Origin of the sequence: Massilia sp. BKSP1R2A-1, assembly GCF_050586525.1 — a bacterium.
Classification (GTDB): Bacteria; Pseudomonadota; Gammaproteobacteria; order Burkholderiales; family Burkholderiaceae_D; genus Telluria.
This window is the reverse complement of sequence record NZ_JBOBRE010000001.1, coordinates 562,017-729,866: the sequence shown is the minus strand read 5'-3', so window position 1 is coordinate 729,866 and position 167,850 is coordinate 562,017. Positions and strand designations below refer to the sequence as shown.

At 65.6% G+C, this 167,850-nt stretch carries 169 protein-coding genes, 6 tRNA genes and 2 pseudogenes (1 of these 177 cut by a window edge); 61 read left to right on the top strand and 116 right to left on the bottom strand.

The annotated features are described in order from the left end of the window. Positions 1 to 213 precede the first annotated feature (213 nt). The 3 genes from ACQ7JA_RS03420 to ACQ7JA_RS03410 form a co-directional block, all read right to left on the bottom strand. Positions 214 to 2,871: an ATP-binding protein gene (locus ACQ7JA_RS03420; protein WP_430894492.1), complete on the bottom strand. Its 2,658-nt coding sequence runs from the start codon at positions 2,869 to 2,871 to the stop codon at positions 214 to 216. A gap of 208 nt (positions 2,872 to 3,079) precedes the next feature. After that, complete coding sequence (locus ACQ7JA_RS03415; RefSeq protein WP_430894491.1) at positions 3,080 to 5,524, bottom strand: heavy metal translocating P-type ATPase; 2,445 nt, start codon at positions 5,522 to 5,524, stop codon at positions 3,080 to 3,082. Between the two features lie 259 nt (positions 5,525 to 5,783). Further along, the gene (locus ACQ7JA_RS03410) at positions 5,784 to 7,655 is read right to left on the bottom strand and encodes a PAS domain S-box protein (protein ID WP_430894490.1); all 1,872 of its coding nucleotides are present in this window, start codon (positions 7,653 to 7,655) and stop codon (positions 5,784 to 5,786) included. 195 nt (positions 7,656 to 7,850) lie between these two features. Between ACQ7JA_RS03410 and ACQ7JA_RS03405 the strand changes: the two genes are divergently transcribed. After that, positions 7,851 to 8,378: a nuclear transport factor 2 family protein gene (locus tag ACQ7JA_RS03405; RefSeq protein ID WP_430894489.1), complete on the top strand. Its 528-nt coding sequence runs from the start codon at positions 7,851 to 7,853 to the stop codon at positions 8,376 to 8,378. A 10-nt stretch (positions 8,379 to 8,388) separates the two neighbouring features. Here ACQ7JA_RS03405 and ACQ7JA_RS03400 read toward each other — a convergent pair whose 3' ends face one another. Together ACQ7JA_RS03400 and ACQ7JA_RS03395 are read right to left on the bottom strand one after the other, a co-directional pair. Then, positions 8,389 to 8,967: a flavin reductase family protein gene (locus ACQ7JA_RS03400; protein WP_430894488.1), complete on the bottom strand. Its 579-nt coding sequence runs from the start codon at positions 8,965 to 8,967 to the stop codon at positions 8,389 to 8,391. Between the two features lie 83 nt (positions 8,968 to 9,050). Beyond that, positions 9,051 to 10,829 (bottom strand): amidohydrolase, encoded by a 1,779-nt coding sequence (locus ACQ7JA_RS03395; protein WP_430894487.1) that lies wholly within the window; start codon positions 10,827 to 10,829, stop codon positions 9,051 to 9,053. 548 nt (positions 10,830 to 11,377) lie between these two features. Between ACQ7JA_RS03395 and ACQ7JA_RS03390 the strand changes: the two genes are divergently transcribed. Genes ACQ7JA_RS03390 through ACQ7JA_RS03380 form a run of 3 tightly spaced genes read left to right on the top strand, consistent with a single transcriptional unit; the run spans position 11,378 to position 14,908 of the window. Beyond that, positions 11,378 to 13,153 (top strand): sensor histidine kinase, encoded by a 1,776-nt coding sequence (locus ACQ7JA_RS03390; protein ID WP_430894486.1) that lies wholly within the window; start codon positions 11,378 to 11,380, stop codon positions 13,151 to 13,153. Beyond that, a complete protein-coding gene (locus tag ACQ7JA_RS03385; RefSeq protein WP_430894485.1) occupies positions 13,150 to 13,782 on the top strand; it encodes a response regulator transcription factor in 633 nt (210 codons plus the stop codon). Before ACQ7JA_RS03390 ends, ACQ7JA_RS03385 begins: the two co-directional genes overlap by 4 nt. A gap of 58 nt (positions 13,783 to 13,840) precedes the next feature. Next, positions 13,841 to 14,908, top strand: coding sequence for a porin (locus ACQ7JA_RS03380; protein ID WP_430894484.1), 1,068 nt, complete (start codon positions 13,841 to 13,843; stop codon positions 14,906 to 14,908). A gap of 15 nt (positions 14,909 to 14,923) precedes the next feature. On the opposite strand, the gene ACQ7JA_RS03375 is transcribed toward ACQ7JA_RS03380, so the two are convergent. From ACQ7JA_RS03375 to ACQ7JA_RS03355, 5 genes are all read right to left on the bottom strand, one after another. Further along, a complete protein-coding gene (locus tag ACQ7JA_RS03375; RefSeq protein WP_430894483.1) occupies positions 14,924 to 15,547 on the bottom strand; it encodes a response regulator transcription factor in 624 nt (207 codons plus the stop codon). Continuing rightward, positions 15,544 to 15,819 (bottom strand): histidine kinase dimerization/phospho-acceptor domain-containing protein, encoded by a 276-nt coding sequence (locus ACQ7JA_RS03370; protein ID WP_430894482.1) that lies wholly within the window; start codon positions 15,817 to 15,819, stop codon positions 15,544 to 15,546. The genes ACQ7JA_RS03375 and ACQ7JA_RS03370 overlap by 4 nt, the downstream gene beginning before the upstream one ends. A gap of 54 nt (positions 15,820 to 15,873) precedes the next feature. Further along, a complete protein-coding gene (locus ACQ7JA_RS03365) occupies positions 15,874 to 16,149 on the bottom strand; it encodes a XapX domain-containing protein (RefSeq protein WP_430894481.1) in 276 nt (91 codons plus the stop codon). A gap of 28 nt (positions 16,150 to 16,177) precedes the next feature. Next, positions 16,178 to 16,864 carry a hydrolase gene (locus tag ACQ7JA_RS03360; protein WP_430894480.1) on the bottom strand — a complete coding sequence of 229 codons (687 nt, stop codon included), beginning with the start codon at positions 16,862 to 16,864 and terminating at the stop codon, positions 16,178 to 16,180. A 78-nt stretch (positions 16,865 to 16,942) separates the two neighbouring features. Then, a complete protein-coding gene (locus tag ACQ7JA_RS03355; RefSeq protein WP_430894479.1) occupies positions 16,943 to 17,647 on the bottom strand; it encodes a YoaK family protein in 705 nt (234 codons plus the stop codon). 168 nt (positions 17,648 to 17,815) lie between these two features. Here ACQ7JA_RS03355 and ACQ7JA_RS03350 point away from each other — a divergent pair, with 168 nt between their 5' ends. The 4 genes from ACQ7JA_RS03350 to ACQ7JA_RS03335 all read left to right on the top strand — a co-directional run bounded on the left by ACQ7JA_RS03350 (position 17,816) and on the right by ACQ7JA_RS03335 (position 24,391). Beyond that, positions 17,816 to 18,442, top strand: coding sequence for a response regulator (locus tag ACQ7JA_RS03350; RefSeq protein ID WP_430894478.1), 627 nt, complete (start codon positions 17,816 to 17,818; stop codon positions 18,440 to 18,442). Positions 18,443 to 18,462: 20 nt separating this feature from the next. Beyond that, entirely contained in the window at positions 18,463 to 20,334 is a 1,872-nt protein-coding gene (locus ACQ7JA_RS03345) for an amidohydrolase (RefSeq protein ID WP_430894477.1), read from the top strand. An 81-nt stretch (positions 20,335 to 20,415) separates the two neighbouring features. Further along, on the top strand, positions 20,416 to 21,249 hold the full coding sequence (locus ACQ7JA_RS03340; protein WP_430894476.1) for an alpha/beta fold hydrolase: 834 nt from the start codon (positions 20,416 to 20,418) through the stop codon (positions 21,247 to 21,249). A 130-nt stretch (positions 21,250 to 21,379) separates the two neighbouring features. Next, positions 21,380 to 24,391: a sensor histidine kinase gene (locus ACQ7JA_RS03335; protein WP_430894475.1), complete on the top strand. Its 3,012-nt coding sequence runs from the start codon at positions 21,380 to 21,382 to the stop codon at positions 24,389 to 24,391. On the opposite strand, the gene ACQ7JA_RS03330 is transcribed toward ACQ7JA_RS03335, so the two are convergent. Then, entirely contained in the window at positions 24,367 to 24,816 is a 450-nt protein-coding gene (locus ACQ7JA_RS03330) for a DoxX family protein (protein ID WP_430894474.1), read from the bottom strand. The two genes, ACQ7JA_RS03335 and ACQ7JA_RS03330, sit on opposite strands and share 25 nt — an antisense overlap. Before the next feature lie 259 nt (positions 24,817 to 25,075). On the opposite strand from ACQ7JA_RS03330, the gene ACQ7JA_RS03325 reads away from it, so the two are divergent. Then, the gene (locus tag ACQ7JA_RS03325) at positions 25,076 to 26,038 is read left to right on the top strand and encodes an alpha/beta fold hydrolase (RefSeq protein ID WP_430894473.1); all 963 of its coding nucleotides are present in this window, start codon (positions 25,076 to 25,078) and stop codon (positions 26,036 to 26,038) included. Here the strand turns inward: ACQ7JA_RS03325 and ACQ7JA_RS03320 are convergent. After that, positions 26,028 to 26,561 carry a TMEM175 family protein gene (locus tag ACQ7JA_RS03320; protein WP_430894472.1) on the bottom strand — a complete coding sequence of 178 codons (534 nt, stop codon included), beginning with the start codon at positions 26,559 to 26,561 and terminating at the stop codon, positions 26,028 to 26,030. The two genes, ACQ7JA_RS03325 and ACQ7JA_RS03320, sit on opposite strands and share 11 nt — an antisense overlap. Positions 26,562 to 26,678: 117 nt before the next feature. Here ACQ7JA_RS03320 and ACQ7JA_RS03315 point away from each other — a divergent pair, with 117 nt between their 5' ends. The 6 genes from ACQ7JA_RS03315 to ACQ7JA_RS03290 all read left to right on the top strand — a co-directional run bounded on the left by ACQ7JA_RS03315 (position 26,679) and on the right by ACQ7JA_RS03290 (position 32,612). Further along, complete coding sequence (locus tag ACQ7JA_RS03315; RefSeq protein ID WP_430894471.1) at positions 26,679 to 28,115, top strand: catalase; 1,437 nt, start codon at positions 26,679 to 26,681, stop codon at positions 28,113 to 28,115. Between the two features lie 435 nt (positions 28,116 to 28,550). Further along, a complete protein-coding gene (locus ACQ7JA_RS03310) occupies positions 28,551 to 28,934 on the top strand; it encodes a hypothetical protein (RefSeq protein WP_430894470.1) in 384 nt (127 codons plus the stop codon). Positions 28,935 to 29,039: 105 nt separating this feature from the next. After that, positions 29,040 to 29,375, top strand: coding sequence for a hypothetical protein (locus ACQ7JA_RS03305; protein WP_430894469.1), 336 nt, complete (start codon positions 29,040 to 29,042; stop codon positions 29,373 to 29,375). 14 nt (positions 29,376 to 29,389) lie between these two features. Next, complete coding sequence (locus ACQ7JA_RS03300; protein WP_430894468.1) at positions 29,390 to 30,817, top strand: TolC family protein; 1,428 nt, start codon at positions 29,390 to 29,392, stop codon at positions 30,815 to 30,817. A 13-nt stretch (positions 30,818 to 30,830) separates the two neighbouring features. Continuing rightward, the gene (locus ACQ7JA_RS03295; protein ID WP_430894467.1) at positions 30,831 to 32,222 is read left to right on the top strand and encodes a multicopper oxidase family protein; all 1,392 of its coding nucleotides are present in this window, start codon (positions 30,831 to 30,833) and stop codon (positions 32,220 to 32,222) included. 42 nt (positions 32,223 to 32,264) lie between these two features. Continuing rightward, on the top strand, positions 32,265 to 32,612 hold the full coding sequence (locus tag ACQ7JA_RS03290; protein ID WP_430894466.1) for a copper-binding protein: 348 nt from the start codon (positions 32,265 to 32,267) through the stop codon (positions 32,610 to 32,612). Positions 32,613 to 32,654: 42 nt separating this feature from the next. On the opposite strand, the pseudogene ACQ7JA_RS03285 reads toward ACQ7JA_RS03290, so the two are convergent. The 5 genes and pseudogenes from ACQ7JA_RS03285 to ACQ7JA_RS03265 all read right to left on the bottom strand — a co-directional run. Continuing rightward, positions 32,655 to 32,873: pseudogene (locus ACQ7JA_RS03285) on the bottom strand (5-methylcytosine restriction system specificity protein McrC); the annotation flags it as partial. A gap of 184 nt (positions 32,874 to 33,057) precedes the next feature. Next, entirely contained in the window at positions 33,058 to 33,654 is a 597-nt protein-coding gene (locus ACQ7JA_RS03280; RefSeq protein ID WP_430894465.1) for a hypothetical protein, read from the bottom strand. 176 nt (positions 33,655 to 33,830) lie between these two features. Beyond that, positions 33,831 to 34,436, bottom strand: a complete 606-nt coding sequence (locus tag ACQ7JA_RS03275; RefSeq protein WP_430894464.1) for a TadE/TadG family type IV pilus assembly protein — start codon at positions 34,434 to 34,436, stop codon at positions 33,831 to 33,833. Beyond that, positions 34,423 to 34,881 (bottom strand): TadE family protein, encoded by a 459-nt coding sequence (locus ACQ7JA_RS03270; RefSeq protein ID WP_430894463.1) that lies wholly within the window; start codon positions 34,879 to 34,881, stop codon positions 34,423 to 34,425. Before ACQ7JA_RS03270 ends, ACQ7JA_RS03275 begins: the two co-directional genes overlap by 14 nt. Beyond that, positions 34,878 to 36,425 (bottom strand): pilus assembly protein TadG-related protein, encoded by a 1,548-nt coding sequence (locus tag ACQ7JA_RS03265; protein ID WP_430894462.1) that lies wholly within the window; start codon positions 36,423 to 36,425, stop codon positions 34,878 to 34,880. Before ACQ7JA_RS03265 ends, ACQ7JA_RS03270 begins: the two co-directional genes overlap by 4 nt. A gap of 690 nt (positions 36,426 to 37,115) precedes the next feature. Here ACQ7JA_RS03265 and ACQ7JA_RS03260 point away from each other — a divergent pair. From ACQ7JA_RS03260 to ACQ7JA_RS03250, 3 genes are read left to right on the top strand one after another with little or no spacing between them, the layout of a single operon-like run. After that, the gene (locus tag ACQ7JA_RS03260) at positions 37,116 to 38,354 is read left to right on the top strand and encodes a tyrosine-type recombinase/integrase (RefSeq protein ID WP_430894461.1); all 1,239 of its coding nucleotides are present in this window, start codon (positions 37,116 to 37,118) and stop codon (positions 38,352 to 38,354) included. A 27-nt stretch (positions 38,355 to 38,381) separates the two neighbouring features. Next, positions 38,382 to 38,963 (top strand): hypothetical protein, encoded by a 582-nt coding sequence (locus ACQ7JA_RS03255; RefSeq protein WP_430894460.1) that lies wholly within the window; start codon positions 38,382 to 38,384, stop codon positions 38,961 to 38,963. A gap of 33 nt (positions 38,964 to 38,996) precedes the next feature. Next, positions 38,997 to 39,347, top strand: a complete 351-nt coding sequence (locus ACQ7JA_RS03250; RefSeq protein ID WP_430894459.1) for a hypothetical protein — start codon at positions 38,997 to 38,999, stop codon at positions 39,345 to 39,347. A 498-nt stretch (positions 39,348 to 39,845) separates the two neighbouring features. Here ACQ7JA_RS03250 and ACQ7JA_RS03245 read toward each other — a convergent pair whose 3' ends face one another. The 32 genes from ACQ7JA_RS03245 to ACQ7JA_RS03090 form a co-directional block, all read right to left on the bottom strand. Further along, positions 39,846 to 40,352 carry a hypothetical protein gene (locus ACQ7JA_RS03245; protein ID WP_430894458.1) on the bottom strand — a complete coding sequence of 169 codons (507 nt, stop codon included), beginning with the start codon at positions 40,350 to 40,352 and terminating at the stop codon, positions 39,846 to 39,848. Then, complete coding sequence (locus tag ACQ7JA_RS03240; RefSeq protein ID WP_430894457.1) at positions 40,349 to 40,804, bottom strand: lysozyme; 456 nt, start codon at positions 40,802 to 40,804, stop codon at positions 40,349 to 40,351. Before ACQ7JA_RS03240 ends, ACQ7JA_RS03245 begins: the two co-directional genes overlap by 4 nt. Then, positions 40,804 to 41,232, bottom strand: a complete 429-nt coding sequence (locus ACQ7JA_RS03235; RefSeq protein WP_430894456.1) for a hypothetical protein — start codon at positions 41,230 to 41,232, stop codon at positions 40,804 to 40,806. Before ACQ7JA_RS03235 ends, ACQ7JA_RS03240 begins: the two co-directional genes overlap by 1 nt. 67 nt (positions 41,233 to 41,299) lie before the next feature. Next, positions 41,300 to 43,000 (bottom strand): hypothetical protein, encoded by a 1,701-nt coding sequence (locus ACQ7JA_RS03230; RefSeq protein WP_430894455.1) that lies wholly within the window; start codon positions 42,998 to 43,000, stop codon positions 41,300 to 41,302. Further along, a complete protein-coding gene (locus tag ACQ7JA_RS03225) occupies positions 42,981 to 43,460 on the bottom strand; it encodes a hypothetical protein (RefSeq protein ID WP_430894454.1) in 480 nt (159 codons plus the stop codon). Before ACQ7JA_RS03225 ends, ACQ7JA_RS03230 begins: the two co-directional genes overlap by 20 nt. A 4-nt stretch (positions 43,461 to 43,464) precedes the next feature. Continuing rightward, positions 43,465 to 43,902, bottom strand: a complete 438-nt coding sequence (locus ACQ7JA_RS03220; protein WP_430894453.1) for a DUF4376 domain-containing protein — start codon at positions 43,900 to 43,902, stop codon at positions 43,465 to 43,467. A 12-nt stretch (positions 43,903 to 43,914) separates the two neighbouring features. Then, positions 43,915 to 44,820: a hypothetical protein gene (locus tag ACQ7JA_RS03215; protein ID WP_430894452.1), complete on the bottom strand. Its 906-nt coding sequence runs from the start codon at positions 44,818 to 44,820 to the stop codon at positions 43,915 to 43,917. Then, entirely contained in the window at positions 44,820 to 45,731 is a 912-nt protein-coding gene (locus ACQ7JA_RS03210) for a hypothetical protein (protein WP_430894451.1), read from the bottom strand. Before ACQ7JA_RS03210 ends, ACQ7JA_RS03215 begins: the two co-directional genes overlap by 1 nt. Next, positions 45,731 to 51,439 (bottom strand): phage tail length tape measure family protein, encoded by a 5,709-nt coding sequence (locus ACQ7JA_RS03205; RefSeq protein WP_430894450.1) that lies wholly within the window; start codon positions 51,437 to 51,439, stop codon positions 45,731 to 45,733. The genes ACQ7JA_RS03210 and ACQ7JA_RS03205 overlap by 1 nt, the downstream gene beginning before the upstream one ends. Positions 51,440 to 51,511: 72 nt before the next feature. Then, a complete protein-coding gene (locus ACQ7JA_RS03200) occupies positions 51,512 to 51,862 on the bottom strand; it encodes a hypothetical protein (protein ID WP_430894449.1) in 351 nt (116 codons plus the stop codon). Positions 51,863 to 51,918: 56 nt separating this feature from the next. Beyond that, positions 51,919 to 52,188: a DUF1799 domain-containing protein gene (locus tag ACQ7JA_RS03195; RefSeq protein ID WP_430894448.1), complete on the bottom strand. Its 270-nt coding sequence runs from the start codon at positions 52,186 to 52,188 to the stop codon at positions 51,919 to 51,921. A 56-nt stretch (positions 52,189 to 52,244) separates the two neighbouring features. Next, positions 52,245 to 52,697 (bottom strand): phage tail assembly chaperone, encoded by a 453-nt coding sequence (locus tag ACQ7JA_RS03190; protein ID WP_430894447.1) that lies wholly within the window; start codon positions 52,695 to 52,697, stop codon positions 52,245 to 52,247. A gap of 103 nt (positions 52,698 to 52,800) precedes the next feature. Beyond that, complete coding sequence (locus ACQ7JA_RS03185) at positions 52,801 to 53,433, bottom strand: phage tail protein (protein ID WP_430894446.1); 633 nt, start codon at positions 53,431 to 53,433, stop codon at positions 52,801 to 52,803. 87 nt (positions 53,434 to 53,520) lie between these two features. Further along, complete coding sequence (locus tag ACQ7JA_RS03180) at positions 53,521 to 53,871, bottom strand: DUF3168 domain-containing protein (RefSeq protein WP_430894445.1); 351 nt, start codon at positions 53,869 to 53,871, stop codon at positions 53,521 to 53,523. Further along, the gene (locus ACQ7JA_RS03175) at positions 53,871 to 54,386 is read right to left on the bottom strand and encodes an HK97-gp10 family putative phage morphogenesis protein (protein ID WP_430894444.1); all 516 of its coding nucleotides are present in this window, start codon (positions 54,384 to 54,386) and stop codon (positions 53,871 to 53,873) included. The genes ACQ7JA_RS03180 and ACQ7JA_RS03175 overlap by 1 nt, the downstream gene beginning before the upstream one ends. Further along, the gene (locus ACQ7JA_RS03170; protein WP_430894527.1) at positions 54,383 to 54,685 is read right to left on the bottom strand and encodes a phage head closure protein; all 303 of its coding nucleotides are present in this window, start codon (positions 54,683 to 54,685) and stop codon (positions 54,383 to 54,385) included. Before ACQ7JA_RS03170 ends, ACQ7JA_RS03175 begins: the two co-directional genes overlap by 4 nt. 2 nt (positions 54,686 to 54,687) lie before the next feature. After that, positions 54,688 to 55,248 carry a head-tail connector protein gene (locus ACQ7JA_RS03165; RefSeq protein WP_430894443.1) on the bottom strand — a complete coding sequence of 187 codons (561 nt, stop codon included), beginning with the start codon at positions 55,246 to 55,248 and terminating at the stop codon, positions 54,688 to 54,690. Beyond that, positions 55,245 to 56,807: a LamG-like jellyroll fold domain-containing protein gene (locus ACQ7JA_RS03160; RefSeq protein WP_430894442.1), complete on the bottom strand. Its 1,563-nt coding sequence runs from the start codon at positions 56,805 to 56,807 to the stop codon at positions 55,245 to 55,247. The genes ACQ7JA_RS03165 and ACQ7JA_RS03160 overlap by 4 nt, the downstream gene beginning before the upstream one ends. Beyond that, on the bottom strand, positions 56,807 to 57,172 hold the full coding sequence (locus tag ACQ7JA_RS03155; RefSeq protein WP_430894441.1) for a hypothetical protein: 366 nt from the start codon (positions 57,170 to 57,172) through the stop codon (positions 56,807 to 56,809). The genes ACQ7JA_RS03160 and ACQ7JA_RS03155 overlap by 1 nt, the downstream gene beginning before the upstream one ends. Further along, positions 57,172 to 57,591 carry a hypothetical protein gene (locus ACQ7JA_RS03150; protein WP_430894440.1) on the bottom strand — a complete coding sequence of 140 codons (420 nt, stop codon included), beginning with the start codon at positions 57,589 to 57,591 and terminating at the stop codon, positions 57,172 to 57,174. Before ACQ7JA_RS03150 ends, ACQ7JA_RS03155 begins: the two co-directional genes overlap by 1 nt. Before the next feature lie 2 nt (positions 57,592 to 57,593). Beyond that, positions 57,594 to 58,010: a hypothetical protein gene (locus ACQ7JA_RS03145; protein ID WP_430894439.1), complete on the bottom strand. Its 417-nt coding sequence runs from the start codon at positions 58,008 to 58,010 to the stop codon at positions 57,594 to 57,596. Positions 58,011 to 58,023: 13 nt separating this feature from the next. Further along, a complete protein-coding gene (locus ACQ7JA_RS03140) occupies positions 58,024 to 58,185 on the bottom strand; it encodes a hypothetical protein (protein WP_430894438.1) in 162 nt (53 codons plus the stop codon). 3 nt (positions 58,186 to 58,188) lie between these two features. Continuing rightward, the gene (locus ACQ7JA_RS03135; RefSeq protein ID WP_430894437.1) at positions 58,189 to 58,473 is read right to left on the bottom strand and encodes a HeH/LEM domain-containing protein; all 285 of its coding nucleotides are present in this window, start codon (positions 58,471 to 58,473) and stop codon (positions 58,189 to 58,191) included. Between the two features lie 58 nt (positions 58,474 to 58,531). Further along, positions 58,532 to 59,920 (bottom strand): phage major capsid protein, encoded by a 1,389-nt coding sequence (locus ACQ7JA_RS03130; protein WP_430894436.1) that lies wholly within the window; start codon positions 59,918 to 59,920, stop codon positions 58,532 to 58,534. An 11-nt stretch (positions 59,921 to 59,931) separates the two neighbouring features. Then, on the bottom strand, positions 59,932 to 60,708 hold the full coding sequence (locus tag ACQ7JA_RS03125) for an HK97 family phage prohead protease (protein WP_430894435.1): 777 nt from the start codon (positions 60,706 to 60,708) through the stop codon (positions 59,932 to 59,934). Continuing rightward, positions 60,683 to 61,903, bottom strand: a complete 1,221-nt coding sequence (locus ACQ7JA_RS03120; protein ID WP_430894434.1) for a phage portal protein — start codon at positions 61,901 to 61,903, stop codon at positions 60,683 to 60,685. Before ACQ7JA_RS03120 ends, ACQ7JA_RS03125 begins: the two co-directional genes overlap by 26 nt. After that, positions 61,900 to 63,582: a terminase large subunit gene (locus ACQ7JA_RS03115; RefSeq protein WP_430894433.1), complete on the bottom strand. Its 1,683-nt coding sequence runs from the start codon at positions 63,580 to 63,582 to the stop codon at positions 61,900 to 61,902. The genes ACQ7JA_RS03120 and ACQ7JA_RS03115 overlap by 4 nt, the downstream gene beginning before the upstream one ends. Then, on the bottom strand, positions 63,582 to 63,983 hold the full coding sequence (locus tag ACQ7JA_RS03110; protein WP_430894432.1) for a hypothetical protein: 402 nt from the start codon (positions 63,981 to 63,983) through the stop codon (positions 63,582 to 63,584). The genes ACQ7JA_RS03115 and ACQ7JA_RS03110 overlap by 1 nt, the downstream gene beginning before the upstream one ends. Positions 63,984 to 64,070: 87 nt before the next feature. Continuing rightward, positions 64,071 to 64,451, bottom strand: coding sequence for an HNH endonuclease (locus ACQ7JA_RS03105; RefSeq protein WP_430894431.1), 381 nt, complete (start codon positions 64,449 to 64,451; stop codon positions 64,071 to 64,073). Between the two features lies 1 nt (position 64,452). After that, positions 64,453 to 64,749: a hypothetical protein gene (locus ACQ7JA_RS03100; protein WP_430894430.1), complete on the bottom strand. Its 297-nt coding sequence runs from the start codon at positions 64,747 to 64,749 to the stop codon at positions 64,453 to 64,455. Further along, positions 64,746 to 65,006: a hypothetical protein gene (locus ACQ7JA_RS03095; RefSeq protein ID WP_430894429.1), complete on the bottom strand. Its 261-nt coding sequence runs from the start codon at positions 65,004 to 65,006 to the stop codon at positions 64,746 to 64,748. The genes ACQ7JA_RS03100 and ACQ7JA_RS03095 overlap by 4 nt, the downstream gene beginning before the upstream one ends. After that, positions 65,003 to 65,194 (bottom strand): hypothetical protein, encoded by a 192-nt coding sequence (locus tag ACQ7JA_RS03090; protein WP_430894428.1) that lies wholly within the window; start codon positions 65,192 to 65,194, stop codon positions 65,003 to 65,005. Before ACQ7JA_RS03090 ends, ACQ7JA_RS03095 begins: the two co-directional genes overlap by 4 nt. Before the next feature lie 168 nt (positions 65,195 to 65,362). On the opposite strand from ACQ7JA_RS03090, the gene ACQ7JA_RS03085 reads away from it, so the two are divergent. The 3 genes from ACQ7JA_RS03085 (at position 65,363) to ACQ7JA_RS03075 (ending at position 66,701) form a co-directional block, all read left to right on the top strand. Beyond that, positions 65,363 to 65,539: a type II toxin-antitoxin system HicA family toxin gene (locus ACQ7JA_RS03085; protein ID WP_430894427.1), complete on the top strand. Its 177-nt coding sequence runs from the start codon at positions 65,363 to 65,365 to the stop codon at positions 65,537 to 65,539. A 66-nt stretch (positions 65,540 to 65,605) separates the two neighbouring features. Then, complete coding sequence (locus ACQ7JA_RS03080; RefSeq protein ID WP_430894426.1) at positions 65,606 to 66,022, top strand: type II toxin-antitoxin system HicB family antitoxin; 417 nt, start codon at positions 65,606 to 65,608, stop codon at positions 66,020 to 66,022. Positions 66,023 to 66,452: 430 nt separating this feature from the next. Then, positions 66,453 to 66,701 carry a hypothetical protein gene (locus tag ACQ7JA_RS03075; protein ID WP_430894425.1) on the top strand — a complete coding sequence of 83 codons (249 nt, stop codon included), beginning with the start codon at positions 66,453 to 66,455 and terminating at the stop codon, positions 66,699 to 66,701. Between the two features lie 129 nt (positions 66,702 to 66,830). Here ACQ7JA_RS03075 and ACQ7JA_RS03070 read toward each other — a convergent pair whose 3' ends face one another. Further along, positions 66,831 to 67,487: a hypothetical protein gene (locus ACQ7JA_RS03070; protein ID WP_430894424.1), complete on the bottom strand. Its 657-nt coding sequence runs from the start codon at positions 67,485 to 67,487 to the stop codon at positions 66,831 to 66,833. A 161-nt stretch (positions 67,488 to 67,648) separates the two neighbouring features. On the opposite strand from ACQ7JA_RS03070, the gene ACQ7JA_RS03065 reads away from it, so the two are divergent. Further along, positions 67,649 to 67,891, top strand: a complete 243-nt coding sequence (locus tag ACQ7JA_RS03065) for a hypothetical protein (protein WP_430894423.1) — start codon at positions 67,649 to 67,651, stop codon at positions 67,889 to 67,891. 4 nt (positions 67,892 to 67,895) lie between these two features. Here ACQ7JA_RS03065 and ACQ7JA_RS03060 read toward each other — a convergent pair whose 3' ends face one another. The 6 genes from ACQ7JA_RS03060 to ACQ7JA_RS03035 all read right to left on the bottom strand — a co-directional run bounded on the left by ACQ7JA_RS03060 (position 67,896) and on the right by ACQ7JA_RS03035 (position 72,718). Then, a complete protein-coding gene (locus tag ACQ7JA_RS03060) occupies positions 67,896 to 68,264 on the bottom strand; it encodes a hypothetical protein (protein WP_430894422.1) in 369 nt (122 codons plus the stop codon). Continuing rightward, complete coding sequence (locus ACQ7JA_RS03055) at positions 68,261 to 68,467, bottom strand: hypothetical protein (protein WP_430894421.1); 207 nt, start codon at positions 68,465 to 68,467, stop codon at positions 68,261 to 68,263. The genes ACQ7JA_RS03060 and ACQ7JA_RS03055 overlap by 4 nt, the downstream gene beginning before the upstream one ends. 409 nt (positions 68,468 to 68,876) lie before the next feature. Then, complete coding sequence (locus tag ACQ7JA_RS03050) at positions 68,877 to 69,833, bottom strand: toprim domain-containing protein (protein WP_430894420.1); 957 nt, start codon at positions 69,831 to 69,833, stop codon at positions 68,877 to 68,879. Then, the gene (locus tag ACQ7JA_RS03045) at positions 69,830 to 71,299 is read right to left on the bottom strand and encodes a DEAD/DEAH box helicase family protein (RefSeq protein ID WP_430894419.1); all 1,470 of its coding nucleotides are present in this window, start codon (positions 71,297 to 71,299) and stop codon (positions 69,830 to 69,832) included. Before ACQ7JA_RS03045 ends, ACQ7JA_RS03050 begins: the two co-directional genes overlap by 4 nt. Then, a complete protein-coding gene (locus ACQ7JA_RS03040; RefSeq protein ID WP_430894525.1) occupies positions 71,296 to 72,297 on the bottom strand; it encodes a ParB/RepB/Spo0J family partition protein in 1,002 nt (333 codons plus the stop codon). Before ACQ7JA_RS03040 ends, ACQ7JA_RS03045 begins: the two co-directional genes overlap by 4 nt. 199 nt (positions 72,298 to 72,496) lie before the next feature. Then, positions 72,497 to 72,718 carry a transcriptional regulator gene (locus ACQ7JA_RS03035; RefSeq protein ID WP_430894418.1) on the bottom strand — a complete coding sequence of 74 codons (222 nt, stop codon included), beginning with the start codon at positions 72,716 to 72,718 and terminating at the stop codon, positions 72,497 to 72,499. Here ACQ7JA_RS03035 and ACQ7JA_RS03030 point away from each other — a divergent pair. From ACQ7JA_RS03030 to ACQ7JA_RS02980, 11 genes are all read left to right on the top strand, one after another. After that, positions 72,614 to 73,531 carry a LexA family protein gene (locus ACQ7JA_RS03030; protein WP_430894417.1) on the top strand — a complete coding sequence of 306 codons (918 nt, stop codon included), beginning with the start codon at positions 72,614 to 72,616 and terminating at the stop codon, positions 73,529 to 73,531. The two genes, ACQ7JA_RS03035 and ACQ7JA_RS03030, sit on opposite strands and share 105 nt — an antisense overlap. Before the next feature lie 7 nt (positions 73,532 to 73,538). Next, a complete protein-coding gene (locus tag ACQ7JA_RS03025; protein WP_430894416.1) occupies positions 73,539 to 73,925 on the top strand; it encodes an HIRAN domain-containing protein in 387 nt (128 codons plus the stop codon). A gap of 36 nt (positions 73,926 to 73,961) precedes the next feature. Beyond that, complete coding sequence (locus ACQ7JA_RS03020; protein ID WP_430894415.1) at positions 73,962 to 74,963, top strand: hypothetical protein; 1,002 nt, start codon at positions 73,962 to 73,964, stop codon at positions 74,961 to 74,963. Between the two features lie 3 nt (positions 74,964 to 74,966). Beyond that, entirely contained in the window at positions 74,967 to 75,539 is a 573-nt protein-coding gene (locus ACQ7JA_RS03015; RefSeq protein WP_430894414.1) for a hypothetical protein, read from the top strand. A 424-nt stretch (positions 75,540 to 75,963) separates the two neighbouring features. Then, entirely contained in the window at positions 75,964 to 76,689 is a 726-nt protein-coding gene (locus ACQ7JA_RS03010; protein ID WP_430894413.1) for a hypothetical protein, read from the top strand. Then, positions 76,686 to 76,862 carry a hypothetical protein gene (locus ACQ7JA_RS03005; protein WP_430894412.1) on the top strand — a complete coding sequence of 59 codons (177 nt, stop codon included), beginning with the start codon at positions 76,686 to 76,688 and terminating at the stop codon, positions 76,860 to 76,862. Before ACQ7JA_RS03010 ends, ACQ7JA_RS03005 begins: the two co-directional genes overlap by 4 nt. Then, entirely contained in the window at positions 76,859 to 77,182 is a 324-nt protein-coding gene (locus tag ACQ7JA_RS03000) for a hypothetical protein (protein WP_430894411.1), read from the top strand. The genes ACQ7JA_RS03005 and ACQ7JA_RS03000 overlap by 4 nt, the downstream gene beginning before the upstream one ends. Then, complete coding sequence (locus ACQ7JA_RS02995) at positions 77,182 to 77,349, top strand: hypothetical protein (protein WP_430894410.1); 168 nt, start codon at positions 77,182 to 77,184, stop codon at positions 77,347 to 77,349. The genes ACQ7JA_RS03000 and ACQ7JA_RS02995 overlap by 1 nt, the downstream gene beginning before the upstream one ends. Beyond that, complete coding sequence (locus tag ACQ7JA_RS02990) at positions 77,346 to 78,092, top strand: hypothetical protein (RefSeq protein WP_430894409.1); 747 nt, start codon at positions 77,346 to 77,348, stop codon at positions 78,090 to 78,092. Before ACQ7JA_RS02995 ends, ACQ7JA_RS02990 begins: the two co-directional genes overlap by 4 nt. Beyond that, positions 78,089 to 78,487 carry a hypothetical protein gene (locus ACQ7JA_RS02985; protein WP_430894408.1) on the top strand — a complete coding sequence of 133 codons (399 nt, stop codon included), beginning with the start codon at positions 78,089 to 78,091 and terminating at the stop codon, positions 78,485 to 78,487. The genes ACQ7JA_RS02990 and ACQ7JA_RS02985 overlap by 4 nt, the downstream gene beginning before the upstream one ends. After that, positions 78,487 to 78,690: a helix-turn-helix transcriptional regulator gene (locus ACQ7JA_RS02980; RefSeq protein WP_430894407.1), complete on the top strand. Its 204-nt coding sequence runs from the start codon at positions 78,487 to 78,489 to the stop codon at positions 78,688 to 78,690. Before ACQ7JA_RS02985 ends, ACQ7JA_RS02980 begins: the two co-directional genes overlap by 1 nt. A 66-nt stretch (positions 78,691 to 78,756) precedes the next feature. Here the strand turns inward: ACQ7JA_RS02980 and ACQ7JA_RS02975 are convergent. The 6 genes from ACQ7JA_RS02975 to cysS all read right to left on the bottom strand — a co-directional run bounded on the left by ACQ7JA_RS02975 (position 78,757) and on the right by cysS (position 84,878). Then, a tRNA-Ser gene (locus tag ACQ7JA_RS02975) sits at positions 78,757 to 78,849 on the bottom strand. A 100-nt stretch (positions 78,850 to 78,949) separates the two neighbouring features. Continuing rightward, positions 78,950 to 80,197, bottom strand: coding sequence for an aspartate kinase (locus ACQ7JA_RS02970; RefSeq protein WP_430894406.1), 1,248 nt, complete (start codon positions 80,195 to 80,197; stop codon positions 78,950 to 78,952). 147 nt (positions 80,198 to 80,344) lie between these two features. Further along, complete coding sequence (gene tilS / locus ACQ7JA_RS02965) at positions 80,345 to 81,706, bottom strand: tRNA lysidine(34) synthetase TilS (protein ID WP_430894523.1); 1,362 nt, start codon at positions 81,704 to 81,706, stop codon at positions 80,345 to 80,347. A gap of 37 nt (positions 81,707 to 81,743) precedes the next feature. Next, positions 81,744 to 82,721, bottom strand: coding sequence for an acetyl-CoA carboxylase carboxyltransferase subunit alpha (locus tag ACQ7JA_RS02960; RefSeq protein ID WP_430894405.1), 978 nt, complete (start codon positions 82,719 to 82,721; stop codon positions 81,744 to 81,746). 121 nt (positions 82,722 to 82,842) lie between these two features. Next, positions 82,843 to 83,493, bottom strand: a complete 651-nt coding sequence (locus ACQ7JA_RS02955) for a DNA-3-methyladenine glycosylase family protein (protein ID WP_430894404.1) — start codon at positions 83,491 to 83,493, stop codon at positions 82,843 to 82,845. After that, positions 83,493 to 84,878: a cysteine--tRNA ligase gene (gene cysS / locus ACQ7JA_RS02950; RefSeq protein ID WP_430894403.1), complete on the bottom strand. Its 1,386-nt coding sequence runs from the start codon at positions 84,876 to 84,878 to the stop codon at positions 83,493 to 83,495. Before cysS ends, ACQ7JA_RS02955 begins: the two co-directional genes overlap by 1 nt. Positions 84,879 to 85,087: 209 nt before the next feature. Between cysS and ACQ7JA_RS02945 the strand changes: the two genes are divergently transcribed. Genes ACQ7JA_RS02945 through ACQ7JA_RS02935 form a run of 3 tightly spaced genes read left to right on the top strand, consistent with a single transcriptional unit; the run spans position 85,088 to position 87,076 of the window. Next, the gene (locus tag ACQ7JA_RS02945) at positions 85,088 to 85,747 is read left to right on the top strand and encodes a peptidylprolyl isomerase (RefSeq protein WP_430894402.1); all 660 of its coding nucleotides are present in this window, start codon (positions 85,088 to 85,090) and stop codon (positions 85,745 to 85,747) included. A 50-nt stretch (positions 85,748 to 85,797) separates the two neighbouring features. Next, positions 85,798 to 86,289, top strand: coding sequence for a peptidylprolyl isomerase (locus ACQ7JA_RS02940; protein WP_430894401.1), 492 nt, complete (start codon positions 85,798 to 85,800; stop codon positions 86,287 to 86,289). A 40-nt stretch (positions 86,290 to 86,329) separates the two neighbouring features. Beyond that, positions 86,330 to 87,076: a UDP-2,3-diacylglucosamine diphosphatase gene (locus ACQ7JA_RS02935; protein WP_430894400.1), complete on the top strand. Its 747-nt coding sequence runs from the start codon at positions 86,330 to 86,332 to the stop codon at positions 87,074 to 87,076. Positions 87,077 to 87,193: 117 nt separating this feature from the next. Here ACQ7JA_RS02935 and ACQ7JA_RS02930 read toward each other — a convergent pair whose 3' ends face one another. Further along, positions 87,194 to 87,586 (bottom strand): type II TA system antitoxin MqsA family protein, encoded by a 393-nt coding sequence (locus tag ACQ7JA_RS02930; RefSeq protein ID WP_430894399.1) that lies wholly within the window; start codon positions 87,584 to 87,586, stop codon positions 87,194 to 87,196. Positions 87,587 to 87,776: 190 nt separating this feature from the next. Here ACQ7JA_RS02930 and ACQ7JA_RS02925 point away from each other — a divergent pair, with 190 nt between their 5' ends. The 4 genes from ACQ7JA_RS02925 to ACQ7JA_RS02910 are packed head-to-tail and all read left to right on the top strand — an operon-like array spanning position 87,777 to position 90,814. Further along, positions 87,777 to 88,154: a GntR family transcriptional regulator gene (locus tag ACQ7JA_RS02925; RefSeq protein ID WP_430894398.1), complete on the top strand. Its 378-nt coding sequence runs from the start codon at positions 87,777 to 87,779 to the stop codon at positions 88,152 to 88,154. Further along, entirely contained in the window at positions 88,151 to 89,008 is an 858-nt protein-coding gene (locus ACQ7JA_RS02920; protein WP_430894397.1) for an ABC transporter ATP-binding protein, read from the top strand. Before ACQ7JA_RS02925 ends, ACQ7JA_RS02920 begins: the two co-directional genes overlap by 4 nt. Continuing rightward, positions 89,005 to 89,973, top strand: coding sequence for a hypothetical protein (locus ACQ7JA_RS02915; protein ID WP_430894396.1), 969 nt, complete (start codon positions 89,005 to 89,007; stop codon positions 89,971 to 89,973). Before ACQ7JA_RS02920 ends, ACQ7JA_RS02915 begins: the two co-directional genes overlap by 4 nt. A 13-nt stretch (positions 89,974 to 89,986) precedes the next feature. Further along, positions 89,987 to 90,814 (top strand): hypothetical protein, encoded by an 828-nt coding sequence (locus ACQ7JA_RS02910; RefSeq protein WP_430894395.1) that lies wholly within the window; start codon positions 89,987 to 89,989, stop codon positions 90,812 to 90,814. Here the strand turns inward: ACQ7JA_RS02910 and ACQ7JA_RS02905 are convergent. The 4 genes from ACQ7JA_RS02905 to rnr all read right to left on the bottom strand — a co-directional run bounded on the left by ACQ7JA_RS02905 (position 90,774) and on the right by rnr (position 95,630). After that, positions 90,774 to 91,472, bottom strand: a complete 699-nt coding sequence (locus ACQ7JA_RS02905; RefSeq protein WP_430894394.1) for a YceH family protein — start codon at positions 91,470 to 91,472, stop codon at positions 90,774 to 90,776. The genes ACQ7JA_RS02910 and ACQ7JA_RS02905 overlap by 41 nt on opposite strands. A gap of 8 nt (positions 91,473 to 91,480) precedes the next feature. Further along, positions 91,481 to 92,218, bottom strand: coding sequence for a serine O-acetyltransferase (gene cysE, locus ACQ7JA_RS02900; RefSeq protein ID WP_430894393.1), 738 nt, complete (start codon positions 92,216 to 92,218; stop codon positions 91,481 to 91,483). Between the two features lie 130 nt (positions 92,219 to 92,348). Beyond that, on the bottom strand, positions 92,349 to 93,092 hold the full coding sequence (gene rlmB, locus ACQ7JA_RS02895; RefSeq protein ID WP_430894392.1) for a 23S rRNA (guanosine(2251)-2'-O)-methyltransferase RlmB: 744 nt from the start codon (positions 93,090 to 93,092) through the stop codon (positions 92,349 to 92,351). 3 nt (positions 93,093 to 93,095) lie between these two features. Beyond that, positions 93,096 to 95,630 (bottom strand): ribonuclease R, encoded by a 2,535-nt coding sequence (gene rnr / locus ACQ7JA_RS02890; protein WP_430894391.1) that lies wholly within the window; start codon positions 95,628 to 95,630, stop codon positions 93,096 to 93,098. Between the two features lie 349 nt (positions 95,631 to 95,979). Here rnr and ACQ7JA_RS02885 point away from each other — a divergent pair. The 4 genes from ACQ7JA_RS02885 (at position 95,980) to ACQ7JA_RS02870 (ending at position 97,739) form a co-directional block, all read left to right on the top strand. Beyond that, positions 95,980 to 96,064, top strand: a tRNA-Leu gene (locus ACQ7JA_RS02885). A 104-nt stretch (positions 96,065 to 96,168) separates the two neighbouring features. Beyond that, a tRNA-Leu gene (locus ACQ7JA_RS02880) sits at positions 96,169 to 96,253 on the top strand. 60 nt (positions 96,254 to 96,313) lie between these two features. Beyond that, positions 96,314 to 96,398, top strand: a tRNA-Leu gene (locus tag ACQ7JA_RS02875). 123 nt (positions 96,399 to 96,521) lie between these two features. Then, the gene (locus ACQ7JA_RS02870; RefSeq protein ID WP_430894390.1) at positions 96,522 to 97,739 is read left to right on the top strand and encodes a hypothetical protein; all 1,218 of its coding nucleotides are present in this window, start codon (positions 96,522 to 96,524) and stop codon (positions 97,737 to 97,739) included. On the opposite strand, the gene cueR is transcribed toward ACQ7JA_RS02870, so the two are convergent. After that, positions 97,736 to 98,140, bottom strand: coding sequence for a Cu(I)-responsive transcriptional regulator (cueR, locus tag ACQ7JA_RS02865; RefSeq protein ID WP_430894389.1), 405 nt, complete (start codon positions 98,138 to 98,140; stop codon positions 97,736 to 97,738). The two genes, ACQ7JA_RS02870 and cueR, sit on opposite strands and share 4 nt — an antisense overlap. Positions 98,141 to 98,243: 103 nt before the next feature. Between cueR and ACQ7JA_RS02860 the strand changes: the two genes are divergently transcribed. Further along, a complete protein-coding gene (locus ACQ7JA_RS02860) occupies positions 98,244 to 98,441 on the top strand; it encodes a hypothetical protein (protein WP_430894388.1) in 198 nt (65 codons plus the stop codon). 44 nt (positions 98,442 to 98,485) lie between these two features. Beyond that, the gene (locus ACQ7JA_RS02855) at positions 98,486 to 99,025 is read left to right on the top strand and encodes a phasin family protein (protein ID WP_430894387.1); all 540 of its coding nucleotides are present in this window, start codon (positions 98,486 to 98,488) and stop codon (positions 99,023 to 99,025) included. A gap of 75 nt (positions 99,026 to 99,100) precedes the next feature. Here the strand turns inward: ACQ7JA_RS02855 and tssA are convergent, their stop codons facing one another. Then, complete coding sequence (gene tssA, locus ACQ7JA_RS02850; protein ID WP_430894386.1) at positions 99,101 to 100,084, bottom strand: type VI secretion system protein TssA; 984 nt, start codon at positions 100,082 to 100,084, stop codon at positions 99,101 to 99,103. Between the two features lie 9 nt (positions 100,085 to 100,093). After that, positions 100,094 to 100,645 (bottom strand): annotated as a pseudogene (locus tag ACQ7JA_RS02845) (AAA family ATPase); the annotation flags it as partial. 83 nt (positions 100,646 to 100,728) lie between these two features. On the opposite strand from ACQ7JA_RS02845, the gene ACQ7JA_RS02840 reads away from it, so the two are divergent. From ACQ7JA_RS02840 to ACQ7JA_RS02830, 3 genes are all read left to right on the top strand, one after another. Then, positions 100,729 to 101,454, top strand: a complete 726-nt coding sequence (locus ACQ7JA_RS02840; protein ID WP_430894385.1) for a hypothetical protein — start codon at positions 100,729 to 100,731, stop codon at positions 101,452 to 101,454. Between the two features lie 102 nt (positions 101,455 to 101,556). Beyond that, complete coding sequence (locus tag ACQ7JA_RS02835; protein WP_430894384.1) at positions 101,557 to 103,203, top strand: VRR-NUC domain-containing protein; 1,647 nt, start codon at positions 101,557 to 101,559, stop codon at positions 103,201 to 103,203. Beyond that, entirely contained in the window at positions 103,200 to 105,452 is a 2,253-nt protein-coding gene (locus ACQ7JA_RS02830) for an ATP-dependent DNA helicase (protein ID WP_430894383.1), read from the top strand. The genes ACQ7JA_RS02835 and ACQ7JA_RS02830 overlap by 4 nt, the downstream gene beginning before the upstream one ends. Here the strand turns inward: ACQ7JA_RS02830 and ACQ7JA_RS02825 are convergent. The 7 genes from ACQ7JA_RS02825 to ACQ7JA_RS02795 form a co-directional block, all read right to left on the bottom strand. Further along, a complete protein-coding gene (locus ACQ7JA_RS02825) occupies positions 105,449 to 106,186 on the bottom strand; it encodes a LytR/AlgR family response regulator transcription factor (protein ID WP_430894382.1) in 738 nt (245 codons plus the stop codon). The two genes, ACQ7JA_RS02830 and ACQ7JA_RS02825, sit on opposite strands and share 4 nt — an antisense overlap. Before the next feature lie 2 nt (positions 106,187 to 106,188). Further along, positions 106,189 to 107,256, bottom strand: coding sequence for a sensor histidine kinase (locus ACQ7JA_RS02820; protein ID WP_430894381.1), 1,068 nt, complete (start codon positions 107,254 to 107,256; stop codon positions 106,189 to 106,191). A 16-nt stretch (positions 107,257 to 107,272) separates the two neighbouring features. Beyond that, positions 107,273 to 107,986, bottom strand: a complete 714-nt coding sequence (locus tag ACQ7JA_RS02815) for a LiaI-LiaF-like domain-containing protein (protein WP_430894380.1) — start codon at positions 107,984 to 107,986, stop codon at positions 107,273 to 107,275. Beyond that, on the bottom strand, positions 107,976 to 108,380 hold the full coding sequence (locus ACQ7JA_RS02810; RefSeq protein WP_430894379.1) for a LiaF transmembrane domain-containing protein: 405 nt from the start codon (positions 108,378 to 108,380) through the stop codon (positions 107,976 to 107,978). The genes ACQ7JA_RS02815 and ACQ7JA_RS02810 overlap by 11 nt, the downstream gene beginning before the upstream one ends. A 219-nt stretch (positions 108,381 to 108,599) precedes the next feature. Further along, positions 108,600 to 108,770, bottom strand: coding sequence for a hypothetical protein (locus ACQ7JA_RS02805; protein ID WP_430894378.1), 171 nt, complete (start codon positions 108,768 to 108,770; stop codon positions 108,600 to 108,602). Positions 108,771 to 108,815: 45 nt separating this feature from the next. Next, entirely contained in the window at positions 108,816 to 108,977 is a 162-nt protein-coding gene (locus tag ACQ7JA_RS02800) for a hypothetical protein (protein WP_430894377.1), read from the bottom strand. A gap of 310 nt (positions 108,978 to 109,287) precedes the next feature. Beyond that, positions 109,288 to 112,302 carry a TonB-dependent receptor gene (locus tag ACQ7JA_RS02795; RefSeq protein ID WP_430894376.1) on the bottom strand — a complete coding sequence of 1,005 codons (3,015 nt, stop codon included), beginning with the start codon at positions 112,300 to 112,302 and terminating at the stop codon, positions 109,288 to 109,290. 237 nt (positions 112,303 to 112,539) lie between these two features. On the opposite strand from ACQ7JA_RS02795, the gene ACQ7JA_RS02790 reads away from it, so the two are divergent. Together ACQ7JA_RS02790 and ACQ7JA_RS02785 are read left to right on the top strand one after the other, a co-directional pair. Further along, positions 112,540 to 113,505 (top strand): N-acetylmuramoyl-L-alanine amidase-like domain-containing protein, encoded by a 966-nt coding sequence (locus ACQ7JA_RS02790; protein WP_430894375.1) that lies wholly within the window; start codon positions 112,540 to 112,542, stop codon positions 113,503 to 113,505. Between the two features lie 504 nt (positions 113,506 to 114,009). Next, positions 114,010 to 115,974 (top strand): polysaccharide biosynthesis protein, encoded by a 1,965-nt coding sequence (locus tag ACQ7JA_RS02785; protein ID WP_430894374.1) that lies wholly within the window; start codon positions 114,010 to 114,012, stop codon positions 115,972 to 115,974. Between the two features lie 138 nt (positions 115,975 to 116,112). Here ACQ7JA_RS02785 and ACQ7JA_RS02780 read toward each other — a convergent pair whose 3' ends face one another. The 10 genes from ACQ7JA_RS02780 to ACQ7JA_RS02735 all read right to left on the bottom strand — a co-directional run bounded on the left by ACQ7JA_RS02780 (position 116,113) and on the right by ACQ7JA_RS02735 (position 125,730). Then, positions 116,113 to 117,024 (bottom strand): polysaccharide biosynthesis/export family protein, encoded by a 912-nt coding sequence (locus ACQ7JA_RS02780; RefSeq protein WP_430894373.1) that lies wholly within the window; start codon positions 117,022 to 117,024, stop codon positions 116,113 to 116,115. A gap of 131 nt (positions 117,025 to 117,155) precedes the next feature. Then, complete coding sequence (locus ACQ7JA_RS02775) at positions 117,156 to 118,826, bottom strand: energy transducer TonB (protein ID WP_430894372.1); 1,671 nt, start codon at positions 118,824 to 118,826, stop codon at positions 117,156 to 117,158. Positions 118,827 to 118,945: 119 nt separating this feature from the next. Beyond that, positions 118,946 to 119,899 (bottom strand): MBL fold metallo-hydrolase, encoded by a 954-nt coding sequence (locus ACQ7JA_RS02770; RefSeq protein ID WP_430894371.1) that lies wholly within the window; start codon positions 119,897 to 119,899, stop codon positions 118,946 to 118,948. A gap of 117 nt (positions 119,900 to 120,016) precedes the next feature. Beyond that, positions 120,017 to 120,352 carry a DUF5710 domain-containing protein gene (locus tag ACQ7JA_RS02765; RefSeq protein WP_430894370.1) on the bottom strand — a complete coding sequence of 112 codons (336 nt, stop codon included), beginning with the start codon at positions 120,350 to 120,352 and terminating at the stop codon, positions 120,017 to 120,019. Between the two features lie 25 nt (positions 120,353 to 120,377). Then, a tRNA-Arg gene (locus ACQ7JA_RS02760) sits at positions 120,378 to 120,454 on the bottom strand. A 67-nt stretch (positions 120,455 to 120,521) separates the two neighbouring features. Next, positions 120,522 to 120,598, bottom strand: a tRNA-Pro gene (locus ACQ7JA_RS02755). A gap of 41 nt (positions 120,599 to 120,639) precedes the next feature. Further along, positions 120,640 to 121,980, bottom strand: coding sequence for a phosphoglucosamine mutase (gene glmM, locus ACQ7JA_RS02750; protein WP_430894369.1), 1,341 nt, complete (start codon positions 121,978 to 121,980; stop codon positions 120,640 to 120,642). Between the two features lie 73 nt (positions 121,981 to 122,053). Next, on the bottom strand, positions 122,054 to 122,899 hold the full coding sequence (folP, locus tag ACQ7JA_RS02745; protein ID WP_430894368.1) for a dihydropteroate synthase: 846 nt from the start codon (positions 122,897 to 122,899) through the stop codon (positions 122,054 to 122,056). Between the two features lie 71 nt (positions 122,900 to 122,970). Continuing rightward, positions 122,971 to 124,854 carry an ATP-dependent zinc metalloprotease FtsH gene (ftsH, locus tag ACQ7JA_RS02740; RefSeq protein WP_430894367.1) on the bottom strand — a complete coding sequence of 628 codons (1,884 nt, stop codon included), beginning with the start codon at positions 124,852 to 124,854 and terminating at the stop codon, positions 122,971 to 122,973. Positions 124,855 to 125,082: 228 nt separating this feature from the next. Then, positions 125,083 to 125,730, bottom strand: a complete 648-nt coding sequence (locus ACQ7JA_RS02735; RefSeq protein WP_430894366.1) for an RlmE family RNA methyltransferase — start codon at positions 125,728 to 125,730, stop codon at positions 125,083 to 125,085. Positions 125,731 to 125,773: 43 nt separating this feature from the next. Between ACQ7JA_RS02735 and yhbY the strand changes: the two genes are divergently transcribed. Then, positions 125,774 to 126,244, top strand: coding sequence for a ribosome assembly RNA-binding protein YhbY (yhbY, locus tag ACQ7JA_RS02730; RefSeq protein WP_258827947.1), 471 nt, complete (start codon positions 125,774 to 125,776; stop codon positions 126,242 to 126,244). Between the two features lie 187 nt (positions 126,245 to 126,431). On the opposite strand, the gene ACQ7JA_RS02725 is transcribed toward yhbY, so the two are convergent. From ACQ7JA_RS02725 to alr, 16 genes are all read right to left on the bottom strand, one after another. Then, positions 126,432 to 126,902 (bottom strand): DUF4149 domain-containing protein, encoded by a 471-nt coding sequence (locus tag ACQ7JA_RS02725; protein ID WP_430894365.1) that lies wholly within the window; start codon positions 126,900 to 126,902, stop codon positions 126,432 to 126,434. Further along, the gene (gene greA / locus ACQ7JA_RS02720) at positions 126,902 to 127,381 is read right to left on the bottom strand and encodes a transcription elongation factor GreA (RefSeq protein ID WP_430894364.1); all 480 of its coding nucleotides are present in this window, start codon (positions 127,379 to 127,381) and stop codon (positions 126,902 to 126,904) included. Before greA ends, ACQ7JA_RS02725 begins: the two co-directional genes overlap by 1 nt. Positions 127,382 to 127,481: 100 nt before the next feature. Then, a complete protein-coding gene (gene carB, locus ACQ7JA_RS02715; protein ID WP_430894363.1) occupies positions 127,482 to 130,712 on the bottom strand; it encodes a carbamoyl-phosphate synthase large subunit in 3,231 nt (1,076 codons plus the stop codon). A gap of 1 nt (position 130,713) precedes the next feature. After that, positions 130,714 to 131,877, bottom strand: a complete 1,164-nt coding sequence (gene carA / locus ACQ7JA_RS02710) for a glutamine-hydrolyzing carbamoyl-phosphate synthase small subunit (protein ID WP_430894362.1) — start codon at positions 131,875 to 131,877, stop codon at positions 130,714 to 130,716. 330 nt (positions 131,878 to 132,207) lie between these two features. After that, the gene (locus ACQ7JA_RS02705; RefSeq protein ID WP_430894361.1) at positions 132,208 to 132,618 is read right to left on the bottom strand and encodes a GlcG/HbpS family heme-binding protein; all 411 of its coding nucleotides are present in this window, start codon (positions 132,616 to 132,618) and stop codon (positions 132,208 to 132,210) included. A gap of 11 nt (positions 132,619 to 132,629) precedes the next feature. Beyond that, positions 132,630 to 133,547, bottom strand: a complete 918-nt coding sequence (locus tag ACQ7JA_RS02700) for a patatin-like phospholipase family protein (RefSeq protein ID WP_430894360.1) — start codon at positions 133,545 to 133,547, stop codon at positions 132,630 to 132,632. Positions 133,548 to 133,903: 356 nt separating this feature from the next. After that, the gene (gene phoR, locus ACQ7JA_RS02695) at positions 133,904 to 135,196 is read right to left on the bottom strand and encodes a phosphate regulon sensor histidine kinase PhoR (RefSeq protein ID WP_430894359.1); all 1,293 of its coding nucleotides are present in this window, start codon (positions 135,194 to 135,196) and stop codon (positions 133,904 to 133,906) included. Between the two features lie 19 nt (positions 135,197 to 135,215). Further along, entirely contained in the window at positions 135,216 to 135,902 is a 687-nt protein-coding gene (locus ACQ7JA_RS02690) for a response regulator (protein WP_430894358.1), read from the bottom strand. 2 nt (positions 135,903 to 135,904) lie between these two features. Next, positions 135,905 to 136,603 (bottom strand): phosphate signaling complex protein PhoU, encoded by a 699-nt coding sequence (gene phoU / locus ACQ7JA_RS02685; RefSeq protein ID WP_430894357.1) that lies wholly within the window; start codon positions 136,601 to 136,603, stop codon positions 135,905 to 135,907. 34 nt (positions 136,604 to 136,637) lie between these two features. Continuing rightward, positions 136,638 to 137,420, bottom strand: coding sequence for a phosphate ABC transporter ATP-binding protein PstB (gene pstB / locus ACQ7JA_RS02680; protein WP_430894356.1), 783 nt, complete (start codon positions 137,418 to 137,420; stop codon positions 136,638 to 136,640). A 45-nt stretch (positions 137,421 to 137,465) separates the two neighbouring features. Continuing rightward, positions 137,466 to 138,323, bottom strand: coding sequence for a phosphate ABC transporter permease PstA (pstA, locus tag ACQ7JA_RS02675; RefSeq protein WP_430894355.1), 858 nt, complete (start codon positions 138,321 to 138,323; stop codon positions 137,466 to 137,468). Then, positions 138,323 to 139,348, bottom strand: coding sequence for a phosphate ABC transporter permease subunit PstC (gene pstC / locus ACQ7JA_RS02670; RefSeq protein WP_430894354.1), 1,026 nt, complete (start codon positions 139,346 to 139,348; stop codon positions 138,323 to 138,325). The genes pstA and pstC overlap by 1 nt, the downstream gene beginning before the upstream one ends. A 72-nt stretch (positions 139,349 to 139,420) precedes the next feature. After that, positions 139,421 to 140,452: a phosphate ABC transporter substrate-binding protein PstS gene (pstS, locus tag ACQ7JA_RS02665; RefSeq protein WP_430894353.1), complete on the bottom strand. Its 1,032-nt coding sequence runs from the start codon at positions 140,450 to 140,452 to the stop codon at positions 139,421 to 139,423. Between the two features lie 532 nt (positions 140,453 to 140,984). After that, positions 140,985 to 141,305, bottom strand: coding sequence for a PilZ domain-containing protein (locus tag ACQ7JA_RS02660; protein WP_430894352.1), 321 nt, complete (start codon positions 141,303 to 141,305; stop codon positions 140,985 to 140,987). Between the two features lie 46 nt (positions 141,306 to 141,351). Further along, positions 141,352 to 142,728 carry a DNA repair protein RadA gene (gene radA / locus ACQ7JA_RS02655; protein ID WP_430894351.1) on the bottom strand — a complete coding sequence of 459 codons (1,377 nt, stop codon included), beginning with the start codon at positions 142,726 to 142,728 and terminating at the stop codon, positions 141,352 to 141,354. After that, positions 142,721 to 143,827: an alanine racemase gene (gene alr / locus ACQ7JA_RS02650; protein ID WP_430894350.1), complete on the bottom strand. Its 1,107-nt coding sequence runs from the start codon at positions 143,825 to 143,827 to the stop codon at positions 142,721 to 142,723. Before alr ends, radA begins: the two co-directional genes overlap by 8 nt. A 160-nt stretch (positions 143,828 to 143,987) precedes the next feature. On the opposite strand from alr, the gene lplT reads away from it, so the two are divergent. Then, positions 143,988 to 145,238, top strand: coding sequence for a lysophospholipid transporter LplT (lplT, locus tag ACQ7JA_RS02645; RefSeq protein WP_430894349.1), 1,251 nt, complete (start codon positions 143,988 to 143,990; stop codon positions 145,236 to 145,238). Between the two features lie 137 nt (positions 145,239 to 145,375). On the opposite strand, the gene ACQ7JA_RS02640 is transcribed toward lplT, so the two are convergent. Genes ACQ7JA_RS02640 through tsaB form a run of 4 tightly spaced genes read right to left on the bottom strand, consistent with a single transcriptional unit; the run spans position 145,376 to position 148,383 of the window. Beyond that, positions 145,376 to 146,344, bottom strand: coding sequence for a DUF1853 family protein (locus ACQ7JA_RS02640; protein ID WP_430894521.1), 969 nt, complete (start codon positions 146,342 to 146,344; stop codon positions 145,376 to 145,378). Continuing rightward, on the bottom strand, positions 146,328 to 147,203 hold the full coding sequence (locus ACQ7JA_RS02635) for a uracil-DNA glycosylase (RefSeq protein WP_430894348.1): 876 nt from the start codon (positions 147,201 to 147,203) through the stop codon (positions 146,328 to 146,330). The genes ACQ7JA_RS02640 and ACQ7JA_RS02635 overlap by 17 nt, the downstream gene beginning before the upstream one ends. Then, positions 147,200 to 147,670 carry a ribosomal protein S18-alanine N-acetyltransferase gene (gene rimI, locus ACQ7JA_RS02630; protein ID WP_430894347.1) on the bottom strand — a complete coding sequence of 157 codons (471 nt, stop codon included), beginning with the start codon at positions 147,668 to 147,670 and terminating at the stop codon, positions 147,200 to 147,202. Before rimI ends, ACQ7JA_RS02635 begins: the two co-directional genes overlap by 4 nt. Beyond that, positions 147,667 to 148,383 (bottom strand): tRNA (adenosine(37)-N6)-threonylcarbamoyltransferase complex dimerization subunit type 1 TsaB, encoded by a 717-nt coding sequence (gene tsaB, locus ACQ7JA_RS02625; protein WP_430894346.1) that lies wholly within the window; start codon positions 148,381 to 148,383, stop codon positions 147,667 to 147,669. The genes rimI and tsaB overlap by 4 nt, the downstream gene beginning before the upstream one ends. Positions 148,384 to 148,467: 84 nt before the next feature. Here tsaB and ACQ7JA_RS02620 point away from each other — a divergent pair, with 84 nt between their 5' ends. Continuing rightward, positions 148,468 to 148,887 (top strand): thioredoxin family protein, encoded by a 420-nt coding sequence (locus tag ACQ7JA_RS02620; RefSeq protein WP_258827926.1) that lies wholly within the window; start codon positions 148,468 to 148,470, stop codon positions 148,885 to 148,887. Positions 148,888 to 148,931: 44 nt separating this feature from the next. Here the strand turns inward: ACQ7JA_RS02620 and ACQ7JA_RS02615 are convergent, their stop codons facing one another. Then, the gene (locus ACQ7JA_RS02615) at positions 148,932 to 151,253 is read right to left on the bottom strand and encodes a molybdopterin cofactor-binding domain-containing protein (RefSeq protein ID WP_430894345.1); all 2,322 of its coding nucleotides are present in this window, start codon (positions 151,251 to 151,253) and stop codon (positions 148,932 to 148,934) included. Then, complete coding sequence (locus ACQ7JA_RS02610) at positions 151,210 to 154,386, bottom strand: bifunctional diguanylate cyclase/phosphodiesterase (protein ID WP_430894344.1); 3,177 nt, start codon at positions 154,384 to 154,386, stop codon at positions 151,210 to 151,212. Before ACQ7JA_RS02610 ends, ACQ7JA_RS02615 begins: the two co-directional genes overlap by 44 nt. 184 nt (positions 154,387 to 154,570) lie before the next feature. Here ACQ7JA_RS02610 and ACQ7JA_RS02605 point away from each other — a divergent pair, with 184 nt between their 5' ends. Further along, entirely contained in the window at positions 154,571 to 155,080 is a 510-nt protein-coding gene (locus tag ACQ7JA_RS02605) for a DUF1993 domain-containing protein (protein WP_430894343.1), read from the top strand. Between the two features lie 141 nt (positions 155,081 to 155,221). Here ACQ7JA_RS02605 and ACQ7JA_RS02600 read toward each other — a convergent pair whose 3' ends face one another. Next, positions 155,222 to 155,434, bottom strand: coding sequence for a DUF1289 domain-containing protein (locus ACQ7JA_RS02600; RefSeq protein ID WP_430894342.1), 213 nt, complete (start codon positions 155,432 to 155,434; stop codon positions 155,222 to 155,224). Next, on the bottom strand, positions 155,415 to 155,984 hold the full coding sequence (locus ACQ7JA_RS02595; RefSeq protein WP_430894519.1) for a DUF1415 domain-containing protein: 570 nt from the start codon (positions 155,982 to 155,984) through the stop codon (positions 155,415 to 155,417). Before ACQ7JA_RS02595 ends, ACQ7JA_RS02600 begins: the two co-directional genes overlap by 20 nt. A gap of 328 nt (positions 155,985 to 156,312) precedes the next feature. On the opposite strand from ACQ7JA_RS02595, the gene ACQ7JA_RS02590 reads away from it, so the two are divergent. From ACQ7JA_RS02590 to selD, 4 genes are all read left to right on the top strand, one after another. Continuing rightward, positions 156,313 to 157,629 carry a transglycosylase SLT domain-containing protein gene (locus ACQ7JA_RS02590; RefSeq protein WP_430894341.1) on the top strand — a complete coding sequence of 439 codons (1,317 nt, stop codon included), beginning with the start codon at positions 156,313 to 156,315 and terminating at the stop codon, positions 157,627 to 157,629. A gap of 402 nt (positions 157,630 to 158,031) precedes the next feature. Further along, positions 158,032 to 159,678, top strand: coding sequence for a DEAD/DEAH box helicase (locus tag ACQ7JA_RS02585; RefSeq protein ID WP_430894340.1), 1,647 nt, complete (start codon positions 158,032 to 158,034; stop codon positions 159,676 to 159,678). A gap of 180 nt (positions 159,679 to 159,858) precedes the next feature. Continuing rightward, positions 159,859 to 160,854 carry a selenoneine biosynthesis selenosugar synthase SenB gene (gene senB, locus ACQ7JA_RS02580; RefSeq protein ID WP_430894339.1) on the top strand — a complete coding sequence of 332 codons (996 nt, stop codon included), beginning with the start codon at positions 159,859 to 159,861 and terminating at the stop codon, positions 160,852 to 160,854. Next, on the top strand, positions 160,851 to 161,903 hold the full coding sequence (gene selD / locus ACQ7JA_RS02575) for a selenide, water dikinase SelD (RefSeq protein ID WP_430894338.1): 1,053 nt from the start codon (positions 160,851 to 160,853) through the stop codon (positions 161,901 to 161,903). Before senB ends, selD begins: the two co-directional genes overlap by 4 nt. Here selD and ACQ7JA_RS02570 read toward each other — a convergent pair. From ACQ7JA_RS02570 to egtD, 5 genes are all read right to left on the bottom strand, one after another. Further along, positions 161,890 to 163,089, bottom strand: coding sequence for a glycosyltransferase (locus ACQ7JA_RS02570; RefSeq protein ID WP_430894337.1), 1,200 nt, complete (start codon positions 163,087 to 163,089; stop codon positions 161,890 to 161,892). The two genes, selD and ACQ7JA_RS02570, sit on opposite strands and share 14 nt — an antisense overlap. 247 nt (positions 163,090 to 163,336) lie before the next feature. Continuing rightward, positions 163,337 to 163,507, bottom strand: a complete 171-nt coding sequence (locus ACQ7JA_RS02565; protein WP_430894336.1) for a hypothetical protein — start codon at positions 163,505 to 163,507, stop codon at positions 163,337 to 163,339. 98 nt (positions 163,508 to 163,605) lie between these two features. After that, a complete protein-coding gene (locus tag ACQ7JA_RS02560) occupies positions 163,606 to 164,541 on the bottom strand; it encodes a YihY/virulence factor BrkB family protein (protein ID WP_430894335.1) in 936 nt (311 codons plus the stop codon). After that, a complete protein-coding gene (egtB, locus tag ACQ7JA_RS02555) occupies positions 164,538 to 165,764 on the bottom strand; it encodes an ergothioneine biosynthesis protein EgtB (RefSeq protein WP_430894334.1) in 1,227 nt (408 codons plus the stop codon). Before egtB ends, ACQ7JA_RS02560 begins: the two co-directional genes overlap by 4 nt. Before the next feature lies 1 nt (position 165,765). After that, positions 165,766 to 166,737, bottom strand: a complete 972-nt coding sequence (gene egtD / locus ACQ7JA_RS02550) for an L-histidine N(alpha)-methyltransferase (RefSeq protein ID WP_430894333.1) — start codon at positions 166,735 to 166,737, stop codon at positions 165,766 to 165,768. A 178-nt stretch (positions 166,738 to 166,915) separates the two neighbouring features. On the opposite strand from egtD, the gene ACQ7JA_RS02545 reads away from it, so the two are divergent. After that, positions 166,916 to 167,803, top strand: coding sequence for a putative selenate ABC transporter substrate-binding protein (locus ACQ7JA_RS02545; protein ID WP_430894332.1), 888 nt, complete (start codon positions 166,916 to 166,918; stop codon positions 167,801 to 167,803). 16 nt (positions 167,804 to 167,819) lie between these two features. Beyond that, positions 167,820 to 167,850: the beginning of a phosphonate ABC transporter ATP-binding protein gene (locus tag ACQ7JA_RS02540; RefSeq protein WP_430894331.1), read on the top strand. 788 nt of this gene lie beyond the right edge of the window; 31 of the gene's 819 nt are visible here — the first part of the coding sequence; it begins with the start codon at positions 167,820 to 167,822; its stop codon lies beyond the right edge, outside the window.

The following is a 167,850-nucleotide window of genomic DNA, read 5'->3' as shown; positions in this document are numbered from 1 at the left end:
CAGTCCGATTGCCGGGCCCAGTAGCGCAAGCAATTGCGCGCGCTGGCGCCGGTCGAGATGCCTGACGCGCGCCAGCCACCTCCTGAAGCCCGCCGCCTGCATTGCCGCCTCCGCTATCGACCGAGATGGCAATCAGACAGCGAAGCAGCTCGACAGTTCAACCTGGCCCAACAGCCAACGGTGACAGCGCCTTGTAAATCCCATGCCCCGCGCCTAGAACTTCTTCAGCAGCTCGATCAGCTCCTGCGGCGCCACCGGCTTGGTGAAGTGCGCATCGAAACCGGCCGCCAGCGAAGCGGCGCGGTCTTCCTGCCGTCCCCTTCCCGTTACCGCCACCAGGCAGGGCTTCGGCGTGCGCCGCGCCAGGATGGTCGCCACCTCGAGTCCATCCATCTCGGGCATGCCCAGGTCCAGCACCACGATCTCGCTCGGGCGCTCGTTGAACAGCCTGAGCGCCGCCGCCCCGTCGTGCGCCACCTCCACCGTCGCGCCTTCGGTGCGCAGCAGCCAGGCCAGCGATTCGGCCGCGTCGACATTGTCGTCGGCCACCAGGATGCGCTTGCGCAGGCTCGCCGCCGCGCCGGGTCCTTCGGCCGTCCCCGGCGCCGGCTGCGGCGGGCGAATCGCCGGCAGCCACACCGTGAACGCCGACCCCTGCCCCGCCCCATCGCTGTGCGCCCCGATCCGGCCGCCGTGCAGCTCGACCAGGCCCCTGGCCAGCGACAGGCCGATCCCCAGCCCGCCCTGGGCCAGGTGGCTGGCGCTGCTCACCTGCACGAAGGCGTCGAATACGCGGTCCACCATCGCCGGCTCGATGCCGATGCCGTTGTCGCTGACGCGCACCATCGCTTCGCCGCCCTCCTTCTTCAGGAGGATCGCGATGCGCCCGCCGGGCGGCGTGTACTTCGCCGCGTTGTTGATCAGGTTGGCCAGCACCTGGGTCAGCCGCAGGGCGTCGGCCTCGACCCAGACCGGCTCGTCGCAGAGATCGAGTTCGGTCGCGTGCCGTCCGGCTTCGATCTGGGGCATGCTGGTCTGCAGGGTATCGCGCAGCAGGCGCCCGAGTTCCAGCGGCGCGCGGCGCAGCTCGATCTTGCCGCGGCTGATGCGGGTGACGTCGAGCAGGTCGTCCAGCAGGCGCGACATCTGCGCCGTCTGGCGCCCCACCATGGCCGCGATCCACTCGATGCGCTCCTGGGGCAGGCCGCGCCCGCGCAGCAGGGAGGCCGCATTCGCGATCGGCGCCAGCGGATTGCGCAGCTCGTGCGCGAGCGTCGCGATGTAGATGTCCTTGCGCCGGTCGGCATCCTTGAGCTGCTCCATCGCCGCCTCGCGCTCGCTGACGTCGAGCACCAGCGAGAACACCCGGTCGATGGCGCCGTGTTCGTCGTGCAGCACCGAGTTGTACCACTCGCAGCACAGGATGCGCCCGTCCCGGGTGCGGTTGCGGTTGGTCGACTTGACGTAGCGGGTGGCCGAATCCAGCAGGCGGCCGATGGCCCCTGCCACCTTGCCGGCATCTTCCTCGTGCACCACCGGCAGCGCGTCGATGCGGCGGCCCACGGCTTCCCCGGCGCTCCAGCCGAACAGCTCCTCTGCGCGCCGGTTCCACAGGCGGATGATGAAGTCGCGGTCCCACTCGATCACGGCCAGCGGCGTGTTCTCGATCAGGTAGCGGGCCTGGTCCAGGGCGCGCGCCAGCGCCGCGCTGGCCTCCGTGCTTTCCGTGATGTCGTCGAGGACGATCACGGCCGCGGCCAGCTCGGCCGCGCCGTCGCGCAGCGGCGCCCCGCTCACCGCGTAGACGCGGCGGCCGTCGTTCGCCACGCTCTCGAGCATCGCGTCGCGAAAGGGCTTGCCCTCGATCGCGCGCGCCACCGGCTCCCTGAGCAGCGCCAGCATCGCCGCCGGGCCCGGCGTGCCGTCGCGCGCGGCATGCTCGAAGCGCGCCGCCATGTGCTCGGCCTGGTCGTTGGCCATCACGCAGCGGCCCTCGCGGTCGACGATCAGGACGCCGTCGGGCAGCTGGCGCAGCACCGAACCGAGCAGGCTTTGCCACCGGGCGCGGGCGCGCATCTCGATCATCTCTTCGAAGGTCTCGCGCAGGCGCGCATGCAGGGCGATGTTGTCGATCGCGACCGCGCCCAGCACCAGCAGCGAGGCCGCCAGGCCGTACAGGCGGCCGGCATAGAAGCCGAGGTCGTAGCGCCCGCTGTTGAGGAGGCAGGACAGCATCAGCTCGGCGACCCAGGCCGTCATCGCCACCATCAACCAGACATCGAGCAAGGCGCGCGGTCGCTTGCAGGTGATCCGCCAGAGCGCGAACAGCGACAGGGCCAGCACGGCCAGCCCCAGGGCCCGATAGGAAGGCAGGAAACGGTGCTGATCGGTCAGCGCCGGCAGATAGGGCGCGCCGGAAGTGCAGAGCAGCACCAGGAGCGCCACGAACAGCGTGGTGAGCAGGACGCCGACCCGGAGGAAGTGGTCGGGCAAGGGCCGCCGGTACCTGCGCGCATAGCCCAGCACGAAGAGCGGGAACAAGGCGTGCCAGACCATGAACAGCCAGGGCGTGGTCTGGCCGTTCCCGATCGGCACGCCATGGCTGGCGAACAGGCCCGGGAAAGTCAGCAGATGGGCCAGTGCGATCAGGGCGGTAAACAGATAGCCCAGCGTGAGAATGCCGAGCGACCAGGAACGGTTGGTCCGCACATGGCCAAGCAGCAGGATTCCGGTCAACAGGTTGCTGCCGATGAGAGCCGACTGGTGCATCGGAACAAACGCCGGCACCGCCGGCATCGCCATGCCGGCCAGCGGCGCCAGCAGGATGAACTTGAGGCCAAGAACGGCGAGCACGATGAGCACATTGCGCATCTGCCTGCTCGAGGGCGGATGGGTCGCGAGGTCCGCCGGTTCCGCTAACACGCCATGTCGCATCGTGGATTCCATTGGATTGCCGACCACCTCGTCGAGCTGCGCCCCCGTACCGCCGCTACCGAGCCTGTGTTGTATTTATTTATTGTCCACTAAAATATATCTCAAAAGTAGATGTTGAGGAGTGCCGTTCGGTGTTAACGAGTCGTTAACGCGACGCCCCGCCGGATTCCAGCACCGGGTAGCCGGCCGCATCGATGGCTGCCGCGATGCTCGCCAGCGCGGCCTTGCTGTCCACGCTTACCTTGCGCGTGGGCAGGTCGATCGTGACCCTGGCCGCCTCGTCCACACCCTGCACCGCCTTGGTCACGCGGCCCACGCAGTGTCCGCAGCTCATTCCGTCCACCAGTAGTTCGTACATTGTCGTTTCTCCAGGTTGATGGGGCGCCACGGCCCCGTTGATGTCGCTTGCCATACTCGGTTCCGGCTGCCAGCGTCGCAGCAGCAGTGCATTCGCCACCACGCTTACCGAGCTGAGCGCCATCGCTGCGCCGGCCAGCACCGGGCTGAGCAGGCCGAAGGCGGCCAGCGGGATGCCGACCACGTTGTAGACGAAGGCCCAGCCAAGGTTCTGGCGGATCTTTGCATAGGTGCGCTGCGATACGGACACCGCATCGGCGACCAGGCCCGGGTCGCCGCGCATCAGGGTGATGCCGGCGGCTTGCATCGCGACGTCGGTGCCGCTGGCCATGGCGATGCCGACGTCGGCGGCGGCCAGCGCCGGCGCGTCGTTGATGCCGTCGCCGACCATGGCGACCTGGCGTGCGCCATCCTTGAGTTCGGACACCACGCCGGCCTTCTCGCCCGGCAGCACGCCGGCGTGCCAGCGCTCGATCCCGAGCTGCCCGGCCACCAGGCGCGCCGCGCCTTCGTTGTCGCCGGTGAGCATCACGGTCTCGATGCCCAGCCGGCGCAGGCGCGCCACCGCCTGCGCGGCGCCCGGCTTGAGGACGTCGCCGAAGGCCAGCAGGCCGATCACCTCCAGCCTGTCCCCGCCGCGCCGCGCCAGCCAGGACACGGTGCGCCCGACCGCCTCATGCGCGGCCGCCGCGGCGGCAAAACGCTCCGTGTCGGCCTGCAGTTCCGCCATCAGGCGCGCATTGCCGAGCCAGACGGCGGCGCCGCCGACCTCGGCCGTCACGCCGCGCCCCGGCAGCGCTTCGGCCTGCGTGGCCTGCGCCAGGACCAGGCCGCGGCTGCGCGCGGCGTCCAGGACCGCGCCCGCCAGCGGATGGGCGCTGGTCTGCTGGACGGCGCCGGCCAGCAACAGCACCTGGTCCGCATCGCCCTCCACGGCCGCCAGCACCGGCTTGCCCTCGGTGAGGGTGCCGGTCTTGTCGAAAGCCACGACGTCCAGCGCATGCGCCGTTTCCAGTGCCTGGGCATCCTTGATCAAAATGCCGTGGCGGGCCGCGGCGCCGGTGCCGACCATGATCGCCGTCGGCGTCGCCAGGCCCAGTGCGCAGGGACAGGCGATCACCTGCACCGCCACCGCGTTCAGCAAGGCCGCTTCCCAGTCGCCGGTCGCCAGGCCCCAGCCCACCAGGGTGGCAAGGGAAATCAGGAGCACCACCGGCACGAACACGCTGCTCACCCGGTCGACCAGGCGCTGGATCGGCGCCTTGGCCGCCTGCGCATCCTCGACCAGGCGAATGATCTGGGACAGCATGGTCTCGCTGCCGATCTTGGTCGCCCGCACCAGCAGGAGCCCCTCGGCATTGACCGCACCGCCGGCCGCCCGGCTGCCGGGCCCCTTGGCCACCAGCAGGCTTTCGCCGGTAAGCAGGGATTCGTCCAGGTGGCTGCGGCCCTCGACCACGACCCCGTCGGCCGGCAACCGCTCGCCGGGGCGCACCACCATCAGGTCGCCCACCTCCAGATCGTCGAGCGCGATGCGCACATCCCCGCCCTCGCGGCGGACCAGGGCGTCGACGCTCTTCAAGGCTTCCAGCGCCCGGATCGCCGCCACGGTGCGGCCCTTGGCGCGCGCTTCCAGCCATTTGCCGAGCAGGACCAGGGTGATGACGACGGCGGACGATTCGAAATACAGGTGCGGCACGCCGTGTCCATGCTCCTGCAGCAGCAGGTAGACCGACAGGCCCCAGGCGGCGCTGGTGCCGATGGCCACCAGCAGGTCCATATTGCCGCTGCCGGCGCGCAGGGCCTTCCAGCCGGCCCGGTAGAAGCGCGCCCCGAGCCAGAACTGCACCGGGGTCGCGAGCAGCAGCTGCAGCCAGCCGGGCAGCATCCAGTCCGCACCGAAAGGCTGGGCAAGCATCGGCGCCAGCAGGGGCAGGCTGAGCAGCGCGCCGGCGGCCACCGGCCACCAGCCCGGCAACGCCCCGGGAGGCGTGGCGGCGTCCGGCGCGGGCGCCGCCTGGCCGGCGGGCGCGGCTTCGTAGCCGGCATCGCGTACCGCGGCCGCCAGGCGGGCCGGGTCGCCGCCGTGCACGGTCGCCTTTTCCGTCGCCAGGTTGACGCTGGCATCGAGCACGCCGGGCACCGCCCGCAGCGCCTTTTCGACCCGCCCCACGCACGAGGCGCAGGTCATGCCTTCGATGCGCAGCACCGTGGGTGTCGTTGTCATGTCCATCGGTCCTCCCGTTTCCATTACCGAAGGATATTCCTTCCCACAATGGGAAGGTCAAGCGTCTGTTTTTCGTCCGAATGCACCGTCGCTTGAGCCCATCGGTGGCGCGTGCCGGGAGGCCGAACTAGAGGAACAGTCCGGCCGTCGAAACCGGAACACTCAACCATTCGCCCCCAGGGGAACGCCCATGCACCTGCCCTCGCCGATGCCCATGCACCTCTGCCTGCGCCGCGCCGCCTGCCTGGCAGCGCCCCGGCGCGCGTCAGCAGGGATGCCTGGCCGAGCACACCCGGCCGCGGCCGGCCTTCTTGGCCTGGTACATGAAGTGGTCGGCTTCCTTGAGCAGTTCTTCGGCCTGGCGCGTGCCGCCGGCGGCGTCGAGGGCGATGCCGATGCTGGCGCGCACCCGCACCGCGCGGCCCGGCAGCTCGACCGGCTCGGCGATGCTCTTGATGAGCTTTTCGGCCACCCGGTGGGCGTCGTCGAAGGTATCGGCCATGTCCTCCAGCAGCACGGTGAACTCGTCGCCGGCCAGGCGGTAGACGCTGTCGGTGCGGCGCACCCCGGCGCGCAGGCGCTCGGCGACGACGCCCAGCAGGATGTCGCCGGCCTCGTGGCCCTGGGAATCGTTGACGGCCTTGAAGCCATCCAGGTCGATGAAGAGCATGCCCACCGTCTTGCCGCTGCGGCCGGCCCGCGCCTGCGCCAGCGGCAGCGCCTCCATCAGGGCGCGCCGGTTCAGCAGGCCCGTGAGCGCGTCGTGGCGGCTCTCGTACTCGCGCCGCACCTCTTCCTGCTTGCGTTCGGTGATATCGTGCAGGAAGGCGCTGAACACCTTCCCGCCGTCGAGTTGCAGCGCGCGGATGCGCACCTCGACCGTCAGGGTGGAGCCATCGCGGCGCACCGCCGGCAACTCGAGGCGCTGATCGGCCACGGTGGCCTGGCCGGTGGCCAGGTAGCGCCGCATGCCGTCGCGGTGGCGCTCGGCCAGCTCCTTTGGAATGATCAGTTCCTCCAGCTTGCGCCCCAGCGCTTCCTCGCGCGGCCAGCCGAAGGTTTCCTCGGCCTGGCGGTTCCAGGCCGTCACGACGCCGGCCTCGTCCAGGCCGATGTAGGCGTCGTTGGCATTCTCGATCACACTGGCCAGGCGCGCTTCGCTGGCGCCCAGGGCGGCGGTGCGCTCGGCAACGCGGCGTTCGAGGTCGGCATTCAGCGCGGCCACTTCCTGCTGCGCGCGCTTTTCCGCATCGATGTCCTTGATCACCGACACGTAATACTCGATCTCGCCCGCGCGGTTGAACTTGGGCGCGACGTTCAGGTTGATCCAGACCTCGCGTCCGTCCTTGCGGATGTAGCGCTTCTCCAGCTGGTACTGGGTGCGCGCGCCGCGGCGCAGCTCCTCCAGCAGCCCCACGTCGAGGGCGATGTCGTCCGGATGGGTGATCTGCTGGAAGGTCAGGCCCCACAGCTCTTCCTCGCTGTAGCCGACGATCGCGCAGAGCGCCGCGTTGACGCTGATCCAGCCGCCGTCCGGCGCCACCAGGGCGATCCCGACGCTGGCGACGTCGAAGATGCTGCGGAAGCGCGCCTCGCTGGCGCCCAGCACGGCGCTGGACTGCTCCAGCTGCTCGCGCGCCACCGCCAGGCGTTCGCGGTAGTGCACTTCCTTGGTCAGGATGGTCGCCAGGTCGTTCAGCACCTCCGCTTCCTCCCGGCTCATTTCGCGCGGCTTCGTGTCGAGGGCGCACAGGGTGCCGATCGCCAGCCCGGCGGCAGTGCGGATCGGCACCCCGGCGTAGAAGCGGATGTTCGGCGGACCGTAGACCAGCGGGTTGTCGCTGAAGCGCTGATCCTGCGTCGCGTCGTTCACCACCAGCGGCCGCGTCATCCCGATCGCATGCGCGCAGAACGCGTGCTCGCGCGGGGTCTGCTCCGCCTCCAGCCCGACGCGCGACTTGAACCACTGGCGGTCGGCATCCACCAGCGAGAACAGGGCCATCGGCACATTCAGCAGGCGGCTGGCCAGCCGGGTGATGCGGTCGAACACCGGCTCGGGCGGGGTGTCCAGCAGGGCCAGGGCGTCGAGCAGCGACAGGCGGTCCAGTTCGTCGGGAGGCAGAGGGGCGGCGGGCATAGTGTCGTTCGGTCGAATGTGCGGCGATATGAGCATGTTACGCGTTCTGGACGAGACTGTAACAGATTTGCAATTGCCTACGCATAATTACAGTATCTGCAACACCAACAATGTGTCGCAATAGAGAGAATTCGTGACATTCTTCGCCTTCGTACAATCCTATAATCTCGCTCAGCCCGTCATATGGAGCACGCCATGCGCGCCACAATCCTCTTTGCGCTCTGCCTTGCCTTCCTCATTCCAGGCGCCCGGGCCTCGCAAGCCGCGCTCGAACCGGCCGCGCGCGCCCAGGGCGGGGCAGGCCAGGCCCAGGCCGAAGCCGGCGTGCGGGAAGCGGAACGCCTGCGCGCCCAGGCCCTGAGCCAGGGTGACATCGATGCGCTGCGCCGCCTCATCGGCGGCGACTACTACCACGTCGAAAGCAATGGCCGGGTGCGCACCAAGGCCGAATTCCTGCAGGCGCTGGCGCGCGACGAATACCGGATTCGCAACTACGGTGTCGAGGAGATGGAAATCCGCCTCGTCGGCGACGGCGCCACCGCTATCGTCACCGGCACCTACCGCACCGTGCCCATGGACCAGCCGGCCGTCACGCTGCGGGGACGCTACGTGCGCATCTGGACCCGCCATGCGGAGGGCTGGCGCGTCGCCCTGCACCAGGGCACCCAAATCCGCCCGGTGGGCGCGAACACACCCGAACCCCGCCCCCAGGCCATGCAATGAATTCAGCGGTTCAGGCCTCTCCCGCGCGCATCGGCTCGCCGATGGCATAGAAGTGCCCGCCCGCGATATGGTGGATGCTGCGCCAGCGCGGGTCGGCTTCCTCGAAATGCCAGTGCCCGTCGCGAAACACCCGCTCGTCGGCCCAGGCCGCCGTCACTTCCCCGATGAACAGGTCATAGGCCTGCTGGTTGTGCGGTTCCGGCACCAGCCGGCAGGCCAGCCATGCCGAGCAGCCCGCGACCAGCGGCAGGCGATCGTCCTGTGCGTGCCAGAAGGCGACGCCGCTCCTCTCGAGCTTGTCCGGATCGCTGCGCAGCGAGCGGTTGCCGACGGCATGCGTCAGCGCCAGCTGCCCGGCCGTGGGCAGCTGGATCGCGAAGCGGCCGCTGCCCTCGACCAGGGCGCGGGTGGCGGTCGACTTGTCCAGCACCACCGTCAATTTCGGCGGCGCGAAATCGAGTGCGCAGGCCCAGGCCGCCGCCATCACGTTGTCGACACCTTCGTGGTGGCTCGAGACCAGCACGGTGGGACCGTGGTTCAGCAGGCGGTAAGCCTTGTCGAGGGGCACGGGAAGAATGTGGCGGTCCATCGGTGTTCCAGTCCTTGCGGTGTAGAGAGACCCAAGTGTGGCACGAATGGCAGGCAGGGGCCGTCTTCCTGGCGCGGCCCGCTTCAGCGGTTCTGGTAGCCGCCGAAGGTCGCCACCGGGCTCCAGCCCGGCGACACCGGCGGCAATTGGGGGGCGAGCGGCGCATACGGGCCGGCGCCGTAGACCACCCTGCCGTTCACGACCGTCAGCACGCTCTCCAGGCGCTTGATGCCCTCGACGTCCATCGTGAAGTAATCCTGGGGCAGGACCACGAAGTCGGCGTACTGTCCGCGTTCGATCGTGCCCTTCACCTGTTCTTCCCCGCTCATCCAGGCCGAACCCGCCGTCATCAGCTTCAGCGCGGCATGGCGGCCCAGCACATCCTCCTTGCGCCAGGTCTGCATGCCGCCCGCGGTCTTGCCGCTGACCGCCCAGTAGAGCGAAGGCCAGGGGTTGTAGCTCGACACGCGGGTGCCGTCGGTACCCAGGCCCACCGGCACGCCCAGTTCCAGCATGCGCCGGATCGGCGGCATCTGGCGGGTCTGCTCGCCGTAGCGCTTCCAGTAGGCTTCGCCCTGGAAGTGCATGCGGTCCTGGACCGCGATGCCGCCGCCCAGCCGCTTGATGCGGGCGATCTGCGCGTCGCTGATGGTCTCGGCGTGGTCGACGATGAAGCGCAGGCCGTTCAAGGGCGTCTTCGCGTTCACCTTCTCGATCACGGCGAGGTCGCGATCGATGCTCTCGCCGTAGGTGGCGTGCAGGCGGAAGGGCCAGCGCTTCTGCACCAGGTGGCTCACCACGCCTTCCAGCTCGCCCTCCATGTGCTCCGGCAGGTCGGGACGCGGCTCGAGGAAGTTCTCGAAGTCGGCGGCGCTGGCCACCAGGTTCTCGCCGCCGCCCTCGGCCGAGAAGCCGTTCGGGTAGAACATGTGATCGTTCTTGTCCGGATGCGTCATCGCGGTCCAGCGCTGGAAGTCTTCCAGTTCCTTGCCGGCGCGCTGGGCGAACAGGTAGTAGGAAGTGCGCACGGTGAGCTTGCCGGCGCGCGCCAGCGCGAGTGTCACGCCGTAGTCGTCCGGGTAGTTCTGGAAGCCCCCGCCGGCGTCGATGGCGCTGGTTACGCCCAGGCGATTGAGCTCGCGGTAGAAATGCAGGGTCGAGTTCAGCTGGTCGTCGCGGCCGAGTTTATTGGTCTTGGCCAGGGTCGAGTACAGGATCAGGGCGTTCGGCTTGGCGACCAGCTTGCCGGTCGGCTTGCCGGCCGCGTCGAGTTCGACTTCCCCATCCTTGAAGCGGGTGTTGTTATCGTAGCCGAGGGTGGCGATGCCCTTCTGGTTCAGGAAACCCAGGCCATAGAGGTAGAGGATGAAGACGGGCCGGTCGGGCACCGCCGCATTGATCTCCGCCAGCGTCGGCAGGCGCTTTTCCTCGAACTGGTACTCGTTCCAGCCCCCCACCACCTTCACCCACTCGCCTTCCGGCGTGCGCGCGGCCTGTTCCTTCAGCATCTCGAGCGCGCGCTTGAGCGAGGTGACGCCGTCCCAGCGCAGCTCCATATTGTAGTTCAGGCCCTGGCGGATCACGTGCACGTGCGAGTCGTTCAGGCCCGGGATCACGGTGCGTCCGCCGGCGTCGATGAGCCGGGTGCGCGGAGTCTTCAGTTCGAGCATGGCGGCATTGCTGCCGGTGGCCAGCACCTTGCCGTCCTTGACCGCCACCGCCTGCACGAATTCCCCTTCGCGCGCCATGGTGGCGATCTTGCCGTTGGTGAGAATCAGGTCGGCCTGGGCCCGGGCCGCGTCCGCGGACAGCAGGCCGGCGAGGCCCAGGATGGGGAGCAAGGTGGAGCGAAGCGTCGGCATGGTAATAATCCTTCCAGTCAGGTAGATCGATCGGGCTGACGATAGCAGCGGGAGGCGGCTCCAGCCCCTGCCGAATGGCGGGGCAGCTCGTCCGATATGCGAATCGTTCGACGATGGACGACACGTGCACCGGCCGTGAACAGCATGATGAAGCGAGGCTTGCGAAACGCAAAACGAGTAATTTCCCCTCGCTTGATCGAAAAAATCGAAGGTCGCGATGCGGACCGCATGAACTGTGAAATATCGCCTGGCCTTTGCAACTATCGTATGAGTGCCCTTGCCGGGCAGGCGCAGATAATGCTCTGCAAGCACCGGCCCCGCCTGCGCTGGAAACCTTTCGCACAGATGGAAGCATGACCATGAGCCTCGCCCAATTCGATGTCCCGACACGCCCGCCTGCCCGGCGGTCCGCGGTACCGGCCTCTCCGCCCCTGGACGGCGAATCGGCCTGCCTGTGCGCCTGGGAACGCATCCGCACGCTCCCGCCCGCCTTTTGGGCGCGGCAGCCTGCCCGAAGCCGCCCGGCGGCGGCGCCTGGCGACGGCGATTTGCACATTGCCGAGGAGATCCGCTGCGCCCTCGAGCATGGGGTAGCGCCCGCCACGCCGCCGGCGCTCCTGCTGCTGGCCGGCCTGGCGCTGCGCCACGAAGGACCGCACGAGGATGCCCTTCGCCTGGCGTGCACCGCGCTGGCGCTGGCGGCCCGCCTCGGCATCGGGGAAGACGGCCGGCTGGCCGCCCTGCATGCCGCCCTCGTCACGCCCCTTGCCGCCGGATTCGGGCAGGCGGCGTGCGAGCTGGTGGCGCTGGCGGAAAGCGCTGCGGCGCCCCGGACCGCCGCCGTCTGCCTGGCAGGGACGGGCCTGGTCGGCGGCCTGCCCTTGCCGGAACTGGCGCGCCGCCTCGAGACGGCCGCGCGGACGCCCGCCGCCTTCGACGACATGGCGGCGGCATCCGAGCTGGCGGCGCGCGCCCGACTGGCAGGCGTGCTCCTGCATGGCGGCGCCTGCCTGCCAACCGGCGCGGCGCCGCGCCGCTTCGGCCACTGGCTGGCGCTGCTGCAGTCGGCCTGGTATGCCGGTGCCCTCCCCCAGGCACTGCAGAGCGCCGGCCGGATGGTCAAGCAGCTTGGCCCGGCAGTCCCGCTGGCCGACCGGCTCTGTTACCACCTGTTCGCCGCCCTGGCGCTGTCGCGTGCGGACTGCGCCGCGACAGCGCGCCAGCTCGACGGCCACTGCGCCGCCCTGCGCCGCCTCGCCCCCTTCTCTTCCGATGCCGCGAACCTCGCGACGCTGGCGCAGGCCGCCCGTTCGCAGCGCGAGGGCGACGCGCTCGCCGCCCTGCGCGGCTTCGAACTGGTCGCCGGAACGGCCGGCCGCGAGGAGCGCCATTGGCTGGCCGCCCTGGCCTGGGAAGAGGCCGCCGTCCATGCCTCTTCCGCAGGCCTGGACTCGGCCGTGCGCCACTACCGGCGCGCCGCCCTGGCGAGTTACGGCTACTGGGGCGCGCTCGGCCGCATCGACACCCTGCGGCGCAGGTGGCAGGACCCGGAACTGGCGTCCGGCGACGGCCGCGCGAACGCGATGCTGCGCAGCTGCGGCGTCGGCGAGCTGGGACTGTCGATCGCGCACGAGGTCAACCAGCCGCTGGCGGCGATCGCCCTGCACGCGGCGGCGGCCCGCAAGTGGCTGCGCCGGCCCGAACCCGACATCGAGCGCGCCCTGTCCTCGATTGCCCTGATCGGCGACGCCGGCCGCCATGCGGGCGACATCGTGCGCAGCATGCAGCGCCTGGTGAGCCGGGCCGGCAGCGAGCTCGGAACGGTCGCCGTCGACTGCATGATCGGCGAGGTCCTGCTGCTCCTGCAGCACCGCCTGTGCAAGGATGGCATCCGGATCGAACTGGACCTCGGGCTGGGCGCGGAGCGCATCCATGCCAACCGCACCCAGGTCCAGCAGGTCCTGACCAACCTGCTGGTGAACGCCATCGACGCCCTGGCCGACGCGCCTGCGGAACCGAAGCGGATTCGCGTCGCCTCGCTGCGCACCGCGGGCCATGTGGACATCACGGTCACGGACAACGGCCCCGGCATCGCGCCCCACCATCGCGAGCGCGTGTTCGGCAGCCTGTTCAGCACCAAGCCGCACGGCACCGGCATGGGCCTGGCGATCAGCCTGGCGATCGTGCGCGCCCACGGCGGGGCGCTGGAATTCGAACCCGCCGAGCCGCGGGGCGCCTGCTTCCGCCTGCGCCTGCCGCTTGACGCCGCCGCGGCCCTGCCCCAGACTGCGTGCGTTTTCCCCAAGCCGCGCCACAGCCCATGACCGACACGCCCGCCATGATCCGCGTGATGATCGCCGACGACCACCCCATGATGCGGGAGGGAATCGCGGCCACCCTGCAGGCCCAGGGCGGCATGGAGGTCGTCGGCCTGGCCAGCAATGGCCTCGACGCCATCGCCCAGTTCGCGCGCCACCGGCCCGACGTCACCCTGATGGACCTGCAGATGCCGGTGAAGGACGGGCTGGAAGCCATCATCGCGATCCGCGCGATGCATCCGGATGCGCGCATCGTCGTGCTCACCACCTTCAGCGGCGATGCGCGCGTGACGGCCGCGCTCAAGGCCGGCGCCGCCGGCTACCTGCTCAAGGACGTCGCCGGCGCGGAACTGGCCCGCACGGTGCGCCACGTCTACCAGGGCGCCAGCGTGATCGCCAGGGTCGCGCAGGAGGAAGTGAACGGCCACTACCCCGCCGACAAGCTGTCGCCGCGCGAGCTGGAGGTGCTGCGCCTGGCGGCGGACGGCAACTCGAACCGCATGATCGGCGAGATCCTCAGCATCAGCGAACCCACCGTCAAGAGCCACATGAGCACCGTGCTGGTCAAGCTGGGCGCCAGCGACCGCACCCACGCGGTGACGCTCGCCATCAAGCGCGGCTACATCAGTCTCTAGCGTCCAACCCGGCCTTCCTGCAGGGTCGCGCGCCGCCGCGCCCCCGTAGGATGGGGACATGAAACAGACACTGCTCGCATGCGCCCTCCTCGGGGCCTTCGCGCCCGCCGCCCGCGCCCAGTCCAATGACATCCAGCTCTACGGACGGCTCAACCTCGCCCTGGAATCCGTCCAGGGCAGCGGCCACACCATGCGGGTATCGAACCACCGCTCGGTGTTCGGCCTGCGCGGCAGCGACGCCATCACGGGCGGCCTGCGCCTGCTCTACCAGGTCGAGAGCGCACTGGCGCCCGATACAGGGAGCGGCGCGCTGGCGGCCCGCGATACCCGCGTGGGGCTCGCGGGCCGCTGGGGCACGCTCTTCGCCGGCAACTGGTCCACGCCCTACAATACCGCCACGGCCAGCCTCGATCCCTTCTATCCGACCACGGCCGGCTACATGAGCATCATGGGCAACGGCGCGGCGCCCAGCGCCGGCAATCTCGACGACACCGCCTCCTTCGACCGGCGCCAGAAGAACAGCCTGCACTACTGGACGCCCGCCTGGCGCGGCCTGAGCCTGCGCCTGGCGCACGGCTTCAACGAAGAACGGCCCGCCGGCGGCGCCCGCCCCGCGCTCAGCTCGGGGGCGCTGCAGTTCGAGCGCGGTCCGCTGTTCGTGGCGCTCGCGCACGAGCGGCACCGCGATTACCAGGGCCCGGGCTTGTCCGACCGCGGCGGCAAGCTCGCCCTGGCCTGGCAATTCGGAAGGGTGCGCCTGGCCCTGGCCGGCGAGCGCCTGGAGTACCGGACCCCGACCGGCGCCTTGCGGCGTGACGCCTGGTTCGCCGCCGTGAGCAGGCAGGCCGGCGCCCACGCGCTGCGCCTGGCCGTGGCCAGGGCAAAGGACGGAAAAGGCAGCGCGACCGAGCGAATCGGCTTCATCGCCGCGGGACCGGATACGGGCGCACTGCACGCGACCGTCGGCTACGACTACGCCCTGTCGCGCCGTACTTCCCTGTTCGCCTTCCATACGCGCATCCACAACCGCGCGCACGGCACCGTGGACTTCGCGATCAATGGCCTGGCGCCGGTGGAAGGTGCACGGCTGCGCGGCACCGCAATGGGCATCCGCCACGCTTTCTGAGGAGCGCCGCTGTCGTCAGCGGCTGCGGGCCTGGCTGATCTGGAGGCGCTCCGCGTAGCGCACCAGGTCGGCCAAGGAGCGCGCGCCCATCTTTTCCATGACCTTGCGCTTGTGCGTCTTGGCCATGATTTCGCTCACCCCCAGGGCGTCGGCAACCTGCTTGTTCAGCAGGCCGCCGATCACGAGCGTCATGGTCTCGCGCTCGCGTGGCGTGAGGCTCTCGTGGCGCTGGCGCAGCGCGGCCAGTTCGCGCCGCAGCGCCAGCCTGGCCTCGTCGAGCGCCAGGGCGTCGCGCACCGCGCGCAGCAATTCGTCCGGGACCACCGGCTTGGTGAGGAATTCGACGGCGCCGGCTTTCATGGCCTGCACCGTCATCGGGATGGTGCCGTGGCCCGTCATGAAGATAATGGGCAGCTCGCAGCCCTGGCGCGCCAGGATGCTGGCGACATCGAGGCCGTCCAGCTCCGGCATCTTCATGTCGCAGACCAGGCAGGCCGGCGTGTCGGGACGCGCCTGCCTGACGAAGTCGGCGCCGGCGGCGAAACCGCGGGCATCGATGCCGTCGGCGGCGAGCAGGTTCAGGACGGAGGCGCGCACCGCCGCATCGTCGTCGAGGACGAAGACGAGCGGCGCGCTCATGGGGACGCTCCCGCGTCCGTGGCGGCGTGGACAGCGGCCTGCAGCGCGTCGGCGGACGCATCGGGACACTGCCGGGCGCAGGCCTGCCACGCCGACACCGTGCGGCCGGCGCGCTGGCTCTGCGCGACGATATCGTGCAGCAGCGCTTCGAGCAGGTCGAGCCTGGGCGGATCGCAACGCAGCCGCCGGAGCGCGGCCCCCGCATTCGCGGAGATCGCCATCAGCGGCTGGTTCACGTCGTGCGCGATCGCCGCGGTCAGCTGTGAGGCCATCGCGGCGCCCTCCCGTCCATTCGCATCCTGCTCCATCGTCCGGCCTGCCGGCCCTCAGCCCTTGCCTTCAGCCGGCGGCGCGTTCGCCCCGGCCTTGTCCTGCGCCGCCACGCCGGTGATCTGCGCCACGCAGTGCGTGCGCAGCCAGCTCACCGTGAGCGGCTCCCTGGCGATCAGGCGCTTCACCACCGGCACCGACTGCTCGCCGATCAGCATGCCGAGCAAGCCGACCAGGGCGACGACGGGCGGCGCCGGCGAGCGGACCTGCAGCAAGGCATAGATCAGGCCGACGAGCAGGCCGGTGGCAAGGGCCACGAGATAGATTTTCATGCGAACTCCTTGCCCCTGGGGCGCCGGTTTACTTCGCCGGCTGCGGCGCCAGCACCTCGTGGCCGCCGCTGGTGCGCTGCGGCGCCTTGTGCACCATGGTGTAGGCGTAGTCCACGCCCATGCCGTAGGCGCCCGAATGTTCGCGCACGATCGCCATCACGTCATTATACGTGTCGCGGTGCGCCCAGTCGCGCTGCCACTCGAGCAGCACCTGCTGCCAGGTGACCGGCACGGCGCCGGCCTGCACCATGCGCTGCATGGCGAAGTCGTGGGCGTCCTTCGTGGTGCCGCCCGAAGCGTCGGCCACCATGTAGATCTCGTAGTCGCCTTCCAGCATCGCGCACAGGGCGAAGGTGGTGTTGCAGACCTCGGTCCACAGGCCCGACACGATCACCTTCTTGCGGCCGTTGGCTTTCAGGGCGTCGCGCACCTTCTGGTCGTCCCAGGAATTCATCGAGCTGCGTTCCAGGATGTCCTTGCCGGGGAAGACGTCGAGCAGCTCGGGATAGGTGTGGCCCGAGAAGGCTTCGGTTTCCACGGTGGTGATCGTGGTCGGGATGTTGAACACCTTGGCCGCCTTGGCCAGGCCGACCACATTGTTCTTGAGGGTCTGCCGGTCGATCGACTGCACGCCGAAGGCCATCTGCGGCTGCTGGTCGATGAAGATGATCTGGCAGTTATCGGGAGTCAGGACTTCGAGTTTTGGATTGGACATGGGATTCTCCATTTCAGTGCATTGATATCGTAGGACGCCCTCTTCCACGGACATAGTATCCATAGGTATAGGTGCGCCCTACCGTGGAACGGCCCGATCCGCGCTTGCCGGCGCCGGCGCCTCGAGCGCCAGCATCGCGAGCAGGATCAGGACGGGGACCACCAGTGCGGCGAAGCCGAACCGGTGGAAAGCGAAGGCCGCGGCGATGCAGCCGATGGCAAACGACGCCAGCGGCCAGAAGAACTTGCCGCAGCGGGCCGCCAGGCCCGGATCGTGCGCGCCGCGCAGGGCGTCGACGAGGTCGATCACGATCTGGGTGACGTTCCCGGTCATCATCGAGGTCGGCGCCAGGTGGGGCAGCAGGAGGCGGCTGGTGGCGCTGTGGGCGCCCATGCCGGCCGTGCCGAGCAGGCCGGCGGCCATGGCCAGCGGCCCGGCATGCGCACCGACGGGCGAGGCCGCAATGCCGCAGGCCATGAAGCCGAGCAGCAGGACCAGCTGCAGCAGCAGCGCAGGGCGCAGGGGCGGCGCGCCGCGCTTCTCCAGCGCCAGCACCAGGATGCGCGCCATGGCCACGCCGACGATGAAGGCCGGGAAGGCCAGGAACTTCAGCAGCACCATCTCGCGGCTGGCGTCGGCCAGCGCCGCGCCGATCAGGATGAAGTTGCCGGTGACGTGGGCAGTAAAGAGGCCGAACAGGGCAAGGAAGCCCAGGGTGTCGACGTAGCCCGCCATGAATCCCAGGGCCAGGCCCTGGGTGCGCTGATGTGCCTGGTCGTTCATGTGTGCTCCGCTCTGCGAATTGCGATGTCCGCCATCCTAGGCGGCCACGGGCGGCCGCACCCATCCCATTCGGCCAGTTCCTTGCCGGCGCCGCGGTATCCATTGGTATAGCTAGACCGGGCCAGGCCCGGCCTCGACAATCCAATCTGGATCAGCCGGAACACCACCATGGACAAGCCCACCATCTCCCTCGTCATCGCCGACGACCACCCCCTCATCCTCGCGGGACTGGCCAGCCTGTTCGCGTCCGAGCCCGATCTCGTCCTGCTCGGCCAGGGCGTGAATGCGGTCCAGGCGGTCGAGCTGTATGACCGCTACCTTCCCGACCTGATGCTGGTCGACCTGAACATGCCGGGCGGCGGCCTGGAAGCGGTGGCCGCCACGCGCAGGAAGCATCCGGACGCCAGGATCGTCATCCTCAGTTCCTACGAGGGCGACGAGAACGTGCACCGCGCCATGCAGGCCGGCGCCGCGGCCTACCTGCTCAAGCAGGCCGGCTACGAAGAGATCCTGTATTGCGTGCGCCAGGTCGCGCACAACCGCCGCTATCTGCCGCCGGCGCTGGCGGAAAAGCTGGCGCAGCGCATCCATACCAGCCCCCTGTCGCGGCGCGAGCTCGACATCCTGGCCCACCTCAGCGCGGGCAAGAGCAACAAGCTGATCGCGCGCGATGCCGGCATCGGCGTGGGCACGGTGAAGTACCACATCAACAACATCCTGTCGAAGCTGAACGTGTCCTGCCGCACCGAGGCCGCCTGCGTGGCCCAGCAGCGCGGCCTCCTCCATTCCTTCTGACGTCACGAAAGAGAGCCCCCATGCAAGCCAGCACCCCGCCATCCGGCAAGAAGCCGCCGCTGATCCTGTTCAACGGCTGCTTCCACACCGCCGACCGCCAGAATCCCCAGGCCAGCGCCGTGGCCATCCAGGACGGCAGATTCCTGGCGGTCGGCGACACCGACGAGGTGATGCGCCACCGCCGCGAAGGCAGCGAAGTGATCGACCTGGGTGGACGCACGGTCATCCCCGGCCTGAACGACTCCCACATCCACCTGATCCGCGGAGGCCTGAACTACAACCTCGAGCTGCGCTGGGAAGGCGTGCCCTCGCTCGCCGACGCGCTGCGCATGCTCAAAGCACAGGCCGAGCGCACCCCGCACCCGCAGTGGGTGCGCGTGGTCGGCGGGTGGAACGAGTTCCAGTTCGCCGAGAAGCGCATGCCGACCATCGAGGAGATCAACAGCGCCGCGCCCGACACCCCGGTGTTCGTGCTGCACCTGTACGACCGCGCCCTGCTCAACCGCGCCGCCCTGCGCGCGGTCGGCTACGACAAGGACACGCCGAACCCGCCGGGTGGCGAGATCGTGCGCGACGCCGCCGGCAACCCGACCGGCATGCTGATCGCCCGTCCCAACGCCATGATCCTGTACGCCACCCTGGCCAAGGGCCCCACCCTGCCGCTGGACCAGCAGGTGAATTCCACGCGCCAGTTCATGCGCGAGCTGAACCGCCTGGGCCTGACCAGCGTCATCGATGCCGGCGGCGGCTTCCAGAACTACCCGGACGACTATGCGGTGATCGAATCGCTGGCGAAGCAGGCGCAGCTGACCGTGCGCATCGCCTACAACCTCTTCACCCAGAACAAGGGCAAGGAGCTGGGCGACTTCGAGCGCTGGACCGGCATGGTCAAGCCGGGCGACGGCAGTGACTTCTACCGCCACAACGGCGCCGGCGAGATGCTGGTGTTCTCGGCCGCCGACTTCGAGGACTTCCTGCAGCCGCGCCCCGACATCCCCGAAGGAATGGAGGAGGAACTCGAGCAGGTGGTGCGCCACCTGGTGCTGCAGCGCTGGCCTTTCCGCCTGCATGCGACCTACGACGAATCGATCTCGCGCATGCTCGACGTGTTCGAGAAGGTGGACCGCGAGATTCCCTTCGACGGCCTGCCCTGGTTCTTCGACCACGCCGAGACCATCAGTCCGCGCAACATCGAGCGCGTGCGCGCCCTGGGCGGCGGCATCGCGATCCAGCACCGCATGGCCTTCCAGGGCGAGTTCTTCGTCGAACGCTATGGCGCGGAGGCTGCCAAGGCGACGCCCCCGGTCGCGCGCATGCTGGAGATGGGCGTGCCGGTCGGCGCCGGCACCGACGCCACCCGCGTGGCCAGCTACAACCCCTGGACGGCGCTCTACTGGCTGGTCTCCGGCCGCACCGTCGGCGGCCTGCGCCTGTACGACGCCGGCCAGCGCCTGTCGCGCGAGACGGCCCTCGAACTGTGGACCAGCGGCAGCGCCTGGTTCTCGAACGAACAGGGCAAGAAGGGCCGCATCCGCGAGGGCATGCTGGCCGACCTCGCCGTTCTCTCCGCCGACTTCTTCCGCGTCGACGAGGAGGCGATCAAGGACATCGAATCGGTCATGACGATCGTGGACGGCAAGGTCGTCTTCGGCCAGGCCGAATTCACGTCGCTCGGCCCGCCGGCGATTCCGGTGCTGCCCGACTGGTCGCCGGTGAACACCGTCCCCGGCCATCACAGGAAGCAGGCGCCGGTTGCGGCGCTGGCCCACCAGTGCCGCGGCGCCTGCGGCGTGCATGGCCATGGCCACGACCGCGCGCGCCGCTCCGACGTGCCCGTGTCCGATTTCTCGGGCTTCTGGGGCGCCTTCGGCTGCAGCTGCTTCGCCTTCTGAACGCGCCTTCCGAACGCGCCTTCTGAATGTATCCTCGCTCCAAAACGGCGCCCCGGCGCCACTCTCCTGAAAGGAAGCACCATGACCCGCACCATCAATACCGTCACCGCGCGCGACGGCACCATCATCCACTTCACCGACTGGGGCCACGGCACGCCGGTGGTCTTCAGTCACGGCTGGCCCCTGAACGGCGACGCCTGGGAAAACCAGATGATGTTCCTGGCCGAACACGGCTACCGCGTGATCGCCCACGACCGCCGCGGCCACGGCCGCTCCAGCAAGGCCTGGCACGGCAACGACATGAACACCTATGCCGACGACCTGGGCGCCGTGCTCGATGCGCTGGACATCAGCGGCGCCACCCTGGTCGGCCATTCTACCGGCGGCGGCGAAGTCGCGCGCTACATCGGCCGCCACGGCACCGATCGCGTCGCGAAAGCGGTGCTGGTCGGCGCGGTGACGCCGCAGATGATGGTCTCGCCGGCCAATCCGGACGGCGTGCCGATGTCGGTCTTCGACGGCATCCGCGAAGGCGTCAAGAACGACCGCGCCCAGTTCTTCCTCGACCTGGCCACGCCCTTCTTCGGCTTCAACCGCCCGGGCCAGAAGGATTCCGAAGGCCTGCGCCAGACCTTCCTGATCCAGGGCCTGCAGTGCAGCCTGAAAAGCGCCTACGCCTGCATCAAGCAGTTCTCGGAGACCGACTTCACCGAAGACCTGAAGAAGATGACGGTCCCGACTCTGGTCGTGCACGGCGACGACGACCAGATCGTGCCGCTCGCGACCACGGCGCGCCGCGCGGTGGAACTGCTGCCGCAGGGCCGCCTGTCGGTGTACGAAGGCGCCGGCCACGGCCTGCCGGTGACCCACAAGGACCAGCTGAACGCCGAGCTGCTGGCCTTCCTGCGCAGCTGATTCTGCCTCGCCGATCGCGGCGGCGGGAACGACCGCCGCCGCATGAAGCGGGGCCACGCGTCTGGCGTTCCGGCTGCGTATCCGATACGATAGCCGGCGATAACGTATACGCCAACCGACGCGAGGCCAGGTGCCCATCCCCGCTTTCATCGCTTGCTGCGCCCGGCGCGCGCTGCCCTGCCTGCTGGCGCTTGCGCCGATCCTGCCCGCCCGCGCGGACGCCCCCGCGCCTGCCCCGCTGGCAAACTACCACCACAGCCGCTGGACCGCCGACGAAGGCGCGCCGCCGACGATCCGCGCCATGGCCCAGACCACCGACGGCTGGCTGTGGCTCGGCACCCTCGATGGCCTGTACCGCTTCGACGGCGTGCAGTTCTCGCGCCATGCCCTGCCGCCCGGCCTGGGACTGAACCGCAACCTGATCCGCTACCTGCATGCCGGCCCACGCGGAGAGCTCTACATCGGCCGCTCGGCCGAGGGGATCGCCGTGCTCCATCCCGACGGCCGCCTGAAGGAGCTTCCCCCGGGCCCGGCGGTGGGTAGCATTGCGTCCGCGGTCGGCGTCGATGCCGACGGCAGCCTGTGGATGGCCGGCAGAGGCATTCACCGCCTGCAGGCGGGGCGCTGGCGCGCCGTGGAAGACGGGCCGGAATGGCGGGCGCTCGACGTCCGTAACTTCTCGCTGGACAGCGAGGGCCGGCTCTGGCTCAGCCGGCAGTCCAGCACCTGGCGGCTCGACCGCGAAACCGGACGTTTCGTGCGCGTCCTCGACCAGGGCGGCGACCTCCTGCCCGCCCCCGACGGCGCGTTGTGGCTGATGTCCGACGACGGCAGCCTGCGCCGGCTCGCCGCCCCAGGCGCCAATCGCCCCGTCCCCGTCTCGCGGGAGGCGGCGGACACCGGCCAGTTCGCCCCCGACGGCACGCTCTGGACGCTGGCTTGCGCGGGCATGCCATGCCCGCTGCCGGGCGCCGCGGCCCATGCCGAATCCGCGTGGCGGATCGCGCCCGCGCGCCTGGCGTCTTCCTCCGGGTCCGTCCAATTGTCGGGGAAGGCGCCGTACGCCATGCTGGTGGACCGCGAGGGCAACGCATGGGTCGCAACCGAAAACGGCATCGACCGCTTCCGCCGCAAGCGGATCCTGCCCACCGAGCTGGCCGGCGAAGGCACTGCCTATAGCCTCGCGAGCGACGCGTCCGGGCGGGTCTGGGCCGCGCACCACCTGACGGGCGAGATGTGGCAGCTGCTGCCCGAAGGCGCCTTGCCCGCGCGGCCAGGCCGTCCCGTCACCGTCCTGGCGCGCGATCCGGCCGGAGCGCTGCTGTTGGGCGGCCGGCGCAGCATCCGGCGCGAGCGCGGCGGCGTGGTGGAGGAGATTCCCCTGCCGCCCGGGCCTGGCGGCAAGGCGATGGACCTGCGCATGCTCGGGATCCTCGACGACGGCAAGATTCTCTGGACCGCCACGGTCGAAACGGGCCTGCTGGCCTGGCGCGATGGACGCTGGCATACGCCTGAGGGTTTCAACATGCCGAAGAAGATCTACCAGTCGGCGCTCGCCGGCCCCGGGCGCCTGTGGCTGGCCACCGGCGACGGCGAGCTGTTCCACTATGATGTGGAGCAGCGGCGCAGCGCGGCGCCGGTCGACATCCGCGCGCTCGGCATGACCGCCGCGATCTTCCCGGGACCGGAGCTCGTGCTCAGCGGCGACAACGGCAGCGGTGTGGTGCGCGACGGTCGCCTGGCGATGCTGCGCGCCGCCGATCCGAACGCCCTGCGCAACGTCTCCGGCCTGGTGGCCAGCGCCGATGGCGACCGCTGGCTGAACGGCGCCGCCGGCCTGGTGCACGTGCACGCAGCCGACTGGCGCCGCAGCATCGCCGATCCCGCCATCCCGCTGCGCTACGAGGTCTTCGACCGGCTGGACGGCTATCCCGGCCGGGCGGTCTTCGAGAATCGCTGGCGCAGCGCCTGGAGCGCCGACGGCCGACACCTGTGGCTGGCGGCAAGCGGTGGGGTGGTGCGGATCGACACCGCGAACATCGAACGCAACCGCATCGCACCGACACCGGTGATCCTGTCGCTGTCGACCGACCGGAAAACCGTACACGCCGGCCGGCCAGGCCAGGCTTCGCTGCGACTGCCGCCCGGCACCGCACGCCTGCGCTTCGACTTCACCGCGCCTTCGCTGCGCATGCCGGAACGCGTGCGCTTCGAATACATGCTGGAGGGTGTGGACAGCGGCTGGCAGAATGCCGGCACCCGCCGCAGCACTTCCTATACCAGCGTGGGACCGGGCGACTATGTGTTCCGCGTGCGCGCCGTCAACGAGGACGGCGTGCCCAGCAAGGCCGATGCCGTCATGCCGCTCGCCATCGCCCCCGCCCTCTGGCAGACACTCTCCTTCAGGCTCGTCGCGGCGCTGCTCGCCGGCGCGCTGCTGGCTGCCGCCTACCGCTACCGGGTGCGCTACCTCACCCGCCGCGCCGCCGAGCGCGCCCATGTGCAGCTGGCCGAACGCGAGCGCATCGCGCGCACCCTGCACGACACCTTCCTCCAGACGGTGCACAGCCTCATGCTGAGGCTGGACGCCCTCGCCGCCGGACTCCCGACGGGCGACCGCGCGCGCCGCGAGCTGGAGAAGGTGCTCGACCATGCCGGCAGCGCGCTGAGCGAGGGACGGGAGCAGCTGCGCGAGCTGCGCTCCGGCGAGGGCGTGCGCCTCGAAGACCTCCTCGCACGGGTCGTCGGACGGCTGCAGGGAACGCACAGCGGGATCGGCATCGGCCTGCGCGTCGAGGGACCACGGCGCCCGCTTGCGCCGGACGTCGTCGGCGAGGCCGCGGCCATCGCCACCGAAGCCCTGCACAATGCCTGCCTGCATGCCGGCGCCAGCCAGGTGCGCGTGCGCGTCGATCATGGCGGCGCGCAGCTCGTCGTCTGCGTCATGGACGACGGACGCGGGATCGAGGCCGAGGGCGCACGCAAGGGTGCGGCCGAAGGCCACTGGGGCCTGGTCGGCATGCGTGAGCGGGCACAGCGCATCGGCGCCGTCCTCGACGTCGCCCCGGGGCCCGATGGCGGCACGGTGGTCAGGCTCACCGTGCCGGCTTCCCGTGCCTACCCCGCCGCCACTGCCGGCTGAGCCCCCGGCCTGCGCCGCCCCTGCCAGTCGAGCCACGCCACCAGGAAGAATGCGCCCGCCAGGCCGAGGTGCTCGAAAAACCCGTTCTCGGCCATCGTCCGCGCCATCCCCGTGAGGTCCCAGAAGCGGTTCGCCACCAGGTTGGCCGCCAGCGTAAAGACTGCCAGCCAGGCTGCGCCGGCCCACCGCATCACGCCGCTGAGAACGAGCAGCGATGCGCCCAGTTCGCCCGCGATCGTCAGGCCGGCCAGCGGCGCCGCGGGCGCCAGGCCGAAGTGACGCATCTCGGCCACGGCGGCTGGGAAGTCGAAGGCCTTTTCCAGCCCTCCCTGCAGGTATGCGGAGCACAGGAGCAGCAGGCAGCACCAATGGAGAACGTGGCCGGCGGGCGCGGGTCGGGGATGTGTCGGTATCTGTCGGTGCATGGTCGTGGTTGTCGTGTTCGGATCGTTCCGAAAGCGCAGCGCGCGCCTGGACCACCGGCGCCGCGGCATGGGGCGGGACGACCCATCCCCCGATCGTAGCGCGCCACGGCGCGCCCCGGGACTGCCGGAAGATAGGGACGGCAGGAGGATCGGCATGCCTGGTCTTATAGCCGGGTTCAAGGCGGGCGCCGCTGTCTAGACTGGAGCAGGCCCTGGGCATTCGTGCGCAGGAATCCCTCCATCCCTGAAAGGACCCATCATGTCGAAACCACACACCCTCTCGCGCCGTTCGCTGCTGGCGGGCGCCGCCACCACCGCTGCCGGCGTGGGCCTGGCCGCTGCCGGCAGCGCCGGCGCCGCATCGAAGCCGCAGGCGTCGCCCGTCAAGGGCGGCCGTGCCGGCAACTTCCTGACCGTCGACGACGGCACCGTGATCCACTACAAGGACTGGGGCAAGGGCCAGCCGGTCATGTTCAGCCATGGCTGGCCGCTGCAGGGCGACGCCTGGGAAGACCAGATGTTCTACCTGGCCGCGCGCGGCTACCGCGTGATCGCCCACGACCGCCGCGGCCACGGCCTGTCGAGCCAACCCTGGGATGGCAATGACATGGACCACTACGCGGACGACCTGGCGGCGCTGATGGAGCACCTCGATCTCAAAAATGCCATTCTGGTCGGCCACTCGACCGGCGGCGGCGAAGTCACCCGCTACCTGGGCCGCCACGGAAGCAAGCGCGTGGCCAAGGCAGTGCTGGTGGGCGCGGTGCCGCCGCAGATGGTGAAGTCGGCCGCCAATCCGGGCGGCCTGCCGATGGACGTCTTCGACGGCATCCGCAAGAACGTGGTCGACGACCGCTCGCAGTTCTTCATGGACCTGACCATGCCCTTCTACGGCTACAACCGTCCCGGCGCCAAGGTTTCGCAGGGCGTGCGCGACACCTTCCGGGCCCAGGGCATGCAGTGCGGCCTGAAGAACGCCTACGACTGCATCAAGCAGTTCTCGGAAACCGACTTCACGGCCGACCTCAAGAAGATCGACGTGCCGACCCTGATCGTGCACGGCTCGGACGACCAGATCGTCCCGATCGACGCCTCGGCCAGGGCGGCGGCGAGGCTGGTGAAGAACGCGACCCTGCTGGTCTATGAAGGCGCTCCGCACGGCCTGCCGACCACGCACAAGCACCGCCTCAACGAAGACCTGCTGGCCTTCATCAAGGCCTGATCCAGAACAGCGCCAGTCCCGCGTGCACCGCCGCGCCGAGCGGCGGATAGACGAAGGACAGGCCGACCGCCACGGCGTAGAGGAGCACCGACACGCCGTTCTTGCGGCGCTCCTCGCCGCTGGGGATTCTGGCATCGGCCACGTCCAGGCGCCATGACAGCAGCATGAAGGACAGGGCGCACATCATCAGGATCACGCCGTACAGCGCCACGGGAACCGGCGCCATCGGGTATTCGCCCGCCCAGGCGGTCACGTAGGGAATCAGGGACATCCAGAACAGCAGGTGCAGGTTGGCCCACAGCGCTGCGCCGTCGATGCCCCTCACCCGCGCCATCAGGGCGTGGTGATTGACCCAGTAGATGCCCACGTAGACGAAGCTGAGCAGGTAGCGCGCCAGCAAGGGCGCGAGTTCGCCGAGTTCCTCGAGCCGGGGCGTGGCGGGCGGCGTCAGTTCCAGCACCATGATGGTGATGATGATGGCGATGACGCCATCGCTGAAGGCTTCGGTGCGGTTCTTGTTCATGGCGGCAAGGTAACGCCCGCCGCACCTCGCCGCCCCTGCCGATCGATAGTGTCGCAGGAATCGGCACACGCCTAAGATGCGCCCGCACCCTCCCCCCACCTACCTGGCAGGACAACCATGAACCAGCTAAGCACCGCCTCCGGCATCCCCGTCGACGACAACCAGAATTCCATCACCGCAGGTCCGCGCGGCCCCGTATTGCTGCAGGACTTTCACCTGATCGAGAAGCTCCAGCACTTCAACCGCGAACGCATTCCCGAGCGCGTGGTGCACGCGAAGGGCTCGGGCGCCTTCGGCACCTTCACCGTCACCCACGACATCACCGGCTACACCAAGGCGGCCCTGTTCGGCGAAGTCGGCAAGCGCACCGAGACCTTCCTGCGCTTCTCGACCGTCGGCGGCGAGAAAGGCTCGGCCGACACCGCGCGCGACCCGCGCGGCTTCGCCCTGCGCTTCTACACCGAGGAAGGTAACTGGGACCTGGTCGGCAACAACACCCCGACCTTCTTCCTCAAGGACGGCATCAAGTTCCCGGACTTCATCCATACCCAGAAGCGCGACCCGCAGACCAACCTGAAATCCGCGCAAATGGTCTGGGACTTCTGGAGCCGCGCGCCGGAGAGCCTGCACCAGGTGACCATCCTGTTCTCAGGCCGCGGCACCCCGGACGGCTACCGCCACATGGACGGTTTCGGGAGCCACACCTACAGCCTTGTGAACGCCGCGGGCGAACGCACCTGGGTCAAGTGGCACTTCAAGACCCTGCAGGGGATCCGCAACCTGACGGCGGCCAAGGCCGAGGAGCTCGCCGGCACGGACCCGGATTACGCCCAGCGCGACCTGTTCGAGGCCATCGCTGCCAAGGACTATCCGCGCTGGAGCGTCGAGGTCCAGTTGATGAGCGAGCTTGAACGTCCCGCCTGGGAAGCGCGCACCGGATGGGACGCTTTCGATCTGACCAAAGTCTGGCCGCAGGGCGACTTCCCGCGCCACAAGGTCGGCATCCTGGAACTGAACCGCAACCCCGACAACTACCACCAGGACGTCGAGCAGGCCGCCCTGTCGCCGGCCAACGTCGTGCCCGGCATGGGCCACAGCCCCGACAAGATGCTGCAGGCGCGCCTGTTCGCCTACCACGACGCCCAGCTCTACCGGGTCGGCACCAATCACCAGCAGCTGCCCGTCAACCGTCCGCGCTGCCCGGTCCACCACCAGCAGCGCGACGGCGCGATGGCGCTCGAGAACGGCGGCGCGGCGGCCAACTACGATCCGGTGCGCACGCAGGAGACGTCCGGCGGCTTCGGGCATGGGGATGCGGGATGGCCGCTGGAAGGCGCCGCCGGACGCCACGACACGCGTGCGGCCGACGACCACTTCACCCAGGCCGGCAACCTGTTCCGCCTGCTGGATGGCGAAGCGCGGCGTGAACTGGTCGAGAACATCGCGGCCAGCCTGCGCCAGGCGGATGCGGCGGTGCAGGACCGGCAGATCGGCCACTTCCTGAAAGCCGACCCCGCGTATGGGGAAGCGGTGGCCAGGGCCATCTCCATGTAGAAGGTGTGCACCATCCCCACCCCGTAGGTGGACGCCGAATGCGTGGGATAGGCCTTGCGGGCGACATCGGCATACAGGCTGGTGCGCCCGAAGCCCGCCCGCCAATGGTTCCTTCGTCGGCACCGGCGCCCTCAAGGACCTTGGCACGAGCACTTCAGCTCAGGCATGGGCCGCCGGCCGGGCCACTCGCCGGAGGAAGCCAGCGGGCCTTGCCGGAGGGGCTGCCTGGGCGCTTGGGTGAACACATGATAGAACGCCAGGAAAGGTAGCGGGTTCCAGCCTAAGCCTTCCTATCGTGGAAAGGTCAAGCAGTTTGCCTGGCGCGTCCACAGCGTGACTTCGGTGCACCCTTCCCCCCTAGTCAGCCGAAAATGCCGTGCTATACTCCCCTCGCCTATGAACCGCTCCGTCAAGACATTCCTCGTTTGGATGCTGATGCTGATACTGCCGCTCCATGCGGTCGCTGCCAGCGTCGGGATGTCTTGCGCGCCGGTTCGCCAGCACGAGGTGGCCGGCGCCGCCATGGCGCATCACCAACCGGCTGCGGATGCGCATGCGCACCACGGCGGCGAGCACGCGGCGCACCACGCAACCGCGGCAGCCGAGGACGATGCGCCGGTGCCGGACCTGGCGAAAAAAGCGCACTCCTCGTGCAGCGCCTGTTCGGCGCTGTGCGCCGGCGCCGTGGCGCCGCCTTCGGCTTTCCTTCCCCTGCCCACCTTCGACGGCTCCGACGCAGTCAATGCCCCGCCGTCCGCCTTTGACGCCGGTTTCATCCCGGACGGTCCGCAGCGACCTCCCCGGCATTCCTTCGCCTGATCGATTCCGAAGCTGAGCTCGACTGGTGCCGCCGCACCAGCGCGCCTGCTTCGCAAGCGGCCGTGCGCCCGGCGCACGTTCCCTGACCGATTTTGAGGATTCACGATGAAACCAATGGAATTGGCGAGCGCCCTCGGCATCCTGCTGGCCGTGCCGTTCGCGCATGCCCAGCAATCGGCGCGCCAGCCCGACCCGCTCGACCCCGGCGTGGCAGTGCCACAGCCCGTGTACGAGTCCGCGATCGCGGGCTATTCCCGCCTGCCGCAGAAAAGCGCCGCAACGCCGGATAAAACCTGGCGCCAGGCCAATGATGCCGTCGCTGGAGGAGCAGGCCACGCGGCCCATGGCGCCCCACAGGCACCCGCCTCCGCGCACCAGCACGCCCCGGCGCCCGCACCGTCGAAACCGGCGCCGGCGGCGGACGGGCACAAACACCACTGAACCGAGGCAAGACGATGACAAACCAGACTTCGCCACCCCTGCTGCGCGCCATCACGGCCGGCGTGCTTGCACTCGTACTGGGCGGCTGCGCCACCTTCTCCCGGGACGGTGGCCTCGATGCGGTATCGACCATGACCTCGGAGCGCAGCGGCCAGGATATCCGCCTGCCGAAGGCAAGCGACCACAGCGACGCTTCCCGGGCGGAACTCGAGCGGCTCCTGCAGGCGCCCCTCACAGCGGACAGCGCCGTGCGCGTGGCCCTGCTCAACAATCGCGGCCTGCGCGCGTCCCTCGCCGGCCTCGGCGTGGCGGAAGCCGATCTCGTCCAGGCTGGACGCATGGGCAATCCGTCTTTCAGCTTCGGCCGCATGTCGGGCGGCGGCGAGACGGAGATCGAGCGCAGCGTCATGTTCGACCTGGTCGGCCTGCTCACCATGCCGATCCGCCGCGATATCGAAACGCGCCGTTTCAGGAGCGCGCAACTGGTCGCCGCGACCGACGCGGTGCGCCTCGCCGCCGACACCCGCAAGGCCTGGTTCGACGCCGTTGCGGCGTCCCAGTCGGCGCGCTATGCGGAGCAGGTGCGTGACGCCGCCCAGGCCAGCGCCGAACTGGCGCGGCGCATGGCCAGGGCCGGCAACCTGAGCGCCCTCGACCAGGCCAGGGAACAACTGTTCTCGGCCGAAACCACCGCCCAGCTCGCGCGTGCGCGGCACCGGGCGACGGCCGCGCGCGAGCAGCTTGCCCGCCTGCTGGGCGTATGGGGCACGCAGACCGCCTTCCAGCTTCCCGACAGGCTGCCCGATCTTCCGGCAGCGCTACGCGAGGCGACCAATGTGGAAGCGCAGGCGATGCAGCAGCGGCTCGACGTCCAGCTCGCGAAGCTGGATGCCGAAGCCACTGCCCGCGCACTCGGTCTCACCAGGACGACCGGCGTGATCAACGTGCTCGACGCCGGTTACGTCAACTCGAGCAAGTCAGGTAGACCGCGCGAGAACGGCTACGAAATCGAACTGGCCCTCCCGATCTTCGACTGGGGCGGTGCCCGCGTGGCGAAAGCCCAGGCCCTGTACATGCAGTCCGTGCACCGCACCGCGCACACGGCCATCACCGCGCGTTCGCAGGTGCGCGAAGCCTGGTCCGCCTACCGGACGAGCTATGACGTCGCCAGGCATTACCGCGACGAAGTCCTGCCCCTGCAGAAGAAAATTTCTGAAGAAACCCTGCTTCGCTACAACGGGATGCTCATGAGCGTCTTCGAGCTGCTTGCCGATGCGCGCGCCCAGATCACCGGGGTGAACACGGCGATCGAGGCACAGCGCGACTTCTGGATCGCGGAAACCGAGCTGCAGGCTGCCATCAGCGGCAGCGGCAGCGGCGGCAACGGGACCGCGGTATCGCCGGCGGCCACCACTTCCGCCGAAGCGGCACCCGAACACTGACAAGGAATAGAACATGTCTTCTCGTCGAGATTTCTTTACCGGCGCCGCAGCGCTGGTCGGCGCCGGGCTGGTCAGCCGCGCCGGCGCGGCCACCCTGCCCGAAGCGCCCATCATGAACAGCGCGGCGACCCAGCCGCCGCCGCCGCCGCCGAATGGCCGCCCCTACCATCCGGTCGTCACCCTGAACGGCTGGTCCCTCCCCTGGCGCATGAACAATGGCGTCAAGGAATTCCACCTGATCGCCGAACCGGTCGTGCGCGAGATCGCGCCGGGCATGAAGGCCAATCTGTGGGGCTACAACGGCCAGAGCCCGGGCCCGACCATCGAGGTGGTCGAGGGCGACCGCGTGCGCATATTCGTCACGAACAAGCTGCCCGAGCACACCAGCATCCACTGGCACGGCCAGCGCCTGCCCAACGGAATGGACGGCGTGACGGGCCTGACCCAGCCGGGCATCCAGCCGGGCAAGACCTTCGTCTACGAGTTCGTCGCCCGGCGCCCGGGCACCTTCATGTACCACCCGCACGCGGACGAGATGGTCCAGATGGCGATGGGGATGATGGGTTTCTGGGTCACCCACCCGAAGAACCCGGCCCATCACCGTGTCGACCGCGATTTCGTCTTCCTGCTGAATGCCTACGACATCGAGCCGGGCAGCTATACGCCCCGCGTCAACGAGATGCTGGACTTCAATATCTGGACCTTCAACAGCCGTGTCTTTCCGGGTATCGACACGATGAACGTGCGCCAGAACGACCGTGTACGCATCCGCGTCGGCAACCTGACGATGACCAACCACCCGATCCACCTGCACGGACACGAGTTCGAGGTCACCGGCACGGACGGCGGCTGGACCCGCCCGGAGTCGCGCTGGCCGGAAGTGACGACCGACGTCGCCGTGGGCCAGATGCGCGCCATCGAATTCATCGCCGATGAACCGGGAGACTGGGCCTTCCACTGCCACAAGTCGCACCACACCATGAACGCCATGGGCCACGACGTCCCGACCCTGATCGGCGTGGACCACCGCGGGGTCGCGGAGAAGATCACGAAACTGGTGCCGGACTACATGGTCATGGGCGAGAAAGGCGGCTCGATGGGCGACATGGAAATGCCGCTGCCGGACAACACGCTGCCGATGATGACGGGCCAGGGCCCCTTCGGCGGCGTGGAAATGGGCGGCATGTTCACCATGCTCAAGGTGCGCAAGGACCAGAAGCCGGGCGACTACAGGGACCCCGGCTGGTACAAGCACCCGGCCGGCACCGTGGCGTATGAATGGAAGGGCGAGGCGCCGGCGGCGGTGCGCAAGCAGGATGCGGGCGGCCAGTCCATGCCTGCGGCGAAGACGCCCGAAGTCGAAGTCACGGTGCGCAAACCCAGGGGCCACCAGGGCCATCATTGATTTCCGAACATGACAACTGAACCGATACGACAAGGAGACACCATGAACGCATTCTCGAAACTGACCCTGGCCGTGGTGATGGCCGCTGCAAGCTCGCTTGCATTCGCCCAGGACTCGCACGCAGGGCAAGGTTCGGCCCATGCCGGGCACGAAGCGCCCGCAGCGGCGGAGCTGACCGAGGGCGAAGTGAAGAAGATCGACAAGGACGCCGGCAAGATCACCCTGCGCCACGGCGAAATCAGAAACCTGAACATGGCCGCGATGACCATGGTCCTGCGCGTGAAGGATGCGGCGATGCTGGACCAGGTCCAGGTCGGCGACAGGATCCGCTTCGCGGCCGAGCGCGTGAACGGCGCGGTGACCGTCGTGCAGTGGGAGAAGGCGCAGTAAGCGGCGATCGCACGAGCCCGCCGCGCCGGCAGCTCCATGGCCGCGGCGGTTCTCGGCGCGGTTTTCCGAAAACACATCGTACTCGATCTGGAACCGGTGCTGGCGCCCCGGCGGCATCTGCGTTTGACATGTCACGCGCAAGCGGCCGCGCAGGAAGCGCTCCTCCGCTTCGACCAAGGGCGCCTTGCGCAGCTTCAGTTGTGCCTCGGTGGTCCACCGCCTGGAGCATCTCCCACAGCAGGCCGCGAGTGCGTTCGACATCCGGCTGCTCGTCCGTTATCTTCGGCAGGATCTCGACCTGGGTACCGTCAGGCTGGTCTTCCGGATAGCGAATAGGTCATGGCACCCAGCATATCGGCAGGCGACGAACTGGACACGCTGGCGATGGTCATGATCCTGTAGGCATGGCAGGCCGACCTGCCATGACCCGGTCCGGTCTTCCGACTCAAACCTCGCCGGACTTGCCCTGCTCGGCCTTGGCGCCCATCACGGCTTGGTAAGCCTGGGCAAGCGGCATGCATTCCATCATCAGGTTCACCATCTCCTCGCGATCGTCGTGGTCGAACGATCTGTAGCGACTGCGATCGGTCTTGTAATCCTCGAAGATTGCATTACGTACTTCGGGCTCTCTGGCCCTGCACTTCACCGTCGGCGTCGCTTTTACCGTTGCTTCAGCGACGTAGATCGCGAGATTCGCCGGCGCCTGCGACCAGTCAAATGCGGCCACGGCCAGCATGTCCAGCTCCCAATTGCCAGGATAGGAATCGCCCGGCCGGCCGCTTGCATTGACCGCCAGGCACGCCAGGTTCGGATAGCCGTGCTTGTCGCAGAAGGCCTGCACGAACAGCAGCTTCATGCCAATCCCGATCGGCACCGCGCGCTGGACGATGGCATCCGCAGGATTGGCCTCGCGGCAAACGGCGAGAAGATCTCCGTAGCGGATCGCCTGACATAACGTAGAAATCAATACCGACCACCGGAAGGACGACATCGTCGAACAGCGTTCCAATGGGGGTGGTTGAGCCGATACGGCGACGTGCATGAGCAGCCCTGCAGTAAATGCTTCTTCTGCCCGGGATGGATTTATGCATGAGGGTCATTTCTCGATGGAACTCGACGATTTCTATGCGAGGGTTGTCCCGCCGGAATGGAAGCCGAGCCAAGGGTACAGCACGCGCCGGGGACTGGAGCGGGGTCAAGAAACGTCGATGTCCCCGGTTACGGGCACACCGACATATTTGGCATATAGCCGAGCGATTCCACCGGTAATACGAAAGCGGCGTGCGGTATACCGACTGTAAAGTTCAAGCCGGGGATCATCAGTGTGACGCGTGCCTTGTCACAGCTTTCCGTGTTGCCTGGTTCGCAAATTCGTGCACGAACGTACCGGACGCAATTGGAGGCATTCGGGTCCGCCATGCAAATATGTCTGTTCCGTATCGGGCAACTCGGTAACTGACTTTGGGGAATTACTGTCAGTTCGGCATTGCCTCCGCCATTATCGATAGCAGAGAGGTACTCGATACGAACGTGCTCGTCCGATATTGGAGCGCCCAAGGGAAGGATGCCAGGACCCGACCTGAGTACAGCTGCCTCACGAATACGCTGTAGCCGGTCGGTGTCGCGGAAGTTTTCATGTATGGCGGCAGACGCGGCTATACGGGTCACTTCCTGCACCGTATTAAATATGTACAACATGCGCGCGAACTCGACGATCCCGAATACCATCAGAAAAAAGATGATCGCTACAAGCGAAAACTCGACCGCATAGACACCGCGCTGCCGGTCACGACGAACGTGTGTGCATCGACTAATTTCCCACATAGCGCATTCTCACGGCAGCTTGAATCAACAGGCCACGATCGCCTGTATAAAAGTTTCCGAAGTAGCTGTCGAAAATGCGCAGTCTGACCCGAACCAGCACCTCCTGCGGGGGGCCATCGCCGCACGTCATGCCGTCGCAATCGATATCCACCAATGGACGTGCAGCAGGATGCAGGTCGGCGAGCCCATCATCAATGATCCGCTGGATCCGAGCTTCCATTGCTTCGGACAACTCGGGGGAATTCATCTCCCGTACCGAAACGGTCGATAGAAATCTGGCCCCTGAATACGCGGTCTTGTACACCGCGCTGTAGTGCCAAAAGTAGACCGCGAGGAAGAACGGTGCGATCAACATCGACAGAAGGACCGGCATGATGATCGCCATCTCCACTGCCGCAGCGCCGCGTTCACGCGGGCGAGACGATAACTTGACGGAGTAACTCATTTGAATAGCTCCACCGTGCCGACAATTCTCTCCTGAGGAACGATGCCCCCGAATTCCGCGTGCAGGGTCGTGGCAGTCGCCGGAACGGTCATCAGGAAACGGCCGATGGCAAGCACCTCGCCCTGACCACTCCCGGCCGGAGACGTGGTACACGAAAGCAACGGAATGTTCAGGATTCGCCGACCGCGTTGTGCATACGCGCGACGCTCGATGCTTGGTCTCTCGACCGTGTCTCCGCTGGTCGCCATGTAGGGACTCGGTCCCGGATACGTACCTGCGACCGGACTGGGCTTGTAGAGTGACGACCAGTTCGACGTCCCGAACGTCGAATATCCGCTCGCGGGTTCGCTCCTTCCTGCCGTGTATGCGGAAAAGGGCACGGCCTTGGCAAAAATCCATAATGGCCCGTATGCCTCAGCCGTTTTCCCTGCGGGAAACTCCGGAAGGTCTGCCATCGTTCGCAGCACATTTGTCTCGCCAGAGTCGGGCGGAGACTGGACTGCCGGGACTGTCTTCATCCATTTGATTCCGGGACCAAAGGCAAACGGCTTGATATTGACATCTGGCGGTGCCCCTCGAGGATTACAGCGGTCAGCAGCAGCGCCGTTGTATTGGTCGAAGCGGGAGTTGATCTGCTCGTACAGCTCTGAGAGAGGGAAAGGTTTGGCGACCTTGATGGTCCCGCCCAAGAGACCAGGCACCCACATCCTTCCAGTGCAAACAAATGGTCTGACCAGGCTTGCAGCGGTATGCGAGCTTGCGCTGACAACGCCGGGCCCCAGGTAAGGGTCGATCACATAGTTCTCCGGACTTGAGCCGCCCGGGTTGAGTCGCATGAGGTCGTAGCTGATCCCGCGCCGAAAGCCGTATTCCACTAGTTCGACCGAGGTTCCACTCGATCCATTATTCGTCCGCGATGCACCTGGGGTAGTCGTCATCGCGCAAATTGCCATCGGCATTACCTCGATCGACGTTCGTCCCGCGACAGCGATATGCGCAAGGTCGACTGAGCTGAATGTCGAATTGATGACTGGCAGGAGGACCGGGGTGTAAGCGTTGGCCTGGCTGCCGAGCCCTGCTGTGCTGACCCGGACGAAATATTTGTTCCTTGGGGAGCTCTTGGCAGCAGACGCTGATACCCAGGTCTGACTATTCGGGGAGTCCGCAAAAGTGACGGCAGAATCATCCCATGCGAACCGCTCATTGCCGTATTTGTAGCGCAATGCGGCCACGGCCTTTTCGGCCTCTTCAAGCGCGTTATCGATCCCTTTCTCTGTTCCGTCCAGGGAGCGTGCGGCCGCGATCGCAGTAACCTTCGCAACCCCATACAGTTCTACTCTGCGGTTGTAGATCTGGGAAAATTCCAGCGCCATCCCACAGCAGCCGATCATCACAATCAATGCGCCGGCCGACATGACGCTGATCGCTCCACGCTGCCGCCAATGCACCATAAAGTAAATGCCGTCAAGCGTCTGCGGGAACGGCCTGATCAGTGACTTGCCGTGCCTTGCACGTGTGTCGTGAGGAGTAAGCGAACGTTCCATTGCTTTAGCCCTTTAATCGGGATCAACGCATTAGGAATATGGTAGTCAGGCGCACGCGCCGCGGTTTGCGGTGCAACAATTGAGCCGGGACAAGAAATTGGAATCTTGTTTTACATTGATCTATTGGGTGCAGACCGATCAGGCAGCTTGCAATTAGCGATTACCCGGCCCGCTGCGCCTGGGTCGGTTGTAAACAGCGAAAAGCTGGCGCTGGAGGACTGCTTCCAGCCACATGGTCACGTGCACGTTTTGTTTTTTTCGACGATATTCAGTTCGAAGCGGTGAAGGATGTCGTGGGGATGAGCTGGCAGGGCTTCTCGCGTGGTTTTGCGTTTCTGATCTGCAGCTGGGTCAGCGGCGGTATGCGCTCAGGCATTGGGGGGCCTCCTGTCCAAAAGAGCCCCGATGAGGGCCCCAAGGATGCTGGCCCCTGGGGACGCTACTGGACAGTATCAGGCAACAAAAAAACCGCTGTCTCTATGAGATCAGCGGGTTCTTTGATGTCCCTGAACATCTGAGGACTTTAATCTGGCGGAGACGGTGTCCGCCTCCGTCGAATCTTTTAAGGTCTCTCTTCGTCTACGCTAAGGCACTTCTCATAGGAGAAATAGTGTTTAGTTAGTCTACCGAAGTCTACAGTAATCTACTACAATCTACGTCACTAACGGAGGTAGGAACGGGGGTAGGAGAGTGGCGAGAACGATTGAGAGACTGACTGCGGCGGCCGTCAGCCGGGCCAAGGAACCGGGGTATTACCCGGACGGTGGCGGCCTGTATCTGCAGGTGTCGAGCAGTGGAACGAAGAGCTGGATCTTCCGCTACTCGCGCGGCGGCAAGGAGCGCCACATGGGCCTCGGGCCATTTCACACGATCGGCCTGGCCCAGGCTCGCGAGTATGCGCGCGGGCATCGGGCGACACTCCTCGCCGGCGGCGACCCGCTCGAGCTCAAGAAAGGTGAACAGCTGGCCGGCCAGCTGGAGCGCGCAAAGAGCATGACCTTCGACGACTGCGCCGCATCATACATCGCCACACACCGGGGCAGCTGGAAGAACCAAAAGCACGCGGCGCAATGGGAAAGCACGCTCGCCACCTACGCCAGCCCGATCATCGGGAGCTTGCCTGTCGCATCCGTCGATACGCCTTTGGTCGTGAAGGTGCTCCAGCCGATCTGGCAGGAGAAGACGGAGACGGCGACCAGGTTACGCGCTCGTATCGAGAACATTCTCGACTGGGCAACCGTCAGCCATTTCCGGACCGGCGATAATCCGGCGCGGTGGCGCGGCCACCTGGACAACCTGCTCGCCGACCCTAGCCGGGTCGCTCGCGTGGTTCACCACGCCGCCCTGCCCTGGCAGGAAGTCGGCGCCTTCATGGTCGACCTGCGCCAGCGCGAAGGCGTCGCCGCGCGCGCGGTTGAGTTCGGCATCCTCACTGCCGCCAGGTCGGGGGAGATCCGCGGCGCCAAGTGGTCAGAGGTCGACCTCGACGCGGCAGTATGGACGGTGCCGGCCGAGCGAATGAAGGCCGGGCGCGAGCACCGCGTGCCGCTCTCGACCGCCGCGCTTGCCTTGCTACGCGCGATGCCTGAGCTCGGCGAGCACATCTTCCCTGGCCAACGTGGCGATGCGCCATTGTCGGACATGAGTCTGACGGCCGTTCTGCGCCGCATGGACCGGAAGGAGATCACCGTGCACGGCTTCCGCTCGACGTTCCGCGACTGGTGCGCGGAGTCAGTCGGCAACTCGTTCCCGCGCGAGGTTTGCGAACACGCCCTCGCCCATAGCCTCCCGGACAAGGTCGAGGCGGCATACCGCCGTGGCGACCTGATCGAAAAGCGGAAGGTTCTGATGCAGGTGTGGGCGGACTATTGCGGCCAGCGCCCTACTTTCGCTACCGTGACGACTTTGAATCGTGAATCAATCGCATAATCACTCCAGCATAAAGGCAAACAAATAGTGAATGTTCCTGATGCAGCAATTGGAGCTATCATCGCGTCTATAATCGGCGCAGCAATGATACTAATTTCTACAATTTTGAGTAAGGAGCAGAAAACCTCGGAATTTCGTCAATCCTGGGTCGATTCTTTGCGCGATGATTTATCGGAGCTCATCGGAGGAGTGAGCGAATTAGTTGTTTTTGCTCACGAAAAATCAAAAGCCGGAGCTATACATGCGCATGAGTTTCTAGAGGAAAATTTCGAAACGTTGGAGCGCTTAGAGAGGCTTCATGTCAGGGTGCTGCTTCGACTAAATCCGAAAGAGCACACAAAGCTAGCTAAGCTAATTGACGACCTCGTCGGAAACACTGTTGAGGAAATAAAGTCTACCGCCGCCAACGAAGAGGTGCTAGCAAAATCCAAGAAATTAATTATCGAAGAATCACAGCGCGTTCTCAAACTAGAATGGAAGCGAGTAAAGAGTGGCGAACTCGCGTTCCGCACAATCAAATACCTCTCAGCTGTTGGAGTTAGCGTAGGAGTCATTGTTTTAGCTATTTACGGCCTAAACGTGGCTGACAGTTCGGGATGGTTTAAATAACCAGCAGCTAATACGAACAAGTCCGGTCATACCATGTTCATCGAACGCCAGCAGCATCCAGCCATCGAATTTGACGAGGCAGCCGGCCAGCTCGAGCCAACCCTGGTGCACTATTTCAGCGACCGCGGAGACCCGTTCAAGTCGGTTCTGCCTCTGCTGATCGAGGGCGCCGGCCAGGACGACGAGCGCGTGTTCGTGGTGGAGTCGCCGTTGGCCCAGGTCGTAAACTGGACGATCGAGCTGCACAAGCATCCGGACCTGCCTCTAGTGGACGAGCGGCACCGGGCATTCTTCCAGGCCATCCGTTCGTCGCTCGAGCAGGCGATCGCCGCGGTCGACCGGATCGAGTACGCAAAGTTGGACGACGACGAGCCCGAGGATTGACCGCGATCAACACAACCGACGCCTGACCTGCTACTTTGCTGCGATGCATGCCCGAACTGACCGCCTAACGGCCACGTACGTAGACCTAGCCATTAACTTGGCTAGTTCGCACGGCGTGGCCGCCGGCGCCCGCGCGCTGTTTGAATTTGGGCTGTCGCTCGAGCTGGCGCGACGGGTCCTGCTGCATCCCGAACATCGCCGCGCGGCGCACGGCCGTGCTACGAAGAACGCTCCCGCCTGATTCGCCTGCAAGCCACCTCTAGCTCGGCGCCACCGGTGCTTGCGGCGAAACCGCACCCGGTTCGGCTGTGCACGTGCTTTCGTTTCCCTTCCCTTGAGCTGGTGCGGCCGCAATAAGGTCCCTCTCGCTGTCTTCTGGATGTCGCGGATTTACTCGATGACATTGCTTCTCGCCTGTGACATACATAGGCGCTATCGTATTCATCGATCGCTCGACAATAGTGCCAGCGCGCGGAGCCTCTGCCTGTCGGACTGGCCTTACTTACCGTTCACTGCGCGACAGGCTTCGAACCGCTGGACGACCCGCTCATAGCGCCGCACGAGTCCTGCAACATCTGCTCCGTCGCCGAGAATCTCAGCAGCCACCTCCGGCACAATTGCCGGTCCTTCTCCGTCAGCACCAGGTCCGGCGGCAGCGGGTCGATCGCCGGCCCGGGCGCCGGCTGGTACTGGCCCTGCGGCTGGGCAGCGCAGCCGGTCATCGCCAGCGCGCACGCGGCGCTGAGCAGCTTCCAACGATTCAGCATGTTCCTGTTCCTTTCGTAGGTTGTCGGTGTCCTGCTTGAGCAGGCGGGCCCGCAGGCCTGATTCGATGGCAAGGTTGGCCAGCGCCGCGGCGTCGCGCGCTTCCTCGCCGGCGGCGATGGCCGCGTCCCAGCCGGCCTGGTGTTGCTGGGCGCCGTAGTGCCGCACGCCGAACCAGGCGCCCACCACCAGGAGCACGGCGAGAAGGACCGTCGCGGCCAGCCGCTCGAGCCCGCTCACGTTGCGCTCCTCAGGCCGTCGAGGAACAGCGCCTTCTCGGCGGCGCGCCGGCGCACCAGGCCGGCCAGCTTCTTGCCACCCGAATGCACCCAGCGGTCGAACTGCTCGGCCGCCGCCTTGAAGCTGCGCTTGTTCAGCAGGATGAGCAGCGTCGACTCGGCCAGCGCACCCTGGCCCAGGTTGAACGTGAACGACACCAGGGCGTCGAACTGCTGCTGGGCGAGCGGCACCTTGACCAGGGTGTTCACGGCCGCTTCAGCGTCCTGCAGGTCTTCAGTCAGCCAGACGTCAGCCTGCTGTACGCTGCAGCGGTCGCCCATCTTGACGCCGCGGATGTGACCCACACCGATGGTCGGGATCCCAGCCGGGCAGCGGTAGGCCGACAGGTAGCAGCCTTCGAACTCGCGGATCAGCGCGCGGCAGGCGCCGGAAGCTTTCATCGCGCCGGCCATCACATCGCCTCCTTGATCTTCTTGACCACATCCACGGCGTCGCCGGCCACCTCGGCCAGATCTTTGTCGCGGCGTGCGTCGATCCAGCGGTAGAACCAGCCGAACAACCACCAGGCCGGGAGGGCCGCGAAGACCAGGAACGGGGCCGCGGCGATCAGGACGCCCGCCTGCGGATCGCCGTAGAGCGTGCCCAGTTCGTGCGCGGACGCGAACATGCCGGGCCACTGAGCGCGCGCCGCGAAGGCCAGCGCCGGGCCGAAGGTGAAGCTGCAGAAGATGGCGCAGGCGAAGCGCACGAACGCCTCGCGCACGGTCTTCGGCCAGAGGAAAAGGAAACCGAACGCCGTCGCCGCCGCACTGGCAAGGACGGCGGCGCCGAAGAACTTCAGGGCGGCCGCGCCAGCGCCGGTGGTAAGTGGTTCGCTCATGGGTGTAGCTTTCATGGTGGTCAGGTGGGAAAAGGAATGCCCGCACACGGCGGGCTGGAAGAGTCGCTCAAGCATCGCTGCGCTGAAGCGGGACGGAGCGCCAGGCCACGGCGCGAGAGAGCAGCGGGGAGCCGGCCAGCGGCATGAACCGGTCCAGGTCGAGCAGCGGGTCGGCGGTGATGTCGCCGGCGACGCCGCTCGAGAGCAGTACCGGCTTCGCCGACCCGTTCGCATGAAGCGCCAGGGAACCGATGTTGATCGGGACGCCAGGCTTATACACGTTCGCCCTAACGCCGCTGGTGCTGGCTGCGGCGATCGCATACTCGAGCTGGTCGATGAACACGTTGCCGTACTTCTGGACGTTGCTGCAGTCCGACCCCTCGCGCAAGCCAGCGTAGCCGCCGACGAACAGGTTGTAGGCCACCGTGGTGAGCGCGCCCTTGGTGCCCGAGAGCGACACGTTGCATGCGCCAGGCGTGCGCGTGGTGCCGCCGCTGCGCCGGTTCGTGATCGCGGCCAGGCCGCACTCTATGAAGTAGTTGCACAGGATCTGGTGCCCACCGGTGTCCGCCGGTGGAGTAGTGCCGGCGTAGGTCTGGACCGCCTGGCCCTCGCACCGGTAACAGAGGTTCCCGTACACCAGGCAGCGGCTCGTGCCGTCGTCCAGCCCAATGCCCACGCCCTCGGTGCCGTTATCCATCGGGCCGCCCCAGTTCGCCGTGTAGGAGCAGTCGTTGAACCGGATGACCCAGCGCGTGCACGCATTCAGACTGCCGCCGCCGGACAACTCGATCGCGCGGCCGTACCAGGGCGAGACGTTCTTGCCGTTGCGCCGGCAGATGTTCCACTCCGCGATGCAGCCGACAGAAGGATTCACGAGGCTGCCGGTCGCGTGCACGCCGAACGAGTTGTTCCTGTTGAGCCGGTTGTGGTGGATCCACGCGTTCGAAACGCTCGAGGTGAAGATGCCGTCGACCATGCCTTCTACGTCGTTCCCGGCCAGGATGATCGTCGCTGCCGCAGTGCCGAGCTTCCGGATATCGGCGCCGGCGGCCAGGGCCAGGAAGATGCCGGCTTTGTTGAGGTGGGTAGTCGACTCGCCGCTTGTGGTCCGGATCTTGTTGTTCGTGATCTGAATATCTGCGATCGGCTGGTTGCACGACACCTTCACCACGTGGGCCAGGGAGGCGCCGCCGTCGCCGACGGCGACCTCGTTCCCGTCGATGATGACGCCGGTGGGCGCGGCGCCGCCGATGACAATCGCGTTAATAGCGTGCGTCGCAGTTGCCGCCGTCGCGGCGGTGATCTTGTTCCGCAGGAGCTTGACCCGGTTGCAGCCTTCCCCGTACAGCGCAGTCAAGTTGCTGGTCAGGTTGCAGTCCGAGATCTCGACGTCGCTACCCAGCCACATGATCGGCACGTCCGACGCCAGCGTAGCGCGCGAGCAGCGGATGTCGACCTCGGACCACTTCATGAAGGTGCGTGGACTGTTGACGGTCCCAGGCATGATGCGGTCACCGATATCGATCACCGGGCGCGGTAGCAGGAAACTGTCGGTGCCGTCCGTATTCGCGTAGGCCCCGATGGTGGTCAGGTTGCCGCTCGTCCCGCTGACCAGGCTCGGAAACGCACCGGAATACGTGGTGCCGCGCTTCTGCTTGTAAACGTTGCCGGCGCCGGCCGGCACGCTCGCCCAGGACTTGAAGGGACTTGCGGCTGTGCCGGTGCCGTTCGTCGCGGCGCCAGGGTCAATGAAGTAAGTCGGCATGGTGGCCTATGTCAGGGCGTAAGAAACCTGCCGGAGCAGGTTTGTTCAGGAGGGTCAGCGCGCTGGCCAGCGTGCCCGGGTCGTAGCGCCATGGATCCGGAATGCCAAGCGCGGCGGCGACGGCTTCGGAACAGAACCAGCGCTTCTTGCTGTCCGGGACGGCGGCGACGATGAACTGCAGGTTGCCCAGCCAGTCGTATTTCTCGCCGCGGTGCGCGGTGAACCAGGCCACAGCCGCTTGCTCGAGGTGGCTCGGCAAATCGACTAGGTCCCACTTCTTCGGGTCGAAGTGGATCAGCTTGCTGCGCACGCCGCCATCTTCGGCCGACGACGACCAGGCACGGCCAGTCGCTGCTACAAGCTCGACGTGTGAATAGGCCGAGCTGGTCCACCAGCGCACCAGGCGGTTGTAGATGCCCGGAAGACCGGGCCGCGTGCCTTTGTAAAAAGCAATCTTCATGTCGTCACCATTGAATGGCCGCGATCTCCGCCGGCGTGCTGGCGGCGGCCAACTGCACCTTCAGGTTTTGCGAGTGGTTGAAGTTCTCGGTGCCCTGGGCGGTCATCGAGGCGTACATGGCGCGGAAGGCGTCGACGTCAGCGAGCGGCAATACCGTGTTGTCCGTCGCCTTCCAGCCGCCCGGGAAGCCTGCCGGGAACTCGCCGAACAGGGCGATATGGTTGGCCACGCCGTCGATATCTGAGCGAGAAAGCTCGTCGCATGCGATGAACTTGCCGGCATGCGGGAAGGTAGAGAGGTTGGCAGCCGCGCGCCATGCGTTGATCTGCTCGTTCTTAGCGGCTTTCTGCTGCGCTAAGCCGGAAGTCTGTCGGGCCTCGATTTCCGCGACCTCTTCAGGCGTAGCAGGACGCTCGACGCCACTGTCGAGTACAAGAATCATGTGCTCTCCTGATTAGGCGCGGACGCCGTAGATCTTGATCGTGCCGGCAGTAAAATTGCTACCGCTCGACATATAGAGACGGAAGCCACTTGCGACGACAGTGCTATCCCAATACATGCCGCTTGCTTGGATGCTGTACCCCTGCGCGCTAATGGACATGAAAGAGGCACTCTTTGTTGCTGTAGCCGTGCGCACACCTCTAAGATCAACTGTGGAGGTCAGGTCAGACGCTCCGCCCAAGCTACCAAGTTGAACTCGATCGTAGAAGGTTCCACTAGGCTTATTGTAGTAATACATCACAGTTGAATCCACAGTACCTGCCTTCGCGAATCGCAGGCAGACATCTCCACCGCCAGTTGATACCAACCCCACAAACTCAATGACATATCTCGGATACACATCCGAGAAGAGGTTGAGAAAATCAATGTTCGCCACAGCTGATCCAATAGTCACCTCAGCCAGCTTGATGTACGAGCTCGAGTCAGCTGACAACAGCACGTAGTTCGCCAAGTCGAGCGACGGGTCTGTGGTGCCCGCTCCCGTTGCTGCTTTGCGCCGGTACGTCCTTCGGTCGAGTGGGCTGATCACCGCCGCGTCGCGCGAGACGGATTGCCCGCTGACCCAGAGCGTAGCGCCCGCGACGACACTGGCAGCTGTGGCCGAATCAGCGGCGTTGTTCGCCGACGCCGCCGCTGATTCGGCCAGCGCTGACGCGGCGCTGGCTGAGTTGCCGGCAGCGGTTGCATAGCCGAATGCCTCCAGGGCGTTCGCATAAACATTGGCGCCCATCGCTACGATCTGCGTCGCGGCGAGCGTGAACCACGTATTGAAGGCGTCGACCAGAGTGCCGAATGTGGCCTTGACACCGCGTTTAGGCACTTCAGGCGCCTGATCGATTGTTGGTGGAATTGTTGGCATCAGATGGTTCCCTGTACGTCGATGGATGCAGTGATCCGATTGGATGTGTAGGTCAGCTTGACGGCGCCTAGGCCGAACGATCGCAGTTCTTCGCGCAATCGTTGGTCGGTGATCAGCCATGGACACGGGACGTTCTGCACCGCCCTGACTGACCTGACGACGCCACGGGCCATGTCGCTCGGGACGATCGCCTGCGCAGTGAGGTCGCATGCGAGCTTGCCGGCGACGACGCTGGCCATTCCACGGTCATCCGCTGTCACGCGGGCGGAGCCAGACACGTCAACGCTGACACCGCTTAGCGCAGGACCCCCGACAGCGGTAAGGTCGCCGATCGATGCGATCGCGCAACGCGCCACGCTTCCAGGGTTTGAGATCGTGACCGTCACCTCGCATGACGCATACGGAGTAAGGTCAGTGATCAGGAAGTCGGTCTGCGGACTGTAGGGCGAGAAGTAGTAGTCGTAGTAGTCGTCTGGCTGTGTGTCCTCCAAGGTTCCCGAGTAGCGTTGATATTCCGGCCCGCCTGGATATTCCTTCCAGACGATGTCGAGCGCGATCCCGTCGAGCCCAGCCAGAAACATCGCGTTGTGCGCGCCTGGCCGCAGCACAACCGTAAGTGCATTCGGGGCGATCGACTGCCGTCCGTCTTTTCCGTCGAACATGGTGTTTTGGTCCGTGAGCCCAAGGTCGTACCAGCGGTCACGATCGTCCTCCGGCTTGTTTGCGTTCGTCCCGGCGATCTTGTTCTCGAAGCGCCGCCCGCCAAGATCAGCGCGGGTCACGACCTGGCCGATTACATAAGCCGTGGTCGCGACCCACTCCGCCTCGCCCGCCAGCTTCTTCACCGCAGTGCTGCTGGTGATCATTGACGGCTTGATCACCAGCGGCTTGATGTAGCTGACGGGGAACATCAGCCACCTCCGATCCGCATCGCGGCGCCCCTATCGGTCACCTTGCCGATGTACTTCGCCGTGTCGGCAGTGCTCTGCGCGATTTCTTGCATCGTGTCTCCTATGGAGGCCAGGGCGTCAACCTTCGCCTCAAGCCTGGTGATGTCAGCCTGCTGCGCCGACGATTTCGAAGTAGTTGCGGTTTGCTGTACCACCGGCGGCGTCGCCACCTGGGTGACGACCGGCGCCGGCGCGGGATTCGTGATGGCCAACGCCGGATTTACCGCCTGCATGTAGCCGAGGTAGAACCCGGGCAGCATGGCTGCACGTTCATCGAGCGCTTTAGCGCCGGCCTCGATTGCTTCACGGACCTTGGCAAAGTCCCGCTCGTAATAGAACGAGTCGCCGCCGCGGTCCTTGGACGCCTGCAGGAACGCCTGGGCCTTCTGGGTATCAGTCGGATTGGCTTCGAATTGACGCTTCGCTTCGCGGTAGCGCTCTTCCGGATCCAGCGTCGAGAGATTGCCCAGCAATAGCGCATCGTTGAAGTCGCGCAGGGCCTTGGCGCCGTCCTGCGCGCGGGTGATCGCACTCATGACCGCGTCGCCGAACGAACGCACCGACGCTGCTGCAGCGTCCGATGCAGCCTTGATGGCCTGAGCGGCCTTCTCGGTAGCATCCTTCTGCGCGCGGGCAGCCTGCACCTGGTCGAACAGCGCCCGGTTGCTCTCGTCGAGCGCGTTACGCTGTTTTTCCAGCAGCTGAGCCGACGTCATCGTCAGCTGGTCGAGCTGCTCTTGCAGACCCTTTCGCTCCTCCATTGCAGCCTTGGCCTTGGTAGCCAGCTGCACCTGGTCGAACAGCGATCGATTGCTGGCGTCCAGGGCATCACGCTGACGAAGCAGTCGCTGCTCGGCCGTCAGGGTCAGGTTGTCCAGTTCCTCCTGCAGGCCGGCGCGTTCCTCCAGCACGCGCACTTGGTCGAACAGTGCGCGGTTGCTTTCGTCCAGCGCATTACGCTGCTTGCCGAGCAGCTGGGCGGCCGTCATCGTCAGCTGGTCGTACTTGTCCTGCAGCTCCAGGCGCTCTTCGAACTTGGCCTTGTCGAAATCGGCGAGCTGCTTGAAGGCCGGCATGATCTGCATGAGCTCGCCGAACGCCTGCGCACCATCAGCCGTCTCCAGCTTCAGACTCTTGACCACGTCGCGGAACTGCGCGAGCGAGTCGTCGGCGCCGGACTGGATGCCGTAGCGGTCCAGCGTCGGCTGCAAGCGCGCGCGCAGGGCGTCGGCCTGCTCCTTGTCGGTGTAGAAGTCCGTCAGGAACTGCTCGGCACTGGACGCGAATTCCTCCAGCCCACCGGCCAGGTCGATCAGGCGCTCGCGCGCTGCGATCGAGGCAAGACCAACGGAGCCGAACGTCATGCCGAGCGCGTCGGTCACAACGGTCACCGTCTGATAGCCGGCTGCGACCCGGGTTAGCGTTTCGAGATAGCCCTCGCCGATCTTCTGGAAGGACTCCAGCCCACCTACGCCATACTGCGCGAGCTGGTCGCCCACCTTCGAAAACACGGCTTCGAGCTCTTTCTGCACCTCTTCACCGGTCAGGCCCTTGAGGCTGATCTCCCCGATATCGACGACGAAGCCGTTTAGCTTCGACGAGAACTCGTCGGCGCCGATCCCGAGCAGCTTGCCAGCCTCGAAGACGCTGTCGTACAGCGACGTCAGGATGCCGGTGATCTGGCGTTCAGCATCGGCGCCCAGGTTCTCGGTCTTCGTGCTGGTCTTGTCCTTCCTGAACCATCCGCCGTCGGTTTTGACATCAGCGTATTGCATAGCCTGCAAATTGCCGGCGATGATGTTGGCGTAGTCGGTCGGCTTGATCGTAAAACCGTTGTCTTCTACGGTCTGTTTGCCACCGAAGACGCTACCCAAGGCCTTGCCGATGAACGTTTTGCCGATAATGGCGCCGAGCGCAGCACCCAATGCCATGCCAAGCGGGCCACCCACGATCATGCCGATGGTACTGGCGCCCATGCCCAGGTAGGCCCCGCCAGCTGCACCAGCTAGACCTCCCGCCACACCACCCGCGAGAGCGACGCCCCTTGAGTCAAAGACCTCGCGATTAAATTCGCTGCCAAACTTCCCGCTTACTCCAGTACTTCCAACCAGCTGGGATGCAAACGCTCCGATACCGGATTCGATGTTGCGCAGCGACCCGAGCATACGGTTGCTGATGCCCAGACCCTGGAACGCGGCCTTCTCGATCATATCGAGCGAGCGCGCGATCGACTGCGATTTGTCATCCGATCCCAGCATGGTCCCGGTGCCCTGCGCCTTCTGACGCGACTCCGACAGGCTTGGCGCGCTGCCGCCACCGACGCCACCGATCGCCACGCCAAGGCCGGCCACGATCGCCGCCATCGCTGCCATGCGACCGAACGCGGAGTATGGATCGCCTTGTGCCTGACCCAGCACGGCGCTGATACCTTTCGGCACGAGCTCGGCCAGCGTCATTGCCAGTTCCGCAGCGTAAAAGAACTTGGACACCGTCATCAGCGCCTCGTAGCCCTTGCTCTGCTCGCCGAAGAAGCCGGCGGCCGCGCTGGCCATGCTACCGTAGCTGGCCAGCTGGTCCTGGGTACGGCGCTTGTTCAGCTCAAGGATCGTCTGCTGGTACTTGAGTTCGTCGAAGTCGCCCTTGCCGCGGTTCCTCTCCGCTACCTCTCGTTGCTTGGCGATCTCAGCCTGTCGCTTCCCGAACCCGTCGAGCGTGCCAGTCAGTCGCGAGAGCGACTCGCCGGCGGTGCCGAATGCTTCACGCAGCGCCTCGCCGAAGGTCTGGGCCCGGGATGGGTCCAGGAACTTGTTCAGCTCGTCGAGCTCCTTCTTGCTGGTCTCGGCCATCTCAGCCTTAACCACGCCGGTGGTCTTGGCCGACGCAAGGTTGCGCAGTTCGGCCGCCTGCTGGCGGTAAATCTCCGCCAGGCGCTCACCACCGGGCAGCGCGGCCTGTGCCGCTGCAGCCTGCTCCTTCAGGGCCGCAGCCGCCAGCAGCTGCTTCTCCGCCAGTTCGGCCACTTCCAACTTGGTGCGGCCGGTCTCGGCGTTTGACAACACCTGAGCGTCGACCAGGTCCATGAGGGACTTGAGCTCAGCTTCCGCCGCAATGATGCCGGCGTTGTAGCTGTCGTCGCTGGCCTGGGCGCGGTTGCGCTTCAGTGAGTCAAGCTCACGCGCCAGCTGCAGTTCGCGGCTCGTACGTTCTTCGCCAAGCTTTAGAATCCTTCCTTCCAGATCGATCTGTTCGCGCTGACTCCCGATCTTGGTTCGAACCAGAGATAGTTCCTGTTCAAGCCCTTTCCTGCGACTGTCAATTTGCGCGAGTTGCTGGGCGGCGACCTGACGAAGAGCGTCCTCTTGGGTAATGCTCCCCGCCTCGCGCTCAGCTTCGATGCGAGCCATGGCGCGCTGCCTGAGCTCGTCCTCCACCTCACCCCGGCGGCGTAGCGCCGTCAAGCTTCGGTCGATTCCCTCAACATACACGTCGTTGTACCTACGCCGAATGACCATCAGACGGTCACGGATGACCGCCTCATCCAGGTTGTTCTGCTTACCTTCGACCCGAGCCGCCTCCAAATCTCGCTCCATCAACTGACGGCGAGACAGAAGAATGTTCTCTTCAGCCTTCCATTTGATGCCGAGCTCATTGGCTCGCACCTCAGCGGCTTTCGCTTCCGCCGCGTCCTTCGAAGCTTTCGTCTTGTCCCGGATCGCATTGATCTCGCGGACGGTTGCATCGAGCGAAGCCTGTGCAACGAGAAGCTCACGGTCGCGGGACGGGTCGTACTTGTCGCCATCACGGTTCTTGCCGGCGTTCTTGATCCGTGCGACGCGGGACTCAAGGGCTTCGCTCTGCTCGAGCAAGGCCTTGATCTGCTCTTGCGGACCAGCCTCGCGGCCGCCGACGAAGTCGATGACGCCGTCAACCGATTCGGAGACGGCCTTCTTGATGCGCAGCCAGCCGCGCTCCCAGTCCGTAAGACTGTCCAGCACGTTCTGTCGCTGCTTGTTGATGCCGTCGGCATAAGCCAGCTGGGCGACGTTCGCGGCTTCGGCCGTGCGGCCCTGCTCCTGCAGCGCCTTCACCTGGGCATACGTGGCCGCGGTGACGAAGTGGTACTTCTCGGCCATCGACTGCAGCGCGGTGAGTGGGGACTTCCCGAGCTCGGCGAACTCCTTGACGGTGTCCTCGACGCTCTTGCCGAACACGTGCTGGGCGTCGACAGCAACCGTACCGAACCATTCGAGGTTCTGCCGGGTAACCGCGCCAGTTCCGGCCAGCGCGGTCAGCGCCTTTGCGCCTTCACGCTGGGAGCCGACCACCTCGCCAATATTGCGCGCCATGTCGGCCATCTGGCCAGACGTCGTGCCAGCGAAGTTGTTGGTCAGAGCCAGCGCACGCGAGAATCGGATCGATTCGTCGTGGCCAGCCTTGAACGCGGCAACTCCTACCGCGACTGCGGCAGCTGCCACGGTCCAGGGGGTGACGAGGCCCATGACAGCGCCGCCGAGCGCGCGCGCGGCGCCGCCGGCGCTGCCGAACATGTCGCGCAGCTGACCGCCCTGCTGCAGGAAGACGGTCATCGGGTTCATGCCGCCCTGAAGACTGACTACGATGTCAGTCAGCTGAGCCGGCACGCCGCGAAGCGCGGCATTCATCTGGGCCGCGGACATGCCCCCGGCGCGCATGCTCTGCTCGGCGGCGCGCAGCTGGTCGATGAACGGCTTCGCTTGCGTGGTCACGCCCATCTGAGCAGCCTGCAGCTCCAGCAGCTCGGTCCGGGTTTTGCCAATCGCGGCCGCCTGCTGCTCAAGGCCTTTCAGGAACGAGTCGCGGCCGGCGCGCGCCTGCGCCGCTTCGCGCTGCGCCTGCGCCTCCATCCGGGCGCCATAGGCGGCCTGCTCCTGGGCCAGGCGAAGATCGCGAAGCTGCGCAATCAGAGGATCAGCGGCCTGGGCGGCGCCCAGCTGAGCGGCCTTGTAGCGAATCGCCTCTTCGGACGACAGGCCAAACAAGGCGATTTGCTCGCGCAGGCTCTGGATGAACGCATCACGCGATGCGCTCACCTGGGCAGCCTCACGCTGGGCTTGGGCGGCGGCGCGTGCGGCGGCATCGACTTGCTCCTGCGCGGCGCGCATGTTCTGCAGCTGCACGATCAGCTGCGCCGCCTCCTGGGATGCGCCGGCTTGCGCCGCGCGGTAGCGAAGCACTTCTTCAGTCGACTTGCCGAACAGAGCAATCTGCTCACGCAGGCCGGCCAGGAACGATTCTTTGTTTGCCTGTGCTTGGGCCAGCTCGCGCGCGGCCGCAGCCTGGGTGCGCGTCGACTCCGTAGCCTGGGCCTGGGCAGCTTCGACCGCCCGGAGCTGGTTCAGGTACGGAGTGAGTGCGTTGGGATCGACGCCTCGGAAGCGCGCGGCCTGTTCATAATAGGCCGCAGTCGTGCGGCCGCCGGCCTCCATGGCCATGGTCGTGCGCTGGATCGAGGCGATGATGTTGCGCTGTGCCGCCTCGATGTTGCGCGCGGCGCCGCTTGCGTTCGAACCGGTTTGGCGGATGGCCTGGCCGGCACGATTGGCCGCGTCAACAGCAGGACGGAGCCCGGCCTCGACTTGCGAGGCATCGGCCACGACCCGGATTTCTGCTGTGTTGACGGTATCGGACATGGCTTACCCCAAAATAAAAAGCCACCCGAAGGTGGCTTTGTTGTGATTGCTGATGAATCCCAGCGATTTATGTCATTCGCATGCTGGTCGATGCCGCTGCTTGAATCTTCGCTCGAGAGCGCCCATGTAATCCGCCGAGGCCTTAGAGCACGACATCCCGGCGTCGAGTGATTCCTTTTTCTCCGCGAGCGCGCTTGTGACGTCGACGCCTTGAGCTATCTGCCGGCTGATAGATGCGGCGAGATCGGCCTGCGCCTTCAGGACTTGATCGAATTTCTTCTTTGATCGGCAATATTCCTCAGTCAGCTCGGCCCTGTCGGCAGTTTTCAGCTGAAGGTATTCTGGCTTGTCGCAGGTAATGTCGGCCGCCAGCGAGGGGCCAGCCGCGAGACTGAGCGCGGCCGCCAGGATGAATCGTTGCATATCGCCTCCAGTGATGAGAATTGCCATCCTACACCACTTGGAAACCCACCCCGGGTTTACTCCTCCCGGTCGTTCATCGTGGCGATCGCCTCGATTTCCATCACCTGAATGTCCGCCTCGATCGCGTCGTATTCGTCCTGAGACAGGCCCATGCGGTCCATTCGGTGATGCAGCGGGCCGTAGTCCAGGCCGATGACGCCCATCCCGGCGCCGCGCCATTGCGTGCGGATGTAGACGAATAGCTCGTACGAGACCAGGTTCTCTGGCCAGATCTCGACCGGGGGCTCCTGAGGATAGTCGGCCAGCGTGAAACCGCCCGCCTCCATTTCCGCCAGGTCCTTCTTGGAAAGACCCGGCGTGTACAGCGCGGCGGCGAGCTGCTTTAGTTTCCCAGGCGGCCTTCGTTGATCGCGGCGCGGTAGTCGTCCTTGATCGCGTCGGCCATGGCCGGCAGCGTGTCGACCAGCTCTGCGACGGCGTCCTTGTCGAAGTCGGCGTCGAGGTTCCAGCCTTTGACGATCTTGAGGATGAATTCGACCGTGACGGCCGACTGGCGTTTGACGATCTCGGTCTGGGTATCCAGCAGCTCGGGGATCGGCTCACCCGACGCCTTGGCCTTCTCGACCGCCTGCTTGAAGCGCTCGATCTCGACGTTCGCTTCGTCGCGCAGCTTCGCCTGCATGGTGTCGATGAGTTCGGCGAGCTCGGTGCGGCTGCGGTAGACGTACTCGACTTCCATGCAGCCGGTGGTCCCGTCCAGCATGGTGGCGTTGACCTCCTTTTTGAAGCTTTGCGGGCGCTTGCCGAGGACGATTTTGGTTGCGTTCTTTGCCATGGTTCTTCTCTCTATTCAGGTGGGGGGCGACGAAAAAAACCGCGTGGGGGCGACCCGCGCGGCTGGGGAAAGCCAGCCCGAATGGGCCGGCTGGCAAAACGGCTTAGTAGCGGACCGGCTTGTTCTGCAGCGAGAACGTGGCCTTCACCGCCATCACGTTGCCCTTCTGCAGGGATGGCGATTCCTGGAAGCTGCAGTAGCCCGCATACAGGAGGGTGTCACCGCCCGGCATGACCGCGCGCAGGCAGGTCAGCTTGACGCCGTCGGAGATCGCCTTGAGCGCGGCGTGGTGTGGCAGGGTCTTGTCGTCGCCGATGGTCAGCACGACGCTGGTCGCGCTGAAGCCGTCGGGCAGCATCACGGGAGTGTCGCTATCCAGTAATTGGACTTCGACAGTCTTGCCTTCGCCGCCCGAGACATCCGCAGCAGTGACGCCCACGATTGGCACCCAGGTTGTCACCTTGCGCACCGAACCGATGCCGGCGCCGGCCGGGAACAGGTTGGTGTCGGTGGTGTCCAGGCCTTCCAGTGTGAAAGTGGTACCGGATGCTGCTTTCAGACGGAACACGCGGCCACTGGCCCTGCTCCAGCCGCCGGTGTACTCCACGAAGTCGCCGACGGCGAAGGTATTGGTACCGCTGCAGACGGCTTCGGCTGCATTGGTCGCAGCGGTGACGGTTACGGCGGTTGCGAAAACGGACGCGATCGCGAACGCCAGGTTGTTTGGCAGTTTCATAGGGCCTTTCAGGTAAAGAGCCCGGAAGCCGGGCAATGAAAAAAGCTGCTCGGATTTCTCGGAGCGGCTCGGGTAAAAATTGGTGGGTCAGCAGAAGATGCGGAACTCCTGGCGAGACCCTTTGTACTTCGTGGTCGGGTCGTAGTCATCGACCGCGCGCCCGAGCACTTCGGGCTGCAGGTCGACCGCGCCGCGGATCGCCGCTTCGACCTGGCCGCCGACCGCTTCAGCCTCGAGCACCGACGCGGCCCAAACCGTGACCTGCACGCGGTTCATCTGCTTCTCGGGCGCCTCGCCGGTGAGGAAGTTGGTCGCCGGGCCGCCCACGCGCTGGACGACAATGTATGGCGTGTCGACGCCCTCGTCGGCCACGAGCGGGAACACCCGGCCGCCGGCCAAGCCGGCCAGGGCCTGCATCACGTGCACATAAATGCTCATCAGCTTGCATTCCTTTCCAGCTGCAGCTTGAGGGTTTCGGTCATCACGTCGACCGCATCCTGCTTGCAGGTCTCGTAGGCCGGCCGCATGAACGGGTACGCCGGCACCCGCGCGCTGCCGTACTCGAGCTCAGCGGCGCGGCGGTGCGCGGCCCAGCCGATGGTGCGGCCGGTGCGCGCGCTGACGTTCGTATTCTTCGGGACGAACTTGTGCCCTTCCTCGACGAATCGCCAGTAGAAGGCGTCGGCGCCGTCGTACCGCCCCTTGCGGACGGTGACCAGGTACACCTGCTTCACGCCTCCGTCCGACTCCTCCTCGAGGCGCTTGACGATGATGTTACGGTGGATGGTGTAGGTCTTCGCGTGCGCGAGCGCATTCTGCTTGGCCTGCTCCCTGAAAAGGTCGGCGCCAGCGAACGCCACTGCGCGCAGGACCGGCTCGTCGACCGAGTCGATAACGTCCTGGGCAGTCTGCTGCACGACCTCCACAAGGTCGGATGGGTCGAAGTCGATCATGCTGTGCTTTCGCAGACGAGGTATATGTAATCGCGGTCGGCCGAATCGGGGAGCGGCGCCTTGACGTCGTACTCGACGCCCAGGTAGCGCACGCGCCAGGCGGCAGTGACGTCGCGCCGCGCGCGGATCCTGATCGAGCACTTCACGATCGAGACGTCGGCGCCGGCGCGCAAGACTTCGGCGCCAGACTGGAATTTGACGTTGGCCCAGACGTCCGGCAGTGCGACGAAGCCGCCGACGCGCTCGTTTGCTGCGTTGCGGGCCGTGTTCGGCTTCAGCAGTGTCACCTTGTGATCCATCTTCATCCGTACACCACGAATCGGGAAAGCTGGCCAGTCACATGCTGATTTTCCGCATGCTTGCCAGTCTGATACTGCTCGGCGACGCGCGCATACACGAAACCACGGATGCCGGCCGGCACCGCCGTATGGTCGGCGCCGTAGCCACAGCGAATCTGCACCTGGAGGGCGTTGATGCGGTCGGCCGTCTCCGGCCATGCGCAGCCCGGCGCTGGAACGATGTATCCGGGCTCGCTCTCCGCGTCGGCTTGGTAGTCCTGCGGCGCGAGCGTGCGCAGGACGCCATCCACGTCGAGGTATTTCACATGTTCGACCGCCAGCAGCGGCGCGTAGGCCAGTTTGATCGCGCCGTCGAACCGGTCCAGCGTCAGGCGCCAGGTCTGCTCCATGATGGCGCGCTTGGTGATCGTCTCGGCTTCCGAGGTGTACGTCTCGATTGCCGCGCGGATCTCGTCGTCGAGGGGCGATTTCCCGCCCTCGTCTACGTCGACCCGGGCAGCGCGCTGACCATCGGCCAGTGCGATCGCCAGCGCCGTCGGCGGGATGATCAGTTTCCAACTCATCGGCGATTCCTCTGTCGTTCTTGCGGCCTGGCGCCGCGGGGTTGTAGTGGCCGGGCCTGCACCTCGACGCGCTGCGGCGAAAATCCGGCGCCGGCCGGCGCGCGGGTGTATTCCACCTGGGAGCCGTAGCGGAGCGTCACCTCGCCGCCGGCCACCACCAGGTGCGCGGCGTCGACCGGCAGGCAGCGGGCGGCACGCAGCAGTATCTGGCTGGCAGTCGCCTGCAGCACTGCGGCGCCGACGCCCAGCCGACGCGCCGCCAGCATCCGAACGTCGCCGGTCGTCAGGGTAAGCGCCGCCGGCGCCGCCGCAATCCGCCGGGTGACGCGCATCGTGACGTTGCCGCCTGTGAGGGCCAGCGCCGCCGGCGAGACCGGGATGCTGTAGCTGTTGCCTTCCTCGGACGGCGTGTAGACGAACTCGATCGAGCCGCCCACCAGCGTGGCGACGGCCGGCGCGACCACCAGGCGCCGCACGGCGCGCAGCTGAACTGGCCCGGGTTGAAGCACGATCTCGGTCGCCGTCACCGGCAGACACCGCGTCGCGCGCAACTGGGCCGCGCCAGTCTGCAGGACCAGGTCGGCAGCCGACACAGCCACCCGGCGCGCCGCGCGCAGGTCGACCTGGCCGCCGGTGGTAGCAAGCGCCGCAGGCTGCACGCCAACGCATCGCGCCGCGCGGAGGCCGATGTTCGCGCCGGCGAGCTGCAACTGCGCCGCCTGCACGGCGACGCGGCGCGACACGCGCATTGTGACGTCGCCGCCGCCCAGCAGCAGCACAGTTGGTGTGATCGCAACCGAACTGGCCGCCGCCGGCGCCACTGAATCGCTGTCGTCGGCTTCGATGAACAGCTGCCAGGGATTCGCCGACAAGCTGGCAACCTCATCTTCTAACAGCGTGCGCTTGAAAATCAGGACAATGCCGACATAGATGCCGTTCGCGGCGGTCTGTCCCGTGCCGCCTCGCGCGCCGATGCCGAACGGGTTCGTGCCAGTCTGAAAGCTGGTCGTTTGTGTGCCGGTGCCGCCGACAATGCCATCGACGTAGAGCTTCGTCGATGGGGTCGCGCCTCGCTCGAACGTGCCGCAAATCGGCACGGGGCGGCCTTGGATCGGCTTGAGCTGGCCGGCAACCGAACCGGCAGGCCACACAGCCCCGGCGTTCGACCCGGCTGTCGTGTACTGGACGCGCTGCGATCCGGCGCTGATGGTCAGGCCGTAGTCGAATGCGCTCGTCGTGCGGCCGCAAATGTACCCCTCGTGGACGTTCGTGTCCGGAATGAACGCCTCGGCGAACAGGGTCTGGTTGTTCAGGCCGCCGAAATGCGTCTCGGGCGTGTTCCCGAAATTCAGATTCCCGGCCGCAACGAAGCGCCGGCCGAGGCGGTCGAGGTAGGGCAACTTTTCCGGCGCAGTCGTGCCGCTCACGGTTGCCGCCGACCCGCTCACGAGGTTCATGTCCGGGCCGCTCGCCGTCCAGGCAAACGACAGTTCTCGCGCCAGCGGGTGCGCACGATTCAGCCGGACCAGCCGCTGCGGCTGCATGCGCATGCCGCCCATTATCCGACTCGACCTTGGATGACCGACGACACGGTGACCCCGTTGGTCGTATTGCCGTACGCGATTGCGCGCGCGTACATGACGCCCACGCCCAGCGGAACTGATCCCGAGAAGACACCGCTCGCATTGAGGTTTCCCGAGACCACCTGGTAGTCGAACCAGGTCGCCCCGTCGTGCGAGGTTTGCAGAACGAGGGTCGCGGCCACGCCCGGCGCCGACGCGCCATTGACGATCCGGTATCCCCACTCGCCTCCGTTCAGCGCTCGGACGTCGATGCTATTGCCCGTGACCGGTGCCGCACTCGTGGTGCCGGCTGGGACACTGGTGGCGGCGAGAATGTCGACAGATTGTTTCGTGATTGCCATTACTTTTCCGATCCGTCGGGATTGAACATCGCTTCGTTGACCTGGTCCCGCGTCACGATCAGCGGATGCAGGGCCAGGGCCTTCAGCTCCGCAGCTTCGCCGGCGGTGATGACGCCGCCGGCCGCGAGCTGGTCGCACATCTGCTGTGCAAAAGCGTCGCCAATGTCGAGGCCCGCCTCCTGGCCCAGGAACTTGACAGCCCAGGCCACGGCGCAGTTCTGCGACGCCGCCGCTTCCAGCTTCTGCAGAATGGCAACGCCGGACGGGCAGCCGGACATCACCGCTCGGGCGGTCACGAAGCGCTGCTGCGGCGCCAGCAGACCTTCCACGTTCAGCGCCGCGGCCAGGCCGTCGATGTCGCGCGCGGCGCGCAGCGCGGCCAGGTCGGCGCGCTCCAGGATTCGTTCGCGGATGCCCATGATCAGGCCAGGGTCAGTACGCCGGCCGCTGGATCGAAGTCGAGGGTGACGCCCTCGCCGTCGAGCAGCGTGATGCTATCGCCGCGGTCAGCGAAGCCGACCAGGGGTTTGCCGCTCGACGAGTCGTTGTAGACCACCGCGTAGCGGAACGGACCGATCGAGCCGCCGGCAGCGGTGATGACCTCGTCGGTGATCACGACCTTGGCGGTGCCGCCGGTCTCGCTCAGCGTGACTCCGTCGAGCACGTAGCCGCCGGCGGTGTAGGCGCCGCCAGTCACCTGGGTGATGTCAGCCAGCAACGCAGCGGTCGCGGCCGGCGCCACGTTGGTCAGCGCGACCTTGAACACGTGCGAGCCGAAGTCGTGCTTCGCGCGCAGCACCTGCTCGGCGAAGTCCTGGAATTTCTGGAGTTGCGGCATGTGCTGCCTTTCATCATTGAGCGGACTGCGCGCGCAGTGCGAGCAGCTCGGCGTCGGACATGCCGACTATTTCATCGGGACGGAGGCGCAGGCGACCTGCGCACACCAAGATGGTGCCGGGCACCTCCGCCTCGGCGCGCAGTTTTGCGAGCCAAGCGGCGGTGCGGGCGTCCATGGCTTATTTCTTGCGGCGGCCGCCGGTCGGCGCCGGTGCGGCCTCTCCCAGAGCGGGTGCGGGGTCATGCACGTTTTCCAGCTCGGGTTCGGGTTTTAGGGCGGGTGCCGCGTCAGGCACCGGTGTGCGGGCCGAGTTCTTTGCGCCCTCGCGCTCTGTCCAGCCTTCGCGCTCGGACACGTCGATCAGGTCCTGGTCGTCGGTTTCGATCACCTGGCCCTCGGCGAAATGCTCCACCTGCACGCCGCGATGCGCCCAGCTGAAGGCTGCTTTCGCGATCAGTTTCATTGCTGCTCCTGAAATAGAACGAGCCACCGAAGTGACCCGCTCGCTGGGTGGTGGTGGATTACGAAGCCGCGATCTTCAGCAGCTTGATCGCCTGGGTGTTGCGCAGCTTGCCGCCCACGCGCTTGCGCACGTAGAACTTCACGAAGCCCGGGGTGGTGATCTCGTCGCGGGTGATGCGCATGCCGACGCGGTCGCAGATCAGGTAGCCTTCCTTGAAGTCGCCGAATGCCAGCGGGAACGAGTTCGCCGCCAGCGCCGGCATGTCTTCGGCCTCGGTGATGCCGTAGCCCAAGAAGGTAGCCGGCTGGCCAGCGGTCAGCGCCGGCTGCCACAGGTAGCGGCCGTCGCCGTCCTTATACTTGCGCATCGCGGCCAGGATCAGCTTGCTGGTCAGCCACTGCGCGTTGTTGCGGTAGCGGGCGCGCAGCGCGTACACCATATCCAGGAACACTTCCGGGTTGGTCGGCATCGCCGCAGCCTGACCGGACGCCAGGTACTGCAGGGTGCCAAAGGCGCGCGACGCGTCGGCGGTGGCGACCGGCGCCGGGCCGCCCAGGATGCCGGTCGGCTTCTTGACGCCGTTGCCCGAGATGAACGCTGCGCCTTCGCCGGTCGCCATCGATTCGGAAGCCGAACTGGTCAGCCAGTCTTCGACGTTGAAGAACAGGTCATCCAGCGATTCTTCCGACGCCTGGGGCTTGGCCGACGCCATGCCGAAGGTCGGCGCGACTTCCACCAGGTCCGGAGTATTGGTCTGGTTGCGGGTGTCGGTTTCGCCCACCCATTCGAAGCCGGCGCCGCCGATGTCGAACAGTTCCTTGTAGTCGGTGCTGCCGACGGTGCGGACGGTCGCGATCTGGCGGATCGGCGAGATGTCGACCGACAGGCGGGCGATGGTGCGCTCGATCACTTCGGGCAGGGCGTAGCCGCCGGCAGCGTTGTTGCCGACGGTTGCCTGCGTGGAGCGGCGCTCGCGGCCGCCCGCGGCGGACTTGGCTTCCAGCGCCCTGTAGGTCTGGTGCATGCGCTGCTCGCGCTCGAAGTCCTTCGGCGAGCGGATCCAGTCGAACAGCGCTTCCTTGTATTCCGCTTCTTCCTGGCTTTCGCGCTGCTCGCGCTCGCCGCCGGTGAATGCGCCGGGGCGCGCCAGTTTGGTTTCGACCTTTTCCAGGCGCGATTTCTGCTCCGACAGCGAGGAAATCGCTTCGTCCATCTTCGCCAGCTTGGCGTCGAGGTCGGCGGTGCTCTGGCCGGCCTTGATCGCCTCGATGCGCTGGTCGTTGACTTTCTTGTATTCGGAGAAGGCCGTGTTGATTTTGTCGATCGCTTCGGCGACCGATTTCAGGGTCGGCTCTTCGCGCTTTTCGTAGGGGACCGCCGTGGCCTTGGCTTGGAACGCGGCGAAGTGTGCGGCCATGGTCGCGGCCAGCAGGAGGGTCTTCTTCATGTAATCTTCTTTCACGAGGTGAGGGTTTCGAGCAGCCGGTTGGCGGCCTTCAATGCCGCAGCAGCCTCATGAGCGTCCCGCTCATCCAAGGCGATGCGTTTGACCTCGGCGAGGAACGCTTTGGCCGTGTCGGCCGAGAAGCCCGCATCCCGCAGGGCCTGTTCGGCTTGACGAATGGTTTTGATGCCGGCGACGTCGGCCGCCTTGACGCCGGTGATGCGCGCCTTCTCGTTCGCGGGGAACGTGACCAGGGATACTTCCCACAGGTCGACTTCGGTCAGCGTGCGCACGTCCGTGTCGCGGTCGTAACCCCACTGCTTTGCGACGAAGCCGATCGACAGGCCGTTGAGCGCGCCCATCTTCAGGAGAGCGTAGGCTTCGGCGCCCTTGACCGTGTCCAGCGCCAGTTTGCCCTTGATGCGCAGCCCTTTGGCGTCTTCGACCATCTCGAGCCAGACGCCGATGGGTGCCGTCGCATCGTGCTGCCAGAGCATGGCGGGCATGGTGCCGGCCGACTTGTGCGCGGCAAGCGAAACAACGTAGGCGCCAGCGACAATCACGTCGTCATAGCTATCGCGCACGCCGAAGATCGAGCCGTAGCCCTCGACCGTGCCGTCGTCGCCGACCGCCTTGATCTGCAGTGCATATGAACGGGTTTCCCGGCCGCTGGCGGCATTCTTGCGCTCGAGCGGCGCCGTTGCAGCTGCGCGCGGCGCCGGCCTGGCTTGGGCCGGTGCCCCCAGGTCTTTCCGTTCGCGTTTGTCAGTCGTCTTCGGGATCGTCTTCATCAGGGTTTCCTTGGGTGCCGCCCTTCGCCATATTGAGCGGGGTCAGCGGATCGTTCAGGCCAGGGAGCGGGTCTTTACCCTCTTCGTCCCGGATCTCGTTGCGGGTGTAAATGCCCATTTCGGCCATGGTCCGCGCCCACATCGCGCGGTCCTTCATGGAGCCAGCCATCAGGTAGCGGATGTCGAACTCGCCGAACAGTGGGCCCGAGCCGTCGAGCAGCATCTCGTCCATGCGCTGCGTCCAGGCCATGTGCCAGGGCGCCAGCGTGTGCTTGACGTGCGCGGCGAAGAACGCTTCCGAGCTGGCGAAGGTCGCCGACTTGTCGTTGTGGCCGACCATGATCGGGAAGACGCCGTAGCCGCGGCAGATTTCCTCGATCTGCAACCTGCGCGTCTCGACGTGCTGGGCGTCGACGCCGGTCTGAGAGGTCGGCGTCCACTTCGCGCCGTTGTCCAGCACCAGGGGATCGCCGTTCCTCGCCAAGCCCGCAAACTTCTTGATCCAGCCTGTCAGGCGCGTGTGCTGCTCCTCGTTGAGAGTCGTGTCGACCGAGTAGACGCCGCTCGGGCGCAGACCATTCTGGTGCATCGCCGCCTGGCTGCGCTCCGTGGCCAGCGCCAGGCCAATTGCCGAGCGGGCCAGCTTCACCGCGTCGAGGTTGCGGACCCAGTCCCACTGGAGGCCATTGAGCAGGAACACGTCGTCCGAGCTGAAGGTGCCGATTCGGCCGAACTCGTCCCAGCAGTGGTAGACCACCTCGTAGCGCGAGATCCGTTCGATGGTCCAGCTTCCCGGCGGTACCGGGATGAGCTCTCGTACGCGGTGGTTGTCCCCGCGAACCTTGATCGAGAGTGCGCGCCCTTCCAGCGCGGCGTGCATGGTCATCTGCCGGCGCCACTCAAAGGAGGTCTGCCACTCATTCGGGCGACGCGCCAGCAGCCGGTACTCGGGGATGTTGGTCGCCTTTTCCCGGCTGCCGTCGTCCTTTTCTCGGTAGACGTGCAGCTTCGGCGTGGCGCAGCCGTCGGCGATCACCTTGACGCAGGCCAGCACGGTGGAGACCTGCAGCGCGGTGAGCGCGTTGACGTGCACGCCGGCGATGATGGCGCCACCACGGCCGTCGATCAGGTCCATGATCTGGGCGTCGGTACGCTGGGCAGACTTGCGCCCTAGTATGCGGTCGAGGAATTTCAATCTTTGTCCCACCATGATTTCGTGACTTCTGCGCCACTGATTGCGCGGGCGACGCCCATGATCGCGGCCACGGGGCCGTCGATCTTCTGCTCGGGTTTTTCTTTGCGCGGGTAGATGTTGTCCTTGGCGTCGAGCTTGGCTACGACGTTGGACATCATCCAGGTCAGCATCGGATTGCCGTCGTGGTGCACCCGGCCAGCCTTGATCGCGCTTTCGAATTCCTTCATTGGCAGCGACAGGTTCTTGACGGTCTGGCCCACCTCCACTGCGGTGACGCCCTTCTTCGTGAGGCGCTGCTCGAGCTGGGCGGCACGGAACGGGTCGAAGACGACTTCGTCCGGCCCGTATTCGGCCACCAGGGCCAGCATGTCCTCCTCGATCAGGTCGAAATCGATCTCGGCGCCATCGTGCTGCTGCAGGAAGCCCTCGATCACCCACTTGCGGTAGGCGTTCGCGTTTTTTTCCGCGTTCTCGATGGCGAATTCCGGCAGGTAGTAGTCGCCGAACAGGTAGAAATGCTGCTTGCCCTCGATCTCTCGGACGAACATCAGCATCAGCACGCACACGTCGGAGCGGCTCGCCAGGTCCAGCACCAGGTAGCAGCGCTCGCCCTTGAACTGCTCACGGCGCAGCGTGCGGTCGGCGCACTTCGCCCACTCCAGCATGTTCAGCCAGGCGGATTTCGCCGAGCACCAGATGTTCAGGTGCTTCGTCTTGAAGCGAGTCTGCTTCGACGCGCTCTGCATCGCCTGCCGCTGCTGCGACAGCAGGAAATCCTCGTCGACGGAGATACCGAAGTTCGGGTTCGCCTTGCGCAGCGCAGCCGGGCTCGTCCAGTCGTCCTTCTCGTCGATCGTGTAGATCAGCGCGAACAGCTCAGGATCGTCCAGCACTCCTTCGAGCACCTTCTTGGCGTCCTGCTCCTGGTCGAAGCACGGGCCGGCGATGTTGAAGCCGGCGGTCGTGATCATCAGGAGCAGCGGCTGCTCGCGCGCGCCCATGCCGGTCTCCATCGTATCGACCAGGTCGGAGGAGTCGTGCTCGTGATATTCGTCGACGATCGCGCAGGATGGCGACGCTCCGTCACCCGGCTTGCCGATCACTGGCTCGAAGCGCGAACCGTCCTCTGGCACCAGCAGCGCCTTTGCCCAGACCTCGGCGCCCAGCAGCTCCTGCAGGTCGGGCGTACGCTCGAGCATCTGCTTCGCCGGCCGGAACACTTCCCAGGCCTGCTTCTCGTTTGTGGCGCCGGAGTAGACCTCGGCGCCGAACTCGCCGTCGGCGGCGAACATGAACAGGCCGAGGCCGGAGCCGATGATCGATTTGCCGTTCTTCCGCGGCACCGCGAAATAGGCCTTCCGGAACCGGCGCCGGTCGTTCTTCTTGATCTTCCAGCCGAACAGCGAGATGAACGCGAAGCACTGCCAGGGCTCTAGCTTGATGAGCTCGCGCCTGCGCGCCCATTTGCCCTTGGTGTGGGGCATGAGCGACAGGAACCGGCAAACCTTGTTGGCGGCGGCTTCGTCGAAATAGTACGGGTAGGCCTTTCGCTTGCTGGCCTTCAGGTCGTCGAGGTGTCGCTTGCAAGCGAGCTTGACCCACTTGCACGCGACGATCCTCCCCTTCACGACGTCCTGTGCGTACCCCAGACCGATGCCGACATAATCGGCGGCTGTCATCAGTGCGCCTTTTTCTCGCCCAGGAGGTCGGCGAACGCGTTGACCTTCGGCGCCTTCTTCATGGACACGCGCGAGCGGTCAGCCGGCGTCATGCCGAGCACAGCCAGCGCCGTGCGGATCTGGGCCAGCTGCGCCGCGGTGACGTCCGGGTCAGGGGTGACGCGGAAGTACGCGACCTGGCGCGCGGCTAGTTCTACAGCCATGCGATCGGTGGCCTGCAGGACGGACGGCGGCAGAGCGGCGACGATCTCGTGCCACACCGCGCGCTGGGCGTCGCTGAAGTAGTCGGGTGGGGCCGGGTCGAACTCGGCCGCCTCGAAGTCTTCGCGGCGCCGTGCCGGATCCTTGTCGAAAGCACCCCGAGCCTCCAGCACCGCCGAGGGGGTTCGGGGTTTGGGCATGCTAAAACTCCAAAAAGTCGAAAGTCCGAATTGCGGAGATAAAAATCAAGTTAGCTAGTCGGTCTAGGGGCCGACCGGGCCAGAGACCTAGGCTCCCCCTCCCCGTTCGGCCCGGGTCTTTTCCCGGTGGCAGGTGGAGCAGGTCGCCTGAAGATTCGCTTCGGCCTCGATCTGCTCGTCTGTCCATCCCTGGGCGCGGGCAGTGGCCTTGTTGACGGTGTGGTCGACCTCGGTGGCGATCACGGTGCAACGCTGCCCCTTGATCTGGCACAGCCCACAGTCACGCTTGAGCACGCGGAGGCGGCGCTGCTGCCATTCGTAGCCGTAGCCACGGTCGGCGCTGGTCTTGTCACCGTGCGAGCGGTTCCAGCCAGTGGCTTGCTTGGCATGCCGTGCGCAGTAGCCTGGAGCGTCTATCAAGGCGCCACAGGCCACCTTGCGACAGATGGATTTCGGTCGTGCTGCCATGTCAGGGCAATCTGTTGGTTCGGTGCATGAACTCGCGGTGGGCAAGCTCTTTTCGCTGTGCCTCCCATGCGTCGTAACCCATGGCGTCGGCAGGATGCGCGGCTGGCTTGCGCGGACTGTCCAGCGCCACCAGCCCATAGCGGGCCAGCTCGGTGGCGAACAGGTCGCTTTCTGGTGCGTACTCGCATTCGACCGTGACAATCTGCCCGGCGCGCGCGTGAAGAGTGAACGCGCTGGTTTGCTTGGGCAGTCCCAGCGCCGCAACCAGCGCGCTTCCGATCTGGCTGGTGCGGATCATTGCGGCACCCAGATATCGTGGAGCTGGGCGGCGCGCTCTGGCGCGGGCGGGATGGTCTTCACGATCTCCACCAGCGTCATGCCACGCTGCCCATAGCCAAGTGCGCGCAGGTGCTCGAGGGCTTGCTCGTCCTCGGCCAAGCGGGTCGCCATCCTTTCAAGTGCCGTGGTGTCGGCCTCCTTAGCCAGAATCGCCGGGCGCGAGCCAAGCACGGCGCGCACCATCTGATCGCGGTAGATAAGCGCCAGGTCAGTCATGCTGTCTCCCTGATGATCTTGGGGTAGGTGCCGAGGCGCTCGACCAGGTGCTCACCCGGTACCGTCATAGGCCGCAACGCAGTGGCCACCAGCTGGCCGGCGTCGTTGTACAGGTGGAGCGGCTCGGCCTGGCGGCGCTGCTCCATGCCGTCGATCTCAACTCGCACGAACACAGGACCACGGGACATGAGCGCCTCAATAGAAAGTTGCCCGGCGCATTCCTGCGGGGGCGGCTGGAGCAAGCCTGATGCCGAGACAGAGCAGGAACAAAGTACACAAAAAAGATTACGAAAGCGCTTGCACATGTAATCATTTTTGATTACACTAGCATCACTGAAACAAACAACGGAGGGTCGGTGAAGCAAAGCGAGTTTGTGAAGTGGCTCAAGCAGTTCGGAGCGACTTTCGAGGAGGGTGCGAACCACACGAAAGTCAAACTGAACGGCAAGACAAGCTTCCTACCGAGACACCCGAGCAAGGAACTGAAAACGGGACTTGTCGAAGGTGTTAAGAAACAGCTGAACTTGAAGTGAGGGACGCCCCGAAAGGGGCTTCCTGTTCACCGACCAATCAATTCCTTACCCTATCAGAGGGCACTTATGAAATATCCTGCGATCTTCACCCCTGCCGACGAAGGCGGGTTCGTTGTCACCTTCCGCGATATTCCGGAAGCGATCACCCAGGGCGACGACGAGGCCGAGGCCTTGGCCATGGCGCGCGACGTCTTGCGCGAAGCGATGACCATCTACTTCGATGAGAAGCGGGCCGTCCCTCTTCCTTCGCGCGCCGCAAAAGGCGATCGACTTATCGATCTCCCGTTGAGCGTCGCTGCCAAGGTTCATCTGCTGAACGCGATGCTGGCGCAAGGCATCGCGCCGTCCGAACTGGCCCGGCGCTTGGGCACTACACGCCAAGAGGTGAACCGACTGACCGACCTGGAGCACGCGACCAAGATCGATCGCATCGCTGAAGCCATGGAAGCGATCGGCCACGAATTGACTTTGTCGGTGGCATGAAAAAAGCCCGCTCAGACGGCGGGCTTTGTAGGGACGAGCGACAGCATCAAAGGCTGGGGTACTGTCGCGACTTCCAGCTATCGGTGGCGCTCATGCGCACATTACGGGTGCTGGAAGAAAGGATAAGAGCTGATTAGCGCATCGTTTGTGTCCTGTAAGTGAAGCCTGAATAATACACGAAATTGCTGTGCGTATACAGTAGTGTTGGACGTGAAGTTCATTATCCAGAAAACTTTTTCAATTAAGTGACAGGTAGAGACTTTAAACCCATCGTTATTGTAAGTACTCCGTTTCATTACCCACCATAGGTAAAGTGCAGTGTTCGATTGAAGTAATAATCTCAGCATGGTACCGTTTCCTGGTCGCAAAAAAATGCGGCTTTACCTTTCCATGTGAACTGCTTTCCCTTTTCAACTAAAGAAAGACCAACATGAAACTGAAAAAAGCATCTCTCTTCGCGGCAGCGCTTGCCATCGTTACTGCCGCAGCCTACGCGGCACCGCCGTACGGATACACAAACATTTATTATAGCGATGCAAGTATGTCCCAGATCGTAGGCCAGTCCGAGTTCACGTGCTCTGGAAACTGGTACAGGATCGGCGAGGAAACTGATCACTTCGTAAGGATCAATGAGAACTATTGCCGCAAGAGCGGCTGGGACCTCGATCCGTGGAATTGATAGACCGATAATCGAAAAAGCGTATGTCGTCTAGTACACATACGCTTATAGTTCAATAAAGAACGTCAATTGTGTTGGATGCCACAAAAATTCCCAATGCAGCCCTCGGTAAATAGCTGAAACCTACTATTACCTTAGCTTGGAAGCCGCTCTTGCCGCGTGGCTCATGGCCATGTTGTGCAGCTCAGCGACCATGTCCTTGGTCCGCTCAAGCACGAAACCACCCTTCCCTTCGATCGGCGCTTCGCCGGTGCCGTTGCACGGCTTGCACACGCGGCGCTCGCTCAGGCCAGTGCCGTTGCAGCACTTGCACTTACTGTCCAGCCAGTGCGCCAGAGAGGCCTCGGCCACGGTGCGATACAGCTTCTGGGCGGAGGCTGCATCCCATGCGGTGTTTTCCGGGACCCACTTACGGCGGCGGCCGCGCTCCATCACGGCTTCGGTCCACAAGCGCAGCAGCGGCGCCAGGGCTGCAACGCTGCGCTCCAACTCTGCAGTGTCGCCTTCCAGCGCCTGCCGGCACTCGGCCTCACGTGCTGCGGCAGCGCCCTTCATCCGGGCCGCCTCCGCGAGTTCCTTCTCCAGCTGGGTGCGTGCGTTGATCGCGCGGGCCATGTTGCGGAGCGTGGTATCCGCGTACTTCGCGCGGTGCAGCAGCGCGCCGAGATCGCCGGCGCCGACGCACGCCATCGCGGCAGCGGTCAGAGGCTCAGCCTGATGGTGGCGCTCGTCGTCCTTGAGATTCGTGGCGCCGAGCGAGGCGATATAGCGGTCTGCGAATCCCATGATTTAACTCTTCCGTAAAAACGACCGAGCCAGCGTACCATGCCAAGAGGAATTTTTCCAGTAGTAAATGTTAAATTTGGGAAAATTTTCAGATGCCGGTCGTGCGAACTTGTTCGGACTCGTGCTATCTTTCCGTATCGCAACTATTTTATTCTTTCGCTATGAAATCTATTACCATCGGTGGCGTCCTCATTGCTGGCTACTTCATCTATCAAGCAACAGCCCTTGCAGCAATCTCCGAGATGATGTCCTCGAAAAAACAGTGTGAGGACACGATTCTGGAAGTGCTCAAATCTGCACATTCGATGAGCCCGAACAAGGCGACCGAAAAAATGATGGCAGGCTGCCAGCGCATGGAGAAAAACGCGGACACAGCAGAAAAGGTGCTGAAGGCACTTCCCTGACCTCTTAACGCACCTCGACCCTCACTGCGCCCGGCTTACCGCCGTACTCACGCCGGATCGTCACCGGCTCGAACTGGCTGTCGTTCACGCCCAGCGCGTCGGCCACGCCGTCGAGCATCGGCTTGCAGGCCGCCAGCAGGTTGTCGCGGTCGCGGGCGCGGCGGTCGGGCTGGATGAACGTGATCACCAGCGCCAGCTCCCTGCCCTGCTCAACGCGCCGGCCTGCGAGCGCCGCGGTCGTCAGCCAGGCAGCATCGCGGCGCGCCTTCTTGCGCTTATCGGCGGTGGCCGCCCAGTGCGTCCCCTTCGAGCTGTTCGGGTTCAAGCGGCGATCCGGGAACGGCAGCATCACGACCAGCGGCGCGGTGCTCATGCCATCTCCAGCTGCGCGGGCTGCTGCTGGCGCTGCTGGGCAGCTTCGTAGCAGTCCACCAGGATCTTGTGCCAGTCGTCCCGCGCGCTCCAGTAGGTGCGGCGGCAGTGGGTCACGTCGTTCTGATCGAACTCTCCCATCTGCACCAGGGCAGCCATGCGCCGTTCGATCTTGTCGGGCAGCGCGCGCATTTTCTCGTTCACGTTTCGTTCGGCCATAGTTGTCATTTAGAGGGGTTGGTTGGACCCCTCAAGCTGTGGAAGTGGTTGTAAGGGGTGTCTTGCGGCCCCCGAGCAAAATCAGCAAAAACTTTCATCGAAAGTGGCGTGTTCGCGGGTGGTCAATTCCGCTGCGGTACGCCCAGGCCGCCCCCTCGCCCTTTCGATCGACGCACTCTCTGGCGAATGCGCCTGCCAAACGGGCCAAGCATTCCAACTCTGTACCTCTGTTCGGTCCGGCCTGTGCTCTCAGGCCTCGCCAAGGCCCCCTCTGCGCCTTGTTCTCGCTGTGCCCTGGTGGTCGTCAGTGGCGGCCGGTCTTTATGCGGTGTGGGCCGATGCCATGCCCTTGCTCGTTTTTTTGAGGTGTCGCCCGCTCCACCTGGTGCTGGCGCTAATTGACGCGCATCAGCTTCGCCTCCCGCATCACCTTCAGCTTCACGTCGGCGAATGCGGCGGCCTGTATCTGGGTCACGGAGCGCTTGCGGCTGAAGCTGAACGACTGGCCGGCGACGGCAAGTTCCATCTGCTCCATGACGTAGTCGTTCCAGTCGGTCCCGGCACACGTCGGGTAGGCCACGCCGACGCCCAGCACTGCAGCTGCTGCGCGCGCGCCGTCGAGGCCCGGGTTGCGGCCGATGCGCTTCTCGGTCTCGTGGTCGTTGTCGGCGCAAACGACGCCCATGCCGTGGCGCTTCATGCGCGTGGCGACCTCCACCAGGTTCCCGGCGTTGAAGGCCACGATCACGCGGCAGTTCGGGACGGCTTGGAAGATCGTCAGGCCGGTGGCGAAGCCTTCGACCAGGACGGTGACGGCGGCGCCCTGGCGCTCGATGACGTAGTAGGCGCACTTGGTGGTCGCGCCGAAGTGGAATTTCTTCTCGCCCTCTGGCGAGATCCGCTGCACGCTGAGAATCTTGTCGTTGTAGAGCATGGGCACGACGAGCCAACCTGCCGTGTCGACGCGCAGGCCCAGGCAGCCGGCCACGCCCAGGCCTTTGCCGGCCAGGTATGGGTGGCTGTCGCGCAGCGGCGCGCAGGCAGCGTAGAAGGCGCGCGCGCCGAGTGTCGCCTCGATCAGCGCGCGGCGACGTTCCAGCTGGCGGCGGGCAATCGCGGCCCGGTCGATGGGCGCGGCCAGCGCAGCGCCATCATTGGCGCGCCACATGATCGGCTCGACGTGCGCGGCATAGTCTTGGCACCAGCCGACCAAGCCGTCGTCGGCCAGCTTGATGCTGCCGTTCTTCTTGCGCGGGTGGCTCTCGGTGCTGCAGCGAATCCAGCGCCCAGGCGTGAACGTGTCGGGCACGATGATGCCGTTGGCCCGCGCGAAGTTCAGGAAGTCGTTCACTTGCGCGCGCCCTTTGCGAATGCGATATCGCGCGACTTGACCCACTTCAGCACCTCGGGCGACGGCACCATGACGACAGGCTCGTTGAAGTCGGGCCAGCTGCCGAACTTCTCCTTGTACTTGTGCGAGACCCAGCCGGGCTTACGGCCCTTCTCGAGGGCGATGTGGTTCAGCTGCGCGAAGAACTCGCGCTTCTCCTGCTGGGTCGGTGGCGCCGGCTTCGTGCCGCCCTTCACTTCGTGCAGGGAGCCGGCGACGTGCTCGACCGGCTGCTTTTTCTTGTACGAGTGGCCGCATGACGGGCAGGCCGGCATTGCGGTGTGAACGTGCTTGCAGTTCGGGCAGGTGACCGGCTTCTTCTCGCCGGGCGTGACCTTGACCTGCTTCTTCTTCATGCCGTCGTCCAGTTCGGTGATGCCCTTCTCCAGGAAGTGCTGCATCGCGCCCCAGAAGCGCACGCAGTTCCCGCTGTGGTCGAGGACGATGCATTCCTTTTTGCCCGGATGGATTCGCAGGCCGCGGCCCAGGATCTGGATGTGCTCGGCCAGGCTGGACTTGAGCGGGCGCGCCATGATGATGACCTCGACGTCGGACACGTCGAACCCCTTGCTGAGGGCGCTGACGCTGATCAGGCCGCGCACGCTGCTGTCGGGTTTGCGGAACTCTTCGACCAGCGGGTCGCGCGCGGCGTCGTCGGTGCGGTAGGTGTACAGCTCGCTGACGACGCCGGCCGCGGCAAACTGGCGCTGCATTTCCTCGCAGTGTTCGACGTTGCACCCGAAGGCGATGAACTTCTTCCCCGCGGCGTGGCGCAGGTATTCTTCGACGCAGTCGCCGATGATCGGCATCGAGCGCTCAGCCGCGTCCTTGTCCGTCCACTCGCCGGCCCTGGTCTTGGCGCCGGTCATGTCCGGCGCGCTCGCCGCGTAGACGCGGAACGGCACCAGAAACCCGGCGGCGATGAGCTGGTTGGTGGTGATCACGGTGACGATGCCGTCGTACAGCTTGCCCAAGCCCTGGGTCATTGGGGTTGCGGTCAGGCCGATGACGACGGTATCCCGGCCGGCGAGGCGCTCGGCGACAGTCGCCTGGATCGCGTGGCACTCGTCCACGATGATGAGATCGGCGTCGGGCCATCCGCGCTTCGCGAGCGTCTGCGCGCTGGCCACCTGGACGCGCTCCCACGGCTTGAAGCGCCAGTGGTCGCCCTGGACCACGCCGTGCGGGATTCCGTACCTGTCGAAGGTCTCGCTGGTCTGGTTGATCAGCGCGATGCGGTCGGCGACGAACACGGCGCGTTTGCCCGCCTTGCCGTAGCACTCGGCGGTCAGGTATGAGGCGATGACGGTCTTGCCCCCACCAGTCGGCACCGAAAGGATCATGTTGCGCACGCCCTGACGGATCAGGTTGCGCAGGCCCTCGACGCTGTCGACCTGGTACGGGCGGAGATCAAACGATTGCTTCATGCGGCCCTCCGCTCGGACAGCGCTGGAAGGATTTCCGCATTCGATTCCACGCCCAGGGCGCGGCGAACCTTGGCCAGCATCTCGCTCGCGCGCTTCTCCGCCGTCTGGGCGTCGTGGGCCGTTTGCTGCAGCTGGCGATTCCGGCCGGCCAGCTGCTCAAACTTGAGCTTCCACTCGTCGGCAGCCGCGGCGATATCGTCACGGGTCAGGATCGCAATCCGCTCGTTCAGCGCCGCGATCTCGCCTTGAAGGGCGAGCTTTTCCTGCTCGAGAGCCTTGTTTTCGGCCACCACAAGATCAAACGGGTCTGGCTCAGGCTCGCCCCCAGGCGACTGCTCTGGCTGCTCGTCCGGTGCATCATGCTGGCCTACCTGCTGGGCGGCATTGAAGTCGGCCGCCGGCGAACCGGGCGACGCGTTCGGGAATGGCCAAGCTGGTGCCCTGGGCGTTTCCGCGACTTTCGGCGCCAGCTGCTCCAGCGCCTTCGGCAAGCTGATCTCGCCGTGTGCGACCTGCTTGGCCAGGTCCGGGGAAGCCTTGGCCACCTTGTCTGCCATCTTCTGGGTGCGCAAGCTGGCGCCAGATTGGGCTGCGCGATCGGCTGCCGTCTCCAATGGTGCACCGTTGCACTTTTGCGCGTCACCTTTGAAAGCAGGGTTGCCGACCGTCTGTGCCCGAGTCCAGTCCTGCGCGCTGGCGACGATAGCGGCCTGCTGGCCAGGTGTCAGGTGGCGGCGGTGCAGGTTCGCGGAAAGCACGAACGCGACCGGGTTCGCGCCGGTGAAGTCCTTGAGGATCGGCTCGATGCCCGCCTCAATACAAGCGCGGTAGCGATTGCCACCTTCCAGCACCTGTCCGTCATGCACAGTAATAGGCTCGAGCTGGCCGTTCGCGATGATGTCGGCCTTCAGCGCCTCGAACTCGGCGCCCTCCAGGCGGGGGAACAGTGTGCAGAGCGGATGGAGCTCAAGCACCAAGGGATTGCGAGCTGCTTCCATGTTCTTCACGCGCTCCGCAGGTCAAAGCATTGGAACGCGCGCTGCACCGCGAGGTCGCTGATCAGGCCCCAGTTGTACAGCGCCATGACGACGCGCTTGAGGAAGGATTTCATGCTGCTCTCCAAAATTTGGGCGTACAGGGGCCCTATCGCCGAGCGAATGAGCGGTCGGCGGCTATTGTTTGGGGTGGATCAGGAAGCTAGTTTGAACAGGACGTTGGCGGCTCGCCGAACACAGCTGGGTTCAGTTCGTATCGGGTAACTTGCCCGCTCAGCAGCGTTTCAACCTCCCTGCACCGCTCCCCAGGAACTGAACCTTGAGCGGCCCATTTTTGAACGGCTTGCGGGGTAAGGCCGAGAAGGCTCCCGAGCGCACTCTGACTACCCGCGATCCGAATCGCTTTTGCAATACCAGTTTCCATAGCGTTAGTCCGGTTCGATGTCTACAACTTTATGTTACAGCCGTTCCGGATCGATTACAACTTATTTTTGTGTTGCGCCGTACAACAAATAGTTGTAATGTGATGCCTATGGATACTATGGCAACCCGACTACAAGCGCTGCTCCAAGCAAAAAATGGCGGCAATCAATCTCAGTTTGCTCGCGTGCTCGGGGTGACGCCCCAGGCCGTTCAAAAGTGGGTGGCCGGGGTTACAGAGCCTCGAGGCAAAAATTTGGACGCTGCGGCTAAATTCTTTGGCGTCACCCCTTCTTATCTCAAGTTTGGGCTGGAGGGTGGCGAGGCTCAGGTCGGGTCAACTGCGGGCGGTCCGTCGCATTCTCAGCCTAGTTTTGACGAGAACGTTCGTCCTGCGCCCGCTGAGCTGCGTCCCATACCGGTAATCTCATCCATCCAGGCGGGAGCCTTGAGGGACATGGATAACCCGTATGAGCCTGGTGACGGGTACGCAGTCGAATATACGAGCGACACTAGGCTGTCACGCTGGGCTTTCGGACTCGACGTCGAAGGACACTCTATGGCACCGATGTTCCAACCAGGCGACCGCTTAATCGTGGATCCTGAGCTGACGCCGAATCCCGGCAATTTCGTCATCGCACGAAATGGCAGTAATCAGGCGACGTTCAAGAAATACCGCCCACGCGGGATTGATGCGAGCGGGAATATGGTTTTTGAGCTTGTTCCGCTAAACGACGATTACCCGGTGATGCGCAGCGATACGGAAAAGCTGACTGTGCTGGGTGTCGTCGTCGAGCATAGACATAAGTTGCGATAGAGGCGGTATGGCAGAGATCGAAGTTCCATTCATCCGCGGGCCAGGTTACTACCCGATCAATGTCGCCGGCGAAAGCTTCTATCCCGAGGCCTTCGCCGCGCTTTGCGGGCCACGCGGGCTAGAACCGGTGAACATCGAGGTCCGCGCGCGCCTCGAGCTGCAGGACGATAACGAGCACGACAAGCAGGCAGTCCGCGTGTCGATCCAAGGCCGCCAGGTCGGGCACTTGCCGCGAGAAGCTGCGCGCGCGTTCCGCCGCACTGTGCGGTACGGGAAGCTTGCCGAGCATGAGGCCTTCGAGTGCGCGGCGATCATTTGCGGCGGATGGGATCGGGGCCCGGAAGGCGCCGGCAACTATGGCGTGCGGCTGGATCTGCCGCAGAATGATGATTGAATTTTCTTATCAATCGGTTTAATCGGAGACTTAGTTTTGGTAAAGCCCAATAAAATTAAGAAGCATTTCTTCTATAAACAAGCGGCTTTCACTCAGCCGACCACTGATACTCTGCAAAATCTTTTAGCGAAGGCTCTAAAAAAGTTCAAAGCTAAGCAGCGTCACGAAATTACGTACGAGGCTAATATCAACGATGTTGATGCGCCGCCTCAAGAGTGGCTTCGATTCGTGAACTCACCTCGGGCGCTGAGTGGCTTCCAGTTTGGCGTCTTGCTTTTATATTCGCCAGGGCTGCATCATATGGCCGTTGAACATACGGACGAAGAAAAGGATGAGCTCGATGTGACGAAGCTTGCCCCTCCTCTTGGTAAGCGATTTATGGAATCGCCACTGTACTTTGGAGTTCGAGATAATCATGTGGTGCTCATCCAATCGAAATCGCTTCGTAATGAGTCTCTGGAAAGCCATTTGAACTGGCTGTTGCATGAATCCGGGGTCTTGGTCAAAGGGGTCAACGTTAAGCTGACAGATACGATTCCGAACGAGGTCAAGAAAAAGCTGAGCAAGAACTCAATTAAGCGCATAGCTCTTCAGGCGCCGTTCTTCGAGTACACCCCTGCTGACCCTGCGAAAAAATCGCCAACAGAGATCATAAAATCCGCAGCTGGCATCGGCATGAGCATGCTCAAAGCGGTCCTGCCTGATGCGAAGTATGACGCTCTCTCGGCAAAAGAGCTCATGGACACGAAGGACATCCGACTGACGTTCGAGATCAAGGTTGTAGGTCGACACGCGGATGTCAGTGACAACGACGTGATGCGTTCGCTGATGGAGGCCATGCGGCACGTTGATGATCCGGATATGGTATTTGCTGAGGTCAAGGGTGTGGGAACCGTGAAGGGAAGCCTCATGCGCGTACATGACTCTCGCACGGTCGCAGCCGTTGATGGAGTCCTGGTGCTAGAGGACGCTTATGAAGCTATGAGGCAATGGCTGGAAAGTCTGATTGACACTGGTGCGATTAACAGTGACCATTGAGGCATGAGATATTGGCTTGCCATCGTTGGAGCAGCGGTAGCAGCGGCGACTAGGCACTGGTCTCCGGCGATCTTTGACGAACTCATCAAGGCAACCGGATTCGCCTCTGGCTTTCTTACTCTAGGCGGACTCTTGACCGCGAGCTGGGCGGGCTGTCTGACGAAGCTGTCGGCTTTTGAGAAGCTAGAGGACCTTCCAACGGACTCGCGCGAACGAGTCATGAACTTTGCTCGTAATACGCGGAAAAAAGTCATTGCAACCGTGATCACGAACGTCCTTCTGGCTGCAGCCTCGATCACGACAGTCCTTCTGGCACAACTGCCCAGCCTGCAAGGAGTCGCGCTCCCCGTAGCTATGACTTACCTTTTATGCGTCACGCTGGGGTTTTGGTGTGGCGGGCTTTTTGATAGCTGGCGACTCTATCAGGTCATCGAGGCAAGTAGAGAAGCGATGTTGGTTGCGCAGATCGAGATCAAAAAGCGAACCACGTACGTCGCGAAGATGAGAAAAGACGCGACTGAGTCACCGATTGCAAAAGGTGACGCTCACTTAAACGGCTATACCACCAACGTGTAACTCCCCCCTTCCCTAGGCATGTTCCAGATCCCCCACCTGGAGGCCCGTCGCGCATTGGACGATCTGCACGGCGTCTGTAACGCCCAAAGCGCTAGCCTGGCCCAGCCGCCAACGAAGTAGATCAAAATCTCCTATTGCAGCCAATACCCTGCTAACTGGGACTTTGTCATGCCCACCCTCCAGGCCCGCACTCGCGGGCTTTTGTATCGCCGCACCATGCGAGCCATTTCGGAAGTTTACGCCGACTACAACTTTCGCGCCGATTTGATTACAACTTTTTATTGCAACTCAATTTTTTTGTTGTAACCTTAGGTTGTAGATCGCTGACGGGCTTGGTTCCCTGATCAGTACGTGAAAACAAAAAAGCCACCCGGCGCTGCAACGCTGGATGGCCTCGTACAACCTAAATTTTTGGAGCTCGTTTATGGAGCAGCGTAATGCTAACACGAGTGTTGCGGAAAAATCAATCGTTGATTTTGCAATTCCGCAACAAAAAGCCGGCGGTGTGCTGATCGAAGGCGTACACACGATTCATCTCCCTCTGCGATTCGCAGGCGGGAATCTCGGCCTCGGCTTTGGCCTTGACGAGATCACCGTGTACTTTGTCGACGCAGAGGGCAAGCGATTTAAGACTGAATCGGTCCAGTGGCTTCTCACCCACGTCGAGGACTTCGTGCCGGGCCGAGATCAGGACTATGTGCTGGCCGGTGCCGCCACGCAGTATGGACTCGGCCCCTATGCGCTGATGGGCTTCGACTTCTCGGCGAAGTGGAACGTGGTTGACGAACATGGCAACGTGGTCGAGGAAGACCTGGCGCGGTCCCACGCGGCCGAGCTGGTGGACGACGAAGCTGCGCAGCGCGCCTGGGACTCGCCGGCGGAATGCTCTTACCGAATCGAGCGCGCTCCTACGCCCCCGGGAGGTGAGCGTCATGAAGGGCCGCTCGTCTTGCTGCACCACAGCCTAGGCGTAACTGACTTCGAGGGCGTCGCGGTGAAGTCGCACGCCGGCCGCTGCGGCATGATGCTGGAAGAGGTGCTGTGGCGCCTTGATCAGTTCAGCGACGATGATCAGGCCGAGATCCTGGCCGGCTTGGCGAAACACTTCGACATGGGCGACGCGCGCGTAGAAGCGGCAGGTGCGGCATGAATGTGCTCCAACTTGCTGGCGCCGCCATGCTCGTCCTGTTTGCTGCTGCCTGGCTCGTGCTGGCGGCGAGGAGCGCGATGGCGAAGGCGGCGCTTCACGGCGTCTTGTTGGGCGGCGCTGTGTCGGCATACGTCGGTCTCGCCTGCTGGCTGATCGCGCGAGGTGCGGTATGAGCAAGCACTTCACCCCGGACGGTGATCAGTACCTGCTCTCGCCAGCTGCAGCTCTCGTCATGACATCGGATGCGATTCGCAGCTCTGAAACCAGTCCGGCGGGTAAGGAACGCTCGCTGCGTGTCATCACCCAGGTGATGGAAGTCGCCCGAAAGATGAGGTTCGAACAGGCCGGCACGCTCGAGACGATGCTGCTGTTCGGCGCCGAGTCGGCGCGACTGCTGGCTCTCTGCGACGCGCTTGTGCAGCACATTGGAGGTTGGGCCGTCGTCGCCATCGTGCGCCGGGTTGCGGCCTCTGGACCTGAGGGAGGCGCCTGATGCCCGGCTACCAGACCTTCCGCACCGCAGCTCCTGCGCTCGTTCGCCTGGCGCGCACCAGGGCCGCAGCAAATGCTGGTTTCCTCGCCATGATTCTGGTCGGAGGCTTTGTCATCGACCGCCTGTTCGGCGTCCTGCTCACTGTACTGGAGATTTTTACGAAATGAAGATCATCATGATCGATACCGCGGCGCTGGCTACGATTGTCCAGGAGCTGGCCAGCGAAACCATCGCCGGCGTTGGTACGCTGTTTCTGAACGGCCGGGCCGACGGAGTCGCAAGCCTGCACCGGCGCCTACTGCAGCTGGCCCGTGCGCCGGCGCCGGCCGCCACGCTGGCCGACCACGCGGACGTGATTGGCCCGGTGGCTTGGCATCACCAGCTGCCCGCCGGCCAGCAGTTCCTCGACGGTCGCAATAGCCGAGTCGTCGAAGGCCTGCAGGAAGCGCTTGGACACAAGGACCGCTTCGGCGGCATCCTGGCGCCGCTGTTCAAGCTGACCAGCGTCGGCAACTCGGAGACCTGGGCGGCCGAGGCCGACGCCGCCGCCGCGGCACCAGTACCGGCCTCGTCCCTCGACCAGGTAGTCGAGGTGCTCGAGGGCGCGCTGGTAGAAGATGTGCTTCCCTACCATTCGCCCGAATGGGTTGAGCGCGCACAGGCTGTCATCGCCGCGCACAAAACCAACCGTGGTCGTGAAATCGGCCAGCGCCAGCGCGAAACCCGCATGGATATTGGCTCTGACCGTGGTGGTGAGGCGCTACAGCGCCAGCCACAAGCGTACGAAATCCCCACCGGCCGACCTGTGCTGCACGACATCGGTGCCGCCATGGCAGCTGCAGCGGTCGACGCGGCAGCGGAGGGCCACCCGGACGCGCACAAGACGGCAAACGAAGGCGGTGCTGCATGATCAAGACCTGGCGCGAACGCCTGGGCCTGGGCGAGGCCTACCCCTTGCACGCCCCAACCGATGTCGAGCGAGCGATGGTCGCCGAGATCGCGGAGCTGCGCGCGCGGATCGAGCGGTTGGCGCCAGACGAACAGCGTCAGCTGCTCGTCATCGGCGGCCAGCGCCTGGGCAAGTCTGCCCTGCTCGACCTGCAGTGCAACGCCGCGCGGTACCTCTGGCTGCGCGACAAGGCGGACAAGATGACCGGCTCGGCGGCGCCAATGGTCGCCAGCCTTGACGCCGCCGGCGGCATGGTCGCGCTGCTGGACGGGGACGAGCTGGATGCGGCAGTCGATATCGCGATGGCGCAGCGGGCGCCGCGCGCACCAAACACGAAACGAACCGGGACCAACTGATGAACGCTCCGAAACAATTCCTTCGCCTGCCGGCCGTGATGACGGCCGTGGGCCTCGCACGGGCCACGATCTACAAACGGATCAAGGCCGGCACCTTCCCGGCGCCGATCCAACTCGGCCCGCGCGCGGTCGCATGGGACGCGCAGGCGATCGCGGATTGGCAGGCAGCACTGCCGACCGGCACGAAAACCGAACTTGTTTAGGACGTAGGTAGGAACGGGGGTAGCAGAAAAGAGAAAAGCCCCTTCATAGGGGCTTTTCGGTGTTTTTGGCGGAGACGGTGGGATTCGAACCCACGATACGGGTATAAGCCGTATGCTTCCTTAGCAGGGAAGTGCCTTCGGCCACTCGGCCACGTCTCCAATCAGTGCCGACTTGTATGTCAGTCAGCGCTGAGTGCACGCATCTTAAGGGCTGGTGCACGTTGCGTCAAGGACGCACGCCCGAAAATTTTGAAAATTGTTAAGCTTGCTCGAGGTTAAAAGCCTTGTGCAGCGCACGGACGGCCAGCTCCATGTATTTCTCGTCGATCAGGACCGAAATCTTGATCTCGGAGGTCGAGATCATCATGATGTTGATGCCCTCTTCCGACAGGGTGCGGAACATCTGCGAGGCCACGCCCACATGGCTGCGCATGCCGACGCCGACGGCCGATACCTTCGACACCTTCGCATCGCCCAGCACCTTGGCGGCGCCCAGGGACTCGCGCTGGGCTTCCAGCACGCTCATCGCCTTGGCGTAGTCGCCCCGCGAGACCGTGAAGGTGAAGTCGGTCTTGCCGTCCACCGACTGGTTCTGGATGATCATGTCGACTTCGACATTGGCCTCGGCGATAGGGCCCAGGATGTGGAAGGCGACGCCCGGCTTGTCCGGCACGCCCAGGACGGTGATCTTGGCTTCATCGCGATGAAAGGCGATACCGGAGATGACGGCTTGTTCCATATTGCTTTCTTCCTCAAACGAAATCAGTGTGCCGGACTTCGCTTCCTCGTCCAGCGGCATCAGGGGATCGGTCAGCGACGACAGCACGCGCGTCGGGACCTGGTAGTTACCTGCGAATTCGACCGAACGGGTCTGCAGCACCTTCGAGCCCAGCGAGGCCAGCTCCAGCATTTCCTCGAAGGTGATCTTGCTCAGGCGACGGGCTTCGTGCACCACGCGGGGGTCGGTCGTGTAGACGCCGTCGACGTCTGTGTAGATCAGGCACTCGTCGGCCTTCAGGGCGGCGGCGATCGCCACGGCCGAGGTGTCCGAACCGCCGCGGCCCAGGGTCGAGATGTTGCCATCTTCGTCCATGCCCTGGAAGCCCGTGATGATCACGATCTTGCCCTGGTTCAGGTCATTGCGCACGCGGGTGTCGTCGATCGACTGGATGCGCGCCTTGGTGAACGAGGAGTCGGTGCGGATGCCCGCCTGCCAGCCGGTGTAGGAGACCGCGTCCTTGCCGATCGCCAGCAGCGCCATCGCCAGCAGGCCGACCGACACCTGCTCGCCGGTCGAGGCGATCATGTCCAGTTCGCGCGGGTCCGGTTGCGGCATGATTTCCTTGGCCAGGCCGATCAGGCGGTTGGTCTCGCCGGACATCGCCGACGGCACGACAACGATCTGGTGGCCGGCGTCATGCCACTTCGCCACACGGGCCGCGACATTCTTGATACGGTCCGTCGAGCCCATCGACGTACCGCCATACTTGTGGACAATTAAAGCCATATCAGGAAGGGTTCCAGCTTGTTGAAAGATCAAAAGGGGACCCTTACTCTAGCATGCTGCAACGCAGTATCACAAGGCTCGGGGGGAGAAAAAGCTATACGAAAAGAAAATAAAGTAATACCTTTTTCGTATAGAAACTATGGCCCCCTATTCCGCCCGCGGCTCCCAGCGCAGGGCGATGCGATCCCCCTGTCCTGACTCTAGAAACCGGCAATCCATGCCGATCCAGGCGGCAAACAGGAGGGAGCGATCGGTGCTCACGATCGGCGCCCTTTCGCGCTCCCAGCTTGGCACGCCCAGCGCCTGGTAATGCTGCTTGAGCGAGCGCGTCGGGCGGTTGGCCGCCGGCTTCAGGCGCTCGCCGCCCTTGCGGAAGTCGATGATCAATTCCTGGCTGCGCAGCCAGGCAGGGTCGAAGCCCGTGTCGGCGGCATCGAAATGCAGCACGCCGCCATAAGCCGGGAAGGCGATGCTCGTCTCGCCGTTCCAGCGGAAGGACTGGCCTGGCTTGTCGAGCACGCCGGCGTCGTCCGGATCGCGCATGCCTGCCAGGTCCGGCAGGCGCGGCGTGATATGGAGCTTGCCGCGATGGCGGCGGATGTGGCAGGCCGGATGCGTCACTTTCAGCTGCGCGTCGTCGCGCGCCGAGAACAGCTGGGCCACCATTTCGCCCAGCCAGGCGGTCGACGGCATGGCCAGGCCGCGTTCTGCAAACAGATGACGCAGCAGATTGTCGGCCCGCTCGCGGCTGAGCAGCTGCAGGCGCGCAAGGTCGACCGCGTCGCCATCCAGGCAGGCGGCCAGGTCCTGTGCTGCCAGTTCGTCAAGAAGGCGCTGGCTCGAGGCAGCATGGACGGCACTGCGGGCGACACGCTGCTGAAAACCGGGGAAGCTGGCTGCCAGCGCCGGCATGACGGCGTGGCGCAGGGCATTGCGGGCGTAGCGCGCATCCAGGTTCGATTCGTCCTCGACCCACGCGATGCCCTCTTCTTTCGCATAGGCCTCCAGCTCCTCGCGCGACACGCCGAGCAGCGGGCGCGCCATGACGAGCTCCGGGTCGCCCAGCAGGCCGGGCGCGCGGTTGGCGGCGTCCATGCCGGACAGGCCGGCCGGGCCGGCGCCGCGCAGCAGTTGCAGCAGGACGGTCTCGGCCTGGTCGTCGAGGTGGTGGGCCGTCAGCAGCAGGCGCGCGCCATGGGCGCGGCACATCTCGCCCAGCGCCGCATAGCGCAGCTTGCGGGCCGCCGCCTCGATGCCCGACTTGCCCTTCTCGACCGCCACGCGGCGATGGTCGAAGGGAATGCCGAGCGCAGCGCAGGCCGCGGCGCAATGCGCCAGCCAGGCATCCGCGTTCTCGCTCAGTCCGTGGTGGACGTGGAAGGCGTAGAGGGCGACGTTCTGCTGCGCCGCCCAGTCGCGGGCGAGGCGCAGCAGCGCCATCGAATCGAGTCCGCCGCTGAGGGCGACGGCAAGGGAGGTGGGGGAATACGCGACGCGCAGACCATGCATGGCCTGCGCGAAAGTGGAAAGCTTCAAGCTGCGCGACTCACTCTTCGCGTGGCAGGGTTTCCTTGAACTTGCCATAAGCCATCAGCTTGGCGTGACGGGCGTCGAGCAGTTCCTTGGTCTTCATGCCCTGGAACTGGCGCAGGGTGTCGGCCAGCGCGCGTTTCAGGAGCTGGGCCATCTGCTTCGGATCGCGGTGGGCGCCGCCCAGCGGTTCGTTGACGATCTTGTCGATCAGGCCGATGGCCTTCAGGCGGTGGGCGGTCAGGCCGAGGGCGTCGGCGGCATCCGAAGCGCGCTCCGAGGTCTTCCACAGGATCGAGGCGCAGCCTTCCGGCGAGATGACGGAATAGGTCGCGTACTGCAGCATCAGCACCGCGTCGCCGACGGCAATCGCCAGCGCGCCGCCCGAGCCGCCTTCGCCGATGATGGTGGCGATCAGGGGCACTTTCAGCTCGGCCATGACGTAGAGGTTATGGCCAATCGCTTCGGACTGGCCGCGCTCTTCCGCGTCGATGCCCGGGAAGGCGCCCGGGGTGTCGACAAAAGTAAAGATCGGCAGGCCGAACTTCTCGGCCACCTTCATCAGGCGCATGGCCTTGCGATAGCCTTCGGGCTTGGGCATGCCGAAGTTGCGCATCGCGCGTTCTTTGGTGTCGCGGCCCTTCTGGTGGCCGATGACCATGCAGGGCTGGCCGTTGAAACGGGCCAGGCCGCCGATGATCGACTGGTCGTCGGCGAAGGTGCGGTCGCCATGCAGCTCGTGGAAGTCGGTGAAGATCGCGTTCACGTAATCCATCGTGTAGGGACGCTGGGGGTGACGGGCGATCTGCGACACTTGCCACGGGGTCAGCTTGGCGTAGATGTCCTTGGTCAGTTGCTGGCTCTTCTTGGCCAGGCGGTCGATCTCTTCGGAGATGTCGACGGCGGAATCGTCCTGCACGAAGCGCAGCTCTTCAATCTTGGATTCGAGCTCGGCGACCGGCTGCTCAAAATTGAGGAAAGTTGTTTTAGTCATTGTACCTCCGGATTATTTCGTGGCCGCAACGTTCCGTTCGCGCGGCATTGGACTGATTTTGGGGCGTATTCTACCGTACCCTTGGCGGGTCGGGACGCCGACATGCGTCTTAGCCACCCGTTCATACCGGGTCGAGGCTGCGCCACAGGTACCAGGTTGCCACCGTGCGCCAGGGTTCCCAGTTGGCCGCCACCTCACGTGCGTCGCTGCGGGAAACCGGTTCCCCAGAGAAATAATTCTGGCTGATGCCCTGGATCAGGCCAGGGTCGTCGAGCGGCAGCACGTTCGGACGGAGCAGATTAAATATCAAAAACATCTCCGCTGTCCAGCGGCTGATGCCGCGGATCTGGACCAATTCGGCGATGACGGCCTCATCGTCCATCTGCGACCACAGATCGGCATGGACGCGCTTGGCCTTGAAATGGTCGGCGAGATCCAGGATGTATTCGGTCTTGCGCTTGGACAGGCCGCAGCCGGCCAGCTCGCCGGCGCCCGCTTTAATCACTTGTGCAGGGGACAGCTTGGGGGAGATCGCAAGCAGCTTCGCCCAGGCCGCGTCGGCGGCCTTCGGGGTTACCTGCTGGCCCACGATCGAGCGCGCCAGCGTCGTGAAAGGATCAGGTTGACCGCGCAGGTGCAGGTCGCCGATCTGCGGGATGAGCTTGTTCATGATGCGGTCGCGCTCCATCAGCGCGGCCTTCGCCTCCGCCCAGTAGGCGGGGACGGTCAGCTCCGGCACGTCGGCCGCGTCCCTGTCCTTGTGCGCGGCCATTATGCGCGGCGCCAGGTCGTCGTTCCGTCCGGCTTGTCTTCCAGGATGATCCCGGCGGCAGTCAGTTCGGCGCGGATGGCATCCGCTTCGGCAAAGTTGCGGGCCTTCTTGGCCGCGGCGCGGCGGGCGATGGCATCGTCGATACTGGCGTCGCCGCCTTCGCTGCCGCCCTGCAGATAGGACTGCGGGGCGCGTTCGAGCAGGCCCAGCACGCCGGCCAGCGCTTTCAACTGGCGAGCCGCATCGAGCGATTTGCTGCGATTGACTTCACCGGCCAGGTCGAACAGCTCGGCCACGGCCAGCGGGGTATTGAAATCGTCGTCCATCGCTTCGCGGAAGCGCACGGCGTGTTCCTCGTCCCAGTTAACGGCCGGGGTCTCGGCATCGATGTCGACGGTCGCCAGCGCCGTGTACAGGCGGGTCAAGGCGCCCTTGGCATCGTCGATGTGGGCGTCCGAATAATTCAACGGACTGCGGTAGTGGGCGCGCAGGATGAAGAAGCGGATGATCTCGGCGTCGTACTTCTTGAGCACGTCGCGGATGGTGAAGAAGTTGCCCAGGGACTTGGACATCTTCTCGTTGTCCACCCGCACGAAGCCGTTGTGGATCCAGTAGTTCACCATATTGCCGCCGAAGGCGCCTTCGGACTGGGCGATCTCGTTCTCGTGGTGCGGGAACTGCAGGTCGGCGCCGCCGCCGTGGATGTCGAAATGCTCGCCGAGGGTGGCGCAGGACATGGCCGAGCACTCGATGTGCCAGCCCGGGCGGCCCTTGCCCCATTTCGAATCCCACTTCGCCTCGACCGGCTCGGATTCCTTGGCGGCCTTCCACAGCACGAAGTCGAGCGGGTCGCGCTTGCCGCTGCTGACGTCCACGCGCTCGCCGGCGCGCAGGTCGTCCAGCGACTTGCCCGAGAGCTTGCCGTAGCCTTCGAAGCCGCGCACGGCGTAGTTGACGTCGCCATCCTCGCTCCTGTAGGCAAGGCCTTTCGATTCGAGCTGCTCGATGATCGACAGCATCTGCGGCACGTGCTCGGTCGCGCGCGGCTCCAGGGTCGGCGGCAGCATGTTCAGTGCGGCGATGTCTTCGTTCTGGTATGCCAGGTTGCGCTCGACCAGCTGGCCAATGGTCTCGCCGTTTTCCACGGCGCGGCGAATGATCTTGTCATCGATATCTGTGATGTTGCGGACGTACTTCACCTCGTAGCCCGAGGCCATGAGCCAGCGATAGATCACGTCGAAGGCCATCATCATCCGCGCGTGCCCGACGTGCACGAAGTCATAGACGGTCATGCCGCACACATACATGCCGACCTTGCCGGCTTCCATCGGGACAAATACCTGCTTATCACGCGCGAGCGTGTTATAGATCTTCAGTTGGCTCATGGATAGATTCTGGTGAGGGAGAGGATGGGACGCGGCAGCGTCGGGATCGTCTGAACCCTCGGGTGTTGTTCTTCTTTGATAGAATGGGACGTTCTGCGCAAAGTATAGCATTGTTAAAATCCCGGCTGGCCGCATATGGTTCAGCTTTATTTTTCGGGAAAAGACTTGACACCGTCTTGAGCGGTGTCCACCAGAGGAGAGCCGTGACGATGACCACTTCCTTCCGCCGTACGCTGATCAAGGGCCTGGCCCTGGGCGCAGGCGCCCTGCTTCTGTCCGGCGCTGCCCTGGCGCAGCAGGCCGAGCCGCAGGCCGAACCCGCTGTTGACGCAGCCCCGGCCGCGCCCGTCATCAAGGGTCCGCAGGTCTCGATGAGGACCACCCTGGGCGAGATCGTGGTCCAGCTCGACGAGGAACGCGCGCCGAAGACGGTTGCCAACTTCATGCAGTACGTCAAGCAGGGCTTTTACAAGGGCACGATCTTCCACCGCGTGATCGACGGCTTCATGATCCAGGCCGGCGGCATGAACGAGAAGTTCGAGGGCCGCAAGACCAACAAGCCGGTCAAGAACGAATCGAATAACGGCCTGTCGAACCAGCCATACACGATCTCGATGGCGCGCGAAGACCACCCGGACTCGGCCACCTCGCAGTTCTTCATCAACGTGGCCGACAACTCGGGCATCGACTATCCGAACTACCGGGGCTCAGGCTACACCGTGTTCGGCAAGGTCGTGAAGGGCCAGGAAGTCGTGGACAAGATCAAGGGTGTGGTGGTGGACGACGTGCGCGGCATGCAGAACGTGCCGGTGGTGCCGATCTTCATTAAGTCCGTTACCGTGCTCAAGGGCGACAAGCTTGTAAAATAGTGGATGTGCAATCTTGCATCCTTCAATAACACCTTAGAACAGGACACCAGATGACCAGCGTACGCATGACCACCAACAAGGGCAACATCACCGTCGAACTGGACGCCGAAAAGGCGCCGAAGACCGTTGCCAACTTTATCGACTACGTCAACAAGGGTCACTTCAGCAACACCATCTTCCACCGCGTGATCAAGGACTTCATGATCCAGGGCGGCGGCTTCGAACCGGGCATGAAGCAGAAAGCCACCGACGCGACCGTCGAGAACGAAGCCAAGAACGGCCTGAAGAACGACAAGTACACCATCGCCATGGCCCGTACCTCGGCGCCGCACTCGGCGTCGGCTCAGTTCTTCATCAACACCAAGGACAATGCCTTCCTGAACTACCCGGGCCAGGACGGCTGGGGCTATGCCGTCTTCGGTAAAGTGACCGAAGGCCAGGACATCGTCGACCAGATCAACGGCGTGAAGACCACCCGCAGCGGCATGCACTCGGACGTGCCGGTCGACCCGGTCATCATCGAGAAGGTCGAAGTCATCTGATGAAGGCGGTGCGCGTGGGGCGGCCGTACCCTTCGATTCAATGAGCACGCCCGCGCGCACATTCGCGCTGTTCATCTCGGACCTGCACCTGCAGGCCTCGCATCCGCGCACGGCCGAAGCGTTCTTCCGCTTCCTGGCCGAGCATGCGGTGAAGGCCGAGCGGCTCTACCTGCTCGGCGACATCTTCGAATACTGGGCCGGCGACGACGATCTCACCGAGCCTTTCCACCAGCAAGTGATTGGGGCCATTCGCACGGTCAGCGCTGCGGGTACGCGCGTGTACTGGCTGGCTGGCAATCGCGATTTCCTGGTGGGGCCGGGGTTTGCGCAAGCCGCGGGCCTGAGCCTGGTGGAAGAACCGCATCTCATCGAAGCCGGCGGCCGGCGCATCGCGCTCGTGCACGGCGACGCACAGTGCACTGCCGACCTCAAGTACATGGCGTTCCGCGCCCAGGTGCGCGACAAGCAATGGCAGCAACAGTTCCTTGGCATGCCCCTCGCCCAGCGCAAGGCCATCATCGCCGGGCTGCGCGAAGGCAGCCGCGAGGCGCAGGCGGGCAAGTCCTACGAGATCATGGATGTGACGCCGGATGCGGTGGACGCCGTGTTCGCGCAGACCGGGGCGGACGTCATCGTTCATGGGCATACGCACCGGCCGGCCGTGCATGAGACGGGTGGCAAGCTGCGTTATGTGTTGCCGGACTGGGAGCTGGACGTAGAGCCGCAGCGCGGTGGATGGATCGAGCTGGCCGGTGACGGCACTCTCACCTGTCACGGTTTTTCGTAGGGTGGGCGGTCCCGCCCACGCGTTCAAACGGACGATGAGTTGAGCCTGGTTCTGCGCACGAGGGAGCTGAACGCGCGGTCGGCAGAGCGTGGTCCAGTCCACTGGACTGGACCACCCCTACCGAACCGCATCCAGTAACTCAGGGTGCTTGCCCAGTAGCCGCAATAACTTCACCAACGCCGCTGGCGCATGCGCCTCCCCCGCTTCGTAGCGCGCGAAATCCCCCGCCTCATCCCCCAGCAATTCATCGGCCTTCTGGCGCGTCAGGCCCAGCCCCTTGCGCATCGCCCGGATCGTCTTGAGCTCCTCCGCATCGACCTGCTTGCGGAAGGCCTTGATCAGCTCCCCATAATGCTCGTCCTCGCCACGGGCAAACATGACTTCCTTGCAGCCGGCGCAGTGCTCGACGGAGACATCCGGGATTGTCGTGCTCTGTCCCTTGTAGCTGTAGTGCATTTCCCTGATCGCATGCGTCAGCGGCGAAACGCCGCAGTTCGGGCATGTCAGCATTGCGTCCTCCTCCTGGTACGGCACCCATCCTAGCAAATCGCGCCAGACGGCCGCGCCCGGGAAAAATGTTCAATATGTATATTGACACCCGCAAAGTCACTGTTATACTTCACTACAACACCACTTCAATGAAGCACCAACACGGAGACGACCATGCAACGCGAACCCATACCGCAGAGGAGGACTGGACATGACAGTCGGCTGGAGTGACAACACCCCCATTTACCGCCAGCTCAAGGAGCGGGTGGTAGGCATGATGCTCGACGGCGTTCTGAAAGCCGGCGACGCCCTGCCCTCGGTGCGCCAGATCGCGGCCGAATATCAACTCAATCCGATCACCGTATCGAAGGCTTACCAGGAACTGGTCGACGAGAACTTAGTGGAAAAGCGAAGGGGAATTGGCATGTACGTTACCGAAGGAGCAAGCGAGAAACTGTTGACCACCGAGCGCGAACGCTTCATCCGCGAGGAATGGCCCGCCATGGTCGAACGCATCCGCCGCCTCGGCCTGAACGTCGAGCAGCTGCTCAAGGCCTCCGGCAACAACGCCCCGGGAGGTTCGGCATGAGCGCCGTCATCGAAGCGCGCGGCCTGAGCAAGCGCTACGGCAAGCGCACCGCCGTCGACGGCATCGATTTCGACATCGCGCCGGGCCGCATCGTCGGCCTGATCGGCCCCAACGGCTCGGGCAAGACCACCACGCTCAAGGCGGCCCTCGGCCTGATCCCCTTCGAGGGCCAGTTGTCGGTGCTGGGCTTCGACCCGCGCACCCAGCGCGACGACCTGATGAAGGAAGTCTGCTTCATCGCCGACGTCGCCATCCTGCCGCGCTGGCTGCGCGTGAAGGATGCGGTCGACTTCGTGGAAGGCGTGCACCCGCGCTTCGACCGCAAGAAGGCCGAGCGCTACATCGCCAACACGAAGCTCAAGCCCGAGATGAAGGTCAAGGAAATGTCGAAGGGCATGATCGTCCAGCTGCACCTGGCGCTCGTGATGGCCATCGACGCGAAGCTGCTGGTGCTGGACGAGCCGACGCTGGGCCTCGACATCATCTACCGCAAGCAGTTCTACCAGAACCTGCTGGAAGACTACTTCGACGAACAGAAGACCATCGTCATCACCACCCACCAGGTCGAAGAGGTCGAGCACATCCTGACCGACCTGATGTTCATCCGCGAAGGCCGGATCGTGCTGGCCGCCTCGATGGAAGAAATCGGCGAACGCTACACCGAAGTGATGGTCCCGGCCGACAAGGTCGGCGCCGCCAACGCCCTGGCGCCGATCGACCAGCGCACCGTTTTCGGCAAGTCGGTGATGCTGTTCGACGGCGTGTGCCGCAAGCAGCTCTCCCAGCTCGGCGAGACCCGCAATCCCAGCGTTGCCGACCTGTTCGTGGCAACCATGAAAGGAACCTACGCATGAAAACGATGAAATGGCTGCTCCGGCGCGAGCTGTGGGAGCACAAGGGCGCTTTCTTCTGGGCGCCGCTGGTGATCGCCGCGGCCATGGTGGTCCTGATGGGCGGCGGCTTCGCCTACAGCATGGCCGTTGGCGATTCCACGAACTTCAAGTGGCAAGGCCAGAACGTGGTGTCGATCCAGGGCTTCCCGCAAGACCTGCGCTACAAGATCGCCCACGTCGCCGCCACCGGCTACCTCGGCGTCGCCGCTCCGCTGTTCATGGTGCTGGCCGTCGTCGTGTTCTTCTACTGCCTGGCCGCCCTGCACGACGACCGGCGCGACCGCAGCATCCTGTTCTGGAAGTCGCTGCCGCTGTCGGACCGCGATACCGTGCTCTCGAAAGTGATCACCGCCCTGTGCGTGGCGCCCATGATCACGATCGCGATCGGCGTGGCGACATCGCTGGTGCTGCTCCTGATCGGCATGATCGCCGCCGCCGGCAAGGGCCTGAACCTGTTCGCACCGGTGCTGATGGAGCCGAGCCTGTATCTCAGCCCCCTGTACCTGCTGGCCTTCCTGCCGCTCTACATCCTGTGGGCGCTGCCGACCGTGGGCTGGCTGCTGCTGGTGTCGAGCTGGGCCAAGTCCAAGGTTTTCCTGTGGGCGGTCGGCATCCCGCTCGTGTCGCTGGTGCTGCTGTTCTGGCTTAACTTCATGATCAGCCCGGTGGCGCCGATGCAGTTCGATATCGACTTCATCGGCAACCAGATCGTCGCCCGCATGCTCGGCGGCCTGATGCCCGGCGTGTGGCTGAGCGAAGTGGACGGATCGAGCTTCTCGCACATGCAGAACGGCCTGGACGCCATGCTGGTGCTCGGCGAGTCCTACCGGACCCTGGCCAAGCCCGGCGTGTGGCTCGGCGCCCTGGCTGGCGCGGGCATGATCTACGCGGCGATGCGCCTGCGCCGCTGGCGCGATGAAGGCTGAGGGGGCGAAGCGGATGCGCGCCCTCCCCGCCCTGGTGTTCGGGAGCGTGCTCCTCTGCGGCGCCGGCATCGCCGGCGCAGCGGATGAACCGGTCCGCGAACTCGATCCCGTGCACGTCAACGCGATGCGCAATCCCGAGGTCCGCAAGTACGAGCACATCCTCGCCGGCCTCGACGCCTTCGACAAGTACCATGCGCTGGCGCCGCAGGTCGACAGGCTGCGCTTCGTGGCCGAGCCCAAGGACCGCAAGACGCCGCCGGCCGTGCTCAAGGTGCGCCTGGTCGGCGACCGCGATTTCGCGCTGCCGATTGCGCTCGATGCCCACGGTCGCTTCGAGGTGCCGCGCAGCGAGGCGGCCGAGGATGCCGACAGCGAGCTGGAGCTGAACCAGAAGCGCGGCCTGTACCGCATCGGAGTCGAGGTGAAGACGCCCGGCCTGCCGGAGAACCGGCGCCGGCTCGGCGACCTGCGCCTGGAGTGCAAGGTGCAGATCGCCATCGCGAAGTCGGAGATCCCGTTCATCTGGGTGGGCGTGGTCAACGGCCTGCTGCTGCGGACCGACTGGTGCAGCTTCTTCGGCGACGAGAAATCGACCGCCTACAAGGGCGCCGCGAAGGACGCGCATTTCGGCTACCGCGCCGGGCGGCCGGTCAGTGAGGCGATCCTGGTCGAGGGCAATCGCTCCGCCCTCCTGCGCTCGAAGGGACACTCCTACGAGGTCCCGATCGGGAACTCGAGCTGGAGCGACGAGGCGATGATCGAGCTGACTTTCGCGGACGAAGCCCCGGTGGTCGCCGCCGTTACTGGAACTGCTGGCGAAACGCCTCGAACTGCGCCTTGAGGCTTTCCAGTTCGCCGCGCAATGCGGCGACTTCCTGTTCCAGCTGGCCGACGCGGCTCGCGCCACCGCCGCCCAGGCCCGCGCCGGTGCTCGGCGCCTCATAGGTGGCGCTGATCTCGCCGCCCAGCAGGTGGCCGTAGCGCGGCTCCTTGGTGCCGGGGGCGCGCTCCAGGCGCGCCACCAGCGGCGGGTATTTATCGATCAGGAACTGCAGCACGGTCTCCACGTCCTGCACGCTCTTGAATTCGAACAGGCGGCCGGTGCGGGTGCGGATCTCGCCGGCAGTCTGCAGGCCGCGCAGCATCAGGATGCTGAGGACGGCCACCTTGTCCTGCTCCAGCGTCCATTTGATGCGCATGCGGTGCTCGTACTTCACCACGCGCGCGCCGGCCTGCGAGATGGCGTTCACCAGCTTCTTCTCGATCAGGCGCTGCAAGGTGTCCTGGGCCACCTCGTCGGTGAGCTGCATGATGGGGTCGCGGCTCGACACCTGGTTGCAGCCGTTGACGATCGCGTTCAGCGACATCGGGTAGTTATCGGGGGTCAGCGCTTCTTTTTCGGCGAGCACCGCGAGCACGCGGATTTCATGCGGATCCAGTACAGCGGCATTCGCGGCGGCGCCGGTATTCTCCGGCGCGCCCGTCACGTCATTCGTCATGCGATTCCTCAGTCGACCAGTCGGTTCAGTTGTTCGGAATCGAGTTTATCACCCTCGGCGACCTTGGGACAGCACAGGCCGGCCTCGCGCATGGTGTTGGTGAGCCGTTCGATCTGCTCGTCCTGGCGCGCCACATGGTCGATCAGGCCGCGCAGGGCTTTCGACAAGGGATCGTCGCCGTTGGGTGTGACGCCATAGGCCGCGAACAGCTGGGCGCTGCGCGACTGCTCTTCCTTGCGGATGATGTGGGCCGGGTTGCCCACCGCCGTGGCGCCGCTGGGCACCGGCTTGATGACGACGGCGTTCGAGCCGATCTTGGCGTACTCGCCCACCGTGAAGGCGCCCAGCACCTGGGCGCCGGCGCCGACGATCACCCCGCGCTCGAGCGTCGGATGGCGCTTGGTGCCGGCCACCAGGGTCGTGCCGCCGAGCGTCACGCCCTGGTAGATGGTGCAGTCGTCGCCGACCACGGCGGTCTCGCCGATGACCACGCCGAAGCCGTGGTCGATGAAGACCCGGCGGCCGATGGTGGCGCCCGGGTGGATCTCGATGCCCGTCAGGACGCGGGCGAGATAGGAAATGAAGCGGCCGACCCACTTGAGCCTGAGCTTCCAGCAGGCGTGCGCCCAGCGGTGCATGATCACGGCATGCAGGCCGGGGTAGCACGTCAGGACTTCCCAGCCGTTGCGGGCGGCGGGGTCGCGCTGGATGATGCTATGGATGTCGTCGCGTAAGTTGAAAAACATAATAAGGATGATCGCAAACCAATGATGATGGTAGCGTATGTTTACCAGGTTTGCTTGGGAGGACTGCGGGGGATGTCCCGGGGCGGGACGCGGGCTCCCGCCTGTCGCGGGAACCCGTGCTTCGAACTGCTCAGCCTTCGCGCGCGAGGCGCTGGCGGCGCGCTTCGTACAGGCAGACGCCCGAGGCGACCGAGACGTTCAGGCTCTCGACCGAGCCGAACATCGGAATGCTGACCAGGAGGTCGCAGGTTTCGCGGGTCAGGCGGCGCATGCCCTCGCCTTCCGAGCCCATCACGATGGCGACGGGACCGGAAAAATCGGCTTCGTACAGGCCCTTGTCGGCGTCGTCCGAGGTGCCGATCAGCCAGATGCCGCGGTCCTTCAGCTCGCGCATGGTGCGCGCCAGGTTGGTGACGGTGATGTAGGGGACGCTCTCGGCGGCGCCGCTGGCGACCTTGGCGGCGGTGGCGTTCAGGCCGACCGCGCGGTCCTTCGGGACGATGACCGCGTGCGCACCGGCGCCGTCGGCCACGCGCAGGGCGGCGCCCAGGTTGTGCGGGTCGGTGATGCCGTCCAGGATCAGCAGCAACGGCGGGCCTTCGATGGCGTCGAGCAGCTCATCGAGGTTGCGCGCCAGCGCCAGCTGGCTGGCGAAGGCGATCACGCCCTGGTGGCGGCGGGTGCCGGTGATCTTGTCGAGGCGCGCGGCCTCGACCGGCATGACGCGCACGCCGGCCTCTTTCGCATTGGCGATCAGGGCCTTCATGCGGGCGTCGTTGCGCTCGGCATCGACGAAGATCTCTTCCACGGATTGGGCCTCGTGGCGCAAGCGCGAGGTCACGGCGTGGAAACCGAAAAGCATTTTATTCTTCATGTCTTACTTCTTCTTCCTGCTGGTTTTGGCTGCGGCGGGCCTGGATACATCCTTGGCCGCCGCCTTGGTTTTCGGTGCGCTCGCGGATTTCACCGCGGCCGCACTCTTGGCTGGCGTCTTGGACGCCGTGGTCTTGCGGGCGCGCGGCGCGCGGGTCGGCGGAACGAAGACCACGTCTTCCTCGACCGGCTCCGCGTCGACGACCGGTTCGCTAGCCGGCCCCTTGGCCTTGCGCTTCTTCGGCGGCTTCGGCTCCAGTGCTTCGACAGCCGCCTGGCGCGCGCGTTCGAGCGGGGCCGGTACGGCGCTCGGCGCACTGTCGGCCAGCACCAGGTCGATCTTGCGCGACTCCAGGTCGACACGCGCGACTTTCACGTTGACCTTGTCGGTCAGGCCGTAGCGCTGTCCGGTGCGCTCGCCGATCAGCTGGTGGCGCGCTTCGTCGTACTTGAAGTAGTCGGTGCCGAGGGCGCTGATGTGCACCAGGCCTTCGACGTAGAGCTGGTCGAGCGTCACGAACAGGCCGAAGGCGGTCACGCCGGACACGGTGGCGGTGAAGTCCTCACCCAGCTTGTCCTGCATGAAGAAGCATTTGAGCCAGTTCTCGACGTCACGCGAGGCTTCGTCGGCGCGGCGTTCGTTGGCCGAGCAGTGCACGCCCAGCGCGTCCCAGATCGTCAGGTCCTTCTCGTTCTTCTGGGTGCCGGCGGCCTTGTCCTTGGCGGCCTGCTTCCTCGCCGAATTCGACAGCGTCGTGTTCAGCTTGCCCAGCTCGATGCCCTTCGGCTCGTACTTCTTCCCTTGCAGGATGGCCTTGATGGCGCGGTGGGTCAGCAGGTCCGGGTAGCGGCGGATCGGGCTGGTGAAGTGGGCGTAGGCCTCGTAGGCCAGGCCGAAGTGGCCGACGTTGTCCGGGCTGTAGACGGCCTGCTGCATCGAGCGCAGCAGCATGGTCTGCAGCAGGGCCGCGTCCGGGCGCTCCTTGATCTTCTGCATCGTCTCGGCGTAGTCGCGCGCGGTCGGCTTGTTGCCGCCGCCCAGGTTCAGGCCGACCAGCTTGAGGAAGGTGCGCAGCTGCAGCAGCTTCTCTTCGGTCGGCACCGCGTGGATGCGGAAGGTGCCCGGGTGCTTGTGGCGGATCAGCAGGTCGGCCGCGCACACGTTGGCGGCCAGCATGCACTCCTCGATCAGGCGGTGCGCATCGTTGCGGGTGCGCGGGATGATCTTCTCGATCTTGCCGACGGCATTGCAGACGATGTAGGTCTCGGTGGTCTCGAAGTCGATCGCGCCGCGTTCCTGGCGCGCCTTCAGCAGCGCGCGGAACACCTCGTTCAGGTTCAGCAGGTGCGGCACGATGCCCGGACGGCGCTGTGCCTCGGGGCCGGCCGTGTTGCCGAGGATCTCGGCCACTTCGTTATAGGTCAGGCGCGCGGCCGAGTGCATCACGGCCGGATAGAACTGGTAGGCCACGACTTCGCCGTCGCTCGTGACGACCATGTCGCACACCAGGGTGCAGCGGTCCACCGCAGGGTTCAGCGAACACAGGCCATTGGACAGCTTCTCCGGCAGCATCGGAATCACGCGGCGCGGGAAGTAGACCGAGGTGCTGCGCTCGATCGCGTCGACGTCCAGCGCGTCGTTCGGTTTCACGTAGTGGCTGACGTCGGCGATCGCCACCAGCAGGCGGTAGCCTTTGGTACGGCCGATCTTGACCGGTTCGCAGTAGACCGCGTCGTCGAAGTCGCGCGCGTCTTCGCCGTCGATGGTCACCAGGGGCACGTCGCGCAGGTCGACGCGGTCCGCCAGGTCGGCATCGACCACTTCGTTCGGCAGGCGGTTGGCCTGCTTCAGGGCGGCGGGCGAGAACACGTGGGGCACGCCGAACTTGCGCACGGCGATCTCGATTTCCATGCCGGGGTCGTCCAGCTCGCCCAGCACTTCGGCGATGCGGCCGGTCGGCTGCTGGAAGCGCGAAGGCTGCTCGATCAGCTCGACGCTGACCACCTGGCCGGCCTTGGCCTTGCCGGGGCCGCCCGACACCAGCACGTCCTGGCTGATGCGGTTGTCTTCGGGCGAGACGATCCACACGCCGCCCTCGTTCATCAGGCGGCCGATGATGTGGGTGTTGGCGCGCTCGACCACCTCGACGATGGTGCCCTCCAGCCGGCCGCGGCGGTCGGTGCCGGTGACCTTGGCGCGCACCTTGTCGCCATTGAGCACCTTGTTCATTTCCTTGTCGTTCAGGAACAGGTCGTCGCCGCCCTCGTCCGGAATGACGAAGCCGTAGCCGTCGCGGTGCGCGCTGACCTTGCCGGTGATGAAGCCGGACTGGTCGGCCAGCATATAGCTGCCGCCGCGGTCGGCGCGGATCTGGCCGTCGCGCTCCATCGCGTTCAGGCGGCGGCCGAGCACTTCCTGTGCGGCGGGCTTGACCTTCAGTAGACGCGCCAGGTCAGCCGCTTCCAGCGGACCCTTGGCACTACGGAAGACGGCGAGGATTTCCTCGCGGCTAGGAATGGTATGAGTAGGTTGCTTCAAATCGTTTTCTTATTTCTCTTAATGATGGGCGCCGCCAATGCGGGCGCTTGATTAATACCTTGGCAGGCGTAGTGTAAGGGATTGCCATCCGATTCGCCTAACATATGCGGCGAAGCGTGCTCGCGGAAACTGGTGCGCAAGAAGCGAAAGACCCCGCTGCGAGGGTCTTTGACTTTTGAAATCCTTCCGCTATAATCTCGGTCTCTTCAGCAACGGTCGCAAGCCGAAGCGGGAGAGAAAGCAGTAGCAGTGTCAGGTTGTAATTCGGCGTTCAACGCTGGGATCGAACGAAAGTTGATCTAGCGAAAAATGACAAAGCCTGATATTGTAGCAGAGTTAGCAGTTCAGTGCCCACGTGGCGGAATTGGTAGACGCGCATGGTTCAGGTCCATGTGCCGCGAGGTGTGGGGGTTCGAGTCCCTCCGTGGGCACCACTCTACCGGTAGTACTCCGCAGCAGTATGCAGTATCGTAGGCCTGGCGGGTTTCCCGCCGGAGCGGAAGGCAGCACAGTAGTTAGCAGTAATCGAAGCAAATATGCCCACGTGGCGGAATTGGTAGACGCGCATGGTTCAGGTCCATGTGCCGCGAGGTGTGGGGGTTCGAGTCCCTCCGTGGGCACCATCTGCCGGATGTATATCCGCAGTAGTAATGTAGTAGAAGTTTTGTTGTAGCAGTATCAGTGCCCACGTGGCGGAATTGGTAGACGCGCATGGTTCAGGTCCATGTGCCGCGAGGTGTGGGGGTTCGAGTCCCTCCGTGGGCACCAAACTCTACCTAGGATCGATCAAGATCCCGCAAAACGCCGTAAGCTTTGGAAAAGGCTTACGGCGTTTTGCGTTTTATGCCCCCGGTTTGGACAGGCGCGGCAAATCGCCCTAGACTGCGCCCCATGTCCCTCTTCGATTTCTTCCGCCGGCCGCCGACGCCGGCAAAATATGCCCAGCTCCTCATCAAGCAACTGGCCATCCACCAGCCGGGCGAATCTGTCCACTACGACGAAGCGGGCTTTCGCCTGCTGGTCGGCGCCAACGGCGGCCACGTCATCAATCTGCACAACCTGTACAGCGAGTATTGCGCGGCCAGCAAGGCCGACCGTGTGCTGCAGCTCGAACGGACGGTGGCCTCGATGCAGCCATCCGGCATTCCCGCCAGCTTCGCCGAGGCGCGCGCCCACCTGATGCCGGCCCTGCGTGGCCGCGGCATGATGGAATACCTGCGCCTGATGGAGCACGGCAGGGATCCCGGCACGCCGTCAGGCTTCCTGGTCCTGCCGTTCAGCCGCGACGCGACGCTGATGCTGGTCTACGACGGCGACGATGCGATGCAGTCTTTTGGTGCGGACCAGCTGGTGCGGTGGGGCGTGAGCCAGGACGAGGCGCTGGCCGCCGCCATGGACAATCTGCGCGACGCGACGGTCGACCGCTTCACCCAGGTCGCGCCCGGCGTCCACGCGGGCGACTGGGGCGATGCCTACGATTCCTCGCGCCTGCTGCTGCCCGACCTGGCGCACCGCACCGCCGGCGCCAACCCGCTGGCGATGATTCCGAATCGCGGCACCCTGCTGCTCGCCTCCGGCAACGACGTCGAAGGGGTGCGCGCCATGGTGGCGCTGGCCCAGCGCATCGCCGACGAGGACACGCGGCCGGTGTCGGCCCAGCTCTACCGCTTCGTGGATGGACGCCCCGTCGAGCACCTGCCCGAGGACGCGCAGGTCCGCGGAGCGCTGGCGCGCCTGGACCGCCAGTACCGCCATGGCGACTATGCGGCGCAGAAGGAGACGATGGACGAGCTGCACGAAAAGGACGGCAGCGACATCTTCGTGGCCACCTACAAGGTGATGCGCATCATGGAAACCGGCGAGGAATACAGCCTGGCCAGCTGGACCAAGGGTGTCGACGCCCTGCTGCCGCGCACCGACCGGGTCGCGCTGTTCGTGCCGGACGATGGCGACGGGCAGAAGGAACTGCTGGTACTGCCATGGGACGCGCTGTGCACCGCCTGCGGCCACCTGATGCAGCCGGTGCCGCATGCCTTCCCGGAGCGTTATCGCGTCACCGCCTTCCCGGACCTGGCGCCGCTACGGCCGCTGGCCCTGAACCCGGGCTAGCTGGCGGCGAGATCGTCGAGGATCGGGCAATCCGAGCGCGCGTCGCCATGGCAGGAAGCGGCCAGCGATTCCAGCGTGCGGCGCATGGCCTGCATTTCGGCGATCTTGCGGTCCAGCGCCGTGATGTGGCTGCGCGCCAGGGCGCGCACGTCGGCGCTGGCGCGGCTCTTGTCCTGCCAGAGGCTCAGCAGGACCCCGATCTGCTCGAGCGAAAAACCGAGCTCGCGGGCGCGGTGCACGAAGCGCAGCACGTGCACGTCCTGGTCGGAATAGAGGCGGTAGCCGCTGTCGGTGCGCCGGGCCGCGTCGATCAGGCCGATCGATTCATAGTGGCGGATCATCTTGGCGGACACGCCGGAGGCCTTGGCGGCGTCGCCGATGGTCAGGGCGGCTTGCTGCATCGTCATCTCCTGTTGTTTTCCGGAGGCAGCATACACCTTCCCATCGCAGGAAGGTCAAGCCCCTGCTTGACTTGGGGCGCCAGCGCGTTAAGCTCGGCAGGGTATGAAACGAATCGTCCTCCCCCTCCTCGCCCTCTCCCTTGCCGCCTCGGCCCTGGCCGGCCCGGCGCCCTGGTTCCAGTGGCGCAGCAAGCTCAACGGCGCCCTGACCTGCTCGCAGACACCGCTGGGGCCGGGCTGGGAAAAAACTGCTGGTCCGTATCGGGACGCGCGTTGCGAAAAACTCATTGTTGCTAAATAATGGGGTAGCAAGGCTCATCCGATCCCATACTAAGGAGACAAGCAATGTTCACGAGTCCCGAGCAGTTTGCCAACGCCACCAAGACCCTGTTCGACCTGCAGATGCAGACCTTCGAAGCCCTCGCCAACAAAACCGTCAAGGGCGTGGAACAGGTGGTGGCGCTGAACATGAACGCGGCCAAGAGCTCGATGGAAGGCTCGCTGGCCGCCGGCCAGGAAATGGCGCGTGCGGGTGACCCGAAGGCCGCGATCGCCGCACTGCATGCGCGCATGCAGCCGGGCGTGCAAGGCGCCGCCGAATACCGCGAGCAGCTGAAAACCATCATCGACGAGATGCACAACGAATTCCGCCAGGCCGCCGACACCCACGTGGCCGAAGCCAAGAGCACCCTGTCGGCCCTGATCTACGACGTGACGCAGAACGTCAAGCCGGGCTCGGAGAATGCAGTCGAGATCATCAAGACCGCGATCGACAATGCATTCAAGGGCTATGAACAGGTGACCCAGGCCACGCGCCAGGCGGTGCAGACGGTCGAGGCGCAGATCGCCAAGGCCAGCTCGATGGTGCAGCCGGCGCAGCAGTAAACTGTACGGTGGGCGGGTTCGCCGTCCACCGTACGAAAGAAAATTTCATCTCGAGCACCTGGATGAAATTTTCTTTCAACCCCCTTCCGCTTCCACCCCCAGCAGTTCTTCCAGTTTCGCCAGCGAAGCATCGTCCTTGATCACCGAGCGCAGCCACGCGTGCAGCGGCTGCTCGCCCCAGCGCGCCGCGCGTTCGGCCAGGTAGGCGACCGGGCTGTGCGGCTCGGTGCGGCGGAAGAACTCGGCGACCGCGCGCAGCTGGGCAATCGCCTGCTCGCGGCTGTGCAGCGGTCCCTCGGGCAGCATCACGCGTGACGCCGCATGCGCGACCGTCGCCACCGCGCCCGGCGCCGCCACCGCCGTGTCCACCTTGGCCGGCACCATGGGCGCGGCCATGTCCTCGAAGTTCTCGAGGGCGGCCCGCGCCGCGCCGAAGCTCGGTCCGTCGACGCCCAGGCGCGTGTCGACCACCTTCTCGAGTTCCGCCAGCGCCGCCAGGCAGTCGTGCGCCGCTTCCGCCAGCGCCTGGCGCGCGGCGGGGGCAGCCCTGGCGCGCGCCGCCTCCAGCTCGGCCAGCGCTTCCGGCCCGCGGGTGCGCGCCGCTTCCCACGCGCCCATGGTGACGCCGTCGGCCAGCGGCAGCTCCTTGACCAGGGGCGCGATCCGGGCCGCAGCCCAGGCCAGGTTGCCGATGCGGCGCTCGAAGCCGTCTTCGTCGGGCAGCGGGTGCAGCGCATCCCAGTAGCGCTCGCACAGGCCGCTCACCAGGCGCAGGCTGGCGGCCATGCCCGCCGTTCCCCCCGTCCTGGTGGCGGCTTCGAGCAGCCAGACCGCCAGCTGCAGGTGCTTGCTGCGCGTCTCCAGCAGTTCCGTGCAGCGCTTGGTGACGAACTTCCAGTCCGCCTCCTTCAGCGCCGTCACCCAGGCGCCCTGCTCGATCGACGGGTCGTCGGCCTGGCGCGCGCGGTTGATGGCGTCGACGTCGGGCGAGAACGCGAGGTCCTCGCCGCAGGGCCGGTCCATGCTGATCGGGACCAGCAGTTTATCGAGGTTCAGCATGCTCGCTCCTCATTCGATCGCGTACTTGAACTTGCCGGCCCTGGTCGCGCCGACCTTCACGCGCGAGATGGCGCCGCCCTCGGCCATGCGCGCCAGTACGCTGTCCGCGATCTCGGGCAGCAGGGTGCCGCCCAGGATGTTGTCGACGTTGCGCGCGCCGGAATCGACCTCGGTGCAGCGGCTCAGGACCGCCGACACCAGGGCGTCGTCGTACTCGAAGCGGGCGCGGTGGTTGTCCAGCACGCGCGCCTTGATGCGGTCCAGCTTCAGGCGGATGATGTTGCTGAGCACCTCGTCGCGGATCGGATAGAACGGCACCACCGACAGGCGTCCCAGGAAGGCCGGCTTGAAATGCTTCATGAGCTGGGGGCGGATCAGTTCCGCCAGCTGCTCGGGCGTGGGCACCTCGCTGAGCGGCTTGTTCAGGCAGGCCGCCATCATCTGGCTCGAGCCCACGTTCGATGTCAGGATGATGATGGTGTTGCGGAAGTCGATCTGGCGCCCTTCCGCATCGTCCAGCACGCCCTTGTCGAAGACCTGGAAAATCAGCATCGCTACCTCCAAGATTGTTTCTAATCAGCATTGGGAGAACCAATCTTAGGAGTAATGCCGTGCGGCCTACAGACGAAAATCAAGCAGAGTCCATGCGCCCGAACCTGATGTCGCCCAAACGTGTAAGGACGAGCGGCGAGGACAGCATCCTGGCCATGCTCGAGCGCGACCCCACGCGCAAGCGCGGAACCGGCGCCGGCGCCTCGCCGACGCGGCTGGCCTGGTATGGCGCGAGCGCAGCCGTCGCCATTGCCCTGACCGGCACCCTGGTCTGGCTGGCCGCCGGCAACGACGGCCTGCGTCCGGACGTGGAACGCAGCACGATGGCCGCCGCGCCGCTGCCGGCCCCGGCAGCGGCGCACCCTGCTCCCGCCCTCGTCCAGGTCGCCCTTGCCGAGGGCCCGCCCGCCGCACGCTCCGGCAGCGCCGCGGTGATCGTCGACCAGAAGCCGCAGGATGACGTGCCGCCCCTGCGCCTGCTCAAGCCGGCCCCGGGAACAACTGCGAAGGCGCCGGCGCCGCCGGCCGCCGCCTCCGCGAAACCGGCCCCGAAGGCCGTCGTGGCCGCCCCCGCACCAGCGGCAGCGGCCCCGCGCCCGCGCCCGGTCACGTTGGCCCGCAGTGGCGTACGGCCGGCGCAGGCAAAAGCGCAGCGGCCGGCCGCCCCCGTACGGGCCACGGAAGCGCCGGTCGATCCGGACGTCGCCCTGATCTCCGCCGTCATCGTCCACGCCAACGGCCACGCCCCGGAAGGCTCCCAGATGACCGAACTGCTGTGCCCGAACGATTCCTGCCAGGCCCGCCCAAACCGCCAGTAACGTGGCGAAAAGCCACCATCGGCGTCGAAAAACGCCGATACGGCTGGGTTCTTGCGACGAAGTGGCGTTATACTGTACATAAGCACAGTACGACGTCACACCATGATCAGGGTTCTGGAAAACGAGTTTTATTATCTGGACAATTTCCAGCGCGTCCTTGATTGGATCGGCGAGCGATATCGCGACCTCCTCACGGAAGACGAGCTCGCCTTCCTCGCCGCCTTCCCGACCCTGCCGCAGAATGCCCGTGCCCTGTTCGTGCGCATGGTCATGCGCAAGGGCGAGCTGTTCCGCGCCAGCAAGCTGGTATATGCGGAAATCGGCTGTCCGCTCGAGGCCGCCCGGCACCTGCTCGGCACCGGCTGGGTCGAGCGCGATCCGGCGGTCGATCTCGACGAACTGTTCGAACTGCTGCTGAAGGCCGAGATCGCCGCCGCCTTCGGTCCCCATCTGCCCTCGAAGAGCGCGCGCAAGAGCGAGCAGCTGGAAGCGCTGCGCGCGCTGTTTCCCGACAGCCGCCCCTTCTCGGCGTGGCACCGCGACTGCGAGGACGTCGCCCTGCGCATCCTCGTCAAACCGCTGTGCGAACGGCTGCGCCTGATCTTCTTCGGCAACCTGCACCAGGACTGGACCGAGTTCGTGCTGTCGGACCTCGGCATGTTCCGCTTCGAGCAGGTCGAGATCTCGCAGGCCTCGCGCGGCTTCCGTTCGCGCGCCGACGTCGAGCACTACCTGCGCCTGCACGACTGCAAGCAGCGTTTCTACGCCGGCGAGGCCCTGGACGGAATCGTGCGCGACCTGCCCGAGCACGACTTCGACAACGACTGGCTGGTGGGACGGCGCGAGAAGCTGCTGTTCCAGGTGGCCCAGGGTTTCGAGAAGCTCAAGGACTGGGACAATGCCTACGCTCTGTACGCGCGCTGCCGCTACCTGGGCGCGCGCGGCCGGGCGATCCGCGTGCTGGAAAAGCACGAGCGCTTCGACGACGCCTACGCCCTCCTGCAGCAGGCCCAGGCCGCCCCCGAGAGCGAAGCCGAGCGCCAGCACCTGCTGCGCATCGCCCCGCGCCTGGCGCGGCGACTGGGTCACGCCAAGCTGCCGCCGTGCCGCACCGCCTCCCCGCACCGGATCGACCTCTGCCTGCCCATGCCCGCCGGCGACTGGTGGGTCGAAGGCGTGGTGCGCGAGCACCTGGAAGCCGAAGATGCGCCCGTGTTCTACGTCGAGAATGCACTGGCCAATTCCCTGTTCGGCCTGCTGTGCTGGCGCGCCGTGTTCGCCGCCGTGCCCGGCGCCTTCTTCCACCCCTTCCAGCGCGGCCCGGCCGACCTCCACAGCCCGGACTTCGCCCAGCGCCGCGCCCCCGACTTCGCAGCCTGCCTGGCCGCGCTCGACGACGGCAGCTACCGCGACACCATCCTCCGCAACTATGCGGAGAAGGCCGGCATCGCCTCGCCCTTCGTCTACTGGGGCGCGCTGAGCGAAGAGCTGCTCGAGCTGGCCTTGCGTTGCATCCCGCCGGCCCACCTGCGCAAGTGGTGCGAGCGGATCCTGATCGACGTGAAGGAAAACCACACGGGCTTCCCCGACCTGATCCAGTTCTGGCCGAAAGAACAGCGCTACACGATGATCGAGGTGAAGGGTCCTGGCGACCGCCTGCAGGACAACCAGCTGCGCTGGATCGACTACTGCGCCGCCCACGGCATGCCGGTGTCGGTGTGCTACCTGCAGTGGGAGCAGGCCGCTTGACCGAAGGCGACAAGTACGGTGTGGCCGTGCGGGCGCTGTGCGAGTTCACCGCCAGGCAGGGCGACCTCGACATCCGCTTCACGCCCTCGCCCACGGCCCAGGAAGGCATTGCCGGCCATGCGGTGGTCACTGGCCGGCGCGGCCCCAACTACCGCACCGAAGTCTCCCTGTCCGGCGACTGGGGCATGCTGCACGTGCGCGGCCGCGCCGACGGCTACGACCCGGACCAGAACCTGATCGAAGAGATCAAGACCCACCGCGGCAAGTTCGCGAACATCCCCGACAACCACCGCCACCTGCACTGGGCCCAGGTGCGCGTCTACGGCCACCTGCTGTGCCGCCAGCTCGGCCTCGAGTCCGTCAACCTGGCCCTGGTCTACTACGACATCGGCACGGGGCTCGAGACCGTGCTGCGCGAGACCCGCGCGGCGCTGGATCTGGCCACCCTGTTCGAGGACCTGTGCGCGCGCTTCGCGTCCTGGGCCGCGAGCGAAGCGGCGCACCGCGGCAGCCGCGACGCCGCCCTTGCCACCCTCGCCTTCCCGCATGCGAATTTTCGCCCCGGCCAGCGCGAGCTCGCCGAGAACGTCTACCGGGCCAATGCCAGCGGACGCTGCCTGCTGGCCCAGGCGCCGACCGGCATCGGCAAGACCGTGGGCAGCCTCTTTCCGGTCCTGAAGGCGCTGCCGCAGGAGAAGCTGGACAAGGTCTTCTTCCTGGCCGCCAAGACGCCCGGGCGGCGCCTGGCGATCGATGCCGCCGCCAGCCTGGGCGCGGGCAAGGGCCTGCCGCTGCGTGTGCTCGAACTGACGGCGCGCGACAAGGCCTGCGAGCACCCGGACAAGGCCTGCCAGGGCGACGCCTGTCCGCTCGCGAAGGGCTTTTATGACCGCCTGCCCGCGGCGCGCGAGGCAGCGGCCGACGTCGCGGTTCTCGACCGCGAGGCCCTGCGCGAGGTCGCGCTCGCACATGACGTCTGCCCCTACTACCTGGGCAGCGAGATGGCGCGCTGGGCCGACATGACGGTCGGCGACTACAATTATTATTTCGACGGCGGCGCCATGCTCTACGCCCTCGCCCAGAACAATGGCTGGCGCGCCAGCGTGCTGGTCGACGAGGCCCACAATATGGTGTCGCGCGCACGCTCGATGTACAGCGCGGAACTGGACCGCAGCAACCTGCGCGCGGCCCGCGCCAACGCGCCCATGCTGGTGAAGAAGGCGCTCGAGCGGGTCGGGCGCGCCTGGCTAGGTGTCGACAAGGAGGCCCCCGCGCCCTACCAGGTGCTCCCGGCCCTGCCCGACAAGTTGCTCGACGCCCTGCAGAACGCCACCAGCACCGTCAACGACTTCCTCGCCGAATTCCCGGGGCCCCTCGACCCCGAACTGCAGCGCTTCCATTTCGATGCGCTCGGCTTCATCCGCCTGGCGGAATCCTTCGGCGAGCATTCGCTGTGCGATCTCACACGCGCGGGCGTGCGCGATTCCGTGATCAGCATCCGCAACGTCGTGCCCGCGCCTTTCCTCGCGCCGCGCTTCGCCCAGGCCCACTCGGCCACCCTGTTCTCGGCCACGCTCAGTCCCTGGCATTATTTCTGCGACCTGCTCGGCATGCCCCAGGACACGGCCTGGGCCGATGTCGCCTCGCCTTTCACGAGCAGCCAGCTCGACGTCCACATCGCCGGCAACATCTCGACCCGCTACCAGCAACGCGCCTCCTCGCTCGGCCCGATCGCCGGCCTGATCGCGCGCCAGTATGCCGGGCAGCCCGGCAACTACCTGGCCTTCTTCAGCAGCTTCGACTATCTGGAGCAGGTCCTGGAGCGCCTGGCGCAGGAGCATCCCGAGGTGCCGGCCTGGCGCCAGGAGCGCCGCATGAGCGAGGCGGAACGCGCGGCCTTCCTCGAGCGCTTCACCCTGGAGAGCCGCGGGGTCGGCTTCGCGGTGCTGGGCGGGTCGTTTGGCGAAGGCATCGACTTGCCGGGCGAGCGCCTGATCGGCGCCTTCGTCGCCACGCTCGGCCTGCCCCAGGTGAATCCGGTCAACGAGCAGCTGCGCGAACGGATGCAAGCCATGTTCGGGGCCGGCTACGACTACACCTACCTGTATCCGGGCATGCAGAAGGTGGTGCAGGCGGCCGGCCGCGTGATCCGCACCGAGCAGGACCGCGGCGTGGTGTGGCTGATCGACGACCGCTTCGCCCGTTCCGAGGTGCGCGCGCTGCTGCCCGCCTGGTGGAGCGTGGATTAGCGCATCAGCTCGCGCACCCGCGCATAGCCGCTGCGGCTGATCGGCAGCTTGACGCCGTCCTTCAGCACGGCGCAGTAGTTGTCCTTGCTGGCCGGTTCGATTCGCGCGATCGCGCCGAGGTTGACGATGTACGAGCGGTGGATGCGCACGAAGACCTGCGGGTCGAGCTGGGTTTCCAGCTCGGACAGGCGCTGGTGCTTGAGCCACCCCTTGCCGGCTGCGTTCACCTGCACATAGTCGTCCTGCGCCTCGATGTAGTCGACCGAGCCGGCGGCGAGCACGTGCACGCGGGTGCCGTCCTTGATCAGGATGCGTTCCAGGTGGCCGTGGCGGCGGGCAGCCTCCTGCACCACGGCATTGAGCGCCTGGGCCTGTCCGGCTTGCGGCTGGCGGCTGCGCGCGTGCGCCAATGCCTGGGCGAGCCGTTCGCGGCTGAAGGGCTTGAGCAGGTAGTCGATCGCATGCACTTCAAAAGCGCGCAGCGCGAACTGGTCGTAGGCGGTGGCGAACACATAGTGGGGCTTGCCGCCCGCCAGTTCCACGACCTCGAAGCCGTCGAGCTTCGGCATCTGGATGTCGAGGAAGACCAGTTCCGGGTCCAGCTCGCCGATGGCCTTGACGGCCTCGAAGCCGTTGGCGCACTCGCCCACGATCTCCACATCGGCATGGTCCGCCAGGTATTCGCGCAGCAGCGCGCGCGCCAGGTGTTCGTCGTCGACGATCAGCACTCGCATGTCTATTCCCCTCCAGTTTCCGCGGGCAGCATCATGTCCACCCTGAATATGTTCTTATCGCGCGTCCAGTGCACGCTGGCCTCGACCCCATAGGCCGCCGCCAGGCGCTGGCGCACGTTCTGCAGCCCGATGCCGTTGCCGCTCCTGGGCGACTCCTCCGGATCGATGTCGTTCTCGACGCGGATCCGCAGCAGCGAAGCGGCGCGCTCCGCGACAAGCACGATGGCGCCGCCCTCCAGGCGCTGTCCGATCCCGTGCTTGACCGCGTTCTCGACCAGGGGCTGCAGGATCATCGGCGGCAGCAGGCAATCTTCCGCACCCTCGCCCAGCTTCTGTTCGAAGGCCAGGCGCGGACCGAAGCGCACCTGCTCGATCGCGACGAAGCGGGCCAGCAGGGCCACCTCTTCGCGCAAGGCGACCTTCCGGTTCGCCTCCAGGCCCAACGTCTGGCGGAAGAAGCCCGCCAGCTGCAGCGTCATGTCGCGCGCCCGGCCCGCATCGATGCTGGTGAGCGCGCTGATCGAATTCAGGCTGTTGAACAGGAAGTGCGGATCGATCTGGGTGCGCAGCATGCGCAGCTCGGCATCCTGGGCCAGCAGGCGCGCTTCCAGCGCCTGGGTCTCGGCGCGGCGCGCCCGGTCGAATTCCAGCGCCAGGTAGTGCGCCACCGCCGTCATCCAGTACAGCAGCACCCCGATCGCGAACATCAGCGCGGCGAAGGGACGCGTCACCTGCACCACCGCCTCGCCCGGCAGCAGCCAGGCGCACAGGGCCGCCCAGGCGCTGCCCGCCGCGCACCACAGCAGGGCCGCGCTGAAGCCACTGAAGAGGAAGACCGAGAGCACCGCCCTGAGCCTCTGCTCCGCCAACGGATAGGCGCGGCACAGGTAGTAGGCGGAGAAGCCGCAGGCGCTCGCATAGCACAGCATCAGGGGCACGGCGAACAGCAGGCTGGGCCCCAGGCCGGCGTCCAGCGTCGCCACCAGGAGCCCGGCGATCAGGAGGCCCAGCATCAGCCAGGCCAGCAGGTAGAGCACGACGCTGCGCCGCGCCCAGAAACTCCCGCTCATTGCGCCACCAGTGCCATCAGTTGCGCACCTCGACGCCGCCCATGATCGCGTAACCGCGCACGATCAGGCGCTTGCTGTGGTCGGGCGGGCGTACGGTCTTTTCCTCGAAACCGCCCATGATCGGCGTGCCGTCCAGGACGACCGTCCAATCGGGCGGCACCTTCAGCGTCACGCCGCCCCAGAAGGCGAACACGTTCACCACCGCCTCGCCCTCGATCGAGGAGTTGCGCAGGTCGAGGCCGCAGCCGCCCATGATGGCGGTGATCTCGCCGCCGCGGAAAGCCGGCGTGTAGACGCGCCGCTCGAAGCCGCCCAGCACCGCCATGATGTCCACCACGCCCTCGCCTTTCAGGTCCTGCTCGCCCTTGACGCCGTCGATCTGGATCAGGCGCCGGCCGGTGCGGGCCCGGTAGATCGTGTAGATGCCGAAGCCGATGAAGAACAGTGGCCACATGGTGCGGACATTGAAGTCGATGATGTCCATCCGGTCGAGGATGATCAGGACGCCGAGGCCCACCAGGCAGGCGCCCAGCAGCTGCCCGCCGCGGGTCTCGGTGTCGTAGAGCTTGACCACGCCGGCGATGATGAAGACCATCGGCCAGAACGAGATCGCGCGGTGCATGTCGAGGATGTCGAGGTTATCGAGCAGGAACAGCAGGCCCATCACGATGACGAGCACGCCGAGCACGATCTGGCTCTTCACGCCCCTGGACTGGATATCACTTTTCATAACGCTTCTCCGGATTGTCGATAAAGCCCTGCTGCTGCGACTGCGCCTGCTGGAAGCGGCGCGCCACCAGCGGCTGGAACACCAGCTTCACGCCCCAGGCCAGGATGAACAGCGGCCAGCTGTTGCGGAAGGTGAGGCCGAACAGGTGTTCGAAGCAGGCAAACAGCCACAGGCCGATGAAGATGGTCCATACGCCGTTGCCGAATTCGCGCGGGCTCGGGTAGCCGATGGTCTGGTTGATCCCGACCACGACCAGCAGCAGCGGCCAGTAGTGCCAGTAATCGCCGGCGTCGATATAGTACATGCGGTCGAGCAGGACAACGACGCCGACGGCGATCATCAAGAGACCCCAGACGACCTGTTTGCGCCAGCGGTACGCGTCTTCGGTATCCATTTGCGTGACTCCTTGTGTGTGATTGGTATGGACACACGATACCAAGCGGGCGAGGCCGGGAGAGAGCGCATTTCGGCGAATGGCGGCGGGAAGGCGGTGAATGGCGAAGTTTTCGGCGGGCGGCGGGAGGCAGCCGAACATGTCGGCGAACGGCGGCGGATCGGCGGAGGAATAAAAAAAGCCCGCCAATGGCGGGCCAGATGGGCAATGCGCCGGGCCTCAGGCCGCGGCTGCTTCCAGCTGCGGGCGGCCCTTGACCTGGTTGCGGTACTTCGCGCGGGCCTCGGCCATCTTGACGGCCTCGCGGGCGATGTTGGTGCGGCGGATCTCCTGGCGTTCCTTCGTGCCGCGGTGCTGTGCTTCGTGTTTGCTGCCGATCTTGCGGGTCATGGCGGTCTCCTTGGATGGGACGCCGCGCCAAAGGCGCGGCCGAAATCAGGAGCGGTTGGTGCCCATTTTGAGGTCGGAGGGCATCAGCATGCCCCAACCGAGCTGGCGCCGGATTTCTTCCGGCGACGGCGGCGGCGCCGTATCGCGTGCGCGGCGTTCGAGGTATTCACGGACCACATGCTTGGGTGGATGCTTGATCTCGGACATTGGCAACCTCCGCTCCCGTTGTGGGGCCGTCGTTCGTCGTGAGGTGATGAACGCCGGCCCGGATCTGGTGCCGGTCCTCGAGGCGACCGGCTAACCTGTCGAGCTGTCGGCGCCCTCTGCATCGCTTGCAGCGCAGCGCCTCACTCACACGGCTCCATCATAACGGCGACCCCATTTCGCGACCGTTAGCTGCCGCACATTTTTCGATAGGCCGCGTCCTACAAGGCGGCGGGCGCAAGCGGAAAGCGCTCCCGGGCCGAATAAAAAAGGGGGAGCCGAAGCTCCCCCCAAAGGAAACGCTGCCAGGTTCTTAGAACTTGTAGCGCAGGTTCACGTAGTACTGTCGGCCGCTGACGTCCAGCTTCTGCTGCTCTTCCTCGCTGTAGCGATACTGGGCGCGCTTGGCATTGGTCAGGTTGTTGGCGCTGAACGCAAGCTCGATGTTCTTCGTGAGGTAGTAGTTCAGCGAGAACGCGAGCGTCGTGACGGCGTCGGCGTAGGTCGGCGCGGTCGGCATCGCCACGCCGTTGATCACCGACAGGCCCTGGCTGTTCGCGGTCGGCGACGGCGCCGTCGTGCTGCTGACATACTCGCCGCGGTAGTTCGCGACCAGGCGGGTCGACAGCTTGTCGTTCTCGAAGTACAGGCCCAGGTTGCCGGCCCATTCCGAGGCGCCCACCATCGGACGTCCGTCGTCGACCTTGGTCTTGGCGCGGCTGACGTTCGAGGTGAAGCCGAAGCCGGTATCGCCGATCGGCTGCTCGTATTGCAGCTCCAGGCCGCTGATCTTCGCACCCTGCTGCGAGGCGGTATTGATGGCGAAGGTCTTGACGGTCTGGTCGCGCGGATCGATCAGGTCCACCGTGGAAGCGCCGGTTGCGCCGGTCTTGGCGTAACCGTCGATCTTCGAGTGGAAGGCGCTGACCGCCAGCACCGAGCGCGGACCGAAGTACCACGCATAGGACAGATCGACGTTGTCCGAAACCAGCGGACGCATGTCCGGATTCGGCCCGGTCACGCGGCAGCCGTTGGCGTCGCAGGTCGGGGTGCCGAAGCCGCTGCCCAGGATGTTGTAGTTCTGGCGGCCGATGGTGCGGCTGGCGCCGAAGCGCGCGATCTGGTCCTTGCTCACCTCGTAGCGCAGGTTCATGCTCGGCAGCCATTTGTCGAAGGTGCGGCTGACCGGCTTCAGGTAGTACACCACGCTGCCCAGCGGATTGAAGACCATGCCGTCGAAGTAGGCGGCGCCGTTGCCGGCGGTGGTGATCGCGCCCGGATAGGCCGGGCAGGTCGTGGCCGGCTTGCCCGGTTCGGTGCGTGCGCACTGGCCGGCCGGGATCGGCGTGGCGATGTTGGCGTCGGTCTGGGTGCGGGTGTAGCGCAGGCCGACGTTACCAGCCCAGCGCTCGCCTTCCAGGTTCGCCATCAGGTAGGCCGCGCTCTGGCGCTCCCTCATGTCGATCTCGGTGTTGACGCGGCGCTCCCATTCGGGGGTGGTGACCTTGGTGTTGGCGGCGATGTATTCCTTGGTCGCGTCACGGGTGTAGGTGAAGCCGGTGTTGTCCCACCAGCCGCCGCCCAGGCCGGAGCCGAAGTCGCCCGGATAGCCGACCCAGCCGGTGGTCGGGGTCGGGGTGTTCGAGGTGACCTTCCCGGTGGTCGCGTCGACCGTGATGCCGTTACGGAAGGCCGGGCCGCGACGGCCGCTGGTGCGCTCGTGGTCGGCGAAGCGCACGCCACTCTCGAACGATTTCAGGAGGCCGCGGTCCATCCGGTACTCGGCGTCGAACTGGGCGCTCCACTCCTTGTCGACGGTGCGCACGCCGGACGCGGCGCGGTCGACGATGGTGTAGCCGCTGCCGTCGGCGTTCAGGCCAGGCTGGTTGCTGCCCGCGCCATGGTACTTCACATACGGTGCGTCATGCAGGCCGCCCAGAGCATACGAGATGCCGGTACCGTAGCGCGCCAGGGTCAGGCCCTGGTCGAGCTTGGTCGAGCCGACGCCGCGGGTGGTCGACAGCAAGGTTTTCACGGTCAGGTCGTCGTTGACGATGTACTTGGCGTCCAGGTCGAGGAATGCCGAAGTCGCCTTGGCGCCGTCGCGGAAGAAGCCTTCCGAGTTACCGACGTACTGCGGGGTCGTTCCATCCGCAAACATGATGTCGGCGGCCTTGAGCACCTTCAGTTCGTGGCCGTAGACGGTCTTCTCGGTAACGATGACGGGGTTGCGGATCTGGGCGTAGACACGCTGGCCATTCGAGTTGGTGTTGGCCGAGGTCGCGGCGGTCGCACCCAGCGGCTGGTTCTTACCGAGCAGCATGGAATAGATCGCGCTCGAGGTCAGGCGGCCATGGTTGTCGGCGCCCATCTCCGAGTGGAAACCGGTAAGGACCACATCGAGGTCACGGTTCGGCTTGAACTGCAGCGACACCATGCCGCCCTTGCGGTCGCGCTCGGACTCGACGAATTCCGAGCTCATCGAACCCGGCAGTCGCACGCCGTTCAGGTCGGATGCCTTGTAGCCGGTGCCGGCCAGGGAGGCATCGGTAATGCCCAGCATGGTGGAGGTGTTGATGACGTCCCAGCCGCTGCTGGTGCCATAGGCGAAACGCGACACCGAGTCACGGCGCACGAAGCGCTTTTCCTTGAACACCGAAGCGAGCACGCCGAAGGTTCCGGCGTCGTTCTTCCAGGTGACGGAACCGTTCATGTCCGGCCCCCAGCGGCCCGGCAGGTCGGCATAGGCTGCGCCCACGCTGACCACCCCCGAGATTTTTTCCTTGGCTGCCAGCGGACGACGGGTGCTGACGTTGATCGTGCCTGCCAGGCCGCCGTCGACGATGTTGGCCTGCGAGGTCTTGTACACGACGGCCTGCTGCAGCACGTGCGAAGGCATCAGCGACAGGCTGGTCGAACGCGAGCTCGAGGCCTGGTCCGCCACGTACCAGTCGCCGCCGCTCACCGTGTGGCCGTTGAAGATGATCAGCGACATATCAGGATTGGTGCCGCGCATCGAGACCTTTTCCGCCTCGTCGTAGTCGGTGCGCACCGCCACGCCGGCGAGGCGCTGCAGCGAGTCGGCCAGATTCTTGTCCGGCATCTTGCCCACGTCTTCGGCGCTGATCACTTCGACGTTGGCGGTGGCGTCCTTCTTGACCGACAGGGAACGCTGCAGCGAACCGCGGATGCCGGTCACCTGGACCTGCTGCACCGGGTTATTCAACATCGGTTGGGGCTCAGCCTGGTTTTGCGCCACGGCGGGAAGGCTTGCAAAGCTCATTACCGCCAACGACACCGCTGCTGCGAGCGGCTTCTGCTTGAACATATGGTCTCTCCTGTTTTTGTAGCTATCGGTCTTCGGGGCAAGCGCCAACGCTGCCATTGTTGCAGTATTGATGAACTGCTTCCCGACTGAATAATCACTTGTTTTATATGCTATATAACTAGGAGGAATGTCCATATGCAAGCGCCCTGCAAACCCGCATTCCGGGTTATGGCGCCTGTATATAATTTCATTATCCGGGCCGCGCACGCTGAATTAGCGTGGCGATATCACAACACTTTGACCGACCCGATCATGCGCCTCGCCTGCCTGCTGCTTGCCGGCGCCGCCCTCGCCGGCTGCGCCTCCGCTCCTCCCAAGCTCCCCGCCACACCGCCCCCGGATACGCCGCTGGCCGAGGTCCTGCAAAAGCAGCTCTACCAGATGACGCCGCGCGAAGCGGGCCGCTACATCGCCCACATGCAGGCATCGGAGCCGGACCTGCGCAAGCGCATCGCGGCGATCGGGCGCAAGAACCTGGGCCAGCCCTACTCCCTGCACCTGCTGGGCGAGTTCCCCTACGAGATCCACGACGAATTGCCGCTTTTCAGCCTGAAGGAAAGCGACTGCGTAGTGTTCGCGGAGCACACCTATGCGATGGCGCTGTCGCAGTCCTGGGAAGAGTTCTTCTGGATGCTGCAGCGGATCCGCTACCGCGACGGCGTGATCGGCGTGGCCACCCGCAACCACTACACGGAGATGGACTGGAACGTGGCCAACCGCTGGCTGGTGCGGGACGTCAGCGCCGAACTGGCCGGCCCCGCGGGACCGACCTACCGGATGACGGTGGACCGCGCCCGGTTCCTGCGCACCCGCCACCACACGGTGGCCGACATCCCGGTCGAGAGCAGCACCCAGGCGTATGTCCCGAAGGAGGGGGTGGCCGCCATCGCTGCGCAGCTGCGCGAGGGCGACTTCGTCAACGTGATCTCGACCCGCGACGGCGAGTACTGGGCCTCGCACGTCGGCCTGGTGGTGCTGGGACCGAATGGCGAGCGCCACTTCCTGCATTCCCAGGCCCCGAAGGTGCGCGAAGAGACCTTCGACTCCTTCATCGCGCGCGCCCTCGAGCGCGAGGCGAAGAATGCGCGCGAGGGCAAGCCCGGCCAGGTGCTGGCCGGATTCAAGTTCCTGCGCCTGAACGACGATATCGCGGTGCCGCCGATGGCGCCGCAACCACGCCCCGGCCGCCCGGCCGGCGCCTGAACCGGGAGCGGCCGCCCGGCCGCCTCCTCGACTGACCCGCCTCACGGCACGGTGGACCCGCATCCGGATGCGGGCTTCCCTGGCTGCGCCCTCCTGCCAATTCTTCCTTTGTCCCCGGGATCGTTGCGCGCCCGCGCCATCCGGCCCCGGCGGCCCACGCCGCAGGTCGGCCCCTGCTTCTCGCCGATCCGCCAAGCCCCGCCTCCCCGCGAGTGCAATGCGCGTCAATAAAATTATCTATGGAAATGAATTAGACGATTTATTTCCTAATTTCATTTCCCTATTTAAATTTCGGGCACTTTATTTTTAATTCACTTTCCGCCGTTGAGTCAGGTCAAACACCCCTCGTTGTGGTAGCAAGATAATAAATTTACAAAACATACGAGTTCCGGATGAGCTCATTCGGACGAATGAGATATCGAGCTATTTATTATTCAACACCGCCCTATTCCGCATACCAGTCGAGCGCCACACCACTCATTCCTTAACCAGCAGCGGACCGCCATGTCGAAATTCAGTTCCGATCTTATCAGCCAGCTTCGCGCACGGATGGTGTCGATGAATCGCACCAGCAAAATCGCCCTGATGGTCGTAGCGGACCTGCTGGCCCTCCCGGTCTGTTTTTTGATCGCCATGATATTGCGCGGGGGCGATTTACAGCTCGCAAGAAATTACGGGCCAGCCTCCTATGTATTAGTGGCCGTGGTCACGATTGCCGCGTTTTCCATGTCCGATCTGTATCGGGCGGTCATCCGCTTTATCGACCAGCGGCTTCTGAGTTTCACCGGGGCCGCATTGGCATTCGCCATATTATGCGTGTATGTCGTATTAATCATCATGAATGAACCGCGCTTTCCGCGCAGCGCATTGGCGATTTACTGGTTCGTCGTCTTTTCCTACGTGGTCATTTCCCGTATCGGCTTGCGAAATCTCTTACGCGGCCATGGCGGCCAGCGGACCGGCAATTCCGACGCGGTTGCCGTCTATGGCGCCGGCGAGGCCGGTGCGCGGCTGGTGCAGGCCATGCGCCACAGCGACGAATACCGCCCGGTCTGCATCTTCGACGACAAGCGCGCCATGGGCGACCGCACCATCGCCGGCCTGCGCGTCTTCAACACGGCGCGCCTGGCCGAACTGGTGGCCAGCCAGGGCATCCGCACCATCGTCATCGCCCTGCCCTCGGCCCCGCCGGAACGCCTGCGCGACATCATGCAGCGCCTCGGCCAGGCCGGCGTCCCGGTCAAGATCCTGAGCCGCCTCGTCGACCTGGCCGACGATCGCCCACCGGCGCGCGGCTCGATCCGTGAACTGAAATTCGAGGACCTGCTGGGGCGCCCGCCGGTGCCGCCGCGGCTCGACCTGTTTGCCCGCTGCGTGCGGGGAAAAAGCGTGCTGGTGACGGGCGCCGGCGGCTCCATCGGCAGCGAACTGTGCCGCCAGATCGTCACCCTCACCCCGAGCGAGCTGCACCTGCTCGACCATTCCGAATACGCGCTCTACACGGTGCGCCAGGAGCTCAGCACCCGCTTTCCCTCCCTGCCCATCCATGCTCACCTGGGTTCGGTCTGCAACCACGACCTGGTCGAGCGTATCCTGCGCGAGGGCAAGGTCGCCACCGTCTATCACGCCGCCGCCTACAAGCACGTGCCCCTGGTGGAAGCCAACATCGTCGAAGGCCTGCGCAACAACGTGGTCGGCGCCCAGGTGGTGGCCAGCGCCGCGGCGAAGCACAAGGTGGAAACCTGCGTGCTGATCTCCAGCGACAAGGCGGTGCGCCCGACCAACATCATGGGGGCCAGCAAGCGCATCGCGGAGCTGATCTTCCAGGCCGCGGCCGTGCGCCACGGCGCCCACACCACCTTCTGCATGGTCCGCTTCGGCAACGTGCTCGGTTCCTCCGGCTCGGTGATTCCCCTGTTCCAGCGCCAGATCGCGCGCGGCGGCCCGGTCACCATCACCCACCCGGACGTGTCGCGCTATTTCATGCTGATTCCCGAGGCGGCGCAACTGGTCATCCAGGCCGGCGCCATGGCCAAGGGCGGCGACGTGTTCGTGCTCGACATGGGCGAGCCGGTGAAGATCGTCGACCTGGCGCGCACCATGGTCGCCATGTCCGGCCTGACCGAGCGCACCCCGCTGAACCCGCGCGGCGACATCGAGATCCAGTTCGTCGGCCTGTTCCCGGGCGAAAAGCTGCACGAGGAACTGCTCACCGACGGCACCGTCTTCCCCAGCGAGCACCCGCGCATCATGCGCATGAAGGAAAGCGCGCTGCGGCCGAGCGTGCTCGAAACCTGCATCACCTGCCTGATGATGGCGTGCGAAACCCACGAACGCGGCACGATCGAATCGATGGTCAAGGCCATCGTCGCCGAATACGTGCCGCACGCGCCCTCGAGCGCGCCGCCGCTGGTGGCCGATGCCCCGCGCCCGAGCCTGATCAAGCGGCTCGTTCCCTTCCGTATCTAGTCCTGCCCGCAGTTCACTGCACCCACCGCACTTACCGACGAGGAAACACATGCGCGACGAGAATACCTCCCCTCATCTGGAGCAGCTGCTCGACAGGCTGCAGGACCGCAGCGCCGTCATCGGCATTGTCGGCCTCGGCTAGACCTGGCGCGCATCGCCGCTGAGGGGGCTGATGCCGCCGGTCTCGCCCAGTGCCTCATTGAGCGTGAGGCGGCCGTTGTGCATGGTCAGGGCCTTGGGGGTGATCACCTCGCCCGAGACGAAGACCTTGCTTTCCTCGCGCGAGTGGACGCGCACCACGTCGCCATGTGCCAGCAGGATGGTGCCGGGATTGACGCCCTTCTGGATCAGATCGCGCAGATTCACGGTATAGCGCGCGTCGCCGCGCTCGACGACGATGCGGCTCTGGTCGGCGCCCTGCGTCATTCCGCCGGCGCGGTTGAGCGCTTCGACGAGGGTCATGGGGATGTCGTCGATGGCCTGCAGGCCCGGCGTGCGCACTTCGCCGTCGACATAGACGCGCCGGCTACGGTAGGACTGCACCCGCAGCGTGATGTTGGGATGGGCGATGTAGCGGGCGAGCTTTTTCGAGAGCAGTTCGCGCGCCTGCTCCGCCGTCTGGCCCTCCAGGGTGAGCAGGCCGATCAGCGGGAACTGGATGCGCCCCATGTGGTCGACGGCGAAGCCGGGCGCGGCCGTATTCGACGGCGCACCGCTGTCGGCCAGGGCCGTGGCCGAGTTCATGCCCCCTGCCGCCAGCTCGGGATGGTCCCAGACCACGATGGAGAGGATGTCGCCGCGGCCGATGGTGTAGGGCGGCGGAGAGGCCACGAACAGCGGACCGAGGTCTTGTTGTGCGGTGCTGTCGGACGCCAGGCGCTCGGCGGCGATCAGCTTGTCTGTGATGAGTTCGGTGGGCGGGGCCGCGCCGCCCTCCGCTGCGCCCGCGGAGGAGTCGAAGCCGAGACCGGTGGCGCACCCGCCGAGTGCAAGCGCCAGCGCCGCCGCCGCACAGCAACTATTTATTGCACCTGAACAAAACAAAGCCATGATTGTTGCCTATCAAAAAGTACGCGGCTTCGGTGAGCCGTTCAGCTCAGCGTACGGTGTCCGTCAGGCCAGGCTTTGCAGCGGATCAAAGGTCGAGCCGAGGCAGGGAGGGATGCGGGAAATGAAGGGAGTCAGCGCAGCTCTTCGCGGAGCTTGAGGCCTTCGGCGAGGACCCAGACCCGGCGGATCTCGATGACGTCGAAGCGCGCCGCGACGTTCGGCGGGAAGGCCGCGTAGCGCGCGTTCAGGTGCACGAAGCGACGCACCGCTTCGTCCATGTCGGGCCGGCCGCTCGAGCGCACGATCGTCACGTCGTCGATGCTGCCGTCGCTGCGCAGCGAAACGCTGACCAGCGGGTCGGCGCGGACTTCGCCGCGTCCGAAGCGCGCCCCGCCGAGGATGGCGTTGCGCTCGAGTTTCTGGCGCACGCTGTCCACGTAGAGGCGCAGCGGCGCGTCGCGTTCGGCGCCATCGGCCAGCGCGCGCCGCGAGCGCGGCTGCATGAAGGACGGGCGCGCCGGCGGCGGGTCCACGTTCGGGAGGTTCAGGCCGCGCAGCATCTCGCGGGCGCGCGAAGCCATCGCGCTGCCGGGCACTGCGCCCGCCGTCCCGGCGCCCTCGCCCGGCCGGGCGCCGGCCCCCGCTCCGGCGCCGCTGCCCATGCCCGGCGCGGTCGCGCCGCCATCCACGGGCGCTGCCTGGGCCTGCAGGCGTCCCGCCGCGGCGCGGCGGGCCTGCTCGTCGGCCTGCTGCCGGGCCAGGCGCTCGGCCTGGGCACGCTCTTCCGCCAGGCGGCGCGCCTGTTCTTCCTGCGCCACCTCTTCGAGGCGCCGGCGCTCCGCTTCCTGCGCGAGGCGGCGCTCGGCGTCGCGGGCGGCCAGCTGCTGCGCGGCGATCCTTTGCTCTTGCTCTTTAGCCAGCGTTTCCTCGCGCTCGCGCAACTGCGCGAGGCGCTGCTGTTCGGCCATGGCCTCGGCTTCGCGGCGGCGCTCTTCAAGCGCCTGCTGGGCCAGGCGGGCCCGTTCGGCTTCCTGCTGCTCGGCCTGCTGGCGCGCGAACCGTTCGGCGGCCTGCCGCTCGACACGGCGGCGCTCGTCTTCCTGGCTGGCCGCGAGCCGGGCGCGTTCGGCTTCCTGCTGTGCCTCCTGCCGGGCCAGTTCCTGCGCCTGTAGGGCGGCCGCCTCGCGCTCGCGGCGCAGGCGTTGCTCTTCTTCCTGGCGTCGGCTTTCCTCGGCCGCGGCCAGTCGCGCGGCTTCTTCTGCGCGCGCCGCGACCATCGTCTCGTCCGGCGCGGGATCCTTTTCCTCCACCGGCGGCTCCAGCGCCGGGCCCGGTTCGAAGTCCGGCAGGCTGGGCGCCACCTTGAAAGGATTGTCGGTTGCGGTCGATGCGATCACGGGCGGCGCCACGGCCGGCCGGCGCTTGGCCAGCTTCGGACGGGCAGGTTTGCGCGTGACCGCTTTCGGCGGCGGCGCAGGAACGGGCTCGACGGGATTGGGCAGCGGATCCACCAGGCGCATGCCCTGGGCCGGCGCAGGCGGCAATGCCGCCGGGGGTGATGGCGGCAGGTCGGGAAGCGTGGTGGGCGGGACCGGCGGCAAGGCAGGCTGTTCGATCGGCGCAGCCGGCGGCGCGAGCGTCACCCGGATCGGCCCGCCGGAGCCGGCATCGAAACCGGGTATCCCGAACTGCAGGGACAGCAACAGGCCGTGCAGCAGCACCGAGACGGCGATCCCCGTGACGAGCCGCCGGTCGCGCCGGACCGCAGAAACATGGGAACTGCCGTGCTGCGTTCGATGCATGCCGTGGCCCGGAGCGAGGATAGCGATATTGTCAGGCTGGCATCTTAGCGTTTACTCGGCAGTATGGCGAGCCGCGCACGATTGGATCCGGGCGGCAACGGCCCTGCCCGCCTGCCCGGTCAGCGCTGCACGCGGCGGAAGGCGTAGGTCTCGCCGTGGGCCAGGTAGACCACGTCGCGCTCCAGGCCGGCCGCCTTGACTTCGCGCGCGAAGTCCTCGAGCGGAGACTTGAAGACGTCGTAGTCGCTGTAGTGGATCGGCACGGTCTTCCTGGGGCGGATGACCTGCATCATGCGCACGCCGTCCTTGCCGTCCATGGTGACCTTGAGCACGCCGAGGATGCGGGTGCCGCCCAGGTGCAGCAGGGCCAGGTCGATGTTGGGGAAACGTTGCGGAATCGCGTGGATGTCGTCGTATACCAGAGTGTCGCCGCTGATGTACATGCGGTAGTCGGGCATATCCGGATTCGGGCCGAAGTCGAGCACCGAGCCCATGGTCTTGGGCAGCAGCACGGCGACGCCGGCCGGGCCGTGGCGGCCGGGTGCAGCGGTGACGCGCATGCGCGCAGCGCCCTTGCTGACTTCCAGGCGGTCCCAGGTGGAGAGGCCGAAGGTGCGGGTGAAGCCCAGGCGCTTGAGCCGTTCGCCCGCCTCCTTTGTGCTGACGATGGGCGTGGCGCGGTTCAGCTTTTCCTGCACCAGTTTGTCGAAGTGATCGTCGTGGAAGTGCGACAGCACCACCAGGTCGATCGGCGGCAGGTCTTCGAAATTGATGGCGGGCTCGGTCTTGCGCTCGGAGGTCAGGCCATAGCCCAGGTGCACGTGGCCGCCCTTGTGCAGGAAGTTCGGATCCGTGAGGATGGTGAAGCCCTGGTAGCGGATGATGACGGTGGCCGTGCCGATGAACTGCACCGTGCCGGACTCGGCGTCGACTGCCGCGCCCGGCGCCGCGAGCTGCAGGCTGAAGGTCTCGCCCTGGGCCGGCGTCGCGGCGGCGTCGGCCTTGGCAAGGCCAGCGGCGCAGCACATGGCCGCAAGCAGCACGCAAGTCTGTAGCAGTCGTGCGAAACGCATGGCAAGTCTCCGGGCCCGGCGCACCCAGGGCGGATACGCGCTGCGCGAACGTTAACACGGCAGCGCCGAAGGCGCCGTTCGCTTGCCTATACGACCGTGCTTGATTCCCCTTGCGCCCTAGCCGAGACCGCCCGCGCCGGCGGACAGCGCCTGGCGCGCCTTCAGCCATGCGCTGCCGGCCAGCGCGGCCGTGCACTGCTCGCACGCTTCGAAGGGATTGCAGTCGTGCTCCAACGCGATGTAGTTCGCGCCGACCACGGTCTTGCCCTGGTAGCTGTCCACCCTGCCGCCCTTCGCGTCGGCGGGCGCCTCGCCATCCTTGCCAGTCCATTTGGCAAAAGCGGCCGGCGAGACGCCATCGGGCACGTACCAGCGGCGCTTGGTCGGATTCCAGCGGGCGCCGAGGGCCTTGGCTTCGTCCTTTTCGGCGTAGGGAACTGTCAGGAAGAGCATGTTTGGAAAGATCCGAGCTTGGAAATGGCCTGCCCAGCTGGGTTCGAACCAGCGACCCTCAGCTTAGAAGGCTGATGCTCTATCCAACTGAGCTATGGGCAGATGATGGCGCCGCATGCGGCGCCGCAAATGAAACGGGCTGTCGATCGACAGCCCGCGGAGGAAGCCTTGGTCGGAGTACAAGGATTCGAACCTTGGACCCCCTGGTCCCAAACCAGGTGCGCTACCGGGCTGCGCTACACTCCGATGTAAAGCCGATGATACTCGCTGGGGAAAGGCGCGTCAAATCAGGCGGCAAGCTTGTCGGCGATGCGGCGGGCCATGCTTTCCGCCTGCGCCGCCTCCTTCGCCTCGACCATGACGCGGATCAGGGGTTCGGTGCCGGAAGCGCGGATCAGGACGCGGCCATTGTCGCCCAGCTCGCGCTCGACGGCTTCCTTCTCGGCCACCATGGCCTGGTCCTGGGTCCAGTCGAAGCCCGGCGTGACCTTCTTGTTGATCAGGGTCTGGGGATACAGCTTCAGTTCGCTGCAGCACTCGGCCAGCGACTTGCCGCTGCGCTTGAGCGCGGACAGCACCTGCAGGGCCGAGACGATGCCGTCGCCGGTGGTGTGCTTGTCCAGGGCCAGCAGGTGGCCCGAGCTTTCGCCGCCGAACAGCCAGCCGCGCTCCTGCATCACTTCCAGCACGTAGCGGTCGCCGACCTTGGCGCGCGCGAAGCCGACGCCCATTTCCTTGAACGCGACTTCGAGCGCCATATTCGTCATCAGGGTGCCGACGGCGCCCGCCACCGGACCAGTCGACATGCGGTCGCGCACCATCAGGTAGAGCAGCTCGTCGCCGTTGTAGACGCGGCCGGTGGCGTCGACCATGATCAGGCGGTCGGCGTCGCCGTCCAGCGCGATGCCGAGGTCGGCCTTGTTGGCCACCACGGCTTCCGACAACGCTTTCGGCGCGGTCGCGCCGACGCCGGCATTGATGTTGAAGCCGTCCGGCGAGGCGCCGATCGAGACGACCTCGGCGCCGAGTTCGTGGAACACGTGAGGGGCGATGTTGTAGGCGGCGCCATGGGCGCTGTCGACGACGATCTTCAGGCCGCGCAGGTCCAGTTCGTTCGGAAAGGTGCTCTTGCAGAATTCGATGTAGCGGCCCTGGGCATCGCGCAGGCGGGTCGCGCGGCCCAGCTTGTCCGAGGGGACGCAGCCCATCGGCTCATCCAGGGCTTCCTCGATTTCCAGCTCGACCGCGTCCGGCAGCTTGGTGCCGTGCCGCGAGAAGAACTTGATGCCATTGTCCTGGAAAGGATTGTGCGACGCCGAGATCACGACGCCGGCCTGCAGGCGCAGCGCGCGGGTGAGATAAGCGATTGCCGGCGTCGGCATCGGGCCGGCCAGCATGGAGTCGACGCCGGCGGCGGAAAAGCCCGCTTCCAGTGCGGCTTCGAGCATATAGCCCGAGATGCGGGTGTCCTTGCCGATCAGAACCACCGGGCGGCCGCTGCTCGACTTGGCGCCGCGCGCCAGCACCTTGCCGGCCGCGTAGCCGAGGCGCATCACGAAATCAGGGGTAATCGGCGCCTCGCCTACCAGACCACGAACACCATCCGTACCGAAATATTTGCGTGCCATTTTCTTCTCTTTCTTTCCGTGATTAAACGCCGTGCGTATTTTATCTGTAGTAATTATTTCACGTCGTCACGATTCATCCGTGCGCGGCATACCATACCTTCAGTGCGTCGACGGTCTCTGCGACATCGTGCACCCGCACAATTTTAGCGCCATGCGCTACCGCAGCCAATGCCCCGCCCACACTGCCGGCGACGCGCTGCTCGACCGGGCGCCCGGTGACGGCGCCGATCATGGACTTGCGCGACAGGCCGGCCAGTACCGGCAGGCCGACTTCGTCGCGGATGCGTTTCAGCTCGCGCAGCAAGGCGTAGTTGTGCTCGACCGTCTTGCCGAAGCCGAAACCCGGGTCGATGCAGATGCGCTCGCGCGCAATGCCCTCGCCCACCATCGCCTCGACCCGCGCCTTGAGGAAGTCGATCACTTCCTGCACCACGTCCGCGTAGCTCGGCGCCTGCTGCATGGTTTGCGGCGTCGCCTGCATGTGCATCAGGCACAGGCCGCAATCGCTGTCGCGCACCGCATCGATGGCGCCCGGCGCGCGGAAGCCGTTGATGTCGTTGATCATGTCGGCCCCGGCGATGATGGCTTCCCGCATGACCTCGGGCTTGCAGGTGTCGACCGAGAGCGCGACGTCCAGGGTGCGCAGTGCGTACAGGGTGGGCATCACGCGCGCCAGTTCCTCGGACACGGGGACGCTGGGCGAACCCGGACGGGTCGACTCGCCGCCGATGTCGATCATGGTGGCGCCGTCACGGATCATTTCCTCGGCGTGCGAGAGGGCGAATTCGAGGCCCTGGTAGCGGCCGCCGTCGGAGAAGGAATCGGGGGTGACGTTCAGGATGCCCATCACGACGGGTTGAAGGGAGGACGGACCTTCCAGCGCAAAGCTGTACTGGCCGCATTGCAGTTGCTTGGGCATAGGGATAGTGAAGAACGTTAACGAACAAAAGGCATCCAGGTGGATGCCTTTTGCTTTACTCGATCAGGCGATCAGGCCGGCGCCGTTGCGTTCGGAGCCACGCCGCCGCCGCTGTCGCCCGGCGGGTTGCGCTTGGTCAGCAGGCCGGTCTTCGGCTGGCGCGGCTCGCGGCCGGCCATGATGTCGTTGATCTGCTCGGCGTCGATGGTTTCCCAGTCGAGCAGCGCCTTGGTCATCATTTCGACCTTGTCGCGGTTCTCTTCCAGCAGGCGGCGCGCCAGGGCGTACTGCGTGTCGAGGATATTGCGGATCTCGGCATCGACCTTCTGCTGCGTCGCTTCCGAGATGGTCTTGGTGGCGCCGCCGAAGAAGCCTTCGTTCTCGCTGTCTTCGTAGACCATCACGCCCATGCTCTCGGACATGCCGAAGCGGGTCACCATCGAACGGGCCAGCTTGGTGGCGCGGGCGAAGTCGTTCGAGGCGCCGGTCGACATCTGGCCGACGAAGATTTCCTCGGCGATGCGGCCGCCGAACAGGATCGAGATCTCTTCCAGCATCTTATCCTTGTAGCCCGACAGGTTGTCGTGCTCGGGCAGCTGCCAGGTCAGGCCGAGGGCATAGCCGCGCGGCATGATCGTGACCTTGTGCACCGGGTCGGCCTTCGGCAGCAGCTTGGCGACCACCGCGTGACCCGACTCGTGGTAGGCCGTGTTGCGGCGTTCTTCCTCGCGCATGACCATGGACTTGCGCTCCGGACCCATGTAGATCTTGTCCTTGGCGTCTTCGAAGTCGATCATCTCGACCAGGCGCTTGCTGCGGCGCGCGGCGAACAACGCTGCTTCGTTGACCAGGTTGGCGAGATCGGCGCCCGAGAAGCCCGGGGTGCCGCGCGCCAGGATGTCGGCCTTGACGTCGGTACCGATCGGCACCTTGCGCATATGCACGTTCAGGATCTGTTCGCGGCCGCGGATGTCCGGCAGGCCCACCATCACCTGGCGGTCGAAACGGCCCGGACGCAGCAGCGCCTTGTCCAGCACGTCGGCGCGGTTGGTCGCGGCGATGACGATGACGCCCGAGGAGGCTTCGAAGCCGTCCATTTCGACCAGCAGCTGGTTCAGCGTCTGTTCGCGTTCGTCGTTGCCGCCGCCCATGCCGGCGCCGCGGTGGCGGCCGACGGCGTCGATCTCGTCGATGAAGATGATGCAGGGCGAGTGCTTCTTGGCGTTCTCGAACATGTCGCGGACACGGCTGGCGCCGACACCGACGAACATCTCGACGAAGTCGGAACCCGAGATCGAGAAGAACGGCACCTTGGCTTCGCCGGCGATGGCGCGCGCCAGCAGGGTTTTACCCGTACCCGGCGGGCCCACCATCAGCACGCCGCGCGGGATGCGGCCGCCCAGTTTCTGGAACTTGGTCGGGTCTTTCAGGAAGTCGACGATCTCCGAGACTTCCTCTTTTGCCTCGTCGCAACCGGCGACGTCGGCAAAGGTGACGGTATTGTTGGTTTCATCGAGCATGCGCGCCTTCGACTTGCCGAAGGAGAAAGCGCCGCCCTTGCCGCCGCCCTGCATCTGGCGCATGAAGAACACCCACACTCCGATCAGGAGGAGCATCGGGAACCAGGAAATGAAGACCTGCTGCAGGAAGCCGGGTTCTTCCGGCGGACGCACGTCGAACTTGACGCCGTTGTCGCGCAGGTCGCCAATCAGGCCACGGTCGAGGATGGTCGCGGTGGCGCGCACCTTGGTGTCGTCGCTGCGCACCGCGGTGATATTCTGGCCTTCGATCAGGACTTCCTTGATCTTGCGCGCCTTCACCTCATCGAGCAGCTCGGAATAAGCGATGGTCTTGCTGCCGCCGGCGACGCTGTGGTTGTCGAACTGCTTGAACAGCATGAACAACAGCAGCGCAACGACCACCCAGATGGCGGATTTGGAAAACATATTATTCACGAAAACTCCTCCGATGCGGATTGCATCTCTACCGATTTCAGTATGACGATTTTAACCGCAATAAGCCGACGCTGCCACGCAACGTACGGCGATAGTGCTGAAAAGCCATTTTTACACGCTGGACGGGCAACGCAAGCGTTTGTGCTGCCACCCTCACGCGGCTGATGTGCGGTTGCAACGCCGAATATCAAGGGCGGACAAGGCCGAAACACCGAAAAAGCAACAAATTCAGGCCACAGGATTCTTCAGACCGCGTCCGAGCAGGAAAATTTCCGACGATTTGTCGCGGCTCGCCTTGGGTTTGACCTGTTTGACGGTTTTGAATTCATCGCGGAATTTTTCCAGGATTTGGGTGAAGCCCATGTCCTTGAAACACTTCACTAGCAATGCCCCACCTGGCTTCATGTGGTTTTGCGAAAACTCAATTGCCAAGTCGATCAGGTGTTCCATCCGCGCCGCGTCGGCGGTCGGGATGCCGGACAGGTTGGGCGCCATGTCGGACAGCACCAGGTCGGCCTTGCGGCCCTGCAGCAGCTGGTCGAGCTGGCCAAGCACCTCTTCTTCGCGGAAATCGCCCTGGATATACTGGACGTCGGCAATCGGCTCCATCGGCAGCATGTCGAGCCCGATGATGGTGCCGCGGATGCCGCCGCCGTCCGCGCCGGCCAGCTTGCGGCGGGTGTACTGGGCCCAGCTGCCCGGGGTGCAGCCGAGGTCGACAATGACCTGGCCCGGCTTGATGAGCTTTTCGCTTTCGTCGATTTCCTTGAGCTTGTAGGCCGCGCGTGCGCGGAAGCCTTCTTTCTGGGCCAGTTTGACGTAAGGGTCGTTAATATGGTCGTGCAACCAGTTTTTGTTTAATTTGTTCTTGGCCATTCGCGTAGAATACTGCTTTTAAAGGTACATCCAAAAAATTATTATGCTTAAACTCACTCCGGCCGAGCGCAGCGCACTGCGTGCCGAAGCCCACGGACTCAACCCGGTCGTCATGATCGGCGAATCGGGACTGACCGAATCGGTCATGAAGGAAATCGCTTCCAGCCTCGACGCCCATGGCCTGATCAAGGTCCGTGTGTTCGGCGACGACCGCGAAGCCCGCATCGCCATGTACGAACAGATCTGCGCCGAACTCGACGCCGCTCCGGTCCAGCACATCGGCAAGCTGCTGGTGCTCTACCGCCCGAAAAAGGAAGCCGTCAAGGAACGCAGCAGCAAGGCCGGCAAGGGCATGCGCGAAGTCACCATCGTCAAGGCCAGCGCCAGCGGCACCAAGAAGCCGAGCGTCACCAAGGTCATGCTGAAAGGGAACGAACGCGTGACTGCGGGCGGCAACATCAAGCGCGCCAAGCCGCGCCAGGCTTCGACCAAGAAGAATGCACTGAATAAGTGATAGAAACCGGGGTGACCCGGTTTTTTTTCGTCCGGCTGAGCCATTGGGCATCAGCCTTCCAAGCTGAGGGTCGTAGGGTGGGCAGTCCCCTGCCCACGCGCTCAACCGGCGGTAACGAAGCCAGTCGGGTTCCGTCAGCTCGCACACAGTTTGAACGCGTGGGCGGAGCACCGCCCACCCTACAAGATCAGCGGCTTTTCAGGACCAGGACGGCCGCCAGCACGCTTTCGATCACGTGGAAGAGCTGCGAGACGCCATGCATGATCGCGAACTGCGTCCAGTACGGCGACGCCCTCACTCCGTTCGGCCCGGCCAGCTCGCGCATCTGCGCCATGGCCGGCTGCAGCCCCGCCCACATCACCAGCGCGCAGGCCAGCATGGCCAGCACCAGCAGGTTCAGGAAGCGCTTTCGTCCGGCATCCAGGTCCGGCGAGACGCGCACCAGCACCAGCATCAAGGCCGCACACGCGATCGACACCCAGCCCAGGCGCGTCAGGAGCTGCGCAACGACGTCGCCCGCGACCAGGCTCGGCACCGCCGCGAACACCGCCGGCGCCGCGATGTAGCCGAGCGCCCACAGGCTACCCGCCCACAGCACCGCCACCAGCAAGCGCGCGCTCGCGATGCGGGAAGCGGAACGCGGGAGCGCCTGGTCCATCAGACGTAGCGGACTTCGAGGATTTCGTATTCGCGCGGGCCCGACGGGGCCTGCACTTCGACCACGTCGCCGGCGTATTTGCCGATCAGGGCGCGGGCGATCGGCGAAGTGACCGAGACCTTGTTCAGCTTGATGTCGGCCTCGTCGATGCCGACGATCTGGTAGCTGACCTTCTGGCCGTTTTCCAGGTCTTCCAGGTCGACGGTCGAGGCGAACACGACGCGGCCTTCCGCGTCCAGCGTGGCCGGGTCGATGATCTGGGCGGCGCTCAGCTTGCCTTCGAGTTCCGCGATGCGGCCTTCGACGAAGGCCTGGCGCTCTTTCGCCGCATCGTACTCGGCATTTTCGGACAGGTCGCCGTGCGAACGCGCTTCGGCGATCGCATCGATGACGATACGGCGCTCCTTGGTCTTGAGCTGGTGCAGCTCTTCCTTCAGGAGTTCGGCGCCGTATTTGGTCAGTGGTACGGTAGTGTTCATGTCGCTCTATGCTGTTCGTGATTGGACGTACAAGTGAAAACCACAGAGGCGCGCGGCGCTGGCCGCGCGAGCTCTGTGGTCCTTTTGTACTACGTGATGCTTAGTTTAAGGTTTTATGCAGACCTTGTAAATCGTAGACACGCAGTTCGTCCAGGTGGCGCATGCCCTCGATCGCGGCTTCCGCGCCGGCGATGGTGGTGTAGGTGACCACGCGCGACTGCAGGGCCGAGGTACGGATGGTGCGCGAGTCGGTGATCGCCGAACGCTTCTCTTCCACGGTGTTGATCACCATGACGATTTCGCGGTTCTTGATCATGTCGACCACGTGCGGACGGCCTTCCAGCACCTTGTTCACCTGGCGCACCGGCAGGCCGGCCGCTTCGATGACGGCGGCGGTGCCCTTGGTGGCCACCAGCGAGAAGCCCAGCGACACCAGCTCGCGCGCCACGTTGACGGCGCGCGGCTTGTCCGTGCCCTTCACCGACAGGAACACGGTGCCCTTGGCCGGCAGGTTGATGCCCGCGGCCAGCTGCGACTTGACGAAGGCTTCGCCGAAGGTCTCGCCCACGCCCATGACTTCGCCGGTCGACTTCATTTCCGGTCCGAGGATGGTGTCGACGCCCGGGAACTTCACGAAGGGGAACACGACTTCCTTGACGCTGTAGAACGGCGGGGTCACTTCTTTCGTGACGCCCTGGCTGGCCAGGGTCTGGCCGACCATGCAGCGTGCGGCGATCTTTGCGAGCTGCAGCCCCGTCGCCTTCGACACGAAAGGCACGGTACGCGAGGCGCGCGGGTTCACTTCCAGCACGAAGACCGTATCGACCGTCTTGCCGTCGACTTCCGACTGCTGGATCGCGAACTGCACGTTCATCAGGCCGACCACGTTCAGGGCCTTGGCCATCAGGGACGTCTGGTGCTTGAGTTCAGCGATGGTCTCTTCCGACAGCGAGTACGGCGGCAGCGAGCAGGCCGAGTCGCCCGAGTGCACGCCGGCCTGTTCGATGTGTTCCATCACGCCGCCGATGAAGGTGGCTTCGCCGTCCGAGATGCAGTCGACGTCGACTTCGATGGCGTCGTTCAGGAAGCGGTCCAGCAGCACCGGCGAATCGTTCGAGACCTTGACCGCTTCGCGCATGTAGCGCTCGAGGTCGCGCTGCTCGTGGACGATCTCCATCGCGCGGCCGCCCAGCACGTAGGACGGACGCACCACCAGCGGGTAGCCGATTTCGTCGGCCAGCGCCAGGGCGTCGGCTTCGGTGCGCGCGGTGCGGTTCGGCGGCTGGCGCAGGCCGAGCTTCTGCAGCAGCTGCTGGAAGCGCTCGCGGTCTTCGGCCGCGTCGATCATGTCCGGCGAGGTGCCGATGATGGGCACGCCGTTGGCTTCGAGGTCCAGCGCCAGCTTCAGCGGGGTCTGGCCGCCGTACTGGACGATCACGCCTTCGGGCTTTTCCAGGTCGACGATTTCCAGCACGTCTTCCAGGGTCAGCGATTCGAAGTAGAGGCGGTCCGACGTGTCGTAGTCGGTAGAGACGGTCTCCGGGTTGCAGTTGACCATGATGGTCTCGTAGCCGTCTTCGCGCATGGCGAGGGCCGCGTGGACGCAGCAGTAGTCGAACTCGATGCCCTGGCCGATACGGTTCGGGCCACCGCCCAGCACCATGATCTTCTTCTTGTCGGTCGGGTTGGACTCGCACTCCTCGTCGTAGGTCGAGTACATATAGGCCGTGTTGGTCGAGAACTCGGCCGCGCAGGTGTCGACGCGCTTGTACACCGGGCGGATGCCCATGGCGTGGCGGCGCTCGCGCACGGCTTGCGGCGTGGTCTGCATCAGGAAGGCCAGGCGGCGGTCCGAGAAGCCCTTCTGCTTGAGCTTGTACAGGGTCGGCTTGTCCAGGCTGTCGAGCTTCTGGTGATCGAGCCACAGCTCGATGTCGACGATTTCCTTGATCTGGATGAGGAACCACGGATCGATCTTGGTGAGGTTGTGCACCTCTTCCAGGGTGAATCCCTGGGCGAATGCGTCACCGACGTACCAGATGCGGTCCGGACCCGGCTCGCCCAGCTCTTCCTCGATCTTCTCGCGGTCGCGGGTCTTCTCGTTCAGGCCGTCGACGCCGACTTCCAGGCCGCGCAGGGCCTTCTGGAAGGATTCCTGGAAGGTGCGGCCCATGGCCATGACTTCACCCACCGATTTCATCTGGGTGGTCAGGTGCTTGTCCGCCGTCGGGAATTTCTCGAAGGTGAAGCGCGGGATCTTGGTGACGACGTAGTCGATCGACGGCTCGAACGACGCCGGGGTGGCGCCGCCGGTGATCTCGTTGCGCAGCTCATCAAGAGTAAAACCAACAGCCAGTTTGGCCGCCACCTTGGCGATCGGGAAGCCGGTGGCCTTCGAGGCCAGCGCCGAGGAACGCGAGACGCGCGGGTTCATCTCGATGACGATCATGCGGCCGTCCTTCGGGTTGATCGCGAACTGCACGTTGGAGCCGCCGGTATCGACGCCGATTTCGCGCAGCACGTTGATCGACGCGTTGCGCATGATCTGATATTCCTTGTCCGTCAGGGTCTGCGCCGGCGCCACGGTGATCGAGTCGCCGGTGTGCACACCCATCGGGTCCAGGTTTTCGATCGAGCAGATGATGATGCAGTTGTCCTTCTTGTCGCGGACGACTTCCATCTCGTACTCTTTCCAGCCGAGGAGGGACTCTTCAATCAATAGCTCGTTGGTCGGTGAAGCCTCGAGGCCGCGCTTGCAGATCTGTTCGAACTCTTCCTCGTTGTAGGCGATGCCGCCGCCGCTGCCGCCCATGGTGAAGGACGGACGGATGATGGTCGGGAAGCCCAGCTCGCGCTGCACCGCCCACGACTCTTCCATCGAGTGCGCCACGCCCGAGCGTGCCGAACCGAGGCCGATCTTGGTCATCGCGTCCTTGAACTTGGCGCGGTCCTCGGCCTTGTCGATCGCTTCCGGGGTCGCGCCGATCAGCTCGACCTTGTATTTATCGAGCACGCCGTTGCGGTGCAGGTCGAGCGCGCAGTTCAGCGCGGTCTGGCCGCCCATGGTCGGCAGGATCGCGTCGGGACGCTCCTTGTCGATGATGCGCTCGACGACCTTCCAGGTGATCGGCTCGATGTAGGTGACGTCCGCGGTTTCCGGGTCGGTCATGATGGTCGCCGGGTTCGAGTTGACCAGGATGACCTTGTAGCCTTCTTCACGCAGGGCCTTGCAGGCCTGGGCGCCCGAGTAATCGAATTCGACCGCCTGGCCGATGACGATCGGACCGGCGCCGATGATCAGGATGCTTTTGATATCACTACGTTTTGGCATATTAATTCTTCTCCGCGGCTTGCATCAGGTTGATGAAGCGGTCAAACAGGTAGGCGACGTCGGTCGGGCCGGGCGAGGCTTCCGGGTGGCCCTGGAAGCAGAAGGCCGGTTTGTCGGTGCGCTCGAAGCCCTGCAGCGAGCCGTCGAACAGCGAGACGTGGGTAACGCGGCAGTTGGCCGGCAGCGTGTCGGGATCGACCGCGAAACCGTGGTTCTGCGAGGTGATGAGCACCTTCTTCGAATCGAGGTCCTGCACCGGGTGGTTGGCGCCGTGGTGGCCGAACTTCATCTTCATGGTCTTGGCGCCAGACGCCAGCGCCATGATCTGGTGACCCAGGCAGATGCCGAAGGTCGGGATGCCCTTCTCGATCAGCTCGCGGCTGGCCTTGATGGCGTAGTTACAGGGTTCCGGGTCGCCCGGGCCGTTGGCCAGGAAAATGCCGTCCGGATTCAGCGCCAGAGCATCAGCCGCCGTGGCTTCCGCCGGCAGCACGGTGACCTTGCAGCCGCGCTCGGCCAGCATGCGCAGGATGTTGCGCTTCACGCCGTAGTCGAAGGCGACCACGTGGTACTGGGGATTCTCCTGCTTGCCGAAGCCCTGGCCGAGCTTCCACTCGGTCTCGGTGAACACATAGGGCTCCTTCACCGACACGACCTTGGCCAGGTCCATGCCTGCCAGGCCCGGGAAGGAACGGGCCAGCTCCAGCGCCTGCGCTTCTTGAGGCTCCTTGCCCTGCACGCCGGTGAGGATGGCGCCGGCCTGGGCGCCCTTCTCGCGCAGGATGCGGGTGAGCTTGCGGGTGTCGATGCCGGCGATGGCCACCACGTTTTCCTGCTTCAGGTAGTCCGACAGCGATTGCGTGGAACGGAAATTCGATGCCAGCAGCGGCAGGTCACGGATGATCAGGCCGGCGGCGTGGACGCGGGAAGCCTCGACGTCGGCCGGGTTGACGCCGTAGTTGCCGATGTGCGGGTACGTCAGGGTGACGATCTGACGCGAGTAGCTGGGGTCGGTGAGGATTTCCTGGTAGCCGGTAATCGCGGTGTTGAACACCACTTCACCGGTCGTGTGACCGGCGGCGCCAATGGAATATCCTTTGAAAATCGTTCCGTCTGCGAGGGCCAGGATGGCTGGGACGGCTGGGCCAGAAAAAAATGGCGGCAAGGGTAACTCCCAATAAAGTTACCGTAGCTGCGCCACGTCAGACCGACATCCAAAATGCCCGGGCCGTATGCTGCCTGCCGGGAGATGGACATCTAGTTGAATGAGGGATGGTGGGTAGGCGCTACGGCTGATGTGTGAATGGTTAAACTTCCAAATTATAGCGCGGATTGGCCCTATTCGGCAATGCAGCAATTTTAAAAAATCGGCGCAATTTCTGCCTTTTCACACCGAAAACGTGTGCCCTTCCCCACTTTTCCTTGATTCCAACGGTGACAGCGCCAAAACAAAAAGGCGCCCGCAGGCGCCTTCGGTGACAGGCTGGTTACACGCTCAGCCTTGAGTCAGGGCGGCGATGCCGGCCTTGGCGACCTGCGCATCCTCGTTCGACTTCACGCCCGACACGCCAACGGCGCCGATCACATGACCGTCGACGATGACCGGCACGCCGCCTTCCAGCATGCCCTCGATTTCCGGTGCGGACAGGAAGGACACGCGTCCATTGTTGATCACGTCCTCGTATACCTTCGACTCACGGCGGCCGAGCGCGGCGGTCTTGGCCTTGGCCGGCGCAATATAGGACGAGGTCGGCGCGGCGCTGTCCAGGCGCTGGAACCACAGCAGGTGGCCGCCGTCGTCGACGATGGCGAAGGACACCGCCCAGTTGTTGCGCAGCGCTTCGGCTTCCGCGCCGGCGGCGATCTTCTTGATGTCTTCGAGGGTGAGGAAAGGTTTCGATTGCATAGTCAGTCCTGTTATTGGGATTGCTGCTTGGCCTTGAGCTTGGCCTTGATCTGGGGCATGAGCTGCGCGGCGGCCTGCTCGCCGGCGAGGATCGCCAGGTTACGGCTGGTGAAGTCGGCGCTGCCCATATTGCCCAGGGCCGGGGTGATGACGATGTCGGCTTCCTTCAGCTCGAAGTGATTCAGGCGCTGGCCCATGATGCTGAAGGTTTGCATCAGCACGTCGAGGGAGCTGGCCGTGGCCGCGCCTTCGGTCGCGCTGGAAATATTCACCGCAATGATGAAGTCTGCACCCATGTCCTTGGTGAACTTCACCGGCACCGGCGCCACCAGGCCGCCATCGACATAGGTATTCGCGCCAATCTTGACCGGCTGGAACACGCTCGGCACTGCCGAGGAGGCGCGCACGGCCATGCCGGTATTGCCCTTGTTAAAGAGGATCGGCTTGCCGGTCTTGAGGTCGGTGGCCACCGCCCCGAAGCGGATCTTCAGGCGCTCCATCGGCACGTTGTTCACGGCTTTGTTCACGTAATTCTGCAGCGCCTCCCCTTTCAACACCCCGGTCGACTTGCCGAACAGCGGCAGCGCCCAGTCCGAGATCGTCGCCTCGTCCATGCCCATGGCGGTCTTTTGCAGGGTGAAACCACTCATTCCCGAGGCGTACAGGGAGCCGACCACCGAGCCGGCGCTGGTGCCGACCACGATCTCGGGCACGATGCCCTGGGCCTCGAGGGCCTTGATGACGCCGATATGGGCGAAGCCGCGTGCCGCGCCGCCGCCCAGCGCCAGACCGATGCGGACCTTGCGTGGCGGCGCGGGTGGAGTGACCTGCTGGGCGACCGGGGTGGCCGGGGGTGGAGTCGGGGTGCTGCCGCAGGCAGTCAGGAGCAGCGCGGCGCAGGCGATCAGGGAGCTACGGCGAGAGAACATATACGGAGGAAATTAGAACGAGGCACGATTGTACCTCGACTCTCTACCGCATCGCTCAGGACGGCGGGCCTTGCCGACGTTCTGCCGCCAGCCGATTCGTATCCGCTCCCCCCACCGGCCCTGGCGGCGAATTTCTGAGCCGTTTTATCACACGTTGGTTAGTTACAAATCTTGCGGGATTAAACAGGGTCAGAGTCGAATTACCGAGCAATATCGAAAAATTGCCTGTAATTCGACTCTGACCCTAATTGTCGAGCAGCAATGATACCGAACAGCAATGAGGGTCAGAGTTCAGTTATTCGGAAATTTAACAATCTTTCCCAACAATTTGACTCTGACCCCAATTATGGATGGGTTCAGCCCGGCAGCGAGGTATTCGGCAACGACGCCGTGAACGTACTCCCCTGCCCCGGCACCGAACTGATGCTCAAGCGCCCGCCGTGGCGGATCAGCACGTGCTTGACGATCGCCAGCCCCAGGCCCGTGCCCTGGGTCTCGCGCGAACGGCTCTTGTCGACCCGGTAGAAGCGCTCGGTGAGCCTGGAGATATGAATCGGCTCGATCCCGATCCCGCAATCCGTCACCGAGAACTGCAGATCGTTCGCACCACGTGTCCACTTCAGGCGGATCGTGCCGCCGCCCGGCGAATAGCGCACCGCATTCGACGCCAGGTTGGCGAAGGCGCTGCGCAGCTCTTCCAGGCTACCCATCACGTCGGGGCCGTCGACGTCGACCGCGATCTCATGGCGCCCGCCCGACAGCGCACGCGCCTCTGCGGCCACCGAGTCGACCATCGCCCGCATGTCGACCCGTTCGCGCTTGAGCGGGAACTCGTCCGACTCCAGGCGCGACAGGGTCAGCATGTCGCCGATCAGGCGCTGCATGCGGTGCGCCTGCTCCGTCATCAGCTCCAGGTGGGCGGTGCGGGTGGCCACGTCCAGGCCGGGGTCCGACATCGCGATCTCGAGGAAGCCGACGATCACGGTCAGGGGCGTGCGCAGCTCGTGCGAGGCGTTGGCGATGAAGTCGCGGCGCATGGCCTCGATGCGCTCGGTATCGGTGGCGTCGTGCGTCACCAGGATCTGGCGCCGGTTTTCAAAAGGAATGATGCGGCACTCGAGCTTCCTGCCGCGGAAGGACAGGGTCAGCGGCTGCTCGTAGCGCCCCAGGATCACGTAGTCGATGAATTCCGGATGACGCACCAGGTTGGTCACGCGCAGGCCCTTGTCGCGCGCCATGGTGAGCCCGAGATGGCGCTCGGCCGCCTCGTTGCACCACTCCAGGAACAGCACGTCGTCCATGATGGCCACGCCTTCCGGCAGCAGCTGCATCGCCTCGCGGAAGCGCGCCAGCCATTCGGCCATCTCGGCCTGGTGGCGCTCGTCCTCGCGCCGCAGCCTGTAAAGCCGCGCGAACACGTCGGTCCAGGCGCCCCAGCCGTCCGGCAGGCGGCTCGAGTGCGGGTCGACCAGCCATTCGCCCAGCTCGTGCAGGTAGCGCAGCTGGACGAACAGGGCCACCACCACGGCGGCGAGCGCGAACAGCAGGGCTGCATGCAGACCGCCCATCCACCACACCACGCCGGCCGCCAAGAACAGCAGCGCCAGGCGCATCACGGCCGGCACCCAGAACAGGACCTTCGAACTCATCGACCTCATCGCGGGCGCATCACTTCTCGGACAGCATGTAGCCGACGCTGCGCACGGTGCGGATCAGGCCATCGGCGCTCTTCAAGGCCTTGCGCAGGCGCAGTACGTGCACGTCGACCGTGCGCTCCTCGATCACGGCGTGGTCGCCCCACACCTTGTCGAGCAGCTGGGCGCGCGAGAACACGCGCTCGCGGTGCGCCATCAGGAACTTGAGCAGCTTGTATTCGGCATTGCCGATCTCGATCTGCGCGTTCTCAACGCTGACGGTGCAGCTGTTCGGGTCCAGCACCACGCTGCCTGCGCGCAGCGGCGCCTCGGCCAGGTGCGGGCTTTTCCGGCGCAGCAGCGCACGCGAACGGGCCAGCAGCTCGCGCGGCGAGAAGGGCTTGGTGACGTAGTCGTCGGCGCCCGTGTTCAGGCCTGCGATCTTGTCCTCTTCCATGCTCTTCGCGGTCAGCATGATGACCGGGATGTCCTGGAAATCGCGGTCGCCGCGCAGGCGCGAGAGCAGGCGCAGGCCGCTCTGGTCGGGCAGCATCCAGTCCAGCAGCACCAGGTCGGGCTTGCCGTGGGTGATGCTGTCCCAGGCGCCGCCGACGGTGTCGGCGGTGCGGATGTCCCAGCCGGCCTCGCGCAGCGAGTACTTCACCAGTTCGACGATGGCGGGTTCGTCTTCGACGACCAAAACGCGTGTGCTGTCGACCATCGTCAGGCTGCCGGCTCGCTGACCACAGGTTTGCTGTGGCGGATGTCGCGGCCCTCGACCACGTAGATCACGTACTCGGCGATGTTCTTCGCATGGTCGCCGATGCGTTCGATGGCCTTGGCCACCCACAGGGTGTCCAGCGCCGAGGAGATCGTGCGCGGGTCTTCCATCATGAAGGTGATCAGGTTGCGCAGGATGGTGCGGAATTCGTGGTCGATGACCTCGTCGGCCGCGATCAGCTCCAGCGCCTGCTTGCCGTCCAGGCGGGCAAAAGCGTCCAGGGCATTGTGCAGCAGGTCGACTGTGCCCTTGGCGATGGTGCGCACCATGTCGTAGTGGGCGAAGGACACGCCGCCGCGCTCGTGCAGGCTCCTGGCGGTGCGGGCGATCTTCGAGGCTTCGTCGCCGATGCGTTCCAGGTCGGTGATGACCTTGATGGTCGCCATCACGGTGCGCAGGTCGTTGGCGGTCGGCTGGCGGCGCACGATCAGGTGGCTGCAGGCGTCGTCGAGCTGCACTTCCAGCTGGTTGACGGCCTGGTCGTCATGGATCACGCGCTCGGCGCGCTCGGCGTCGCCCACGCGGAAGCACTCCAGCGCCTCGTCGAATGCGGTTTCCACCATGCCGCCCATGAGCAGGACTTTCGAACGGATCGCTTCCAGCTCCTGGTCGTACTGTTTGGATGAATGCTCGCCTGTCATACTGTTCTCCGTGTTCTTGAGTGTATCTTGCAGATCAGCCGAAGCGGCCGGTGATGTAGTCTTGCGTTTCCTTGCGGGCCGGGTTCATGAAGATCTGGTCGGTTTCGCCGAATTCGACGAGCTCGCCAAGATACATGTAGGCAGTGTAATCGGAACAGCGGGCAGCCTGCTGCATATTGTGGGTCACGATGGTGATCGTGTAGTCCTGTTTCAGCTCGCTGATCAGCTCTTCGATCTTGGCCGTCGAGATCGGGTCGAGCGCCGAAGTCGGCTCGTCGAGCAGCAGGACGTCGGGCTTGACCGCCACGCCGCGCGCGATGCACAGGCGCTGCTGCTGGCCGCCCGACAGCGACAGGCCGCTTTTATTCAGCTTGTCCTTGGCTTCTTCCCACAGGGCCGCCTTCTTGAGCGCCCACTCCACGCGCTCGTCCATCTCGCCTTTCGAGAGGTTCTCGTAGAGGCGCACGCCGAAGGCGATGTTGTCGTAGATGGACATCGGGAACGGGGTCGGCTTCTGGAACACCATGCCGACCTTCGCACGCAGCATGTTCACGTCCACGCCCGGCTCCAGGATGTTACGGCCGCGGTACTGGATCGAGCCCTCGGCGCGCTGGCCCGGATACAGGTCATACATGCGGTTCAGGGTGCGCAGCAGGGTCGACTTGCCGCAGCCGGACGGGCCGATGAAGGCCGTCACCTGCTTGTCGTGGATGTCGAGCGAGACGTTCTTCAGGCTCTGGGTCTTCCCGTAGAAGAAGTTCAGGCCTTCGATCTCGATCGTCTTGGCTTTGGCAGCGGTGGCGGCCGGTTTGGTCATGGCTTGGTTCATCACGTTGGTCATTCCAGGTAAGTTCGTTATCGATCAGCGCGGCGTCTTCTGGGTGAACAGGGTGCGCGACAGGATGTTCAGGGCCAGCACGGTGAAGGTCACCAGCAGCGCGCCGCCCCAGGCCAGCGAACGCCAGTCGTCGTAGGGGCTCATCGCATAGGTGTAGATCACTACCGGCAGGTTGGCCATCGGCTGGCTCATGTCGGTGCTGAAGAACTGGTTGTTCAGGGCGGTGAACAGCAGCGGTGCGGTTTCGCCGGAGACGCGGGCCACGGCCAGCAGCACGCCGGTGATCACGCCGGCCTTGACTGCCCGCAGGCGCACCGTCATCGCCACCTTCCAGTGCGGCGCGCCGAGGGCGTAGGCCGCTTCCAGCAGGCTGTTCGGCACCAGGCGCAGCATATTGTCGGTGGTGCGCACCACGACCGGGATCGAGATCAGGGACAGCGCGATCGAGCCCGCATAGCCGGCGAAGTTGCCGACCTTGGACACGTACAGGGCGTAGACGAAGACGCCGATCACGATCGAAGGAGCCGAGAGCATGATGTCGGTCACGAAGCGCGTCACTTGGGCGAAGCGGTTGTTCTCGCCGTACTCGGCCAGGTAGATGCCGGCCAGGATGCCGACCGGGGTGCTGACCAGGGTCGACAGGCCGACCATCATCAGGCTGCCGACGATGGCGTTGCGCAGGCCGCCCGGGCTGCCCGGGGCCGGCGTGTCCATGGTGAACAGCGCCGTCGACAGGCCGCCGAAGCCCTCCTTGACCAGGGTCGCCAGGATCCACAGCAGGACCGCCAGGCCGATGCCCATGGCGCAGACCGAGAGGAAGATGCCGACGCGGTGCGCCAGCAGGCGCTTGCGGTAGACGGGGTTTTTCACGGTGCCGTGCATTATTTGGTTCCTTCGTTGCGGGACATCTTGAACAGCATCAGCTTGGCGGCCGACAGCACGATGAAGGTGATGGCGAACAGGATCAGGCCCAGTGCATACAGCGAGGACAGGTGCATCGCCGACGTGGCTTCGTTGAACTCGTTGGCCAGGGTCGAGGAGATCGAATTACCGGCCGAGAACAGCGACCAGGACAGGTCGTGGGCGTTACCGATGACGAAGGTGACGGCCATGGTCTCGCCCAGGGCGCGACCCAGGCCCAGCATCACGCCGCCGACCACGCCGTTGCGGGTGTAGGGCAGCACCACCTTGCGCACCACTTCCCACTTGGTGCAGCCCAGGCCATAGGCGGATTCCTTGAGGACGGTCGGGACGATCTCGAACACGTCGCGCATCACCGAGGCGATGAACGGGATGATCATGATCGCCAGGATCAGGCCGGCGGTCAGGATGCCGATGCCCATCATGGGGCCCTGGAACAGCTGGCCGATCACCGGCAGCTGGCCGAGGGTAGCCTTCAGCAGCGGCTGCACGTGGTCCGCGAACAGCGGCGCGAACACGAAGAAGCCCCACATGCCGTAGATGATCGAGGGCACGCCCGCGAGCAGCTCGACCGCGGTGCCCAGGGGGCGGCGCAGCCAGTTGGGGCAGATCTCGGTGAGGAACAGGGCGATGCCGAAGCTGATCGGGAAGGCCACGGCGAGCGCGATGATCGAGGTGGCGAGCGTGCCCCAGATCGCGATCATGGCGCCGAACTGGTCGCCCACCGGGTCCCACTCGACGCGGGTGATGAAGGCGGCGCCGAATTCCTTCAGGGCCGGCGCCGCGCCGAGCGCGAGGGACACGATGATCCCGACCAGCACCAGCAGCACCGAGGCCGCGAACAGCAGCGTGAGCTTGTGGAAGAAGAAGTCCTGGATGCGCTGCTTGCGCATGGTATTGCGCAGGGCTGCGGCCTGGCGGGCTTCGGATTCGGACGCTGCCTGGCCGGTCAGGTCGTCCAGCGCGGCGGAGGGTTGTACGCTCATGGCTTTTTTGTCAATCTTCTAGGCAAACGGAAGGGCCGCGACGGGTCACCCGGCAGCCCTGTTCAAGTTGAATTACCAGACCGCCTTGCCCGAAGCGTCCTTCAGATTGGCGCGCCAGGCGTCCTGCACCAGCTTGGTCACGCTGTCCGGCATCGGCACGTAGTCCAGCTCGACCGCGGCGGCATCGCCGTTCTTGTAGGCCCAGTCGAAGAACTTCAGCACTTCCTTGCCGCGGTTGGCATCGGCCTGGCTCTTGTGCACCAGGATGTAGGACACGCCGGTGATCGGCCAACTGGCCTTGCCCGGCTGGTTGGTCAGCACCACGGCGTAGCCCGGGGTGCCGGTCCAGTTGGCGCCGGCGGCGGCCGCCTTGAAGGCCTCGTCGTCCGGCTGCAGGAAGGCGCCGTCCTTGTTCTGCAGCTGGGTGTGCTGCATCTTGTTGCGCTTGGCGTAGGCCCACTCGACGTAGCCGATCGAGCCCTTGATGCGCTGCACGTTGGCGGCCACGCCCTCGTTGCCCTTGCCGCCCACGCCGACCGCCCACTTGACGGTGGTGCCGGCGCCGATCCTGCTCTTGAACTCGGGGCTCATCTGCGACAGGTAGTCGGTCCACAGGAAGGAGGTGCCCGAGCTGTCGGCGCGGCGCACCACGGTGATGTCGTCCGCCGGCAGCTTGACGCCCGGGTTCAGGGCGGCGATCTGCGGCGCGTTCCACTTGGTGATCTTGCCCAGGTAGATGTCGGCCAGCACGGCGCCGGTCAGCTTCAGCTGGCCCGCGGCGAGGCCGGGCACGTTCACGACCGGCACCACGCCGCCCATGATGGCCGGGAACTGGAACAGGCCCGAGGCGTCCAGCTCGGCCGCCGGCAGCGGCATGTCCGAGGCGCCGAAGTCGACGGTCTTGGCCTTGATCTGCTTGATGCCGGCGCCGGAACCCACCGATTGGTAATTGAGGCCGTTGCCCGAGCTCTTCTTGTACATTTCCGCCCACTTGGCATAGATCGGGTAGGGGAAGGTTGCGCCGGCGCCGGTGATGTCGGCGGCCTGGGCGCCGACGGCGATGGTGGCGATGGCGATGGTGGCGAACAGGTGCTTCATGCGCATGGTGGATCCTTTCGGAGGCTGGGACGGGTCCCGGTTCATTGACGCTGCGAAGTCTACTGGCCGAATATGACAAGTTCATGACAGATGTAATAATTCGGCGAAGCGCCGTCATCATGCACCGCTTTCCCGGGCGGGCGCACACGCTTGTATTGACGTGGCGGGAGCCGGTCCGCGGCGGGCCCGGGCGATGTAAAAATATTCACGAACCGCCCCTCCCCCTGCCCTTGTAAATACGCCGCCCTCTGCTAAGCTGAAAGCGTGTTCTTCATAGAGAGGGGATGCTGAAAGGCGTTGATGGTCATGTTTGAGATTGCAGTGTTTGGCATACTTGCAGGCCTGGCTGGGCTGGTTGCATACGAGATCTACCAAGAGACTCGCAGCGGCTCGGAAACCTGGCACGATCACTATCACGAATAGTGCCGGCCCGATCGTTCGGGCCATGTCATAAAGCGACAAAGCGGCGAGGCCCACAGGGCGCTCGCCGCTTTGCTGTTGAAATACCGCGGGTGTGAAACGCGCGGATTGTGACAGCTCAGCGCAGGTAGCGCGCGATCGCCGTCATCGCGTTCAGTTCCAGGTTCAGGAACTGGAATCCCACCTTGAATTCCCCGCCGCTGAAGATGCAGTACAAGGCCTTGGAACGGGCACTGATGGGGACCGCCTTGCCGTCGACCAACAGCTCGAAACTGACGACGCCGGTCTGGCCGACCGGCAGCGGGTCCGGCAGGTTGATGCTGGCGCCGTTGGCGCCGATATCGCTGGTGCGGCCGGTAACGGGGGCCTCGCCTTCCATGGCGACCTTCGCCCGCGTGCGCAAGACCTTGCGCTCGGATTTCCTTTGTTCTGTAAACACGTTATGCGGAAAGAGAAAAGATTGAGTGAGGCCGCATTATAAAAGCTCAGTCGAGTTCGCGCAGCTTGGTGAAGGCCTGGTCGATGCGCTCCACGGCGACGATGGTCATGCCCTCGATTTTCTGCTTCGGCGCATTCCCCTTCGGGATCACGGCGATCGAGAACCCCAGCTTGGCCGCCTCGCGCAGGCGCTCCTGGCCGCGCGGCGCCGGGCGGATCTCGCCGGCCAGGCCGACTTCACCGAACACCACGAGGCCGCGCGGCAGCGGCTTGTTGCGCATCGATGAGTTGATCGCCAGGAGGACGGCCAGGTCGGCCGCCGGCTCGGTGATCTTGACCCCGCCCACCGCGTTGATGAACACGTCCTGGTCAAACGCTGCGATGCCGGCGTGGCGGTGCAGGACCGCCAGCAGCATGGCCAGTCGGTTCTGTTCCAGGCCGACGGAGAGGCGGCGCGCATTCGGCAGGTGGCTGGCGTCGACCAGGGCCTGGATCTCGACCAGCAGCGGACGCGTGCCCTCCTGGGTCACCATCACGCAGGAACCCGGCACCTGGCTGTCGTGCTGCGACAGGAACAACGCCGAGGGGTTCGACACGCCTTTCAGGCCCTTTTCCGTCATGGCGAACACGCCCAGCTCGTTGACGGCGCCGAAGCGGTTCTTGATCGCCCGCACCAGGCGGAAGCTCGACTGCGTGTCGCCTTCGAAGTACAGCACGGTGTCGACGATGTGCTCGAGCACGCGCGGGCCGGCGAGCGCCCCCTCTTTCGTGACGTGGCCGACCAGGATGATGGTGACGCCGGTCTGCTTCGCCACGCGGGTGAGCTGGGCGGCGCATTCGCGCACCTGGGCCACCGAGCCCGGGGCCGAGGTCAGCGCGTCCGAATACAGGGTCTGGATCGAGTCGATCACCGCCACTTCGGGTTTCAGGTCCGCCAGCGTGCCGAGGATTTTCTCGAGCTGGATCTCGGCCTGGAGCTTGAGCTCGGCCGAATCGACCGAGAGGCGGCGCGCGCGCAGCGCGATCTGGGCGCCGGATTCCTCGCCGCTGACATACAGGGTGTTGCGGGTGGCGGCCAGGTTGGCCAGCGCCTGCAGCAGCAGGGTCGACTTGCCGATGCCGGGGTCGCCGCCGATCAGCACCACGCCGCCCGCGACCAGGCCGCCGCCCAGCACGCGGTCGAATTCCTCGATGCCGGTGCCGAAGCGCGGCACGTCGAGCGCATCGATGTCCTTCAGAGACAGCACCGGCGCGGTCTGCGCCAGCGCCTTGTGCGCCGTCTGCGACATGCGGTTCACGCCCTGCGGCTCGACCACGGTTTCCACCATCGTGTTCCAGGCCTTGCAGTCCGGACACTGGCCGGACCAGCGCGCGGCGGTCGCGCCGCATTCGCTGCAGGTATAGGCGGTTCTCGATTTAGCCATCTGTTCCCATTCGTCCTTCGGTAACGCGCACCCGCCCCGCGAGTGCGCACATCAATTCGTAGCCGATCGTGCCGGCGCTGGAGGCCACTTCGTCGATCGGCAGGCCATCGCCCCACAGCAGCACCTTGCTGCCGATACGCGCATTGCGAATCGGCGTCAGGTCGACCGTCATCATGTCCATCGAGACCCGGCCCACGAGCGTCGTGCGCACGCCGTCGACGATCACGGGCGTACCGTGCGGCGCGTGGCGCGGATAGCCGTCGGCATAACCGCAGGCCACCACGCCCACCGTCATCGGGCCTTCGGCCACGAAGCGGCTGCCGTAGCCGACCGTGTCGCCTGCCTGCAGCTCCTGGATGCCGATGATCTCGGAGCGCAGGGTCATGGTCGGGCGCAGGCCGTAGTCTTGCGCCGCGCGTCCGCCCGGGGTGCCGCCGTAGAGCATGATGCCGGGGCGAACCCAGTCATTCGACAGCGCATCGCCCAGTTCGGGCTGGTGCAGCACCCCACCGGAATTCGACAGGCTGCGCTCGCCCGGCAGCTCGCCGGCCCCGAAGCGGAAGCGCCGCACCTGCTCGGCGATGGTCAGGCGCGGGTGCTCCAGCTCGTCCGCGTTGGCGAAGTGGGTCATGTGGGTGATGCTGCGCACGCCCGGAATGGCCCGCAGGCGTTGATAGGCTGCCGCATACTCATCCGGACGAAAGCCCAGGCGGTTCATCCCGGTATTCATTTTCAGGTGCACGTCGATCGGGCGGTAGAGCTGGGTATATTCCAGCATCTTGACCTGCTCGATATTGTGGATCGCGCTATTGATATTGTGTTCGGCCAGCAGCGGGATGTCGGAGGCGTCGAAGAAACCCTCCAATAACAGGATCGGCTTGATCCAGCCGCCGGTGCGCAGCTGCAGCGCGCCTTCGGTCTCGACCAGGGCCAGGCCGTCGGCCGTCGCGAAGCCGCGCATGGCCCGCTCCAGCCCATGGCCATAGGCATTGGCCTTGACCACGGCCCAGATCCTGGACATCGGCGCATAGGTGCGCGCCTGGGCCAGGTTGTGCTGCATGGAATCGAGGTGGATGGTGGCGAAAATCGGGCGGGGCATCGTCGAAACCGGCCGTTCTGGGGCGGCCCGGATGGTTGACTGGGAAGCCCTCCATTCTACCGGAGTGGCGAACAGCCTGCTGCTGACAAGACTCCTTTTCTTTTGGCGCGGGGACCATTCATGGTATAAAGCAACTCGGACCAGTTTTTACTCTTTTCGAATGAACCGTGGTTTTTATACCATCATGGCGGCGCAGTTCTTCTCGTCGCTGGCAGACAATGCGCTTCTGTTTGTTGCGATCAGTCTGCTGACGTCGATGAACGCCCCGGCTTCGCTGACACCCCTGCTGAAGCTGTCATTCGTGCTCTTCTACGTGCTGCTGGCCGCCTTCGTCGGCGCCTTCGCGGATTCGCTGCCCAAGGGCCGCGTGATGTTCATCGCGAACCTGATCAAGATTTCCGGCTGCGCGCTGATGTTCCTGACCGTGCATCCGCTGCTGGCCTATGCCGTGGTGGGGTTTGGCGCGGCCGTGTATTCGCCCGCCAAGTACGGCATCCTGACCGAACTCCTGCCGCCCGAGAAACTCGTCCCCGCCAACGGCTGGATCGAGGGCCTGACCGTCATGTCGATCATCCTCGGCACCGTCGCCGGCGGCACGCTGGTGAGCGAGCGCGGCGCCAGTTTCCTCCTCGGCCTGGGCATGCCCGGCATCGAGACCGGCGCCGAAGCCGCGATGGCGGTGGTGGTCGGCGTCTACATCCTGGCCGCCCTGTTCAACCTGCGCATCCCCGATACCGGCGCGCGCTACGAGCACCAGGAGCGCAACCCGGCCAAGCTGATCGCGGACTTCGCCAACTGCTCGGCCACCCTGTGGCGCGACAAGCTGGGCCAGATCTCGCTGGCCGTTACCACCCTGTTCTGGGGCGCCGGCGCAACCCTGCAGTTCATCGTGCTGAAGTGGGCCGAGCGCTCGCTGCACATGCCGCTCGACAAGGCAACCAACCTGATCGGCGTGGTCGCCATCGGCGTGGCGCTGGGCGCGGCCATGGCGGCGCGCATGATCCCGCTGCGCAAGTCGCTGACCGTGATCCCGCTCGGAATCATCATGGGCCTGGTGGTCTGCAGCATGGTCTTCGTGACCTCGGTGAACCTGGCCTATCCGCTGCTGGCCCTGATCGGCTTCCTGTCGGGCTTCTTCGTGGTGCCGATGAACGCGCTGCTGCAGCACCGCGGCCACGTCCTGATGAGCGCCGGCCACTCGATCGCGGTGCAGAACTTCAACGAGAACCTGTCGATCCTGACCATGCTGGCGCTGTACGCCATCATGATCACCCTGAACCTGGACCTGGACATCATCATCGTCATGTTCGGCATGTCGGTGGCGGGCATCATGTACTTCATCGGCCGCCGCCACGCCGCCAACCAGCGCGAGCACGACTCGCTGGCGCTGATTGGCGAGCACAAGCATTGATACGTGTTACGTATCATCGAGCCAGTTATTTAATGTTTTGCATATCGTAGGGTGGGCGGTCCACCGCCCACGCGTTCAAATCACGCCCGCGTCTACGCATCGGCATGTTGAACGCGCGGGCGGGGGACCCGCCCACCCTACGAAACCGCCTTCACCATCCTTCTTGCCGCAGCGCGCTCGCGCCAATCGTTCGGCACGATGAAGCCGCGCTCGATCTCCTCGATCTTCCCGGGCTGGTAGCGCACGCTGGACACCAGCACCGGCGTCGACGAGGTCTCGAACTGCGCCGACAATTCCGCATGCAGCTGGGCGCGGCTCATCATCCAGGTCGCCGATTGCGCCCTGAAGGGCGCCAGCCACTGCAGGCGCGGCAGCATCAGGAATTCTTCGCCGGCCAGCGTGTCGATCTCGTCGAGCGCGCACCAGAAGCCGCGGCAGTGGCCGGCGGCGATGCCGCGCATCGCGGGCCAGCTGCCCGCGGGGTAGAACAGCCAGCCTTTCACCAGCGCCTTCGCTTTGGAGACGGGACGCGGCAGGAGGGCCTGGGCGGCCGGATGCTGGCCCAGCGAGAGCTGGCGCTCGAAGACCTTGCGCATCTTGAGGCCCAGGCTGTCGGCCAGGTTGGGGCCGACGAGTGCGCTCAGTTGCCAATCCTGCTGCTGCCCGCCCTCCCCGTCCAGCAGGTAGAACTTGGTCGCGAACTCGATGTGCTCGACCGCGTCCGGCCCGTCTTCGAGCAGGAAGTCGAACTCACCGACGGTGTCGTTGGGACTGGCGCGCACCTGCAGGCCGTGGGCCACCAGGCGGCCCTGCTGCGCGAAATAGAAGGCCATCAGCTTTTCCGCATACAGGCCGAGGCGCGTGTGCACCTTGGCGCCGAGTGCTTCGTCGAGCGGGGTGGGATCGAGATCGAGGCGGTTCAGCCATGCTGCCGTTTCCGGCGTCACCGGCCCCAGGGTGGCAATGCGTCCCGCCCAGACAGGATCGCTCGCGTCCAGCAGGTCCGGGGCGTCGAGCAGCCAGGCCAGCGCCCGCACCCGGGCGCGCCGCAGGTGGCCCCAGCGGCGGTGAAAGCGTTCCTGGTAGCTCTCAGCCGGCGCCTGCACTTTCACCTTCGTCTGCGGTTTTTGCCCGGCACAGGTCGGCCCAGGCCAGCGCCTTGTCGCCGGGGCGGCGCAGCAGTTCGCCCGGATGCAGGGTGGCGACCATCGGCACCTCCTTGAACGCGTGCACGGCGCCGCGCGAACCGGCGAGCGGCTCGGACAGGGGCTTGCCGAGCAGGCCGTTGGCGGCCACCTGGCCCAGGGTCAGCACCAGGCCGGCGCCGGTGAGCTCGCGTTCGCGTTCGAGGAAGGGACGGCAGGCCGCCGCTTCTTCCAGGGTCGGCGCGCGGTCGCCGCCGTTCGCGTTGGCGGGGCGGCATTTCACCAGGCTGGTCACGTACACATCGCTCTCGCGCGAGAGGCCGACCGCGGCCAGCATATTGTCGAGCAGCTTGCCAGGGTCGCCCGTCATCGGCTGCCGGGCCTTCTCATCGATCGCACTGGCGGTGCCGGCGGCGACCAGCCAGCGGGCCTGGCGCGCGCCCGCGCCCGGCACAGGCTTACGGCCCGCGCTGCAGGCGCTGCAATGCTTGCAACTGGCGATGGCCTGGCGCAGGCCGGCCCAGTCCAGGGTCGAGACGTCGACCCGCTCCGGTTCGGCCTCCACGCCCCAGGCGCTGTTCTCCTGCACGGGCGGCGTCCAGGCGGGCTTCGTGGGCGCTTCCGCGACCTGGCGCGGCATGGGCGGAGGCGCCAGCGATGGCGCCGGCGCTGCCGGTTCGGCCGGCGCGACCGGTTCCGGTCCGGCGCTGACTTCCGGCTCGGCCTGCGGCGCGGCGCGCAGCTGCCACAGGGGCCCGATTCCCATCTCGGCCAGGAAGGCCGCGTCGCGATCGCCGATGTGCTTCACTGCGCGGTTCACAGATCGATCCTCATCACGATGGCATCCTCGCGCTGCCCGGCATGCGCCGGATAGTAGCCCTTGCGGCGGCCGATCTCGCGGTAGCCGTAGCGGCGGTAGACCGCCAGCGCGCGCTCGTTCGAGGGACGCACTTCCAGCAGCACCGACAGCATGCCCTGCTCGCGGGCGCGCGCGCCGATGCAGTCGAGCAGATGGCGTCCCAGGCCCTGGCGCTGGCGGGCCGCGCATACCGCCACGTCCAGCAGGTGCGCCTCGTCCACTGCATACATCAGGAGATAGTAGCCGGCCAGGGCGCCCTCGGCATCGCGCACGGTCCAGGCGTCGTAGCCGCTGGCCAGCGACTCCGTGAAATTCGCGCGGCTCCAGGGATGGGGAAACACGCTGCACTCGAGCGCGACCACCTCGTCCACATCGGAGGCCTGCATGGGCGCGAAGCGCAGCCCGGTGGCCGACTCCAGCACCGTCATGCTCCGGCCTTTGCGGCGTTGATCGCCTGGCGCTCGGCGCTGGTGTAGGCCACCTTGTTGCGCAGGTAGAGCGGCTGGGCCTGGGCCGCGGGCACGGCCTTGCCCGCGGCGAAGGCGGGAGCGGCCAGCACCGCCATCTCGCGCGCATGCGGCAGGATGTCGTCCAGCGCACCTGGGGCGAAGTCCTTGCCCGCGAAGGCCTCGGGATAGGCCGAGAAGCCATTGCCGCAGGCGGCCAGGCCCTCGCACGCTACCGGAGCCACGGCTTCGGGCGCGGCCAGGGTCGGTGCGACGACCTCGCTCCAGGCGCCCAGGGCCGCGTCATGGCGGTATTGCGCCCAGTAGACCTCGTTCATGCGCGCGTCCAGCACCGTCAATACCTCGACGGCGCCGGTGCGGGCACGGCAGCTTTCCGCCATCGCTTCCAGGGTCACGAGCGGCAGCACCGGCAGTCTGGCGCCGAAGGCCAGGCCCTGGGCCACGCCGCAGGCCGTGCGCACGCCGGTGAAGGACCCTGGGCCGGCGCCGAAGGCGATCGCGTCGCAGTCGGCCAGGGCGATGCCGGCCTCGCCCAGCAGTTCCTGCACCATCGGCAGGATGGATTGCGAATGGGTGCGCACGCCGGATGTGGAACGCTGGAAGACGGTGTCCCCCGCCAGCAGCGCGCAGGAAGCGAGCTCGGACGAGGTTTCGATGGCGAGAATTATAGGCATTCCTATATTTTACCCGCTCGACTGGCCGGCGACCACGGCGGCACAGCACCGCACGCGGACCCAACACGCGGTAGAATTCGCCTCATGCAAAGCCTGACCCTGGATTCCAGCACCCGCGAAGCCATTTTGGCCGCCATTTCGGGCGACGCCCTGACCGTGGCCTGCCTGTGCGCCGCCTGGTGCGGCACCTGCTCGTCCTACCGCGCCACCTTCGAGGAACTCGCCACGCGCCACCCGGACAAGACCTTCGTGTGGATCGACATCGAGGACCAGGCCGACCTGGTCGGCGACCTCGACGTCGAGAATTTCCCTACCCTGCTGGTCCAGCGCGGCGACACGGTCGCCTTCTTCGGCACCATGGTGCCGGACGGCGGCGTGGCCGACCGCCTGGTGCAGGCCCAGGCCGAGCAGTCGCCCGAGGAACTCGCGCGCCTGGCCGCCTCCAGCGAAGAACGGCGCGGCTGGCAGCGCGACTGCAACCTGCGCGAATTACTGGCTGCGTAAGGATGCGTTAGCCGTGAAACCGTCGCACCGGCGAAGGCTGCCGGCTAGGTCAGGCGCAGCGGCAGGCTGCGCAGCCGCTGCCCGGTGAGCTTGAACACCGCCGCCGCCACCGCCGGCGCGATCGGCGGCACCGCCGGTTCGCCCACGCCTTCGGGATGCTCGCTACTTGGCATGACGATGGTCTCGACTTTCGGGGCCTCGCTCATGCGCAGCACCGGATAGTCGCCGAAATTCGACTGCTCCACCTTCCCGTCCTTCAGTGTGATTTCGCCATGCAGCGCGGCGGACAAGCCGAAGATCACGCCCGACTCCACCTGCTGGGCCACGATGTTCGGGTTCACCACCAGGCCGCAGTCGATCGCGCACACCACCCTGTGCACGCGGATCGCTCCCTCCTGCACCGAGACCTCGGCCACCTGCGCCACCGTGGTCCCGAAGGAGCGGTGCAGCGCCACGCCGTGCGCGCGCCCCTCTTCCGGCTGGCCGGCGCGCGCCACCGCCGCGTCCAGCACGGCCAGCGCGCGCGGATGCTCCTGCAGCAGGGAACGCCGGAACTCGACGCTGTCGCGTCTGGCCGCATGGGCCAGCTCTTCCACGAAGGTCTCCTTGAAGAAGGCATTGTGCGAATGTCCGACCGAGCGCCAGTAGCCGATGGGCACCGGGCTGTCCACGATCACGTGGGCGATGCGCTGGTTCGCGATCCCGTACTGCATGTCGTAGGCCCCTTCGGCCGTGGTCTTGTCCGGCCCCACGCCCGGCAGGCCGAGGTTGCGCGGGAAGTACTGGTGGCCGATCGCGCCGCCGGCCGACCTCGCATCCCAGGCCAGGATATTCCCCTTCGCATCGAGATGGGCCTTGTAGCGCGCCAGCGCGGCGGGACGGTAGACGTCGTGGGTGGTGTCGTCCTCGCGGCTCCAGATCAGCTGCACCGGCTTGCCATGCAGGCTTGTTGCGACCGTGACGGCCTGCGCCACCATGTCCGCTTCCAGGCGCCGGCCGAAGCCGCCGCCCAGCAGCATCACCTCGATGGCCACGTCCTCGCGCGCCACGCCGGCCACGCGCGCGGCCACGTCCACCGCCACGCTCGGCACCTGGGTCGAGGCCCACAGGCGCACCTTGCCGTCCACGACCTGGGCCGTGCAGTTGATCGGCTCCATCGCCGCATGCGCGAGATAGGGCGCGCGGTACTCGGCCGACACCGTCACCGCGGCGCCCCGCGCATCCTGGCTGCCGGCCTCGTGGTAGGCGAAGCCGCCCTCCTCGTCGAGCGCCCGCGCGAACGATTCGAACAGGGATTCGGTGGACAGGCGCGCATGCGCGCCCTCGTTCCAGGTCACCGGCAGCGCGCTCGCCGCCTGGCGCGCCTGCCACCAGCTGCCCGCCACGACGGCCACGCCGGCGCCCGCGCCGGTGAGGTCGCCCGGTGTGCCCGGCACCGGCACCACCGCCAGCACGCCCGCCATACTGCGCACCGCGTTCGCATCGAAGGCGACCAGCGTGGCGCCCACGGTCGGCGCCATTTTTACTGCCGCATACAGCATGCCGGGAGGACGCGCGTCGATGCCGAAACGCGCCGTACCATTCGATTTCACGCGGCTGTCGATGCGCCCCAGCGGCTTGCCGATCAGGCGGAACTCGCGCGGCGCCTTGAGGCGCACATCCGCGCTGTCGATCCCCTCGCCCACCCGCGCGGCCTCTTGCGCCAGCGCGCCGTAGCCGAGGCGGCGGCCATCCGGATGCAGTACGAAGCCGTCCTCGGTGCGCAGCTTCGCGACCGGCGTTTTCCATTGCCCGGCCGCGGCCTCGAGCAGCATGGCGCGCGCCACCGCGCCCGCTTCGCGCATCGGTGTCCAGGCATCCTTGATGCTGGTCGATCCGCCCGTGAACATGATGCCCAGCTCCCGGCCCAGCTTGGCCATCATCCACTGCGCGCCCTGGCGCAGCTGTCCGGTGTCGTCGGGGTGGAAAGGAAGATTTTCGCGCAGGACCGTCAGGTTGGCGAAGATCGGGTCGATCGGCGCCTGGGCGACGCGCACGGCCTCGAGAGCCACGTCGAGTTCCTCGGCCACCAGGGTCAGGAGGGCCGTGTGCACGCCCTGCCCCATTTCGCTGCGCGGCACGACCACCGAGACGATGCCGTCCGGGCCAATGGCGACCCAGCCGTTCAGGGCGACCGTGTCCTGCGCGACCGGCAGCGGCGCGCTGGTGTGCAGGCGCTGGCGTGGCGGCTGCACGCCCCAGCCGACCAGCAGGGCGCTGCCGCCCAGCAGGCCGGCCGCCAGAAACTTGCGGCGCGTGCGTCCCTTGCGGCCGAGTCCTTCCTCAGGCTGCGCTTGCTGCGTCTCGTTCGGTGCTGCCCGCTTCATCCGCTTCTTGTCTCCATCGTGTCAGTATGTCGCCCGGCCCCACGGGCCGGCCGTACAGGTAGCCCTGGGCATGCCGGCAGCCGTGGCGCAGCAGGAAGGCGGCCTGCTCCTCGTTCTCGACGCCTTCCGCGATCACCGACAGGTTCAGGCTCTTGCCGAGCTGGATGATCGCCACCGCGATCGCTTCGTCGTTCGCGTCCGTCGAGATGTCCTTGATGAAGCTGCGGTCGATCTTGAGGGTCTGCACCGGCAGCTGCTTCAGGTAGGCCAGCGACGAGTACCCGGTGCCGAAGTCGTCGATCGCCAGGCCCACGCCGATGGCATCGAGGTCGCTCACCAGCTGCAGGGCGTCGCCTGCATTCATGATGACCGACTCCGTCACTTCCAGCTGCAGCCTGCCCGGCCCCAGCCCGGCCTCGCGCAGGACGCCGGACACGTGTTCCGCGATGCTGCCGCGCTCGAACTGGCGCACCGAGAGGTTCACCGCGATCTTCGGCACGGCGAGCCCGGCCATGTCCCAGCTTACCATCTGGCGGCAGGCCTCGGCCAGCACCCATTGGCCCAGCGGCTTGATGAAGCCCATGTCCTCGGCCACGGGAATGAAGCGGCTCGGGGCCACCAGGCCCAGTTCCGGATTCTGCCAGCGCACCAGGGCCTCGACGCCGACCAGGCGCCCGGTGTCGATCTCGACCTGCGGCTGGTAGTGGAGGAAGATCTCGTTCTTGTCGATCGCGCGCCTCAACAGGGCTTCCAGGCGCAGGCGCTCGATGCCCTCCCCGCTCATCGAGGGCGAATAGAACTGGTAGTTGTTGCGGCCGCGCGCCTTGGCCTGGTACATCGCCACGTCGGCGTTGCGCACCACCATGTGCACGTCCTCGGCGTCCTGCGGGAACAGGCTGATGCCGACACTGGCGGTCACGAACAGCTCGTAGCCGGAAACCGTGAAGGGCTGCTCGAACAGCGCCACCAGCTTGCCGGCCACGTGGCCCGCCTTGACGGCGCCGTCCACGTTCTCCAGCAGCACGATGAATTCGTCCCCGCCCAGGCGCGCCAGGGTGTCGCCCTCGCGCAGGCAGCCGCTCAATGCGCCCGCCACCTGCGTGAGCAGCTCGTCGCCGACGTGGTGGCCGAGGGTGTCGTTGACGTTCTTGAAGCGGTCCAGGTCGATGAAGAGCACGGCCAGCTGCTCATGCTCGCGCGCCGCGCGCGCCATGGCGTGCTGCAGGCGGTCGTGGAACAGCAGGCGGTTGGGCAGCGCGGTGAGCGGGTCGTGGTGGGCCAGGTGGTCGAGCTTGTCCTGCGATTCCTTGACCTTGGTGATGTCGCTGAACACGCAGACGTAGTGGGTGACCTGGTCCTCGTCGTCGCGCACCGCCGAGACGGTGAGCCATTCGAGGTAGACCTCGCCGTTCTTGCGGGTGTCCCAGATCTCGCCGCGCCAGAAGCCGGTGTCGGCAAGGTCCGCCCACAGCTGCTCGTAGAACAGGTCTTCGTGGTGCCGCGCGCCGCCCTTGGCGCGCGTCAGGCTGGAGTGCTGGCCCAGCGCCTCGTTCTCGGTGTAGCCGGTGATCTGGGTGAAGGCCGGGTTGGTCGCGATGATGCGGCCGTAGGCGTCCAGCACCATCACGCCGTCGGCGATGTGTTCCAGCACCGTGGCCGCCAGGCGCAGCTTTTCCTCGGCCTGCTTGCGCTCCGTGATGTCGGCGAATACCCAGATGCTGCCCTCGTTCGGCCGGGCCGGGTCGAGCGCGCAGCCGCTCACCAGCAGCCAGAAGATGGAACCGTCGCGGCGCCGGAACTGCAGTTCCTCGCCGGTGTCAGGGCCCTTCGCGATGCGCGGGTACTTCTCGAGCCACAGGCGCTCGAATTCAAGCCGGCCCGGGAACAGGATCTCGGTCGACTTGCCGATCATCTCGCCCTCGTCGTATCCGAACAGGGCCTCGCCGCGGCGGTTGGCCGAGACGATGCGGCGCTGGCGCACGAACAGCACGCCGAACATCACGTTGTCCAGGATGGCGCCCTGCTCGGTCAGCAGGGCCTCGATGCGCATCTCGTCGTGCTTGCGCTCGCTGATGTCGTAGAGGATGCCGTCGATGCGGAAGCTGTCCTCGCCCCACAGTCCCTGCGGCTGGCCGCTCTCGAGCACCCAGCGCTCGATGCCGCCGGCGTCGACGATGCGGTACTCGACCTCGTAGGGACTGCCGGCCTCCAGCGCCTCGCGCGTGACGCGGCGCTGCATGCGCCGGTCTTCCGGGTGGATGATGTTGGCCCAGTCGTCGGTGGTGGCCAGCATGAAGCGTTCGGCCGGATAGCCGGAGATGTCCTCGACGGCGTCGCTGACGAAGTCGATCGGGCCGCCCGGGCGGGCCCGGAACACGGCGCCCGGCACCTGGGTGACGATGGTGCGGAACTGTTCCTCGCGCCGTCCGATGTCGGCGAACAGCTGGCCGATCGCCATGCGCATGCGCTCCATCTGGCCGCCCAGGCGTCCCAGCTCGTCGCCGTCGGTCAGGTGCAAGGGCGTGTCGAAGTCGCCGCGCGCCAGGCGGTCGGAAAAACCGGTGAGGGTGAGCAGCGGCGACAGCAGGCGGCGCTTGAGCAGCAGCGCGATCAGCAGCAGCGAGACCGCCAGCTGGATCGCCAGCACCAGGGCGTAGTTGCGGCGCTTCGTCGCCAGCTCCTGCTGGGCGAGGTGGTCGGACATCTCGATCGTCACCCGGCCGATCGTCGCGCCGCGCGCGACCACGTCACGCTCGGCGCGGTAGACCCGCGCGTCCTTCGGTACGGCCACGCGCTCCTTGAACAGCTCGGCCTTCTCCAGGCCGCGCACTTCGACGGACACGATGACCGGGTCGCGGATGAAAGAATCGACCAGGGCGCGGGCGGCCTCCGGATTCATGTCCCATAATGGCTGCTGCATCCCGAGCGCGAGGATATCGGCATTGCGGGCCAGCGCATCGTTCAGGCTGCGCTCGGTCGCTTCGCGCTCCTGCACGCCGATCAGGAAGTAGCCGCCGAGCAGCGCAGGCGCCGCCAGTCCGCCGAACACGACCAGCAGAAGGGCGCCATAGATCGAGCGCCCGTACAGCTTGCGCAGTCTGGACGGGAGTCCGCGGAGGTGGAAACGTGACATCGGCAATCGGCTGCGCCCTCTCTGGGCAGGCGCTTCATTTATTTATGGCAAGGGTAGTTGTCCGATTATGCATGTTAGCTTGCCACGCGTCACCAAATTGAACGCCGCATCGGCTATGTACGGCTGAGAGTGTCGGCGGCACGCGACAAGACTTGCTATGATTCATTTTTTTAGAGGAGACACGATGAGCCTGTCCATGTATTCCACCTCCGTGCCGGTATTCCGCCAGATGCTGGGCGCACTCGCCGACGTGCTGGAAAAAGCCGAAGCCCACGCCCAGGCCAGCAAGTACGATGCCGCCGCCCTGCTGCAGGCGCGCCTGTTCCCGGACATGTTCCCGCTAATTAAACAGGTGCAGATCGCCACCGATTTCGCCAAGGGCGCGAGCGCGCGCCTGGCAGGCATCGACGTGCCGCGCTACGAGGACAACGAGCAGACCTTCGCCGCACTCCAGCAGCGCATCAGCAAGACCCTCGGCTTCATCGAGTCGCTGCCGCAAGAAGCGTTCGCGGGCGCCGAGGGCCGCGCGATCACCCACGGCGCCGGCGAACGCGCCCGCCACTTCGACAGCGGCGAGCCCTACCTCACCGGCTTCGTGCTGCCGAATTTCTACTTCCACGTGACGACCGCGTACGCGATCCTGCGCCATAACGGCGTGCCGATCGGCAAGCGCGATTTCCTGGGGATCCAGTAAGCAGGGTGGGCCTGGGCGGCCCCGCGAGTCCACCGCCCACGCGTTCAAGCAGCTTGAAAATGGACGATGTGCGTCAACTCGCCATATCGCTGAACGCGCGGACGGCGAAGCCGTACACCCTACGCCCCCCGAGGCGTGGCGTCAGGTATTCCTGCGCGGGTAGCCCTGCGCCAGGATCCGCACCCACACCTTCTCTTTTTCCTCGGCGCTCATCGCCACCCAGTTCGCCACCTCGACATAGGTACGGCCGCAGCCGCGGCAGACTTCGTCGAAGGTGGTCGAGCAGACGGCGACACAGGGCGTGTCCGGGCGCTCCACCGGCGCGCCGGCCTGGTCAGCGTGCGGGGCCGACATCGAGCTTGTCCCAGCCGTCATGGCCGAGCTTTTCCATGGTGTCGATATTCTTCTCGAAGATCTGTTCCGCCTCCGGGAAGGCCTCGACCGCGCGGTCGATGCTGTCCTCGCGCAGCAGGTGCAGGATCGGATACGGCGCGCGGTTGGTGTAGTTAGCGATGTCGTTCGCGTCGGTATCGGCGAACTGGTACTCCGGGTGGAAGCTCGCCACCTGCAGTTCGCCGTCCAGCTGCATGTCCTCGACCGCCGCGTCGGCGACATCCAGGAACTCGTTGTAGTCCTCGAAATCCTGCAGCACGAAGGGGTGGATCAGCAAGGTCGTGTCGGTCTGCTCGGCCGGGGTGTCCGACAGGTGCTGCAGCTCGTCCATGAGCTGCTCGAGCAGGGCTTCCGGCGTCGTCGCGGAAGAGACGACATAGCGCACCTGCTCCTTCACGTAGACCGATTTGGCGAAGGGGCAGAGGTTCAGGCCGATCACGGCCTTCTCCAGCCAGCGGCGGGTCGCGGCGACGATGGCCTCGTCGTCGGCGTTCGGGTTTGCGGTGCGCATCATGAAACCTAAGGAAGCAAAAAGACAGGAGCCGGATTGTACGCACACTTTGCGTCTCCTCATAGATTTACAGCCAGCCGGGGCTAGTTTACGCATGAGACCGATCGATGGTCCGGCACGGTTTCGGCTCGCAAGTCTGCGCAATATCTTCAGCGATCGTGCAGCGATCTGAGATCATCTTGTGTTTTCATGATGTCAATTTACACAAATGAAGCCCAGCAAGAAATTTGTAACGTTGGGGACATATTTCTTGACTGACTCAAGCATGTCTACGTACACTGGGCCCCTTGACCAGTACGTTCGTTCCTGAACGCAACAACGGAAAGCGATGCACGACATGATCCGAAGCACCCTCGCGACTGCCGCGCTGGCCCTCCTGGCCACCTCCCCACTGGCGCATGCCATGGACAACCCGGCCTCCGTCGCCGCACCGATCGCCCGCTCCGCCCTGCCTCTGGCGGCGAACGCGATCAAGGTGGACGAGTACAAGGAAACCGATGTGTGGGGCCGCATCCGCAGCGGCTACGCTATTCCGGACGTCAACAACAATCTGGTCAGCCGTCATACCCAGGCCTACAGCGCCCGCCCCGACAGCCTGAAGCGCATCTCGGGCCGCGCCTCGCCCTACCTCTTCCACATCGTGCAGGAACTGGAAAAGCGCGGCATGCCGACCGAACTGGCCCTGCTGCCCGTGATCGAATCGGCCTTCAACCCGCAAGCCCTGTCCACCGCCAACGCGGCCGGCCTCTGGCAGTTCGTGCCGGGCACCGGCAAGGACTACGACCTCAAGCAGAACATGTTCAAGGACGAGCGCCGCGGCGTGCTGGCCTCGACCGATGCGGCCCTCTCCTACCTGCAGCGCCTGTACACGATGTTCGGCGACTGGCAGCTGGCCCTGGCGGCGTACAACTGGGGCGAAGGCAATATTCAGCGCATCATCAAGAAGAACCAGGCGCTCGGCAAGGGCACCGACTTCGAGAGCCTGGCCGAGCTGATGCCCGCGGAGACCCGCAACTACGTGCCGAAACTGCAGGCCGTCAAGAACATCGTCGCCAACCCGCAGCAGTACAACGTGATCCTGCCGGCAATCGACAACCAGCCCTACTTCACCGCGATCGACAAGACCAGCGATATCGACGTCGCCGTCGCCGCCCAGCTGGCCGAGATGCCGCTCGACGAATTCAAGGCCCTGAACCCGCAGTTCAAGAAGCCGGTCATCACCGGCGGCGAAAAGACCAAGATCCTGCTGCCGAAGGAAAACGCCGAGAAGTTCCACCTGAACCTGGCCCAGTGGGGCCGCGAACTGTCGACCTGGACCACCCACAAGATCACCGGCGCGCGCGTCTCGATCGCTTCCCTGGCCTCCAGGTTCGGCACCACCCCGGAAGTCATCCGCCAGGCCAACAACATCCCGGCCAAGTCGACCGTCAAGGCCGGCTCGACCATCCTGGTGCCGAAGGTTTCCGCCTCGAACGCCGGCGACATCGCCGAGAACATCATCGACAACGCGGTGGTGGCCTTCGAAGCCGAACGCAGCGCCAAGAAGGTCAAGGCCACAACCAGCGCGCGCTACAAGGCCAAGGCCGGCGCCGGCTCCAAGAACCGCATCGCGCGCAACACCTCCTCCAAGCGCAAGCAGCGTTGATCTTCTCGCAAGCCGGCCCGGTTTCTCCCTTATGTCCGGCTTAAGCGTCTTCCCGACGCGTCCGCACGCCCGTGCGGACGCGTGCAGACTTTTCTGAACTGATGTATGATGTCGTTTGTGCGCTGCAAAAGAGCGTCCAAGCAGACCGGACGCAGCAGTTCAACAGGTAGTACCGAGCAGTACAACAAGCAGCATCGCAAGCCTTGGCGACAATCGATCGCCCTTCATTAAAAAGCCCTCCCGCCCTGCGTGTCAGCATCAAGACACCGTCCCGGCGCAAAGCTTTTGTGCCGAAATTTCTTTCATTACTGAGTCATTTCGTAGTCGTTGGTTCGCGTTGCTATTCTGCGCCCGTCATGTGACGACGCGCGATCATGATTTATTCCGAAAGTAAAAGTACACATGAGTTTTGAAGCACTAGGTTTACACGCGTCGCTCGTCAAGGCAGTCGCCACCGCCGGCTACACCAAGCCGACCCCGGTGCAGGAGCAGGCCATCCCTGCCGGCATCGCCGGCCGCGACCTGCTGGTGTCGTCGCAGACTGGTTCGGGCAAGACCGCGGCATTCATGCTGCCGGCCCTGCACAAGCTGGCGAACATGGAACCGGCCGCGCCCAGCCGCACCCCGGCGCAGAGCGCCCAGTCGGCGCGCGCCCGTGGCGAACGCGTCCGCTTTACCCCGGCCCAGCCGAAGATGCTGGTCCTGACCCCGACCCGCGAACTGGCCCTGCAGGTCACCACCGCGACCGAACAATATACTTCCGACATGCGCCGCATCCGCGCCGTGTCGATCCTGGGCGGCATGCCCTATCCGAAGCAGATGCAGCTGCTGTCGAAGAATCCGGAAATCCTGGTGGCGACCCCGGGCCGCCTGATCGACCACATGGAGTCGGGCAAGATCGACTTCTCGCAGCTCGAAATCCTGGTGCTGGACGAAGCCGACCGCATGCTCGACATGGGCTTCATCGATGACATCGAGAAGATCGTCGAGGCCACCCCGTCCAGCCGCCAGACCATGCTGTTCTCGGCAACCCTGGACGGTGTGGTCGGCAACATGGCGCGCCGCATCACCAAGGATCCGCAGACGATCCAGATCATGAGCGCGGCCAACCGCCACGAGAACATCGTGCAGAAGGTGCACTTCGTCGACGACCTGTCGCACAAGAACCGCCTGCTCGACCACCTGCTGCGTGACGAGTCGATGGACCAGGCCGTGGTGTTCACCGCGACCAAGCGCGACGCCGACATGATCGCCGACCGCCTGAACATCGCCGGCTTCGCGGCCGCCGCCCTGCACGGCGACATGCACCAGGGCGCGCGCAACCGCACCCTGGACAGCATGCGCCGCGGCCAGGTGCGCGTGCTGGTGGCCACCGACGTCGCCGCGCGCGGCATCGACGTGCCCACCATCACCCACGTGGTGAACTACGACCTGCCGAAGTTCCCGGAGGACTACGTGCACCGTATCGGCCGTACCGGCCGCGCCGGCCGCAACGGTCTCGCGATCTCGCTGGTGAACCATGCCGAAGGCATGAACGTGCGCCGCATCGAGCGCTTCACCAAGCAGACCATTCCGGTCGACGTGGTCGAAGGCTTCGAGCCGAAGCGCGCCGCCCCGTCCCGCTCGGCCTCGCGTCCTGGCTGGAAGCCGGGCGACGGCCGCAATGCCGCCAAGCCTGGCCAGCGCAGCTTCGCCAAGCCATCCTACGGCGATCGCGCTCCGCGTGAAGGTGGCTATGCTCGCCCGCAAGGCGAGAGCCGTTACGCCGACCGTGGTCCGGATAGCCGGACCTCGCGCGAATCCAGCAGCTTCGGCGATCGTCCGCAACGCGAGGGCGGCTTCCGCCGCGAAGCTGGTTTTGGCGACCGTCCCCAGCGTGAAGGCGGCTACCGGCGCGACGCCGCACCGCAAGGCGCGCCGAGCGGCGCCCCGCGCGAAGGCGGCTACCGCGGCAATCGCCCGGACGGCGCCCGCCGTGAAGGCGGCTACAGCAAGCCGGCGCACCCGCGCTCGGCCGACAGTACCCGTCGCAGCTTCGGCGATTTCTGATCGCTGAGCGCTGAATGAAAAATGGCTGCCTCCTCCGGCAGCCATTTTTGTTTGCGCTGTCATTGTCGGCGATCGATGCCCAGGCAGTCCTCGGCGTCATCTCGTCCCTCCGTGGCTTTACGGAAAACGATCTCTCGACCCGGCATATAATGGTGGTCCACGTTTTCCCAGGCTCCAAGAGTGCGCAGGCGCATCCTCATCATCAGCCCCGCCGGTGCGCGGGACAATAACGGCAACTGGCAGACCGCGAGCCGCTGGTCGCGCTTCCTGCGCGCGCAGCATCAGGTCGAGGTCGCACGCGACTGGTCCGGGCAAGACCCGGCGCCCGATCTGCTGATCGCCCTGCACGCGCGCCGCTCGGCCGCCGCACTGGCTGCCTTCACGGCGCGTCATCCGGATCGCCCTTGCGTGCTGGTGCTGACCGGGACCGACCTGTATCGCGACATCGCGATCGACGCGCACGCCCAGGCCTCCCTGCACCACGCCCGCGCCCTCGTGCTGCTGCAACCGGCCGGCCTGGCCCGGCTGCCCGAACCCATGCATGCCAAGGCGCATGTGATCTACCAGTCCGCGCCCAGCCTGCGCCCGCACGCGCCCAGCCCGAACGCACGCCATCGCGACATCTGCATGGTCGGCCACCTGCGCGAGGAAAAAGACCCGCTGACCTTCATTCGCGCCGCAAGCCTGGTGACGGCGCCCGGCGCACGCCTGCTGCACATCGGCGGCGCGCTCGACCCGGCCCTGGGCGAGGCGGCGCAACAGGCCGCAAGCCCGCGCTACCACTGGCTCGGCGCCCTGCCCCACGCCGCCGCGCGCCAGCGCCTGAAGCGCTGCCATGCGATGGCGATCACCTCGACAATGGAGGGCGGCGCCAACGTCATCATCGAGGCGGTGACCAGCGGCGTACCGGTGCTCGCATCCGACGTCGGCGGCAACCGCGGCATGCTGGGGGAGGATTACGCCGGCTACTTCGCGGCGGGCGACACTGCCGCGCTGGCGCGCCTGATCGACCGCAGCATCATGGATCCGGATTTCGACGCCCTGCTGCGCCGCCAGTGCGCCGCCCGCGCGCTTCTCTTCGCCCCCGCCGTGGAGCGAGCGGCCATATGCAAGTTGGTGGATAATCTCCTCCTTGCCGCGCCCGGCGCGCCCAACCAACACGGAAAACCACGATGAGCACGACTGAACAACCCATCAAACTGACCTCCTTCTCGCACGGCGGCGGCTGCGGCTGCAAGATCGCACCCGGCGTGCTGGCCGAGATCCTGGGCAAGTCGACCGGCTTCCCGGTGCCGAAGGAACTCATGGTCGGCATCGAGACCGCCGACGACGCCGCCGTCTACAAGCTCAACGACGAGCAGGCCCTGATCGCCACCACCGACTTCTTCATGCCGATCGTCGACGATCCCTTCGACTTCGGCCGCATCGCCGCGACCAATGCGATCTCGGACGTGTACGCGATGGGCGGCACGCCGATCATGGCGCTGGCCCTGGTCGGCATGCCGGTGAATAAACTGCCGCTGGAGACCATCGGCCAGATCATCCGCGGCGGCGAGTCGGTCTGCGCCGAGGCGGGCATCCCGATCGCCGGCGGCCACACCATCGACTCGGTCGAGCCGATCTACGGCCTGGTGGTGATGGGCCTGGTGCATCCGTCCAAGGTCAAGCGCAACGCGGACGCCAAGGCGGGCGACGTGCTCGTGCTGGGCAAACCGCTGGGCGTGGGCGTGCTGTCGGCGGCGCTGAAGAAGGATGCGCTCGGTCCCGAGGGCTATGCGGCGATGATCGCCAACACCACCAAGCTGAACAAGCCGGGCCGCCTGCTGGCCGACATGCCGGGCGTGCACGCGCTGACCGACGTCACCGGCTTTGGCCTGCTCGGCCACCTGCTGGAACTGGCGCGCGGTGCGAAAATCTCGGCGCGGCTCGACATGGACAAGGTGCCGCTGCTGCCCGGCGTGCTGCAACTGGCGCAGGACGGCTTCTTCACCGGCGCATCAGGCCGCAACTGGGATGCCTACGGCAAGGACGTGGAACTGGATGAATCCATCACGCCCGCCCAGCGCGCCCTGCTGACCGACCCGCAGACCTCCGGCGGCCTGCTGGTCTCCTGCGATCCGGCCAGCGTCGACGAGGTGCTGGCCCTGTTCGCGCGCGAAGGCTTCGGCGATGCCGCCGTCATCGGCCGCATGGAGCAAGGCGCGCCGCGCGTCAGCGTGGTCTGACCATCTCTTCGAAGCGGTCCGCCAGTGCTTCGGCCTGGCGGGCCGCATCGAAACCGGCATGGCGCCGCGCGAAGGCGCCTGCCGCGTCACGGTAGCCCGGCGCCTGCAGGAGATCGCGCACGAAGCCATCCCACTCCTGCGGCCCTGCCATCGCATTGATCCCCGCCCCAATCTGCGCCACGCGGCGCGCCATCAGGTAGCTCTCGGCCGATACCGGCAGCATCAACAGCGGCCGTCCCGCCAGCAGGGCCTGCGCCGTGGTCGCCTCGCCGGCATGGCAGGCCACCAGCTCGCACGCGGCCAGGGCCGCGTGCATGGAGACCGGCGCCGGCGCGAAGCGCAGCAGCGGATTCTGGATCGGCGCCGGCGCGCCGCTCGCGACCTCCGGCATATAGCACAGCACCCGGCAGCCCTGGCGCAGCAGCGCCGCCAGGGCCTCGCGCGAACCCGCCTGCGAAGCGCGCAGGTAGGCGAACACGCGGGGACCGCTGCCCTCGGGCCACGCCACGTCGCCGTCCAAAGGCGGCGCGAGGTTGGGGCCGAGCCAGGGCCCGCCATCCTCGCGGCCGTAGTGATCCAGCTCCGGCCAGGTGCACAGCAGCGCCTCATCGCCGCGCAGCAGTTCGCAGGCATGCGCCAATGGCGGCGCGCCGTGCATCGCCAGCACCCGGTTGGCGCTTTCCAGCACGCGCGCCTCGGTCGTGCGCAGGCGCGACGCGGACGGCGGCTCGGCTTCACCCGGCCACAGGGGCGGCAGCGGCCGCGCGGCTGGCGGCAGCTGGAAGCCCGTGCCCACCGCGGCGCTCCTCACGCCCAGGCTGCGGGCGGCAAGCAGCGCGGTGGGCGCATAGTCGGCGATCACGAGGTCGGGCCGGCCCTGCCGGAACAGCCCGCGCCAGCCCTCGCACAAGCCGGCCAGCGCATCGGCGTCGAGGTAGCCGACCGCGAGCAGGATCTCGGCCAAGCTGGCCTGGACCTGGGGCAGCCCGGCGGTGCGATGCAGCCAGACCGGCGCCTGCAGCATGTCACTGCCGCACACTTGCAGCAGACGCCGCGGCTGCACCAGGTCGCGCAGGACGAAGCTGACGCGGTGGCCGCGCGCCCGCAGGGGCAGCGCAATCGACTTCAGGCGTGCGGCGTGACCGAGCCCGGCGCCGAGTTCCCAGCAAAGGTAGAAATGAGCCATGCCCGGCAGTGTAGCCGAAGCCCGGCGCCACCCCAATCGGCAAGGCTTCGCCCCTCCCACTTCCTTCGGTGTATGGGACGCCGGCTAGGGGCGGAAGCGCGTGCGTTCCACGGAATCATGCAGGGCCGGCGCACACTTCCTTGGGTGTCAGGTCTGACATTTAGACACGAACTCTGCTGTTATGAGCAAGTACAGTTGAGGCCGTGTCCGAATGTCAGACCTGACACCGAGGTGTATGGGATGCCGGCTAGGGGCGGAAGCGCGTGCGTTCCACGGAATCACGCAGGACCGGCGCGCGTACCGGCGCGGGTGTGCGCAGCGACAGCGCCACCGCGGCGAGCGCGAACAGCAGGACCAGGAACACGGCCAGCGCGATGGCGACCGGCAGGGGCAGGAAGAAGGCGAGCGTCTGGCTCATGGCATCTCCTCGGATGGAAGGTTTGCGCCCACTGTCAATCTGGCGCAAGTCGCTACTCTGCCACTGCTAGATCTAGGGAAATTGACCAAGCGCAATGCTCAGGTTGGCGGCCCGGTTCGCATGGGCGCCGGGGCCTCGTTTCCCTGGCCCTGCCCCACCCGTTCGTATTCGGCGATCACCTGGGCGCCGAGCAGCAGCAAGGTGGCGGCGATCTCGAGGCTGAACATGACGACGATGGCGGTGGTCATCGAGCCGTACACGACGTTCACCTGCGACAGGGTCGAGAAGTACCAGACCAGCACATGGCGCGCCATCTCCCACAGCAGCGCCGCCGTCACGCCGCCGATCGTGGCGTGCCACAGCGAGAGCCGGCCGACCGGCATCACGAGATAGATCGAGGTCAGCACCAGGATTTCGCCAAGCAGGCCGAGGAGGTAGAGCAGCACGCCCGAGACGCCGTTCAGCGACCACTGGTAGCCGAACAGCCAGACGCTCTCTTCTCCCATCACCTCCAGCGTGCCCGCCACCAGGGTCACGATCATGACGCCGAAGCCCAGCGCCAGGATGTAGCAGTATGGGAGCACGGCCGACACCAGGAAGTGGCGGCGCCGGATCTCGACGCGGTGCTTGAAGATCACGCTCATCGCGTTCTCCAGCACGGTGAAGGCGAAGGAGCTGAAGAACAGCATGGTCACGCCCAGCACCCAGGTGATCAGCTCGCGGTTCTCGAGGAAGTGGGCGACCTCGGCGACGATGGGGCGCGACTGGCCCGGCACCAGCAGGCCCAGGTAGCGTTCCAGGGTTTCGAGCAGTTCGGCCTGGTCGAGGAAGTGCGACAGCGCCACCACCACCAGCATCAGGAAGGGCACGATCGAGAGCAGCGCGTAGTAGGCCACGGCGCCGGCCAGCAGCAGGCCCTGGTTGGCCCGGAAGCCTTTCACGACCCGCAGCAGGAAGGCCAGCGGGTGCGAAAGGATCCAGACGTTGGCGCGCTGGTCCAGCATACGTTCGCGCCAGCTGCGGCGCCGGTTCATCGCGCCAGCCTGATCCCGGTGAACTGCCAGCGCGCCCCGGCCGGGAAGAAGTTGCGGTAGCTGGCGCGCGCATGGCCCTCGGGCGTGGCGCAGGAGGAGCCGCGCAGCACGTACTGGTTGACCATGAACTTGCCGTTGTACTCGCCGATCGCCCCGGCGGCCGGCGCATAGCCGGGATACGGCGCATAGCTGCTGCTGGTCCACTGCCAGCAGGCGCCGAACATCTGCTGCAGGCCCTCGCCGCTGGCCGCTTCCGGGTGCAGGGCGCCGCCCGTGAGGAGCGACTGGCGCGCGGCGAATTCCCATTCCGCTTCCGTCGGCAGGCGCGCGCCGCGCCAGCGTGCGTAGGCGTCGGCCTCGTACAGCGAGATGTGGGTCACGGGCCGGGCCGGGTCGAGCGCCTGCTGCCCGTGCAGGGTGAATTCCTGCCAGCCTTCGCCACCTCCATCGACCCAGTACAGGGGATGCAAAATCTCGCCCGCGCAGACCTTGTCCCAGCCCTCGGCCAGCCACAGCGATGGGTCGCGGTAGCCGCCGGCCTGGATGAAGTCGCGGTACTCGCCGTTGGTGACGAGGCGCGAGGCCAGCGCGAAGGGCGCGACATAGGTGCGGTGGCGCGGCAGCTCGTTGTCGAAGCAGAAGCCGCGGCCGCCGTAACCGATCTCGGCCAGCCCGCCGTCGAACCCGATCCAGTCGACCGGGCCGGGCGGCGCACCGATCGCCATCGGCTGCGGCGCGTAGGCCGGATACAGCGGATTCTGCGCCAGCAGGTGCTTGAGGTCGGTGAGCATCAGCTCCTGGTGCTGCTGCTCGTGCTGCAGGCCCAGTTCGACCAGTACTGCGACACCGGCGCCCCTGGGACTGGAGAGCAGCTGCGCCATGCGGCGGTCGACGTCGTCACGATAGGCCCGCACCTCGTCCAGCGACGGCCGCGTGAGCAGGCCGCGCTGCGGACGCGGGTGCTTGGCGCCGACGCCGTTGTAATAAGAGTTGAACAGCACCCGGAAGGCCGGGTGGAAGGGAGCGAAGCCCTCCTCGTTCGGTTCCAGGATGAAGGTCTCGAAGAACCAGGTCGTGTGCGCCAGGTGCCACTTGACGGGGCTGGCGTCCGGCATCGACTGCGCCAGGCAATCCTCTGGCGACAGGGGATCCGCGATCTCGAGCGAACGCGTGCGTACTCGTTGATACGCGTGGATCAGGTCTTCGCGCTGCCCGATGCCCATCCTAGCACCCTGCCCCGGCGATTGCCTGTGCGTGGATCACTGCAAACCAGCGCTGCGGATCGGTCCATACGCGCGTCGCCTCGAAGCCGGAACGCTCCAGCAGCGCGATCGCGTCGGCCTGCTGGTACTTGTAGCTGTTCTCGGTGTGGATGCAGTCGCCCGCTTCGAACGTGCGGCCGCCGCCATTCCAGTGAACCTCTTGCCGGCGCACCGCTTCCAGGTGCATCTCGACCCGGCCGCGCGCGGGATTGTAGAAGCCGTGGTGGCGCCATGCCCGGATGTCGAAGTCGGCATCGATCAGGTGGTTCACGTGGCGCAGCACGTTGAGGTTGAAGGCGCCGGTCACGCCGAGCGCGTCGTCGTAGGCGGCATCGAGCGTGGCCTTGTCCTTGGCCAGGTCGATGCCGATCAGCACGCCGCCGTCCGGTCCGCACTGGCCGCGCAGGCGACGCAGGAAACCTTCGGCTTCTTCAGGGGTGAAGTTGCCGATCGACGAGCCTGGATAGAAGAACAGGCGGCGTTCGGCGCGGACCTGTGGCGGCAGCTCGAAGCGGTTCGAAAAGTCCATGCCCAGCCCTTCCATCGCGATGTTCGGGAAACGCTGGCGCAGGCGCACCAGGGCGTCGCACAGGAACTCGCTGGAAATGTCGACCGCCACGTACTGGGCCGGCTGGAGCAGCGGAAACAGCGAAGCGGCCTTGGCGCAGTTGCCGGCGCCGAGGTCGACCAGCGTACTGCCCGGTCCGGCCACCCGTGCGATCTCGGCCCCGTGGCGTGCGAAGATGGCGGCCTCGGTGCGGGTCGGGTAGTACTCGGGCAGCTCGCAAATCGCTTCGAAGAGCTTGGAACCGAGCGCATCGTAGAGGAACTTTGGCGAGATCCAGGCCTCGCGGGCTTCCAGGCCCGCGTGCAGCTCGTCCGCCACATGGGCGTTCGCGGCGCGCGGGGCTTCTTCCGTGCAGGAGATGTGCATAAGCGTTATCATTCGTGCCGCCACACCGCACCATGCGCCATGGCATAAGGTTAGTCGAAAAACGAAGTTGCAGTTTTTGCCATCATAGCGGATTCGCCGTTTCATCGTTTTCGCTGCCGTGCGCGCGTGACGACCACGGTTCATCCAATTTCCAGTTTTCAATAAGAAAGCATTAACAATGACCTCCTTCTCGCCTTCGCGTGTCCTGAAATCCCTGTTTGCCGCCACCGCCACGGCCGGCCTGATGTTCGCCGCCGGCGGCGCCCATGCCCAGAACACTCCGGGCGTGCTGCGTGTTTCCGCCATCCCCGACGAAGCGCCGACCGAGCTGCAGCGCAAGTTCAAGCCGCTGGGCGACTACCTGGCCAAGGCCACCGGCCTGAAGGTCGAGTTCACCCCGGTCACCGACTACGCGGCTTCGGTCGAAGGCCTCATCAACCGCAAGATCGACATGGTCTGGTTCGGCGGCTTCACCTTCGTACAGGCGAACGTGCGCAGCAAGGGCCAGGTCACGCCGCTGGTGCAGCGCGCCGAAGACGAAAAATTCCGCTCGGTGTTCGTGACCACCAATCCGGCCATCAACAAACTGGAAGACCTGAAAGGCAAAACCCTGTCCTTCGGTTCGGAATCGTCGACCTCGGGCCACCTGATGCCGCGCTCCTTCCTGCTGGGCGCGAAGATCAACCCGGACACCGACCTCAAGCGCATCGCCTTCTCGGGCGCGCACGACGCCACCGTCGCGGCAGTTGCGGGCGGCAAGGTCGATGCCGGCGCGCTGAACATCTCGGTGTGGGAAAAGCTGGTCGAAGCCAAGAAGGTCGACCCGAAGGCCGTGCGCGTGTTCTACACCACCCCGGGCTACTACGACTACAACTGGACCGTGCGCAGCGACATGAACCCGGCCCTGCAGAAGAAGATTACCGACGCCTTCCTGGCCCTGGACGATTCGACGCCTGAAGGCAAGCAGATCCTCGACCTGCAGCGCGCCAGCAAGTTCATCCCGACCAAAACGGCGAACTATTCGGCGATCGAAGCCGCCGCGCGCAACGCGGGCCTGCTGAAGTAATACCGTAGCGTTAGCGATGACCTTCCATCTCGAGAACCTCACGGTCC

What these genes read in the sequence shown, in the direction of transcription:
- ACQ7JA_RS03115 (WP_430894433.1), bottom strand. Translation starts at nt 63,582, where the DNA reads ATGACAGCCGCCGATTATGTCGGCATCGGTCTGGGGTACGCACAGGAC.
- ACQ7JA_RS03250 (WP_430894459.1), top strand. Translation starts at nt 38,997, where the DNA reads ATGTTCATCGAACGCCAGCAGCATCCAGCCATCGAATTTGACGAGGCA.
- ACQ7JA_RS02735 (WP_430894366.1), bottom strand. Translation starts at nt 125,730, where the DNA reads ATGGCCAAGAACAAATTAAACAAAAACTGGTTGCACGACCATATTAAC.
- ACQ7JA_RS03330 (WP_430894474.1), bottom strand. Translation starts at nt 24,816, where the DNA reads ATGCACCGACAGATACCGACACATCCCCGACCCGCGCCCGCCGGCCAC.
- ACQ7JA_RS03110 (WP_430894432.1), bottom strand. Translation starts at nt 63,983, where the DNA reads ATGCCCAAACCCCGAACCCCCTCGGCGGTGCTGGAGGCTCGGGGTGCT.
- ACQ7JA_RS02920 (WP_430894397.1), top strand. Translation starts at nt 88,151, where the DNA reads ATGAGCGCCGTCATCGAAGCGCGCGGCCTGAGCAAGCGCTACGGCAAG.
- ACQ7JA_RS02800 (WP_430894377.1), bottom strand. Translation starts at nt 108,977, where the DNA reads ATGTCCGAGATCAAGCATCCACCCAAGCATGTGGTCCGTGAATACCTC.
- rlmB (WP_430894392.1), bottom strand. Translation starts at nt 93,092, where the DNA reads ATGAAGAATAAAATGCTTTTCGGTTTCCACGCCGTGACCTCGCGCTTG.
- ACQ7JA_RS02855 (WP_430894387.1), top strand. Translation starts at nt 98,486, where the DNA reads ATGTTCACGAGTCCCGAGCAGTTTGCCAACGCCACCAAGACCCTGTTC.
- cueR (WP_430894389.1), bottom strand. Translation starts at nt 98,140, where the DNA reads ATGCAGCAAGCCGCCCTGACCATCGGCGACGCCGCCAAGGCCTCCGGC.
- ACQ7JA_RS02825 (WP_430894382.1), bottom strand. Translation starts at nt 106,186, where the DNA reads ATGCGAGTGCTGATCGTCGACGACGAACACCTGGCGCGCGCGCTGCTG.
- ACQ7JA_RS02985 (WP_430894408.1), top strand. Translation starts at nt 78,089, where the DNA reads ATGATCAAGACCTGGCGCGAACGCCTGGGCCTGGGCGAGGCCTACCCC.
- egtD (WP_430894333.1), bottom strand. Translation starts at nt 166,737, where the DNA reads ATGCACATCTCCTGCACGGAAGAAGCCCCGCGCGCCGCGAACGCCCAT.
- ACQ7JA_RS03365 (WP_430894481.1), bottom strand. Translation starts at nt 16,149, where the DNA reads ATGAAAATCTATCTCGTGGCCCTTGCCACCGGCCTGCTCGTCGGCCTG.
- ACQ7JA_RS02725 (WP_430894365.1), bottom strand. Translation starts at nt 126,902, where the DNA reads ATGGACCAGGCGCTCCCGCGTTCCGCTTCCCGCATCGCGAGCGCGCGC.
- ACQ7JA_RS02930 (WP_430894399.1), bottom strand. Translation starts at nt 87,586, where the DNA reads ATGCTGACATGCCCGAACTGCGGCGTTTCGCCGCTGACGCATGCGATC.
- ACQ7JA_RS03130 (WP_430894436.1), bottom strand. Translation starts at nt 59,920, where the DNA reads ATGAAGAAGACCCTCCTGCTGGCCGCGACCATGGCCGCACACTTCGCC.
- pstC (WP_430894354.1), bottom strand. Translation starts at nt 139,348, where the DNA reads ATGAGCGTACAACCCTCCGCCGCGCTGGACGACCTGACCGGCCAGGCA.
- radA (WP_430894351.1), bottom strand. Translation starts at nt 142,728, where the DNA reads ATGGCTAAATCGAGAACCGCCTATACCTGCAGCGAATGCGGCGCGACC.
- cysS (WP_430894403.1), bottom strand. Translation starts at nt 84,878, where the DNA reads ATGAGCCAACTGAAGATCTATAACACGCTCGCGCGTGATAAGCAGGTA.
- ACQ7JA_RS03415 (WP_430894491.1), bottom strand. Translation starts at nt 5,524, where the DNA reads ATGGACATGACAACGACACCCACGGTGCTGCGCATCGAAGGCATGACC.
- ACQ7JA_RS03215 (WP_430894452.1), bottom strand. Translation starts at nt 44,820, where the DNA reads ATGCCAACAATTCCACCAACAATCGATCAGGCGCCTGAAGTGCCTAAA.
- ACQ7JA_RS03040 (WP_430894525.1), bottom strand. Translation starts at nt 72,297, where the DNA reads ATGGAAGCAGCTCGCAATCCCTTGGTGCTTGAGCTCCATCCGCTCTGC.
- ACQ7JA_RS02590 (WP_430894341.1), top strand. Translation starts at nt 156,313, where the DNA reads ATGCACGACATGATCCGAAGCACCCTCGCGACTGCCGCGCTGGCCCTC.
- carB (WP_430894363.1), bottom strand. Translation starts at nt 130,712, where the DNA reads ATGCCAAAACGTAGTGATATCAAAAGCATCCTGATCATCGGCGCCGGT.
- ACQ7JA_RS02835 (WP_430894384.1), top strand. Translation starts at nt 101,557, where the DNA reads ATGATCAGGGTTCTGGAAAACGAGTTTTATTATCTGGACAATTTCCAG.
- ACQ7JA_RS03080 (WP_430894426.1), top strand. Translation starts at nt 65,606, where the DNA reads ATGAAATATCCTGCGATCTTCACCCCTGCCGACGAAGGCGGGTTCGTT.
- ACQ7JA_RS03325 (WP_430894473.1), top strand. Translation starts at nt 25,076, where the DNA reads ATGTCGAAACCACACACCCTCTCGCGCCGTTCGCTGCTGGCGGGCGCC.
- ACQ7JA_RS02840 (WP_430894385.1), top strand. Translation starts at nt 100,729, where the DNA reads ATGCGCCCGAACCTGATGTCGCCCAAACGTGTAAGGACGAGCGGCGAG.
- ACQ7JA_RS03275 (WP_430894464.1), bottom strand. Translation starts at nt 34,436, where the DNA reads ATGTGGGAAATTAGTCGATGCACACACGTTCGTCGTGACCGGCAGCGC.
- ACQ7JA_RS03010 (WP_430894413.1), top strand. Translation starts at nt 75,964, where the DNA reads ATGGAGCAGCGTAATGCTAACACGAGTGTTGCGGAAAAATCAATCGTT.
- ACQ7JA_RS03100 (WP_430894430.1), bottom strand. Translation starts at nt 64,749, where the DNA reads ATGATCCGCACCAGCCAGATCGGAAGCGCGCTGGTTGCGGCGCTGGGA.
- ACQ7JA_RS02545 (WP_430894332.1), top strand. Translation starts at nt 166,916, where the DNA reads ATGACCTCCTTCTCGCCTTCGCGTGTCCTGAAATCCCTGTTTGCCGCC.
- ACQ7JA_RS03025 (WP_430894416.1), top strand. Translation starts at nt 73,539, where the DNA reads ATGGCAGAGATCGAAGTTCCATTCATCCGCGGGCCAGGTTACTACCCG.
- ACQ7JA_RS03265 (WP_430894462.1), bottom strand. Translation starts at nt 36,425, where the DNA reads ATGGAACGTTCGCTTACTCCTCACGACACACGTGCAAGGCACGGCAAG.
- ACQ7JA_RS03420 (WP_430894492.1), bottom strand. Translation starts at nt 2,871, where the DNA reads ATGCGCAATGTGCTCATCGTGCTCGCCGTTCTTGGCCTCAAGTTCATC.
- ACQ7JA_RS02605 (WP_430894343.1), top strand. Translation starts at nt 154,571, where the DNA reads ATGAGCCTGTCCATGTATTCCACCTCCGTGCCGGTATTCCGCCAGATG.
- ACQ7JA_RS02595 (WP_430894519.1), bottom strand. Translation starts at nt 155,984, where the DNA reads ATGCGCACCGCAAACCCGAACGCCGACGACGAGGCCATCGTCGCCGCG.
- ACQ7JA_RS02915 (WP_430894396.1), top strand. Translation starts at nt 89,005, where the DNA reads ATGAAAACGATGAAATGGCTGCTCCGGCGCGAGCTGTGGGAGCACAAG.
- ACQ7JA_RS02820 (WP_430894381.1), bottom strand. Translation starts at nt 107,256, where the DNA reads ATGAGCGGGAGTTTCTGGGCGCGGCGCAGCGTCGTGCTCTACCTGCTG.
- ACQ7JA_RS02600 (WP_430894342.1), bottom strand. Translation starts at nt 155,434, where the DNA reads ATGTCGGCCCCGCACGCTGACCAGGCCGGCGCGCCGGTGGAGCGCCCG.
- ACQ7JA_RS03340 (WP_430894476.1), top strand. Translation starts at nt 20,416, where the DNA reads ATGACCCGCACCATCAATACCGTCACCGCGCGCGACGGCACCATCATC.
- phoR (WP_430894359.1), bottom strand. Translation starts at nt 135,196, where the DNA reads ATGAGTTCGAAGGTCCTGTTCTGGGTGCCGGCCGTGATGCGCCTGGCG.
- ACQ7JA_RS02860 (WP_430894388.1), top strand. Translation starts at nt 98,244, where the DNA reads ATGAAACGAATCGTCCTCCCCCTCCTCGCCCTCTCCCTTGCCGCCTCG.
- yhbY (WP_258827947.1), top strand. Translation starts at nt 125,774, where the DNA reads ATGCTTAAACTCACTCCGGCCGAGCGCAGCGCACTGCGTGCCGAAGCC.
- ACQ7JA_RS03045 (WP_430894419.1), bottom strand. Translation starts at nt 71,299, where the DNA reads ATGAAGCAATCGTTTGATCTCCGCCCGTACCAGGTCGACAGCGTCGAG.
- ACQ7JA_RS02905 (WP_430894394.1), bottom strand. Translation starts at nt 91,472, where the DNA reads ATGACGAATGACGTGACGGGCGCGCCGGAGAATACCGGCGCCGCCGCG.
- ACQ7JA_RS02615 (WP_430894345.1), bottom strand. Translation starts at nt 151,253, where the DNA reads ATGAAGCGGGCAGCACCGAACGAGACGCAGCAAGCGCAGCCTGAGGAA.
- ACQ7JA_RS02995 (WP_430894410.1), top strand. Translation starts at nt 77,182, where the DNA reads ATGCCCGGCTACCAGACCTTCCGCACCGCAGCTCCTGCGCTCGTTCGC.
- ACQ7JA_RS03125 (WP_430894435.1), bottom strand. Translation starts at nt 60,708, where the DNA reads ATGAAGACGATCCCGAAGACGACTGACAAACGCGAACGGAAAGACCTG.
- tssA (WP_430894386.1), bottom strand. Translation starts at nt 100,084, where the DNA reads ATGCTGAACCTCGATAAACTGCTGGTCCCGATCAGCATGGACCGGCCC.
- ACQ7JA_RS03225 (WP_430894454.1), bottom strand. Translation starts at nt 43,460, where the DNA reads ATGAAGATTGCTTTTTACAAAGGCACGCGGCCCGGTCTTCCGGGCATC.
- ACQ7JA_RS03170 (WP_430894527.1), bottom strand. Translation starts at nt 54,685, where the DNA reads ATGGATCACAAGGTGACACTGCTGAAGCCGAACACGGCCCGCAACGCA.
- folP (WP_430894368.1), bottom strand. Translation starts at nt 122,899, where the DNA reads ATGCCCAAGCAACTGCAATGCGGCCAGTACAGCTTTGCGCTGGAAGGT.
- egtB (WP_430894334.1), bottom strand. Translation starts at nt 165,764, where the DNA reads ATGGGCATCGGGCAGCGCGAAGACCTGATCCACGCGTATCAACGAGTA.
- ACQ7JA_RS03220 (WP_430894453.1), bottom strand. Translation starts at nt 43,902, where the DNA reads ATGATTCTTGTACTCGACAGTGGCGTCGAGCGTCCTGCTACGCCTGAA.
- alr (WP_430894350.1), bottom strand. Translation starts at nt 143,827, where the DNA reads ATGCCCCGCCCGATTTTCGCCACCATCCACCTCGATTCCATGCAGCAC.
- ACQ7JA_RS03145 (WP_430894439.1), bottom strand. Translation starts at nt 58,010, where the DNA reads ATGCCGCAACTCCAGAAATTCCAGGACTTCGCCGAGCAGGTGCTGCGC.
- ACQ7JA_RS02815 (WP_430894380.1), bottom strand. Translation starts at nt 107,986, where the DNA reads ATGAAAAGTGATATCCAGTCCAGGGGCGTGAAGAGCCAGATCGTGCTC.
- ACQ7JA_RS03410 (WP_430894490.1), bottom strand. Translation starts at nt 7,655, where the DNA reads ATGCCCGCCGCCCCTCTGCCTCCCGACGAACTGGACCGCCTGTCGCTG.
- pstB (WP_430894356.1), bottom strand. Translation starts at nt 137,420, where the DNA reads ATGACCAAACCGGCCGCCACCGCTGCCAAAGCCAAGACGATCGAGATC.
- ACQ7JA_RS02585 (WP_430894340.1), top strand. Translation starts at nt 158,032, where the DNA reads ATGAGTTTTGAAGCACTAGGTTTACACGCGTCGCTCGTCAAGGCAGTC.
- ACQ7JA_RS03345 (WP_430894477.1), top strand. Translation starts at nt 18,463, where the DNA reads ATGCAAGCCAGCACCCCGCCATCCGGCAAGAAGCCGCCGCTGATCCTG.
- lplT (WP_430894349.1), top strand. Translation starts at nt 143,988, where the DNA reads ATGAACCGTGGTTTTTATACCATCATGGCGGCGCAGTTCTTCTCGTCG.
- ACQ7JA_RS02795 (WP_430894376.1), bottom strand. Translation starts at nt 112,302, where the DNA reads ATGTTCAAGCAGAAGCCGCTCGCAGCAGCGGTGTCGTTGGCGGTAATG.
- ACQ7JA_RS02690 (WP_430894358.1), bottom strand. Translation starts at nt 135,902, where the DNA reads ATGGTCGACAGCACACGCGTTTTGGTCGTCGAAGACGAACCCGCCATC.
- ACQ7JA_RS03375 (WP_430894483.1), bottom strand. Translation starts at nt 15,547, where the DNA reads ATGAGCGCGCCGCTCGTCTTCGTCCTCGACGACGATGCGGCGGTGCGC.
- ACQ7JA_RS02705 (WP_430894361.1), bottom strand. Translation starts at nt 132,618, where the DNA reads ATGCAATCGAAACCTTTCCTCACCCTCGAAGACATCAAGAAGATCGCC.
- ACQ7JA_RS03405 (WP_430894489.1), top strand. Translation starts at nt 7,851, where the DNA reads ATGCGCGCCACAATCCTCTTTGCGCTCTGCCTTGCCTTCCTCATTCCA.
- pstA (WP_430894355.1), bottom strand. Translation starts at nt 138,323, where the DNA reads ATGCACGGCACCGTGAAAAACCCCGTCTACCGCAAGCGCCTGCTGGCG.
- ACQ7JA_RS02610 (WP_430894344.1), bottom strand. Translation starts at nt 154,386, where the DNA reads ATGTCACGTTTCCACCTCCGCGGACTCCCGTCCAGACTGCGCAAGCTG.
- ACQ7JA_RS03095 (WP_430894429.1), bottom strand. Translation starts at nt 65,006, where the DNA reads ATGACTGACCTGGCGCTTATCTACCGCGATCAGATGGTGCGCGCCGTG.
- ACQ7JA_RS03195 (WP_430894448.1), bottom strand. Translation starts at nt 52,188, where the DNA reads ATGGAGGCGGGCGGTTTCACGCTGGCCGACTATCCTCAGGAGCCCCCG.
- ACQ7JA_RS03150 (WP_430894440.1), bottom strand. Translation starts at nt 57,591, where the DNA reads ATGGGCATCCGCGAACGAATCCTGGAGCGCGCCGACCTGGCCGCGCTG.
- ACQ7JA_RS03065 (WP_430894423.1), top strand. Translation starts at nt 67,649, where the DNA reads ATGAAATCTATTACCATCGGTGGCGTCCTCATTGCTGGCTACTTCATC.
- ACQ7JA_RS03350 (WP_430894478.1), top strand. Translation starts at nt 17,816, where the DNA reads ATGGACAAGCCCACCATCTCCCTCGTCATCGCCGACGACCACCCCCTC.
- ACQ7JA_RS03060 (WP_430894422.1), bottom strand. Translation starts at nt 68,264, where the DNA reads ATGAGCACCGCGCCGCTGGTCGTGATGCTGCCGTTCCCGGATCGCCGC.
- ACQ7JA_RS03000 (WP_430894411.1), top strand. Translation starts at nt 76,859, where the DNA reads ATGAGCAAGCACTTCACCCCGGACGGTGATCAGTACCTGCTCTCGCCA.
- ACQ7JA_RS03155 (WP_430894441.1), bottom strand. Translation starts at nt 57,172, where the DNA reads ATGGCAATCACGAAACAATCTGTCGACATTCTCGCCGCCACCAGTGTC.
- ACQ7JA_RS02970 (WP_430894406.1), bottom strand. Translation starts at nt 80,197, where the DNA reads ATGGCTTTAATTGTCCACAAGTATGGCGGTACGTCGATGGGCTCGACG.
- ACQ7JA_RS03185 (WP_430894446.1), bottom strand. Translation starts at nt 53,433, where the DNA reads ATGAAACTGCCAAACAACCTGGCGTTCGCGATCGCGTCCGTTTTCGCA.
- ACQ7JA_RS03160 (WP_430894442.1), bottom strand. Translation starts at nt 56,807, where the DNA reads ATGGGCGGCATGCGCATGCAGCCGCAGCGGCTGGTCCGGCTGAATCGT.
- selD (WP_430894338.1), top strand. Translation starts at nt 160,851, where the DNA reads ATGAGCACGACTGAACAACCCATCAAACTGACCTCCTTCTCGCACGGC.
- ACQ7JA_RS03320 (WP_430894472.1), bottom strand. Translation starts at nt 26,561, where the DNA reads ATGAACAAGAACCGCACCGAAGCCTTCAGCGATGGCGTCATCGCCATC.
- ACQ7JA_RS03385 (WP_430894485.1), top strand. Translation starts at nt 13,150, where the DNA reads ATGACCGACACGCCCGCCATGATCCGCGTGATGATCGCCGACGACCAC.
- ACQ7JA_RS03270 (WP_430894463.1), bottom strand. Translation starts at nt 34,881, where the DNA reads ATGAGTTACTCCGTCAAGTTATCGTCTCGCCCGCGTGAACGCGGCGCT.
- ACQ7JA_RS03140 (WP_430894438.1), bottom strand. Translation starts at nt 58,185, where the DNA reads ATGGACGCCCGCACCGCCGCTTGGCTCGCAAAACTGCGCGCCGAGGCG.
- ACQ7JA_RS03005 (WP_430894412.1), top strand. Translation starts at nt 76,686, where the DNA reads ATGAATGTGCTCCAACTTGCTGGCGCCGCCATGCTCGTCCTGTTTGCT.
- ACQ7JA_RS02990 (WP_430894409.1), top strand. Translation starts at nt 77,346, where the DNA reads ATGAAGATCATCATGATCGATACCGCGGCGCTGGCTACGATTGTCCAG.
- ACQ7JA_RS02925 (WP_430894398.1), top strand. Translation starts at nt 87,777, where the DNA reads ATGACAGTCGGCTGGAGTGACAACACCCCCATTTACCGCCAGCTCAAG.
- cysE (WP_430894393.1), bottom strand. Translation starts at nt 92,218, where the DNA reads ATGTTTTTCAACTTACGCGACGACATCCATAGCATCATCCAGCGCGAC.
- ACQ7JA_RS03360 (WP_430894480.1), bottom strand. Translation starts at nt 16,864, where the DNA reads ATGTCCAATCCAAAACTCGAAGTCCTGACTCCCGATAACTGCCAGATC.
- ACQ7JA_RS02960 (WP_430894405.1), bottom strand. Translation starts at nt 82,721, where the DNA reads ATGACTAAAACAACTTTCCTCAATTTTGAGCAGCCGGTCGCCGAGCTC.
- ACQ7JA_RS03305 (WP_430894469.1), top strand. Translation starts at nt 29,040, where the DNA reads ATGAAACCAATGGAATTGGCGAGCGCCCTCGGCATCCTGCTGGCCGTG.
- ACQ7JA_RS02940 (WP_430894401.1), top strand. Translation starts at nt 85,798, where the DNA reads ATGACCAGCGTACGCATGACCACCAACAAGGGCAACATCACCGTCGAA.
- tsaB (WP_430894346.1), bottom strand. Translation starts at nt 148,383, where the DNA reads ATGCCTATAATTCTCGCCATCGAAACCTCGTCCGAGCTCGCTTCCTGC.
- ACQ7JA_RS03035 (WP_430894418.1), bottom strand. Translation starts at nt 72,718, where the DNA reads ATGGAAACTGGTATTGCAAAAGCGATTCGGATCGCGGGTAGTCAGAGT.
- ACQ7JA_RS03070 (WP_430894424.1), bottom strand. Translation starts at nt 67,487, where the DNA reads ATGGGATTCGCAGACCGCTATATCGCCTCGCTCGGCGCCACGAATCTC.
- ACQ7JA_RS02785 (WP_430894374.1), top strand. Translation starts at nt 114,010, where the DNA reads ATGTCGAAATTCAGTTCCGATCTTATCAGCCAGCTTCGCGCACGGATG.
- ACQ7JA_RS03300 (WP_430894468.1), top strand. Translation starts at nt 29,390, where the DNA reads ATGACAAACCAGACTTCGCCACCCCTGCTGCGCGCCATCACGGCCGGC.
- tilS (WP_430894523.1), bottom strand. Translation starts at nt 81,706, where the DNA reads ATGCATGGTCTGCGCGTCGCGTATTCCCCCACCTCCCTTGCCGTCGCC.
- ACQ7JA_RS02570 (WP_430894337.1), bottom strand. Translation starts at nt 163,089, where the DNA reads ATGGCTCATTTCTACCTTTGCTGGGAACTCGGCGCCGGGCTCGGTCAC.
- ACQ7JA_RS03295 (WP_430894467.1), top strand. Translation starts at nt 30,831, where the DNA reads ATGTCTTCTCGTCGAGATTTCTTTACCGGCGCCGCAGCGCTGGTCGGC.
- rimI (WP_430894347.1), bottom strand. Translation starts at nt 147,670, where the DNA reads ATGACGGTGCTGGAGTCGGCCACCGGGCTGCGCTTCGCGCCCATGCAG.
- greA (WP_430894364.1), bottom strand. Translation starts at nt 127,381, where the DNA reads ATGAACACTACCGTACCACTGACCAAATACGGCGCCGAACTCCTGAAG.
- ACQ7JA_RS02945 (WP_430894402.1), top strand. Translation starts at nt 85,088, where the DNA reads ATGACCACTTCCTTCCGCCGTACGCTGATCAAGGGCCTGGCCCTGGGC.
- ACQ7JA_RS03105 (WP_430894431.1), bottom strand. Translation starts at nt 64,451, where the DNA reads ATGGCAGCACGACCGAAATCCATCTGTCGCAAGGTGGCCTGTGGCGCC.
- ACQ7JA_RS03180 (WP_430894445.1), bottom strand. Translation starts at nt 53,871, where the DNA reads ATGAGCATTTATGTGCACGTGATGCAGGCCCTGGCCGGCTTGGCCGGC.
- ACQ7JA_RS02620 (WP_258827926.1), top strand. Translation starts at nt 148,468, where the DNA reads ATGCAAAGCCTGACCCTGGATTCCAGCACCCGCGAAGCCATTTTGGCC.
- glmM (WP_430894369.1), bottom strand. Translation starts at nt 121,980, where the DNA reads ATGGCACGCAAATATTTCGGTACGGATGGTGTTCGTGGTCTGGTAGGC.
- ACQ7JA_RS03175 (WP_430894444.1), bottom strand. Translation starts at nt 54,386, where the DNA reads ATGATCGACTTCGACCCATCCGACCTTGTGGAGGTCGTGCAGCAGACT.
- ACQ7JA_RS02560 (WP_430894335.1), bottom strand. Translation starts at nt 164,541, where the DNA reads ATGAACCGGCGCCGCAGCTGGCGCGAACGTATGCTGGACCAGCGCGCC.
- ACQ7JA_RS03400 (WP_430894488.1), bottom strand. Translation starts at nt 8,967, where the DNA reads ATGGACCGCCACATTCTTCCCGTGCCCCTCGACAAGGCTTACCGCCTG.
- ACQ7JA_RS02565 (WP_430894336.1), bottom strand. Translation starts at nt 163,507, where the DNA reads ATGAGCCAGACGCTCGCCTTCTTCCTGCCCCTGCCGGTCGCCATCGCG.
- ACQ7JA_RS02955 (WP_430894404.1), bottom strand. Translation starts at nt 83,493, where the DNA reads ATGGCCGCGCACAAGGACAGGGACGCGGCCGACGTGCCGGAGCTGACC.
- ACQ7JA_RS03200 (WP_430894449.1), bottom strand. Translation starts at nt 51,862, where the DNA reads ATGCAACGATTCATCCTGGCGGCCGCGCTCAGTCTCGCGGCTGGCCCC.
- ACQ7JA_RS02935 (WP_430894400.1), top strand. Translation starts at nt 86,330, where the DNA reads ATGAGCACGCCCGCGCGCACATTCGCGCTGTTCATCTCGGACCTGCAC.
- ACQ7JA_RS03015 (WP_430894414.1), top strand. Translation starts at nt 74,967, where the DNA reads ATGAGATATTGGCTTGCCATCGTTGGAGCAGCGGTAGCAGCGGCGACT.
- ACQ7JA_RS03355 (WP_430894479.1), bottom strand. Translation starts at nt 17,647, where the DNA reads ATGAACGACCAGGCACATCAGCGCACCCAGGGCCTGGCCCTGGGATTC.
- ACQ7JA_RS02910 (WP_430894395.1), top strand. Translation starts at nt 89,987, where the DNA reads ATGCGCGCCCTCCCCGCCCTGGTGTTCGGGAGCGTGCTCCTCTGCGGC.
- ACQ7JA_RS03090 (WP_430894428.1), bottom strand. Translation starts at nt 65,194, where the DNA reads ATGTCCCGTGGTCCTGTGTTCGTGCGAGTTGAGATCGACGGCATGGAG.
- ACQ7JA_RS03370 (WP_430894482.1), bottom strand. Translation starts at nt 15,819, where the DNA reads ATGGCCTCACAGCTGACCGCGGCGATCGCGCACGACGTGAACCAGCCG.
- ACQ7JA_RS03315 (WP_430894471.1), top strand. Translation starts at nt 26,679, where the DNA reads ATGAACCAGCTAAGCACCGCCTCCGGCATCCCCGTCGACGACAACCAG.
- ACQ7JA_RS03210 (WP_430894451.1), bottom strand. Translation starts at nt 45,731, where the DNA reads ATGTTCCCCGTCAGCTACATCAAGCCGCTGGTGATCAAGCCGTCAATG.
- ACQ7JA_RS02700 (WP_430894360.1), bottom strand. Translation starts at nt 133,547, where the DNA reads ATGTTCTCTCGCCGTAGCTCCCTGATCGCCTGCGCCGCGCTGCTCCTG.
- ACQ7JA_RS03380 (WP_430894484.1), top strand. Translation starts at nt 13,841, where the DNA reads ATGAAACAGACACTGCTCGCATGCGCCCTCCTCGGGGCCTTCGCGCCC.
- ACQ7JA_RS02765 (WP_430894370.1), bottom strand. Translation starts at nt 120,352, where the DNA reads ATGCTCTTCCTGACAGTTCCCTACGCCGAAAAGGACGAAGCCAAGGCC.
- ACQ7JA_RS03310 (WP_430894470.1), top strand. Translation starts at nt 28,551, where the DNA reads ATGCTGATACTGCCGCTCCATGCGGTCGCTGCCAGCGTCGGGATGTCT.
- ACQ7JA_RS03290 (WP_430894466.1), top strand. Translation starts at nt 32,265, where the DNA reads ATGAACGCATTCTCGAAACTGACCCTGGCCGTGGTGATGGCCGCTGCA.
- ACQ7JA_RS02780 (WP_430894373.1), bottom strand. Translation starts at nt 117,024, where the DNA reads ATGGCTTTGTTTTGTTCAGGTGCAATAAATAGTTGCTGTGCGGCGGCG.
- ACQ7JA_RS02805 (WP_430894378.1), bottom strand. Translation starts at nt 108,770, where the DNA reads ATGACCCGCAAGATCGGCAGCAAACACGAAGCACAGCACCGCGGCACG.
- ACQ7JA_RS02810 (WP_430894379.1), bottom strand. Translation starts at nt 108,380, where the DNA reads ATGGATACCGAAGACGCGTACCGCTGGCGCAAACAGGTCGTCTGGGGT.
- ACQ7JA_RS03235 (WP_430894456.1), bottom strand. Translation starts at nt 41,232, where the DNA reads ATGAGCGAACCACTTACCACCGGCGCTGGCGCGGCCGCCCTGAAGTTC.
- phoU (WP_430894357.1), bottom strand. Translation starts at nt 136,603, where the DNA reads ATGACAGGCGAGCATTCATCCAAACAGTACGACCAGGAGCTGGAAGCG.
- ACQ7JA_RS03135 (WP_430894437.1), bottom strand. Translation starts at nt 58,473, where the DNA reads ATGAAACTGATCGCGAAAGCAGCCTTCAGCTGGGCGCATCGCGGCGTG.
- ACQ7JA_RS03165 (WP_430894443.1), bottom strand. Translation starts at nt 55,248, where the DNA reads ATGAGTTGGAAACTGATCATCCCGCCGACGGCGCTGGCGATCGCACTG.
- ACQ7JA_RS02980 (WP_430894407.1), top strand. Translation starts at nt 78,487, where the DNA reads ATGAACGCTCCGAAACAATTCCTTCGCCTGCCGGCCGTGATGACGGCC.
- ACQ7JA_RS02770 (WP_430894371.1), bottom strand. Translation starts at nt 119,899, where the DNA reads ATGCGTTTCGCACGACTGCTACAGACTTGCGTGCTGCTTGCGGCCATG.
- ACQ7JA_RS03240 (WP_430894457.1), bottom strand. Translation starts at nt 40,804, where the DNA reads ATGGCCGGCGCGATGAAAGCTTCCGGCGCCTGCCGCGCGCTGATCCGC.
- ACQ7JA_RS03190 (WP_430894447.1), bottom strand. Translation starts at nt 52,697, where the DNA reads ATGGCAAAGAACGCAACCAAAATCGTCCTCGGCAAGCGCCCGCAAAGC.
- ACQ7JA_RS03280 (WP_430894465.1), bottom strand. Translation starts at nt 33,654, where the DNA reads ATGCACGTCGCCGTATCGGCTCAACCACCCCCATTGGAACGCTGTTCG.
- ACQ7JA_RS03205 (WP_430894450.1), bottom strand. Translation starts at nt 51,439, where the DNA reads ATGTCCGATACCGTCAACACAGCAGAAATCCGGGTCGTGGCCGATGCC.
- ACQ7JA_RS03395 (WP_430894487.1), bottom strand. Translation starts at nt 10,829, where the DNA reads ATGCCGACGCTTCGCTCCACCTTGCTCCCCATCCTGGGCCTCGCCGGC.
- ACQ7JA_RS02870 (WP_430894390.1), top strand. Translation starts at nt 96,522, where the DNA reads ATGTCCCTCTTCGATTTCTTCCGCCGGCCGCCGACGCCGGCAAAATAT.
- pstS (WP_430894353.1), bottom strand. Translation starts at nt 140,452, where the DNA reads ATGCGCATGAAGCACCTGTTCGCCACCATCGCCATCGCCACCATCGCC.
- ACQ7JA_RS03075 (WP_430894425.1), top strand. Translation starts at nt 66,453, where the DNA reads ATGAAACTGAAAAAAGCATCTCTCTTCGCGGCAGCGCTTGCCATCGTT.
- ACQ7JA_RS03230 (WP_430894455.1), bottom strand. Translation starts at nt 43,000, where the DNA reads ATGCCGACTTACTTCATTGACCCTGGCGCCGCGACGAACGGCACCGGC.
- ACQ7JA_RS02775 (WP_430894372.1), bottom strand. Translation starts at nt 118,826, where the DNA reads ATGCATCGAACGCAGCACGGCAGTTCCCATGTTTCTGCGGTCCGGCGC.